The organism is Hydrogenophaga sp. T2 (assembly GCF_049843535.1).
Taxonomy (GTDB): Bacteria; Pseudomonadota; Gammaproteobacteria; order Burkholderiales; family Burkholderiaceae_C; genus Hydrogenophaga; species Hydrogenophaga crocea.
Genome location: NZ_JBBHZJ010000003.1, coordinates 276,953 through 501,086, shown reverse-complemented (window position 1 = coordinate 501,086; position 224,134 = coordinate 276,953). Strand labels below are relative to the sequence as shown.

205 protein-coding genes, 1 other RNA gene and 2 pseudogenes (2 of these 208 cut by a window edge) are annotated in these 224,134 nt (G+C 70.0%); 109 read left to right on the top strand and 99 right to left on the bottom strand.

Annotated features, from left to right (window positions below; all coding sequences use genetic code 11):
- From WDZ95_RS09385 to WDZ95_RS09355, 7 genes are all read right to left on the bottom strand, one after another.
- A protein-coding gene (locus tag WDZ95_RS09385) for an efflux RND transporter permease subunit (RefSeq protein WP_166227912.1) crosses the window boundary here: on the bottom strand, positions 1–63 show its 5' end (the start). The gene continues 3,138 nt to the left of window position 1, outside the view; the window shows 63 of its 3,201 coding nt (coding positions 1–63); its start codon is at positions 61–63; its stop codon lies beyond the left edge, outside the window.
- 13 nt (positions 64–76) lie between these two features.
- Positions 77–1,384 carry an efflux RND transporter periplasmic adaptor subunit gene (locus WDZ95_RS09380; protein ID WP_166227910.1) on the bottom strand — a complete coding sequence of 436 codons (1,308 nt, stop codon included), beginning with the start codon at positions 1,382–1,384 and terminating at the stop codon, positions 77–79.
- Between the two features lie 7 nt (positions 1,385–1,391).
- Complete coding sequence (locus WDZ95_RS09375; RefSeq protein ID WP_166227908.1) at positions 1,392–2,708, bottom strand: TolC family protein; 1,317 nt, start codon at positions 2,706–2,708, stop codon at positions 1,392–1,394.
- Positions 2,709–2,828: 120 nt separating this feature from the next.
- Complete coding sequence (locus tag WDZ95_RS09370; protein WP_166227906.1) at positions 2,829–3,173, bottom strand: CzcE family metal-binding protein; 345 nt, start codon at positions 3,171–3,173, stop codon at positions 2,829–2,831.
- 177 nt (positions 3,174–3,350) lie between these two features.
- Positions 3,351–4,694 carry a heavy metal sensor histidine kinase gene (locus WDZ95_RS09365; RefSeq protein ID WP_166227904.1) on the bottom strand — a complete coding sequence of 448 codons (1,344 nt, stop codon included), beginning with the start codon at positions 4,692–4,694 and terminating at the stop codon, positions 3,351–3,353.
- On the bottom strand, positions 4,691–5,377 hold the full coding sequence (locus WDZ95_RS09360) for a heavy metal response regulator transcription factor (protein ID WP_166227902.1): 687 nt from the start codon (positions 5,375–5,377) through the stop codon (positions 4,691–4,693). Before WDZ95_RS09360 ends, WDZ95_RS09365 begins: the two co-directional genes overlap by 4 nt.
- Positions 5,378–5,536: 159 nt before the next feature.
- Complete coding sequence (locus WDZ95_RS09355; protein WP_166227899.1) at positions 5,537–6,571, bottom strand: porin; 1,035 nt, start codon at positions 6,569–6,571, stop codon at positions 5,537–5,539.
- 677 nt (positions 6,572–7,248) lie between these two features.
- On the opposite strand from WDZ95_RS09355, the gene WDZ95_RS09350 reads away from it, so the two are divergent.
- Positions 7,249–8,469, top strand: a complete 1,221-nt coding sequence (locus WDZ95_RS09350) for a tetratricopeptide repeat protein (RefSeq protein ID WP_425777960.1) — start codon at positions 7,249–7,251, stop codon at positions 8,467–8,469.
- Between the two features lie 122 nt (positions 8,470–8,591).
- Positions 8,592–8,876 carry a CopK family periplasmic copper-binding protein gene (locus WDZ95_RS09345; protein WP_166227895.1) on the top strand — a complete coding sequence of 95 codons (285 nt, stop codon included), beginning with the start codon at positions 8,592–8,594 and terminating at the stop codon, positions 8,874–8,876.
- Between the two features lie 29 nt (positions 8,877–8,905).
- On the opposite strand, the gene WDZ95_RS09340 is transcribed toward WDZ95_RS09345, so the two are convergent.
- A complete protein-coding gene (locus WDZ95_RS09340) occupies positions 8,906–10,258 on the bottom strand; it encodes a heavy metal sensor histidine kinase (protein WP_166227893.1) in 1,353 nt (450 codons plus the stop codon).
- A gap of 15 nt (positions 10,259–10,273) precedes the next feature.
- On the bottom strand, positions 10,274–10,954 hold the full coding sequence (locus WDZ95_RS09335; protein WP_166227891.1) for a heavy metal response regulator transcription factor: 681 nt from the start codon (positions 10,952–10,954) through the stop codon (positions 10,274–10,276).
- Positions 10,955–11,502: 548 nt separating this feature from the next.
- Between WDZ95_RS09335 and WDZ95_RS09330 the strand changes: the two genes are divergently transcribed.
- On the top strand, positions 11,503–12,252 hold the full coding sequence (locus tag WDZ95_RS09330; RefSeq protein WP_166227889.1) for a TorF family putative porin: 750 nt from the start codon (positions 11,503–11,505) through the stop codon (positions 12,250–12,252).
- 128 nt (positions 12,253–12,380) lie between these two features.
- Here WDZ95_RS09330 and WDZ95_RS09325 read toward each other — a convergent pair whose 3' ends face one another.
- On the bottom strand, positions 12,381–13,436 hold the full coding sequence (locus WDZ95_RS09325; RefSeq protein ID WP_166227887.1) for a porin: 1,056 nt from the start codon (positions 13,434–13,436) through the stop codon (positions 12,381–12,383).
- A 295-nt stretch (positions 13,437–13,731) separates the two neighbouring features.
- On the opposite strand from WDZ95_RS09325, the gene WDZ95_RS09320 reads away from it, so the two are divergent.
- The gene (locus tag WDZ95_RS09320; RefSeq protein WP_166227885.1) at positions 13,732–15,765 is read left to right on the top strand and encodes a heavy metal translocating P-type ATPase; all 2,034 of its coding nucleotides are present in this window, start codon (positions 13,732–13,734) and stop codon (positions 15,763–15,765) included.
- Positions 15,766–15,855: 90 nt separating this feature from the next.
- On the opposite strand, the gene WDZ95_RS09315 is transcribed toward WDZ95_RS09320, so the two are convergent.
- Both WDZ95_RS09315 and WDZ95_RS09310 read right to left on the bottom strand, forming a co-directional pair.
- Positions 15,856–16,320 carry a helix-turn-helix domain-containing protein gene (locus WDZ95_RS09315; RefSeq protein ID WP_166227883.1) on the bottom strand — a complete coding sequence of 155 codons (465 nt, stop codon included), beginning with the start codon at positions 16,318–16,320 and terminating at the stop codon, positions 15,856–15,858.
- 462 nt (positions 16,321–16,782) lie between these two features.
- A protein-coding gene (locus tag WDZ95_RS09310; RefSeq protein ID WP_240936390.1) for an IS3 family transposase occupies positions 16,783–17,879 on the bottom strand; the annotation gives its coding sequence in 2 pieces (ribosomal slippage) (positions 16,783–17,627 and positions 17,627–17,879; 1,098 coding nt in all).
- Between the two features lie 1,276 nt (positions 17,880–19,155).
- Between WDZ95_RS09310 and WDZ95_RS09305 the strand changes: the two genes are divergently transcribed.
- Entirely contained in the window at positions 19,156–19,950 is a 795-nt protein-coding gene (locus WDZ95_RS09305; RefSeq protein WP_425777955.1) for an enoyl-CoA hydratase, read from the top strand.
- A 42-nt stretch (positions 19,951–19,992) separates the two neighbouring features.
- On the opposite strand, the gene bioD is transcribed toward WDZ95_RS09305, so the two are convergent.
- The 4 genes from bioD to WDZ95_RS09285 all read right to left on the bottom strand — a co-directional run bounded on the left by bioD (position 19,993) and on the right by WDZ95_RS09285 (position 23,817).
- On the bottom strand, positions 19,993–20,688 hold the full coding sequence (gene bioD, locus WDZ95_RS09300; RefSeq protein WP_425777953.1) for a dethiobiotin synthase: 696 nt from the start codon (positions 20,686–20,688) through the stop codon (positions 19,993–19,995).
- Positions 20,685–21,926, bottom strand: a complete 1,242-nt coding sequence (locus tag WDZ95_RS09295; RefSeq protein WP_425777951.1) for an aminotransferase class I/II-fold pyridoxal phosphate-dependent enzyme — start codon at positions 21,924–21,926, stop codon at positions 20,685–20,687. The genes bioD and WDZ95_RS09295 overlap by 4 nt, the downstream gene beginning before the upstream one ends.
- Complete coding sequence (bioA, locus tag WDZ95_RS09290; RefSeq protein ID WP_425777949.1) at positions 21,916–23,259, bottom strand: adenosylmethionine--8-amino-7-oxononanoate transaminase; 1,344 nt, start codon at positions 23,257–23,259, stop codon at positions 21,916–21,918. The genes WDZ95_RS09295 and bioA overlap by 11 nt, the downstream gene beginning before the upstream one ends.
- 90 nt (positions 23,260–23,349) lie before the next feature.
- Entirely contained in the window at positions 23,350–23,817 is a 468-nt protein-coding gene (locus tag WDZ95_RS09285; RefSeq protein ID WP_425777947.1) for a MarR family winged helix-turn-helix transcriptional regulator, read from the bottom strand.
- 78 nt (positions 23,818–23,895) lie between these two features.
- Between WDZ95_RS09285 and WDZ95_RS09280 the strand changes: the two genes are divergently transcribed.
- Positions 23,896–25,560, top strand: a complete 1,665-nt coding sequence (locus WDZ95_RS09280; protein ID WP_425777945.1) for an FAD-dependent oxidoreductase — start codon at positions 23,896–23,898, stop codon at positions 25,558–25,560.
- Here the strand turns inward: WDZ95_RS09280 and WDZ95_RS09275 are convergent.
- The gene (locus tag WDZ95_RS09275) at positions 25,557–26,468 is read right to left on the bottom strand and encodes a LysR family transcriptional regulator (RefSeq protein WP_425777943.1); all 912 of its coding nucleotides are present in this window, start codon (positions 26,466–26,468) and stop codon (positions 25,557–25,559) included. The genes WDZ95_RS09280 and WDZ95_RS09275 overlap by 4 nt on opposite strands.
- Before the next feature lie 127 nt (positions 26,469–26,595).
- On the opposite strand from WDZ95_RS09275, the gene WDZ95_RS09270 reads away from it, so the two are divergent.
- Both WDZ95_RS09270 and WDZ95_RS09265 read left to right on the top strand, forming a co-directional pair.
- On the top strand, positions 26,596–27,387 hold the full coding sequence (locus WDZ95_RS09270; protein WP_425777941.1) for a dioxygenase: 792 nt from the start codon (positions 26,596–26,598) through the stop codon (positions 27,385–27,387).
- Positions 27,388–27,400: 13 nt separating this feature from the next.
- A complete protein-coding gene (locus WDZ95_RS09265; protein WP_425777939.1) occupies positions 27,401–27,826 on the top strand; it encodes a hypothetical protein in 426 nt (141 codons plus the stop codon).
- Here WDZ95_RS09265 and WDZ95_RS09260 read toward each other — a convergent pair.
- Complete coding sequence (locus WDZ95_RS09260) at positions 27,813–28,142, bottom strand: thioredoxin (RefSeq protein ID WP_425777937.1); 330 nt, start codon at positions 28,140–28,142, stop codon at positions 27,813–27,815. The genes WDZ95_RS09265 and WDZ95_RS09260 overlap by 14 nt on opposite strands.
- A gap of 176 nt (positions 28,143–28,318) precedes the next feature.
- On the opposite strand from WDZ95_RS09260, the gene WDZ95_RS09255 reads away from it, so the two are divergent.
- Genes WDZ95_RS09255 through WDZ95_RS09225 form a run of 7 tightly spaced genes read left to right on the top strand, consistent with a single transcriptional unit; the run spans position 28,319 to position 37,115 of the window.
- Positions 28,319–29,515 carry an ROK family protein gene (locus WDZ95_RS09255; RefSeq protein WP_425777935.1) on the top strand — a complete coding sequence of 399 codons (1,197 nt, stop codon included), beginning with the start codon at positions 28,319–28,321 and terminating at the stop codon, positions 29,513–29,515.
- Positions 29,512–31,026, top strand: coding sequence for a sugar ABC transporter ATP-binding protein (locus WDZ95_RS09250; RefSeq protein ID WP_425777933.1), 1,515 nt, complete (start codon positions 29,512–29,514; stop codon positions 31,024–31,026). Before WDZ95_RS09255 ends, WDZ95_RS09250 begins: the two co-directional genes overlap by 4 nt.
- Positions 31,007–32,002, top strand: coding sequence for an ABC transporter permease (locus tag WDZ95_RS09245; protein ID WP_287469678.1), 996 nt, complete (start codon positions 31,007–31,009; stop codon positions 32,000–32,002). Before WDZ95_RS09250 ends, WDZ95_RS09245 begins: the two co-directional genes overlap by 20 nt.
- A gap of 56 nt (positions 32,003–32,058) precedes the next feature.
- Positions 32,059–33,021, top strand: a complete 963-nt coding sequence (locus WDZ95_RS09240) for a substrate-binding domain-containing protein (RefSeq protein WP_425777930.1) — start codon at positions 32,059–32,061, stop codon at positions 33,019–33,021.
- Positions 33,022–33,044: 23 nt separating this feature from the next.
- Positions 33,045–34,103 carry a sugar phosphate isomerase/epimerase family protein gene (locus WDZ95_RS09235; RefSeq protein WP_425777928.1) on the top strand — a complete coding sequence of 353 codons (1,059 nt, stop codon included), beginning with the start codon at positions 33,045–33,047 and terminating at the stop codon, positions 34,101–34,103.
- Entirely contained in the window at positions 34,100–35,242 is a 1,143-nt protein-coding gene (locus WDZ95_RS09230; protein ID WP_425777926.1) for a Gfo/Idh/MocA family protein, read from the top strand. The genes WDZ95_RS09235 and WDZ95_RS09230 overlap by 4 nt, the downstream gene beginning before the upstream one ends.
- A gap of 49 nt (positions 35,243–35,291) precedes the next feature.
- A complete protein-coding gene (locus WDZ95_RS09225) occupies positions 35,292–37,115 on the top strand; it encodes a monovalent cation:proton antiporter-2 (CPA2) family protein (protein ID WP_425777924.1) in 1,824 nt (607 codons plus the stop codon).
- A gap of 24 nt (positions 37,116–37,139) precedes the next feature.
- Here WDZ95_RS09225 and WDZ95_RS09220 read toward each other — a convergent pair whose 3' ends face one another.
- The 3 genes from WDZ95_RS09220 to WDZ95_RS09210 form a co-directional block, all read right to left on the bottom strand.
- Positions 37,140–37,496, bottom strand: coding sequence for a hypothetical protein (locus WDZ95_RS09220; protein WP_166227852.1), 357 nt, complete (start codon positions 37,494–37,496; stop codon positions 37,140–37,142).
- Between the two features lie 70 nt (positions 37,497–37,566).
- On the bottom strand, positions 37,567–39,546 hold the full coding sequence (locus WDZ95_RS09215; protein ID WP_425777922.1) for an alkaline phosphatase family protein: 1,980 nt from the start codon (positions 39,544–39,546) through the stop codon (positions 37,567–37,569).
- 60 nt (positions 39,547–39,606) lie between these two features.
- Positions 39,607–40,470: a LysR family transcriptional regulator gene (locus WDZ95_RS09210; RefSeq protein ID WP_425778066.1), complete on the bottom strand. Its 864-nt coding sequence runs from the start codon at positions 40,468–40,470 to the stop codon at positions 39,607–39,609.
- Positions 40,471–40,556: 86 nt separating this feature from the next.
- Between WDZ95_RS09210 and WDZ95_RS09205 the strand changes: the two genes are divergently transcribed.
- Positions 40,557–41,468, top strand: coding sequence for a DMT family transporter (locus WDZ95_RS09205; RefSeq protein ID WP_425777920.1), 912 nt, complete (start codon positions 40,557–40,559; stop codon positions 41,466–41,468).
- On the opposite strand, the gene WDZ95_RS09200 is transcribed toward WDZ95_RS09205, so the two are convergent.
- Genes WDZ95_RS09200 through WDZ95_RS09190 form a run of 3 tightly spaced genes read right to left on the bottom strand, consistent with a single transcriptional unit; the run spans position 41,425 to position 43,918 of the window.
- Positions 41,425–42,846, bottom strand: coding sequence for a sensor histidine kinase (locus WDZ95_RS09200; RefSeq protein WP_425777918.1), 1,422 nt, complete (start codon positions 42,844–42,846; stop codon positions 41,425–41,427). The genes WDZ95_RS09205 and WDZ95_RS09200 overlap by 44 nt on opposite strands.
- A complete protein-coding gene (locus WDZ95_RS09195; protein WP_425777916.1) occupies positions 42,843–43,508 on the bottom strand; it encodes a response regulator transcription factor in 666 nt (221 codons plus the stop codon). Before WDZ95_RS09195 ends, WDZ95_RS09200 begins: the two co-directional genes overlap by 4 nt.
- 8 nt (positions 43,509–43,516) lie before the next feature.
- The gene (locus tag WDZ95_RS09190; RefSeq protein WP_425777914.1) at positions 43,517–43,918 is read right to left on the bottom strand and encodes a PepSY domain-containing protein; all 402 of its coding nucleotides are present in this window, start codon (positions 43,916–43,918) and stop codon (positions 43,517–43,519) included.
- Between the two features lie 87 nt (positions 43,919–44,005).
- Between WDZ95_RS09190 and WDZ95_RS09185 the strand changes: the two genes are divergently transcribed.
- Entirely contained in the window at positions 44,006–44,296 is a 291-nt protein-coding gene (locus WDZ95_RS09185; RefSeq protein ID WP_425777912.1) for a PepSY domain-containing protein, read from the top strand.
- An 18-nt stretch (positions 44,297–44,314) separates the two neighbouring features.
- Here WDZ95_RS09185 and WDZ95_RS09180 read toward each other — a convergent pair whose 3' ends face one another.
- Positions 44,315–44,815: a Dps family protein gene (locus tag WDZ95_RS09180; RefSeq protein ID WP_166227840.1), complete on the bottom strand. Its 501-nt coding sequence runs from the start codon at positions 44,813–44,815 to the stop codon at positions 44,315–44,317.
- A gap of 71 nt (positions 44,816–44,886) precedes the next feature.
- Positions 44,887–45,696 (bottom strand): bifunctional hydroxymethylpyrimidine kinase/phosphomethylpyrimidine kinase, encoded by an 810-nt coding sequence (gene thiD / locus WDZ95_RS09175; protein ID WP_425777909.1) that lies wholly within the window; start codon positions 45,694–45,696, stop codon positions 44,887–44,889.
- 209 nt (positions 45,697–45,905) lie between these two features.
- Between thiD and WDZ95_RS09170 the strand changes: the two genes are divergently transcribed.
- From WDZ95_RS09170 to WDZ95_RS09160, 3 genes are all read left to right on the top strand, one after another.
- Positions 45,906–48,056, top strand: a complete 2,151-nt coding sequence (locus tag WDZ95_RS09170) for a TonB-dependent receptor family protein (RefSeq protein ID WP_425777907.1) — start codon at positions 45,906–45,908, stop codon at positions 48,054–48,056.
- 550 nt (positions 48,057–48,606) lie between these two features.
- Positions 48,607–49,761, top strand: coding sequence for an ABC transporter substrate-binding protein (locus tag WDZ95_RS09165; RefSeq protein WP_425777905.1), 1,155 nt, complete (start codon positions 48,607–48,609; stop codon positions 49,759–49,761).
- A gap of 67 nt (positions 49,762–49,828) precedes the next feature.
- Complete coding sequence (locus WDZ95_RS09160) at positions 49,829–51,034, top strand: sensor histidine kinase (protein ID WP_425777903.1); 1,206 nt, start codon at positions 49,829–49,831, stop codon at positions 51,032–51,034.
- A gap of 113 nt (positions 51,035–51,147) precedes the next feature.
- On the opposite strand, the gene WDZ95_RS09155 is transcribed toward WDZ95_RS09160, so the two are convergent.
- Genes WDZ95_RS09155 through WDZ95_RS09130 form a run of 6 tightly spaced genes read right to left on the bottom strand, consistent with a single transcriptional unit; the run spans position 51,148 to position 58,136 of the window.
- Positions 51,148–51,546 carry a RidA family protein gene (locus WDZ95_RS09155; protein WP_425777901.1) on the bottom strand — a complete coding sequence of 133 codons (399 nt, stop codon included), beginning with the start codon at positions 51,544–51,546 and terminating at the stop codon, positions 51,148–51,150.
- On the bottom strand, positions 51,543–53,150 hold the full coding sequence (locus WDZ95_RS09150) for an AMP-binding protein (protein WP_425777899.1): 1,608 nt from the start codon (positions 53,148–53,150) through the stop codon (positions 51,543–51,545). Before WDZ95_RS09150 ends, WDZ95_RS09155 begins: the two co-directional genes overlap by 4 nt.
- Positions 53,147–54,346, bottom strand: a complete 1,200-nt coding sequence (locus tag WDZ95_RS09145) for an acyl-CoA dehydrogenase family protein (RefSeq protein WP_425777897.1) — start codon at positions 54,344–54,346, stop codon at positions 53,147–53,149. The genes WDZ95_RS09150 and WDZ95_RS09145 overlap by 4 nt, the downstream gene beginning before the upstream one ends.
- A gap of 12 nt (positions 54,347–54,358) precedes the next feature.
- Positions 54,359–55,210: an enoyl-CoA hydratase family protein gene (locus WDZ95_RS09140; protein ID WP_166227825.1), complete on the bottom strand. Its 852-nt coding sequence runs from the start codon at positions 55,208–55,210 to the stop codon at positions 54,359–54,361.
- Positions 55,207–55,713 carry a MarR family winged helix-turn-helix transcriptional regulator gene (locus WDZ95_RS09135; RefSeq protein ID WP_205710648.1) on the bottom strand — a complete coding sequence of 169 codons (507 nt, stop codon included), beginning with the start codon at positions 55,711–55,713 and terminating at the stop codon, positions 55,207–55,209. Before WDZ95_RS09135 ends, WDZ95_RS09140 begins: the two co-directional genes overlap by 4 nt.
- Positions 55,710–58,136, bottom strand: a complete 2,427-nt coding sequence (locus WDZ95_RS09130; RefSeq protein ID WP_425777894.1) for a bifunctional salicylyl-CoA 5-hydroxylase/oxidoreductase — start codon at positions 58,134–58,136, stop codon at positions 55,710–55,712. Before WDZ95_RS09130 ends, WDZ95_RS09135 begins: the two co-directional genes overlap by 4 nt.
- Positions 58,137–58,279: 143 nt before the next feature.
- Between WDZ95_RS09130 and WDZ95_RS09125 the strand changes: the two genes are divergently transcribed.
- Positions 58,280–58,606 (top strand): DUF1840 domain-containing protein, encoded by a 327-nt coding sequence (locus WDZ95_RS09125; protein ID WP_425777892.1) that lies wholly within the window; start codon positions 58,280–58,282, stop codon positions 58,604–58,606.
- On the opposite strand, the gene WDZ95_RS09120 is transcribed toward WDZ95_RS09125, so the two are convergent.
- From WDZ95_RS09120 to WDZ95_RS09075, 10 genes are all read right to left on the bottom strand, one after another.
- Complete coding sequence (locus WDZ95_RS09120) at positions 58,603–59,613, bottom strand: tripartite tricarboxylate transporter substrate binding protein (protein WP_287469665.1); 1,011 nt, start codon at positions 59,611–59,613, stop codon at positions 58,603–58,605. The two genes, WDZ95_RS09125 and WDZ95_RS09120, sit on opposite strands and share 4 nt — an antisense overlap.
- Positions 59,610–59,972: a hypothetical protein gene (locus WDZ95_RS09115; RefSeq protein WP_425777890.1), complete on the bottom strand. Its 363-nt coding sequence runs from the start codon at positions 59,970–59,972 to the stop codon at positions 59,610–59,612. Before WDZ95_RS09115 ends, WDZ95_RS09120 begins: the two co-directional genes overlap by 4 nt.
- A gap of 110 nt (positions 59,973–60,082) precedes the next feature.
- Positions 60,083–61,066: a tripartite tricarboxylate transporter substrate-binding protein gene (locus WDZ95_RS09110; protein WP_425777888.1), complete on the bottom strand. Its 984-nt coding sequence runs from the start codon at positions 61,064–61,066 to the stop codon at positions 60,083–60,085.
- A 137-nt stretch (positions 61,067–61,203) separates the two neighbouring features.
- On the bottom strand, positions 61,204–62,451 hold the full coding sequence (locus WDZ95_RS09105; RefSeq protein WP_425777886.1) for a phenylacetate--CoA ligase family protein: 1,248 nt from the start codon (positions 62,449–62,451) through the stop codon (positions 61,204–61,206).
- Positions 62,451–63,260, bottom strand: a complete 810-nt coding sequence (locus tag WDZ95_RS09100; RefSeq protein ID WP_425777884.1) for an ABC transporter ATP-binding protein — start codon at positions 63,258–63,260, stop codon at positions 62,451–62,453. Before WDZ95_RS09100 ends, WDZ95_RS09105 begins: the two co-directional genes overlap by 1 nt.
- Before the next feature lie 165 nt (positions 63,261–63,425).
- Complete coding sequence (locus WDZ95_RS09095) at positions 63,426–64,763, bottom strand: ABC transporter substrate-binding protein (protein WP_425777882.1); 1,338 nt, start codon at positions 64,761–64,763, stop codon at positions 63,426–63,428.
- A gap of 56 nt (positions 64,764–64,819) precedes the next feature.
- Positions 64,820–65,896, bottom strand: a complete 1,077-nt coding sequence (locus tag WDZ95_RS09090; protein WP_166227809.1) for a branched-chain amino acid ABC transporter permease — start codon at positions 65,894–65,896, stop codon at positions 64,820–64,822.
- Positions 65,897–65,907: 11 nt separating this feature from the next.
- Positions 65,908–66,837, bottom strand: a complete 930-nt coding sequence (locus WDZ95_RS09085) for a branched-chain amino acid ABC transporter permease (RefSeq protein ID WP_166227807.1) — start codon at positions 66,835–66,837, stop codon at positions 65,908–65,910.
- A gap of 11 nt (positions 66,838–66,848) precedes the next feature.
- Entirely contained in the window at positions 66,849–67,649 is an 801-nt protein-coding gene (locus WDZ95_RS09080; protein WP_166227805.1) for an ABC transporter ATP-binding protein, read from the bottom strand.
- The gene (locus WDZ95_RS09075; protein WP_425777879.1) at positions 67,646–69,592 is read right to left on the bottom strand and encodes an AMP-dependent synthetase/ligase; all 1,947 of its coding nucleotides are present in this window, start codon (positions 69,590–69,592) and stop codon (positions 67,646–67,648) included. Before WDZ95_RS09075 ends, WDZ95_RS09080 begins: the two co-directional genes overlap by 4 nt.
- Positions 69,593–69,701: 109 nt before the next feature.
- Here WDZ95_RS09075 and WDZ95_RS09070 point away from each other — a divergent pair, with 109 nt between their 5' ends.
- The 10 genes from WDZ95_RS09070 to WDZ95_RS09025 all read left to right on the top strand — a co-directional run bounded on the left by WDZ95_RS09070 (position 69,702) and on the right by WDZ95_RS09025 (position 80,774).
- Positions 69,702–70,418, top strand: a complete 717-nt coding sequence (locus WDZ95_RS09070) for a Crp/Fnr family transcriptional regulator (RefSeq protein WP_425777877.1) — start codon at positions 69,702–69,704, stop codon at positions 70,416–70,418.
- Between the two features lie 114 nt (positions 70,419–70,532).
- Positions 70,533–70,943: a hypothetical protein gene (locus tag WDZ95_RS09065; protein WP_425777875.1), complete on the top strand. Its 411-nt coding sequence runs from the start codon at positions 70,533–70,535 to the stop codon at positions 70,941–70,943.
- 41 nt (positions 70,944–70,984) lie between these two features.
- Entirely contained in the window at positions 70,985–72,097 is a 1,113-nt protein-coding gene (locus WDZ95_RS09060) for a pseudouridine synthase (RefSeq protein WP_425777873.1), read from the top strand.
- A 54-nt stretch (positions 72,098–72,151) separates the two neighbouring features.
- The gene (locus WDZ95_RS09055) at positions 72,152–73,405 is read left to right on the top strand and encodes an alpha/beta hydrolase (protein WP_425777871.1); all 1,254 of its coding nucleotides are present in this window, start codon (positions 72,152–72,154) and stop codon (positions 73,403–73,405) included.
- 107 nt (positions 73,406–73,512) lie between these two features.
- Complete coding sequence (gene htpG, locus WDZ95_RS09050; RefSeq protein ID WP_425777870.1) at positions 73,513–75,381, top strand: molecular chaperone HtpG; 1,869 nt, start codon at positions 73,513–73,515, stop codon at positions 75,379–75,381.
- A gap of 99 nt (positions 75,382–75,480) precedes the next feature.
- Complete coding sequence (locus WDZ95_RS09045; protein WP_425777868.1) at positions 75,481–76,920, top strand: class I SAM-dependent methyltransferase; 1,440 nt, start codon at positions 75,481–75,483, stop codon at positions 76,918–76,920.
- A complete protein-coding gene (locus WDZ95_RS09040; RefSeq protein WP_425777866.1) occupies positions 76,917–78,242 on the top strand; it encodes a sensor histidine kinase in 1,326 nt (441 codons plus the stop codon). Before WDZ95_RS09045 ends, WDZ95_RS09040 begins: the two co-directional genes overlap by 4 nt.
- On the top strand, positions 78,239–79,390 hold the full coding sequence (locus WDZ95_RS09035; protein WP_425777864.1) for a hybrid sensor histidine kinase/response regulator: 1,152 nt from the start codon (positions 78,239–78,241) through the stop codon (positions 79,388–79,390). The genes WDZ95_RS09040 and WDZ95_RS09035 overlap by 4 nt, the downstream gene beginning before the upstream one ends.
- Positions 79,387–80,346 (top strand): response regulator, encoded by a 960-nt coding sequence (locus WDZ95_RS09030; protein ID WP_425777862.1) that lies wholly within the window; start codon positions 79,387–79,389, stop codon positions 80,344–80,346. The genes WDZ95_RS09035 and WDZ95_RS09030 overlap by 4 nt, the downstream gene beginning before the upstream one ends.
- 95 nt (positions 80,347–80,441) lie before the next feature.
- Positions 80,442–80,774 carry a hypothetical protein gene (locus WDZ95_RS09025; RefSeq protein ID WP_425777860.1) on the top strand — a complete coding sequence of 111 codons (333 nt, stop codon included), beginning with the start codon at positions 80,442–80,444 and terminating at the stop codon, positions 80,772–80,774.
- A 49-nt stretch (positions 80,775–80,823) separates the two neighbouring features.
- Here the strand turns inward: WDZ95_RS09025 and WDZ95_RS09020 are convergent, their stop codons facing one another.
- From WDZ95_RS09020 to WDZ95_RS09010, 3 genes are all read right to left on the bottom strand, one after another.
- Complete coding sequence (locus WDZ95_RS09020; protein WP_166227786.1) at positions 80,824–81,252, bottom strand: organic hydroperoxide resistance protein; 429 nt, start codon at positions 81,250–81,252, stop codon at positions 80,824–80,826.
- 60 nt (positions 81,253–81,312) lie between these two features.
- Positions 81,313–81,762: a MarR family winged helix-turn-helix transcriptional regulator gene (locus tag WDZ95_RS09015; protein WP_166227784.1), complete on the bottom strand. Its 450-nt coding sequence runs from the start codon at positions 81,760–81,762 to the stop codon at positions 81,313–81,315.
- 204 nt (positions 81,763–81,966) lie between these two features.
- Positions 81,967–82,989: a serine/threonine protein kinase gene (locus tag WDZ95_RS09010; protein ID WP_166227782.1), complete on the bottom strand. Its 1,023-nt coding sequence runs from the start codon at positions 82,987–82,989 to the stop codon at positions 81,967–81,969.
- 57 nt (positions 82,990–83,046) lie between these two features.
- On the opposite strand from WDZ95_RS09010, the gene WDZ95_RS09005 reads away from it, so the two are divergent.
- The 4 genes from WDZ95_RS09005 to WDZ95_RS08990 all read left to right on the top strand — a co-directional run bounded on the left by WDZ95_RS09005 (position 83,047) and on the right by WDZ95_RS08990 (position 86,783).
- Complete coding sequence (locus tag WDZ95_RS09005; RefSeq protein ID WP_166227780.1) at positions 83,047–83,931, top strand: methyltransferase; 885 nt, start codon at positions 83,047–83,049, stop codon at positions 83,929–83,931.
- A 110-nt stretch (positions 83,932–84,041) separates the two neighbouring features.
- Positions 84,042–85,232 (top strand): cation:proton antiporter, encoded by a 1,191-nt coding sequence (locus WDZ95_RS09000; RefSeq protein WP_166227777.1) that lies wholly within the window; start codon positions 84,042–84,044, stop codon positions 85,230–85,232.
- A 7-nt stretch (positions 85,233–85,239) separates the two neighbouring features.
- The gene (locus WDZ95_RS08995) at positions 85,240–86,364 is read left to right on the top strand and encodes a YbdK family carboxylate-amine ligase (RefSeq protein ID WP_166227775.1); all 1,125 of its coding nucleotides are present in this window, start codon (positions 85,240–85,242) and stop codon (positions 86,362–86,364) included.
- A 161-nt stretch (positions 86,365–86,525) separates the two neighbouring features.
- Positions 86,526–86,783, top strand: coding sequence for a hypothetical protein (locus WDZ95_RS08990; RefSeq protein ID WP_166227773.1), 258 nt, complete (start codon positions 86,526–86,528; stop codon positions 86,781–86,783).
- Between the two features lie 13 nt (positions 86,784–86,796).
- Here the strand turns inward: WDZ95_RS08990 and WDZ95_RS08985 are convergent, their stop codons facing one another.
- From WDZ95_RS08985 to WDZ95_RS08975, 3 genes and pseudogenes are all read right to left on the bottom strand, one after another.
- A complete protein-coding gene (locus tag WDZ95_RS08985; RefSeq protein ID WP_166227771.1) occupies positions 86,797–87,588 on the bottom strand; it encodes a hypothetical protein in 792 nt (263 codons plus the stop codon).
- A gap of 119 nt (positions 87,589–87,707) precedes the next feature.
- A pseudogene (locus tag WDZ95_RS08980) lies at positions 87,708–88,526 on the bottom strand (ABC transporter permease).
- Positions 88,527–88,530: 4 nt separating this feature from the next.
- On the bottom strand, positions 88,531–89,466 hold the full coding sequence (locus WDZ95_RS08975) for an ATP-binding cassette domain-containing protein (RefSeq protein ID WP_166227767.1): 936 nt from the start codon (positions 89,464–89,466) through the stop codon (positions 88,531–88,533).
- A 67-nt stretch (positions 89,467–89,533) separates the two neighbouring features.
- Between WDZ95_RS08975 and asd the strand changes: the two genes are divergently transcribed.
- Positions 89,534–90,385, top strand: a complete 852-nt coding sequence (asd, locus tag WDZ95_RS08970) for an archaetidylserine decarboxylase (protein WP_166227765.1) — start codon at positions 89,534–89,536, stop codon at positions 90,383–90,385.
- Between the two features lie 25 nt (positions 90,386–90,410).
- Complete coding sequence (gene purT / locus WDZ95_RS08965) at positions 90,411–91,613, top strand: formate-dependent phosphoribosylglycinamide formyltransferase (protein WP_425777854.1); 1,203 nt, start codon at positions 90,411–90,413, stop codon at positions 91,611–91,613.
- Between the two features lie 10 nt (positions 91,614–91,623).
- Here purT and WDZ95_RS08960 read toward each other — a convergent pair whose 3' ends face one another.
- From WDZ95_RS08960 to WDZ95_RS08950, 3 genes are read right to left on the bottom strand one after another with little or no spacing between them, the layout of a single operon-like run.
- Positions 91,624–92,088, bottom strand: a complete 465-nt coding sequence (locus tag WDZ95_RS08960; RefSeq protein WP_425777852.1) for a (2Fe-2S)-binding protein — start codon at positions 92,086–92,088, stop codon at positions 91,624–91,626.
- Between the two features lie 10 nt (positions 92,089–92,098).
- Positions 92,099–94,372, bottom strand: a complete 2,274-nt coding sequence (locus WDZ95_RS08955; protein WP_425777850.1) for a molybdopterin cofactor-binding domain-containing protein — start codon at positions 94,370–94,372, stop codon at positions 92,099–92,101.
- Positions 94,373–94,394: 22 nt separating this feature from the next.
- On the bottom strand, positions 94,395–95,903 hold the full coding sequence (locus tag WDZ95_RS08950) for an AMP nucleosidase (protein WP_166227737.1): 1,509 nt from the start codon (positions 95,901–95,903) through the stop codon (positions 94,395–94,397).
- A gap of 32 nt (positions 95,904–95,935) precedes the next feature.
- Between WDZ95_RS08950 and WDZ95_RS08945 the strand changes: the two genes are divergently transcribed.
- Positions 95,936–97,207 carry a DUF4010 domain-containing protein gene (locus WDZ95_RS08945; RefSeq protein WP_425777848.1) on the top strand — a complete coding sequence of 424 codons (1,272 nt, stop codon included), beginning with the start codon at positions 95,936–95,938 and terminating at the stop codon, positions 97,205–97,207.
- Here WDZ95_RS08945 and gorA read toward each other — a convergent pair.
- Complete coding sequence (gene gorA, locus WDZ95_RS08940; RefSeq protein WP_425777846.1) at positions 97,200–98,603, bottom strand: glutathione-disulfide reductase; 1,404 nt, start codon at positions 98,601–98,603, stop codon at positions 97,200–97,202. The two genes, WDZ95_RS08945 and gorA, sit on opposite strands and share 8 nt — an antisense overlap.
- 122 nt (positions 98,604–98,725) lie before the next feature.
- Here gorA and WDZ95_RS08935 point away from each other — a divergent pair, with 122 nt between their 5' ends.
- Complete coding sequence (locus tag WDZ95_RS08935; protein WP_425777844.1) at positions 98,726–99,442, top strand: SDR family NAD(P)-dependent oxidoreductase; 717 nt, start codon at positions 98,726–98,728, stop codon at positions 99,440–99,442.
- Between the two features lie 10 nt (positions 99,443–99,452).
- Here the strand turns inward: WDZ95_RS08935 and WDZ95_RS08930 are convergent, their stop codons facing one another.
- Positions 99,453–100,310 carry a 3-hydroxybutyryl-CoA dehydrogenase gene (locus WDZ95_RS08930; RefSeq protein WP_166227729.1) on the bottom strand — a complete coding sequence of 286 codons (858 nt, stop codon included), beginning with the start codon at positions 100,308–100,310 and terminating at the stop codon, positions 99,453–99,455.
- A 157-nt stretch (positions 100,311–100,467) separates the two neighbouring features.
- Between WDZ95_RS08930 and WDZ95_RS08925 the strand changes: the two genes are divergently transcribed.
- The gene (locus WDZ95_RS08925) at positions 100,468–102,096 is read left to right on the top strand and encodes a GMC family oxidoreductase (protein WP_425777841.1); all 1,629 of its coding nucleotides are present in this window, start codon (positions 100,468–100,470) and stop codon (positions 102,094–102,096) included.
- Between the two features lie 12 nt (positions 102,097–102,108).
- Here WDZ95_RS08925 and rocF read toward each other — a convergent pair whose 3' ends face one another.
- A complete protein-coding gene (gene rocF, locus WDZ95_RS08920; RefSeq protein WP_425777839.1) occupies positions 102,109–103,050 on the bottom strand; it encodes an arginase in 942 nt (313 codons plus the stop codon).
- Between the two features lie 241 nt (positions 103,051–103,291).
- On the opposite strand from rocF, the gene WDZ95_RS08915 reads away from it, so the two are divergent.
- Complete coding sequence (locus tag WDZ95_RS08915) at positions 103,292–104,599, top strand: right-handed parallel beta-helix repeat-containing protein (protein ID WP_425777837.1); 1,308 nt, start codon at positions 103,292–103,294, stop codon at positions 104,597–104,599.
- Positions 104,600–104,662: 63 nt separating this feature from the next.
- Entirely contained in the window at positions 104,663–105,772 is a 1,110-nt protein-coding gene (locus tag WDZ95_RS08910; protein WP_425777835.1) for a DUF6352 family protein, read from the top strand.
- On the opposite strand, the gene WDZ95_RS08905 is transcribed toward WDZ95_RS08910, so the two are convergent.
- The 6 genes from WDZ95_RS08905 to WDZ95_RS08880 all read right to left on the bottom strand — a co-directional run bounded on the left by WDZ95_RS08905 (position 105,750) and on the right by WDZ95_RS08880 (position 114,788).
- Positions 105,750–106,676 (bottom strand): diacylglycerol/lipid kinase family protein, encoded by a 927-nt coding sequence (locus WDZ95_RS08905; RefSeq protein ID WP_166227719.1) that lies wholly within the window; start codon positions 106,674–106,676, stop codon positions 105,750–105,752. The genes WDZ95_RS08910 and WDZ95_RS08905 overlap by 23 nt on opposite strands.
- An 11-nt stretch (positions 106,677–106,687) precedes the next feature.
- Positions 106,688–109,981 carry a fused isobutyryl-CoA mutase/GTPase IcmF gene (icmF, locus tag WDZ95_RS08900; protein ID WP_425777833.1) on the bottom strand — a complete coding sequence of 1,098 codons (3,294 nt, stop codon included), beginning with the start codon at positions 109,979–109,981 and terminating at the stop codon, positions 106,688–106,690.
- A 19-nt stretch (positions 109,982–110,000) separates the two neighbouring features.
- On the bottom strand, positions 110,001–110,882 hold the full coding sequence (locus WDZ95_RS08895) for a PPK2 family polyphosphate kinase (protein ID WP_425777831.1): 882 nt from the start codon (positions 110,880–110,882) through the stop codon (positions 110,001–110,003).
- Between the two features lie 103 nt (positions 110,883–110,985).
- Entirely contained in the window at positions 110,986–112,983 is a 1,998-nt protein-coding gene (locus tag WDZ95_RS08890; protein ID WP_425777829.1) for a TRAP transporter large permease subunit, read from the bottom strand.
- Positions 112,983–113,603, bottom strand: a complete 621-nt coding sequence (locus WDZ95_RS08885; protein WP_166227711.1) for a TRAP transporter small permease subunit — start codon at positions 113,601–113,603, stop codon at positions 112,983–112,985. The genes WDZ95_RS08890 and WDZ95_RS08885 overlap by 1 nt, the downstream gene beginning before the upstream one ends.
- A 66-nt stretch (positions 113,604–113,669) precedes the next feature.
- Entirely contained in the window at positions 113,670–114,788 is a 1,119-nt protein-coding gene (locus WDZ95_RS08880; RefSeq protein WP_166227709.1) for a TRAP transporter substrate-binding protein, read from the bottom strand.
- A 228-nt stretch (positions 114,789–115,016) separates the two neighbouring features.
- Between WDZ95_RS08880 and WDZ95_RS08875 the strand changes: the two are divergent.
- The 3 genes and pseudogenes from WDZ95_RS08875 to cqsA form a co-directional block, all read left to right on the top strand.
- A pseudogene (locus WDZ95_RS08875) lies at positions 115,017–115,697 on the top strand (MBL fold metallo-hydrolase); the annotation flags it as partial.
- A 21-nt stretch (positions 115,698–115,718) separates the two neighbouring features.
- The gene (locus WDZ95_RS08870) at positions 115,719–116,144 is read left to right on the top strand and encodes a rhodanese-like domain-containing protein (RefSeq protein ID WP_287469383.1); all 426 of its coding nucleotides are present in this window, start codon (positions 115,719–115,721) and stop codon (positions 116,142–116,144) included.
- Between the two features lie 168 nt (positions 116,145–116,312).
- Positions 116,313–117,557 (top strand): alpha-hydroxyketone-type quorum-sensing autoinducer synthase, encoded by a 1,245-nt coding sequence (cqsA, locus tag WDZ95_RS08865; protein WP_425777826.1) that lies wholly within the window; start codon positions 116,313–116,315, stop codon positions 117,555–117,557.
- Between the two features lie 33 nt (positions 117,558–117,590).
- Here cqsA and WDZ95_RS08860 read toward each other — a convergent pair whose 3' ends face one another.
- The gene (locus WDZ95_RS08860; protein ID WP_425777824.1) at positions 117,591–118,577 is read right to left on the bottom strand and encodes a response regulator; all 987 of its coding nucleotides are present in this window, start codon (positions 118,575–118,577) and stop codon (positions 117,591–117,593) included.
- A 10-nt stretch (positions 118,578–118,587) separates the two neighbouring features.
- On the bottom strand, positions 118,588–119,889 hold the full coding sequence (locus WDZ95_RS08855) for a sensor histidine kinase (protein WP_425777822.1): 1,302 nt from the start codon (positions 119,887–119,889) through the stop codon (positions 118,588–118,590).
- Between the two features lie 111 nt (positions 119,890–120,000).
- Between WDZ95_RS08855 and WDZ95_RS08850 the strand changes: the two genes are divergently transcribed.
- Positions 120,001–120,669 carry a LuxR C-terminal-related transcriptional regulator gene (locus WDZ95_RS08850; RefSeq protein ID WP_425777820.1) on the top strand — a complete coding sequence of 223 codons (669 nt, stop codon included), beginning with the start codon at positions 120,001–120,003 and terminating at the stop codon, positions 120,667–120,669.
- A gap of 45 nt (positions 120,670–120,714) precedes the next feature.
- Positions 120,715–121,503 (top strand): type III pantothenate kinase, encoded by a 789-nt coding sequence (locus WDZ95_RS08845; protein ID WP_425777818.1) that lies wholly within the window; start codon positions 120,715–120,717, stop codon positions 121,501–121,503.
- Positions 121,504–121,534: 31 nt separating this feature from the next.
- Here the strand turns inward: WDZ95_RS08845 and WDZ95_RS08840 are convergent, their stop codons facing one another.
- The gene (locus WDZ95_RS08840) at positions 121,535–123,034 is read right to left on the bottom strand and encodes a wax ester/triacylglycerol synthase family O-acyltransferase (RefSeq protein WP_425777816.1); all 1,500 of its coding nucleotides are present in this window, start codon (positions 123,032–123,034) and stop codon (positions 121,535–121,537) included.
- An 86-nt stretch (positions 123,035–123,120) separates the two neighbouring features.
- Here WDZ95_RS08840 and WDZ95_RS08835 point away from each other — a divergent pair, with 86 nt between their 5' ends.
- Positions 123,121–123,375: an acyl-CoA-binding protein gene (locus WDZ95_RS08835; RefSeq protein ID WP_166227696.1), complete on the top strand. Its 255-nt coding sequence runs from the start codon at positions 123,121–123,123 to the stop codon at positions 123,373–123,375.
- 12 nt (positions 123,376–123,387) lie between these two features.
- Here the strand turns inward: WDZ95_RS08835 and WDZ95_RS08830 are convergent, their stop codons facing one another.
- From WDZ95_RS08830 to WDZ95_RS08820, 3 genes are read right to left on the bottom strand one after another with little or no spacing between them, the layout of a single operon-like run.
- Positions 123,388–123,723 (bottom strand): polyhydroxyalkanoic acid system family protein, encoded by a 336-nt coding sequence (locus WDZ95_RS08830; protein WP_425777814.1) that lies wholly within the window; start codon positions 123,721–123,723, stop codon positions 123,388–123,390.
- 18 nt (positions 123,724–123,741) lie between these two features.
- Positions 123,742–124,818, bottom strand: coding sequence for an aminopeptidase (locus tag WDZ95_RS08825; RefSeq protein ID WP_425777812.1), 1,077 nt, complete (start codon positions 124,816–124,818; stop codon positions 123,742–123,744).
- Positions 124,818–126,872 carry a molybdopterin-containing oxidoreductase family protein gene (locus tag WDZ95_RS08820; RefSeq protein WP_425777810.1) on the bottom strand — a complete coding sequence of 685 codons (2,055 nt, stop codon included), beginning with the start codon at positions 126,870–126,872 and terminating at the stop codon, positions 124,818–124,820. The genes WDZ95_RS08825 and WDZ95_RS08820 overlap by 1 nt, the downstream gene beginning before the upstream one ends.
- 148 nt (positions 126,873–127,020) lie before the next feature.
- Here WDZ95_RS08820 and WDZ95_RS08815 point away from each other — a divergent pair, with 148 nt between their 5' ends.
- From WDZ95_RS08815 to WDZ95_RS08805, 3 genes are all read left to right on the top strand, one after another.
- Entirely contained in the window at positions 127,021–128,172 is a 1,152-nt protein-coding gene (locus WDZ95_RS08815) for an ABC transporter substrate-binding protein (RefSeq protein WP_425777808.1), read from the top strand.
- Between the two features lie 86 nt (positions 128,173–128,258).
- Positions 128,259–129,479, top strand: a complete 1,221-nt coding sequence (locus tag WDZ95_RS08810) for a M20 aminoacylase family protein (RefSeq protein WP_425777806.1) — start codon at positions 128,259–128,261, stop codon at positions 129,477–129,479.
- A complete protein-coding gene (locus tag WDZ95_RS08805) occupies positions 129,476–130,573 on the top strand; it encodes a M14 family metallopeptidase (protein ID WP_425777804.1) in 1,098 nt (365 codons plus the stop codon). Before WDZ95_RS08810 ends, WDZ95_RS08805 begins: the two co-directional genes overlap by 4 nt.
- 87 nt (positions 130,574–130,660) lie before the next feature.
- On the opposite strand, the gene WDZ95_RS08800 is transcribed toward WDZ95_RS08805, so the two are convergent.
- The 3 genes from WDZ95_RS08800 to WDZ95_RS08790 form a co-directional block, all read right to left on the bottom strand.
- The gene (locus WDZ95_RS08800; RefSeq protein WP_166227680.1) at positions 130,661–131,314 is read right to left on the bottom strand and encodes a TetR/AcrR family transcriptional regulator; all 654 of its coding nucleotides are present in this window, start codon (positions 131,312–131,314) and stop codon (positions 130,661–130,663) included.
- A gap of 4 nt (positions 131,315–131,318) precedes the next feature.
- Positions 131,319–132,521, bottom strand: a complete 1,203-nt coding sequence (locus WDZ95_RS08795) for a patatin-like phospholipase family protein (RefSeq protein ID WP_425777802.1) — start codon at positions 132,519–132,521, stop codon at positions 131,319–131,321.
- Positions 132,522–132,597: 76 nt separating this feature from the next.
- Positions 132,598–133,146, bottom strand: coding sequence for a phasin family protein (locus WDZ95_RS08790; RefSeq protein ID WP_425777800.1), 549 nt, complete (start codon positions 133,144–133,146; stop codon positions 132,598–132,600).
- Between the two features lie 210 nt (positions 133,147–133,356).
- Here WDZ95_RS08790 and WDZ95_RS08785 point away from each other — a divergent pair, with 210 nt between their 5' ends.
- The 9 genes from WDZ95_RS08785 (at position 133,357) to WDZ95_RS08745 (ending at position 144,384) form a co-directional block, all read left to right on the top strand.
- On the top strand, positions 133,357–135,342 hold the full coding sequence (locus WDZ95_RS08785; RefSeq protein WP_166227674.1) for an SDR family oxidoreductase: 1,986 nt from the start codon (positions 133,357–133,359) through the stop codon (positions 135,340–135,342).
- A gap of 55 nt (positions 135,343–135,397) precedes the next feature.
- Positions 135,398–136,297, top strand: coding sequence for an acetylglutamate kinase (gene argB / locus WDZ95_RS08780; RefSeq protein ID WP_425777798.1), 900 nt, complete (start codon positions 135,398–135,400; stop codon positions 136,295–136,297).
- A 157-nt stretch (positions 136,298–136,454) separates the two neighbouring features.
- Positions 136,455–137,114, top strand: coding sequence for a nucleoid occlusion factor SlmA (slmA, locus tag WDZ95_RS08775; protein ID WP_425778064.1), 660 nt, complete (start codon positions 136,455–136,457; stop codon positions 137,112–137,114).
- 162 nt (positions 137,115–137,276) lie between these two features.
- Complete coding sequence (locus WDZ95_RS08770; protein ID WP_425777796.1) at positions 137,277–137,948, top strand: TetR/AcrR family transcriptional regulator; 672 nt, start codon at positions 137,277–137,279, stop codon at positions 137,946–137,948.
- 41 nt (positions 137,949–137,989) lie between these two features.
- A complete protein-coding gene (locus WDZ95_RS08765) occupies positions 137,990–139,786 on the top strand; it encodes an acyl-CoA dehydrogenase C-terminal domain-containing protein (protein WP_166227666.1) in 1,797 nt (598 codons plus the stop codon).
- Positions 139,783–140,220 carry a DUF2147 domain-containing protein gene (locus WDZ95_RS08760; protein WP_287469331.1) on the top strand — a complete coding sequence of 146 codons (438 nt, stop codon included), beginning with the start codon at positions 139,783–139,785 and terminating at the stop codon, positions 140,218–140,220. Before WDZ95_RS08765 ends, WDZ95_RS08760 begins: the two co-directional genes overlap by 4 nt.
- A gap of 28 nt (positions 140,221–140,248) precedes the next feature.
- Complete coding sequence (locus WDZ95_RS08755; RefSeq protein WP_425777793.1) at positions 140,249–142,648, top strand: 3-hydroxyacyl-CoA dehydrogenase/enoyl-CoA hydratase family protein; 2,400 nt, start codon at positions 140,249–140,251, stop codon at positions 142,646–142,648.
- Positions 142,649–142,659: 11 nt separating this feature from the next.
- On the top strand, positions 142,660–143,868 hold the full coding sequence (locus WDZ95_RS08750; protein ID WP_425777791.1) for an acetyl-CoA C-acyltransferase: 1,209 nt from the start codon (positions 142,660–142,662) through the stop codon (positions 143,866–143,868).
- 210 nt (positions 143,869–144,078) lie between these two features.
- Positions 144,079–144,384, top strand: coding sequence for an addiction module antidote protein (locus WDZ95_RS08745; RefSeq protein ID WP_425777789.1), 306 nt, complete (start codon positions 144,079–144,081; stop codon positions 144,382–144,384).
- 6 nt (positions 144,385–144,390) lie between these two features.
- Here WDZ95_RS08745 and WDZ95_RS08740 read toward each other — a convergent pair whose 3' ends face one another.
- The 5 genes from WDZ95_RS08740 to WDZ95_RS08720 all read right to left on the bottom strand — a co-directional run bounded on the left by WDZ95_RS08740 (position 144,391) and on the right by WDZ95_RS08720 (position 149,079).
- Positions 144,391–145,281: a branched-chain amino acid ABC transporter permease gene (locus WDZ95_RS08740; RefSeq protein ID WP_240936664.1), complete on the bottom strand. Its 891-nt coding sequence runs from the start codon at positions 145,279–145,281 to the stop codon at positions 144,391–144,393.
- Positions 145,282–145,378: 97 nt separating this feature from the next.
- Entirely contained in the window at positions 145,379–146,266 is an 888-nt protein-coding gene (locus tag WDZ95_RS08735) for a branched-chain amino acid ABC transporter permease (protein WP_166227656.1), read from the bottom strand.
- 52 nt (positions 146,267–146,318) lie between these two features.
- Positions 146,319–147,533 carry an ABC transporter substrate-binding protein gene (locus WDZ95_RS08730; RefSeq protein ID WP_425777787.1) on the bottom strand — a complete coding sequence of 405 codons (1,215 nt, stop codon included), beginning with the start codon at positions 147,531–147,533 and terminating at the stop codon, positions 146,319–146,321.
- Between the two features lie 51 nt (positions 147,534–147,584).
- Complete coding sequence (locus WDZ95_RS08725) at positions 147,585–148,292, bottom strand: ABC transporter ATP-binding protein (RefSeq protein WP_425777785.1); 708 nt, start codon at positions 148,290–148,292, stop codon at positions 147,585–147,587.
- 1 nt (position 148,293) lies between these two features.
- Positions 148,294–149,079 carry an ABC transporter ATP-binding protein gene (locus WDZ95_RS08720; RefSeq protein WP_425777783.1) on the bottom strand — a complete coding sequence of 262 codons (786 nt, stop codon included), beginning with the start codon at positions 149,077–149,079 and terminating at the stop codon, positions 148,294–148,296.
- Positions 149,080–149,237: 158 nt separating this feature from the next.
- On the opposite strand from WDZ95_RS08720, the gene WDZ95_RS08715 reads away from it, so the two are divergent.
- Entirely contained in the window at positions 149,238–150,044 is an 807-nt protein-coding gene (locus WDZ95_RS08715; protein WP_425777781.1) for an acyl-CoA thioesterase, read from the top strand.
- 18 nt (positions 150,045–150,062) lie between these two features.
- Here WDZ95_RS08715 and WDZ95_RS08710 read toward each other — a convergent pair whose 3' ends face one another.
- Positions 150,063–152,366, bottom strand: coding sequence for a patatin-like phospholipase family protein (locus WDZ95_RS08710; RefSeq protein WP_425777779.1), 2,304 nt, complete (start codon positions 152,364–152,366; stop codon positions 150,063–150,065).
- Positions 152,367–152,503: 137 nt separating this feature from the next.
- Here WDZ95_RS08710 and WDZ95_RS08705 point away from each other — a divergent pair, with 137 nt between their 5' ends.
- Both WDZ95_RS08705 and WDZ95_RS08700 read left to right on the top strand, forming a co-directional pair.
- Positions 152,504–154,174: an FG-GAP repeat protein gene (locus WDZ95_RS08705; protein ID WP_425777777.1), complete on the top strand. Its 1,671-nt coding sequence runs from the start codon at positions 152,504–152,506 to the stop codon at positions 154,172–154,174.
- A gap of 56 nt (positions 154,175–154,230) precedes the next feature.
- Positions 154,231–154,995: an enoyl-CoA hydratase gene (locus tag WDZ95_RS08700; protein ID WP_425777775.1), complete on the top strand. Its 765-nt coding sequence runs from the start codon at positions 154,231–154,233 to the stop codon at positions 154,993–154,995.
- A 42-nt stretch (positions 154,996–155,037) separates the two neighbouring features.
- Here WDZ95_RS08700 and WDZ95_RS08695 read toward each other — a convergent pair whose 3' ends face one another.
- Positions 155,038–155,490: a hypothetical protein gene (locus WDZ95_RS08695; RefSeq protein ID WP_425777773.1), complete on the bottom strand. Its 453-nt coding sequence runs from the start codon at positions 155,488–155,490 to the stop codon at positions 155,038–155,040.
- Positions 155,491–155,625: 135 nt separating this feature from the next.
- Between WDZ95_RS08695 and WDZ95_RS08690 the strand changes: the two genes are divergently transcribed.
- Entirely contained in the window at positions 155,626–156,828 is a 1,203-nt protein-coding gene (locus WDZ95_RS08690) for a tetratricopeptide repeat protein (RefSeq protein ID WP_425777771.1), read from the top strand.
- Between the two features lie 24 nt (positions 156,829–156,852).
- Here the strand turns inward: WDZ95_RS08690 and WDZ95_RS08685 are convergent, their stop codons facing one another.
- Positions 156,853–157,965 carry a hypothetical protein gene (locus WDZ95_RS08685; RefSeq protein ID WP_425777769.1) on the bottom strand — a complete coding sequence of 371 codons (1,113 nt, stop codon included), beginning with the start codon at positions 157,963–157,965 and terminating at the stop codon, positions 156,853–156,855.
- Between the two features lie 66 nt (positions 157,966–158,031).
- The gene (locus WDZ95_RS08680) at positions 158,032–158,358 is read right to left on the bottom strand and encodes a hypothetical protein (RefSeq protein WP_425777767.1); all 327 of its coding nucleotides are present in this window, start codon (positions 158,356–158,358) and stop codon (positions 158,032–158,034) included.
- A 161-nt stretch (positions 158,359–158,519) separates the two neighbouring features.
- On the opposite strand from WDZ95_RS08680, the gene WDZ95_RS08675 reads away from it, so the two are divergent.
- Genes WDZ95_RS08675 through WDZ95_RS08655 form a run of 5 tightly spaced genes read left to right on the top strand, consistent with a single transcriptional unit; the run spans position 158,520 to position 162,583 of the window.
- Complete coding sequence (locus WDZ95_RS08675) at positions 158,520–159,833, top strand: DUF1800 domain-containing protein (protein ID WP_425777765.1); 1,314 nt, start codon at positions 158,520–158,522, stop codon at positions 159,831–159,833.
- A 14-nt stretch (positions 159,834–159,847) separates the two neighbouring features.
- Entirely contained in the window at positions 159,848–161,098 is a 1,251-nt protein-coding gene (locus WDZ95_RS08670) for a DUF1501 domain-containing protein (protein WP_425777763.1), read from the top strand.
- Positions 161,099–161,118: 20 nt separating this feature from the next.
- Positions 161,119–161,580, top strand: coding sequence for a DUF3106 domain-containing protein (locus WDZ95_RS08665; RefSeq protein ID WP_425777762.1), 462 nt, complete (start codon positions 161,119–161,121; stop codon positions 161,578–161,580).
- A complete protein-coding gene (locus WDZ95_RS08660; RefSeq protein WP_425777760.1) occupies positions 161,577–162,254 on the top strand; it encodes an RNA polymerase sigma factor in 678 nt (225 codons plus the stop codon). Before WDZ95_RS08665 ends, WDZ95_RS08660 begins: the two co-directional genes overlap by 4 nt.
- Complete coding sequence (locus WDZ95_RS08655; RefSeq protein WP_425777758.1) at positions 162,251–162,583, top strand: hypothetical protein; 333 nt, start codon at positions 162,251–162,253, stop codon at positions 162,581–162,583. Before WDZ95_RS08660 ends, WDZ95_RS08655 begins: the two co-directional genes overlap by 4 nt.
- 8 nt (positions 162,584–162,591) lie before the next feature.
- Here the strand turns inward: WDZ95_RS08655 and WDZ95_RS08650 are convergent, their stop codons facing one another.
- The 3 genes from WDZ95_RS08650 to WDZ95_RS08640 are packed head-to-tail and all read right to left on the bottom strand — an operon-like array spanning position 162,592 to position 163,383.
- Positions 162,592–162,792 (bottom strand): hypothetical protein, encoded by a 201-nt coding sequence (locus WDZ95_RS08650; protein ID WP_425777756.1) that lies wholly within the window; start codon positions 162,790–162,792, stop codon positions 162,592–162,594.
- On the bottom strand, positions 162,785–163,075 hold the full coding sequence (locus tag WDZ95_RS08645; RefSeq protein WP_425777754.1) for a nucleotidyltransferase family protein: 291 nt from the start codon (positions 163,073–163,075) through the stop codon (positions 162,785–162,787). Before WDZ95_RS08645 ends, WDZ95_RS08650 begins: the two co-directional genes overlap by 8 nt.
- Positions 163,076–163,098: 23 nt before the next feature.
- Positions 163,099–163,383: a cupin domain-containing protein gene (locus WDZ95_RS08640; protein WP_425777752.1), complete on the bottom strand. Its 285-nt coding sequence runs from the start codon at positions 163,381–163,383 to the stop codon at positions 163,099–163,101.
- A 52-nt stretch (positions 163,384–163,435) separates the two neighbouring features.
- Between WDZ95_RS08640 and WDZ95_RS08635 the strand changes: the two genes are divergently transcribed.
- The 5 genes from WDZ95_RS08635 to WDZ95_RS08615 all read left to right on the top strand — a co-directional run bounded on the left by WDZ95_RS08635 (position 163,436) and on the right by WDZ95_RS08615 (position 167,428).
- A complete protein-coding gene (locus WDZ95_RS08635) occupies positions 163,436–163,801 on the top strand; it encodes a YciI family protein (protein WP_425777750.1) in 366 nt (121 codons plus the stop codon).
- A gap of 109 nt (positions 163,802–163,910) precedes the next feature.
- Positions 163,911–164,321 carry a VOC family protein gene (locus tag WDZ95_RS08630; RefSeq protein ID WP_425777748.1) on the top strand — a complete coding sequence of 137 codons (411 nt, stop codon included), beginning with the start codon at positions 163,911–163,913 and terminating at the stop codon, positions 164,319–164,321.
- Positions 164,322–164,340: 19 nt separating this feature from the next.
- The gene (locus WDZ95_RS08625; protein ID WP_425777746.1) at positions 164,341–165,609 is read left to right on the top strand and encodes an RNA polymerase sigma factor; all 1,269 of its coding nucleotides are present in this window, start codon (positions 164,341–164,343) and stop codon (positions 165,607–165,609) included.
- Positions 165,610–165,656: 47 nt separating this feature from the next.
- Entirely contained in the window at positions 165,657–166,208 is a 552-nt protein-coding gene (locus tag WDZ95_RS08620) for a phosphatase PAP2 family protein (RefSeq protein WP_425777744.1), read from the top strand.
- 68 nt (positions 166,209–166,276) lie between these two features.
- Positions 166,277–167,428 carry a flavin-containing monooxygenase gene (locus tag WDZ95_RS08615; RefSeq protein WP_425777742.1) on the top strand — a complete coding sequence of 384 codons (1,152 nt, stop codon included), beginning with the start codon at positions 166,277–166,279 and terminating at the stop codon, positions 167,426–167,428.
- Positions 167,429–167,465: 37 nt separating this feature from the next.
- Here WDZ95_RS08615 and WDZ95_RS08610 read toward each other — a convergent pair whose 3' ends face one another.
- Together WDZ95_RS08610 and WDZ95_RS08605 are read right to left on the bottom strand one after the other, a co-directional pair.
- Positions 167,466–169,760: a DUF294 nucleotidyltransferase-like domain-containing protein gene (locus WDZ95_RS08610; protein WP_425777740.1), complete on the bottom strand. Its 2,295-nt coding sequence runs from the start codon at positions 169,758–169,760 to the stop codon at positions 167,466–167,468.
- A gap of 43 nt (positions 169,761–169,803) precedes the next feature.
- Positions 169,804–170,301 (bottom strand): type III secretion system chaperone, encoded by a 498-nt coding sequence (locus tag WDZ95_RS08605; RefSeq protein ID WP_425777738.1) that lies wholly within the window; start codon positions 170,299–170,301, stop codon positions 169,804–169,806.
- A gap of 227 nt (positions 170,302–170,528) precedes the next feature.
- Here WDZ95_RS08605 and egtB point away from each other — a divergent pair, with 227 nt between their 5' ends.
- The 11 genes from egtB to WDZ95_RS08550 all read left to right on the top strand — a co-directional run bounded on the left by egtB (position 170,529) and on the right by WDZ95_RS08550 (position 183,303).
- Complete coding sequence (gene egtB / locus WDZ95_RS08600; protein ID WP_425777736.1) at positions 170,529–171,731, top strand: ergothioneine biosynthesis protein EgtB; 1,203 nt, start codon at positions 170,529–170,531, stop codon at positions 171,729–171,731.
- A gap of 13 nt (positions 171,732–171,744) precedes the next feature.
- A complete protein-coding gene (gene egtD, locus WDZ95_RS08595) occupies positions 171,745–172,773 on the top strand; it encodes an L-histidine N(alpha)-methyltransferase (RefSeq protein WP_425777734.1) in 1,029 nt (342 codons plus the stop codon).
- Positions 172,774–172,860: 87 nt separating this feature from the next.
- Positions 172,861–173,538, top strand: coding sequence for a TetR/AcrR family transcriptional regulator (locus tag WDZ95_RS08590; RefSeq protein ID WP_425777732.1), 678 nt, complete (start codon positions 172,861–172,863; stop codon positions 173,536–173,538).
- Positions 173,535–174,422 carry an SDR family oxidoreductase gene (locus tag WDZ95_RS08585; protein WP_425777730.1) on the top strand — a complete coding sequence of 296 codons (888 nt, stop codon included), beginning with the start codon at positions 173,535–173,537 and terminating at the stop codon, positions 174,420–174,422. The genes WDZ95_RS08590 and WDZ95_RS08585 overlap by 4 nt, the downstream gene beginning before the upstream one ends.
- A gap of 11 nt (positions 174,423–174,433) precedes the next feature.
- A complete protein-coding gene (locus WDZ95_RS08580; RefSeq protein ID WP_425777728.1) occupies positions 174,434–176,047 on the top strand; it encodes an acyl-CoA carboxylase subunit beta in 1,614 nt (537 codons plus the stop codon).
- A 50-nt stretch (positions 176,048–176,097) separates the two neighbouring features.
- A complete protein-coding gene (locus WDZ95_RS08575) occupies positions 176,098–177,270 on the top strand; it encodes an acyl-CoA dehydrogenase family protein (RefSeq protein ID WP_425777726.1) in 1,173 nt (390 codons plus the stop codon).
- Positions 177,267–178,070, top strand: a complete 804-nt coding sequence (locus WDZ95_RS08570; RefSeq protein WP_425777724.1) for an enoyl-CoA hydratase/isomerase family protein — start codon at positions 177,267–177,269, stop codon at positions 178,068–178,070. Before WDZ95_RS08575 ends, WDZ95_RS08570 begins: the two co-directional genes overlap by 4 nt.
- On the top strand, positions 178,067–180,079 hold the full coding sequence (locus tag WDZ95_RS08565; RefSeq protein WP_425777722.1) for an acetyl/propionyl/methylcrotonyl-CoA carboxylase subunit alpha: 2,013 nt from the start codon (positions 178,067–178,069) through the stop codon (positions 180,077–180,079). The genes WDZ95_RS08570 and WDZ95_RS08565 overlap by 4 nt, the downstream gene beginning before the upstream one ends.
- A complete protein-coding gene (locus WDZ95_RS08560; RefSeq protein WP_425777720.1) occupies positions 180,076–181,224 on the top strand; it encodes an acyl-CoA dehydrogenase family protein in 1,149 nt (382 codons plus the stop codon). Before WDZ95_RS08565 ends, WDZ95_RS08560 begins: the two co-directional genes overlap by 4 nt.
- On the top strand, positions 181,221–181,700 hold the full coding sequence (locus tag WDZ95_RS08555) for a thioesterase family protein (RefSeq protein WP_166227603.1): 480 nt from the start codon (positions 181,221–181,223) through the stop codon (positions 181,698–181,700). The genes WDZ95_RS08560 and WDZ95_RS08555 overlap by 4 nt, the downstream gene beginning before the upstream one ends.
- A 31-nt stretch (positions 181,701–181,731) precedes the next feature.
- Positions 181,732–183,303, top strand: coding sequence for an aldehyde dehydrogenase family protein (locus WDZ95_RS08550; RefSeq protein ID WP_425777718.1), 1,572 nt, complete (start codon positions 181,732–181,734; stop codon positions 183,301–183,303).
- Here the strand turns inward: WDZ95_RS08550 and WDZ95_RS08545 are convergent.
- The 12 genes from WDZ95_RS08545 to WDZ95_RS08490 all read right to left on the bottom strand — a co-directional run bounded on the left by WDZ95_RS08545 (position 183,252) and on the right by WDZ95_RS08490 (position 196,133).
- Positions 183,252–183,959: an N-acetyltransferase gene (locus tag WDZ95_RS08545; protein ID WP_425777716.1), complete on the bottom strand. Its 708-nt coding sequence runs from the start codon at positions 183,957–183,959 to the stop codon at positions 183,252–183,254. The genes WDZ95_RS08550 and WDZ95_RS08545 overlap by 52 nt on opposite strands.
- On the bottom strand, positions 183,956–184,831 hold the full coding sequence (locus tag WDZ95_RS08540; RefSeq protein ID WP_425777714.1) for a hypothetical protein: 876 nt from the start codon (positions 184,829–184,831) through the stop codon (positions 183,956–183,958). The genes WDZ95_RS08545 and WDZ95_RS08540 overlap by 4 nt, the downstream gene beginning before the upstream one ends.
- A 10-nt stretch (positions 184,832–184,841) precedes the next feature.
- Positions 184,842–185,813 carry a hypothetical protein gene (locus tag WDZ95_RS08535; protein ID WP_166227595.1) on the bottom strand — a complete coding sequence of 324 codons (972 nt, stop codon included), beginning with the start codon at positions 185,811–185,813 and terminating at the stop codon, positions 184,842–184,844.
- Between the two features lie 253 nt (positions 185,814–186,066).
- A complete protein-coding gene (locus tag WDZ95_RS08530) occupies positions 186,067–187,071 on the bottom strand; it encodes a hypothetical protein (RefSeq protein WP_425777712.1) in 1,005 nt (334 codons plus the stop codon).
- A gap of 24 nt (positions 187,072–187,095) precedes the next feature.
- Entirely contained in the window at positions 187,096–188,022 is a 927-nt protein-coding gene (locus tag WDZ95_RS08525; RefSeq protein ID WP_425777710.1) for a hypothetical protein, read from the bottom strand.
- Between the two features lie 181 nt (positions 188,023–188,203).
- Complete coding sequence (locus WDZ95_RS08520) at positions 188,204–189,400, bottom strand: ABC transporter substrate-binding protein (RefSeq protein WP_425777708.1); 1,197 nt, start codon at positions 189,398–189,400, stop codon at positions 188,204–188,206.
- Positions 189,401–189,497: 97 nt separating this feature from the next.
- The gene (locus tag WDZ95_RS08515; RefSeq protein ID WP_425777707.1) at positions 189,498–190,664 is read right to left on the bottom strand and encodes an ABC transporter substrate-binding protein; all 1,167 of its coding nucleotides are present in this window, start codon (positions 190,662–190,664) and stop codon (positions 189,498–189,500) included.
- 25 nt (positions 190,665–190,689) lie between these two features.
- Positions 190,690–192,546 (bottom strand): AMP-dependent synthetase/ligase, encoded by a 1,857-nt coding sequence (locus tag WDZ95_RS08510; protein ID WP_425777705.1) that lies wholly within the window; start codon positions 192,544–192,546, stop codon positions 190,690–190,692.
- A gap of 3 nt (positions 192,547–192,549) precedes the next feature.
- Complete coding sequence (locus WDZ95_RS08505) at positions 192,550–193,338, bottom strand: ABC transporter ATP-binding protein (protein WP_425777703.1); 789 nt, start codon at positions 193,336–193,338, stop codon at positions 192,550–192,552.
- On the bottom strand, positions 193,335–194,162 hold the full coding sequence (locus WDZ95_RS08500; RefSeq protein ID WP_425777701.1) for an ABC transporter ATP-binding protein: 828 nt from the start codon (positions 194,160–194,162) through the stop codon (positions 193,335–193,337). Before WDZ95_RS08500 ends, WDZ95_RS08505 begins: the two co-directional genes overlap by 4 nt.
- An 8-nt stretch (positions 194,163–194,170) precedes the next feature.
- Positions 194,171–195,247, bottom strand: coding sequence for a branched-chain amino acid ABC transporter permease (locus tag WDZ95_RS08495; RefSeq protein WP_425777699.1), 1,077 nt, complete (start codon positions 195,245–195,247; stop codon positions 194,171–194,173).
- 10 nt (positions 195,248–195,257) lie between these two features.
- The gene (locus WDZ95_RS08490) at positions 195,258–196,133 is read right to left on the bottom strand and encodes a branched-chain amino acid ABC transporter permease (protein WP_166227578.1); all 876 of its coding nucleotides are present in this window, start codon (positions 196,131–196,133) and stop codon (positions 195,258–195,260) included.
- Between the two features lie 167 nt (positions 196,134–196,300).
- Here WDZ95_RS08490 and WDZ95_RS08485 point away from each other — a divergent pair, with 167 nt between their 5' ends.
- From WDZ95_RS08485 to WDZ95_RS08460, 6 genes are all read left to right on the top strand, one after another.
- Positions 196,301–197,695, top strand: a complete 1,395-nt coding sequence (locus tag WDZ95_RS08485; protein WP_425777696.1) for an acyclic terpene utilization AtuA family protein — start codon at positions 196,301–196,303, stop codon at positions 197,693–197,695.
- Positions 197,692–198,072, top strand: coding sequence for an AtuA-related protein (locus WDZ95_RS08480; RefSeq protein ID WP_166227574.1), 381 nt, complete (start codon positions 197,692–197,694; stop codon positions 198,070–198,072). Before WDZ95_RS08485 ends, WDZ95_RS08480 begins: the two co-directional genes overlap by 4 nt.
- A 79-nt stretch (positions 198,073–198,151) precedes the next feature.
- Entirely contained in the window at positions 198,152–198,949 is a 798-nt protein-coding gene (locus tag WDZ95_RS08475; RefSeq protein WP_425777694.1) for a crotonase/enoyl-CoA hydratase family protein, read from the top strand.
- A 55-nt stretch (positions 198,950–199,004) separates the two neighbouring features.
- On the top strand, positions 199,005–199,745 hold the full coding sequence (locus WDZ95_RS08470; protein WP_425777692.1) for a type 1 glutamine amidotransferase: 741 nt from the start codon (positions 199,005–199,007) through the stop codon (positions 199,743–199,745).
- A 29-nt stretch (positions 199,746–199,774) separates the two neighbouring features.
- Positions 199,775–201,370, top strand: a complete 1,596-nt coding sequence (locus WDZ95_RS08465; protein WP_425777690.1) for a L,D-transpeptidase family protein — start codon at positions 199,775–199,777, stop codon at positions 201,368–201,370.
- On the top strand, positions 201,367–201,930 hold the full coding sequence (locus WDZ95_RS08460; RefSeq protein WP_425777688.1) for a YcbK family protein: 564 nt from the start codon (positions 201,367–201,369) through the stop codon (positions 201,928–201,930). Before WDZ95_RS08465 ends, WDZ95_RS08460 begins: the two co-directional genes overlap by 4 nt.
- Positions 201,931–201,943: 13 nt before the next feature.
- Here the strand turns inward: WDZ95_RS08460 and WDZ95_RS08455 are convergent, their stop codons facing one another.
- Complete coding sequence (locus WDZ95_RS08455; RefSeq protein ID WP_166227564.1) at positions 201,944–202,393, bottom strand: acyl-CoA thioesterase; 450 nt, start codon at positions 202,391–202,393, stop codon at positions 201,944–201,946.
- Positions 202,394–202,428: 35 nt separating this feature from the next.
- Between WDZ95_RS08455 and WDZ95_RS08450 the strand changes: the two genes are divergently transcribed.
- The 6 genes from WDZ95_RS08450 to htpX all read left to right on the top strand — a co-directional run bounded on the left by WDZ95_RS08450 (position 202,429) and on the right by htpX (position 209,049).
- Positions 202,429–204,279 carry an ABCB family ABC transporter ATP-binding protein/permease gene (locus WDZ95_RS08450; protein WP_425777686.1) on the top strand — a complete coding sequence of 617 codons (1,851 nt, stop codon included), beginning with the start codon at positions 202,429–202,431 and terminating at the stop codon, positions 204,277–204,279.
- Between the two features lie 10 nt (positions 204,280–204,289).
- A complete protein-coding gene (locus WDZ95_RS08445) occupies positions 204,290–205,213 on the top strand; it encodes a LysR substrate-binding domain-containing protein (RefSeq protein WP_166227560.1) in 924 nt (307 codons plus the stop codon).
- Positions 205,214–205,283: 70 nt separating this feature from the next.
- Positions 205,284–206,210, top strand: a complete 927-nt coding sequence (locus WDZ95_RS08440; RefSeq protein ID WP_425777683.1) for an amino acid ABC transporter substrate-binding protein — start codon at positions 205,284–205,286, stop codon at positions 206,208–206,210.
- A 37-nt stretch (positions 206,211–206,247) separates the two neighbouring features.
- Positions 206,248–207,294, top strand: a complete 1,047-nt coding sequence (pyrC, locus tag WDZ95_RS08435; RefSeq protein ID WP_425777681.1) for a dihydroorotase — start codon at positions 206,248–206,250, stop codon at positions 207,292–207,294.
- A 5-nt stretch (positions 207,295–207,299) separates the two neighbouring features.
- Positions 207,300–208,037, top strand: coding sequence for a DUF3025 domain-containing protein (locus WDZ95_RS08430; RefSeq protein WP_425777679.1), 738 nt, complete (start codon positions 207,300–207,302; stop codon positions 208,035–208,037).
- Between the two features lie 142 nt (positions 208,038–208,179).
- Positions 208,180–209,049: a protease HtpX gene (htpX, locus tag WDZ95_RS08425; protein ID WP_166227556.1), complete on the top strand. Its 870-nt coding sequence runs from the start codon at positions 208,180–208,182 to the stop codon at positions 209,047–209,049.
- Positions 209,050–209,108: 59 nt separating this feature from the next.
- Here the strand turns inward: htpX and WDZ95_RS08420 are convergent, their stop codons facing one another.
- Both WDZ95_RS08420 and WDZ95_RS08415 read right to left on the bottom strand, forming a co-directional pair.
- Positions 209,109–209,843 (bottom strand): glycine zipper 2TM domain-containing protein, encoded by a 735-nt coding sequence (locus tag WDZ95_RS08420; protein ID WP_425777677.1) that lies wholly within the window; start codon positions 209,841–209,843, stop codon positions 209,109–209,111.
- Between the two features lie 48 nt (positions 209,844–209,891).
- Positions 209,892–211,760 carry an NAD(P)/FAD-dependent oxidoreductase gene (locus WDZ95_RS08415; RefSeq protein WP_425777675.1) on the bottom strand — a complete coding sequence of 623 codons (1,869 nt, stop codon included), beginning with the start codon at positions 211,758–211,760 and terminating at the stop codon, positions 209,892–209,894.
- Positions 211,761–211,878: 118 nt separating this feature from the next.
- Between WDZ95_RS08415 and WDZ95_RS08410 the strand changes: the two genes are divergently transcribed.
- From WDZ95_RS08410 to WDZ95_RS08395, 4 genes are all read left to right on the top strand, one after another.
- The gene (locus WDZ95_RS08410) at positions 211,879–212,451 is read left to right on the top strand and encodes a DUF2239 family protein (RefSeq protein WP_425777673.1); all 573 of its coding nucleotides are present in this window, start codon (positions 211,879–211,881) and stop codon (positions 212,449–212,451) included.
- Positions 212,448–213,803: an MATE family efflux transporter gene (locus WDZ95_RS08405; protein ID WP_166227553.1), complete on the top strand. Its 1,356-nt coding sequence runs from the start codon at positions 212,448–212,450 to the stop codon at positions 213,801–213,803. Before WDZ95_RS08410 ends, WDZ95_RS08405 begins: the two co-directional genes overlap by 4 nt.
- Positions 213,804–213,830: 27 nt before the next feature.
- Positions 213,831–214,188, top strand: an RNA gene (gene rnpB / locus WDZ95_RS08400) — RNase P RNA component class A.
- Positions 214,189–214,281: 93 nt separating this feature from the next.
- A complete protein-coding gene (locus WDZ95_RS08395) occupies positions 214,282–214,842 on the top strand; it encodes a porin family protein (RefSeq protein WP_425777670.1) in 561 nt (186 codons plus the stop codon).
- A 7-nt stretch (positions 214,843–214,849) separates the two neighbouring features.
- Here the strand turns inward: WDZ95_RS08395 and WDZ95_RS08390 are convergent, their stop codons facing one another.
- On the bottom strand, positions 214,850–216,550 hold the full coding sequence (locus tag WDZ95_RS08390; protein ID WP_425777668.1) for an MBL fold metallo-hydrolase: 1,701 nt from the start codon (positions 216,548–216,550) through the stop codon (positions 214,850–214,852).
- An 83-nt stretch (positions 216,551–216,633) separates the two neighbouring features.
- On the opposite strand from WDZ95_RS08390, the gene dapF reads away from it, so the two are divergent.
- From dapF to WDZ95_RS08350, 8 genes are all read left to right on the top strand, one after another.
- Entirely contained in the window at positions 216,634–217,512 is an 879-nt protein-coding gene (gene dapF, locus WDZ95_RS08385) for a diaminopimelate epimerase (RefSeq protein ID WP_166227550.1), read from the top strand.
- A gap of 19 nt (positions 217,513–217,531) precedes the next feature.
- Positions 217,532–218,230 carry a DUF484 family protein gene (locus tag WDZ95_RS08380; RefSeq protein WP_425777663.1) on the top strand — a complete coding sequence of 233 codons (699 nt, stop codon included), beginning with the start codon at positions 217,532–217,534 and terminating at the stop codon, positions 218,228–218,230.
- Positions 218,227–219,183 (top strand): tyrosine recombinase XerC, encoded by a 957-nt coding sequence (locus tag WDZ95_RS08375; RefSeq protein WP_425777661.1) that lies wholly within the window; start codon positions 218,227–218,229, stop codon positions 219,181–219,183. Before WDZ95_RS08380 ends, WDZ95_RS08375 begins: the two co-directional genes overlap by 4 nt.
- Before the next feature lie 51 nt (positions 219,184–219,234).
- On the top strand, positions 219,235–219,690 hold the full coding sequence (locus WDZ95_RS08370) for a DsrE family protein (protein WP_425777659.1): 456 nt from the start codon (positions 219,235–219,237) through the stop codon (positions 219,688–219,690).
- Positions 219,687–220,877 (top strand): class I SAM-dependent rRNA methyltransferase, encoded by a 1,191-nt coding sequence (locus WDZ95_RS08365; RefSeq protein WP_425777657.1) that lies wholly within the window; start codon positions 219,687–219,689, stop codon positions 220,875–220,877. Before WDZ95_RS08370 ends, WDZ95_RS08365 begins: the two co-directional genes overlap by 4 nt.
- A gap of 55 nt (positions 220,878–220,932) precedes the next feature.
- Positions 220,933–222,012, top strand: a complete 1,080-nt coding sequence (locus tag WDZ95_RS08360) for a CobW family GTP-binding protein (RefSeq protein WP_425777655.1) — start codon at positions 220,933–220,935, stop codon at positions 222,010–222,012.
- Between the two features lie 273 nt (positions 222,013–222,285).
- A complete protein-coding gene (gene dksA, locus WDZ95_RS08355; RefSeq protein WP_425777653.1) occupies positions 222,286–223,356 on the top strand; it encodes an RNA polymerase-binding protein DksA in 1,071 nt (356 codons plus the stop codon).
- A gap of 40 nt (positions 223,357–223,396) precedes the next feature.
- Positions 223,397–224,134, top strand: partial view of an STAS domain-containing protein gene (locus WDZ95_RS08350; RefSeq protein ID WP_425777651.1) — the beginning only. The gene runs 1,062 nt beyond the window's last position; 738 of the gene's 1,800 nt are visible here — the first part of the coding sequence; its start codon is at positions 223,397–223,399; its stop codon lies beyond the right edge, outside the window.

Sequence of the window (224,134 nt, the reverse complement as noted above, 5' to 3'; positions counted from 1 at the left end):
GAGCACGGCGAGCATGACCAGCCACCGTTGCTCGATGGCAAAGCGAATGATTCGTTCAAACATGAATGGGCTGCTTTCAGTGGGCGTGCGTTGCAGAGCCCTTGCCCTGTTCAGATTTCACGACAAAACTGCCATTCGCCGCGTAGGCCTCACCGGCCTTTAGGCCGTCCAGAATCTCGACTCGCTGTCCATCGGAGCGACCGACACGCACGGGTCGAGCTTGAAATCCACCATCTACGCGCACGAAAACGGAAAGCTTGTCTTCTACGGTTTGAAGCGCCGACGAATCGACCGTTACGGCAGATGCCGTATCGTTGTCGTTCGTGAGAACTTCCACCGTGACAAAGAGGCCGGGGCGCCACGCTCCTTTGGGGTTGCTCAGCTCTACGCGAGCGGGAGCGGTGCGGGTCTGCGCTCCGATGAGAGAGCCCACGAAAGCAATCTTCCCTTCGGCGACCACATCCGCAGCGTCTGCCTTGACTCGAACGCGCTCCCCGACCAGTACCTTGGATAGGTCACCGGCGCCAACACTCATCTCCGCCCACACAGTGGACAGGTCCGACAACGTGAACACGTTGGTGTCTTCGCCGACTGCCTCCCCAATTGCGATGTGCTTCTCGACGACCACCGCGTCAAACGGTGCGCGTAGCTCGACTGTTCCCAAGGCGCTGGCGTTCGCCGACGCGCCGAGGGTCTTCAGCTTCTGAGATGCGTTCGCCTGCGCAATTTCCGCTTCGCGCAGGGCTTGCCGCGCCTGCAGAACGTCTTGCTCGGGAGAAATCTTCTGCTCCCACAACGTACGCTCGCGCTCGTAAGTAGCCTGGGCGAGTTCGCGCCTGCGTTGAGCGGCCTGGAGCTCTGAGCGAACTTCAGAGACCGCGCTACTGGAGATGACCGCAAGAACCTGCCCCTTGGAGACCCTCTGACCAAGGTTGGCGCTGACGCGCTCGACGACCCCAGCAGCCCGCGGAACAATGTGCGCGGTTCGGTCTTCGTTGAAGCGGATTTCTCCCGGAAGCTGCAATGACGTTCTGATGACCGCAGAAGAGCTGTCCTTCACTTCGATGTTCGCAGCTGCGATTTGCGCATCCGTCAGCGCCACCTTCTCATCATCGTGCCCGCCGCCCTCCGCACCCTCTTTGGATGCAGAGTCTGATTCTGGCTTCGCATCTCCCTTGGGCGTTTCTTCATGACCATGTCCATCGCCTTCGGCTTCCACAGCCTTCGAGCTTTCTTGCCCGTGACCATGACCATCGCCTTCTGCGTGGCTACCACCCCCTCGAAGGATGAACGCCGCGCCTACAGCCCCAAGGAGCAGAACCACAACAATGATGACTAGGTGCTTTCGGCTCAGTTTCGAGCCGGAGGATTCAGGCGTGTCCATGGCAGATTCAAGGTTGAGAAGTGTTGGTTCCGAGCAGGCGTGCGACATCTGCCACCGCTCGATGTGATTCGCCCATTGAACGCAGGTACTGAGCTCTGGCTTGGAGCAGCGTGCGCTGCGCATCGAGCACATCCAAGAACTCGAACTTTCCAAGCTCGAAGCCTTGAGTAGCGGAGCTGAATGCCAACTCGGCCGCTGGAAGGATTTCTGACCGAACGGCCATCACTTCCTCTGAGGCGATGGAGAGTCGTTGTCGAGCAATGGCAAGGTCAGCGCGGAGCCGAAGCTCGAGCGCACGAGCCTCGTCTTCCGACTTGTCTCGGCGACGAAGCGCCTCGACAAGGTTGCCGCGGTTCGAGTCGAACACAGGAAGTGGGATGGAAACACCTACGATGGCCAGCGAGCGCCCGTCTTGCTGGGCGCGTTGCATGCCTAGGCTCACGGAGATGTCTGGCGTTCGTTTCGCTTGCTCCAGGTCGGCCAAAGCTCGCAGGCGTGCTGTCTCCAATCTGGCCAACCGCATCGTTGGCGAACTCTCCACTCGCGCCTGCAACTCCTCGATGGGGGGTAGCGACGGCAACTGCAGCGCGTTGCCGTCAAGCGCCTGAAAGCTCGGTCCGCCGGCAAGGAGCGCGCGCAGTTCTTGCAACTGGGCGGATAGCTCGCCCTGCGCCTGCGCTAGTTCCAGACGAACATTGGCCTCCGCTACCTTAGACCGCGTCTCTTCCAAAGGGGATACCTTCCCCGCTTGAACCCGCTTCGAAGCCGCCGCGCTGCCTGTCTGCGCAATACCCAGCGACTCTTGCGCCAGACGCACCCGCTCCTGAGACAAGAGAGTTGCCAAGTATGCGGCTGTCACCTCCGACTGCAGTTGTGCGGCCTTCATATCTCGCTGCACACGCGCTGCGTCAAGCGCTCGTTCGGCCGCGGCGATGCGCGCTGCTCGCTTGCCACCCAGTTCAATGGGTTGGCTCAGGGTGACAGTGGTGGTTCGATTCCCAGAACGCAGGTCCTCAACCTCAACATCCAGGGAGGGGTTTTGAAACACTCCCGCCTGCGTCAAAGCGCCCTGAGCAGCTTCCACTTCGCGCATCGCAGCCGAGATGGCCGGATTGTTGTTCTGTGCCAGGCTCCAAGCAGCGCCTAGCGTGAGAGGAAGCGAGTCCGCCGAACGCGTAACCAGTCGATTGTCGGGTCCACCTGCAAGGCCGCTTAACTCCCTAGATGGGGGAATGAAGGTACTTGCCTCCGCCGTCTGCGCTTGCGCAGATGAAATCACCCCCGCCGCCAGCACAAGGGCTAGAGGCACCAACTTACCGGGCATTTAAATCTCCCATTGACCTGGCGAACCAGTGGCTCGACTTGCTTGATGCGTCGAGCGGCCAAAAGCCGGACCTCCTTGAAGGAGCGTCCGGCCAACTCATTCAGTCAGTGAGGAGCCGAATCAACGGCGATAGAGGGGGTTCTTACTCACGTAAACCCGATACCCCTCGCCGGCCAGGCTTGCAGGGGCGAACTTTGCGAGTTCCCAGGAGCGGGCATCCAGTCCGTTGAAGGTCCAGGCGAACTTCTGTCCTCCCGCGCCTTGGAAGACAACGGTTTCGCCGTAGGTGATGTTGGCGTACTTGGTGTTGGTGACATCCACCACGCGGGCCTGGGCTGCTTCGCCGCCAGGTTGGCCGTAAATGGACTGACCGTTGCGGAAGGTCTCGGCAGAGGCAACGCCTGCGAGCGAGCTGGCGAGCGCGACGGAGACGGCGGCAAAACGAAGGGTATGGAGCTTGTTCAAGGTAAACCTCTCAAGTGGGTCAGATGGCCTCAAGACCGAGGCCGTGGTCGCCTCTCGGCACTGACACGCACTTTAGAAAAGTGACCTCAACAGACTGAAGACCGGAGAATGACAAATCAGTCATGTTGGTCTTCTCTCAAAGCATGAGACGGTTCTCACGCCTGCCCGGCGGCTAGGTCAGGACTCCGATGTCTTGGAGCTCCCGAGAACCAATCCCACTTTCGTCACACCTTCTGAGGAGGACGCTATCGGCCGACCACCGTGCATTCGGGCGATGGCCGCCACAATCGCAAGACCGAGCCCGTGGTTGCGATTTGCGTTGCTCCTCGCCATGTCCGCACGAAAAAAGCGGTCAAAGAGGCGGGGAAGCGCTGCTGGTTCGATGGTGCTGCCACGGTTCTCAACTTGGATGGAGACCTCATTCGGCGAGGACGAGTTGATGAGAACGCGGACTTCGGAGCCGGAGCTGGCGTACCTGGACGCGTTGCCAATCAGGTTGGAGAGCGCCCTCTGCAGCAATGAGACATCGAATTCGCCGACTGCATCGCCGACCACGACAAGGCTGAGCCCCGCGTCTTCTAGGGCGGCCTCGTGGTAGTCAGCCACCTGCTTGACCACAGCCGCCAAACTGGGTGTATGAACCCGTCGCGCAACCGCGCCTCGGTCCGCCTGGGAAAGGAACAACATGTCCTGCACGATGCCGGTTATGCGCTGCAGGTCCTCCAGACTCGAGCCGAGGGTATCGCGCAGCTCCTCCACGCTCTTTGCTGAGGAAAGAGCCAGCTCGGCACCGCTTGTCAACGTCGCGAGCGGCGTCATCAGTTCGTGGGCGACGTCAGCATTAAATCCTTCGAGGTGCTCGTAAGAGGCGTCAAGACGGGCAAGAAGGTCATTGAACTGCGCGACAAGAGGCGCCAGCTCACCCGGCTGGTTTGAGCCGTCCAGGCGACGATGCAACGAGTCCGCAGCCAAGCCTTGAACCTGCGTCGACAGCTCTCGCAGGGGCCGAAGTCCCAACCAGACAAGCAGGTAGCCACCACAAGAGACCAGCAATGTGCCACCCAGAGCGGCGAACACCAGAGCCGCGGCGATGCGCTCTAGGAGAGATTGGTCTTTTCGAATGTCCTGCGACAACGTGACCTGAAAAGGTCTGTGGCCGGCGACTGGGGAAGCTAGTTCGAACTCGATGAGTCTGCGCTGAGAGGTGGCGCTCGGAACAACGTCTTCGAAGAACACGGTTCCCTCGGCACGAAGAACCCTGAGACCGAACTCAGAATGTCCGACCTTGAAGTCCCTCAACTTGTGCCCCAACATCTTCTCGTCGCCGGTGCTCAGCGCCTCTGACGCGAAGTGTTCAAGGAGGCCCTTCTTATGAGCCAGTTCTTCCAGCTGGTGGCTCCTGAACGCATAGAAGGTGGCCGCGTAGATGGCAATGCAAACCGCAAGCAATCCGAAAAAGCTCTGCAGGGCTAGCCAAAGAGAGAGCCTGCTACCGAGAGTCTTTGGAACGCGGGAGTTCATTCATCCCGCGCCTCGAGCACGTAGCCCATACCGCGCACCGTGTGTATCAGAGGACGATGAAAGGGCTCGTCGACCTTGGACCTCAAGCGCCGAACCGCAGCGTCTATTACGTTCGTGTTGCTGTCGAAATTCATGTCCCAGACCTGGGCCGCAATCTCGGTGCGCGACAAAACTTGACCTTCATGGCGCATTAGCAGGGACAAAAGCCCGAACTCCTGGACGGTGAGCTGCAGTTTTTGACCGCAACGAGTCGCCTTTCGGCCAATCAGGTCGAGCTCTAGGTCGTGGACCTGGAGAAGACGGACTGGCTCAGGTTCGCTGGGGCCTTTTGTTCGTCGAAGAAGCGCCTGGATACGAGCGGCAAGCTCTGAGAAAGCAAACGGCTTGACGAGGTAGTCATCCGCGCCACTCTGAAGACCTCGAACCCGGTCTTCGACTTTGACTCGAGCAGTCAACATGACGACCGGGGTTCGCTTGCTCTGGCGTAGTGCAGCCAGTAGTCCTAGCCCGTCGATGCCTGGAAGCATTCCGTCCAGGACTATTAAGTCGTAGTCCGACTCCATCGCCAGGTGCAACCCGTCGATTCCGTTGTGAGCAAGGTCTACCACGTAGCCTTCCTCCTGCAAGCCCCTGCGGATGTACTCCGCAAGCTTCACTTCATCCTCGATAACCAGCAGTTTCATGAGCGCCTGTTCTGTCGCCGGCCCACGGTATACCACGGGCCCCAAAAAGAGACTCCAGCAGGCCAAAAAACGTTCACGCGGGCTGCTCGAAGGCAACCCGCGTGAACAAGACCAGCGGCAAGAGCTAGTCAGGGTCCCCGCTCATGGGGCCCATGCAACTTAGAAGATGTGGCGCAGGCCAACCTGGTAACCCGACGAGTTCTCGCCACCCAGCATGCCCGCCGGCGCGGAGCCCAGAACGGAGCTACGCGCCGCGCCCTTGTTGGTGATGCGGCTGAGCGTCGTGTAGACCGCGGTCCGCTTGGACAGGTCGTGCACGTAGCCAATTGCCAGGCGGGTGCTGTCGTCTCCATCCGCATAGCCAGAACCCAGGGGGCCACCCGAGCGGTTGGCACGCGTGTAGCCGGCGCGAATCGTGCCAGTGGCCACAGGGATGCTCGCGCCAATCGAGATGTCTTGCGTCTTGCGCGCACCCCAGGTCTTCACGTCGTACAGGGTATGCAACGTAGCAAAGCCGAAGTTGTAGTTGAACTTGACGTTGTAGTGCTTGAAGTCAGAGGGCGTACCGACGTCGGTAATGCCGTAGGCAATGCCCGCATCCAAGGCTTGGTTCTTGTAGCCAAGCAAGCCACCCGTGTAGCGGTTGCCCACCACGCCTTCACCGGCCGAAATCTGCACCTGGCCGTAGACACCACCCATCGTCGGCAGGAAGTAGCTCACCGCATTGTCGGCACGCACCAGCGTGGTGGCAGCGCTGCCGAGGTTGGAGCCGCCGCCATACAGGAAGATGCCACGCGAGCCAATGCCCACGATGCCAAATTCGTCACCCAGACCGTTGGTGAAGGTGGGCGTGTAGTCGCGACCAAGCCGGACTTCGCCGAAGCCACCGCTCAGGCTCACTGTCGAGCGACGGCCAAAGTACTTGGCAGCGTCAGCCGTGCCGCTGTCCACGTTGAGCTGCGACTCGAGGTGGAAGCTCGCACGCAGACCACCGCCGAGGTCTTCGACGCCTCGCATACCCCAACGGCTGGTCGTGTTGTCGCCAGATGCCATTTGGGTTTCAGAACCGGCCGAACCGTTCTTCACCGAGCGGACCGACGCGTCTACGACGCCGAAAAGCGTCACGGACGACTGGGCGCTGGCCAGGGTGGAAATAGACGCCAGCGCCGCGAGCGCCAGTAAAGTCCTTTTCATATTGCTTGCTCCAAGGTTGGGTTATTGAGCACCTCACAGGTGTCCTCCCGCTTTCTAGGGACCGGAAGAACAGGGTGCGACCGCAAGACTATGGGCGTGCAAGAGAAATGACTGAGTCAAGCGGGCAGGCAAGCGCAATCGCTAGCGAATCCACCAACATCAGACTCACATCGTCACTCTGTGACCACTCGGTGTTGGTTCGGTATCAATGCATCACCGAAATAACTGCCAGATGACTTCTCTGTAACGGACGCGCAAGCATCTCGAAACCGCACTCTCGATAGATTTGGAAGACCTCGAATACGCGCCGCATCGACCCGACGCGCAAACCATCTATTGAGTCGGAGAACATGCGACGACAGGACGTTCAGCTCTTAGCGCTAGCAAGACAAGGTGACCACGACGCGCTTTGCGAAGTTGGTCTGCGCTACCTTAAAGGGGCAAAGGGATTCCCCAAGTACACGGAGTTGGGCCTTGAGTACCTTTCCCATCAAGGCCTGTCGAAGTCGGACCGCGCGCCTCGCATCATTGCCGAGAGCCTTCCACTAGGCGAACTGGTACAGCGCTCGCAGTTGATAGCACTTACCTCGGCCGCACATCTTGGTTCACGCTCCGCCTGCCTCAAGCTCGGCGTCTGGAGAGCTCTAACCAGGAGTGACCCTGACTCCGCCCGGCGCATGTGGTCGCAGGCGAGTCAGATGGGATGTGAGAACGCCTCTCGGGCCTTGGATGCGTATCACGAAAGCCCGAACCCACTGCTGTCTGCTCTCACCGTTTTGGTTGAACTTCCCGAAGTCGATGTGAGCGCATCGGTGTCTTGGGCTCTAGCGCAAGCCGTGTCCGCCTCCGAAGTACCTCTTCTGTTACGAAACCTAGAGTTCGCAGTCGCACTTCCAGTGGGGAACAACCCGGCGCTTTGCGACGCCGTGTGCGACGCGATGATGAGCCTACAAAGGCTTCGCACGTCAATGCCGGCCTTGGACAGCAGCCGCCTACAGTCGATTCTCGAAGACTGCGTTCGGCGCGGCAACTCCGCTGCAGCGCTCATCCTCGGTCGAGCAATGTGCGGCATCGACACAGCATTTGCTGACTCAACCAACCTGGCACCAAAGCGCAACTTGCGCGGAGGAACGGCACTTCTTCTCCGTGCCGCTGATGCGGGGATGAGCGATGCATGGCTTCTACTCCACCACGTCCATGCGGACGGCCAGGGGTCTGTCGCCAATCCGCAGGCTGCACGCTTCTTCCTGGAGAAAGCCGCCGGCACCGGGAACGTCAATGCACAGCGGCAACTGGGAGCGCTGATTCTCAAATCAGCAATCGACGCCAGCGAGTTCGAGTTGGGCATGCATTGGATGTCTCAGGCCTCCTCCCAGGGAGATGCCATCGCCAAAAGCCTTCTGCGCAGCTTTGTCCTGCCCGTCCATGGCAGTGACCTTGAGGCGGAACGGGCAATCAATGAGGTGATGCGCATCGACCCGTGGGTCGCTCATAAGCTCAGGGCATCGAGGAATTTCGGCTTGACCAAAACGGAGGCCATGAGTGTCGACTTGGTCTCAGGCATCCGGTCCTGGGGATTGGTGGTGTCAAACGACGCTGCCGACCAGAGAATCCGGACCCGCTTCAGCAGGACCATTCCCGCGCTTGAGACAAGGTACATGGAGCAACTGCGTGAGTCCGTCGACTTCATTCGCATGTCTAGCGAGAACGGCGCCATCGTCAATGGAGAACGTCGACAACGGCCTCACACCCTCCGATACGTTCTTGAGCGAATCAGCGTTGACGAATCTGTCTTCTTCGCTCAGGTACCAACGTCGAAGATATCGTCCTTTCGCCAAGGCGCGAGTTGGGCGCACGGAGTTCGCAGCACCCTCCGCTCCGCGCTGGTCAGCACCTAGCCTCCTGACAGGAACGTAATCTCTCCGCGCGACTTTGGTCACCACCTGATTGATACCTTACAGCTGTACTCGCGTACCCGGGCAAGAAGTCTGAGTCCGGAACTCCACAAGGAATCAATCAAATGAAAATTAAGCTCTCCATCGCTGCCCTCTGCATGACCGCCTCGTCCGCGTTTGCTGGTCACGCAGCGCAAGAGGCCGCCAAGAGCATCGTTCCTCTCAAGGACGGTGGCGCTCTTTACGTCTTCAACGATGGCAAGATGGCGAAGGAAGACCGCTATGGCCGCGCGCAGTCGCTCAAGATGAATCAGGTGTTGGAGACTTCGGACGGGAAGTCCATCACTGTGACGAGCAACGAGGTTGCCCTGCTCAACTCGTTGCTGATGGAAGGTCACAGCGGCAACTGACTGCCGCCTCCCCCTATCTGCTTCAGCTCCTAATGGCCAAACTCCAGCACAAACGTGTTGGAGCTCGGCCTTGTCAGCACCTTCACTCCTCCGCGGTGCGCTCTCATGATGGCTTTGGTGATGGCCAACCCAAGGCCCAAGCCTTCACCCGGGTCCCTTGCGTCATTCGGTAGGCGAACAAATCGGTCGAAGAGGGCAGCTTGAGCGTCAGCAGGTATCGGCAGGCCGCGATTGGTGACTGCCAAGCTCACCTGCTCGTACTCAGCCGCTATCTCGATAGTCACCACCGAGTCGGCATCTGCATGTCGAATGGCGTTCGACAGTAGGTTGCTCACGGCGCGTCGAATCATCAGGCGGTCACCCCTTACCCACGCATCCCCCCGCACGTCAAACCTCAGACTCTTGTCGTTTGCCACCTCTTCGTAGAAGTCGACTAGCGAGCGGGACTCACTGGCCAGATTCACTTGCGACACAGATGGCAACGCGTGGAGGTTCTCCGTCTTCGCCAGGAACAGCATGTCTGCAATCGTCCTGGCGAGGTCCTGCAGCTCTTCAGATATTGTTCCCAAGGTGTTCCGGTACTCCGCACTCGACCTGGGTTGAGCCAAGGTGACCTGGGCCGCAGTCAACAAGTTGCTCACAGGCGTCCTCATCTCGTGCGCTAGGTTGGAGGAGAACGAACTCAATCGGTCAAAGTCACTTTGTAAGCGCTCTAACATTCCATTCAATGAACGCGACAGGTCTGACATCTCTGATGGCCATCGACGTGACGGCATCCTCTCCGAGAGGCGGTTCGCGTTGAGCTTCTCTGCTCGGTTCATCATCGCGGTCAGCGGGCTGAGCCCACCGCGGCTTGCAATCCAACCTAGAAGCGTTCCTACCAGGACAGAGAAGACGACATACACAATGGTCTTTGCGGCAAGACTGTCAAGGAAGAGGCTGTGCTGTCGAGTGTCGACCGCTGCTATCACCGACACTCCTTCCTGAGGTTGCCCAGGTAGAGATACATCGAATCTTTGCGCGTAGAGGCTATGTGCCTCATGACGCAACTTCACCAATTTATTGCTCGATGTGAGCGCGTCCAGCATGCTAGACGGAATCTGCATGTCTCCCTGTTCAAATCGACGCCCCTGTCGGTCGGTGATTCCAATGTACAGACCGACATGTCCGCGGGACGAGTACTCCAGCCTGCTTCGCAGCTCCTCCTTTGACGAGCTCAGCTTGGCCATATCTCTGACCAGCTGGACCTTCCCCTGCAGAAGCGACCTGTCTAGCTCATGAAAGCGGTTGCTCGTCTCTCGAAAGACAAGCCACGAGAAGCCAGCCAGAACTAGGACCAGAACTCCGGCAAACAGTGCGGTCAGACGAAAGGTGAGCGACATGGCCTTATCGCGTCATCAGGACTCTGGCTCATCGAGAACATATCCCATTCCACGAATGGTTCTGAGCAGCTTGCAGCTGAAGCCGTCGTCGATTTTTCCTCTCAGACGGCCTACTGCCACGACGATGACATTGCTCTCGCTGTCAAAGTTGATGTCCCACATGAGTGAGGCTATCAATGTCCTCGGAAGCACCTCCCCCTGCCGACGCATGAACAACTCGAGGAGGCCAAACTCTTTGGCGGTCAAGTCAAGACGCTTCCCCGCACGGGTTACCCGACGGCGCACGAGGTCCAGTTGTAGGTCGGCCACCTGAAGCACAGTGTCCTCTTGCATCTGACTTCCTCGGCGAGTTATGGACTTAATCCTCGCGAGGAGCTCGGAGAAGGAGAACGGTTTGACCAGATAGTCGTCTGCACCGAGCTCCAAGCCCTTCACGCGGTCTTCCACGCTGTCTCTCGCTGTCAGGTACAGGACGGGGATTTGCTTCTTCTTACGTCGAAGCGAGCTCAGGACCGACCACCCATCAATGCCTGGCAGGTTGACATCAAGGATGACCAGGTCGTAGTCGCCTTCAGTTGCTTCGTGCAGTCCGTCGACCCCGTTGCGCATCAGCTCAGTGAAGTAGCCCGCTTCTCTAAGACCTTGTCTCAGGTACTCGCCTGTGTGGAGCTCGTCTTCGACTATCAATATCTTCATGCCAACGCCTTCTGTTCGCGGCAGTTTGGCATGTCGTTTTCGCCATTCTTGAAGATGACGAACATGTAATTCATCAGTCAGGGCTGCGTTTTCCTAGCGATAGAAATGCCTCACGTTCGATGTCATCAGAGACCTCTGTTGATGGCTACGAGGCCTAAGGGAGCCGTCTCGACGAGGGTTTTTGCTGGACCAGCGAGCGCTCCAAGTCCTTGTCACGCCGCGTCATCAAGCCCTTGTTCGCGGCAGCCGCTCCCAGGCATCCCACGCTTCGCATGTTCTCCAAGCCGCTCCCTCAGGCACCATCAAGGGTTACCCCATGCGGGCAGTCACTTAGAGATACCGCTGAGTTCCTTTGGACGTTGCGTTCTCCATACACGTCGCCCGTGTTGCGACCAACCCGACTCGCGCTTTCCGCTCGAACTCGGTTCTCTTCAGACGGGACACACCTCCTTCAACAAGATGTGTATGCGGCTTACGAGACGGAACTGGACGATGGTTCACAACTGCAACTCCAGGCCGCTCAACTCAACCCACATTGAAGGTCACCAATGAAGCTCAATCTCTCCCAGGTCGTTGCTGCCACCTGCCTGGCTTCTCTGCCCGTCATCGCCAGCGCCGAACTCAGCGCCAACATCAGTTTGGCAAGCAACTACAAGACCCGCGGTCAGGACCAGGACCTCCGCAAGGGCCAGCTGCGCCCAGCTCTCCAGGGTGGCTTTGACTACAGCCACTCGAGCGGCTTCTATGCCGGCAACTGGAATTCCACGGTCAACTTCTCTACGGGTGCGGATGGTCCGACGGCGAATCTCGAAAGCGATTTCTATGCCGGCTACAAGCTGTCCAGCGGCTACCTATCCTGGGACTTCGGCGCTATCCGCTACCAGTACACGGGTGCGAGTGCGGCCAACACCAATGAACTCTACGTTGGCTTGGGCATCGGCCCTGTGGTTGCCAAGTACTACCACACGGTGTCTACCGATTACTTCAACGCGGCCGGAGCTGCCGGCGGCTCCGGTCTGAAGGGCAAAGGGACGGGGTACCTGAACGTGTCATACGCCCAAGAAATCATGCCCGCGCTGACATTGAAGGCATCAGTGGGCTACACCTCCTACAGCAGTGACATCTCCGCTCCCAACTATGTCGACTACAGCATCGGCGCGGCTTACGACCTTGGCGACGGGTTCTCTGTTTCGGGCGCGCTGGTGGGCGCTACTCGGAAGAACGACTACCTCGGCAAGGCCGACGGCAAGTCGGTCAATGCGAACACCGTGGTTGTGATGTTTACCAAGGCGATGTAAGACTGGCTATCTACGTCGAACAGACCAACAAAAAGGGCCCTGCGTCGCTAGACGCAGGGCCTTAACCCACTGGGAAGCACAAAATGGAGCAAGCGTGGCGCAACGCCGAAGCGAAGCGCCCTTGAAAATCAGAACGTGTGACGCACGCCGACCGAGTAGCCAGTTGCGCTGTCGCCGGCAGCAATCAGCGGGGCGGTCAAGGACGAAGAGGAGACCGCGAAGCCGCGCGATGCATTGTTGTCGTTGCTCACGCGGGCAAGCATGCCGTACACCACGGTGCGCTTGGACAACTTGTGAAAGTAGCCCAGAGCCAGCTTGGAGGAATCCGCGTCGTCAACATTCTGGGTGTTGAAGCGCGTGTAACCGACACGGAATTCACCGGCCTGACCGAGGGGAGCCGAGGCACCTAGGGTGTATGCGTTCACGCCTCGACCCGCGCCGCGCTCCGTCGCAATCAGGACCATGGGTTTGACCACTCCGAAGTCGTAGGAGGCGCCGATGTTGGTGGCCTTGTAAGTCACCGCAGTAGCGGCAGTTCCCGCGTCGAGCTGAGCATAGCCGAGCGCCACCTCAAGAGGGCTCGCCTGGTACGAAACGCGGGCCGAGACGATATTGCCACGGTCGTTGTTCGGCTGATTGCTCGGACGCTCACCAAACGAGTACTGCAGCTGCCCTTGGAGTCCGCCAATGTTAGGGCTGATGTAGGCGATGATGTTGCTCGAGCGCTTGGGGTGGCTTCCTTCCGCAGTACCTTCAGCTGCCGCGGCGCCACCCAACATGTTGTTCAGGCCATTGCCACCAACGCCGATGTCGCCAAAGGGGTCGAAGGACTCGACGTTGAGGTACGAGGCGAGCTTGTCGCGACCCAGACGAACTTCACCGAAGCCACCAAGAAGGCTGATGGTGGAGCGGCGGTCAAAGCGGTAGGAGGTGCCACCGTTATCCACAGCAAGCGAGCCTTCAAGCCAGAAGCCTGCTTTTAGGCCACCGCCAAGGTCCTCGATGCCTCGGAAGCCCAACCGGCTGCTGGACTGCTCGCCGCTTGCCAGGCCCGTGACATTGGCGCTGTCGCTCGAGAGGCGGGTGACCGATGCGTCGACGACGCCAAACATGGTGACGCTGCTTTGCGCGGAGGCGGCTGCACAGGTTGCCAGGACCGATAGGACGATGAGGGTGTGTTTCATGTCGTTCGTTGCTTCACTATTGGATTGAGCTGCGCTCCAGAGCGGGACAATTCGTATCCAGACTCTGAAACCAACATCTCTTTGTGAGATGCCACGAACGAGTAGACCCAGCGTATATGACAGTACGGGGTCAAAGAAGAGCTTGGCGCCCTCGGCACCACAACTTTTTTTAGTATCTAACTTGAATGTGACGCGAAAGTGACTTTGACGATACGTTCGAGCGACCGCACGCCCCGTACTGAAGAATCCGCTGTGTAGCTCCAATAGGTGGGCTCCAAGAAATGAGGCAGGCTCTATGTCCCAACAGTCCCGGAACAGCACCGAAACTCACGACCAACACGACCACCCTCCCGGTGACTCGAGCGCTCATAGAGGTCACTCACACGGGGGGGTCTTCGGGCCCAACACTGAAGCGGTGTTCGCTGTCTTGTGCGGCACGATGCTCGCTGCAGGTGTTCTTGTTGAGAAGTTCGCGCCCGGCGCGCCCTCTTGGGCAGCGCTAGCCTGCTACCTGAGCGCCTACTTCTTTGGTGGCTTCTACACAGTCCAAGAGGCCATCGAGAATCTGCGAAAAAGGCGATTCGAGATTGACACGTTGATGCTGGTCGCAGCGGCGGGCGCGGCCGCCTTAGGCTCCTGGGCTGAGGGCTCCCTTCTGCTGTTTCTCTTCAGCCTAGGCCACGCTCTGGAGAACTACGCGATGGGTCGGGCGAAGCGCGCAATCGAAGCCCTGGCTGAGCTCGCGCCGGAAACGGCAACTGTGCGTCGTGGAGACGGAGTCGAAGAAGTTTCAGTCGCGGACTTGGCGGTAGGCGACATCGTCTTGGTGCGCCCCAACGAGCGTCTCGCCGCGGACGGCTTCATCGTTGTCGGCTCAACCAGCATCGACCAGGCCCCCGTGACCGGTGAAAGTATTCCTGTAGACAAGCGCCCCGTGACCGACCCCGTCTCAGCGCGCGCCCGTCCCGAAAGCATTGACGCTGCATCGCGCGTGTTCTCAGGAACAATCAATGGAGCGAACGGCATCGAAGTGGAAGTGACTCGCCGCTCGACAGACTCCACACTTGCAAGGGTCGTCAAGATGGTGAGCGAGGCGGAGACACGAAAGTCCGCCACGCAGCGCTTTACCGATAAGTTCGAACGCGTGTTCGTCCCTGCAGTTTTGGTGTTGGCCGTACTGTTGCTGTTTGCATGGGTGGTGGTCGACGAGCCGTTTCGCGACAGCTTCTATCGAGCGATGGCAGTGCTGGTCGCAGCAAGCCCGTGTGCCTTGGCAATTGCGACACCGAGCGCGGTGCTCTCAGGTATTGCAAGAGCTGCCCGTGGTGGAGTTCTTATCAAAGGTGGCGCGCCGCTAGAAGAGCTTGGCTCGCTGAACGCGATGGCTTTCGACAAGACGGGTACGCTGACCGAGGGCAGGCCGCGCATCACAGACGTCATACCAGCAGCCGGAGTCAGCGAGGCTGAGCTCCTTACCGTTGCCGTGGCGGTGGAGTCACTCAGCGACCATCCATTGGCGGCAGCCATTGCGCGAGATGGGAGGCAACGTCTTGCAAACGTCAACTCAAACATCCCTGAGGCCAGTGACTTGGAGAACCTGATTGGTCGGGGTGTCAAGGCTCGCTTCCAAGGGGAGCCGGTCTGGATTGGCAAGGCCGAACTGTTCGGTACCGACGGCGTGGCTCCTCTAGGCGCTGCAGCGGCGAATGCTATTTCCACGCTGCGCGACCATGGACGCACCAGCATGGTGATTCGACTAGGAGAGCGGGACTTGGGAGCCATTGGTTTGATGGACACGCCTCGCGCCGGTGCCACCGAGACGCTGCAAAGGTTGCGCTCCCTCGGCATCGGCCGAATGGTCATGGTTTCCGGCGACCATCAGAAGGTCGCAAGCGCCGTCGCAGCGCAGGTGGGCCTAGATGAGGCATGGGGTGACCTAATGCCTGAAGGCAAGGTCCATGCAATCCGAAAGCTCCGTGCAGAAGCCAAGGTCGCAATGGTGGGCGACGGAGTCAACGACGCGCCCGCGATGGCCAACGCAACAGTAGGCATTGCCATGGGAGCTGCCGGCTCAGATGTGGCGCTTGAGACCGCAGATGTCGCCCTTATGGCGGATAAGCTGGAAGTGCTCCCGTTCGCAGTGGGCCTCAGCCGTCAAACCCACTCCATCATCCGTCAAAACGTCTTTGTGAGCTTGGGCATCGTTGCCTTCCTGGTGCCAGCCACCATCATGGGTCTCGGCATCGGTCCTGCGGTCGCCGTGCACGAGGGCTCCACCTTGTTAGTGGTATTCAACGCCTTGCGCCTACTTGCATATCGCAAGTCATAGTTGGGGGGGAACCTCCACGTGAAGAGCGCGCAGTCTTGCAGTTGCGAGCCATTCATTACCCAGGAGAACCATGCTGCCGCGCGTGAAACCTCATGCAGCCGCCTCCAGCATCTTGACGACTTCTCTCTTTCCCACCCCGCGTAGCGCAAGTACCTTGGCCTTTTGCTTCTCGCGCGGCTCCACTTGGCCAGACTCCCACTTGTAGACCGACAGGCTGGAGACACCAAGTAACGTCGCCATTTGCGCTTGTGTAAGGCCGAGCTTGGCTCTCATCGCGGCGAATGCCTCAGCGTTGTAGACGACTTTCCGCCCAGGCTTGGCACGTGGCTCGTCATTTGTTGAACGCATCACTGCGCCGGCACCGGTTCCCACCGCTTTTAGCCTGCGAGCTAGGTCCTTGTTCTCGGACTGAAGGCTCTTCAAGTCTCGCTTAAGAGCCGCAATTTCGCTGCGATGCCCTGCAGTCGTTTTGCGCAGCAAGGTCAGCTCGCTCTTCAGCTCTTTACGAGCTACCCGTGCGATTTCTCGCTTCAGTGAGTCGGCGAATGTAGTCATTGGATTTTTCAGTAAAGTTGGTCAGGGTAGCAGACGGCAAGACATGTTTAGGTTGAACTACGTCTAACCCCTCGATACTCACGGTCGGTTTCCTTAGAAGGGCGCAGGCGAAAGGAGCACCATGGTGGGACCAGGTCCGCGGTAAACCTGTCGACCAGTCGCCGCGACCCGAACCGCCTAGAAATCTGGAGATGCCTTTCCGACGCGGTAGGCGTCAGGCGTCAGGCGCCAGCTCCAGCGCGCGCTGCTCCATGAACGACGGGGGTGGTCCAGGAACGAGTAGTAATGTTGAACGCTTCACAGCGGCATTCTGTCGCTCTTCCGAGGGGCTCACAATGTGCAATCTTTACGGGACGCCGAGATGGACCGTTCAAGCTTTTCGCGGGACAGAACCGCAAAGTCTTCCCGGTGCTGCCCTACTGGGCTGCTGCCGCTTGTGGTCCCCTCGATTTCCTGAGCCAGTCAGAAGTAGAGGTTGGGGAACAGTTTGACACGGTACTCAACCGGTGGGATTCGGCCGAGAGCTTCATGGGGTCGGTGGTGGTTGTAGCGGTGCAGCCAGTCGGCCGTCATGTCGCGCACTTCCTGCAAGCTGTTGAACACGTAGCAGTCGAGCACCTCGGTGCGGTAGGTCTTGTTGAATCGTTCGACATAGGCGTTTTGCGTGGGCTTTCCGGGTTGGATGTGCTGCAAGGCGATGCCCTTGTTCTGAGCCCACTGGGCCAGGGCGTGCGCGATGAACTCGGGGCCGTTGTCCAGGCGAATCGACAGCGGCGCACCGTGCACCTCCACCAGTTCATTCAAGGCCCGGATGACGCGCGCAGCCGGCAGGCTGGTGTCGACCTCGATGCGCAGGCCTTCACGGTTGAACTCGTCGATGACGTTGAAGGTCCTGAAGCGCCGCCCCGACCACAGCGCGTCTGCCATGAAGTCGCAGCTCCAGCCCTGGTTGGGCTGGCCGGCGGCGTGCAGGGGCTGTTTGATGCGCGCAGGCAGCCGCTTCTTGCCGCGCCGGGGCAGGTTCAGCCGCAGTTCGCAGTACACGCGCCAGAGCACCGTCTTGCCCCAGGGCTTGCCCTGATGGCGGGCGCTGTCGTACAGCAGCCCGAAGCCGTGGCGCGGGTTCAATGTCATGTAGGCCTGGATGAAGGTGATGACCCCGGAGTCGTCGCGTGCGACGGGCCGGTAACGCAGCGTGGAGCGGGCAATGCCGCTGGCCTGGCAGGCCCGTCGCTCGCTCATGCCATGCTCGGCCACGAGGGCCTGCACGACCATCTCGCGACGCTCCGGGGTCAGAGCTTTCGGTCAACGACATCCTTGAGTGCGTGGTGCATGAGCGCCAGGTCTGCGTACATGCGTTTGAGCTTGGCGTTCTCGTCCTGCAGCTGGCGCAGCTGCGACAGGTGCGAAACCGTCATGCCCGAGAACTGGCTCTTCCACTTGTAGTACGTCGGCTCGCTCACGCCGTGCTTCCTGCACGTCTCGCCGACCTTCGCACCCATCTCGACCTCCTTGAGGATGCCGACTATCTGCGCTTCACTGAATCTGGACTTCGTCATGTAGAGACTCCGCTTGGGGGGATTCTCTACCTCCGGGTGGTTCAGGTTTTCGAGGGGACCACAAGCCGGGGACGACCAGACGCGGGGCGGCTCATCAAGCTTTCTCACCGGTTTTGAGATTTCTCATATCCATTGAGAAAACGTGAGAAGCCCGTGCGCTCCGGAACCATCGCAAAGCTCGCGGTGTGGTCCAAGTCGCACGGAAACCCCTGCCCGCAGCCCCCGGCTTGGGCCCTGACATAGCGCGCAACGCATTGAAAACATTGGATTCACCTATCGGAATGCGTTTTCCACTTTTGGTAGGTGAATTGGTCAATGTCACCGGCAAGGGCTGCCCCTTGCAGGTGGGTATTGCCAAGGCGATGGCCTCAAAGGGGTAGGTAAGCCCTGGAGCGCCGAAGCAACTCAGCGTCAAACAGACGAATCCATTCACGGTTGGTGAAGCCGGAGCATCCTAGCCTGAGCATCGGGCCATACGGTCCTGTGCCTGTCAGCAGGTGGCACCGCGCATTCAGGATGTGCGAGGTGCTCATCGACCCCAAACGCACGGCTGTTCCGTCGGCGCACTCCCACTCGGGTGTCAACATGTCGTTCTCCTACTCCACGACGCAGCGGGCGGTATTGCGTCTGGCTCTTCAGGCATCGAGTCCCGGTACCCGCCGCGCGCTAAGCACCCGCGAAAGCCTTGCGCACGTTGCAACGAGCTCTACCAATTCGCCCCGCTTGAGCGAACTCCAGTCACCCTCGAAAGAATCCCGCCGAACAACGAGCTGTTGCCCGTCTGCATCCTCGGCCAGGAGGTAGTCGGGGTCGACGTCCAGCCCAAGCACTGTTGCCACTACTCGCCTAGTGGGTTGGTCTTGCATGGTCGTCGTCCACTACTGGAAAAACGCAGCCGGTTGAGGATTCCAACGAGGACAAGTCGCTCAGGTGAACTTGTTTTGAGGAGGGTCCCGCCACATCAATACGCGACGATGCACGTGCGCGTTGGTTCAGCGTAGCAAAGCTGCCTTCTCCGCGGCGCCAACTTGACGAACGGATGGAGATTGATAGTGGAAGTTCGCCACGTGTTGGTGGACGCAACGCGAACTCCGCCAACCTTTGATGGACTGCCTCGTCAGATGCAGTCGTATCTGGACCTTTTGGCCGCCAAAGCGAGTGGACAAGCGCAGCCAGTCCTTGGCTGAATCCACATCGAAGCCCTCGGAAACGAGGGCTTTTTTGTTGCGCGCGCTGAAGCCATCATGGCGCACCCTTCACTGCCTCTGCGTGCACCATGAGCCCCTCTGACGACGCCTCCCTGGTCCTGGTCGAACGCCCGCAGCCGGGCTGCGCCCTGGTCATCCTCAACCGTCCGCGCGTGCGCAACGCGCTGTCCATGGCATTGCGGCGCCAACTGGTTCAGGCCTTTGCTCACCTGCGCGAAGACACCGAGCTGCGCGCGGTGGTGCTCACGGGCGCGGGCGATGCCTTTTGCGCGGGTCTGGACCTCAAGGAACTCGGCGGCGCGCGCGACCCCGGCAGCACCATCCAGTCGGGCCCGCAGGAAGACCCCACCCACGCCATCATGGGCTTCCCCTGGCCGGTGATCGCCGCGGTCAATGGTCCGGCCATCACGGGCGGTTTCGAGCTTGCGCTGGCCTGCGACTTCCTGGTCGCGTCGACCCGGGCGCGCTTTGCGGATACGCATGCGCGCGTGGGCGTGATGCCGGGCTGGGGCCTGTCGCAGAAGCTTCAGCGCCTGATCGGTGTGGCGCGTGCCAAGGAAATGGCCTTCACGGGCAATTTCATCGACGCGCAGCAGGCCTTGGCCTGGGGCCTGGTGAACCGCGTGGTGCCGCCCGAAGCGCTGCTGCCGCAGAGCCTGCAGCTCGCGGCCGACATGGCGGGTGTGCTGCCGCAGGCCTTGCGCACCTACAAGGCGCTGATCGACGAGGGCGGCGCGCTGCCGCTGGGCGAGGCCTTGCAACTCGAGCGCGAGCGTTGCAAGCAATGGGCGCAGCGCATGGACGCTGGCGCGGTCGAGGCGCAGCGCCAGGCCGTGATCGAGCGCGGCCGCGGGCAGACCTGAAGACGCGGGCCGGGCGCTTTGTGCCCACGGGCCCGGGCCCGCTCAGGGGATGGCGGGGAGTGCGTCCAGCACGGCCGTGGCGTTCAGGTGATCGGTGAGGGCGCGCGGGCCAGTATCGTGCAGCGGTGGCACCAGGCCGAGGCAGGGTGCGGCGATGTGGGCACGCAGGGCCGAGAGGTTTTCTCGCGCCCACGGCATTTCGGGCGGCAGGGTGTTGCCCACCCAGCCCGCCAGCGGCAGGCGGCGCGCGCGGATCGCGTCGGCGCTGAGCAAGGCATGGTTGAGGCAGCCCAGGCGCAGCCCCACCACCAGCACCACGGGCAGGCCGAGCGCGGCCGCGAGGTCGGCGCTGTCCCAGGTGTCGGTGAGCGGCACGCGCCAGCCGCCCACCCCTTCCACCACCACGCAGTCGGCGCGTGCCGCGGCGCGGCGCACCGCGGCAAGCAGCGCGTGCGGCGCGATCGCCACGCCTTCGAGCGCGGCCGCGATGTGGGGCGCACACGCGGCGCGCAGCTGCAGCGGGCCGATGTCGGCGTCGTCCAGCGGCAGCGCACAGGCTTCGCGCAGCCGCAGCACATCGACATTGATCCAGCGGCCGTCGATGTGCGCCAGTCCAGCGGCCACGGGCTTGACCGGCGCCACGCGCCAGCCGTGCTGCTGCAGCAGCCAGACCAGGCCCGCGCTCACCACCGTCTTGCCCACGCCGGTGTCGGTGCCGGTGACGAAGAAGCCCCTCATCGCCCCGCCGGCCTCGCGGGCGGAGACCAGCCGTGCGCGCAGGCCTGCAGCGCGTGCAGCAGCCGGTCGACGTCATCGCGGGTGTGCCCGGCGCACAGCGTGATGCGCAGGCGGGCCGTGCCCGCCGGCACCGAAGGCGGCCGGATGCCGGCCACGCGGATGCCGGCGCGCGCCAGGCGTTCGCTCAGGTCCATGGCCGCGGCGTTGTCGCCCACGATCAGCGGTTGCACCGGCGTGTGGGTGCCGGGCGCGTGCCAACCCAGCGCCGGGTGTTGCGCGCACAGCCGGGCCAGGCCCGCATGCAGGCGCGATTGCAGCAGCGCCAGCCGCTCGCGCCGAACGCTGCCTTCGGGGCCTTCGATGAGGTCGAGGCTCGTGAGCTGCGCCTGGACCAGCGCGGGCGGCGCGGCGGTGCTGAAGAGATGGGCGCGCGCGGCCTGCAGCAGGTACTCGCCCACCGTGGGCTCGGCCACCACGAAGGCGCCGGCCAGGCCCGCGGCCTTGCCCAGCGTGCCCATGAGGATCAGGCGCGGGCTCGACAAGTCGAGCCGCTCGAGCGTGCCGCGGCCGCGTGCACCCAGCACGCCGAAGCCGTGCGCGTCGTCCACCACCACCCACGCGTCGAAGCGCTCGGCCAGCATCAGGATTTCGGCCAGCGGCGCGATGTCGCCATCCATGCTGAACACCGCGTCGGTGGCGATGAGCTTGATGCGGGCCTGGCTTTGCATGAGTTGCGCACGCAGCGTGCACAAGTCGGCGTGCGGATAGGGCGTGACCCGCGCGCGCGACAGGCGTGCGCCGTCGATGAGCGAGGCGTGGTTCAGGCGCTCCGAAAAGATCTCGGTGTCGGCATCGCACAGCGTGGACAGCACCGCGATGTTGGCCATGTAACCGCACGAGAAGCCCAGCACGCGCGCGCCCGGGATGTGCGGTGCGTACCAGGCCGCAAGCCGCTCTTCGAGCCGATGGTGCAGTTCGCTGTGGCCGCTCACCAGCGGCGAGGCGCCCGCGCCCGCGCCGTGGTGTTGGGCGCCGTCGGCCAGGGCCTGCACCAGCGCGGGGTGCGAGGCCAGGCCCAGGTAGTCGTTGGCGCAGAACATCAGCAGCTCACGCTTGCCACCGTCGGGGCGGCGCACGGTCTGGCGTGGGGCCGTGGGTGTCTGCGCGCGGTGGCGTTCGCGCCGTTCGCCGCGCGCCTCGATCGCGGCCAGCCGCGCCTTCAGGTGCTCAATCAACATGGTTCAGGGTGTCGCGCACGGCGGTCGACAGAAAGGCCGCGGCGGGCCGGTCGATGAGGTAGGGCGGCATCAGGTACACGGTGGACCCGATGGGCCGGATCAGCAGCTCGCGCTCGCGCGCTGCCCGGTGGAAGCGCTCGGCGAAACCGGGCGCGGCATCGGCCACGTCGAAGGCCAGGATGGTGCCCTGCTGGCGCAGGTGGCGCACGCGCGGGTGCTGTGCAAAGTCCGCGAAGGCCTCGGCCAGCAGCGCGGCCTGGGCGGCGTTGCGCTCCAGCACGCCGTCGTGGGCGAAACGGTCGAGCACCGCGTTGGCGGCGGCGCAGGCCAGCGGGTTGCCGGTGTAGGAATGCGAGTGCAGGAAGCCGCGCGCGGTGTCTTCGCTCCAGAAGCTGCGGTAGACCTCATCGGTGGTGAGCACCACGGACAAGGGCAGGGCGCCGCCGCTCAGCCCCTTGGCCAACAGGATGAAGTCGGGCCAGTCGGTGCGCGCCTGCTCGAACGCGAAGAAGCTGCCGGTGCGGCCGCAGCCCACGGCGATCTCGTCGGCGATCAGGTGCACGCCGTGCGCGCTGCACAGCGCGCGCACGCCGCGCAGGTACGAAGGGCGGTGCATCACCATGCCCGCGGCGCACTGCACCAGCGGCTCGACGATGAGGGCTGCGATCTGCTCGTGGCGGCGCTGCAGCAGCCGTTCCAGCTCGCGCAAGGCCGCGGCCTCCTGCGCCGGGCCCGCGCGGCTGTCGGGCGAGGCCACCACGTGGGCGCGCAGCAGCAGCGGGTCGTAGGCGTCGCGAAACAGCGCCACGTCGGTCACCGCGAGCGCGCCCAGGGTCTCGCCGTGGTAGCCGTTGCGCAGGCAGACGAAGCCGCGCTTGGCGCTGAGACCGCGGTTGCGCCAGCTGTGAAAGCTCATCTTGAGCGCGATCTCCACGGCCGAGGCGCCGTCGCTGGCGAAAAAGCAGTGGCCCAGCGCACCGCCCGTGAGCGCCGACAGCTTCTCGCCCAGCAGCACCGCGGGCGGGTGCGTGCAGCCCGCGAGCATGGCGTGCGGCAGCTGGTCGAGCTGATTGCGGATCGCCAGGTTGAGGCCGGCGTCGCTGTGGCCGAAGAGGTTGACCCACCACGAGCTGTTGGCGTCGTAGTAGCGCCGGCCCGCGGCGTCGAACAGCCAGGGCCCTTCGCCGCGCAGCAGGGGCAGCGGCGGCGTGCGCGCGGCGCGCGCCATCTGCGTGCAGGGGTGCCACAGCGCGGCGAGGCTGCGCCGCTGCCAGGGCTCGTTGGCCTGCGGCGACGGGGGGACTGGCCGGGTGTCGGGGGGCGCTGCGCTCATGGGGGCCCGGTTGTAGCCGAGCCCACCGCGTTCCCGCGCGGCCGTTCATGATGATTCGATCGCGGATCGGCCCGTCCGCGCGCGGGCGCTTCAGCCGCCTTCGTCGCGCGCCTGCGCGTAGCGCGCGAGGCCGCCGAGCACCACCGCCATGCCGGCCTGGCCGATCTCGGCCGCCATCTCGGCCTGCGCGGCGGCCACGGCCTGGCCGAACGCGTCGAGCCAGGCCAGGCCGGCCACGGTGAAGCAGACCACGCGCGCGCGCTTGTCGGCGGGGTCGGGTTGGCGCTCGACCAGGCCCAGCGCCTCGCACTGGTCGATGAGTTCGGTCATGGCGGCGTTGGTCATGGCCGCGCGGCGTGCGAGCTCGGTGATGCGTGTGCCGTGCAGGTCGAGGTGGCGCGTGAGGTTCACGTGCGAGCGCCGGGTCTGCGTCTGGCCGGCCTCGCGCAACAGCTCGAGCACGCGCTCTTCGAAGCGGCGCAGCGCGTTGTCGAGCACGCGGCCCGGGTTGTGCTGGCGCCAGCGGAAGTCGTCGTCGGGGGCGGAGGGCGGGCTCATGCTGGGGCTAACCCGGATGCGGGCGGCATTATGCTTAGGTAACCTAAATAAATCGGAACTCAAGCTGAAAGATAACGGATGGCGGACGATCTGTTCGATGTGCTGATCGCGGGCGGCGGCCCTTGCGGTCTGATGCTGGCCAACGAGCTGGGCCGCCGCGGCGTGCGTTGCCTGCTGGTCGACAGCAAGCCCGGCACGGCCTTCAACCCGCAGGCCAACGCCACGCAGGCGCGCACCATGGAGCACTTCCGCCGCCTGGGCTTTGCCGACGAGGTGCGTGCCCAGGGCCTGCCGGCCGATCACCCGACCGACATCGCCTACTTCACGCGCTACGCGCGCCACGAGCTCGCGCGCATCCGCCTGCCCACCGCGGCGCAGGCGCGCGAGCAGGTGAAGACGCTCACGGGCTCATGGAGCGCCGCCGAGCTGCCGCACCGCGTGTCGCAGAAGTTCGTCGAGCAGACGCTGCTGCGCCACGCCCGGGCCTGGCCCGCCAACACGCTGCGCTACGGCTGCGCGCTCGACGCCTTTCACGACGACGGCGAGCTCGTGCACGCCACGCTGCGCCCGGCCGATGGCGGCCCACCCGAAACGGTGCGCGCGCGTTTTCTCGTCGGCGCGGATGGCGCGCGCAGCGGCGTGCGGCGCCAGCTCGGCATCGAGTGGGGGGGCGTCACCGGCATCCAGCGCGACTTCATGGGCGGGCGCATGCTCGCGGTCTACCTGCGCTCGCCGCAGCTCGCGCAGGTGCTGCCGCGCGAGCGCGCGTGGATGTACGTCTCGGTGAACCACGAGCGCCGTGCCTTCATGGCCTGCGTCGACGGCGTGGCCGAGTACGCCTTCCACGCCGCGCTGCGGCCCGACGAAGACGCCGATGCCTGGAGCGAGGCCGACGCGCAGCGCGTGTTCGCCGAGGTGGTGGGCGAGGCCGTGCCCATCGAGGTGCTGTCCATGGGCACCTGGCTCGCGGGCCACGCGCTGGTGGCGCAGCGCTTGCGGCGCGGGCGCGTGTTCATTGCGGGCGATGCCGCCCACCTGTTCACGCCCACGGGCGGCCTGGGCTACAACACCGCGGTCGAAGATGCGGTGAACCTGGCCTGGAAGCTCGCGGGTGTGCTACGCGGCCAGGCGCCCGATGCGCTGCTCGACAGCTACGAGGCCGAGCGCCGGCCGCTGGCCGAGCGCAACACCGCCTACGCGCGCCGCTTCGCCGATTCGGTGGGCCTGTTCACCGCGCGGCCCGAGCTCGAGGAAGACTCACCGCGCGGCGAGGCCGAGCGCGCCGCCGCGGGCCGCCACCTCGACCAGCACGCGCGGCTTGAATTCAACATCCCGGGCGTGACCTTCGGCGGCCGCTACGACGCCTCGCCCGTGATCGTGCGCGACGGCGCGCCGTTGCCGCCCGACGAGCCCAACGTCTACCAGCCCACCGCGAGCCCGGGCGGTCGCCCGCCACACGCCTGGCTCGACGACGGCCGTTCGCTGTTCGATCTGTTCCACGCCGAATGGACCCTGCTCGCGCTCGGGCCCGACGCGCCCGACACCGCGGCCTTCGAGGCCGTGGCCCGCGAGTGGGGCCTGGACCTGCGCGTGCTGCGCCTGCCGCAGCCGGCGCTGCGCGCGCTCTATGAGGCGCCGCTCGCGCTGATCCGCCCCGACCAGATCGTGGCCTGGCGCGGCGACAGCGACGCCGCGGCACGGGCGGTGCTCGCGCAGGTCACGGCCCGCGCGCCGGCGCCCTAGCGCGGCGGCGGCGCCGGCCCTTTGCTCGCGTCCAGCGCCTGCGCCAGGAAGTCGATCAGCAGCCGCACCTTGGGCGCCACGTGGCGGCGCGTCGGGTACACCGCGTACACGCCGAGTTCGACCGCGTGCCAGCCCGGCATGAGCGCCACCAGCGCGCCGCTGCGCAGGTGCGGGTCCACCAGGAACGAGGGCTGCAGGATCAGGCCCTGGCCCTGCAGCGCGGCCTGCACGCAGGTGTCGCCGTTGTTGCTGCGCAGCCGGCCCTGCACCTTCACGGCCGCGGGCCCGTCCGGGCCTTCGAAGTGCCAGAGGTCGCCGCTGGAAAACAAGGTGTAGGCGATGCAGTCGTGCCGCGCGATGTCGGCCGGGTGTTGCGGCGCGCCGTGTGCGGCCACGTAGCCGGGCGAAGCGCACAGCAGCAGCCGCGTGCCCGCGAGCCGGCGGCTGATCAGCGTGGAGGCGGGCAGTTGCGCGATGCGCACCGCGAGGTCGAAGCCTTCGTCCACCAGGTCCACCACGCGGTCCGACAAGGTCACCTCGAGCGTGAGCGCCGGGTGGCGCGCCATGAAGCGCGGCCACAACGGCGCCAGGCGCTGCTGGCCGTAGCTGAACGGCACGTTCACGCGCAGCGTGCCCCGTGCCTCGCCCGCACCCGCGGTGATCTCGGCCTCGGCTTCGTCCACCTCGGCCAGCACGGCCTTGCAACGCGCGTGGAAGGTCTCGCCCTCGGCCGTGAGCGAGAGCCGGCGCGTGGTGCGGTGGAGCAGGCGCACGCCCAGGCGGCGCTCGAGTTCGGCCACGTGGCGCGACACCGCGGCCTTGGACATCCCCAGCGCGTCCGACGCGGCCACGAAGCTGCCCGCGTCGACCACGGCCGCGAACACGTGCATCTCCTGGAAGCGGTCCATGGGCGCTCCTTTATTCCTTTAATCGGAACAGTATGTCACTTGAACTCCGGTTTATCTGCTGAGACGCAATATCTACAGTGGAGGCTTCGGTGCCGGCCCCGACCGCACCCGCTCACCGGAGCCCCGCATGAACCGCCTGCCCACCGTTTTCATCTCCCACGGCGCGCCCACCTTTGCGCTCGAACCGGGCCGCGCCGGCCCCGCGCTCGCGGCCCTCGGCCGCGCGCTGCCGCGCCCGCGCGCCGTGCTGGTCGTCTCGCCACACTGGATGAGCACCGTGCCCCTGGTGGGCACCGCCAGCCGGCCCGAGACCGTGCACGACTTCGGCGGTTTTCCGGCCGCGCTCTACCGCCTGCAATACCCGGTGGACGGCGCGCCCGCCGAGGCCCAGCGGGCGTTCGATCTGCTTGCCGCGGCCGGCTGGTCGCCCCGCAGCGACGCGCAGCGCGGCCTCGACCACGGTGCCTGGGTGCCGTTGATGCATCTGTACCCCGAGGCCGATGTGCCGGTGTTCCAGGTCTCGCTGCCCGCGCGGCTGGACAGCGCCGGCGCCTGGGCCCTGGGCCAGGCGCTCGCGCCGCTGGCCGACGAAGGTGTGCTCATCGTGGGCAGCGGCAGCCTCACGCACAACCTCTACGAATTCCGCGCCGGCGACCCGCGCGAGGCCGCCTATGCGCGCGAGTTCAGCGACTGGGTGCGCGAAGCCGTGCTGCAGCGCGACGACGAGCGCCTGCTGCACACGCTCTCGCGCGCGCCGCATGCGCAGCGCGCCCACCCCACCACCGAGCACTTTCTGCCCTTGCTCGTGGCCGCGGGCGCGGCCGCGCCGCAGCGCGCGGTGAGCGTGATCGAAGGCGGCATCGAACACGGTGTGCTCGCCATGGACGGCTACGTGTTCGGCGCCGTGGAGAGCGCCTGAGGGCGCGCCCGCCATGGGCACGCCGCTGCGTCTCGAACCCCGGGCCACCCGCGTGGGCGACGCGCCCGCGCTGACGCCGGGCTACGCGGTGCTCGCGGCGCACAACTTTCCGGGCGGGCGCGTCACGGCGCTCGGGATCGAGCGCGCGATCGAGCACGTCGAAGAGGCGATCATGGCCGCGGGCCCCCTGCCCGGGGCCGGCGGCCCGCTCGCGCTGCAGGACATGGCCGTGGCCAGCCTGTTCGACGCCATCGCGCCCGGCCAGGCCACGCTCGACCTCGACACCGTGGAGCGCGCGTTCTCGGCGCTCGCCGACCACGCCCAGGGCAGCGCGGTGGCCGGCCGCCAGGTGCCCACCGACATCGCCTCGGCCGCGCGCCTGGTGTGGCTGCGCGAGCTGCTGCACCACGGGCGCTACAGCGGCCTCAGCCTGGGCTGAGCAAGGGCCGCAGCGCCGCGGGCGGGGCGCGTTCGTCGAGCCGGCCGAGCTGCGCCACCTGGGCCAGAAAACCCTCGCGGTCGGCGCGCACCGGCCCGAGGTAGCGCAGCACTCCCGCGGGCCGCAAGACCGCCACGCTCGGGAAGGCGGTGATGCCGAGTTCGTCGGCATCGAGCCCCGCGTCCTCGATGTCCACCCAGCGCAGCCGCGGGCTGGCCAGCGCGTCGGCCATGGCGGCAAAGGCGCGGCACTGCGTGCACCAGTCGGCGCACAGCACGAGCACGTGCACATCGGGGGGGAGGGTGGGGGCGTCCATGCCTGGCAGAGAGTGGCGCCGGGGCGGGCGGGTTCCACCGGGCCGTGGCCGTCCCGGGTTTAAGCTGGCCCCTACTTTGAACCGGAATGGGTCGAAGTTTGATCTGTTCGGGTCGAAATCGACCTTCTAGCATCCCCCGCAATGCCCGGCCGCAGAGCCCGGCAGAGGAGACAAGCGTGACCCTGAAAGGCCTCAAAACCGGCGAGAAGACGCTGCTGGACCACGTGTTCTGGGCCAGCGGCATTTCGCGCGACGCGCTCGCCGCGGCCTCGTCGTTTTCCAAGACCCGCGCCAATGCCGCCGTGGCCGAGCTGCTCGAACAGGGCCTGCTCGAGCAGACCGGCGAGCAGATGAGCACCGGCGGCCGCCGCGCCGAAACCCTGCGCCTGAGCCGCAGCCTGGGCGTGCTGATCGGCGTCGCCGTCGGCGCCACCGGGCTGGAGGTCGGCGTCCTGAGCCCCGACCTGACGCTGCTGGCCCACCACAGCGAGCCCGCCGACGTGCGCGATGGCCCCGTGCCCATGCTCGCGCGCATCCGCACCCTCATGCGCGAGCTGCTGGCCCGCTGCGGCGTGCCGCCGCGCCAGGTGATCGCCATCGGCATCGGTCTGCCGGGCCCGGTGGACTTCGACAGCGGCCAGCTCGTGAACCCGCCGCTCATGCCCGCCTGGGACGCCTATTCCATCCGCGACGACATCGCCACCGACTTCAGCGCGCCGGTGTTCGTGGACAACGACGTCAACGTGATGGCGCTGGGCGAGCTCTGGCGCATGCAGCGCGGCCTGCAGAACTTCCTTGTGGTCAAGGTGGGCACGGGCATCGGCTGCGGCGTGGTCTGCCATGGGCAGGTCTACCGCGGCGCCAACGGCTCGGCCGGCGATGTGGGCCACATCTGCGTGGTGCCCGAGGGCCCGCGCTGCCACTGCGGCAACCTGGGCTGCGTCGAGGCCATGGCCGCGGGCCCGGCCATCGCGCGCATGGCCACCGAAGCCGCCGAGGCCGGGCAGAGCCCGCGTCTGGCGCGGCTCATCGCCGAGCGCGGCGCGCTGCGCCTGCAGGACGTGGCCGAGGCCTGCCGCGCGGGTGACATGGCGGCCACCCAGGCGGTGCAGCGCGCGGGCGCGCACGTGGGGCAGATGCTCGCCTCGGTGGTGAACTTCTTCAACCCCTCGCACGTGTTCATCGGCGGCGGCATCACGCGCGTGGGGCCGCTGTTTCTCGCGGCGGTGCGCCAGAGCGTGTACCAGCGCTCGCTCGCGCTATCCACCCGCCACCTCGAGATCCAGTACACGCCGCTGGGCGAACGCGCCGGCCTGATCGGGGCGGCCGTGCTCGCCATGCAGGAAAGCCTGCGCCGCCTGGAGGTCGCGTGAGCGCCAGCGCGCCGGCGACCGGGCGCGTGCAGGTGTCGCTGCGCGGCATCGTCAAGCGCTTCGGCCCGGTGCAGGTGCTGCATGGGGTCGATCTGACGTTCGAGCCCGGCCATGTCTACGGCCTGCTGGGCGAGAACGGCGCGGGCAAGTCCACGCTCATGAAGATCCTTGCGGGCTACGAGGCGCCGAGCGAGGGCAGCCTGGCGGTGAATGGGCGCACCGTGGCCTTCGACGGCCCGCGTGCCGCCGAGGCCGAAGGCATCGTGCTGATTCACCAGGAATTCAACCTCGCCGAAGACCTCACGGTGGCGCAGAACATCTTCCTGGGCCACGAGCCGCGCCGCGGCCTCTGGCTCGACGACGCCGCCATGCGCGCCACCGCGCGCCGCGTGCTCGACGAGGTCGGCCTGCCCCAGGTGGACCCCGACACCCGCGTGCGCGAACTCATCGTGGCCGAGCGCCAGCTGGTGGAGATCGCGAAGGCGCTGTCGCGCCAGGCGCGCGTGCTCGTGATGGACGAGCCCACGGCCACGCTCACGCCCGCCGAGACCGGCCGGCTGTTCGCGCTGGTGGCGCGGCTCAAGGCCGAGGGCGTGTGCATCGTCTTCATCTCGCACAAGCTCGACGAGGTCGAGCGCACCACCGAGACCGTGGTGGTGATGCGCGACGGCCGCGTGGTGGCGCAGCAGCCCACGGCCTCGCTCACGCGCGCGCAGATGGCGAACCTGATGGTGGGCCGCGAGCTCGCCGACCTGTACCCGCCACGCCCCCCCGTGCCCGAGGGCGCGCCGGTGCTGCTGTCGGTGCGCGGCCTGAGCGTGCCCGGCTGGGCCGAGGGCGTGGACTTCGAGGTGCGCGCGGGCGAGGTGTTCGGCTTCGCGGGCCTGGTGGGCGCGGGCCGCACCGAGCTGTTCGAGGGCCTGCTGGGCCTGCGCCCGCGCCGCGCCGACGCGGTGCAGATCGCCGGCCGCGCGCTGCTGCCACACTCGCCGCGCGAAGCGGCCGAGGCTGGCCTCACCTACCTCAGCGAAGACCGCAAGGGCCGCGGCCTGCATGTGCGCCTGGGCCTGCGCGAGAACCTCACGCTCATGGCGCTGCACCGCCACGCGCGGCCCTGGCTGCGGCCCGCGAGCGAACAGGGTGCGCTGCTGCAGGCGGTGCGCGATTTCGGCATCCGCTGCGGATCGCTCGAGGTGCCCGCGGGCTCGCTGTCGGGCGGCAACCAGCAAAAGCTCGCGCTCGCGCGCGTGCTGCACCCCGAACCGCGCGTGGTGGTGCTCGACGAGCCCACGCGCGGCGTGGACATCGGCGCCAAGCGCGAGATCTACGCGCTGATCCGCCGCCTGGCCGACGAAGGCCGCGCGGTGGTGGTGGTGTCGTCCGAACTCATGGAACTCATCGGCCTGTGCCACCGCGTCGCGGTGATGCGCGCGGGCCGGCTGCAGGCCACGCTGTCGGCCGCGCAACTCAACGAACAGGAGCTGATCGCCCATGCCACCGGAACGCACTGACGCGCCCGCCCCGGCCGCCGCCCGCCGCTGGCGCCTGCCCCCGCTGGGGCCGTTGCTGGGCCTGCTGTTGCTGTGCATCGCGGGCACGCTGCTCAACCGCGAATTCGCCACCACCGACAACGCGCTCAACGTGCTCACGCGCACCGCCTTCATCGGCATCATCGCCGTGGGCATGTGCTTCGTGATCATCTCGGGCGGCATCGACCTCTCGGTGGGTTCCATGGCCGCGCTGATCGCCGGCGTGACCATCCTGCTGATGAACAAGCTCGCGCCGCTGGGCTGGCCGCCCGCGGCGGTGGTGGTGGCGGGCATGGCCACCGCGGTGCTGCTGGGCGCGCTGTTCGGCCTGGCGCACGGCCTGCTCATCACGCGCGGACGCATCGAACCCTTCATCGTCACGCTTGGCACGCTGGGCATCTTCCGCGCCTACCTCACCTACTTCGCCGACGGCGGCGCGCTCGCGCTCGACAACACCCTGGCCGATGCCTACGGCCCGGTCTATTACGGCAGCCTGCTTGGCGTGCCGATCCCGGTGTGGGTGTTCGCGCTCGTGGCCATCGCCGGGGCACTGCTGCTCAAGCGCACGGCCTACGGGCGCTATGTGCAGGCCATCGGCTCGAACGAGCAGGTGGCGCGCTACGCCGCGGTCGACGTCGACCGCACCAAGGTGCTCACCTACACCCTGCTCGGCGTGTGCGTGGGCATCGCCACGCTGCTCTACGTGCCGCGCCTGGGCTCGGCCTCGCCCACCACCGGCCTGCTCTGGGAGCTCGAGGCCATCGCCGCGGTGATCGTGGGCGGCACCGCGCTGCGCGGCGGCGCCGGCAGCATCGGCGGCACCGTGGTCGGCGCCATCCTGCTCTCGGTCATCAGCAACATCCTCAACCTCACCAGCATCATCAGCGTGTACCTCAACGCGGCGGTGCAGGGGTTCGTGATCATCGCCGTCGCATTCATGCAGCGGCGGCGTCCCTAGGCTCGACGCAGGAGCCTCGTTTTCCGTCCGCACCACCACCCCTCAAGGAGACAAGCATGAAGCACCGCATCCGACTGCACGCGCTGGCCGCCGTGGCCGCCATCGGCCTGGCCAGCCCCCTGCTGGCACAGGCCCAGAACAAGGTGAACCTGGGCGTGGCCATCCCGGCCGCCACCCACAGCTTCGCCGCCGGCCTGGTGTACTGGGCCAACGAGGCCAAGAAAGAGCTCGAGAAGGACCCGAACATCAAGGTCACCATCAAGACCGCCAGCGGCGCGCCCGAGCAGGCCAACCAGCTGCAGGACCTGGTCACCGCGACCAAGATCGATTCGCTGGTGATCCTGCCCTTCGAGTCGGCCGCGCTCACGCGCCCGGTGCAACAGGTCAAGGCCAAGGGTGTGTACGTCACCGTGGTCGACCGCGGCCTCACCGACACCAGCGCGCAGGACGCCTATGTGTCGGGCGACAACACCGCCTTCGGCAAGGTGCCGGCCGAGTACCTGGCCAAGGCCCTCAACGGCAAGGGCAACATCGTGGCGCTGCGCGGCATCCCCACCACCATCGACAACGAGCGCATGGACGCGTTCATGTCGGTGATGAAGAACCACCCGGGCATCAAGGTGCTCGACGCCAAGCACGGCAACTGGAACCGCGACGACGCCTTCAAGGTGATGCAGGACTTCCTCACGCGCTTCAAGGAGATCGACGCCGTGTGGGCGGCCGACGACGACATGGCCTTCGGCGTGCTGCGCGCGATCGAGCAGGCCAAGCGCAAGGACATCAAGATCGTCTTCGGCGGTGCCGGCGCCAAGGCCATGGTGAAGACGCTCATGGACGGCAGCAACCCGCTGGTCCAGGCCAACGTGTCGTACTCGCCCAAGTTCCTCTACGAGGCGATCAAGATGACCGCGCTGGCGCGCCAGAAGGGCCAGAAGCTGCCGGCCTCGACCATCGTGCCCTCGGTGCTCATCACCAAAGAGAACGCCAAGGACTTCTACTTCCCCGATTCGCCGTTCTGAACGCCAGCGCCAGGAGGACCCGCATGAAAACGATCCAGGGACCCGGGATCTTCCTGGCCCAGTTCATCGGCGACGCCGCGCCCTTCGACACGCTCGACGGGCTGGCGCGCTGGGCCGCTTCGCTGGGCTACAAGGGGCTGCAGATGCCCACCAGCGATGCGCGCATCTTCGACCTCGAACGCGCTGCCACCAGCGACGCGTACTGCGACGAAGTGAAGGGCCTGCTTGCCGATCACGGCCTGCAGCTCACCGAGCTGTCCACCCACCTGCAGGGCCAGCTGCTGTGCGTGCACCCCGCGTACGACCTGCAGTTCGACGCCTTCGCCGCGCCCCACGTGCGCGGCAACCCGGCCGCGCGCACCGCCTGGGCGCACGCGCAGCTGCTGCTCGCGGCCCGGGCCTCGCAGCGGCTGGGCCTGAAGGCGCACGCCTCGTTTTCGGGCGCGCTGGCCTGGCCCTACCTCTACCCCTGGCCGCAGCGCCCGCCCGGTCTGGTCGACGCGGCCTTCGCCGAGCTCGCGCGGCGCTGGCGCCCGGTGCTCGACGCCTTCGACGACGCGGGCGTGGACGTTTGCTACGAGCTGCACCCCGGCGAAGACCTGCACGACGGCCTCACGTTCGAGCGCTTTCTCGACGCGCTCGACCAACACCCGCGCGCCAACATCCTCTACGACCCCAGCCACTTCGTGCTGCAGCAGCTCGATTACCTGGCCTTCATCGACCACTACCACGAGCGCATCCGCGCCTTCCACGTGAAAGACGCCGAGTTCCGCCCCAACGGCAAGCAGGGTGTCTACGGCGGCTACGCGAACTGGGTCGACCGCGCGGGCCGCTTCCGTTCGCTCGGCGACGGCCAGGTCGATTTCAAGGCCATCTTCTCCAGGCTCACGCAGCACGGCTACGCGGGCTGGGCCGTGCTCGAATGGGAGTGCTGCCTCAAGCACCCGGAGGACGGCGCGCGCGAAGGCGCGGCCTTCATCCGCGAGCACATCATCCGCGTGGCCGACCGCGCCTTCGACGACTTCGCCGCGAGCGCGGGCGATGCGGCCACGCTGGCCGCGCTGCTGGGCCTGTCGCGATGAGCGAGGACCGCAGCACCCGGCGCATCCGCCTGGGCATGGTGGGCGGGGGCGAGGGCAGCTTCATCGGCGCCGCGCACCGCGCCGCGGCCCGGCTCGACGACCAGTTCGAGCTCGTGGCGGGCGCGCTGTCGTCCACGCCCGGGCGCGCGCACGCGAGCGCGGCCGGGCTGCACATTGCGCACGATCGCAGCTATGCCGACTACGCCGAGATGGCACGCGCCGAGGCGCGGCGTTCCGACGGCATCGACGCCGTGGCCATCGTCACGCCCAACCACCTGCACGTCCCGGTGGCGCTGGCCTTCGCCGAGCAGGGCATCCACGTCATTTGCGACAAACCGATCGCCACCTCGCTGGCCGAGGCCGAGGCGCTCGCACAGCGCGTGCGCGAACGCGGCCTGCTGTTCCTGCTCACGCACACCTACAGCGGCTACCCCATGGTGCGCCAGGCGCGCGAGCTGGTGGCGCAGGGCGCGATCGGCGAGGTGCGCATCGTGCAGGTCGAGTACGTGCAGGACTGGCTGGGCGAGCCGATCGAGCAACAGGGCCACAAGCAGGCCGCCTGGCGCAACGACCCGCGGCAGGCCGGCCCCGCGGGCGCGCTGGGCGACATCGGCACCCACGCCTACCACCTGGCGGGCTACGTGACGGGCCTGAAGCTGCACGAGCTTGCGGCCGAGCTCAGCACCTTCGTGCCCGGCCGCACGCTCGACGACCACGTGCAGGTGATGCTGCGCTACGAAGGCGGCGCGCGTGGCCTGTTGTGGGCCAGCCAGGTCGCCAGCGGCAGCCGCAACGGCCTGCGCCTGCGCGTCTACGGCAGCACCGGCTCGCTGCAGTTCGACCAGGAGCGGCCCGAGGAACTGTGGCTCACGCGGCCCGGCCAGCCTTCGCAGTGCCTGTACCGCGGCGTGCCGCCCGCGCCCGGCGGCCTCGCGCAGGCGCACCGCATCCCGGCCGGCCACCCCGAGGGCTACCTCGAGGCCTTCGCCCAGCTCTATCGCGACTTCGCGCGCGCCTGGCGCGGCGAGGCCGGCGTGCCACTGCCCGGCCTGGACGACGGCCTGGACGGCATGGCCTTCGTGGAGGCCGTGCTGCGCAGCCACCGCGAGGGCATGCGCTGGGTGCGGCCGGCGCGCTGAGCCCGGGCGGCAATGCCAGAATCGCCGCTCCGCAACACAGGAGCGCGCCATGGCCGCTGAAGCCAGTTCCGAGCTGATCCCGGTCGTCACGCTGCTCGGGGCGGCCGTGGTCGCCGTGCCGCTGTTCAAGCGCCTGGGCCTGGGCTCGGTGCTCGGCTACCTGGCCGCGGGCCTGGCCATCGGGCCCTTCGGGCTCGGCCTGTTCAGCAACCCGCAGACCATCCTGCACACGGCCGAACTCGGCGTGGTGATGTTCCTGTTCGTCATCGGCCTGGAGATGCAGCCCTCGCACCTGTGGGCCTTGCGGCGCGCGATCTTCGGGCTGGGCAGCCTGCAGGTGGCCGTGTGCGGTGCGGCGCTCACGCTGGTGGGCATGGCCTTCGGCTTTTCTTGGCAGGTGGCGTTCATCGGTGCCATGGGCTTCGTGCTCACGTCCACCGCGATCGTGATGCAGCTGCTCGGCGAGCGCGGCGAGATCGCCACCGTGCGCGGGCAGAAGATCGTGTCGGTGCTGCTGTTCGAAGACCTGCTGATCGTGCCGCTGCTCGCGATCGTGGCGCTGATGTCGCCCGAGGCCGCCGCCGCCGGGGCCGAAGGCGCGTCGCGCTGGGTGGCCATCGGCATCGGTGCGGGCGCGCTGGCCTTGCTCGTGGCCGTGGGCCTGTGGCTGCTCAACCCGCTGTTCGAGGTGCTGGCCAAGGCGCACGCGCGCGAGGTCATGACCGCGGCCGCGCTGCTGGTGGTGCTGGGCGCGGCGCTCCTCATGCAGGTGGGCGGCCTGTCCATGGCCATGGGCGCCTTCCTCGCGGGCGTGCTGCTGTCCGAATCGACCTTCCGCCACCAGCTCGAGGCCGACATCGAGCCCTTCCGCGGCCTGCTGCTGGGCCTGTTCTTCCTGGGCGTGGGCATGTCGCTCGACCTCGGCGCCGTGGCGCGCCACTGGCCGCTGATCGTGGCCGGCGTGCTCGCGCTCATGCTGGTGAAGGCGCTGGGCATTTACGCGGTGGCGCGGCTCACCCGCAGCACGCACGCCGACGCGCTGGACCGCGCGGTGCTGATGGCGCAGGGCGGCGAGTTCGCGTTCGTGCTGTTCGCCGCCGCGCTTGCGGGCCGCGTGATCGACCCGGTGACCAATGCCAACCTGACCGCCATCGTGGTGCTGTCCATGGCGCTTACGCCGCTGGCGGTGCTGGCGCACCAGCGCTTCGCGCCGCGCGCGGCGGCGTCCACCGACGGGGCGCCCATGGCCGAACACGAAGAAGGGCAGGTGCTGATCATCGGCTTCGGCCGCGTGGGCCAGATCGCGAGCCAGAACCTGCTGCTGCTGGGGGCGACCATCACCATCATCGATGCCGATCCCCAGTTCGCGCGCGAAGCCGAGCGCTTCGGCTTCAAGGTGTACTACGGCGACGGCACGCGGCCCGACATCCTGCACGCCGCAGGGGCCGAGCGCGCCCAGGTGGTGCTGGTGTGCGTGGACGACGCCAGTGCCGCGACGCAAATCGTGGAGGCGTGCCGCCACACCTTCCCGCACGTGCGCGTGATCGCGCGCGCCTTCGACCGCGAGCACGCGGCCGCCCTTGTGAAGGCGGGTGTGCACCTGCAGGTGCGCGAGACCTTCGAGTCGGCCATGCTCATGGGCCGCGAGGCCATGCTGGCCCTGGGCACCTCGCCCGCCGAGGCCGACGCCGTGGTGGCGCGCATCCGCCAGCGCGACGCCGAGCGCTTCGAGATGGAGTTGAACGGTGGCGGCCTGGTGGCCGGGCGGCCCATGATCCTGGGCAACCTGCGCCCGCCGCAGGGCGAGCCCGAACAGGCCTGCCCGGGCTTTGCCGAACCGGTGGCCGCGACCGACGCCGGGCCGGCGCGCTGAGCGCGGGCGCGTTCCCGGCGCGCCTCAGCGCGCCCAGTGCGCCTGCAGGTCGCCCAGCACCTCGTCGATGCCCTTGAGCGAGCCCGCGAGCTCGCGGCACAGGGCCAGCCACTCATTGCGTTGCGCAGCGGTGTCGGGGTCGGCGTCGTTGGCGATGAGCTGCACCGCGGCCTCGAGGTCCCCGCCGGTCCGCTGGCGCAGGCCCAGCGCGTGGATGAACAGGCCGCGTGCGGTCTCGCGCGTATCGCCCATGGCGGCGCGCGTGTGCTCGCTGCTCGTCATCGCGTCGGCCATCAGCAGGTTGCGGATGGTCTCCAGCGTGCCCGTGAGGTGGCGCATGCGCTCACAGGCGGCGACGAGCTTGTCGAAGGCGTTGTCCATGATGAAAGGATGACCATAGCGCAGAAGCCTTGCCCCTGGCTGTGACGCGGTTCACGCGCCGGGCGGCTCTTCAGTCTTCGCGCGCCTCGTCCTCGCGCGGCACGAACACCACGGTGCGACCGTCGGCCAGCAACTGGCTGATGCGCTGCGGCGCACCGTGTTCGTCGAGTTCGAGCAGGCCCACGCCGCAGCCGTTGAGCAGGCGCCGCCCGGGGGGCGTGCCTTCGGGCTTGCGCGGCGTGACGGTCATGTGGCGGCGGCGTGTGAAGCGGTTGAGCGGCGAGCGCGGGGAGAACAGCCAGCGGTTGAGGTGGTCGAGCCGCGCGAGCAGGCCGTCGGGGAAGGTGTTGCGCAGGCCGCTGCTGCAGACCTGCCAGATGTGCGGCCCGGGCGTCTGCAGCAGGCGCCGCCCGCGCGGGCGCAGCTCCACGTCGTACACGAAGGAGTAGTGCACGTCGCCCGAGAGCACCACGAAGGTCTGCGGCGTGCGCGGGTGGCGGAAGATGTTGAGCATGGCGCTGGCCGCGCCGGGGTGCGACATCCAGTTCTCGGCGTCGACCATGAGCGGGTGGCCGAAGAAGCTGAACACGCGCTGGATGGTTTCGATGAGCTTGACGCCGAAGATCGGCGCCGAGGCCACGAGCAGCACCGCGGGGTGGTCGCGCAGCGCCTGCTGCAGGTCGGTGAGCGCCTCCCAGTCCATCAGGCCCGAGGGCCGGCGCGGCGAGACCTCGGAGCGCCAGCGGTGGGTGCGGCTGTCGAGCACCATGAGCGGCGGCGAGGTGGGCCACACGTAGTGCCAGTCGCGCCAGCGCAGCAGCCGCTCGATCAGCGCGTCGTGCGCCGCGCCGCCGGGCTCGTCGAGCGCGGCCTGCACCTGTTCGAGCAGCCCCTCGCGCGCGAAGGCCTCGGGCCGGTTGCCCCAGGCCTGCTGCAGCAGGTAGGCGATGAGCGCGTTGCCGATCACGCGGCGCGAGAACGCATGCCCGTAGGCCACGTCTTCCCACTCGCGGCTGAGGTTCCAGTCGTCGGTGATGTCGTGGTCGTCGAACACCATGGCCACCGGCAGGTGCGCGAGCACGCGGCGCACCGCGGGCAGGCCCTCACGGAACGCGGCGATGGCCTCGCTCTCGCGCGCATAGCGCTCGGCGCAGGCGGGGTCGAGCCCGGGCGGTGGCGACAGGTCCAGCCCCTGCCAGGGCAGCGGCGACCACACCAGCAGGTACATGGCGATCACCTCGCCCAGGGTGATCAGGTGGTTGTGCGCGTTGTCGGTGGTGAAGACGGGCTTCTTCACGCCCTCGAACACCAGATCGATCAGGCGTTCGCTGCGCGGCGTGCGTGGCAGCAGTTGTTCGCGGTGGTAGTAGGTGGCGGGGTGCGCGAGCAGGTCGGCGGTGTCGTGCACGCCGCTGCCGTCGGCGCCCGCGATGCGCTCCTCGCGCAGGCCCAGGCGCTGCATCAGGCCGTGGATGGCGCGCAGCATCGGACCGGCCACGTCGTCGCAGTACACCTGGTCGCCGCTGAGCACCAGGGCCGATGGCCAGGGCGGCGCCTCGGGCCCGGGCGCCGTCAGCAGCTTTTCGAGGTGGGCGTCGGCGCGCGCCAGGCCGTCGCCGCCGCCCGCGTGGTGCGGCTTGCGGCACGAGCCGTGCAGCAGCGCGCGCACCCGCGGCGCGAACACGAAGCCCGGGCCGTCGTGGCCGGGGTAGGCCAGCGCAGGGTCGTGGTGCGGCGTCCAGCCGCCCTCGCCATCGCCCCCGCCCTCGGCGAATTCGAAGCGGTAGCCGGTGCGGGCGTCACGGGCCAGGTCTTCATCGAGCGCGAGCTCGATCAGCGCGATCACCAGCCGCTCGCCCACGCGCAGCGTGTGCACCGTGGGTTCGTGGGTGGCCGTGCGGCCGTCGGGGTGCTGCAGCCGCACACGCAGCACAACGGGCCGGGTGCAGGCCATCCACCAGGCGATGCGCCGCGCCTGCACGCGCCGCAGCACCGGCCCGGCGAGCACCAGCGGCAGGTCTTGGGCAACGGCGGCGGGCGTGGGCAGCATGTGGGCGCGGATTGTGGCGCGCGAGTGTGTCGCCTTGCTGCGCCGCGGTAAATACCCGTTTCAGGCCGCCTGGCGCAGGGTCTGCACCAGCAGGCGGTGAAAGCCGTCGACCGCGGCCGAGCCGCGCGAGGCCCGGCTGCGGTAGGCCGCCACGGCCATGGGCGCCATGGGGCCCAGGCCGTGTTCGGCCCCGAGCACCTGCAGCTGCGGCGGCGCGCTGCACTGCGTGAGCACGGCCACGGCGAGCCCGCTCTCCACCGCGGCGATCTGGCCCGCCAGGCTGGAGCTGTGGTACACGACGCGGTGCCGCCGCCCCTGCAGCGACAGCGTGGTGAGCGCGTGCCGCCGCGCGAGGCTGCCGTCTTCGTACACCGCGATCGGCAGCGGGTCGCGCCGCCACACGTCGAACGGTGGCGAGCCCACCCACACCAGGGGCTCGTGGAACAGCAGCGTGCCGCGCTGCGCGTGGTCGCGCGAGACCAGCGCGAGGTCGAGCTCGCCGCGCTGCACGCGCGGGATCAGCGCGGTCGATTGTTCGCAGGCGAGGTCGATCTGCACCGCCGTGTGGCGCGCCGCGAAGCGCTTGAGCACGGGCGTGAGGTAGCGCGCGGCGTAGTCGTCGGGCACGCCCAGGCGCACACGGCCCTCGAGCGTGTCGGGCCGCATCGCGGCCTGGGCCTCGCTGTGCAGGTCGAGCAGGCGGCGCGCGTAGCCGAGCAGGGCCTGGCCGTCGGGCGTGAGTTCGAGCCGGCGCGGACCGCGCAGCAGCAGGGGCTTGCCCACCGCGCGCTCGAGCTTTTGCAGCTGCATGCTCACCGCCGATTGCGAGCGGTTCACCTCGGGCGCGGCGGCCGAGAGCGAGCCGGCGTCGATCACGGCCACGAAGCACTTGAGCCAGTCGATCTGCAGGTCCTGCACGCGCATCGGGGCAATGGTCATTCGAAGAGCGGATGGATGGATTGCGAATTATCCGCTTCTCGAAACCACCGGCCAGCCCCACAGTGCGCGCCATGCAAGCCTCTTCCTCACCCGCCGCGGCCGAAACGCGGGCCGCCTGGCGCATGGCCGCAGGCGGCGCCCTGCTGGGCACGCTGGGCGTGTTCCTGCTCGAATCGGGCAGCGACGCGGCCTCGGCCGCCTGGTTCCGCTGCGCCTTCGGCGTGCTCGCGCTCACGCTGTGGGCCCAGGCCACGCGGCGCACGCCGCTCTGGCGTCTGCCCGCGGGCACGGCGCTGCGCGTGGGCGTGGCCGCGGCGCTGGTGGTGCTGAGCTGGGTGGTGTTCTTCGTGGCCATCCAGCACCTGTCGGTCGGCCTGGCCACCGTGGTGTTCCACGTGCAGCCGCTGTGCATCATGGTGGCCGGGGCCTGGTGGCTGGGCGAGCCGCTGCCGCGCGCGCGCATGGCGGCGGTGCTGCTGGCGCTGCTGGGCCTGTCGCTGGCCACCGGCCTGCTGGGCAGCGGGGCCGCGGTGTCGTGGCTGGGGGTGGCGCTGTGTGGCGTGGCCGTGGTGGCGCAGACCGCCGTGGGCCTGCTGCTGCGCGCGCGCACCCCGGTGCCGCCGCTGGCCCTGGCCTGGTGGCAGTGCGCGGTGGGCGCGCTGGTGCTGTGGCCCTGGCTGTGGCTCAACGGTTGGCCCGCCTGGGGTCCGGCCTGGGGCTGGCTGGCCGCGCTCGGCGTGCTGCACACGGGGCTGGCCTACGTGCTGATCTATGGCGGCATGGCGCGGCTGGCCACCGCGCGCACCGCGCTGCTGCAGTTCGTCTACCCCGCGGTCACGCTGCTGTGCGACGCGCTGGTCTACCAGCGGCTGCTCGCGCCCGGGCAATGGCTGGGCGTGGGCCTGATGGCGCTGGCGCTGTGGTGGGGCGCGCGGCCGGTCAGCGCGGCGGCGCCGCAGGCGGCGCTGACGCGGCGGGGCTGAGGGCCAGCGGCAGCCACAGGCGCGCGCGCAGGCCACCGAGCGGGCCGTCTTCAAGCGCGAAGCGGCCCCCGTACACCTCGACCAGGTCGGCCACGATGGCCAGGCCCAGGCCGCTGCCTCGGTGCGATTCATCGAGCCGCGCACCGCGCTGCAGGGCCAGCGTGCGCGCCTCGGGCGCGATGCCCGGGCCGTCGTCGTCCACGCACAGCGCGAGGCCGCCATCCGCGGCCTGCAGCGAGAGCTGCACGCGTCGACGCGCGTGGCGCGCGGCGTTGTCGAGCAGGTTGCCCAGCACCTCGTGCAGGTCGTGCGGCGTGATGCGCGGTGCGGGCAGGGCCTGCGCCTCGTCGGCCGCGATGTCGATGTCGGGGTGCAGCCGCGACAGCGTGCGCAGCAGCGGGGGCAGCACGTCGGCCAGCGGCGCGCGCGCGCCGCCGCTGTGCACCGAGGCCGCGGCGCGCGAGCGCGTGAGCTGGCGGTGGATCTGCCGCTCCATGGCGTCGAGCTGCTCGCGCAGCAGGGCCCGCGCCTCGGGCCCGAGGCCGCTGTCGCGCCCATCGGCCTGCGCGAGCTGGCCCAGCACGGCCAGCGGCGTCTTGAGCGCGTGCGCGAGGTTGCCGGCCTGGGCCTCGGCCTCGTCCACCAGGGACTGGCGCTGACCGAGCAGGCGGTTGATCTCGTCCACCAGCGGCTGCACCTCGGCCGGGTGGTGGCCGTCCAGGCGCGGGCTGTGGCGCTCGCGCAGCGCCGCCAGCGCGCCCTGCAGCCGGCGCAGCGGCTGCAGGCCCAGCCGCACCTGGGCGTGCGAGGCCAGCACGAGCAGCAGCGCCAGCAGCGCGAGCGACGCGCCCAGGCCGCGCGCGAACGAGCGGCTCGCGGCCTCGAGCGCGCTGGCGTCGCTGGCCACGGCGAGCACCACGGCGCCGTCCCAGCCCGCGGGCTGCACGCGGCGCAGCCACACGCGCAGCGGCTCGCCGCGCGGGCCGTCGGCGGTCTGCACCCAGGGCGCGGCGCCCGGGGCGTCCGCGGGCGGGGTGGGGGTGAAGGCGGGCGCGCTGTCCCACCACGAGCGCGAGCGCAGCGGCTCGCCAGACGCGGGCAGCGCGAGCCAGTACAGGCCGCTCGCGGGCTGGCGGAACAGCGGGTCGGCGGGCTCGCGGCGCAGGCCCAGCGCGGCGCGCCCCTCGGCGTCGGTCTGCACCTGCAGCGCGGCGGTCACGTCGTCGAGCTGGCGCTGCAGGCGCGCGTCGAACTCGCGCTCGGCGTGCGCGCGGAACAGCCGGTACAGGCCCAGCGCCGCGAGCAGCAGCGCCAGCACCACCAGCACCGAGGCGGCCCATTGCAGGCGGCGCTGCAGCGAGACGGGCGCGCGGCTCATGCGCCAGGCGCCTGGAGCTTGAAGCCCTGGCCGCGCACGGTGGCGATGCTGCCCTCGGGCAGCTTGCGGCGCAGCCGCGCGATGAAGACGTCGAGCGTGTTGCTGTCGCGCTCGCTGGCGTCGTCGTAGAGCTTTTCCACCAGTTCGGCGCGCGAGAGCACGCGCCCCGGGTGGTGCAGGAAGGTGTTGAGCAGGCGGTACTCGAAGGCCGTGAGATCGACCGCGCGGCCGTCCACCTGCAGCGCGCGCGTGCGCGTGTCCAGCCGCAGCGGGCCGTGCCGCAGCACCGGGTGGGCCAGGCCGCTCGCGCGCCGCAGCAGCGCGCGCAGGCGCGCGAGCAGCTCTTCGAGCTCGAAGGGCTTGGCGAGGTAGTCGTCGGCGCCGGCGTCCATGCCGTGCACCTTGTCCTGCCACGAGCCGCGCGCGGTGAGCACCAGCACGGGCACGGTGCTGCCGGCCTCGCGCCAGTGGCGCAGCACGCTCAGGCCGTCGCGCCCGGGCAGGCCCAGGTCGAGCACCACCGCGTCGGGCGGCCGCGTGAGACCCAGGTGCGCGGCGTCCACGCCGTTGTCGGCCAGGTCCACCGCGTAGCCCGCGGCCTGCAGCGCGTTGTCGAGCTGCACCAGCAGGCGGGGATCGTCCTCGGCGACCAGGATGCGCATGGGCTGTGTCAGCGGCGCTCGGGGCGCGGCGGGGCGAACAGGGTTTCGAGCCGCTGGCCCTTGATTTCGGTGAGGCTGCCGGTGCGGCCTTCGTAGGTGAGCTCGATCACGCGGCCGTCATCGAGCAGCAGTTCGAGCTCGTACTCGATGCGCCGGCCCTTGCCATCGATCTCGACCTCGATCACGCGGCCGCCGAAGGTGCGCAGCGCGTGTGCCGTGACCTGCGCCAGCGGCACGGCCTCGCCGCGGCGCACCGCCTCCTGCGCGCGGTCCTGGTCACGGGCCGCAGCGGGCAGGGCCAGCCCGGCAGCGAGCAGCAGCGCGGGCAGGCGGGGCAGGGTGGGGAACAGGCCGGTCACGCGCAGAGCGTGCCATGCGCGGCATGAACGGCGCATGAACGGCGGGTTCATGGGGCGTTCAAGCACCGCCGGGCACAGTGCCGGCCATGGCGCCACCCGGTGCCATGCCCATCCCCCTTGATCCCGAAAGGAAACACCATGAAGAAGACCTTTGTGCTCATGCCCCTGATCCTGTCGGCCGCACTGGCCCAGGCCCAGGCCCCTGCCGCGCCCGCCGGCCCGGCCGCCATGGGCTTCGGCCAGGTGACCGACGCCCTGCAGCGCCAGGGCTTTCGCGACATCCACGAGGTGGAGCGCGAAAGCGAGCGGCTCTACGAAGTGAAGGCCTACACGGCCCAGGGCGAGCGCGTGGAGCTCACGGTGGACGCGCGCTCGGGCGAGGTGCTCAAGACCGAACACAAGGGCGCGCGCAAGGGCGATCGCCGTTGAACGCGCGCCGCCCGCGCGTCACTCCTCGAGCAGCGAGCGCAGCATCCAGGCCGTCTGCTCGTGCACCGTGAGGCGCTGCACCAGCACGTCGGCCGTGGGTTCGTCGTTGGCCTTGTCGACCAGCTCGAACATGGCGCGTGCGGTGCGCGCCGCGCCTTCGTGGCCTTTGGCCAGGATGGCCACCATCTCCATTGCCTTGGGCGGGGTGGCGGGCGCGTCGGGCAGCGAGCTCAGTTTGGCGAACTCGGCGTAGCTGCCCGGGGCCACGTGGCCCAGCGAGCGGATGCGCTCGGCGATCGGGTCGACCGCGTTCCACAGTTCGGTGTACTGCGCCATGAACATGGCGTGCAGGCTGTTGAACATCGGGCCGGTGACGTTCCAGTGGAAGTTGTGCGTGGTGAGGTACAGCGTGTAGGTGTCGGCCAGCAGGTGGCTCAGGCCCTTGGCGATGGCGGCGCGGTCTTTCTCGCTGATGCCGATGTTCACGGCCATGACGGGCTTGGCGGTCTTTTTGCTCATGGGATCTCCTGGTGAAAAAAAGCGCAGGGCCCGAGCTTATCGCCGGCCGGTGGCCGCCGTGTTGCGCCCGGTCAATGCGCGTGCCGGGCCCAGCCGTGGTCCAGCGGCCCGGGGCCCTGGCCCAGCCGCCAGCCCGCTGCGCCCTGCAGCGCGCCGCGCACGAAGTCGCGCCCCTGCGCCACGGCCTCGCGCAGCGCGAGCCCGCGCGCCAGGCCGCAGGCGATGGCGCTCGAGAGCGTGCAGCCCGTGCCGTGGGTGTTGCGCGTGGCAATGCGCTGGCTCTGCCACAGCGTGGAGCCCTCGGGGTCGATCAGCAGGTCGCTGAGCACATCGCCCACCAGGTGGCCGCCCTTGATGAGCACCGCCTGCGCGCCCAGCGCGCGCAGTTCGGGCACCGCGGCCTGCATCGCGTCCACCGTGGCGATGGGCCGGCCCAGCAGGGCCGCGGCCTCGTCGAGGTTGGGCGTGACCAGCATGACCAGCGGGAACAGTTCGCTGCGCATCGCGGCCACGGTCTCGTCGGTGACGAGCCGGTCGCCGCTGCTGGCGACCATCACGGGATCGAGCACCACGCGGCGCAGGCCGTGGCGCCGCAGCGCGCCGGCCACCGCGCGCACGACCTCGGGCCCGTGCAGCATGCCGATCTTCACCGCGTCGACGCCGATGTCTTCGGCCACGGCATCGATCTGCTGCGCCACCAGGGCCGCGGGCAGGGCGTGCACCGCGCGCACGCCCTGCGTGTTCTGCGCGGTGATCGCGGTGATGGCCGTGGTGCCGAAGCAGTCGAGGGCGCTGCAGGTGTTGAGGTCGGCCTGAATGCCGGCACCGCCGCCGGAGTCGCTGCCGGCGATGCTGAGGACGCGGGGAGGGGTGGGGCTCATGCGGGGCGTGCCGTGCCGGGCGGGCGGTGCCGCCCCAGGGGCAAAGCGAACGATTATGGGACGCCCCCGCTGGCGCAGGTGTTCCATTGCGTCACACAACAGCCGGGTGGTGCGATGGGGTATTGGCCCGCGGCGCGGGTGGCGCGAGGCTTGCAACCCACAATGCCGCTGCCCCGCAGAGGGCCGAGCATCCGAGGAGACACATGAACATGAATCGCGCCGATCGCGCCTTCGCCCCCCCGCATCCGCTGGCCTGGGGCGCCGCCCTGCTGGCCGCGGCCAGCGCCCACGCCCAGACCGCCAATCCGCCGCCCGTGGCCGACGGCGGCGCCCTGGCCCCCGTGGTCATCACCGGCAGCGGCGAGGCCGAGGCGCGCTGGCGCGGCAGCGCCTCGGTCGACGTGGTCGACGGCCGCGAGCTGCGCGACGGCCGCCTGCAGATCAACCTCTCCGAAGGCCTGGGCCGCGTGCCGGGCCTGGTGATCCGCAACCGCGAGAACTACGCGCAGGACCTGCAGGTCTCGGTGCGCGGCGCGGGCTCGCGCGCCACCTTCGGCGTGCGCGGCGTGCGCCTGTTCGTGGACGGCATTCCCGCGAGCGCGCCCGACGGCTCGGGCCAGGCCGCGAACTTCCCGCTCGGCAGCGCCGACCGCATCGAGGTGGTGCGCGGCCCGTTCGCGTCGCTCTACGGCGCATCGAGCGGCGGCGCGATCCTGCTCTACACCGAAGACGGCCGCCAGCCCACCGAGTGGCGCAGCGGCCTGGCGCTGGCGGGCAATGGCCTGTGGCGCTTGTCCACGCAGCTCACGGGCCAGACCGGCGACGCGCGGTCGCCGGGCTGGTCGTACACGCTCGACACCGGCCGCTTCGAAACCGACGGCCTGCGCCCGCAGTCGGCCGCCAACCGCAGCACCACCAACGCCAAGCTCTCGCGCGCGCACGAGGGTGGCCGCACGGTGCTGGTGTTCAACCGCCAGACCGCGTTCGCGCTCGACCCGCAGGGCCTGGACCGCGCCCAGCTCAACGCCAACCCCGAGCAGACCACGCCGCAGGCGATCGCCTTCAACACGCGCAAGTCGGTGGCGCAGACGCAGTTCGGTATCGCCTGGGACCAGGCCCTGGGCGGCGGCCACAAGATCGAGCTCATGGGCTACGCGGGTCAGCGCCGCGTGGTGCAGTTCCAGTCCATTCCGCCCACGGCGCAGAACCCGGCCACGAGCCCGGGCGCGGTGATCGACCTCGACCGCGACTACTGGGGCTTCAACGCGCGCTGGCGCCTGCAGCGCGAATGGCAGGGCGGCCAGCTCGACCTGAGCGCGGGCCTGGCCGCCGACCGCCAGGACGACCTGCGCCGCGGCTACAACAACTACACCGGGCCCGCGGGCGCGCCCACGGCCATCGGCGTGCAGGGCAACCTGCGGCGCGACGAGACCAACCGCGCCGACACGCTCGACCCCTACCTGCGCGCGGCCTGGGTGCGCGAGGCGCTCACGCTCGAAGGCGGGCTGCGGCACGTGAACGCCGAGTACCGCTCGAGCGACCGCTTCCTGTCGAACGGCAACGACAGCGGCGAGGTCTCGTATTCGCGCACGCTGCCGGTGGTGGGCGCGCGCTGGCAGCTCGCGCCGCAGCTGCAGCTGTTCGGCAGCGTGGGCCAGGGCTTCGAGACGCCCACGCTCAACGAGGCCTCGTACCGCGCCGGTGGTGCGAGCGGCCTGAACACCGCGCTCAACGCGGCGCGCAGCCGCAGCGCCGAACTCGGCCTGCGCGGGCGGCACACGGGGGGCCTGTGGAACGCCACGCTGTTCGACATCCAGACCCGCGACGAGATCGTGGTCGAGAGCAGCTCGGGCGGGCGCACCGTGTTCACCAACGCGGGCCGCACGGCGCGCCGCGGGCTGGAGCTCTCGGCCGAGCAGGCCTTGGGCAGCGAGTGGCTGCTGAGCGGCGCCTACACCTACCTGCGCGCGCGCTACGAGGCCTCGGCCGACGCGCGCTTTCCCGCCGGCAATGCGCTGCCCGGCGTGCCAGCGCAGCAGCTCTACGCGCAGCTCGCGTGGTCGCCGGCCTGGGCGCAGGCGGTGGGCGGTGTGTTCACGCTGGAGGCGCGGCACACGGGCCGCGTCTACGTGAACGACCTCAACACCGACGCCGCCGCCAGCCACACGCTGTTCGCGCTGGGCGCGCGCTTCGAGCAGGTGGTGGGGCCCTGGACCTGGCGCCAGTTCGTGCGCGTGGACAACCTCACCGACCGCCGCCACGTGGGCTCGGTGATCGTCAACGACGGCAACAACCGCTTCTTCGAGCCGGGCGCGGGCCGCACCCTGGCGGCGGGGGTGGAGTTCGTGCGGCGGTTTTGAGTTTTCTTGGGCTTGTTTCTCGGAGGTGCCTCTTCAGGGCCCATGGCGCGGGTGCCCGTGCTCCGGCGTGCTCGCGGGCGACTGCCCGTGGGCGCAGACAGCCCTTCGTCAACGCCGTGATCTGAGCGCACCCTCTGTGGCAACCGCGAATGGCGCCTGCGCACGGGCACCCGCGCCATCGGCCCCATCGAAGGGCAGGCACACCAGCGCTGGCGCGCCCAGGTTGCTTCGGGGCGGGTGATGGGGTTCGCGGGCGCAGGCGCCATTCGCGGTTGCCACAGAGGGCGCGCACCAGCCAAGGTGTTGACGCCGCGGCGCTGGTGTGCCCGGGCCGCCGCCCGCGAGCACGCCGGAGCCCGCGAACCCCATCTCCCGCCCAGCGAGGTCCCCGAGCGAAACCCCCGGACAAGCCAAGGACAAAGAATCGATCAACGGCCGAATGCAGCGCCCGAACGCGCCGCCGCCGCCCCGGTCGCTCGGTAGCATGCAGCGGACTTGATACCCGGGGGAGGAACCCGGGCCTGTACCAGCCCCTGCCAGGAGCGCCCCGATGCCCCGTCTGCCCTTGCGACCCGCTGCCACGGGTCTGTCCCGCCGTGCCTTCACCGCCGCCGGCGCCGCCCTGATCGCCGCGCCCGCGCTGCACGCCCAGAGCAACCGCATCGTGCTCGGCCAGTCGGCCGCCTTCAGCGGCCCGGCCGCCCAGCTCGGCATCCAGTTCAACGCCGGCGCCCAGCTCTACTTCGACCTGCTCAACCAGCAGGGCGGCGTCAACGGCCAGCGCATCGAAATCGTCAAGCTCGACGACGGCTACGAGCCCGACCGCTGCGCCGAGAACACGCGCCAGCTGCTCTCGCGCGGCTGCACCGCGCTGTTCGGCTACATCGGCACGCCCACCAGCCTGGCCGCGCTGCCGCTGGCCACGCAGGCCGGCACGCCCTTCATCGCGCCCTTCACCGGCGCCATGGGCCTGCGCACCCCGTTCAACCGGCTGGCCTTTCACCTGCGTGCTTCGTACAACGACGAGACCGCGCTGATCGTGCGCCAGCTCACCAGCCTGGGCCTCAACGACATCGCGGTGTTCCACCAGAACGACGCCTACGGCAAGGCCGGCCTCGACGGCGTGACGCTGGCCCTGAACCAGCGCAACCTCAAGCCCAAGGCCACCGCCACGGTCGAGCGCAACTCGGTCGACGTGGCACAGGCCGTGGCCACGCTGGTCGCGGCGCAGCCCAAGGCCATCGTGCAGGTGAGCGCCTACGCCTCGTGCGCGGCCTTCATCCGCGAGGCGCGCAAGGCCGGCTATGGCGGCACCTTCTACAACGTGTCTTTCGTGGGCACGCAGGCCCTGGCCGACGCGCTGGGCAAGGACGGCGCGGGCGTGGTGATCTCGCAGGTGGTGCCCAACCCTTTCACCACCACGCGCCCCATCACGCGCGACTTCCTCGACGCCATCGAGCGCGGCGGCAGCAAGGTGCAGCCCAACTTCTCGAGCTTCGAGGGCTACCTGGCCGCGCGCCTGCTCGCCGAGGGCGCGCGCCGCGGCGGCGGCAAGCTCTCGTCGGACGGCCTGGTGAGCGGGCTCGAGGCCATCGGCGACACCAGCTTCGGCGGCTTCCAGATTTCGCTCGGCCCCAACAACCACGTGGCCTCGCGCTTTGCCGAGCTGTCCATGCTCACGGGCGACGGCAAGGTGCGCACCTGAAGCGCTGGCGCGGCGCGCGCGATGCGGGCATGATGCGCGCTGCACACCGCGCGCCCTGTGCCGTTCCATGACGTCTGCAGACCTGCCCGCTTCGCTGAACACCCCCTCGGCCGTCACCACCTGGCCCCCCGTGCCCGGCGAGCGCTCGCCGCTGGCGCTGATCCTGGTCACCGCCGACCGGCACGTTTGCGCGGCCAATGAAACCGCCACGCGCTGGTTCAACCCGCCGCGGCTCATGCTGCCGCTGGCGCGTTTCCTGGGCATTCCCGAGCACGACCCGCGCGGAGAGGCGCTGCAGGCCTTTCTCGACGAGCTCAAGGCCGATCCGCGGCCCGGCGAGCTGCGCCTGAACCTGTTCCGCGCCAACGGCGAGGTGTTCTCGGCCCTGCTCATGGCCACGCCGCTGCGCGACGCCGAAGACAGCCACCTGGGTTTCGACGCCGTGCTGCTCGACCTCTCGCGCTGGCGCGACCGCGAGGCCCTGGTGCCGCGCACCGAGGTCGAGGTGCTGCAGCGCCGCCTGCAGGCGGCCGAGCGCTCGCTGGGCCTGTTGCGCCGCGAGATGGAGGGCTTCTCGCAGATCCTCGGCCACGACCTGCGCGCGCCGCTGCGCCACGTGCTGGCCTACCTGCGCCTGCTGCGCGAGCGCACCGAAGGGCTGGGCGACGCGGCCATCGACGAATACGCCGCGGGCATCCAGCAGGCCTCGAGCCGCCTGGGCGAGATGGTCGAGGCCATGCACGACTACGTGCACCTGTGCCGGGCCCAGCTCGACGTGCAGGACGTGCCGCTCGGGCCGGTGGTGGCCAGCGTGCTGGGCCACCTGCCGGCGCTGCGCGAGCGCGGCGCGGCGCGCGCGCCCATCGACTGGCGCATCGCCCCCGACCTGCCCACCGTGCGCGGCGACCCCATGCTGCTGGCCCAGCTCTGGCGCCACCTGCTCGACAACGCGGTCAAGTTCACGCGCGACGTGGCGCAGCCGGTGGTGCACGTGGGCTGGATGCGCGGCAACGACGGCAGCCTGGTGTTTCACGTCGAGGACAACGGCGTGGGCTTCGACCGCCAGCGCGCCGAGAAGCTGTTCCTGCTGTTCCAGCGCCAGCACCACTCCACCGCGTTCGAGGGCCTGGGCGTGGGCCTGGCCATGAGCCACCGCATCGTGGCGCGCCACGGCGGCTGCCTGAGCTGCGACGCCACGCCCGACGGCGGCTGCCGCGTGCGCTTCACGCTGCCCACCGACGCGGTGGACGGGCCGGGCTTCGACCTTGGTTGAACGCGTGCTGCGCGTGGGGGCGGGTCAGGCCTCCCGCCGGGCCGCCCCAAGGGAGGCCTGCGCCCCCTCGGGGGGCAGCGACGACACGCAGTGCGGAGCGTGGGGGCGAACGCTCAGTCAGGCAGTACGGCCGTGACCTCGATCTCCACCTTGGCGCGCGCCTCGACCAGGCGGCGCACCTCGACGCAGGTCATGGCCGGAAAGTGGCGGCCCATCACCGCGCGGTAGGCCTCGCCGAGCTCGCGCAGGCGCGCGTTGTACTCGTCGCGGTCGAGGATGTACCAGGTCATGCGCACCATGTGCTCGGGGCCGGCGCCCGCGCAGCGCAGCACGTCGTGCACGTTCTGCAGCGCCTGGCGCGTCTGGGCGATGAAGTCGTCGCTCTCGAATTGCTGCTGGCCGTTCCAGCCGATCTGGCCGCCGACGAAGATCTGCGTGCCGCGCGCAGCGATGCCGTTGGCGTAGCCTTTGGCCGCTGCCCAGCCTTCGGGGTGGAGGTGTTGGTTGCTCATGGTGTTTGCTGGCGAAGGGCGAAGCGCTGCAGCTTGCCGGTCTCGGTGCGCGGCAGGCGCTCCACGAACAGCACCTCGCGCGGGTATTTGTAGGGGGCCATGCTGGCCTTGGCGTGGTCCTGCAGCGCCTTCACGAGCGCGGCATCGCCGTTGTGGCCGGGCTTGAGCACCACGTAGGCCACGATCACCTGGCCGCGTTCCTCGTCGGGCCGGCCGACCACGCCGCACTCGGCCACGGCCGGGTGGGCGAGCAGGGCGGATTCGACCTCGGGCCCGGCCACGTTGTAGCCGGCCGTGATGATCATGTCGTCGGTGCGCGCCTGGTAGACGAAGTAGCCGTCGGCGTCGCGCACGAAGGCGTCGCCGGGGTAGTTCCAGCCGTTCTGCACGTACTGCGCCTGGCGCGGCTCGTCGAGGTAGCGGCAGCCCGTGGGGCCGATCACCGCGAGGCGGCCGATCTGGCCGTCGGGCACGGGCTCGCCCTGCTCGTTCACCACGCGCGCGGTGTAGCCCGGCACCACGGTGCCGATGGCGCCGCGCCTGACGGCCTCGGGCGCGGCCGAGATGAAGATGTGGAACATCTCGGTGGCGCCGATGCCGTCGAGCATCTCGATGCCGCTGGCCTGCTTCCAGAGCTGGCGCGTGGCGTCGGGCAGGCCTTCGCCCGCGCTCACGCAGATGCGCAGGCCGCCGATGCCGTGCTGCTGCGCGAACGGCGCCATCTGCCGGTAGAAGGTGGGCGCGGTGTAGCAGATGGTGGCGCCCTTCTCGATGATGAGCCTGACCATGGCTTCGGGCGTGTACGGGATCGAGGGGAAATACACCGAGCAGCCGGCCCACATGGGGAAGATCAGCAGGCCGCCGAGGCCGAAGGTGAAGGCCAGCGGCGGCGAGCCCATCACCACGTCGTCGGGCGTGGCGCGCAGCACGTGGCGCGGCCAGCATTCGCAGGCGGCGAGCACGTCGCGGTGGGTGTGCACGGCGGCCTTGGGCACGCCGGTGGTGCCCGAGGTGAAGGCCAGCAGCGCGATGTCCTCGCCCGCGGTGGGGCAGGGCGCGGCCTGCGCGGGCTGGCCCGCAGCGAGCGCCTCCAGGCCGTCGGCCGCGTCGGTGTTGAAGCGCAGCATCGGCAGGCCGCACTGCGTGGCCTCGAGCTCGGCGGTGAGCGCGGCGTCGCACAGCAGCAGCGCGGGCTGGGCCTTGTCGATGATGGCCTTGAGCTCCTTGGCGCGCAGCAGCGGCATGGTCGCCACCACCACCAGCCCGGCCTGCACCACCGCGAGCCAGGCCAGGGCCATGGCCACGGAATTGCCGCCGCGCAGCAGCACGCGGTTGCCGGGCACCAGGCCGCGCTCGCGCACCAGCAGGTTGGCGATGCGGTTGACCGCCTCGCGCGCCTGGGCGTAGCTGAGGCTGCGCGCGTCGCTGCGCAGGAAGGGGCGTTCGGCGTGGCCGTTGGCGAAGGCGCGGTCGAACAGCGCCTGCACCAGGTTCACCTGCGCGGGAATGGCCTGCAGCTCGGGCGTGTCGAAGCGCAGCTCGGGCCAGGCCTCGCGCGGGGGCAGGCGGTCGTGCACGAAGCGGTCGGTCTGGGCGGAGGTCATGGCTTCAGGGCGGCTTTGCCGAGGATGAGCAACTGCACTTCGCTGGCGCCTTCGTAGATGCGCAGCGAGCGGATGTCGCGGTAGAGGTGTTCGACCACCTCGCCCACGCGCACGCCGCGCCCGCCGAACATCTGCACCGCCATGTCGATCACGCGCTGCGCGTTCTCGGTGGCGGTGAGCTTGGCGGCCGCAGCGGCCGCGGTGTAGGCCGGCGTGCCCGCGCCCTGGGTGGGGCTTTCATCGCGCATCCAGGCGGCGCGGTAGGTGAGCACGGCGGCGGCATCGATCAGCGCGCTCATTTCGCCCAGGCGGGCCTGGGTGAGCTGGAAGTCGGCCAGGTGCTGACCGAACATGCGGCGCTGCTTCGCGTGCGCCACGGCCTCGGCGAAGGCGCGCCGCGCCATGCCCAGCGCGGCCGCGGCCACCGAGGCGCGGAAGATGTCCAGCGTCTGCATGGCGAGCTTGAAGCCGCCGTCGAGCGTGCCCAGCAGCGCGTCGGCGCCCACGCGGCAGCCGTCGAAGCGCAGCGTGGCCAGCGGGTGCGGGGCCATCACGTCGATGTGCGCCGAGCTGTCCAGGCCCGGCGCATCGGCCGGCACCACGAAGGCGCTGATGCCGCGCGCGCCGGCGTCGGCCGTGGTCTTGGCGAAGACCACGTAGAAGTCGGCCAGGCCGCCGTTGCTGATCCAGGTCTTGCTGCCGTCGATGACCCAGCCGCCGTCGACCGCGCGCGCCGAGGTCTGCATGCCGGCCACGTCGGAGCCGGCCTCGGGTTCGCTGAGTGCGAAGGCCGCGATCTGCGCGCCGCTGGCGACCGCGCGCAGGCGCTGCTCGCGCTGCGCCTCGCTGCCCGCGAGCGTGATGCTGCCGCTGCCCAGGCCCTGCATGGCGAACGCGAAGTCGGCCAATGGCGAGTGGAAGGCCAGGGTTTCGCGCAGGACCACGAGCGCGCGCGAGTCGAGTTTGTCGAGCGCGCCGCCGTGCGCCGCGGGCACGCAGTAGCGCAGCCAGCCGGCCGCGCCCAGGCGCGCCACCCAGTCGCGGCAGGCGCGGCGGTCGTCGCGCTCGTCGACCTGCTGCGCCCCGGCCCAGTCAGCCAGGCCCAGCGCGAGCGTGCGGTGGTGTTCGCCGAAGAACGGCAGTTCCCACTGCGACTGCGGCGGGCTCGGGGGGTGGGGGCGATCGAAGGCGACCATGGTGCGTGCTGTTCAGTCGCCTTCGAACACCGGGCGCTGCTTCGCCGCAAAGGCCTCGTAGGCGCGGCGGAAGTCCTGCGTCTGCATGCAGATGGCCTGGGCCTGGGCCTCGGCCTCGATGGCCTGGTCCAGGGTCATGGCCCACTCCTGGTGCAGCATGGTCTTGGTCATGCCGTGCGCGAAGGTCGGGCCCTCGGCCAGCGCCTTCGCGAGCTTGAGCGCGGCGCCGTGCAGCTGCTCGGGCTCGTGCAGCGCGTTGAAGAAGCCCCAGGCGTGGCCCTCGGCGGCGCTCATCGAGCGGCCGGTGAACAGCAGCTCGCTCGCGCGGCCCTGGCCGATCATGCGCGGCAGCAGCGCGCAGGCGCCCATGTCGGCGCCGGCCAGGCCCACACGCGTGAACAGGAAGGCGGTGCTCGCGCGCGGCGTGCCCAGGCGCAGGTCCGCGGCCAGGGCCATCATGGCGCCCGCGCCCGCGCACACGCCGTCGATGGCGGCCACGATGGGCTGCGGGCAGGCGCGCATGGCGCTCACCAGCGCGCCGGTCATGCGCGTGAAGGCCAGCAGCTCGGGCATGCTCATCTTCGTGAGCGGGCCGATGATCTCGTGCACGTCGCCGCCCGAGCAGAAGTTGTCGCCCGCGCCGCTCACGATCACGGCCTTCACGTCGGTGGCGCGCTGCAGGCCGGTGAACCAGTCGCGCAGCTCGGCATAGGAATCGAAGGTGAGCGGGTTCTTGCGCTCGGGCCGGTTGAGCGTGACCGTGGCCACGCCGTCGGCGATGGACAGCGCGAAGTGTTTCGGGGCGGCCGCGGCCGGGCCGTACTGGCCGCGCATGGGGTTGTGGTCGGGGATGGGGTGTTTCATTCGGCGGCGTCGTTGAGGCGGTGGTTGAGGTCGAGCTGGTGCTGCTTGACCTTGCCGAGCAGCTTGTGCAGCTGCTCGAGGTCGCGCGGCGACAGGCCTTCGAAGGCCTCGACGATCCAGTGCTCGTGCTGTTCGGCCATCTGGGCGAAGGCGCGGCGGCCGCGCTCGGTGAGGCGCACGCGGAACACGCGGCGGTCGCCTTCGACGCCGGTGCGCTCGACCAGACCTTCGGCCACGAGCTGATCGGTGATGCCGGTGACGTTGCCGCCCGTGACCATGAGCCGGTGCGACAGCTCCTTCATCTTCAGGCCCTCGGGGTGGCGTTCGAGCTGGGCCATGAGATCGAAGCGCGGCAGCGTGGTGTCGAAGTGCTCGCGCAGGCCGGCGCGCACGCGCTTTTCGATCAGCTGCGAGCAGGTCAGCAGGCGCAGCCACAGGCGCAGCGCGTGCGCGTGCTCGCTGTGGGCGCGCGCTTCGAGGTCGAGGTTTTCAATGTCGTTCACTTGGTGGCCTCTTCCTCCTCGCGCACCGCCTGCTGGCGCGCGATCTCGCGGTAGAGCTGGTCGCGCCCGCTCAGGTAGGGCGCGGGCCAGGTCACGGCGCGGGTTTGCAGCTTGGCGGCTTCGTGCAGCGTCCAGGCCGGGTTGGCCAGGTGCGGGCGCGCCACGGCGCACAGGTCGGCGCGGCCGGCGGCCACGATGCTGTTGGCGTGGTCGGCCTCGCTGATCGCGCCCACCGCCATGGTGAGGATGTCGACCTCGTTGCGGATGCGGTCGGCGAAGGGCGTCTGGTACATGCGGCCGTAGACCGGCTTGGCCGCGCGCGTGGTCTGGCCCGAAGAAACGTCGATCACATCGCAGCCCGCGGCTTTGAACAGGCGCGCGATGGCCACGGCGTCGTCGGGCGTGTTGCCGCCCGGGGCCCAGTCGTGCGCCGAAATGCGCACGCTGAAGGGCTTGTCGGCGGGCCACACGGCGCGCATGGCCGCGAACACCTCGAGCGGGTAGCGGCAGCGGTTCTCGAGCGAGCCGCCGTAGTCGTCGGTGCGCTGGTTGGTGAGCGGGCAGATGAAGGCCGAGAGCAGGTAGCCGTGCGCGCAGTGCAGCTCGAGCCAGTCGAAGCCCGCGGCCGCGGCGCGCCGCGTGGCGGCCACGAAGGCGGCGGTGGTGGCGTCCATGTCGGCGCGGGTCATGGCGCGCGGCACCTGGTTCTGCGGGCCATAGGGCACGGCGCTGGCCGACAGCAGCGGCCAGTTGCCGGCCGGCAGCGGCTCGTCGATCGCGTCCCAGCCGAGCTGGGTCGAGCCCTTGGGGCCGCTGTGGCCGAGCTGGATGCCGATCTTCGCGCCGTCGCCGTGGGCGTGCGCGAAGTCGACGATGCGGCGGAACGCGGCCTCTTGTGCGTCGTTCCACAGGCCGGGGCAGCCCGGGGTGATGCGGCCCTCGGGCGTGGGGCTGGTCATCTCGACCATGACCAGCGCCGCGCCGCCCGCGGCGCGCGCGCCCAGGTGCATCAGGTGCCAGTCGCCCACCACGCCGTCGGCCGCCTTGTACTGCGCCATGGGCGAGACCACGATGCGGTTCTTGAGCGCCACGCCGCGCACCTGCAGCGGCAGCAGCATGGGCGGGGTGGGACGCCGGCGCGGGCGATCCGGCGCCGGGCCGCCCCAAGCCGGATCAGCGCCCTCGGGGGGCAGCGACCCGCGCAGCGGCGGAGCGTGGGGGCCACAGTTCTCGAGCCAGTTCTCGTAGCCTTCCAGCCACTTGGCATCGCGCAGGCGCAGGTTCTCGTGGCTGATGCGCTGGCTGCGCGTGAGCAGCGAATAGGCGAACTGCTCGATCTCCATGCCGGTGTAGCGGTCCACATGCTCGAACCACTCGGTGGAATTGCGCGCGGCGTTCTGGATCTTGAGCACCTCGACGCTGCGGCGCGCCTCGTAGGCCTGCAGCACCGTGGCCACGTCGGCCTCGGGGTGGCGTTCGAACTCGTCCGCGAGATCGATCGCGTCTTCGAGCGCGAGCTTGGTGCCGCTGCCGATGGAGAAGTGCGCGGTGTGCGCCGCGTCGCCCATGAGCACGATGGGCGTGCGCCGGCCCGCGACGTCCTGGTGGTGGACCCAGGTCTTGCAGATCACGCGCGGGAAGCGGATCCAGATCGCCGAGCCGCGCAGGTGGGCGGCGTTGCTGATGAGGCGGTGGCCGTCGAGGTAGGGCGCGAACAGCTTTTCGCAGAAGGCGATGCCGTCTTCCTGGCTCATCTGGTCGAGGCCGTGCGCCTGCCACACGTGCTCGGGCGTTTCCACGATGAAGGTGGAGGTGTCGGCGTCGAACTTGTAGGCGTGGGCCTGAAACCAGCCGTGCTCGGTGGGCACGAAGGCGAAGGTGAAGGCGTCGAAGGTCTTCTTGGTGCCCAGCCACACGAAGCGGCACTGGCGGGTGTCGATGTCGGGCTCGAAGGTGCTGGCGTAGCGCGTGCGGATGCGGCTGTTGAGGCCGTCGCTGGCGATCACGAGATCGGCCTGGTACTGCGCGGCCAGGGCCTGGTCGTCGGTGACGTCGGTCTCGAACACCAGGTTCACGCCCAGCGCCTGGCAGCGCGCCTGCAGGATGTTGAGCAGCCGCTTGCGGCCGATGCCGCAGAAGCCGTGGCCGCCGCTGCGCACGCTGCGGCCCTTGTAGAACACCTCGATGTCGTCCCAGTGGTTGAAGGCGTCACCGATCTCCTGCGCGGTCACCGGGTCGGCCCGGCGCAGGTTGCCCAGGGTCTGGTCCGAGAGCACCACGCCCCAGCCGAAGGTGTCGAAGGGGCGGTTGCGCTCGACCACCGTGACCTCCAGCGACGGCTGGCGCTGCTTCATCAGCGCCGCGAAGTACAGGCCCGCCGGGCCACCACCGATGCACAGGATGCGCTGCAGAGAGGTTTTCATACCTAATTAGTTTAGATTTGAAATATCTCGCCACAACGGGGTAAACCCGTAGCCCGGGGCGCCGCGGTGGCGCCATTCGGCGGAAGGGCGTATCTTTTTGCGACCGCGCCCGTTTCGGCCGCTGGCCTTGGGAGAATCCGTCCATGACCGTGTACCGATTCAAGTCCCGCGAAACGGGCGACCTCGTGATGCTGCGCCCCCACGGCCAGCGGCTGCTCGAAATCATTGGCAAAGACCCGCACAGCCCGGGCGTGCTGCAACCCGAAGAGATCCCGCGCGCGATCGAGCGGCTGCGCGCCGCGGTGGCGGCCGAAGAGGCCGAACAGAAACCTGCGGCCGATGAGGCCGATGGCGACGACGACAAGGCCGCCGAGCGCGCGGCCGTGAGCCTGCGCATGCGCAGCGCCCCCTTCATCGAGATGCTGGAGCGCTGCCTGAAGGCCGGCGTCGAGGTGGTCTGGGGGGTCTAGTCGACCTTCGCGCCCGAGGCCTTGACCACGGCCTCCCACTTCCTGATCTCGGCGTCGATCAGGGCCGCGAACTCGGCCGGCGTGTTGCCGCTGGGGATGGCGCCCTGCGAGAGCAGGCGCTCCTTCACCACCGGCGCGTTGAGCGCCTTGGCGGTTTCCTGCTGCACGCGGTTCACCACCTCGGCCGGCGTGCCCGCGGGCGCGAGCAGGCCGAACCACGAGCTGGCCTCGAAGCCGGGCAGCTTGCCCGCTTCGGCCACGGTGGGCACGTCGGGCAGGGCGGCCGAGCGCACCGCGCTCGTGACCGCGAAGGCCTTGAGGTTGCCGGCCTGGATGTGCGGCATGGCCGAGGGCAGGTTGTCGAACATCACGTCCACCGCGCCCGCGAGCAGGTCGGCCAGCGCCGGACCCGAGCCGCGGTAGGGGATGTGCGTCATGAAGATGCCGTTGCGGGCCTTGAACAGCTCGCCCGCGAGGTGGATGGATGTGCCGTTGCCGCTCGAGGCCATGTTGAGCCGGCCCGGCCGCGCCTTGGCGAAGGCCACGAACTCGGCCACCGAGCCGATGCCGAGCTCTTGCGCGCGCTTGGTGCTCATGACCATCACGTTGGGCACGCCAGCCACCAGCGTGATGGGTGCGAAGTCTTTCTGCGGCTCGTAGGGCAGCTTGCTGTAAAGCGATTTGTTGATGCCGTGCGTGCCCACCGTGCCCATGAGCAGGGTGTAGCCGTCGGCCGGCGACTTGGCCACGAGCTCGGCGCCGATGTTGCCGCCCGCGCCCGCGCGGTTTTCCACCACCACGCTCTGGCCGAGCGCGCGGGTGAGCTCGGGCGCGAGCGTGCGCGCAAGGATGTCGGTGGTGCCGCCGGGCGCGAAGGGCACCACGATGCGAATGGGCCGGCCGGGCCAGGCGCCCTGGGCGAAGGCGGTGGGCAGGGCGCCGGCGGCGGCGAGCGCGAGCAGGTGGCGGCGGTTCAGGCGGTTCTGGCGGTTCGTGTGGGGGCTCATGCGTGTCTCCTTCGCAGTTGTTCGATCTGCCCACGCAGCGCCACACCGGTTTCGATGCCCAGTTCGCGGGCGGCTGCGTTGGCGTGGCTGACCACGCCGTCGGCCAATGTACTGTCGGCCTGGCCGATGCGGGCGCTCGTGTGCGACACCGCGCACGCGGCCAGACCGGCGGCCTGCAGTTCGGCCAGGCCCGCGATGCCGGCCGCGTCCTTGCCCACGCCGGCGTCGTTGAACACCGAGAGCAGCGGCCGTGCCGCGATCGCGTAGCGTGAGGAGCTCAGGCCGCCGTGCGAACCGCTCAAAGCAATGCAGCCCGCGTCGGCGGGCTGCAGCTGGGTGATGGAGTCGATGACCCTCAAAGCAATCACATGCGTCTCCATCGGGGGACACCGAGGAACCGGCTGCGCCGGGCCTCTGGTGTCGTCCCCTGCAAGGGGAAGGCGCAGAGCGCCGCAGGGGTGTGCCTGACTCAGTCGGCGTACTGGCCGGCCGCGTCGATCACCGTCTTGAGCTTGGTGATCTGGTCGGCCACGTACTTCTTGTGGCCTTCCGGCGTCATGCGGCCGTCGGTCACCACGATGGCGCCCAGCTCGTCCTGCTTCTTGATGAAGTCGGCGTCCTTGAGCGACTTCACGAGCGCGTCGTTGAGCGTCTTGAGCACCGGGGCGGGCGTGCCTTTCGGCGCGTACATGCCGTGCCAGATGGTCAGCTCGAAGCCCTTGAGGCCCATCTCCTGCAGCGAGGGGTAGTCCTTGAGCACGGGGTGCTTGCTCAGGGGCTTGGCGGTGGTGACGGCAAAGGCCTTCACACGGCCGCCTTCGATCTGCGAGGTGGTGTTGGTGGTCTGGTCGCACATCACGTCGACCTGGCCGCCGATGAGGTCGTTCATGGCCGGGCCGGTGCCGCGGTAGGCGATGGTGGTCATGGACTTGTCGAGCTTGACCGCGTGCTGCCACATCAGGCCGCACAGGTGCGAGGCCGAGCCCAGGCCGGCGTGCGCGAGGTTGAGCTTGCCGCCGTTGGTGCGGATGTAGGCCTCGAAGTCGCGGTAGGTGTTGGCGTTGAGCTTGTTCGAGCCCAGCAGCGTCATGGGCACGTCGTTGATCATGCCCACGTACTCGAAGTCTTCGAGCGGCTTGTAGGGCAGCTTGCGGTACAGGCCGGCGGTGGCGGCCATGCCGATGTGCCAGACCAGCAGGGTGTGGCCGTCGGGGGCCGCGCGGGCCACCTTGGCCGCGCCGATGGTGCCGCCCGCGCCCGCGGCGTTTTCCACCACGATGTTGGCGTTGGGGATGTACTTGCGCATGGTCTCCGCGAGCTGGCGGGCCACGAGATCGGTCGGGCCGCCGGCGGCGAAGGGCACCACGAAGGTGATCGGCTTGGTCGGGAATGCCTGGGCAAACGCACCGAGCGCAAAGGTGGCGCTCAGGGCAAGCGTGGCGAGCTTCTTCATGAGGAGTCTCCAATGGGAATGCGGGATGGCCGCGGATGGTGCCGGCGAATCCTAGTCCCCGTGTCCCACCGGGAAATCGCGGAAAGTACGTAGCCCGACCCCTGGGGAAACCCCCGAAGGCCGGCCGCTGCCGCGCCTCACTGGTAGCTGCGCGCGTCTTCGATCACCTTGCCGTCATTGGGCAGGCTGCCCGGGGCCAGCAGCTCCACGTCGCTGCGCAGCTTGGTCACGTCGCGCACGGCGTGGGCGATGGCCTCGCGCAGGGCCTCGCCCTGCTCGGTGCTTTCCACGCGCAGGCACATGCGGTCGTTGGCCATCTCGCCGCTGACCACCAGCCGGGCCTTGCGCACCTGCGGGAAGCGGCGCGCCACGTCGGCCACCTGGCCCGGGTGCACGAACATGCCGCGCACCTTGGTGGTCTGGTCGGCCCGGCCCATCCAGCCCTTGATGCGCGGCGCCGTGCGGCCCGTGGGGCAGGCGCCGGGCAGCACGGCCGACAGGTCGCCGGTGCCGAAGCGGATCAGCGGGTAGCCGGGGTTGAGCGTGGTGACCACGAGCTCGCCCACCTCGCCGTCGGGCACGGGCTCGCCGGTGCCGGGGCGCACGATCTCCACGATCACGCCCTCGTCGAGCACCAGGCCTTCGCGGGCCGCGGTTTCGTAGGCCACCAGGCCCAGGTCGGCGGTGGCGTAGGTCTGGTACACGGTGACGCCGCGCTCGGCGAACCAGGCCGTGAGGCTGGGCGGGCAGGCCTCGCCGCCCACACTGGCCTTGCGCAGGCTGCCGATGTCGGCGCCCGTCTCGGCGGCCTTCTCGATCAGGATGCGCAGAAAGCTCGGCGTGCCGGTGTAGGCATCGGGCCGCAGCTCGGCCACGGCCTGCAACTGCTGCTCGGTCTGGCCCGTGCCCGCGGGGAACACGGTGCAGCCCACGGCGTGCGCGCCGGCCTCGAGGATGAAGGCGCCCGGGGTCATGTGGTAGCTGAAGGCGTTGTGCACCAGCTCGCCGGCGCGAAAGCCGGCAGCGAACAGCGCGCGCCCGGTGCGCCAGTAGTCGCGCACCGCGCCCTCGGGTTCGTAGATCGGGCCGGGCGAGGCAAAGATGCGCGACATCTGCGGCCCGCGCACCAGCGCCGAGAAGCCGCCGAAGGCGTCGCGCGCCACCTGGGCGCGCTGGCGTTCGAGCAGCGCGCTCTTGCGCGTGACGGGCAGCTGCGCGAGCGCGGCGCGGCTGTTGACGGCGGCCGCGTCCACACCGTGCAGGATCTCGGCGAAGGCCGGGCTGCTGGCCTGGGCGTGCGCGACCTGCCGCGCCAGCGCGGCCATGTGTTCGGCCTCGCGTTGTGCGGGCGGGCGCGTTTCGAGCGCGTCGAAGTGTTCGTTCATCAGGCCAACCAGCGCTTTCTGCGTTTGTAGCTTTTCACGTCCTTGAAGCTCTTGCGCTCGCCGCCGCCCATGCCGAGGTAGAACTCCTTGACGTCCTCGTTGTTGCGCAGGTCGGCCGCGGCGCCGTCCATCACGATGCGGCCGCTTTCCATGATGTAGCCGTAGTCGGCGTAGCGCAGCGCCATGTTGGTGTTCTGCTCGGCGAGCAGGAAGGTGACCTTCTCTTTCTGGTTGAGGTCCTTCACGATCTCGAACACCTCTTCCACGATCTGCGGCGCGAGACCCATGGAGGGCTCGTCGAGCAGCACCACGTTGGGGTTGGCCATGATCGCGCGGCCGATCGCGCACATCTGCTGCTCGCCGCCGCTGGTGTAGGCGGCCTGGCTGGTGCGGCGCGTCTTCAGGCGCGGGAAGTAGGTGTAGACCTTCTCGAGGTTGCGCGCGACCTCGGCCTTGTCCTTGCGGGTGTACGAACCCGTCATGAGGTTCTCTTCGATGGTCAGGTGCGCGAAGCAGTGGCGGCCTTCCATCACCTGCACCACGCCGCGCTGCACGAGGTCGGCCGGCGAGAGGTTCTCGATGCGCTCGCCGCGCAGCTCGATGCTGCCCTTGGTGACCTCGCCGCGTTCGCCCTTGAGCAGGTTGGAGATGGCGCGCAGCGTGGTGGTCTTGCCCGCGCCGTTGCCGCCCAGGATGGCCGCGATCTGGCCTTCCTGGACCGTGAGCGAGACGCCCTTGAGCACCAGGATCACGTGGTTGTAGATGACCTCGATGCCGTTGACGTTGAGGACGGGGATGGGTTTGCTCATGAACTGTTCCTTGGGGACCATTTGCAAGGGCAGCGCGCCGCCCTTGCAGATGACGCCGCGAACGCCAGCCACCTCAATCGAGGGACACCGCGGAACCGGCTTTGCCGGGCCGCAGGTGTCACCCCCTCGAGGGGGTCGCGCAAAGCGCGGCGGGGGTGTTCCCTGTCAGCTGCTGCAGTCGGACGCTTCGCGGCGGCTCATCTTCTTGTCGGCCAGGTACTTGTCGGCGCCGGCCTTCACCATGGGCTTGATGATCTGTTCATCGGCCTGCATGAAGTCGGAGCTGAAGTTCCACTTGGCGCCGTCCCAGGTGTGCACGCGCGCCCAGGTCGAACCCATGTGGTCGTTGCACGAGGTGGACAGCGGGCGCATCACGCCGGCAAAGCCCAGCGCGTCGAGCTTCTTCTGGTCGAGCGCCAGGTTCTCCAGGCCCCAGCGCACCTGCTCGCCGGTCATGACCTTGCCCTTGCCGAAACGCTCCTGGGCACGGCGCACGGCCTCGACGCTGAGCATCTGGATGATCACGCCGCGGGTGTACAGCACCGAGCCCACCTCATCCTTCGGGCCCGTGCCCTGACCCTTGTCATGCACGTGCTTGAGGATGTCCTGGATCACCTTGGGCTGCGTGCCCGAGGTGTTGAGCGCGAGCGCGTTGTAGCCCTTGGCGCCCTGGCCCACGTCCTTCACGTCGGGTTCGGCACCGGCCCACCACACGCCGTACATCTTCTCGCGCGGGTAGCCCGTGGCCTGGGCTTCCTTGAGGGCGGTGGAGTTCATCACGCCCCAGCCCCACAGCAGCACGTAGTCGGGGCGGCTCTGGCGCACCTGCAGCCAGGCGGCCTTCTGCTCCACGCCGGGCGCGGTCACGGGAATGAGTTGCAGGTCGAAGCCGTGCATGCGCTGGCGTTCCTGCAGCAGGGGGATGGGCTCCTTGCCGAACGGCGAGTCGTGGTAGACCAGCGCGATCTTCTTGCCCTTGAGCTTGTCGAGGCCGCCTTCTTTCTGGCCGATGTGCTGGATCAGGATGTCGGCGCCGGTCCAGTAGCTGCCCATGAGCGGGAAGTTCCACTTGAAGGCGTTGCCGTCCTGCGCCACCGACAGGCCATAGCCCAGGGTGATCAGCGGGATCTTGTCGGTGGGCACCTTCTCGGTCAGCGCGAAGGTGATGCCGGTGGCCTGCGGGTCGAACAGGGCCACGCCCGGGCGGCTCTTGAGGCGCTCGTAGCATTCCACGCCGCGGTCGGTGGCGTAGCCGGTTTCGCATTCTTCGAACGTGAGCTTCACGCCGTTGATGCCGCCGTCGCGTGCGTTGATGAGCTTGATGTAGTCCTGCTTGCCGTTGGCCCAGGGCGTGCCGTTGGGGGCGTAAGGCCCGGTGCGGTACGACAGCAGCGGGAAGAACTGCTCCTTGGCCTGCGCTTGCGCTTGGGCGCTGGTGGTGACCAGCGCGGACATCCCGGTCGCCACGGCGGCGACAGCGAGGATCAGTTGACGAAGCTTCATGGTTTGTCTCCTGGTTGGAAGGAAGGACGCGGACGGAAAAACGGGAGCGGGCTTGCTCAGTGCGGGAAGGGCCACAGGCGCAGCTTCTGCTTGCCGATGGACCACAGACGAGCCAGCCCGTGCGGCTCGACGATCAGGAACCAGACGATCAGGCCGCCGAACACCATGAGTTCGACGTGCGAGACCGCGGCAGTGGACATGGTCATGCCGAACAGGCCGGCGATCTCGGGCAGCACCTGGTTGAGCACGATGGGCAGCACCACGATGAAGCCGGCGCCGAAGAAGGCGCCCATGATCGAGCCCAGGCCGCCGATGATCACCATGAACAGCAGGCGGAAGGACACGTCGACACCGAAGGCGGCCGGTTCCCAGGCGCCCAGGTAGACGAAGGCCCAGAGGCCGCCGGCCACGCCGATGATGAAGCTGCTCACCGCGAAGGCCGTGAGCTTGGCGTACATGGGGCGGATGCCGATCACCGCCGCGGCCACGTCCATGTCGCGGATGGCCATCCACTCGCGGCCGATGGCCGAGCGCACCAGGTTCTTCGCGAGCAGCGCGAGCACCACCAGCACCGCGAGGCAGAACAGGTACTTGCTCACCGCGCTCTCGATCGGCAGGCCGAAGACCTGCAGGTTGTTCACCGACACCGAGCCCGAGGGCGAGTCGTTCACGAACCACTTCACGCGCAGGAACATCCAGTCGGCGAAGAACTGCGCGGCCAGTGTGGCCACCGCGAGGTACAGGCCCTTCACGCGCAGGCTGGGCAGGCCGAACAGCACGCCGAACACGGTGGCGCACAGGCCACCGAGCAGCAGCGCCGGGATCAGCGGCATGCCGGGAATGCGCACGAAGAAGTTGTAGGCCATGTAGGCGCCCACCGCCATGAAGGCCCCCGAGCCCAGCGTGATCTGGCCGCAATAGCCCACGAGGATGTTCACCCCGAGCGCGGCGAGCGACATGATCAGGAAGGGGATCAGGATCGCGCGCATCAGGTAGTCGCTCGCGAGCATGGGCACCGCGAGGAAGGCGAAGGCGATGAGCGCGAGGATGAGCCAGCGGTCCTGTGCGATCGGGAAGATCTGCTGGTCGGCGCGGTAGGAGGTCTTGAACTGACCGTTTTCCCTGTAGAACATGTGTCAGTACCTCAGACGCGGTCGATGATCTTCTCGCCGAACAGACCTTGCGGGCGGAAGAGGAGGAAGACGAGGGCCAGCACGTAGGCGAACCAGATCTCGATGCCACCGCCCACGAAGGGGCCGATGTAGACCTCGGAGAGCTTCTCGCCCACGCCGATGATCAGGCCGCCGATGATGGCGCCGGGCACCGAGGTGAGGCCGCCCAGGATCACCACGGGCAGGGCGCGCAGCGCCAGCGTGGTGAGCGAGAACTGCACGCCGAGCTTGGAGCCCCAGATGATGCCGGCCACCAGCGCGGTGATGCCGGCCACGAACCACACGATCACCCAGATGCGGTTGAGCGGGATGCCGATGGACTGCGCCGCCTGGTGGTCGTCGGCCACGGCGCGCAGGGCGCGGCCGGTGCTGGTCTTCTGGAAGAACAGCGAGAGCGTGGCCACCAGCAGCGCGGCGATGCAGGCCGCGTACACGTCTTCGAGGTTCACGAGCACGCCGCCCTGGAAGGTGCTCTCGAACAGGAACACCGGGTCCTTGGGCATGCCCACGTTGATGGCGTAGATGTTGGAGCCGAACAGGGTCTGGCCCAGGCCGTCGAGGAAGTAGGTGATGCCCAGCGTGGCCATGAGCAGCGTCACGCCCTCCTGGTTCACCAGGTGGCGCAGCACCAGGCGTTCGATCAGCCAGGCCACGACCCACATCAGCGCACCCGCGAGCACGAAGGCGATGACGTTGGCGAGCACGCGGTTGTCGATGCCGATCCACTGCGGCACCCACTCGGCGAAGCGCGCCATCGCGAGCGCCGCGAACAGCACCATCGCGCCCTGCGCGAAGTTGAAGACGCCCGAGGCCTTGAAGATGAGCACGAAGCCCAGCGCCACGAGCGAATAGAGCATGCCGGCCATGAGGCCGCCGAAAAGTGCTTCGAGGAAGAAAGCCATGGTCTGTTGCCTCAGTGGGAGGTGCCGAGGTAGGCGCTGATGACCTCCTCGTTGCTGCGCACCTCCTGCGGGGTGCCGTCGCCGATCTTCTTGCCGTAGTCGAGCACCACCACGCGGTCGGAGATGTCCATGACCACGCCCATGTCGTGCTCGATCAGCACGATGGTGGTGCCGAACTCGTCGTTGACGTCGAGGATGAAGCGGCTCATGTCCTGCTTCTCCTCGAGGTTCATGCCGGCCATGGGCTCGTCGAGCAGCAGCATGCGCGGCTCCATGGCGAGCGCGCGGCCCAGGTCGACGCGCTTTTGCAGGCCGTAGGGCAGGGTGCCCACGGGCGTCTTGCGGTAGGCCTGGATCTCGAGGAAGTCGATGATGTGCTCGACGAACTCGCGGTGCTGTTCTTCTTCCTTCTGCGCGCCGCCCAGGCCGAAGGGGTTGCGGAACGCCTGCGACAACAGACCGCTTTTGATGCGCAGGTTGCGCCCGGTCATGATGTTGTCGATCACGCTCATGCCCTTGAACAGCGCCAGGTTCTGGAAGGTGCGCGCGATGCCCATCTCGGCCACCTGGCGGCTGTTCATGTGCTTGAAGGTCTGGCCGCGGAAGCTGATCGAGCCCTCTTGCGGCTGGTACACGCCGTTGATGCAGTTGAGCATGGAGCTCTTGCCGGCGCCGTTGGGGCCGATGATGGCGCGCACCTCGTGCTCGCGCACGTTGAAGCTGATGTCGGTCAGGGCCTTGACGCCGCCGAAGCGCAGGCTGATGTTCTTCACGTCGAGGATGACCTCGCCGATCTTCTTGCTATCGCTCATGCAGCGGCCTTCACGGGGGCAAAGGTCTTGGCGTCGCGGATCTGCAGCGTGGCGCTGACCGAGCCGGTGCGGCCGTCCTCGAACTTGACCTGGGTTTCGATGTACTGCTCGCTCTGGCCGCCGTAGAGCGCGTCGACCAGCACCTGGTACTTGTCGCCGATGAAGCCGCGGCGGACCTTGTTGGTGCGCGTGAGTTCGCCGTCGTCGGCGTCGAGCTCCTTGTGCAGCACCAGGAAGCGGCTGATCTGGCTGCCCGCGAGCAGCGTGTCGCGCGCCAGGTCGGCGTTGACCTGCTCCACGCATTCCTGGATCAGCGCGTACACCTCGGGCTTGCTCGCGAGGTCGGTGTAGCCGGTGTAGGGCAGGTTGCGGCGCTCGGCCCAGTTGCCCACGGCCTCGAAGTCGATGTTGATCATCACGCAGACCTTCTCGCGCTGGTCGCCGAAGGCCACGGCTTCCTTGATGTGCGAGAAGAACTTGAGCTTGTTCTCGACGTACTTGGGCGCGAACATGGCGCCGTCGTGCGCGCCGCCCTTGAGGCGACCCACGTCCTTCACGCGGTCGATGATCTTCAGGTGGCCGCTGGCGTCGATGAAGCCGGCGTCGCTGGTGTGGTACCAGCCGTCGGCGGTGAGCACCTCGGCCGTGGCCTGCGGGTTCTTGTAGTAGCCCTTGAGCAGACCAGGCGACTTCACCAGGATCTCGCCGCTCTCGCTGAGCTTGATCTCCACGCCCTCGCAGGGCACGCCCACGGTGTCGGCGCGGGCCTCGTTGTCGGGCTGCAGGCAGACGAACACCGCGGTCTCGGTGGAGCCGTAGAGCTGCTTGAGGTTGATGCCGATGGAGCGGTAGAAGCTGAACAGGTCGGGGCCGATGGCCTCGCCCGCGGTGTAGGCCACGCGCACGCGGCTCAGGCCCAGGTTGTTGCGCAGCGGGCCGTAGACCAGCCAGTCGCCCAGGCGGTACTTGAGGCGGTCGAGCAGGCCCACGGGCTTGCGGTCCATCAGGTCGGGGCCCACGCGGCGCGCGAGCGCCATGCAGGTGTGGAACAGCTTGCGCTTGAGCGCGCCCGCGTCTTCCATGCGGATCATCACGCTGGTGAGCAGGCCCTCGAACACGCGCGGCGGCGCGAAGTAGTAGGTGGGGCCGATCTCTTTGAGGTCGATGGTGACGGTGCCGCTGCTCTCGGGGCAGTTCACCACGTAGCCCGTGACCAGCCACTGCGCGTACGAGAAGATGTTCTGGCCGACCCAGGCCGGCGGCAGGTAAGCCAGCACCTCGTCCTGTGGGCCGAGCTTGTCGAAGCGCGAGCCCGCGGCCGCGCGGTCGAGCAGCGAGCGGTGGGTGTGCACCACGCCCTTGGGGTTGCCCGTGGTGCCGCTGGTGAAGAACATGGCGGCCACGTCGTCGGGCTGGCCCTGGGCCACCTGCTGCGCGAACAGGCCGGGGTGGGCCTGGGCGTGCGTGCGGCCGGCCTCGATCAGCGCGTCCAGGCTGTGCAGGCCGGGCTGGTCGTAGTTGCGCAGGCCGCGCGGGTCGTCGTAGTACACGTGGGTCAGCGCCGGGCACTGCTCGCGCACCTCGAGCATCTTGTCGACCTGTTCCTGGTCTTCGACGATGGCGAAGCGCACCTCGGCGTTGGTGAGCGGGAACACGCACTCGGCGGCCACCGCGTCCTGGTAGAGCGGCACGGGGATGGCGCCCAGCGACTGCGCGGCCAGCATGGCGGCGTACAGGCGCGGGCGGTTGGCCCCGATGACCACCAGGTGCTCGCCGCGCTGCAGCCCGGCCTGGTGCAGGCCGCAGGCGACCGCCTCGACGAGTTGCGCCATCTGCGACCAGCTCGTGGTCTGCCAGATGCCGTACTCCTTCTCGCGCATGGCCGGCGCGTCGGGCCGTTGCCGGGCGTGCTCCAGCAGGCGCTGGGGGAACGTGGACTGCATGCCGTGTGTCTCCTGTGCGGGATCCGTTGCTGCGCATGGTAGGCGCCGCTTTGACGTCGTGTTGTCGGTTCGACGACAATCCAGGGTCTACCCTGCTAGGACTTTCCCCATGTTCCCTGCCCGGCGCGGCTCCATCCGCGAACGCGCGCGTCGGCCCACGGTGGCCGAGCTCGACAGCATCCCCTGGTTGCCGCAACTCTCGGGCGAGGCGCGCGATCGCGCGATCGATGCGCTCGAGGTGGGCATGGCCGAGGCGGGCGACACCATCTGCCGCTTCGGCCGGCCCGTGACGCTGTGGTTCGGCCTGATCGACGGCCTGCTCAAGATGAGCAACGACGACTCGCAGGGCCCGGCCATCACCTTCACGGGCGTGGCCCCGGGCGGCTGGTTCGGCGAGGGCACGGTGCTCAAGCACGAGCATTACCGCTACAACATCCAGGCCTTGCGGCCGAGCCTGATCGCGGGCCTGCCGGTGGAGACCTTCGACTGGCTGCTCGACCACTCGATCGGCTTCAACCGCTTCGTGATGCACCAGCTCAACGAGCGCCTGGGCCAGTTCATCGCGGCGCGCGAGATCGACCGCCTCAACAACCCCGACCTGCGCGTGGCGCGCAACCTGGCCGCGCTGTTCCATCCGCTGCTCTCACCCAACGTTGGCGGGGTGCTGCGCATCACGCAGCAGGAGCTGGCCTACCTCGTGGGCCTGTCGCGCCAGCGCGTGAACGAGGCGCTGCGCACGCTGCAGGCCAAGGGCTGGATCCGCATCGAGTACGGCGGGCTGCGCGTGCTCGATCTGCAGGCGCTGCGCTCGGGCGATCTGGGGTAGGTGCAGAGCGCGCCGGCACGGTGGGCTTCTCCTACACGGCGCGCCGCGTTTGTCCGACGGCGCGGCCCCCACCCGCTGCCGAAGATGGGGCCTCAGCAACCACCGGAGGCCCACATGACCACCAAGACCCTCACCGCCCTCGCCCTGTGTGCCGCTTCGGCCATCGCCGCCGCGCAGACCGCACCGGCCTCGGCGGCCATGACCAAGGCCGAATACAACGCGGCCAAAGAGCGCATCGAGATGAACCACAAGAACGCCAAGAAGGCCTGCGACACCTTGAAGGACAACGCCAAGGACGTTTGCCAGGAAGAGGCCAAGGGCAAGGAGCGCGTGGAAAAGGCCGAGCTCGAGAACCAGTACAAGCCCTCGCCGGGCCATGCGCGCAAGCTCGAAGAGGTGAAGGCCGACACGGCCTACGCGATCGCCAAGGAGAAGTGCGAAGACCAGGCCGGCGACGCCGAGAAGGTGTGCAAGGCCGACGCCAAGGCCGCGCACGAACGCGCCATCAAGGCCACCAAGGGCTGAGTGACGGGCTGAACCGGGGGCGGTGAGCGGACAATCCCGCCATGGCCTCCGATTCCCCCAAGCGCACCCTGTCCCTCAAACCCGCGGCGCCCCAGCCGCCCGCCGACCCCCGTGCCCCGCGCCGCCCGCCGGTGCGGCCGCGGGGGCCGGCGCGCGCCCGGCCCATGAGCGCGGCCCAGCCGCCCGCGCCCCCGGCCGCGCCCCGCTCGACCCCCGCGGCCCCGCCCGCCGCGGCCCCGAAACGCAAGACCACACCCCAGGCCACGCCGGCCGCTCCGATCGATCCCGCCGAGGCGCGGGCCCGGGCGCTGGCCGTGCTGGCCCGCTCCGCCGCCCCGCCGCCGCCCGCGGCGGCGCGCGAGCCCCTGCCGCCGCGCGAAGGCACGCGCCTGAACAAGCGCATGGCCGAACTGGGCCTGTGCTCGCGCCGCGAAGCCGACGACTGGATCGGCCAGGGTTGGGTGCTGGTGGACGGACAGGTGGCCCAGATGGGCCAGCCGGTGCGCGACGACGCCCGCATCGAGATCCTGCCCGAGGCGCGGGAATCGCAGGGCGAGCGCGTGACCATCCTGCTGCACAAGACCATGGGCTACGTGAGCGGCCAGCCCGAAGACGGCCACCCCGCCGCGGTCTCGCTGGTGCAGTCGCGCAGCCGCTGGAAAGAAGACCGCGGCCCGCGCCGCTTCTCGCCCGCGCAGCTCAAGGGCCTGGCGCCTGCGGGCCGGCTCGACATCGATTCCACCGGTCTGCTGGTGCTGACCCAGGACGGCCGCGTGGCGCGCGCCCTGATCGGCGAAGACAGTGGTGTGGAAAAGGAGTACCTGGTGCGCGTGGTGTGGGCCCCCAACGGCCCGCGCGCGCCCGGCGTGGTGGAGCAGGACGTGCAGTCGGTGTTCCCGCCCGAGCGCCTGGCCCTGCTGCGCCACGGCCTGTCGCTCGACGACCAGCCGCTCAAACCGGCCCAGGTCGACTGGCTCAACCCCGAGCAGCTGCGCTTCGTGCTCACCGAGGGCAAGAAGCGCCAGATCCGCCGCATGTGCGAGGCCGTGGGCCTGCACGTGGTGGGCTTGAAGCGCGTGCGCATCGGCCGCGTGCTGCTGGGCAAGCTGCCGCCGGGTCAGTGGCGCTACCTGCAGCCCGACGAGCACTTCTGACACCGCCGGTCTGACGGGCTCAGGGCCGCGGGAGGCGCGTGGCCACAATGGGCCATGGCCCGCCCACCCTCACCCCCCCCACCCGGCCGGCCGCGGCACCTGCGTGCGGGCGACCTGCGCGCGCTGGCCCAGCTGGCCACCCAGGCCACGCTGGGCGTCATCGGCATCACCGAGGGCGTGCACCAGGCCGTGCGGCACCGCGTCGGCCTGCCCGCGGGCGCGGCCGAGGGGCGCACCGGCGGCCTGACCGGGCGCGTGTACGGCGCCGTGCGTGGCGTCGCGCATGGCCTGGGCAGCGGCATCGACGGCGCGCTGCGTGCGCTGCTGCCCTTGCTCGACCGGCCCGCCGAGGCCGACGCCGACTCGCCCGCGCGCGAGGCCGTGCTGGCAGCGCTCAATGGCGTGCTCGGCGACCGCCTGGTGGCGCTGGGCAACGGCCTGGCCCAGCCCATGGAGCTGCGCGAGGGCGGGCGCGTGCTGCCGCTGCGCGTCGACGGCCCGGCCGACCCCGCCGCGTTGCGGTTGCAGCGCCCCACGCCCCACCTGCTGCTGATGCTGCACGGCCTGTGCATGAACGATCTGCAGTGGCGCCGCGGCGGCCACGACCACACCGAGGTGCTGGCCCAGGCGCTGCAGGCCACGCCCGTGCACCTGCGCTACAACAGCGGCCTGCCGATCGCGGCCAACGGCCGCGCGCTGGCCGAGCGGTTGGAGTGCCTGCTGTCGGTTTGGCCGGCAGCGCTGCAGGGCATCACGCTGGTCGGCCACAGCATGGGTGGCCTGCTGGCGCGCAGTGCCATGCACGCGGGGCAGCGCGCCGGACACCGCTGGCCGCACCGGGTGCGCCACCTGGTGTTCCTGGGCACGCCGCACCACGGCGCACCGCTGGAGCGCGCGGGCCATGGCGCCGATCTGCTGCTCGCCTCGTCGCCGTTCTCGGCCCCGCTGGCGCGCCTGGGCCGGCTGCGCAGCGCGGGCATCACCGACCTGCGCCACGGCCAGGTGCGCGCTGCCGACGAGGCCGCGCCCGAGGCGCCCCTGCCGCTGCCCGAGGGCGTGGTCTGCCTGGCCATCGCGGCCTGCCTGGCTTCGCGCCGCGACCTGCTGGCCGACCGGCTGGTGGGCGACGGCCTGGTGCCGCTGCGCAGCGCGCTGGGCGAGCACGACGACCCCGCGCGCCGGCTCGTCTTCGCGCGCGGCAACCAGCGCGTGGTCTACCGCACCGGCCATCTCGACCTCCTGTCCAGCCCCGCCGTGGCCGATCAGTTGCGGCGCTGGCTGGCGCCACCCGACGCGTCGGCCGGGTGAGCCGCGCGGGCGGCGTACCCGGCTCTTGAAAAACCTGGGCCGCATCCCCAGATGCGCCGCGGCTTGTGCCCAGGCGGGCGTTTTCCCTCTCCCTCACCATTCCAGCCATGAGCAAACAGACCCATTCCTTCCAGGCCGAGGTGGCCCAGCTGCTGCACCTCGTGACGCATTCGCTGTACTCCAACCCCGACATCTTCCTGCGCGAGCTGGTCTCCAACGCCTCGGACGCCTGCGACAAGCTGCGCTTCGAGGCCCTGAACAACGCCGCGCTCTACGAGGACGCGCCCGAGCTCCAGGTGCGCGTGGCCTTCGACAAGGCCGCCCGCACCATCACCATCACCGACAACGGCATCGGCATGAGCGCGCAGGAGGCGATCGACCACCTGGGCACCATCGCCAAGAGCGGTACGCGCGATTTCGTGAGCAAGTTGAGCGGCGACCAGAAGTCCGACGCCCAGCTCATCGGCCAGTTCGGCGTGGGCTTTTATTCGGGCTTCATCGTGGCCGACCGCATCGTGGTGGAGAGCCGCCGCGCGGGCCTGCCCGCGGCCGAGGGCGTGCGCTGGAGCAGCGGCGGCAGCGGCGACTTCGAGGTCGAGGCGATCGAGCGCGCCGAGCGCGGCACCAGCGTCATCCTGCACCTGCGCGAGGACAAGACCGAGTACCTCAACCACTGGAAGCTCAAGACCATCATCGAGCGCTACAGCGACCACATCAGCCTGCCCATCCGCATGCAGGCCGAGACCTGGGACGCCGAGAAGAGCGAGTACGTGACCAAGCCCGAGTGGGAGACCATCAACTCGGCCAACGCGCTCTGGTCGCGCCCCAAGAAGGACGTGAGCGACGAGCAGTACACCGAGTTCTACAAGACCCTGAGCCACGACAGCGAGGCGCCCCTGGCCTGGAGCCACAACCGCGTGGAAGGCAGCACCGAGTACACGCAGCTGCTCTACATCCCCGCGCACGCGCCGCACGACCTGTGGAACCGCGACCGCAAGGCCGGCATCAAGCTCTACGTCAAACGCGTGTTCATCATGGACGAGGCCGAGAGCCTCATGCCGGCCTACCTGCGCTGGGTCAAGGGCGTGGTGGACTCGGCCGACCTGCCGCTCAACGTGAGCCGCGAGCTGCTGCAGGAAAGCCGCGACGTGCGCGCCATCCGCGAGGGCAATACGCGCCGCGTGCTCGCCATGCTCGACGAGCTCAGCAAGGACGGCGAGAAGTACGCGAAGTTCTATGCCGCCTTCGGCGCCGTGCTCAAGGAAGGCCTGGGCGAAGACTTCGCCAACCGCGACAAGATCGCCAAACTGCTGCGCTTTGCAAGCACCACGCAGACCGACACCACCGCGCTCGCCGACTACAAGGCGCGCATGAAGGACGGCCAGAAGGCCATTTACTACCTCACGGCCGAGACCCTGGCCGCCGCCCGCAACAGCCCGCAGCTCGAGCTGTTCCGCCAGAAGGGCATCGAGGTGCTGCTGATGGCCGACCGCGTGGACGAGTGGGCGCTGTCCTTCCTGACCGAGTTCGACGGCACGCCGCTGCAGAGCGTGGCCAAGGGCGCGGTCGACCTGGGCGACCTGCAGGACGAAGCGGAGCGCAAGGCCGCGGAGGAAGCGGCCGAGGGCTTCAAGCCGGTGCTCGAGAAGCTGCGCGAAAGCCTCAAGGACAAGGCCAAGGACGTGCGCGTGAGCTCGCGCCTGGTCGACTCGCCGGCCTGCCTGGTGGTGGCCGACGGCGACTACTCGCTGCAGCTCGCGCGCCTGCTCAAGCAGGCCGGTCAGCAGGCGCCCGAGGTCAAACCCATCCTCGAGATCAACGCCGGCCACCCGCTGGTCAAGCGCCTCGAGGGCTCGGCCCATTTCGACGACCTCGCGCAGGTGCTGTTCGATCAGGCGCTGCTCGCCGAGGGCGGTCTGCCCGAAGACCCGGCGGCCTATGTGCGGCGCGTGAACGGCCTGCTCACGCAGGCGTGAGCAAGAAGTTGAAACAGGGGGCGAGGTCTTCACTACACTCGCCTCTGGTTCGGCGCGGGATCCGCGACGCCTGAACAACGTCCGCAGATCAGATCAGCCGTGCAATTCCAGCGCCCCTACGATCCAGCCATTTCTTTTCGCAACAGCCAGGGTGAAGCGGCCCGGGGCACGCTCACCAGCGTGCAGCGCCGCGCCCTGGTGATGGAGATCTACAACCCGTACTCCATCGTGCAGGTGAGCGAGGTGCTGAGCGAGCTCACCATCCGCTCGGGCGACCAGGCGCTGTACAAGGGCAAGGCCGTGGTGGTGGGCATGCTCAACACCGGTCTCATGGCCGTGGTGTCGGTGGCGCTCACGGACGAATGGTCCGACCTCAATGCCGTGGCGCACGGCAACGTCGATCAGGTGCGCCACGAAGCCCAGCGCTTCGTGCAGGACTGGGAAGAGCGATTCAAGGTTCGCCACACGTACCAGGTGGCCATCAGCGAGTTTCGCGCCTTCCTCGCCGAGACGGCCCGCTGGGTCGATCAGGCCGACCTCGCGGCCTCGCTGCCCAAGGCGCCCGATGGCCGCCTGCAGGAAGACGTGTTCGCGTCCATGGCCGAGCCGCTGATGGTCAAGGGCAAGGAGTTCCTGGTGCGGCTCGAGGCCGAGGCCGCGAGCCTGCCCGAAGAAGACGCACCGCTGCACCGCGCCTTTGCCCAGGCCGCGCTGCACCCGCTGCTGCTGCGTGCGCCCTTCGTGTGGCGCACCTTCACGAAGCCGCTGGGCTACGCGGGCGACTACGAAATGGTCAACCAGATCCTGGGCGATCCGCGCCAGGGCAACAGCACCTACTTCCAGATCGTCAATGCCATGTTCCTGCGCGCGGCCGTGGCCCAGGCCCACCGCAACCGCATCGAACTGCTCATGGCTTTTCTGGGGCGCGCGGCGGATGCGGCCGAGCGCGAAGGGCGGCCGTTGCGCATCCTGAACGTGGGCTGCGGCCCGGCGATCGAGGTGCAGCGCATGCTCGCCAGCGGGCGCGACCTGTCGCGCCTGCATTTCACACTGGTCGACTTCAGCCGCGAGACGCTCGACTACACCCGCGCGCGCATCGAGGAAGCTTCACGTGCCCATGGCCGCAGCGTGTCGGTCGACTACGTGCACGAGTCGGTGCACGACCTGCTCAAGCGCCCGGCCCGCCAGGCGCCCGCGACGCCGGGCGAAGGGCACGACGTGGTGTACTGCGCCGGCCTGTTCGATTACCTGTCCGACAAGGTCTGCAACCGGCTCATGCGCTACTTCCTGCACAGCTGCAACCCGGGCGCGCGTCTGCTGGTGACCAACGTGCACGCCGACAACCCCGAACGCTTCGGCATGGAGCACCTGCTGGAGTGGCACCTGATCTACCGCGACCACGCGCAGATGCGGGCGATCATTCCCGAGGTCGACGGACCGGTCGAGCTCTACACCGACGACACCGGCGTCAACGTGTTCGCAGAGTTTGGTGCGCCCCTGGCCGTGTCCCCGGCTTCGACCCCCGAGCGCACCGCATGAACGCGCCGGCCGCGCAGGACTACCAGGAAGAGCTGGCGGACTTTCGCGTCACCTACAGCCGTGCGGGCTGCATCACGTCCATCGTGCTGGTGCTGGGCGGTGTGGGCCTCGATCTCTCGAGCTACCCCGCCTACTGGCGCGAATTCCTGGCCGCGCGCGTGGGCGTTGCGCTGGCCACCGCGTTCATCTTCGGCCTGCTGTTCACCGGCTTCGGCCGCCGCCACGTGCGCGTGCTCACCATGGTCTGGCTGCTGCTGCCGCAGGCCATGATCGCCGGGATGATCCAGCAGACCGACGGGGTCGAGTCGATCTACTTCGTGGGCCTGCACCTGGCGCTGTACGCGGTGGGCATCATCCTGCCCATCAGCTTCTTCGAGTCGGTGAGCTTCGGTCTGGTCACGCTGGGCCTGTACCTGCTGGCCTGTGTGTTCAATGCCAATGACGTGATGCACACCGGCATGCTGACCACCAATGCGCTGTTCATCCTGTTCTCGGCCGCGGCGGCGGCGGTGTGCACCTGGTTCAACGAGCGCGCCCGGCTGCGCCTGTTCTCGCTGCAGCGCGAGGTGCGCGCGAAGAACGCGTCGCTGGTCGAGATCAACCAGACCCTTACCGAGGTCAAGGGCCAGCTGGTGCACCGCGAGAAGATGGCGGCGATCGGCACGCTGTCGGCCGGCCTGCTGCACGAGCTGAACAACCCGGTGAACTTCAGCCTCATGGCCATCGACATGGGCCGCCAGCTGCCCGCTGCCCAGCAAGATCCGATGCTCGCCGAAAGCCTGGCCGACGCGCGCGAAGGCCTGGTGCGCATCCAGAACATCGTCACCGACCTCAAGACCTTTGCGTACCAGAAGCCGGGCGGCGACAGCCTGCGCCCCTTCCTGTTCGAGAACGCGGTGCGCTCGGCGGTGCGGCTCGCCGGCTTCGACCTCAAGGACGTGGCCGTGCGGCTCGATTTGCCGCAGGACACGCACGTGCTCGGCGACGAGCCCGCGCTGATCGGCGTGATGATCAACCTGCTGAGCAACGCCGCGCACGCGGTGCGTGTGGCCCAGCGCGACAAGCCCGAGGTGGTGGTGAAGGCCGTGATCGAGGGCGATCGCATGCACGTCACGGTGCGCGACAACGGTCAGGGCATCCTGCCCGATAACCTCGAACGCGTCTTCGAGCCCTTCTTCACCACGCGCGACGTGGGCAGCGGCCTGGGCCTGGGCCTGAGCATCAGCTATGGCATCGTGCAGCGCCACGGCGGCACCCTGAGCGTGCGCAGCGAACACGGCGCCTGGACCGAGTTCCACTTCGACCTCGGGAGGCCGGTGTGAACGCGCCCGGGCCGATCGACGCCCACGCCGTGCTGCTGGTGGACGACGAGGCGCAGGCCTGCAAGTGGTTCGCGCGCCGCTATGGCGACGAATTCACCGTGCTCACCGCCAGCGGCATGGAAGAGGCCCTGGCGGTGCTGGCCGCGCGCGGCAGCGAGGTGGCGGTGCTCATGACCGACTACCGCATGCCGCGCCACACCGGCGTGGACCTGCTCGCCGCGGCCAGCGGCTCGCACCCGCACGTGGTGCGCGTGCTCATGTCGGCCTACGCCGACAAGGACGTGGCGCTGCAGGCGGTGAACCTGGGCCGGGTCGAGCACATCCTGGAGAAACCGCTCGACGAACCGCTCACGCGGCAGGTCTTGCGCCAGGCCCTGGCCACGGCGCGCCAGCGCGCCCACGAGCGCGCGCTGGGCGAGCGCCGCGCCGCCATGCTGCGCGAGACGCTGGGTTTTCTCGCGCACGAGGTGCGCACCCCGCTCGCCACCGTGAGCGGCTACCTCGCCGCGCTGCGCGACCGCGCCAGCGGTGGCGACGCCGCCACCGGCGCGCCCCTGCCCGACGCCGCGCCCGGCGACACCCTGCGCATGATCGAGGCCGCCCAGCGCCGCGCCGAGTATGCGCAGTCGCTGGTCACGAGCTTCGTCAACACCGCGCGCGAGGCCTACCGGCCCGACAGCCAGGCCTCGCTCACGGCCGGCGATCTGGTGCGCGCGGCGCTGCACGACTACCCCTTCGAGCCCGGCGAGCGCGATCGGCTGCACACCGCACTCGACGCCGACTTCCCCGTGCCCGCGCGCCAGCGCGACCTGCTGTACCTGGTGCTCTGCACGCTGATCAAGAACGCGCTGCAGGCCCAGCGGGGCCAGGCGCAGCCCACCCCGCGCATCGAGCTGGCGCTGTGCCGCACGCCGCGGCCGAGCCTGCGCGTGATCGACAACGGCCCCGGCCTGCCCGCCGAACTGAAAGACCGGCTCACGCTCCAACCCGTGGCATCGGGCTCGGGCGGCACGGGCATGGGCCTGCTGTTCTGCCGGCGCGTGATGACATCGATCGGCGGCGACATCGCCGTGGGCGACACCGAAGGCGGCGGCGCGACGGTGACGCTCCTGTTTCCCGAGACAAGACCAGTGGAGGTTTCCCCGTGACCCGCAACAAGATCCTGTACGTCGATGACGAGGCGATGGCGCTCAAGTACTTCGAGCGCCTCGTGAGTCCGCTCGCGCCGGTGCTCACCGCCACCTCGGTGGACGAAGGCCGGGCGTTGCTCGACGCCCATGCCGGCGAGATCGCCGTGCTCGTGAGCGACCAGCGCATGCCCGGTGCGCGCGGCAACGAGCTGCTGCGGCACGCGCGCGAGCGCCACCCCGCGGTGGTGCGCATGCTCACCACCGCGTACTCCGACATTGGCGAGGCCATCGAGGCCATCAACAGCGGCGAGATCTACCGCTACATCGCCAAGCCCTGGGAACTCGAACACCTGCGCGCCGACCTGCGCAACGCGCTCGAGCTGGCCGCCTTGCGCGCCGAGCGCGACGGCCTGCTGCGCGAGAAGCTCATGGTGGAGCAGGCCCGTCTGCTGGGCCAGCGCATCGCGCAGCTCACGGCGGTGGCCGCGGCGCTGGGCCGTGGCGGCCACGAGGCCGCGGTGCACGCGTATGTGCGGGCCGCGCTGGCGGCCGGTGCGGCCTCGCCCGCGGTCGACTGGCGGCGCTGGGACCACGCCGAGCTGCTGTCCGCCGAGGGCGAACGCGCGGTGCAGCTGGTGGACCAGGTGCGCCAATGGTGGGCCCTCTGGGGTGCACCGCCCGCCGGGGGAGACGAACGCCTCGGTGTGCTGGCGAACGCGCTCGGCCTCAGCGCTTCGGGCGGATCGCTGGCCCTGCCCGGGCCGGCCGTGCTCACCGCCGTGCTCGGCGCCGAACCCGGGTCGGCGATCGGCGCGGCCGACAGCGCCTGTCTGGCCTGGTTGTTGTGGGTGGAAGGGGCCGCGCAGCTGCGCGTGGCCGGCGCGCACATCGATGTGGTGCCGGCCGAAGCCCAGGCGCCCCGGCGTGGCTGGCTGGCCGACGCCATCGAGGCCGCCGTGCCGCAGGCCGCCTGAGACCCGACCGGCGGGTGGGGGCAGCACGGCCCCCTCGGAACCCCGGGGGGTGTGGGCGGTCACAATGGGGCCGACCACGATCGCAGGAGTTCACCATGGCCCGTTTTCCCATTGTCAGCCGCGCCGCGACGGTGCTGGCCATTGCCGCGCTCGCGGGTTGCAGCAGCGTGGGCGTGGGCATCGGCATCCCCGTGGGGCCGATCTCGATCGGCGTCGGTGCCAGCAACAACGGCGTGAGCCTGGGCGTGGGCACCGGGGTGGGGCCGGTTGGTGTGGGGGTGGGGGTGGACCAGCGCGGCCGCGTGAGCGCCGGGGCCGGGGTGGGCGCCAGCACCGAGATCGGCAACAGCGGTGTGCGCGCCGGCGTGGGGGTGGGCACGAGCACCGTGATCCACGACCCGAACGCGCGGCCCGAGGTGCCGCGCTGAACGAAAAAAACCGCCGGAGCCGGCGGTTTTTTTTCGGGGCTGCGGCGGCTCAGACCAGGGTCAGCGTCACCGGGATGTTGCCGCGCGTGGCGTTGGAGTAGGGGCAGACCTGGTGCGCGGTGTCGATCAGGTCCTGGGCCACGGCGCGGTCCAGGCCGGGCAGGCTGATGTTGAGGCGGGCCGCGATGCCGAAGCCCTGCGGGATGGGGCCGATGTCCACTTCTGCGTCGATCGAGGCGTTGGCCGGCACGGCCACCTTCTTCATGCCCGCCACGTGCTTGAGCGCGCCCATGAAGCAGGCCGAGTAGCCGGCGGCGAACAGCTGCTCGGGGTTGGTGGCGTTGCCCGCGCCGCCCATGGCCTTGGGCGGCGAGAGTTTCACGTCCAGCAGGCCGTCGTCGCTGCGCGAGCTGCCCTCGCGGCCCCCGGTGGTGTGGGCACGGGCGGTGTAGACGACTTTGTCGAGTTGCGTGGGCATGGTGAGCTCCTGAGGGTTGTGCCGCACGGGCGGCGGCGTTGGGGAAAAGGGTGATCGGGGTCAGGCACTGAGGCGGTCGCGCAGGGCGCGCACCTCGCGGGTGAGGGCCAGCGCTTCGCTGACCGAGCATTGCGCGGCGTCGAGCACACAGGGCGGGATGCGCGCGGCGCGCGTGCGCAGGCGGCGCCCCGCGGGCGTGAGGCGGATGCGCACGCGGCGCTCGTCGTCGACATCGCGCAGGCGCACCAGGTACTCGGCGGCCTCGAGCCGCTTGAGCAGCGGCGTGAGCGTGCCCGAGTCGAGGTGCAGCCGCTCACCGAGGGCGGAGACGGTCATGCCGTCTTCCTCCCAGAGCGCGAGCATCGCGATGTACTGCGGGTAGGTCAGGCCCAGTTCGTCGAGCCAGGGCTTGTAGAGCTTGGTCATGGCCAGCGAAGCCGAGTACAGCGCGAAACAGAGCTGGTGATCGAGCTTGAGCAGGTCGTCGGCAGATGGGCGTGCGCTTGACATGGGGCGTATTGTTGAGAGCAATTAGATTGCGTGCAATTGAATCGCACAAATCCCATATTGCAGGCAGGGGCAAGCGGATCGCGATCGTCTTCGTCCGGGCGTGGCTGGGGCCTTCACCGGGCGCGGAGGCGACCGGCGCGAACCATTCTGCCCAAGGCCGCAGGCGGGTACCGGGAGAAAGTGTTTCCGGCGTTGACCGGGATGTCAGGCCACGAGCGGCGGCTCGGCCATGGCGTCGATCTGCTCGCGCAGCAGGCGCACCTGGCCCCGCCAGTGATCGGGGTGGCCGAACCAGGGGAAGTTGGGCGGGAAGCTCGGGTCGTCCCAGCGGCGGGCGATCCAGGCGTTGTAGTGGATCAGGCGCAGCGTGCGCAGCGGCTCGATCAGCGCGAGCTCGCGGCGGTCGAAGTCGCGGAACTGCTCGTAGCCGTCGAGCAGGGCGCTCAGCTGCAGCGTCTGCTGGTGGCGATCGCCCGACAGCAGCATCCACAGGTCCTGCACGGCGGGGCCGCTGCAGGCGTCGTCGAGGTCGACGAAGTGCGGGCCCGCGCCGGGCAGGCCCTCGGGCGTCCAGAGGATGTTGCCCGGATGGCAGTCGCCGTGCAGGCGGATGCAGGCCGGGCCATCGGGCAGGGCCTCGCCACGCAGCACCGCGTGCCGCTCCACCCGGGTCACGGCCTCGGCCGCCACTTCGCGCCATTCGCGCTGCACCTCCAGCGGCACCACATCGTGTTCGGCCAGCCAGGCCAGGGGTTCGTGCGCCATGCGCTGCACGTCCAGGCGCGGCCGGTGGCGGAAGGATCCGGCCGCGCCCACGGTGTGCAGCCGCGCGAGGAAGCGGCCGATCCATTCGAGCACCTCGGGGTCGTCGAGCTCGGGCCGGCGGCCGCCGCGGCGCGGGCTGGCGGCCCAGAAGAAGCCGGCGTGCTCGTGCAGCGAACGGCCCTGGGGGGTCAGTGGCGCCACCACGGGCACTTCGGCGGCCGCGAGTTCGGCCGCGAAGGCGTGCTCTTCCCCGATCTGCACCGCATTCCAGCGCTGCGGCCGGTAGAACTTGGCCACCACCGCGCCGTGCCCGTCGAAGTCGGGCTCGAGCATCACCTGGTAGACGCGGTTCTCGAAGCTGTTGAGGGTGGTCAGGCGGCCGTCGCCGCGCAGGCCCGCGGCATCGAGCGCGTCGAGCACCACGTCGGGGGTGAGTTGTTCGAATGGGTGGGAAGCGGACATGGTCTTGCGGCGGTGGAACGCGATTGTCCCCGCAGCGGCTCACCTATCATCGCCGCCATGTCCGCCGCGTCCCGCACGAAGAACCCGCGCCCGCCCGCGCCCAGCTTGCAGCAGCAGTTGCCCGAGCTGCGCGAGGGCCAGTCCATCGCCCTCTTGCAGGAGCTGCACATCCTCACGCGCGAGGGCAAGCTCAACCAGGACACGCGGCGTAAGCTCAAGCAGGTCTACCACCTGGTGCAGTTCATCGAGCCGCTGCTGGCCGAGGTGCTCGACGAGCAGGGCGACGTGCTGCTGGCCGATCACGGCGCGGGCAAGTCCTATCTCGGCTTCATCCTGTACGACCTCGTGCTGCGTCCGCGCGGCGCGGGCCGCGTGCTGGGTGTCGAGGCGCGCAGCGAGCTGGTGGAAAAGTCGCGCGCGCTGGCGGCGCAACTGGGCTTCGAGCGCATGCAATTTCTGGCCGGCACGGTGCAGCAGGCCATCACCGACGCCGAACTGCCGGCGCGCATCGACGTGGTGACCGCGCTGCACGCCTGCGACACCGCCACCGACGACGCGATCGACTTCGCGCTCGCGCGCGATGCGCGCCACCTGGTGTTGGTGCCGTGCTGCCAGGCCGAAGCCGCGAGCGTGATGCGCCAGCACAAGGCCTTGTCGCTCAAACGCACGCCGCTGGCCGAGCTCTGGCGCCACCCCTTGCACACGCGCGAGTTCGGCAGCCAGATCACCAACGTGCTGCGCTGCCTGCGCCTGCAGGCCCATGGTTACGATGTGACGGTGACCGAACTCGTGGGCTGGGAGCACTCGATGAAGAACGAACTGATCCTGGCACGTAGAATGCCCCACGACCGCCATGGACAGCGCGAGCACGCGCGACAGCGGCTGCTGCAAATGCTCGACACGTTCGGCTTGCAAGACCTCCAGACCCGCTTCGCGGTCTGATTCGCGGTGGCCTGCACGGCCGCCATCCGATGAACGCCGGCCCCCCGGGGCCGCTCGCCCGCGCCGCCGGCCCCGCCGGTGCGCATGGGCGTATTGCCGGAGACGCATCCTTGGTCCAGACCGATTTCGCTTTTCTGTTGCAGGCCATCGCCTGGCCGCTGGCGCTGCTGATCGCCTGGGTCGCGGGCGAGTGGCTGCTCGAGCGCTGGCACGTGCCCCGGGTCACGAGCTATGTGGCGGTGGGCCTGATCGGCGGCCTGATCAACCTGCCCGGGCTCACCACCGACATCCCGGGCCTGCCCTTCCTGGCCAACGTGGCGCTCGCGCTGGTGCTGTTCGAGCTCGGCTACCGCATGAACCTGCGCTGGTTCCGCCACAACCCCTGGGTGCTGGTGCTGGGCGTGGTCGAGTCGCTGGCCACTTTCGGCGTCGTGTACTGGGTGTCGGGCTGGTTCGCCCTGCCGGTCGACCACCGCCTGATCATCGCCTCGCTGTCCATCTCGGCCTCGCCCGCGGGTGTGCTGCGCGTGGCCAACGAGTTGCGCAGCACCGGGCAGGCCACCGAGCGCGTGCTGCACCTGTGCGCCATCAACTGCCTGATGTCGGTGCTGGCGCTCAAGCTGGTGGTGGCCTACTGGACGCTGTCCACCTCGGGCGACATCGTACTCGCGGCTTTCAACAGCGTGCACGTGGTCGGCACTTCAATCGCGGTGGGCGGCCTGCTGGGCGTGGCGGTGTCCTGGATGCTGCGGCTGCGTGGCGCGCACGAGCGCGGCGTGACCGTGGTGTTCGCGCTCGCGGTGGTGCTGCTCACCACCGCGGCCTACGGGCTCATGCTGTCGCCGCTGCTGGCCGCGCTCACCTTCGGCATCGTGGCGCGCGAGCGCCGCGTTCACCTCTCGAGCGCGCAGCGCGACTTCGGCACCGCGGGTGACATGCTGTCGGTGTTCCTGTTCGTCTACATCGCCTCGCTGCTGACCTGGACCGACGTCACCCACACCTTCGTGCTCGGCGTGGTGCTGATCCTCGCGCGCACCGTCACCAAGGTGCTGTGCAACCTGGCCGCGGCACGGCTGTCGGGCATCTCGGAGCGCAAGGGCGTGCTCACCGGCCTGGCACTCACGCCCATGTCGGCCTTCGCCATCCTGCTCATCGAGCAGACCCGCCTCTACGGCTTCGAGCCCGCGGTGCAGGTGCTGGCGGCCCTGGCCGGCATGATGCTGCTGCAGGAGCTGTTTGGCCCCGTCGTCACGCAGCGTTCGCTGATGGCCGCGAACGAAACCCACGTGACCAAGGAGTGATGCCCCCATGCCGTTGGAAACCTTCAAGGCCTCCGATTCGCTGACCATGGGCGTGGAGCTCGAACTCCAGCTCGTCAACAGCTACGACCACGACCTCTCCAGCAGCGCCAACGACCTGCTCGATCTGCTCGCGCGCAAGCCCTTCCCGGGCACCGTCACGCCCGAGATGACGCAGAGCATGATCGAGATCGCGACCGGCGTGCACACCGAGCACGGGCCCCTGCTCAAGCAGCTGCAGGACATCCGCGACACCCTGGTGGGCGCGGGCGACCGCCTCAACATCGAGCTCGCGGGCGGGGGCACGCACCCGTTCCAGCGCTGGTTCGAGCAGCGCATCTTCGCCAAGCCGCGCTTCCACCAGCTTTCGGGGCTCTACGGCTACCTCGCCAAGCAGTTCACCGTGTTCGGCCAGCACGTGCACATCGGCTGCAGCTCGCCCGACGAAGCGCTGTTCCTGCTGCACTCGCTCAACCGCTACGTGCCGCACTTCATCGCGCTGTCGGCTTCGTCGCCGTTCTCGCAGGGGGTGGACACGCTGTTCGACTCGGCGCGCCTGAACTCGGTGTTCGCCTTTCCGCTGAGCGGGCGCGCGCCCTTCGTGCTGAGCTGGGAGGAGTTCGCCAACGTGTACTTCACCAAGATGGAGAGCACGGGCGTGGTCAAGTCCATGAAGGACTTCTACTGGGACATCCGGCCCAAGCCCGAGTACGGCACCATCGAGCTGCGCGTGTGCGACACGCCGTTGACGGTGGAGCGTGCGGCCGGCCTGGCCTGCTACCTGCAGGCCCTGTGCCGCCACCTGCTGCTGCGCACCGAACCGCCGCCCGAGGAAGACGATTACCTCGTCTACACCTACAACCGCTTCCAGGCCTGCCGCTTCGGGCTCGACGGCATGATGGTCAATCCCAAGACGCGCGAGTCGATCAGCATCCGCGAGGACGTGCTGGCCACCTTGCGCGTGATCACGCCGCACGCCCAGGCCCTCAACAGCCTGGCGGCGCTCGACGAGATCGAGCGCACCGCGGCCCGGGTGGGCAACCACGCGAGCTTCCTGCGCGCCCGTTACCAGGACAGCGGCAGCGTGGAGGCGGTTGTGCGGTCGAGCGTGGAGGCTCTGCGGCACGGACCGTGACATCCGTCACGAATGGCGCATAGGGAAGTTCCCTGCGGATGTCGGGGAATTTCCTACACGTTGCATGGCAAAGCACCGACTTAACCCGGCGGGGTCGCGTCTATACAGTTTGTTTCCATCGAAACACGCCTTGTGACACCTTCTTTTCCCAGGACCGCGCCATGAACCCGTTTGCCCACCGCACCAACCCCTTCGTGATGATGCTCGACCCCGAGGCCGTGATCAGCGCCATGGAAGAGAGCAAGCCGCTTCGCAGCCTGGCTGGCCGGGTGTGCCGCCCGCTGGACAAGCCGCTGATCCCCACGCTGTTCAACACCACGATCCGCGAATTCGACGCGGCGATCGACGAAGAGGAATTCATGGACAGCGGCATCGAGGCCTACGCCGACGCCCAACCGGGCCTGAGCGCGGTTCACTGAACGTCCGCGACCCTCAGGGCCGGGCCTCGATCAGCAGCCCGTTCTGGGCGTCGAGGTCCATGCCCACCAGGGTCAGCAGGGGCCGCGGGCCGGTTGGTGAGGGCGCTGCGCCGGCCAGGCGGGCCAGCCCTTCGAACGAGGGGTTGTCGCTGAGATTGCAGCCCGTGCCCGCGAAGCAGAGCTTGAAGGATTTGAGGGACGGCGCGCCCGGCACGTCGTCCAGCCGGCCGGTGGCGTCGCAAGCCACGTCGCCCGCGGTCGGGGTGTTGCTCATGGCCAGACCGCCGTTGGCGTCGAGTTCGAGCAGGCATTCGCCCTGCAGGCCCGCCACCTGCGCCAGACCCACGTAGCTGCCCGCCCATTGCGCCAGGGGCAGCGGCGGTTCGTACGCGGTGTCGACCACCAGTGTGACCGGACCGCCGACCCCCTTGGGATCGCTCACCTCGAACGCCAGGGCCCCCGAGGGCTGCAGGCCGCCCTGCACCGTGAACTGCCGCTGGTTCGATTCGCCGCTGGCGTTCACCGCATCGAGCGGCAGCGGCGGCAGGGTGGTGCCCGTGAGCGTGAGCGTGCCGCGCACCAGGGTCGCGTCCGCGCCGGTGTGCAGCACGCCGTAGCTCAGGCCGTCGGGCGTGACCATGAGCACCGTGCCGTTGTTGGGGTCGATCCAGTGGCCCGTCAGCGTGTGGCTGGCCGGGGTGCCGGGCTCGGGCGCCGCGGTCCCCCCGCCGTCGCCGGGCGAGCCGCCGCAGGCCGCGAGGCCGCACAAGGCCCCCGCACACACGATCTTTTGAAAGCCATTCATGCCGCCGCCTGTGTCCGTGAACGGCTTACAGTGTCCGGACACGGCGCGGCGGTGCCTATCCGCCGCGCGGGGTAAACCGCGCCTTAGCCCGACTGGCCAGGCGCGGCCGAGGCAGGCCCTCAGCGCGCGAAGCGTTTGCGCGTGAGCGCGAGCGCGAGCCAGAAGGCCGCGACCGCATAGACCACCAGCACCGCAAGGTGCAGTGCGGCGTTCGTGGGCCACTGGTCCATGAACAGCGGGCGCACCAGCTGCACCGCGTGCGTGAGCGGCAGCAGGTCGGACAGCAGCAGCACCGGCGCGGGCAGCTGCTCGCGCGGGAAGAACACGCCCGACAGGAACATCATGGGCGTGAGCACCAGCGTGAAGTAGTAGCTGAAGAAGTCCTAGCCCTTGGCCAGGGCGTTGAACACCAGCGCGATGCACGAGAAGGTGATGCCCGTGGCCCAGAGCACCGGCCAGGCCACGAGCAGCTTGGGCGTGTGCGTGATGCCCAGGCCCAGCATCACCAGCATGATCACCGTGACCGTGAACAAGGCCTTGAAGCCGGCCCACAGCATCTCGGCCAGCACCACGTCGTCCAGGCTCACGGGCGCGTTGAGGATGCCGTCCCAGGTCTTTTGCACGTGCATGCGCGAGAACGCCGAGTACAGGGCCTCGAAGGTGGCCGCATTCATGGCGCTCATGCAGATGCTGCCGCTGGCCAGGAACAGGATGTAGGGCACGGCCACGGTGCCGCCCGGAGCGGGCATGTTCACCGTGCCCACCAGCGCGCCCAGGCCGTAGCCGAAGGCCACGAGCCAGATCAGCGGCTCGGCGATGTTGGCCACCACGCTCGGCAGCGCGAGCTTGCGCCACACCAGCAGGTTGCGCAGGAACACGGGCCACCAGCGGCGCGACAGGCGCGGCGGCGACCAGGGGTTGGAAGCTATGGATGCCATGGTTTCAGCCATCTTCGCGAATCTGGCGACCCGTGAGTTTGAGGAACAGGTCTTCGAGGTTGGCAGGGCGGTGCAGGGTGCGCAGCGCGTGCTGGTGGGCCAGCGCGGCCAGGATGGGCTGGGCCTGCGCCGTGTAGAGGAACACGGTCTCGCCGCTGACCTCCACGCGCGAGGCCAGCGCGCGCAGCGCCGCGTGCTCCTCGCGTTGTGCGATGTCGAGCGCGCCCGGGCCGTACACCTCCACCACGTCGGGCTCGAGGTGCTGCGCGATCAGCTCGCGCGGCCGGCCTTCGGCGATCTTGCGGCCGTGGTCGAGCACCAGCAGGCGCGAGCACAGGCGCTCGGCCTCGTCCATGAAGTGCGTGGTGAGCAGGATGCTCTTGCCCTGCTGCAGCAGCAGCTGCAGGCGCTCCCACATCAGGTGGCGCGCCTGCGGGTCGAGGCCGGTGGTGGGTTCGTCGAGCAGCAGCAGCTGCGGGTCGTTGACCAGCGCGCGCGCCAGCGACAGCCGCCGCTTCATGCCGCCTGAAAGCTCGCCCGGCCGCGCCTTGGCCTTGTGCGTGAGCGCCGCGAATTCCAGCAGGCGCGGAATGCGCTCGCGGATGGCCGCGTCGGCCAGGCCGAAGTAGCGGCCGTAGACCAGCAGGTTTTCCTCGGCGTTGAAATCGGGGTCCAGCGTGTCCATCTGCGCCACCACGCCCAGCCGCGCCTTGATCGCCAGCGCGTCGCGCGGCATGTCCAGCCCGAAGGCCGTGATGCGGCCGGCGTCGGGCGCGGTCAGGCCCAGGCACATCTTGATGGTGGTGGTCTTGCCTGCCCCGTTGGGGCCGATCACACCCAGGCACTCGCCCGGGTCGATGCGAAAGCCCAGGCCGTTGACCACCGTGGCGTCGCCGTAGCGCTTGACGAGGTCCGTGACCTCGAACAGGGGTTGCGTCATGGCCGGCATTGTGCCCGTGGCCCCATACCCCCGGTGGCACCAAGGCGGGCTCCTACAATCCGGCGCCATGTCGCTGGCCGTCCGTCTCCAATACCTGTTGCCCAAGGGGGCGCTCACGCGCCTGGCGGGCGCTTTCGCCGGCGCGCGCTGCGGGGCGCTCACCACCTGGGTCATCCGCCGTTTCATCGACCGCTACGGCGTGAACATGGCCGAGGCCGACGACCCCGATCCGGCGCACTACCCGAGCTTCAACGCGTTCTTCACGCGCGCCCTCAAGCCCGGCGCGCGCCCGCTGGCCGATGCGGCCTTCGTCTGCCCGGTCGATGGCGCGATCAGCCAGTTCGGCCGCATCCAGCGCGACCAGATCTTCCAGGCCAAGGGCCACCACTACAGCACCACGGCCCTGCTTGGCGGCGACGCCGCCGCGGCCGCGGCCTTCGAAGACGGCGACTTCGCCACCATCTACCTGAGCCCGCGCGACTACCACCGCATCCACATGCCGGCCGCGGCCACGCTCACGCGCATGGTGCACGTGCCCGGCGAGCTGTTCTCGGTGAACCCGGCCACCGCCGCGGGCGTGCCCGGCCTGTTCGCGCGCAACGAGCGCGTGGTCTGCCACTTCGACATGCCCGTGGGCGGGCGCACCGTGCCCTTCGTGCTGGTGCTCGTGGGCGCCACCATCGTGGGCAGCATGGCCACCGTGTGGCACGGCGTGGTGAACCCGCCGCGGCCCGGCGGCGTGCGCACCTGGCGTTACGCCGATGCGCCCGTGGCGCTCGATCGCGGCGCCGAGATGGGCCGCTTCCTGCTCGGCTCCACCGTGGTGCTGCTCTGGCCCAAGGACACCATCGCCTTCCACCCCGACTGGGCGCCCGCGCGGCCGGTGCGGCTCGGTGAGGCCATGGGCACCACGATCTGATTCTTCTGCTTTCAAGGACATTGCCATGACCACGCTCGGCACGCCGCTGTCGCCCTCGGCCACCAAAGTCATGCTGCTGGGCAGCGGCGAACTCGGCAAGGAGGTGCTGATCGCGCTGCAGCGCCTGGGGGTCGAGACCATCGCGGTCGACCGCTACGAGAACGCGCCCGGTCACCAGGTGGCGCACCGCGCGCACACCATCGCCATGAGCGACCCGGCGCAGCTCAAGGCGCTGATCGAACGCGAGCGCCCGATGCTGGTGGTGCCCGAGATCGAGGCCATTGCCACGCCCATGCTGCAGGAGCTCGAGGCCGCGGGCGTGGTGCGCGTGATCCCCACCGCGCGCGCCGCGCGCCTGACCATGGACCGCGAGGGTATCCGCCGCCTCGCGGCCGAGACCCTGGGCCTGCCCACCAGCCCCTACCGGTTCTGCGACTCGCTTGAGGAACTGCAGGCCGCGATCGACGGTGGCATCGGCTACCCCTGCATCGTCAAGCCCGTGATGAGCAGCAGCGGCAAGGGCCAGAGCAAGATCGACGGCCCGGCCGACGTGCAGAAGGCCTGGGATTACGCCATGGCCGGTGGCCGCGTGAGCCATGGCCGCATCATCGTGGAGGGCTTCATCCGCTTCGACTACGAGATCACGCTGCTCACGGTGCGCGCGCTCGGCGCGGACGGCGCGGTGGAAACGCATTTCTGCGATCCCATCGGCCATGTGCAGGTGAGTGGCGACTACGTGGAAAGCTGGCAGCCGCATCCCATGAGCCCGGTGGCCCTGCAGAAGAGCCGCGAGATCGCTCAGGCGATCACCGAGAACCTGGGCGGCCAGGGCCTGTTCGGCGTGGAGCTGTTCGTGGCCGGCGACCAGGTGTGGTTCAGCGAGGTGAGCCCGCGCCCGCACGACACCGGCATGGTGACCATGGCCACGCAGTGGCAGAACGAGTTCGAGCTGCACGCGCGCGCCATCCTCGGCCTGCCCGTGGACACCACGCTCAAGAGCCCGGGCGCGAGCGCCGTGATCTACGGCGGCATGGAGGCCCAGGGCATCGCCTTCGACGGCGTGGACGAGGCCCTGCGCGTGCCCGGCACCGAGCTGCGCCTGTTCGGCAAGCCCGAGAGCTTCAGCAAGCGCCGCATGGGCGTGGCGCTGGCGCGGCACGCCGACGTGGAGCAGGCGCGCACGAACGCGAAGCTTGCGGCGTCGAAGGTGAAACCGCGCCGCGCCTGAAGCCCTGCGCTCAGGCTTTGGCGGTCTGCTGCGCCGCCAGCGCCACCGCTTCCTCGATGCGCTGGTAGGTGCCGCAGCGGCACAGGTTGCCGCTCATGGCCTCGGCGATGGCTTTCGCGTCGGGCCTGGGGTTGGCCTTGAGCAGCGCGCAGGCGCTCATGAGCTGCCCGCTCTGGCAGTAGCCGCACTGCACCACGTCCACGGCGGTCCAGGCCGCGCGCAGCGCCGCGATCTCGGGACCTTCGACGCCCTCGATGGTGGTGATGGCCTGGCCTGCCACGGCCGACACCGGCGTGACGCACGAGCGGATGGCCTGGCCGTTGGCGTGCACGGTGCAGGCGCCGCACAGCGCCATGCCGCAGCCGAACTTGGTGCCGGTGAGCTGGAGGTCGGCGCGCAGCACCCACAGCAAGGGGGTGTCGGGTTCGGCCTCGACGGTGACGGGGCGGCCGTTGACGGTGAGGGCGGTGCTCATCGGGGTCTCCTCAGGCGAGCTTCAAGGGCAGGCTGCGCAGGCGCTGCCCGGTGAGCGCGAACAGCGCGTTGGCCACGGCGGGTGCGATCGGCGGCACGCCAGGCTCGCCCACGCCCTCGGGTTGGCCCTTGCCGGGCAGGATCAGGCATTCCACGCGCGGCGCCTCGGCCAGCCGCACGATGGGCTGGTCGTGGAAGTTGCTGGGCTGCACCTGGCCGTCGACGATCTCGACACCGCCGTGCAGCGCGGCCGACAGGCCGAACACCACCGCGCCTTCGAGTTGCTGGCGGATGCCCGCGGGGTTGACCGCGAGGCCGCAGTCGATCGCGCACCACACGCGGTGCACGCGGATGGCCTTGTCGGGGCCCAGCGAGACCTCGGCCACCTGCGCCACCGTGGAGCCGAACGAGTCGTGCAGTGCGATGCCGCGCGCGGTCTTCGCGCCGTCGGGGGCGGCGGGCGATGGCGTGCCCCAGCCCGCGGCCTTGGCCACGGCCCGCAGCACCGCGAGCTGCTTGGGGTGCTTTTGCAGCAGCGCCTCGCGAAAGGCCAGCGGGTCCTGGCCCGCGGCGTGCGCGCATTCGTCCACGAAGCCTTCCTTGAAGAAGGCCTGGTGCGAATGCCCGACCGAGCGCCAGAAGCCCACCTGCAGCGGCAGCGCCACGGCCACGTGCGCGATGCGCGCGGCCGGCCATTCGTAGGCCTGGTCGAACGCGCCTTCGCTCGCGGTCTTGTCGGGCCCGCCACCGGGCAGGCCGAAGGCGCGCGTGAGCACCTGCGGCACGATGGCCTGGCCCGCGCTGGTGTTCTTCCAGGCCACCAGGCGCCGGTCGGCGTCGAAGCCGGCCTCGAAGCGCGCCACGCAGGCCGGGCGGTACAGGTCGTGCCGCGTGTCCTGCTCGCGGCTCCAGAGGGTTTGCACCGGCTGGCCCGGCACCGCCTTGGCGATGGCCGCGGCCTGGGCGATGAAGTCGGTTTCCAGGCGCCGGCCGAAGCCGCCGCCCAGCAGCATCACGTTCACCGTCACGGCCTCGTCGGGCAGGCCCAGCGCCTGGGCCGCGGCGCTGCGCGCCAGGCCCGGCACCTGGGTGGACACCCACACCGTGGCCTTGTTGCCTTCGAACAGCACGGTGGCGTTGATCGGTTCGAGCGCCGCGTGCGCGAGGTAGGGCGCGCGGTACTCGGCCTCGATGCGCGTGGCCGCGCCCGCAAGCGCGGGCTCGACCTCGCCGGTCTCGAAGAAGGCATAGCCTTTCTCGCTGCGCGCGGCCTGTGCGAAGCGCTCCAGCGCCGCGGCGCTGCCGAAGCTGGCGAGTTCGCCGTGGGCCCAGGTGACGTCGAGTGCGTCGGCGGCCTTGCGCGCGCGCCAGGGGTGGTCGGCCACCACGGCCACGCCGCCGGTGCCGCCGCGCAGCGGTTCCACGCCCACCACCGCCTTCACGCCGGGCAGGGCGCGCGCGGGTGCGTCGTTGAAGCGCTGGGCGCGGCCGCCGAGCGTGGGGCACATCTTCACGCTGGCGTACAGCAGGCCCTCGGGCAGGGCGTCGATGCCGAAGCGCGCGCTGCCGTCGATCTTGCCCGGCGTGTCGATGCGCCGCGTGGGCTGGCCGATGAGCCGGTGGCGCTCGGGCGGCTTGAGCTTGGGCGAGGCGGGCATCTTCTGCTGCGCGGCGGCCGCCGCGAGCGCACCGTAGCCCAGGCGGCGGCCGTCGGGTGCGATCACCTCGCCGTTTTCGGTGCCGCAATCGGCCGCGGCCACGCCCCATTGCGCGGCGGCCGCGGCCACCAGCATCTCGCGCGCCGCGGCGCCGGCCTGGCGCATGGGCAGCCACAGGTCCTTCACGCTCGACGAGCCGCCGGTCATCATCACGCCCACCTCGCGCATGGTCTTGGCGGTGAGCCACTTGAGCACGTCGAGCGCGGCGTTGTCGGTGTCGGGGTGCACGGGCAGGCCGTCGACCACCGTGCTGATGTTGTTGAAGATCTTGTCGATCGGCGAGGGTTGCCAGCGCACGCGCGACCAGTCGGCATCGAGCTCTTCGGCCAGCAGCATGCACAGCGAAGTCACCACGCCCTGGCCCATCTCGCTCTTGGCCAGCGTGACCGTGACCGCGCCGTCGCGCGCGATCTTCACCCAGCCGTTGAAGGCCACCTCGCCTTCGGCGGTGGGCAGCGGCTGCGCGGTGTTCAGGCGCTGGCGCGGCGGCAGAACCCCCCAGCCGATGGCCAGGGCGCCGGCTGCGCCCAGGGTGCCGAGGATGACGGTGCGGCGGGTGCTGGCCATGCGCTGGTCTCCTTGAAGAACCTTATTGGAACGCCACCTCGGCAAAGCTGCGCAGCTTGCGGCTGTGCAGCTGGTTCACGCCGCCCGCGCGCAGCAGCTCCACGGTGCGGATGCCGATGCGCAGGTGCTGGTCGACGCGTTCGCGGTAGAAGTGGTTGGCCATGCCGGGCAGCTTGATCTCGCCGTGCAGCGGCTTGTCGCTCACGCACAGCAAGGTGCCGTAGGGCACGCGGAAGCGGAAGCCGTTGGCCGCGATGGTGGCCGACTCCATGTCGAGCGCCACCGCGCGCGATTGCGAGAAGCGCCGCTGCGGCATGTTGTTGGGCAGCAGCTCCCAGTTGCGGTTGTCGGTGCTGGCCACGGTGCCGGTGCGCATGATGCGCTTGAGCTCGTTGGGCGCCACGCCGGTCACGTCGGCCACCGCGGCCTCGAGCGCGAGCTGGATCTCGGCCAGCGCCGGGATGGGCACCCACAGCGGCAGCTCTTCGTCGAGCACGTGGTCTTCGCGCACGTAGGCGTGGGCCAGCACGTAGTCGCCGAGCTGCTGGTTGGTGCGCAGCCCCGCGCAGTGGCCCAGCATGAGCCAGGCGTGCGGGCGCAGCACCGCGATGTGGTCGGTGATGTTCTTGGCGTTGGCCGGGCCCACGCCGATGTTGACCATGGTGATGCCGCTGCGGTCCTCGCGCACCAGGTGGTAGCCGGGCATCTGCGGCAGGCGCGGCGGCGCGTGGCCCAGTTCGTCGCCCGGCTGCGGCGGCAGGCCGCTGCGGCGCGTGACCACGTTGCCCGGCTCGATGAAGGCCACGTAGGGGCTGTCGGGCTTGGCCATCTCGGCGTGGCCGAGCTTGATGAACTCGTCGATGTAGAACTGGTAGTTCGTGAACAGCACGAAGTTCTGGAACCAATCGGGCGAGGTGCCGGTGTAGTGGCGCATGCGCTGCAGCGAATAGTCCACGCGCGGCGCGGTGAACAGCGACAGCGGGTGCGGCTCGCCGGGGCCGGGCTCGTGCGTGCCGTTGGCGATGCCGTCGTCCATGGCGGTGAGGTCGGGCAGGTCGAACACGTCGCGCATGAACGCGCGGCGCGTCACGCTCATCTGACCTTCCACGTGGTCGTGCTCGGCGAACGAGAAGTGGATCGGGATCGGCTGCGTGCTGGTGCCGATCTCGAGCTCGCCGCCGTGGTTGGCCAGCAGCAGCCGGAACTGCTCGCGGTAGTAGTCGCTGTACAGGTCGGGGCGCGTGAGCGTGGTCTCGAAGCGGCCCGGGCCGGCCACGAAGCCGTAGCTCAGGCGCTGGCGGCCGAGCTCGTCGGCGCCTTCGCCCAGGCGCAGGTTGCTGTGGGTGTGGATGCGCACGTAGGGATAGCAGGCGCGCACGCGCACGCCGTGGAAGTCGGCGCCGTCCACGTAGTCGTGCAGGGCCTTGCGCAGGAAGTCCACGCTCTGCTGGTAGATGCGCTGCACCTGCTCGAGCGCGGCATCGGGGTCGTCGTAGAAACGCGGGGCGGTAAAGTCGGGCGATCGCTGCATGCAGCTATTGTGAACGCCCCGCCGTGACCGGTTTGTCATCCCTGGAACCCGCCGCGGCGGCCACCGCGCTCGCCGTCGCCCTGGGCTGCGGGCTGCTGGTGGGCACTGAGCGCGAACGCCGCAAGGGCCAGGGCCCGGCGCGTGCGCTGGCCGGCCTGCGCAGCTTCGCGCTCACCTGCGTCACGGGCGCGGCGGCGGCCCTCACGGGGCTGGCGGGCCTGGTGGTGGTGGGCGCGGCCTGCGTGGCCGGTCTGTGCCTGGTGGCCTATTACAAGGACCGCTCGGACGACCCCGGGGTGACCACCGAGGTCGCGCTGCTGCTCACCTACCTCATCGGCGTGCTCACCGTGTCCAGCGTGCCGCTGGCCGCGGCGCTCGCGGTGGCGCTCACGGCGGTGCTCGCGGTGCGCGAGCGTGCGCACCGCTTCGTCAAGCACTGGCTGGGCCCGGCCGAATTGCGCGACGGCCTGCTGCTCGCGGCGCTGGTGCTGCTGGGCCTGCCGCTGCTGCCCGACCGGCCCCTGTGGGGCGAGGCGCTGAACCCGCGCGGCATCGGGGTGCTGCTGGCGCTGCTGCTCGCGCTGCAATCGGCGGCGCACCTGGCGCGGCGGCTGCTCGCCACGCGGCACGCGGTGGCGCTGTCGGCGCTGGCCTCGGGCTTCGTGTCGAGCACGGCCACCATCGCCAGCCTGGGACTGGCGGCGCGCTCGGGCGCGGCGCCGGTGCGGGTGATGGCCGGCGGCGGCCTGCTGTCGTGCGTGTCCACGCAGCTGCAGTTGCTGCTGGTGGCGGCCGCTGTGCGGCCGGCCTGGCTCGCGGTGTTGTGGCTGCCGGCGCTGGCGGGTGCGGCGCTCGCGCTGGCCTGGGGCTGGTGGCTGGTGAGCGGGCCGGGCCGCGGGGCCGATGTCACCGTGGCCGGCGCCACCCCGCGCACCGAGGCCCTGCCGGCCCCGCGCGCCGACCGCATGTTCAGCCTGGGCGGCGCGCTCGCGGTGGCGGCGCTGCTCGCCGCCATCCAGGTGCTGGTGCACGCCCTGCGGTTGGGCCTGGGCGATGCGGGCCTGATCGTGGGCGCGGCCATCGGCGCCCTGGCCGATCTGCACGCCGCGGTGGCCGCGGTGTTCGGCAGCACCGGCCCCGACACGGCGGCGCGCGAGGCCGTGGTCCTGGTGCTGGTGGTGCACGCGGCGAGCAAGTCGGCCACCGCGCTGGCCTCGGGGGGTGCGGCCTACCTGCGCTGGCTCGCGCCGGGCCTGTGGCTGCACACGGCGCTGGCCGCTGCCCTGCTGTTCGTGCTCACCTGAGCGGCTCGCGCATGGTCACGAACTCTTCGGCCGCCGTGGGGTGGATGCCGATGGTGCTGTCGAACACCGCCTTGGTGGCGCCGGCTTTCAGCGCCACGGCAAAGCCCTGCACGATCTCGCCGGCCTCGGCGCCCACCATGTGCACGCCCAGCACGCGGTCGGTCTTCGTGTCGACCACGAGCTTCATGAGGGTGCGCTCGCTGCGGCCCGAGAGCGTGTGCCGCAGCGATTTGAACTCGCTGCGGAAGATCGTCACCTCGCCATGGCGCTCGCGCGCCTGCGCCTCGGTGAGGCCCACGGTGCCGATGTTGGGGTGCGTGAACACGGCGGTGGGAATGTTCTCATAGGCCATCTGGCGCGCGGCCTTGCCGGGCGCGGGGCCGCAAAGCCGGTCGACCACCACCATGGCCTCGCCCAGCGCCACGGGCGTGAGCTGCACGCGGCCCGTCACGTCGCCCACGGCGTAGACGTGCGGCGCGCTGGTCTGGTGCTCGCCGTTCACCGCCACCTCGCCGTGCGCGCCCAGCGCCACGCCCGCGTGCTCCAGGCCCAGGCCCTGGGTGAGCGGCTTGCGGCCGGTGGCGTAGAGCACCGCGTCGGCCTCGAGCGTGCCGCCATCCTTGAAGTGGAGCTGCAGGCCCGTGGCGGTGCGCACGATGCGCGCGACCTCGGTCTGCATGCGCAGATCGATGCCGGTCTTGGCCATCTCGGCGCCCACGAAACGGCGGATGTCGTCGTCGAAGCCGCGCAGCAGCAGCTCGCCGCGGTTGATCAGCGTGACCCGCGCGCCCAGGCCGTTGAAGATGGACGCGAACTCGCTCGCGATGTAGCCGCCGCCCACGATCGCGAGCCGCTGCGGGAACGGATCGAGGTCGAACATGGCGTTGCTGTCGAGGATGTGCTCGCGGCCTTCGATGTCGGGCAGGCTGGGCGTGCCGCCGGTGGCGATGAGCACGTGCCTCGCGCGGTGTTGCTGCGTGACAGGGTGGCCCGTTTCGTCGGTGGTGTCGACCGCGATCTGGTGCGGCCCGGTGAAGCGCGCGAAGCCGTTGATCTGCACCACGCCCGCGCCTTTGAGCAGGCCGGCGTACACGCCGTTCAGGCGCGCGATCTCTTTCGCGCGGTTGGCCTTGAGCGTGGCCCAGTCGAAGCGCGGCGGCGTGTCGATCTGCCAGCCGAAGCCCGGGGCTTCCTCGAAGGCCTCGTGGTAGCCGGCCGCGTAGCTGTACAGCTTCTTGGGAATGCAGCCCACGTTCACGCAGGTGCCGCCCAGGCCCTGGTGGCCCAGCCGCTCGGCCAGGGCCACGCGCAGCCCGCGTTGCGCCGCCATGCGCGCGGCGCGCACGCCGCCGCTGCCGCCGCCGATCACGAAAAGGTCGAAGTCGTCAGTGCTCATGGGGCGACATGGTAGGGCGCGGCGCGCTGCGGGGTGCTGCGCCGCCGCAAGGGCCCGGCCCGCGCGGGGCCTTGTGGGCGCGCCGCGGTGTGCCCGCCCGCGCCGCCGCAGAATCGCGCGCCATGCAAACCCCACCCACGGACGACCGCGCGCTGGCGCTGGTGCTCGGCGGCACCGGCGGCATCGGCTCGGCGCTGGTGCAGGCGCTGCGCGCGCGCGGCGAGACGGTGCTCGCCGTGGGCCGGCGCACCGAGCCCGCGGTGGACCTCGCCGAGCCCGAAAGCATCGAGCACCTGGCCGCCCACGTGGCGCAGCGCCTGGCCGACGAAGGCCGCGCGCTGCGCACCCTGATCGTGGCCAGCGGCCTCCTGCATGAAGGCGCTGTGCAGCCCGAGCGCGGCTGGCAGCACCTGGACGCGCAGGCCCTGCAGCGCCTGTTCGCGGTGAACGCCATCGGCCCCGCGCTGGTCATGCGGCACCTGCTGCCGCTGCTGCCGCGGCAGGGCCGCTGCGTGGCGGCGTTTCTCTCGGCGCGCGTGGGCAGCATCGGCGACAACCGCCTGGGCGGCTGGTACGGCTACCGCGCGTCCAAGGCCGCGCTCAACCAGTTCGTGCACACCGCGGCCATCGAGCTCGCGCGACGCAACAAGGCCGCGCTGTGCGTGGCGCTGCACCCGGGCACGGTGGACACGGCGCTGTCGGCGCCCTTCGCCAAGACCGGGCTCGAGGTGCGAACGCCCGCACTGGCCGCGCAGGAGCTGCTGCGCGTGATCGACACCCTGCCCGAGGGCGCGAGCGGCGGCTTCTTCGACCACCACGGCACGCCCGTGCCGTGGTGAGCCGGGCGCCTCAGTAGGTGTAGACGCCGCGGCCGGTCTTGCGGCCCAGGTAGCCCGCGGCCACCATCTCCTTGAGCAGCGGGCAGGGGCGGTACTTGCTGTCGTTGAACTCGTTGACGTAGACGTTCATCACCGCGAGGCACACGTCCAGGCCGATCATGTCGGCCAGCGCGAGCGGGCCGATGGGCTGGTTGGTGCCGAGCTTCATGCCGGCGTCGATGTCTTCGGCCGTGGCCAGGCCTTCGGCGAGCACGAAGAAGGCCTCGTTGATCATGGGCACGAGGATGCGGTTGACCACGAAGCCCGGCGCGTTCTTCACGGTGATCGGCGTCTTGCCCAGGGCCTCGGCGAGCGCCTTCACCGTGTCGTGCGTGGCGTCGCTGGTCTGCAGGCCGCGGATGATCTCCACCAGCGCCATCATGGGCACGGGGTTGAAGAAGTGCATGCCGATGAAGCGGTCGGCGCGCTTCGTGGCGGCGGCCAGCTGCGTGATGCCGATGGAGCTGGTGTTGGTGGCCACGATCACCTCGGGCGCGAGCAGCGCGTCGAGCTGCTGCAGGATCTTCACCTTGAGCGCCTCGTTCTCGGTCGCGGCCTCGATCACGAGCTGCGCGCCCTTGAGGTCCTCGTAGTTCGTGCTGGTGGTGATCAGCGACAGCGCCTGCGCCTTGCCCTCGGCGCTGAGCTTCTCCTTCTTGATCAGGCGGTCCAGGCTGCCCGCGATGGTGGCCAGGCCCTTGTCGAGCGCGGCCTGCGCGATGTCGACCATGACCACGCGGATGCCGCTGGTGGCGCAGGCCTGTGCGATGCCATTGCCCATGGTGCCCGAGCCGATGATGCCGACGGTCTGGATGCTGTTGCTGCTCATGCGAAGAAAACCTCGAGTGGGGGATCAGGGGAAACCCGCGTCGCGGGCGTGTCGTGGCTAGGCGCGGCTGCCTACACGGGGCAGGGGAGCGCGTGCAAAACTGCCCCTCGATTGTCGCGCAGCGCTGCTGCGCCGCAGCGACCTTGGAGACACCTGCATGTACGACGTGATCATCGTGGGCGGCGGTTCGGCCGGCTGCGTGCTGGCCGGCCGCCTGAGCGAAGACCCGGGGCTGCGCGTGGCGCTGATCGAGGCCGGCCCGCCCGACCGCAGCGTGCTGATCCATTGCCCCGCGGGCCTCGCGCTGCTGGCCAAGAACGGCCAGGCAAACTGGTGCCTGGAGACGGTGCCGCAGCCCGGCCTCAATGGCCGCCGCGGCTACCAGCCGCGCGGCAAGGTGCTGGGCGGCTCGAGCTCGGTCAACGCCATGATCTACGCGCGTGGCCATGCGCGCGACTACGACGCCTGGGCCGCCGCGGGCAACCCGGGCTGGGCCTGGGCCGATGTGCTGCCCTACTTCAAGCGCGCCGAGCACAACGAGCGCGGGGCCGACGCGTTCCACGGCACCGGCGGTCCGCTCAACGTGCGCGACCTCACCAGCCCCAACCCTTTCGGCGCGCACTTCGTCGCCGCGGGCCGCGAGGCGGGCTACCCGGTGAACCCCGATTTCAACGGCGCCGAGCAGGAGGGCGTGGGCCCCTACCAGGTCACGCACCGCCACGGCGAGCGCTTCAGCGCGGCCAAGGCTTACCTCACGCCGCACCTGGGCCGTCCCAACCTCACGGTGATCACCGACGCGCTGGTGTGCCGCGTGGTGACCGACACCGATGGCGGCGCACCGCGCGCGGTGGCGGTGGAGTACCGCGCCCAGGGCGGCCGCGGCCCGCTGCAGCTCGCGCGCTGCCGTGAGGGCGGCGAGGTGGTGCTGAGCGCGGGTGCCTTCGGCTCGCCGCAGCTGCTCATGCTCTCGGGCATCGGCCCGGCCGATCACCTGCAGCAGCATGGCATTGCCGTGGTGCACGCGCTGCCGGGCGTGGGTGGCAACCTGCACGACCACGTGGACGTGGTGCAGGTGGTGAACGCGCCGCGCGCCACCGAGCTGTTCGGGCTGTCCTTCAAGGGCGTGCTCGCGGCGCTGCGCGGCATCGCCGAATGGCGGCGCGCGCGCACCGGCCTGCTCACCACCAACTTCGCCGAGGCGGGCGGCTTCATCAAGAGCGCGCCCGACGAGCCGATTCCCGACCTGCAGCTGCACTTCGTGATCGGCAAGCTCGTGGACCACGGCCGCAAGACCGTGTTCGGCCACGGCTACTCGTGCCACGTGTGCCTGCTGCGGCCCAAGAGCCGCGGCACGCTGCGCCTGGCCGGGCGCGACCCGCAGCTCGCGCCGCTGATCGACCCTGCGTTCCTGCAGCACCCCGACGACGTGGCGCGGCTGGTGCGCGGCTTCAAGCGCATGCGCCACCTGCTGCAGCAGCCCGCGCTCGCGCGTTTCGGTGGCACCGAATCGCCCACCTCGGCCGACGCGCAGAGCGATGCGCAGATCGAGCAGTTCGTGCGCCGCCACGCCGACACCATCTACCACCCCGTGGGCACCTGCCGCATGGGGCCCGATGCCGACGCGGTGGTGGACGCCGCGCTGCGCGTGCACGGCGTGCGCGGCCTGCGCGTGGTCGATGCCTCGGTGATGCCCGAGGTGGTGGGCGGCAACACCAACGCGCCGGTGATCATGGTGGCCGAGAAGGCGGTCGACCTGATCCGCGCCGCGCGGCGCGGCGCGGGTTGAGCCCTGGCGCGCTCAGGCGCGCGGCGCGGTCTTGCGCATCAGCGTCGACTTGCCGAACAGGCTCTCGATCAGGTCCACCGCGACCTCGGCGGTGCGGTTGCGCACATCCAGCGCAGGGTTGAGTTCCATCACGTCGAGCGAAGCCAGGCGGCCGGTGTCGGCGATCATCTCCATGCAGAGCTGGGCCTCGCGGTAGGTGGGGCCGCCGCGCACCGTGGTGCCCACGCCGGGCGCGACCTCGGGGTCGAGGAAGTCGACGTCGAAGCTCACGTGCAGGTGGGTGTCTTCGTCCACGCCCAGCAGGGCCTGCTCCATGGTGTGGCGCATGCCCATCTCGTCGATGTAGCGCATGTCGAACACCTCCAGCCCGTGCTCGTGCACCAGGCGCTTCTCGCCCGGGTCCACGCTGCGGATGCCGATCTGGCGGATCTGATCGGGCCGCACCGCCGGCGTGGTGCCGCCGATGCCCGTGAGCGCGGCCGGGCCCAGGCCGCACAGCAAGGCCACGGGCATGCCGTGGATGTTGCCGCTGGGCGTGAGCTCGGCGGTGTTGAAGTCGGCGTGGGCGTCGAGCCACAGCACCCGCAGTTTGCGGCCGCTGGCGCGGCAGTGGCGCGCCACGGCGCTGATCGAGCCCAGGCCCAGGCAGTGGTCGCCGCCGAGCACGACGGGCAGGTGGGCCTGCTGCAGTTCGTCGAACACCGCGGCGTGCAGCGCCTCGTTCCAGGCCTTCACGGCCTCGAAGTGGCGGTAGCCGTTCTCGGGCGGCTGCCAGGGGTTGGATGGGCCCGCGAGGTTGCCGCGGTCGTGCACGCGCAGGCCCTGGGCCTGCAGCACCTCGGCCAGGCCGGCCACGCGCAGGGCCTCGGGGCCCATGGACGCGCCGCGCGCGCCCGCGCCCACGTCGGTGGGCACGCCGATCAGGCTCACGGTGCGGGAGAAAGCGTCTGTCATGCGAAAGTGCTCACGAGATCGGAGCAGGCCGCGCCACCGGGCGGGGCCTGCCGTGTCGAGGGGTTTCGATTGTCACATTTGCCCGGCGCGGCGCGGTCCGCGCCCGGGGGCAGGCCGCGGGCGCGGGTTACCAAATCACACCGAACCAGGACCCGCGGCGGTCCGCCTGGCCGCCATACTCGCGGCGCTTTGCGCGCTGCCCGGCGCCCGCGCCTGGCGCGCCCGTCCGTTTCGATTGCCCATGTCCATTGCCGATTCCTCCGCGTCCTGCGCGTTCACGATCACCCGCCCGACCCTGACCCTGCTGTTCATCGCCACCCTGGCCGCCTGCGGCGGCGGTGGCGGGGGTGGCGGGGATGGCACGGCCCCCAGCGGCAGCCCCGCGCCCGTGGCGTCGACGCCATCGCCCACGCCGCCGCCCGCGCCGGTCTCGGGCACGCTGTGCGACAGCGCGAGCGGGCGCGTGCTCGAGGTCGGCCCCGGCAAGCCCTATGCCTCGCCCAATGCGGCTTCGCGCGCCGCGGTCTCGGGCGACGTGATCCGCATCAGTGCCGGCGACTACCGCGGCGCGGCGGCCCTGGCCACCTGGAGCGCGTCCAACCTCACCATCTGCGGCACGGGCGGCCGTGCGCGGCTGTTCGCCGACGGCCTCAACCAGAGCGGCAAGGGCATCTGGGTGGTGGCGGGCACCAACATCGCCATCGACAACCTCGAGTTCCGCGGCGCCACCGTGCCCGACCAGAACGGCGCGGGCATCCGCGCCGAGCACGGCGGCGAGCTGCGCATCGCCAACAGCGGCTTCTACGACAACGAGAACGGCCTGCTCGCCGCGGCCGGTGCGTCCACCATCACCATCGACCGCTCCGAGTTCGCGCGCAACGGCCGCGGCGACGGCTACACGCACAACCTCTACGTCAATGCGATCGACCGCCTCACCGTGCGCTCGAGCTTCTTCCGCGAGGCGCGCGTGGGCCACAACCTCAAGAGCCGCGCGCGCGAGACCGTGATCGAGCACAGCTACTTCATGGACGGCACCGCCGGCACCGCGAGCTACCAGGCCGACTTCCCCAATGGCGGGCGTGTGGTGATGCGCGGCAACCTGCTGCAAAAGGGGCCGAGCGCGCAGAACGCCAACCTCATCTCGTACGGCAATGAAGGCCTGAGCAACAGCGTGCGCACGCTGGAGCTGTACCACAACACCCTGGTGAACACGCGCTCGGGTGGTGCCTGGCTGTCCTTGCCCAGCGGCGTGAGCACCGTGCGCCTCACGGCCAACCTGCTGGCCGGCACCGGCAATCAGGCGCTCACCACCAACGGCTTTCCCAGCGGCAGCGTGCTGCAGACCGCCAACGTCACGGGCCTCGCGAGCAACATCCCCGGCGCGACCAACCTCAACGCGCCCAACTTCTGGCCCGACGCCACGCTGCAGGCCCAGATCGGCCTGGCCGGCGTGCCCGACGCGGCCTACACGCAGGACGCGCCGCAGCCCTACACGCTGCGCAACCTCGGCGCGGGGCGGGTGGCCGGGGCGGTTCAGTCGGCGCCCTGACGGGGCCTGGGCCACAATCGCGCCCTGGCCGGGCGCTGGTGCCCGGCCTTGTGTTTGCTCCGCATGCCCGACGCTTCTTTCACGCCCTGGCCCGCCAGCGGCGCCCAACACCTGGTGGCCGATTCGCGCGGCTGGCACGCCCCCACGCCCGACTACTGGCGCCACTGGCTGCAGCGGCCCGAGCTCGCGCTGGTGCCCGAGTCCTGCGTGGCCGAGCGCGGCCTGCACGAGGCGCTGTGGCAAGACCCGCTGCGCAGCGTGATCCCCGGTCAGATCGAGGCCATGCTCGACGCCGACGTGCGCGAGAACTGGCGCCATTTCCTTGCGCTGCGCGACGCGGTGCAGCGCGCCGGCTCGATCGAAGCGGCCTGGACCGGCTTCTTCGCGGCGGGCGCGGTCACCCTGCCGCCGCTGTTCCTCGACCTGCTGGTGCAGGCCATGGTGGTGCGGCTGCTGGGCCCCGCGCGCGACCCGATGCTGTGGCGCGCGGCCGAGCTGCTGTTTCGCCGCCAGCGCGTGCAGCTGCAGGGCGGCCGCGTGCTCGCGGGCGATGCCGACACGCTCGACCAGCTGCACGAGACCGCGGGCCTGGGCAGCATGGGCGCGCTGCTCAAGCAGGCCGGCGCCACGTTGCGCGGGGTCGAGCTGCAGGTGCTCAATGAAGACACCGGCCCGGCCTTCCTGCAGGCGCTGGGGCAGCCCGGCGCCTCGCACCGCTTCGTGCTCGACCTCACGCACACGGTGCAGCAGCAGCTGCCGCACGGCCTGGTGCTCAGCATGAACCGCGCGCAATCGGGCCTGAAGGCGCTGGCCCAGGTGCTCGAGCGCTGGGTCATGCACCTGCATGGCGTGGCCGTGCAGATCGAAGCGCTGTCGCGCGTGGACGACCCGGCCTGGCGCTGGCACATCGGGCTCGACGCCGAGGCCACCGGCCTGCTCAACGACCTGTACCAGGGCAAGTCGCTGAGCGAGGCGCGCCAGCAGCGCCTCATCAGCCTGTTCCGCCTGCGCTTTGCCGACCCGGCGCAGCAGCGCGAAGACCTGCGCGGCAAGCCCGTGTACCTGGGCCTGGCCATGAACGCGCAGGGCCTGCTCAAGCTCAAGCCGCAGAACCTGTGGCTCGACCTGCCGCTGGCCGACGCCGCGGCGTTCAGCCCGAGTTCGGCGCCCTGACCACGCGCAGCGCACCCGGCCGCACCGCGACCGTGAACGAGCGCGCCAGACCCAGCCATTCGCCGTCGGCGGCCAGCGGCAGGTCGCCGCGGCCCAGCACGGTCATCTGCTCGAAAGCGCGCGTGTGGATGCGGGGGTGGCCCAGGTGCCAGCCCACCAGCAGCCGCGGCAGCATGCCCAGCGCGCCCGGGCGCGAGAACGGGCCGGCCAGCAGCAGGTTGAGCAGACCGTCGCGTGTGCGCGCTGCGGGCGTGGCGGGCATGCCGCCGCCGAAGGTGGCGGTGTTGAGCGTGGCCGCGAACAGCGCGGGCCCTTCGTGGCGGTGCTGGCCGTCCACGGTCACGTCCAGGTGCCAGCTGCGCAGCGCGGCCAGTTCGCGCAGCGTGGCCCAGAGGTAGCGCGGCAGGCCGCGCAGCCGCGGCGGGCCGGTGAGCGCGCGCGCCACCACGGCGGCGTCGAAGCCCGCGCTCAGGCTCGAGAGAAAGGGCGTGTCGTGGCGCTCGCCCTGGCCGTCGTGCCAGCTGGCCAGGCCGATGTCCATGGTGCTCGGCGGCCCGTTGAGTGCGTGCGTGAGCCAGGGCAGGGGGCTGCCGCGGCGCAGGCCCAGGGCGCGCGCGGTGTCGTTGCCGCTGCCCAGGGGCACCACGCCGAGCTCGTGGCCACGTTCGAGCAGCGCGGGCAGCCAGCGGTGCAGGGTGCCATCGCCGCCCACGGCCACCACGCGCGAGCCCGGGGGCAGGCCGCGCAGCAGGGCCAGGGCCTCGGGGATGTCGCCGGGGGTGTGCAGCGCGACCCCGGGGGGCAAGGCGTCGCGCAGCGCGGGCAGCAGGCGCGCGGCGCGCCCGCCCTGGGCGCGCGGGTTGGCGACGACGGCGCGGATCGCGCGGGGGCCCATGGCGTGCATGGGCCCGAGTGTCACATGTTGCGCCGGTACTGTCCGCCGACCTCGAACAGCGCATTGGTGATCTGGCCCAGCGAGCAGCAGCGCACCGCGTCCATCAGCACCTCGAACACGTTGCCGTTGTCGATCACGGTGCGCTTGAGGCGCTCCAGCATGGCCGGCGCTTCGTGGGCGTGGCGGGCGTGGAAGTCCTGCAGTCGCTTCAGCTGGCTCTGCTTTTCGTCTTCGGTCGAGCGCGCGAGTTCGAGCGACTGCGGGATCGGGTCGCCGTGCGGGTTGCGGAAGGTGTTGACGCCGATGATGGGCAGCTCGCCGGTGTGCTTGAGCATCTCGTAGTGCATGGACTCGTCCTGGATGCGGCCGCGCTGGTAGCCGGTCTCCATCGCGCCCAGCACGCCGCCGCGCTCGGCGATGCGCTCGAACTCGGTGAGCACCGCTTCTTCGACGAGCTCGGTGAGCTCGTCGATGATGAAGGCGCCCTGGTTGGGGTTCTCGTTCTTGGCCAGACCCCACTCGCGGTTGATGATGAGCTGGATCGCCATGGCGCGGCGCACCGAGTCTTCGGTGGGCGTGGTGATGGCTTCGTCGAACGCGTTGGTGTGCAGCGAGTTGCAGTTGTCGTAGATCGCGATCAGCGCCTGCAGCGTGGTGCGGATGTCGTTGAACTGGATCTCCTGCGCGTGCAGCGAACGGCCGCTGGTCTGCACGTGGTACTTGAGCTTCTGGCTGCGTTCGTTCGCGCCGTACTTCTCCTTCATGGCCACGGCCCAGATGCGGCGCGCCACGCGGCCCAGCACGGTGTACTCCGGGTCCATGCCGTTGCTGAAGAAGAACGACAGGTTGGGCGCGAAGTCGTCGATGTGCATGCCGCGCGCCAGGTAGGCTTCGACGAAGGTGAAGCCGTTGGAGAGCGTGAAGGCGAGCTGGCTGATCGGGTTGGCCCCGGCCTCGGCGATGTGGTAGCCGCTGATGGACACCGAGTAGAAGTTGCGCACGTCGTGGTGCACGAAGTAGCTCGCGATGTCGCCCATCACCTTGAGGCTGAACTCGGTGCTGAAGATGCAGGTGTTCTGGCCCTGGTCTTCCTTGAGGATGTCGGCCTGCACCGTGCCGCGCACGTTGGCCAGCACCCATTCGCGGATCTTCGCGGCCTCGGTGGCGGTGGGCTCGCGGCCGTTGTCGGCCTTGAACTTCTCCAGGTTCTGGTCGATGGCCGTGTTCATGAACATGGCCAGGATGCTGGGCGCCGGGCCGTTGATGGTCATGGACACCGAGGTGGCCGGGTGGCACAGGTCGAAGCCCGAGTACAGCACCTTCATGTCGTCGAGCGTGGCGATGGAGACGCCCGAGTTGCCCACCTTGCCGTAGATGTCGGGCCGCAGGTCGGGGTCGTTGCCGTAGAGCGTGACCGAGTCGAAGGCGGTGGACAGGCGCTTGGCCGGCATGCCTTCGGAGAGCAGCTTGAAGCGGCGGTTGGTGCGGAAGGGATCGCCTTCGCCCGCGAACATGCGCGTGGGGTCTTCGCCCTCGCGCTTGAAGGCGAAGGTGCCCGCGGTGTAGGGGAAGCTGCCGGGCACGTTCTCGAGCATGAGCCACTTGAGGAGCTCGCCGTGGTCTTCGTACTGCGGCAGCGCGACCTTGCGGATCACGGTGCCCGAAAGGCTCTTCGTGGTGAGCGCGGTGCGGATCTCCTTGTCGCGGATCTTCACCACGTACTCTTCGCCCGCGTAGGCCTTCTGCATGTCTGGCCACTGCTTCAGCAGCTTGCGCGCCGCCGGGTCCTGGTCGAGCTCGCGCACCTGGGCGAGGTCGATCACGGCCTCGGCCGCGCGCGAGCGCTCGGGCTTGTCCACGCGCAGCATCTCGGCGCTGGCGCGCAGCTGCTGGATCTCGCGCGCGAGCTTCGCCTGCTGGCGCACCATCTTCTTGTAGCCGCGCACGGTGTCCGAGATCTCGGCCAGGTAGCGCGTGCGCGCGGGCGGCACGATGGGGGTCTGGTTGGTGCTGTGGCGCACGTTCACCACGGGCAGCGCGCCGTCCTTGAGCGCCAGGCCCAGGGCGCTCAGGCGGCCCTTGAGCGCCTGGTACAGCGCGGTCACGCCGTCGTCGTTGAAGCGCGCGGCCATGGTGCCGAACACCGGCATGTCTTCGGGCCGCTTGCCCCAGGCCTCCTGGTTGCGCTGCACCTGCTTGGCCACGTCGCGCAGCGCATCGGCCGCGCCCTTGCGGTCGAACTTGTTGATGGCCACGAACTCGGCGAAGTCGAGCATGTCGATCTTCTCGAGCTGGCTGGCGGCGCCGAACTCGGGCGTCATCACGTACAGGGGCACGTCCACGTGCGGCACGATGGCGGCGTCGCCCTGGCCGATACCCGAGGTTTCCACCACCACGAGGTCGAAGCCCGCGGCCTTGCAGGCGGCGATCACGTCGGGCAGGGCGGCGCTGATCTCGCTGCCGAAGTCGCGCGTGGCCAGGCTGCGCATGAACACGCGCGCGCCGTTCTGCCACGGGTTGATGGCGTTCATGCGGATGCGGTCGCCCAGTAGCGCGCCGCCGCTCTTGCGGCGCGAGGGGTCGATGCTGATGACGGCCACGCGCAGCGCGTCGCCCTGGTCCAGCCGCAGGCGGCGGATGAGCTCGTCGGTGAGCGAGGACTTGCCCGCGCCGCCCGTGCCGGTGATGCCCAGCACCGGCACCGTGCGTTTTGCGGCCGCATCTCGCACACCCTGCAGCAGCGCGGCGTCGGCCTGGCCGTTCTCGATCACGGTGATGAGCTGGGCCAGCGCGCGCCAGTGCATTTCGCCATGGCCCTCGATCGCGGCCAGGGCTTTGGGCGCGTGCGGCGACAGGTCCTGGTCGCAGCGCATGACCATCTCGCCGATCATGCCGGCCAGGCCCATGCGCTGGCCGTCTTCGGGGCTGTAGATGCGCGCCACGCCATAGGCCTGCAGCTCGGCGATCTCGCTGGGCACGATCACGCCGCCGCCGCCGCCGAAGACCTGGATGTGCGCGCCGCCGCGTGCCTTGAGCAGGTCGACCATGTACTTGAAGTACTCCACATGGCCACCCTGGTAGCTGCTGATCGCGATGCCCTGCACGTCTTCCTGCAGCGCCGCGGTCACGACCTCGTCGACGCTGCGGTTGTGGCCGAGGTGGATCACCTCGGCGCCCATGCTCTGCAGGATGCGGCGCATGATGTTGATGGCCGCGTCGTGGCCGTCGAACAGGCTCGCGGCGGTGACGAAGCGCACCTTGTGCCGGGGGCGGTAGTTGGCCAGGGCCTGGTAGTCGGCGGACAGCTGGGTCATGGGTCTCTCTCGGGTGGATTCAGGTGACGCGCAGGCCTTTGAGGCGTGGGTCGTCGGGCGGAAAACGCAACTTCAGCGCCTTGAGCGTGTCGCGCACCAGGGTGGCGATCATGAGGTTGCGGTGGGTCTTGCTGTTGCCGGGCACCACGGTCCAGGGCGCCCAGGGCGTGCTCGTGGCCTCGAGCAGGTTTTCGTAGGCCTGTTGGTACTGGGCCCATTGTTGGCGCACGTCGAGGTCGCCGAGGCTGAATTTCCAGTGCTTCGTGGGGTCGTCGATGCGGTCCTGCAGGCGCTGGCGCTGCTCGTCGAAGCCGATGTGCAGCATGAACTTGAGCACCACGGTGCCGGTCTCGGCGAGCAGGCGCTCGAAGTCGTTGATGTGGGCGTAGCGCTGGCGCGTTTGCGCCGGGTCGATCCAGCCATTGACCACGGGGACCAGCACGTCTTCGTAGTGGCTGCGGTTGAACACCACGATCTCGCCGTTGCCCGGCATGGCCTGGTGGATGCGCCAGAGGAAGTCGTGCGCGCGCTCGGGCTCGGTGGGGGCCTTCCAGCCCACGGTGCGCACGCCCAGCGGGCTGGTGCGGCCGAACACGCCGCGCACCGTGCCGTCCTTGCCCGAGGTGTCGGTGCCCTGCAGCACGACCAGCAGCTTGTAGCGGCCATCGGGGTGGAACACGTTCTGCAGTTCGTCGATCTCGGCGGCCAGGCGCTCCACCGCGGCCCGGTCGGCGGCCTTGTCGCCGCTGGAGAAGGGCCGGGCGCCGGGGTCCAGCGCCTCGAGCGACACCTTGCGGCGCCCGGCGTCGGGGTCGATCTGCCAGGCCTTCCAGGGGCTGCCCGGCGGCGCGCGCAGCACGGCGTCGCCGAAGGGCAGGGGCGTGTCGCTGGCGCGCGGCATGGGACGGGAGGGCTGGCGAGTTGACGTTAACGTAAACGTCAATGGTAGCCGCAAACCCGAAAAAAAGGGGCGCCGAAGCGCCCCCTGGCTGGACGAGCGGCGATCAGTTGTAGAGCACCGACGGCAGCCACAGGCCGATCTCGGGGAACCAGTAGAGCAGCACGATGGCGACGATCTGGATGCCCATGAAGGGCAGCATGCCCGCGAAGATCTGGTTCAGCGTGACGTGCTTGGGCGCCACGCCCTTGAGGTAGAACGCGCTCATGGCCACGGGCGGACTCAGGAAGGCGGTCTGCAGGTTCAGCGCCACCAGCAGGCCGAAGAACAGCGGGTCGACCCCGAAGTTGTCCAGCAGCGGGATGAAGATGGGCATGAAGATCACGATGATCTCGGTCCATTCGAGCGGCCAGCCGAGGATGAAGATGATCACCTGCGACAGGATCAGGAACTCGGTCTTGGACAGGTTCATGCCCAGCACCCACTGCTCCACCAGCTCCTGGCCGCCCAGCAGCGCGAACGCGGCCGAGAAGATCGCCGAGCCCACGAAGAGCCAGCACACCATGGCGCTGGTCTTGGCCGTGAGGAACACGCTCTCCTTGACCACGTTGAAGGTGAGCTGCCGGTAGGCCGCGGCGAGCAGGAAGCCGCCGAACGCACCCACGGCCGCCGCCTCGGTGGGCGTGGCCAGGCCGAACACGATGGACCCGAGCACGAACAGGATCAGCACCACGAGCGGGAAGAAGCTCGAGAGCAGCATCTTGAAGATCTCGAGCCGCGCGTAGCTGAGCAGCGCGTAGAAGACCGCGAGCGCGAGCGCGCCCACGCCCACGCCGATCCAGTAGCCGCTGCCGGCGCCGGCGTCGGCAGCGGCGGCCGTGGTGTCTGCGGGGCTGCTGGCCGCGCCGGGTTCGGCCACGCCTTCGGCCTTGGGCTCGGCGGCGGCGCCGTCGCTGCCCGGGGGCTCGGCCAGGCCACCGCTGTCCTCACCGTCTTTGGGCGGTTCGGCCAGTCCGCCGCTGTCTTCGGCCGGCGGCTCGCTCAGGCCGCCCGACGGTTCGGCCAGGCCCGTGCCCGATTCCTGCACCTGCGAGCCCGCGCCGAGCTGCACCAGCTCGCTTGGCGTGTCGGCGTCGACGCTGGCGTCGCGCGGACTCGGGTAGCTCAGCACGGCCACGGCCACGAACAGCAGCGCCGGCAGCAGGGCGATGCCGAGCTGGCGCAGCAGGTAGCCGGTGGGCACGCCCTGGTTGTTGCGGCCCTTGAGCGCGGCCAGCAGGCCGGCGAGCGCCGAGGCGCCGGCGCGCGCGCCGACCTTGAGCAGGGGCTCGGGCAGCGGCACGATGCGCTGCTCGGCCGACAGGGGCGGGGCCCAGGCCGGCTTGAGCTTGGCCATCAGGATCACGTACACGATGTACAGGCCCGCGAGCATGAGGCCCGGGAAGAACGCGCCCGCGTAGAGCTTGACCACCGACACGCCCGCGGTCGCGCCGTAGACGATCAGCAGCACCGACGGCGGGATCAGGATGCCCAGGCAGCCGCCCGCGGTGATGGCGCCCGCGGCCAGGCGCGTGTCGTAGCCGCCCTTGAGCATCTGCGGCAGCGCCAGCAGGCCCATCAGCGTGACCACCGCGCCCACGATGCCGGTGGCGGTGGCGAACACGGTGCAGGTGACCAGCGTCGCCACGGCCAGCGAGCCGGGCACCCGCGCCAGCGCCAGGTGCAGGCTGCGGAACAGCTTCTCGATCAGGTTGGCGCGTTCGACCAGGTAGCCCATGAACACGAACAGCGGGATCGAGATCAGCACGTCGTTGGACATCACCGAGAACGCGCGCTGCACCATCAGGTCCAGCGTCTGCCGGACCGCGCCCCCCACCGTCTGGTCGCCCGAGTGGTAGGCGAAGAAGGTGAAGATGATGCCCATGCCCATGAGGGTGAAGGCGGTGGGAAAGCCCAGCATGATGGCCACCACCACCAGCGAGAGCATGAGCAGGCCGTAGTGGCCATTGCTCATCTTGTCCACGCTGAGCACCATCGCGCCGGCGGCGGCGACGATGATGCCCATCAGGATGAAACCGAACCAGAGTTCCTTGCGGATCTTCATCACTGACCACCCTTCTTCGCGGTGAGGGTCTGGTCGAGCGCTTCGATGTCGGCGTCTTTCACGTGCACCATTTCCTTGAGTTTGTCGACGTCGACTTCTTCCACGTCGTCTTCGCGGCGCGGCCATTCACCGGTCTGCAGGCAGATCACGCAGCGGATGATTTCAACGATGCCTTGCAGCAGCAGGAAGGCGCCCGCGATGGGCACCACGAACTTGAAGGGGTAGACCGGCAGCGGGTCGGCGTTGAAGGTCTGCTCGCGGATGGCGAGCGACTCGTTCGCAAAGGTCCAGCCGGCCCAGGTGAGCGCCACGATGCCGGGCAGGAAGAACAGGATGTAGAGCGTGAGGTCGATGCTGGCCTGCGTGCGCGGCTGGAAGAAGCCGTACAGCACGTCGCCGCGCACGTGGCCGTTCTTGGCCAGGGTGTAGGCGCCCGCGGTCATGAACAGCACGCCGTACAACATGATCTGGGCGTCGAGCACCCAGGCGTGCGGGTGGTTGAGCACATAACGCGAGAAGACCTCCCAGGTGATGAGGGCCGTGAGGACCACCACCACCCAGGCGCAGGCCTTGCCGAACCAGGTCGAGATCGCGTCGACCGTGAAGAGAAGTTTTTGCATGGCGATTTCCGGGAGAAACAGAAAGGGCGCCCGGAGGGGCGCCCTTTCCGGGGCCGATTCGTGCGATCAGCTCTTCTTGGCGCCGCGGCCGAAGTAGTGGTTGTAGGCCATCTTGAAATCGACGGTGTAGTCGTTCTGCCACTGGCCGGCGCGCTCGGCGAAGGCCTTCTGCGAGTCGAGCACCTTCTTGAACAGCGGGTTCTCGCCGGCCTTCTTGGCGATGGTCTTGTCCCAGGCGGCGAGCTGCGCGCGCAGCACGGCGTCGGGGGTCTTGTAGAACTTCACACCGGCCTTCTTGAGCTCGATGTAGTCCTGGCTGTTGCGCTGGATCGCCTTCCAGCTCATGTCGGCGCTGGCGGCCTGCACCGCGTAGTCGACGATGGCCTTGAGCTCGGGGTTGAGCGCGTTGTACTTGGGGCCGTTGAACAGGATCTCGAACTGCTCGCCGCTCTGGTGGAAGCTCTGCAGCATGCAGTTCTTCACCACGTCGGGGAAGCCCAGCACGCGGTCCGACGACGCGTTGTTGAACTCGGCCGCGTCGATCAGGCCGCGGTCCAGGGCCGGAACGATCTCGCCGCCGGGCAGCGGGTTCACCGCGGTGCCCATCTCGGTGAACACGTCCACCGCCAGGCCCACGGTGCGGAACTTCAGGCCCTTCATGTCTTCGACCTTGGCCACCGGCTTCTTGAACCAGCCCAGCGGCTGCGTCGGCATGGGGCCGTACAGGAAGGACACCACGTCCATGTTCAGGGCCTTGTAGATCTCGGCCACGAGCTCCTTGCCGCCGCCGTAGTTGTGCCAGGCCAGCACCATGTTCGGGTCCATGCCGAACGCCGGGCCCGAACCCCACAGGGCCAGCGCCGAGTTCTTGCCGTAGTGGTAAGCGATCACGCCGTGGCCGCCATCGAGCGTGCCCTTGGACACGGCTTCGAGGATCTGGAAGGCCGGCACCACGGCGCCCGAGGGCAGCACCTCGATCTTCAGGCGGCCGCCCGCCATGTCGTTGACCTTCTTGGCGAAGTCGTTGGCGTACTCGTGGAAGATGTCCTTGGCCGGCCAGGTGGACTGGAAGCGCAGGGTCGTGGTTTGGGCGGTGGCGACCATGGGCACGGCCATGGCACCGGTGGCAACGGCAGCCCCCTTCAGCATGCTGCGACGGGACGTGGCAGTCTTCTTCTCGGTCATCGCGATGTCTCCAGAACGGGTTGGAAAACCCCATCATCCGTTGGCAAGCATGCTTACCAAGACAGGGTTTTCACCGAGCGCTCGGCGGCCGGCGGGCTGCGGGCAGGCGATTTCCGCTGGGTACGGCGCTGCGCCGGGCGGGCCGTGAATTTTCTTGAAGCCCTTGATGAAATTGCGTGCAAGGCGAAGATGGAACACTCGGGCCATCGCCCCCAACGCCACCGACCCATGCAACCGATCCAGCTTTTCGACCCCGCGTCGAGCACCTACACCTACCTGCTGTTCGATCCCGACACCCGCGAGGCGCTGATCATCGACCCGGTGGAGGAGCAGCTCCAGCGCGACCTCGACGCCATCCAGGCGCACGGCCTGCGCCTGGTGTGGGCCCTGGAGACGCACGCGCACGCCGACCACATCACCAGCGCGGGCCGGCTGGTGGAGCTCACGGGCGCGCGCACCGCGGCGCCTTCGGGCTGTGGCATCGGCACCGCCGCGGTGCAACTCGAACACGGCGACGAGCTGCGCTTCGGCCAGGAGCGGCTGAAGGCCCTGCACACGCCGGGGCACACCGCGGGCAGCATGAGCTTTCTCTGGCGCGATCACGTGTTCACCGGAGACACGCTGCTGATCGGGGGCTGCGGCCGCACCGACTTCCAGTCGGGCAGCGCGAGCGACCTCTACCGCAGCCTCACGCGCGTGCTGTTTGCCCTGCCCGACGACACCACCGTCTGGCCCGGGCACGACTACCACGGCCAACGCCATTCGAGCATCGGCCAGGAGAAGCGGCACAACGCGCGCATTGCGGGGCGCAGCGAGGCCGAGTTCATCGCGCTCATGGACGGTCTGAACCTGCCGCGCCCGCGCCGCATCGACGAGGCCGTGCCGGCCAATCTCAGCTCGGGCCTGCGCCACGACGCCGGCGGCGACGCGCTGCAGGCGCCGCGCCCGCCCGAAGGCGCCGACGCCGGCAGCTACGCGGGCGACGTGTCGGCCGAGCTGGCCTGGCGCTGGGTGCAGGAAGGCCGCGCCGTGCTGGTGGACGTGCGCACCGACGCCGAGCGCGAGTGGGTGGGCTTCGTGCCCGAGGCGCTGCCTGTGGCCTGGAAGCAGTGGCCGGGCATGGCGCCCAACCCGGCGTTCGACGAGCAGGTGCGCGCGGCCGCCCAGGGTGGCAAGCCGCTGCTCATGCTGTGCCGCAGCGGTGTGCGCTCGATCGCCGCGGCCCAGCGCGCCACCGCCCTGGGCCTGCAGGCCTACAACATCCTCGAGGGTTTCGAAGGCGATCCGGACGAGCACGCGCACCGCGGATCGCGCGGCGGCTGGCGCCGGCGCGGGCTGCCGTGGCGGCAGAAATGACGGGCACGGCCGGGGCAAAAAGGCGGCGCGCATCCGACCATTAATCGGTTGTGCAAGAGCAAACTTGAAACGAAAGCGTCACGCCCCCTGTCAGATCTGACAGGGGGCGTGTGATTGCTCACACTTTGGTGAATTCAATGGGGTTGTCCGGTCTTTTAGGAGAACTCCATGTCGTTGGCTTTGTTGGAACACGCGGCGCCCCGTGAGCCCGCTTTGCACCCGTCCGTGCTCGCCCGCCTCGAGCGCGATTTCAAACCCCGGTGGGACGGCCAGTGGGGCGGACGCTTCGTCCTGCACGGCAGCCCGCCCGGCCCCAACGCGGTGCGCCTGGACGGCAACGACTACCTGAGCGTGACGGGACACCCCGACATCGTCTCGGCGCAGGTCGCCGCGCTCACGCGCAGCAGCGAGTTCGTCGTGCAGTCGGGCGTTTTCCTGCTGCAGCAGCATCCCTCGCGCGCGCTCGAACAGGCGCTGGCCGAGTGGGTGGGCAAGGAAGACGCGCTCATCTGCCAGTCGGGCTACGCCGCCAACGTGGGCCTGCTGCAGTGCATCGCCAACGCCGACACCCCGGTGTTCATCGACGCCATGGCCCACACCTCGCTGTGGGAAGGGGCGCACGCGGCGCGCGCGCCGGCGCACATGTTCCGCCACAACGACCCCGACCACCTCGATCGCACCCTGGCGCGCAAGGGCCCGGGCGTGGTGGTGGTGGACTCGGTCTACAGCACGACGGGCGCGGTCTGCCCGCTGCGCGAGATGGTCGAGGTGGTCGAGAAGCACGGCGCCATGATCCTGGTGGACGAGTCGCACTCGCTGGGCACGCACGGCGCGCGCGGCGCCGGCCTGTGCGCCGACCTCGGGCTGACGAACCGCGTGCACTTCATCACCGCCAGCCTGGCCAAGGCCATGGCCGGCCGCGCGGGTTTCTTCACCATGCCGGCGAGCCTGCGCTACTACGTGCTCACTTCGAGCTACCCGAACATCTTCAGCTCGTGCCTGCTGCCGCACGACGTGGCGGGTCTGCGCGCGACGGTGGACGTGCTGCAGCGCGCCGATGCCGCGCGCGCCCGGCTGCAGCAGATCACGCGCCGGCTGCGCGAGCGCATCACCGACCTCGGCTACCCCATTCATCAGGGCACCGAGCAGATCATCGCGCTCGAGGCCGGCACCGAGGCCGCCACCATGGAACTGCGCGACGCGCTGGAGGCGCGCGGCGTGTTCGGCGCCATCTTCTGCGCGCCCGCCACCAGCCGCAACCGCGCCATGGTGCGGCTCACGCTGAACGCCGCGCTGACGGACGCCGAGCTCGACCACGTGGAGCAGGTGCTGGCCGAGGTGGCGCCCATCGTCAAGCCCTGGGATTGGCCGATCGCGCGCCGCGCACGCGTGGCCGCCGACGCCGAGGCCTGAGCCCCGGCCCGCCGCGGGGCGGGCCTGGCCGGGTCAGTGGTCCTGCACCGTGCGGTGGTTTTCCGCCTGCAGGAAGTGGCGGTACGGGTAGATGGCCTGCGGCAGCTCGGCGTTCTCGAGCACGAAGGCCGCGGCCATGAGCAGGCCGTCGTCGCCGATGGGTGTGGCCGGCGCGATGCGCACCGGCCCGCGCAGCGCCATCTGCTGGTGCAGCTCGACGGCGGCCAGGCGGCGCCCTTCGCGCACCGCGCGCACCACGTCCATGCCCAGCGCGGCCGAGGCCGCCAGTTCGGCCAGGTCGCCCAGGCTGGCCGTGGGCTCGAGCTGCAGCCAGTGCACGGTGCCGTTGCCGTCGAGGCCCAGCAGGCCGAAGGGCTCGCCGATCACCACGTACTCGACCCAGTGGTGGTGGGTGTAGTCGCGCAGCCACTGCGCCACCGACGGGATCTGCAGCAGCGAGACCTGCTGCGGCCGCAGCACGCCGCGCCACATGGTGTTGAGCCGCGGGTGCGGGGTCTGCGCGAGGCGGCGCAGCACGCCCAGCAGGTGGCGCGTGATGTCGGCCGCCTGCTTGGGCACGAACTGGTCGATCAGGCCGTTGTTGAAGGCCTGGATCGCGATCTGCTCGTCGGCCTGGCCGGTGAGCAGCACGCGCGAGCCCGGCCAGTCGAGCAGGGTGTTGAGCACGGTCAGGCCGTCGGTGCCGGGCATGGCGTAGTCGACCACGCAGATCTGCGCCAGGCGGTAGCGCTCGGGCCGGGTGGCCCAGTAGCGCAGGATCTGCGGGATCAGCGGCTGGCCCTGGCGCCAGCGGTCGATCATCTGCAGCTGCAGCGCCGCATCGGCCTCCCACTGGGACGGCTCGGTCTGCATGCGCGCCAGAAACCCCGAGGGCCGCGCGTACAGCTCGACTTGCATCTGCGCCGGCACGACCATCGCGAGCATCTCGAGGTAATCGGGGTCGTCGTCGAGGAACAGGGTGGCGCCCGGGCGGTGGAAGAGGGAAAGGGTCAGGGCCATGGCGTCGCGTTCAGTGGGCGGGCCGCGCTGGCGCACCGTTGGTGGACACGGGGAGATCGATCATGAACACCGCCCCCAGGCCGGGCTCGGAATGCACGCTCAGGCGGCCGTTGGCCGCTTCGATCACGTTCTTGCAGAAGGTCAGGCCCAGGCCGTTGCCGATGCTGGCCTGGCTCGAATAGAAAGGCTCGAAGATGCGGGCCTGCAGTTCGTGCGAGATGCCCACCCCGTCGTCGGAGACGGCGATGCGGCCCTTGCCGTGGTGGATGCCCACGTTGACCCGCAGGTCGCCGGGCTGGGGCGCGCTGCTGGCCGAAGCCAGGGCGTGCAGGGCGTTCTTGAGGAGGTTGGTCATGACCTGGGCGAACAGCGCGCGCGAGCCGACAAAGCAGAAATCCTGCTGCACCTGCACGCGCACGCAGTCGCGCTCGCGCGAGCTCCGGTAGGGGTAGTTCGCCACCACGTCCTGCACCAGTTCGGCGGCCTGGATGGCGACCTGCTCGCGCGGCAGGCGCAGCAACTGCGCGTTGGAGATCTGGGTGTCGAGCTGGCGGTTCATGCTGCGCACGAGGTTCTGCAGCCGGGTGGCGAGTTCCTCGAATTTCTTGCGCTTGGCCTCGCTCACGTCGCTCTGGGACAGGTTGCGCAGCACGTCGCCCATGAGGTTCACCGTGGCCAGGGGCGTGCGCAGTTCGTGGGCCATCACACCCATGGTCGACAGCGTGTTGAGCAGCCGCGCGCGGCGCAGGTTGGCGCTGGACATGCCCAGCATCAGCCCCATGGACCACGCAAAACCGATCACCACCACATTGGCCATGGGCTGCTCGGGGCCGATCGGGCTGAGCCCGCTCAGGTGCGTGGTGAGCAGGCCGGCCGCGCCGCCCGTGATCAGGCCGGCCGTGGCCAGGCGCCAGTCGGTGGCGTGGTAATAGATGAGGATCATGGCGACGAGGCTGCCGAGCCAGACCGGGTTGCCCCCGTTCATGCCGTACATCCAGGTGAAGAACCAGGGCAACTGGAGCCACGTGGCCAGGGTGAACAGGCGGCCACTGCTGGCCGAGGTGGGGTCGCGGCGCAGCCCCGGCATGAGGTAGATCAGCGCGGTGAAGGCCATGAACACGCGGGCCAGGGCGTTCTCGTAGGGCTGTGGCAGGGCGTAGGCCCACATCCAGTGGAACAACATGTGGCCGCCAAAGGTGAACACCCCGATCCACAACAGGCGTTGCGAGGATGGGTGCAAAATCGGCTCCAATGGCGCATCGATCACGTCGTCGCGCCACCACCGCCGCCAGCGCGTCAGCGTGTTTTTCAATTGCAACCGGTCCAGCCGCAACATGTTCTCCAAAGTCAAAGCGCAGCGTTCCCCCGTGCCCTCGGCCCGGCGGGTTGCGCGCATTCTGCGCCTTGATGAGGGGCGGACCACATGACCCTACCTGTCAACTTTGACAGTGTGGGCGTGGACAGCATCCTCGCCGACTGGCTCACGGCACTGCGCGAGCAGGGCGTGGAAGCCCTGGTGGTGCTGGGCCCGGACCCCTTGGGGCCGCGCGAAAAGCGCGATGTGCTGGCCGCGCACCCGCCCCGGCTGCTGCCCGCGGCCGAGGCCCTGGCCGAGAGCCGCGACTTCGGTTCGAGCTGGCGCGAGAGCGACGCGCCGCTGGTGGCCTGGCAGGACATCGCCAAATCCGCGGCCGACCAGGGCAGCCGCTGGCGCCGGCTGTTCCTGGCCCATGGCCACCAGAGCCTGGTGCGCGTGGCCTTTCCGCTGCCCGCAGGCCGGGCCTTCGAGTGCTTCCTCTTCAGCCCGCGCGCCTTCGGCAGCCGCACCGAGGCCGCCACGCTGGCCTGGTCGGCCTTCAACATCTGGCCCATGCTCAAGCGGGCGCTGGCCGAGCAGCGCGTGGCCCTGAGCCCGCGCGAGCTCGAAAGCCTGAACCTGGCCTTCGAAGGCCTCACCGCCCGCGAGACCGCCACGCGCATGGAGGTCTCCGAGCGCACGGTGAATTACCACCTGGCCAACGCCATGAGCAAGCTGCAGACCGACAACAAGCTTGCGGCGGTGCAGCGCGCCTGCTGGCTCGGCCTGATCTGACGCGCGGATCCGCCCCGCGCGAACCGTTCGTCATAATCGCGGCCCATGGCCTTTCTCGCCCTGGACGTCGGCAATACGCGCCTCAAGTGGGCGCTCTACGAGGAGCCCCAGGTGGGGGCGCGCCTGATTTCGCACGGCGCCCAGTTTCTCGAGAACATCGAGTCGCTGGGCGACGGCGACTGGAGCCGCCTGCCCACGCCGCGCTGGGTGCTCGGTTGCGTGGTGGCGGGCGATGCGGTCAAGCGCCGGGTCGAGGAGCAGCTCGAACTCTGGGACGTCACCCCGCAATGGGTGGTGTCGAGCAATGCCGAAGGTGGCCTGGTCAACGGCTACGACCACCCCGCGCGCCTGGGCTCCGACCGCTGGGTCGCCATGATCGGTGCCCGCCAGCGCCTGCTGGCCCATGGGCCGGCCCGGCCCTGCGTGGTGGTGATGGTGGGCACGGCGGTCACGGTCGAGGCCATCGACACCCAGGGCAAGTTCCTCGGCGGCATCATCCTGCCGGGCCACGGCATCATGTTGCGCGCGCTCGAATCGGGCACCGCGGGCCTGCACGTGCCCACGGGCGAGGTGCGCGATTTCCCCACCAACACCAGCGACGCGCTCACCAGCGGCGGCACCTTCGCGATCGCCGGCGCGGTGCAGCGCATGGTCGAGAACCTTCGCCGCCACTGCGGCGAGTCGCCCGTGGTCTACATGACGGGTGGCGCGGGCTGGAAGATGGCGCCTTCGATGTCGACCGAGGTCGAGCTGGTGGAAAGCCTGATCTTCGACGGCCTGCTGCACATCGCGAACCGCCGGCTCAACCTGGCTGCCGTGCCGCAACAGCGCTGAACGATCCGGCGCTGGGCCTCCCCGCCGGGCCTCACTCGTCGCCCCAGGGCAGCATCAGCGTCAGCGCGAGCAGCTGGTTGAAGGCCGGCGCGAAGCCGTCGATGATGGCCTGCGGCTCGGGACACAGCGCGGTGTCGGCAATGACGCCGAACTGCACGCCGCCGCCGTAGCTCAACACCGACACCCCCAGCCCCACCGTGCCCGACTGAGGCACCCAGAACATGGTCTGCTCGAGCGTGCTGCCGCACACCTTGAGCTTGGTGCCCGGCCCGGGCACGTTGGTCATCACGGCCGTGGTCTTGCGGCCGAACAGGTTGAGCAGGGCGTCCTGCGCGGGCTTGATCATCAGCCCCGCCACCGACAGCAGCCCGAAGGTCAGCAGCGGCTGCAGGCTGCCCTTGAGTTCGTTCATGCGCGCGCGCACCGCGTACAGCCGCTCCACCGGGTTGGTGAGGCCGATGGGCAGCAGCAGCGGTACCAGGCCGAAGCGGTTGCCGAGCTTCCAGGCCTCTTCGAGCGGGCGCAGGTTGATCGGCACCATGGCGCGGATCTCCAGGCCCTGCGTGTCGTCGCCCAGCCCGCGCAGGTAGTGGCCGATGGCGCCGGCCACGCACGAGAGCAGCACGTCGTTGACCGAGGCGTTGAAGGCCCGGCCCACGGCCTTCACGGCGTCGAGCGGGATGGGCTCGCACCAGGCCACCTTCTTCACGGCGTGCGGCGTGCCCTTGAGGCGGGTGCTCGCGTCGTCGGGCATGAGTGCGAGCGCGGCGACGTCGCTCGCGAGCTGGCCCGCGATGCGCGCCATGTCCAGCGCCTGGTCCACGGTGCCGGCCAGGGTCTGCTGCGGCGTGGCCATGAGGTGCAGCGATTTCGCCGCGCCGCCGCCGGCCACCTCGAGCGCGCGCGCGGTGATGTCGCCAAAGGGGCGGATCAGGGTGTCGGCAAGCCAGTCTTCGGCGCCTTCGAGACCACCCGCCCGGGCGGCCTTGGCCTGGCGCGCGCGCCGCGGCGGCAGGGCGCCACCATCGACCAGGCTCATCATCACGCTGATGAGCGCGATGCCGTCGGCGATGCAGTGGTGGATGCGTGCGATCAGGGCCGAGCCGCCGTCGTATTGCTCGATGAGCTCGAACTGCCACCGCGGGTGCGCCGGATCGAGCGGCGTCACCGCGAGCTCGGCCACGCGCGCCTGCAGTGCGGCCTGCGCGCTCTGGCCCTTGGCGCGCTTGAGCCGGTGCGTGGTGAGGTGGCGTGCGAGGTCGAAGCCGGGGTCGTCGTGCCAGGCCGCGCCAGCCGCGTCTTCGCGCGGCACCTGACGGAAGCGCTGGTAGCCCAGCAGCCGTTCGGTGATGCGTTCGGCCAGCGCGGCACGCGTCAGGCCGGGCCGCAGGATCCACACACCCACGATCATCATGAGGTTGGCCGGCGAGTCCATGCGCAGCCAGGCCGTGTCGACCTTGCTCATGCGTTCGCCGGGCAGGCCGATCGCGGTGCTCAGCGCCTGCGTGACGGTGGCGACGCGGTGATCCATGGTGTCTCCTCGGGTGGGTTCTCTATTCTGGGCAGAGTCGCCTCCGTAAGATACCGGGACAAACCGCCATCCCTTCAGGAGACCCCATGTCCGATCTCAAGGCCCGCTTCGACGCCGCCGTTGCCAACTCCAAGAAGCTCGCCGAGCGCCCCGACAACAGTACGCTGCTCAAGATCTACGGCCTCTACAAGCAGGCCACCGCGGGCGACAACAGCGAGAAGAAGCCCGGCTTCGGCGACATGGTGGGCCGCGCCAAATGGGACGCCTGGAACGGCTTCAAGGGCACCTCGGCCGACGACGCCATGCAGCAGTACATCGACCTGATCGAGTCGCTGAGCTGAAAAAAGCCCCCGTCAGGGGGCTTTCTTCTTGGCCGCGGCTTTTTTGGCCGCGGGCTTTTTGGCCGCCAGCAGGGTGTCGAGGTTCTTCACGATCTCGGACTCGATGCGATCCTTGAACGCGCCCAGCAGGAAGCCGAGCCTCGCGTCGAGCACGAAGCGGTCGTCGGTGACGCGCAGGCAGCCGCTCACCCCCGAGCGCGTGAACTGCACCTCGTCGGCCTTCTGGCCCTCCTCGTAGGTGCAGCTCATGTCGAACTCGTTTTCGGCCTGCTCGGCCCACTGCCAGGCGAGCTTGCGGGCCGCCGCCAGCCCCAGCGTGTGTTCGCGTTCGATGTGGATGTCGGCCATCGCGGAGGTCTCCTCGGGTCAGCGGCTCGGGGCCAGGGTCTGCAGGGCGGCGTGGCGCTCGGCCTGGGGCAGCCGGGCCAGCGCACGCACCGCATCATAGAAGCGGGTGAAGTCGCGGCCCTCGCGCTCGAACAGGGCCTCGAAGGCGGGCACGAAGCGGTCGTAGGCGCCTTGTGCGCCGAGCGCGGCGTTGTTGGCGCGCGCCACCCAGGCGTCGTAGCCGGCGAAACCGCCCCAGTAGGCCTTGAGCGCCTCGTACTCGCGCCGGAAGTCGGCCATCACCGCGGCCTTGCGCGCGCGCTTGGCCGCGTCGTCGAGCGCGGCATCGGCGTACACCGCCTGCAGGCGCTCGCGCACGCCACGCGTGAGCCGGCGGAACGCCTCGCGGCGCTGGTCGAAGGCCTGGTACTCGAGCCGTGCCGCCGGGTTCGGCGACTGCGCCAGCCAGCGTTGCACGCCCAGGCGCTCCACCGCGGTGGCGAAGGATTCGTTGAAGGCGGTGTCGTCGCGCGCGTACACGAGCTGGTGCGCGAGCTCGTGGAACACCAGGCGCGCGAGCTCGCCCTCGGGGTACTGGATGAAGGTGTTGAGCAGCGGGTCGCCACCGGCCCAGTTCATCCAGCCCAGCGTGGAATAGGCGGGCACCGGGTACACGGCCACGTCCAGCCCGGGGCCCAGGCTGTCGGCGAAGGCCCGGGCGTCGGCTTCACGGTAGTAGCCGCGGTAGCCCACGCAGCCGGCCACCGGAAAGCACCAGGTCTGCAGCGTGAGCGAGAGTTCGGGCGCGGCCACCACGTTGTAGACCGCGGCGCGGCGGCCGAGGTCGGCGTAGCGGTGGTAGCTGGCGTTGTCGGGCAGCGCCAGCGTTTGCACCGCGAAGGCGCGCATCTGCCGCGCGAGCGCGAGCCGCTGGCGCAGCGGCTCGGGCGTGGCGGGGTCGGCGAGCCAGTCTTCGATCGGCCGCGCGCGCCACATCAGGTCGGCGTGGCCGGTGAACGATTGCCAGTAGTAGCCCGGCCCCTGGGTGCGGGCGCAGCCGCTGGCCAGGGCCGCGAGCAGCAGCGCGAGCAGCAGGGCCGCGGCGCGGCGCGGCATCAGCCGGCGGCCTCCAGCGGCGCCACCTGCACGTGGCAGTCGTAGAAGGTGGGTGCGCGGCCGAGGTCGGTCAGGCGCTGGCTCGTGACCTCGTTGACGTTGGTGCCGAAGGGGCCGAGCTTGCGCCACCAGATGCCCAGGCCATTGACCACGCCGGGCCGCGCGCGGGAGGACACCTCGGCCACGCAGCGGTACTCGCCGCGCTCGTTGAAGACGCGCACCATCTGGCCGTCGGCAATGCCGCGCGGGGCGGCGTCGTCGGCGTGGATCTCGAGCAGCGGCTGGCCCTCGATGTCGCGCAGGCTCTGCACGTTCACGAAGCTGCTGTTGAGGAAGTTGCGCGCGGGCGGCGAGATCATCGCGAGCGGGTAGTCGGGGTGCGTGCCGCCAGGCTCCGCGTTGGGCAGGTGGTCGGGCAGCGGGTCCAGGCCCTGGGCGGCCAGGCGCGCGCTGTGGAACTCGCAGCGGCCCGAGGGCGTGGGAAAACCGCCCTCGGCGAAGGGCGCCTCGGGCACGGGCAGCGTGACCCAGCCGGTGTCGAGCAGCCGCTGGAAGTCGATGCCGTCGCCGAAGGCGGTGCGGCACAGCGTGAGATCGTCCTCGGCGAAGCAGGGCTCGGTGAAGCCCATGCGCGCGGCCAGTGCGCGGAACACGTCGGTGTTGGTGCGGGCCTGACCCTGGGGCGCGATGGCCGGGCGGTTGAGCAGCACGTCGGTGTGGCCGTAGCTGGTGTGGATGTCCCAGTGCTCGTGCTGCGTGGTGGCCGGCAGGATGTAGTCGGCCAGGTCGGCGGTGTCGGTCTGGAAGTGTTCGAGCACCACGGTGAACAGGTCTTCGCGCGCGAAGCCGCGCACCACCTTGCCCGACTCGGGCGCCACCGCCACCGGGTTGCTGTTGTAGACCACCACGGCCTCGATCTTCGGCCCGAACGCTGGCGAGGCCTCGCGCAGCAGGTCGTCGCCGATGGTGCTCATGTTGATCGTGCGCGGCGTGCGGCCTGCCAGCAGGTCGGGCCGCAGCAGGGCGTCGCGGCGCACCGGGAACATGCCCGATGCCGACAGCAGCAGACCGCCCGCGCGGTGCCGCCAGGCGCCCACGAGCGCGGGCAGGCAGGCCACCGCGCGCGCCGCGTTGCCGCCGCCGCGCACGCGCTGCATGCCGTAGTTGAGGCGGATCGCGGCGGGCCTGGTGGTGCCGTACGCGCGAGCGAGCTCGCGGATCTGTTGAACCGGCACGCCGCAGACCTCGGCGGCGCGCTCGGGCGGCCATTGCAGGGCGCGCTCGCGCAGGGCTTCCCAGCCCAGCGTGTGGCGCGCAATGTAATCGTGGTCGAGCCAGTCGTGCACGATCAGCTCGTGCATGAGCGAGAGGGCGAGCGCCGCGTCGGTGCCGGGCTTGAGGGCGATGTGCTCGTGGCACTTGTCGGCCGTTTCCGTGCGCCGCGGGTCGATGCAGACCAGCCGCGCGCCATGGCGCTTGGCGAGCTGCGCGAGCTTCCAGAAGTGCAGGTTGCTGCCGATGCTGTTGCTGCCCCAGATCAGGATCAGCCGGGCCTCGGCGAAGTGCTCGACCTTCATGCCCACCTTGCCGCCCAGCGTCTGCGTGAGGCCCTCGCCGCCGGCCGACGCGCAGATGGTGCGGTCGAGCAGCGAGGCGCCGAGCCGGTGCCAGAAGCGCGCGGCCATGCCCTCGCCCTGCACCAGGCCCATGGTGCCTGCGTAGCTGTAGGGCAGGATGGCCTGCGGATCGCGCGCGGCGATGGCCTTCAGGCGCGCGGCGATGTCGTCGAGCGCTTCGTCCCACGACACCGGCTCGAAGCGGCCGCTGCCTTTGGGGCCCACGCGGCGCAGCGGCTGCAGCAGCCGCTCGGGGTGGTGGGTGCGTTCGGCATAGCGCGAGACCTTGGTGCAGAGCACGCCGTCGGTGTGGCGGTGGTCGGGGTTGCCCTGCACGCGCACCGCGCGGCCGTTCTCCACGGTGGTCAGCAGGGCGCAGGTGTCGGGGCAGTCGTGCGGGCAGGCCCCGCGCACGGGGGAGAGGGCGTCGGCGGTCATGTCGGCTCGGCGGGTGGCGTGGGGATCATAGACAGGCGCGCCTGCCGCGCGCAGGCCGCCGTCCGGCGGATGGGCAGGGCCACATATGAAGCGGCTTTTATACCCTTAACGGGTATTGCCTTACGAACCAGGGAAGAGGAGTGCCCCCATGAGACGTCGTCACCTTCTGCGCGCCGCTGCCGGCGCCGCCACCTTGCCCGGCCTGGCCGTGCTGTCCGGCCGCGCGGGCGCGCAGTCCGGGGGGTTGAGCGACACCACCGTGGTGCTGGGCCAGTCGGCCCCGTTCAGCGGTGCGGCCGAGCAGCTCGGCCTGCAGTTCCACCTGGGCGCGCAGCTGTTCTTCGAGCAGGTCAACAACAAGGGCGGCGTGCATGGCCGGCGCATCGAGCTCAAGCGGCTCGACGACGGCTACGAGCCCGAGAAGTGCGCGGCCAACACCAAACAGTTCATCGGCGAGGGCGTGTTCGCCCTGTTCGGCTACATCGGCACGCCCACCAGCGTGGTGGCCTTGCCGCTGGCCACCGAGGCCAAGGTGCCGTTCTTCGCGCCGTTCACGGGCGCCGAGGCGCTGCGCGAGCCCTTCAACCGCTACGCCATCCACGTGCGGGCCTCGTACTTCGACGAGACCGCGGCCATCGTGCGCCAGCTCACCGCGGTGGGCATCAAGCGCATCTCGGTCTTCTACCAGAACGATGCCTACGGCAAGGCCGGCCTCGAAGGCGTGACGCGCGCGCTCAAGGCCCAGAACATGGAGCCCGCCTCCACCGGCACGGTGGAGCGCAACACGGTGGACGTGAGCGAATCGGTCAAGGCCATCATGGCCGGGCGGCCCGAGGCCATCGTGCAGATCAGCGCCTACAAATCGTGCGCGGCCTTCATCCGCGAGTCGCGAAAGGCCGGCTTCGCGGGCAACCTCTACAACGTGTCCTTCGTGGGCACGCAGGCCCTGCTCGACGAACTCGGCAAGGACGCGCGCGGCGTGGCCGTGAGCCAGGTGATGCCGTTCCCCTACGCGCCGGTGTCGCCGATCTCGGGCGAGTACCTGGCCGCGGTGCGCGCCAAGCAGGGCCGCGCGCCCAATTACTCGGGCATCGAGGGCTTCGTGGCCGCCAAGGTCTTCGTGGAGGCGCTCAACCGCGCGGGCCGCGGCGTCTCGCGCGAGGGCTTCATCAACGCGCTGCAAGGCATGCGCAACCTCGACCTGGGCGGCTTTCCGCTCGACTTCGGGCCGAACAAGCACACGGGTTCGAAGTTCGTCGAGATGACCCTGCTCACCGAGGACGGCCGCATCCGCCGCTGAAACCCGCACGGGCCGCCGGGCCAGTCGCCTCGGGGGCTGGTGATAAAGCCGTGAACCGATACCATGCCCGGTTTCGGAGACCGGACATGAAACTGATCGATTCCATCGTCACGCAGGCCGCGGAGATCGCGGCCGTGCGGCGCGACATCCACGCCCACCCCGAACTCTGCTTCGAAGAGGTCCGCACTGCCGACGTGGTGGCCGCCAAGCTCACCGAATGGGGCATTCCCGTGCGCCGCGGCATGGGCACCACCGGTGTGGTCGGCATCGTGCACGGCCGCGACGGCGGCGCCTGCGGCCGCGCCATCGGCCTGCGCGCCGACATGGACGCCCTGCCCATGCAGGAGCACAACCACTTCGCGCACGCGAGCAAGCACGCCGGCAAGATGCACGCCTGCGGCCACGACGGCCACACCGCGATGCTGCTCGCCGCGGCGCAGCATTTTGCGAAGCACCGCGACTTCGACGGCACCGTCTACCTGATCTTCCAGCCCGCGGAAGAGGGCGGCGGCGGCGCGCGCGAAATGATCAAGGACGGCCTGTTCACCGAATTCCCGGTCGAGGCCGTGTTCGGCATGCACAACTGGCCCGGCCTGCCCGCGGGCAGCTTCGCGGTCAGCAGCGGCCCGGTGATGGCGTCGAGCAACGACTTCACCATCACCATCCGCGGCAAGGGCGCGCACGCCGCGCTGCCGCACAACGGCATCGACCCGGTGCCCGTGGCCTGCCAGATGGTGATGGGCTTCCAGACCATCATCACGCGCAACAAGAAGCCGGTGGACGCGGGCGTGATCTCGGTGACCATGATCCACACCGGCGAAGCGAACAACGTGGTGCCGGACCACGCCGAGCTGCGCGGCACCGTGCGCACCTTCACCTACGAGGTGCTCGACCTGATCGAGCGCCGCATGCGCGAGATCGCCGAGCACACCGCCGCCGCCTACGGCACCACGGTGGAGTTCCAGTTCAACCGCAACTACCCGCCCACCGTGAACCACCCCGAGGAAACCGCGTTCGCGCGCGAGGTGCTCGCGGGCATCGTGGGCGCCGAGCGCGTGGTGGAGCAGGAGCCCACCATGGGCGCCGAAGACTTCGCCTACATGCTGCAGGCCCGGCCCGGCTGCTACCTGTTCATCGCCAACGGCGACGGCACGCACCGCGACAGCGGCCACGGCGACGGCCCCTGCATGCTGCACAACCCCAGCTACGACTTCAACGACGACCTGATCCCGCTCGGCGCCACCTTCTGGGTGCAGCTCACCGAGCAGTGGCTGGGCCGTCCGCGCCGTGCCGGGGGTGCCGCGTGATCGGCATCAACGACGCCTTCTCCACCAGCTACGCCCAAGCCCGCCGCAAGTTCCTCGAGGCCGCCGCGGCCGCGGGCATGGCCATCCGCAGCCACGAGCACCCGCTCAAGGGCCGCGACGGCGAAACCCTGGCCACCGACGTGGCGCTGGCCGGCTCGCCCGACGCGCAGCACCTGCTGATCGTGAGCAGCGCCTGCCACGGCGTGGAAGGCTTCTGCGGCTCGGGCGTGCAGGTGTTCGCCGCGCACGACGCCGAGTGGCAGGCCAAGGCCCGCGACGCGGGTGTGGCCGTGCTGTACGTGCACGCGCTCAACCCGCACGGCTTTTCGTGGCTGCGCCGCGTGACGCACGAGAACGTCGACCTCAACCGCAATTTCCAGGACTTCTCCAAGCCGCTGCCGGTGAACGAGGCCTATGCCTCGCTGCACCCGCTGCTGCTGCCCGACACCTGGCCACCCTCGCCCGAGAACGACGCGGCCGTGGGCGCATGGATCGGCCAGCACGGCATGCTGGCTTTCCAGGCCGCGGTGACCATGGGCCAGCACGCGTTCGCCGACGGCCTGTTCTTTGGCGGCACCGCGCCCACCTGGAACAACGGCACGGTGCGCCGCATCCTGCGCGAGCACGCGCAGGCCGCCAAGCGCATCGCCTGGATCGACCTGCACACTGGCCTGGGCCCCAATGGTGTGGGCGAGCGCATCTGCGCCTGCCGCGACGAGCCCGCCGCGCTGGCCCGCGCACGCGCCTGGTGGGGCGGCAACGGCGCCACGCCGGTCACCAGCATCTACGACGGTTCGTCGACCTCGGCGCAGCTCACGGGGCTGATGTGGGCGTCGGTGTACGAAGAGTGCCCGCAGGCCGAATACACCGGCATTGCGCTGGAGTACGGCACAGTGCCGGTGCCCGAGGTGATCGGTTCGCTGCGCGGCGACCACTGGCTGCACCAGCACCCCGAAGCGCCGGCCGAACTGCAGGCGCAAATCAAGCAGCGCGTGCTCAACGCCTTCTACACCGACACCGACACCTGGCGCGGGCAGATCATCAGCCAGGCGCGGCAGGCGCTGTTCCAGGCGGTGGATGGGTTGACGGCCTGACCTGCGGCGCTGTGGCCGCTGGCGGGCCGAAGCCAGGGCGCGGAAGGCCCCGCCCCTGACACCGCCAACCCAGGCGGACAGAAAAACTCAGCGCTGATACGCCGAAGACAGCCCCATCAGGTGCTGCCGCTGCGCCGGCTCCAGGTAAGGCGCCAACTGGTGCAGCACATGCTGCGCCCCCCGCATCAGCGCGCTCTGCGCCTGCTCGGGCTCGAGCGCCCGCCGCGGGTCGCGCACGTACTCGTAGCTGAGCCAGTAGGTCAGCAGCACCACCATGCTGTCCGCCGTCGGCTCCACCTCGCGGCTGTCCAGCTGCACCGCGCCCGCGCGCCCCAGCCCGCCGAGCATGCCGCGCACCGCGCGCGCCTTGGCCGCGAGCAGCGCCTGAAAGCGCGTCTCCAGCAACCGGTTCTTCGACAGCAGGTCGTTGAGGTCGCGGTAAAGAAAGCGGTATTCCCAGATGCGCTCGAACAGCGAGTGCAGGAAGAACCACGCGTCTTCCACGTTGCGCACGCCGTCGGCCGCGTTCAGCAGCTCGCCCAGCGCGCGCTCGTAGCGCTCGAACAGCGAGTTGATCAGCTCGTCCTTGGCCGGGTAGTGGTAGTACAGGTTGCCCGGGCTGATGCCGAGTTCGGCCGAGATCAGCGTGGTCGACACGTTGGGCTCGCCGAAGCGGTTGAACAGGTCGAGCGTGGTCTCGAGGATGCGTTCGGCCGTGCGGCGCGGGGCTTTCTTGGCCATGGGCTCAGGCCGCCTGCGGCAGGCGGCGCTGCAGTTCGTCGAGCACGTGGTGCAGGCGCGCGGCCACGGCGCTGTCGGCGGGCCGCAGGCGCGTATCGATCAGGTGGCGGTCGGGGTCGGCCAGCGCCGCGTGGTCGATGGCGATGCCGTGGCGCGCGAAGCGCGGTGCCAGCCGGCCCGCGCGCAGGCGCAGCAGCGCACGCGTCTGCTGGTAGGCGTGCTCGGCCATTTCGCGGCGCTGCCGGTAGCTGAAGGTGTTGGCGAAGAACAGCTCGGCGTCGCGCTGGTCGGGCTCGATGAGCACGATGTCGGTGTTCGGGTAATCGCGCTCGTAGTGGCGAAAGCCCAGTTCGAGCCGCGAATGGATCATCGAGCGGAAGGTCTGGCTCATCACCGCGGGCAGGCCGCCTTCCACCAGCGCGGGGATGCGGCCTTCGTGCGTGGCCTCGGGCGAGGCGTGGAAGGGCACCAGCGGGTTGATGCACAGCAGCAGGTCGACGCCTTCTTCCAGCGCGACCGAGGCGTGCAGGGTCTTCTTGAGCGCGCCGTCCACGTAGTGCCGGCCGTCGATGGCCACCGGCGGGAACAGGCCGGGCAGGGCCGCGCTGGCCTGGATCGCGCGCGAGATCGGCACGTGGTCCCAACCCGGCCGGCCGAAGGGCGCGGCCTCGCCGGTGTCGAGCGCGGTCGCCACGAGCGTGAGGCGCGCACGCAGTTCGCGGAAGTCGTTGGTGCGGCCGGGCCGCGTGAACAGGCGCTGGATCTGTGCGTGGATGGCCTCGTTGTCGAACAGGCCCGTGGGCAGCGCCGCGCCGAGCCGCTCGATGGCCTGGGTGAAGGCCTTGCCCTGCACGGCCCAGGCCCAGGCCGCACCGCCCGCCAGCCGCGGCAGGCTGCGCAGCCGCGCGGCCACCTCGCGCCACGCGGGCTGCATGAGCCACGCGGGGTCGAAGCCGTCGAGCCGAGGGCGCTCTTCGATGAAGGTTTCGCTGAGCTCGCGCGGGGTGATGCCGTTGGCCAGCGCCGCGCTGATGAAGCCGCCGGCCGACACGCCCAGGTAGTGGTCGCAGGCGTTGAGGTCGAGACCGATCAGCGTGTCGTCGAGCGCGCACAGCGCGCCGATCTCGTAGATGGCGCCCAGCGGGCCGCCCCCGGCCAGGGCGAGGGCGATGCGCGGAGCAGGCTGGCGTGGGCGGGCGCGGGTCATGCGGCCGAGTGTAGGTGCCGTCGCCGCTCAGGCCTGCTGCGACGCAGCAGGGTCGTGCGCTGCGTCAAGCGACGGGTCACGCGCTCTTCTTGGCCGCGGCCTTTTTCGCGGCCGGGCGCTTGGCCGGGGCCTTTTTCGCGGCGGGTGTCTTCTTGGCGGCGGCCTTGCGGGCCGGCTTGCCGGTGCCGGCCACGCCCATGCCGCCCATCTTCATCACTTGCGCATTGAGCGCGTCGATGCGCTCGATCAGGGCGTCCACGTCGCGCGCCGACGGCACGCCGAGCTTGCCCAGCGCCTTGGCCACACGCTCTTCGAACAGGCTCTCGAGCTTGTCCCACTGGCCCGCGGCCTTGCTCTGCAGGTCGTTGGCCATGCTGCTCACGCGGCTGGTGGCTTCGCTCAGGCGCTCTTCGGCCACGGCCTGGGTCTTGCGCTGCATGGACAGGCCTTCCTTCACCAGGGTCTCGAAGGCCTTGCCGCCTTCTTCCTGGGCCTTGGCGAAAGCGCCCAGGCCCGCGAGCCAGATCTGCTGCGCCGAGTCCTTGATGGCGCCGGCCAGGGGCGAGGCGCCCGCGGTGGTATTGGACGAGCGGGCGCTGCTGCCCTTGGAGACTTTCTTGACCATGCTGCGGGCTCCTGTGAAGGGGTGAGGGTCGGGCGGTGAAGGCGGCCGGGCCGCCGGGGCCTTGCATGTTCGCCGCCCCTGCCCGCCATTTGTAGGGAAGCGCGACTAGACCCGGCGGCCGCGCACGCGGGTTTCTTCGGACGGGCGCCTTTTGGCGCGTGCAACAGAATCGCACACGATCCGAATCCCATCCCGAGCAGGAGCCCGTTCATGCATTACTTCGTCACCGGCGCCACCGGTTTCATCGGCAAGCGTCTCGTTGCCAAACTGCTGCAGCGCAAGGGCGCGGTGGTGCACTTCCTGATCCGCCGCGAGAGCGAAGGCAAGGTGGCGGGCCTGCGCGAGTTCTGGGGCGTGGGGCCGGCGCGTGCGGTGCCGGTGTTCGGCGACCTCACGCAGAAGAAGCTCGGCGTGTCGGCCGACGACGTGAAGGCCCTCAAGGGCCAGATCGACCACTTCTTCCACCTCGCCGCGGTGTACGACCTCGACGCCGACGAAGAGAGCCAGGTGGCCGTGAACATCGACGGCACGCGCAACACCATCGACTTTGCCAAGGCCATCGGCGCCGGCCACTTCCACCACGTGTCCTCGATCGCGGCCGCCGGCCTCTACGAGGGCGTGTTCCGCGAAGACATGTTCGAAGAGGCCGAGAACATCGACCACCCCTACTTCATGACCAAGCACGAGAGCGAAAAGCTCGTGCGCGCCGAGAGCAAGCTGGCCTGGACGGTGTACCGCCCCGCGGCCGTGGTGGGCGACAGCCAGACCGGCGAGATGGACAAGATCGACGGGCCTTACTACTTCTTCAAGCTGATCCAGCGCATGCGGCAGATCCTGCCGCCGTGGATGCCCAGCATCGGGCTCGAAGGCGGGCGCATCAACATCGTGCCGGTCGACTTCGTGGTCAACGCGCTCGACCACATCGCGCACGGCCCGCGCAAGGGCGGCGAGTGCTTCCACCTGGTCGACCCGGTGGGCTACCGCGTGGGCGACGTGCTCGACATCTTCAGCAAGGCCGCGCACGCGCCCAAGATGAACCTGTTCGTGAACGCGGCGCTGCTGGGCTTCATTCCCAAGAGCGTGAAGAAGGGCCTGATGGCGCTGGCGCCGGTGCGCCGGGTGCGCGACGCGGTCATGAAGGACCTTGGCCTGCCCGAGGACATGCTGACCTTCGTGAACTACCCCACGCGCTTCGACTGCCGTGGCACGCTGGCCGCGCTCAAGGGCAGCGGCATCGCCTGTCCCAACCTCAAGGATTACGCCTGGCGCCTGTGGGACTACTGGGAACGCCACCTCGACCCCGACCTGCACCGCGACCGCAGCCTCAAAGGCACGGTGGGTGGCAAGGTGGTGCTGGTCACGGGCGGCAGCTCGGGCATCGGCCTGGCGGCCGCGCACAAGTTCGCCGAAGCCGGTGCCACCACGGTGATCTGCGGCCGCGACCAGGACAAGCTCGACGAGGCCTGCAAGGAGGCCAAGGCCAAGGGCTACGAATTCATCGCCTACCCGGTGGACATCGCCGACATGGCCGACGCCGACCGCTTCGTGCAGCTGCTGATCCAGAACCACGGCGGGGTCGACTTCCTCATCAACAACGCGGGCCGATCGATCCGCCGCGCCATCGAGGGCAGCTACGACCGCTTCCACGATTTCGAGCGCACCATGCAGCTCAACTACTTCGGCTGCCTGCGCGTGACCATGGGCCTGCTGCCCGGCATGGTGCAGCGCCGCCGCGGCCACGTGGTCAACATCAGCTCCATCGGCGTGCTCACCAACGCACCGCGCTTTTCGGCCTATGTGGCCAGCAAGGCCGCACTCGACGCCTGGACCCGCTGCGCGAGCAGCGAGTTCGCCGACCAGGGCATCACCTTCACCACCATCAACATGCCGCTGGTGCGCACGCCCATGATCGCGCCCACCAAGATCTACAACAACGTGCCCACGCTCGCGCCCGAGGAGGCGGCCGACATGATCGCGCAGGCCTGCATCGACAAGCCGGTGCGCATCGCCACGCGCCTGGGCGTCACGGGCCAGGTGATGCACGCGCTGGTGCCGCGCATCGCGCAGATCGTGATGAACACCAGCTTCCGCATGTTCCCCGACTCGGCCGCGGCCAAGGGCGAGAAGGGCGCGAAATCGCAGCTCTCGCCCGAGGCGATCGCGATGCAGCAGATGATGCGCGGCATCCATTTCTGAGGGCCACCGCGCGTCCCTAGAATCCGGGCTTTTGCCCTCATCCATAGGCCCGCGCATGTCCACCGCACCCGACATCACCACCATCGCCCCGCGCGACCGCGCCGAGATCCTGGCTCAGGCGCTGCCCTACATCCGGCAGTTCCACGGCAAGACCATGGTCATCAAGTACGGCGGCAACGCCATGACCGACCCGGCCCTGCAGCAGGACTTCGCCGAAGACGTGGTGCTGCTCAAGCTCGTGGGCATCAACCCGGTGGTGGTGCACGGCGGCGGCCCGCAGATCGAGACCCTGCTGCAGCGCCTGGGCAAGAAGGGCGAGTTCATCCAGGGCATGCGCGTGACCGACGCCGAGACCATGGAGGTCGTGGAGTGGGTGCTGGCCGGCGAGGTGCAGCAGGACATCGTGGGCCTGATCAACCAGGCCGGCGGCAAGGCCGTGGGCCTGACCGGCCGCGACGGCGCCATGATCCGCGCGCGCAAGCTGCGCATGACCGACCAGGCCGATCCCTCGCGCGAGCACGACGTGGGCCAGGTGGGCGACATCGTGGCGGTGGACCCGGCGGTGGTGAAGGCGCTGCAGGACGACCAGTTCATCCCGGTCGTGAGCCCCATCGGTTTCGGCCAGAACAACGAGAGCTACAACATCAACGCCGACGTGGTGGCCGCCCGGCTGGCCACGGTGCTGCAGGCCGAGAAGCTGCTCATGCTCACCAACATCCGCGGTGTGCTCGACAAGCAGGGCCAACTGCTCACCGAGCTCACGCCCCAGCGCATCGATGCGCTGGTGGCCGACGGCACGATCTCGGGCGGCATGATCCCCAAGATCGCGGGCGCGCTCGAGGCCGCCAAGAGCGGGGTGAACGCGGTGCACATCATCGATGGCCGCGTGCCGCACGCGCTGCTGCTCGAGGTGCTGGGCAACGAGCCCTTCGGCACCATGATCCGCTCGGCCTGAGCGCGCCGGCCAGCCCGCTGTTCGGGCCTTGATGCGGCCGCCCACTCGCTCGGCAGGCCGCGCCGATGCTGGGTAACCAGATGTTGCCGCCTGTGCGAGAATGGACGCGGGATCGATCACCGAACGCACGACGACCATGACCACTGCCGCGCCCGAGATGCCCATGCCCGACGACTCCGCGCGCGACGCCGCTGCCGCGGTCGATGCCCATGAGGCGCCGGCGCGCAAGCGCCCCAAGCCGGGCGAGCGGCGCGTGCAGATCCTGCAGGCCCTGGCCACCATGCTCGAGCAGCCCGGGGCCGAACGCATCACCACCGCGGCGCTCGCGGCCCGGCTCGAGGTGAGCGAGGCCGCGCTCTACCGCCACTTCGCGAGCAAGGCCCAGATGTTCGAGGGCCTGATCGAGTTCATCGAGCAGACCGTGTTCGGCCTGGTCAACCAGCTCGGCGAACGCGAGCCCGATGCCCTGGTGCGTTGCCGCAAGCTCGTGGCCCTGCTGCTGCAGTTCGGCGAGAAGAACCCCGGCATGACGCGCGTGATGGTGGGCGACGCGCTGGTGTTCGAAAACGAACGCCTGCAGCAGCGCATGAACCTGTTCTTCGACAAGATCGAGTCCACCCTGCGCCAGGACCTGCGCGAGGCCGCGGTGCTCACGGGCACGCAGACGCCCACGGTAGACGCCCAGGCCGACGCCTCGGTGATCACGGCCTTCTGCGTGGGCCGCCTGCAACGCTTCGCGCGCAGCGGCTTCAAGCGCTCGCCCGGCGAAAGCCTCGAGCACAGCCTGAACCTGCTGCTGCCCGGCGGCCGCCTCTGAGCGCCCGCCGCGACCTTTCTCACGCCGCTTTAGGGCCGAGGCCCTAAAACAAAGCCCCGCGAAAACGCCGAGGCTTGTTCGGCGCGCGCCATTCCGGGTAAAAATAGCACGATCGTTCGTTTCTTTTGACGACGGCTTCCTCCACCCGACCCGAGCGCCCGCATGAGCGAGACCCCCCTGCGCCAACGCCGCGGCACCCTGTCGCGCACCGCCGACCGCCAGGCCCCCAAGGGCCAGCAGACCAAGGCCGCCATCGTCGAGGCGGCGCTCGGTCTGGCCACGCAGATCGGGCTCGAAGGCCTGTCCATCGGCGCCCTCGCCGAGGTCATGCAAATGAGCAAGTCCGGCGTGTTCGCGCACTTCGGCTCGCGCGAAGAGCTGCAGATCTCGGTGGTGCGCGAGTACCACACGCGCTTCGAGGACGAGGTGTTCTACCCCGCCATGAGCGCCGCGCGCGGTCTGCCGCGCGTGCGCGCGCTGTTCGACAACTGGATGAAGCGCACTTCGGTCGAGATCGACTCGGGCTGCATCTACATCAGCGGCGCCGTCGAGTTCGACGACCGCCCCGGCCCGGTGCGCGACGCGCTGGCCAGCTCCGTCACCACCTGGCAGGACGCCTTCAAGCGCGCGATCGAGATCGCGGTGGAAGAGGGCCATTTCGCGCCCGACACCGACGCGTCACAAGTGGCCTTCGAAATCCACGGCCTGATCCTTGCCCTGCATTACGAGGCGCGCTTCCTGCGCAGCCCCGGCTGCATCCACCGCGCGCTCAAGGGCTTCGACGCCATCCTCGAGCGCAACGGCGCGCGGCCCACGCCCGCGCGCAAGACCTGAACCCGTTTCCTTCACCTCGAACCACCCAGGAGAACCCGCCCATGCCCGTCTACAACCCGCCGCTGCGCGACATGCAGTTCGTCATGCACGAGGTCTTCAACGCCGTCGACGAACTCAAGGCCTGCCCCAAGCACGCCGAGATCGACGCCGACACCATCAACGCGGTGCTCGAAGAGGGCGGCAAGTTCGCGGCCGAAGTGACCTTCCCGCTCAACATCAGCGGCGACGAAGAGGGCTGCACGCTGGACAAGACCACCCACGAGGTGAAGGCGCCCAAGGGCTTCAAGGAGGCCTATGCCAAGTACGTGGAAGGCGGCTGGCCCGCGCTCTCGTGCGACCCCGAGTTCGGTGGCCAGGGCCTGCCCTTCATCGTGAACCAGTGCTTCTACGAGATGCTCAACAGCGCCAACCAGGCCTGGACCATGTACCCCGGCCTGTCGCACGGCGCCTACGAATGCCTGCACGCGCACGGCTCGCCCGAGCAGAAGGCGCTCTACCTGCCCAAGCTCACCAGCGGCGAATGGACCGGCACCATGTGCCTGACCGAGCCGCACTGCGGCACCGACCTGGGCCTGCTGCGCACCAAGGCCGAACCGCAGGCCGACGGCAGCTACAAGCTCACGGGCCAGAAGATCTTCATCAGCGCCGGTGAACACGACCTGGCCGAGAACATCGTGCACCTGGTGCTCGCGCGCCTGCCCGATGCGCCCGCGGGCAGCAAGGGCATCAGCCTGTTCCTCGTGCCCAAGTTCCAGGTCAAGGCCGACGGCTCGATCGGCGAGCGCAACGCCATCCACTGCGGCGGCCTCGAGCACAAGATGGGCATTCACGCCAACGCCACCTGCCAGATGGTGCTCGACGGCGCCGTGGGCACGCTGGTGGGCGAGCCCAACAAGGGCCTGCCGGCCATGTTCGTGATGATGAACGCCGCCCGCCTGGGCGTGGGCAACCAGAGCCTGGGCCTGACCGAGGTGGCCTACCAGAACGCGCTGGCCTACGCCAAGGACCGCATCCAGATGCGCAGCCTCTCGGGCGTGAAGGACAAGAGCAAGCCGGCCGATCCCATCATCGTGCACCCCGACGTGCGCAAGATGCTGCTCACCGCCAAGGCCTATGCCGAAGGCGGGCGCGCGCTGCTGATGTTCTGCACCCTGCTGCTCGACAAGGAGCTCAACCACCCCGACGAGAAGGTGCGCAAGGACAGCGCCGACCTCGCCGCGCTGCTCACGCCGATCGCCAAGGCCTTCCTCACCGACAACGGCTTCGAGGCCACCAACCACTGCATGCAGGTGTTCGGCGGCCACGGCTACATCAAGGAATGGGGCATGGAGCAGTTCGTGCGCGATGCCCGCATCAACATGATCTACGAGGGCACGAACACCGTGCAGAGCCTGGACCTGCTGGGCCGCAAGGTGCTGGGCAACAACGGCGCCACGCTCAAGAAGTTCGGCAAGCTCGTGGCCCAGCTCGTGGAGGCCGAGGGCGTGAACGAGAAGATGGCCGAGTTCATCAACCCGCTGGCCTACCTGGGCGAGCAGATGACCAAGTTCACCACCGAGCTCGGCTTCAAAGGCATGCAGAACCCCGACGAGGTGGGCGCGGCCGCCGTGCCCTACCTGCGCGTGGCGGGCCACCTGGTGTTCGCCTACTTCTTCGCGCGCATGGCCCAGGCCGCGCTGCGCGCCATCGAGGCCGGCAGCACCGACCCGTTCTACACCGCCAAGCTGCAGACCGCGCGCTTCTACTTCGCCAAGCTGTTCCCCGAGACCGCCACGCTCATGCGCCTGGCGCGCTCGGGCAGCAAGGTGCTGATGGACACCGAGCAGGCCCTGGCATGAAGCGCACCCTGCTTGTCCTGGCCGGCCTGGCGCTGGCCGGTGCCGCCCAGGCCCAGATGACGCCTGCGGGTCTGTGGAAGACCATCGACGACGACTCGAAGAAAGAGAAGTCGCTGGTGCGCATCACCGAGAGCAACGGCGTGTTCAGCGGCCGCATCGAAAAGCTGCTCGACCCCGCGAGCGACCCCAAGGCCGTTTGCGACAAGTGCAGCGACGACCGCAAGGACAAGCCCGTCGTGGGCCTGGAGATCCTGCGCGGCATCAAGGCCGGCGAGAGCGACAAGGCCGTGTTCGAGGGCGGCACCATCGTCGACCCCAACAACGGCAAGAGCTACCGCGCGCGGCTGAAGCCGGTCAACGGCGGCGCCCAGCTCGAAATGCGCGGCTACCTCGGCCCCTTCTTCCGAACCCAGGTGTGGCAGCGCGTCGAGTGACGCCCCGCCCACCGCCCACGGAACCAACATGAACCGATTCAACGTCAGAAAAGTCGCCGTGCTCGGCGCGGGCGTGATGGGCGCGCAGATCGCCGCCCACCTCGTCAACGTCAAGGTGCCGGTCGTGCTGTTCGACCTTCCCGCCAAGGAAGGCCCCAAGAACGGCATCGTCACCCGCGCCATCGAGAACCTCAAGAAGCTCAAGCCCGCCCCCATCGGCGTGGCGGCCGATGCCGACCTCATCGTGGCGGCCAACTACGAGGAGCACATGGCCCTGCTCGGCGAGTGCGACCTGGTGATCGAGGCGATCGCCGAGCGCATGGACTGGAAGCTCGACCTGTACCAGAAAATCGCGCCGCACGTGGCCCAACACGCCATCGTCGCGTCCAACACCTCGGGCCTGTCCATCACCAAGCTCAGTGCGGCCCTGCCCGAGGCGATCAAGCCGCGTTTCTGCGGCATCCACTTCTTCAACCCGCCGCGCTACATGACGCTGGTGGAACTGATCGCCACGCCCACCACGCAGCCCGAGATCCTCGACCAGCTCGAGACCTTCGTGACCAGCGGCCTGGGCAAGGGCGTGGTGCGCGCCAAGGACACGCCCAACTTCATCGCCAACCGCATCGGCATCGCCGGCATGCTGGCCACGATGAAAGAGGTGGAGCGCTTCGGCCTCACGTTCGACGTGGTCGATGACCTCACGGGCAAGCGCCTGGGCCGCGCCAGCAGCGGCACCTTCCGCACCGCCGACGTGGTGGGCCTGGACACCATGGCCCACGTGATCAAGACCCTGCAGGACAACCTCAGCGAAGACACCGACCCGTTCTACGGCAGCTTCGGCACGCCCGCCGTGCTCAAGGCCCTGCTCGACCAGGGCCACCTGGGGCAGAAGACCAAGGCCGGCTTCTACAAGAAGGTGGGCCGCGACGTGTTCCGCTTCGAGCTCGAGAGCGGCGACTACGTGCCCGCCGGCCAGAAGGCCGACGAGGTTTATGGCCGCATGCTCAAGAAGCCCGCGGCCGAGCGCCTGAAGCTGCTGCGCGACAGCAGCGGCCCGCAGGGGCAGTTCCTCTGGGCCATCCTGCGCAACGGCTTCCACTACGCAGCCGTGCACCTGGCGTCCATCGCCGAAACCGCGCGCGACGTGGACCTGGCCATGCGCTGGGGCTTCGGCATGAAGCAGGGCCCGTTCGAGCTCTGGCAGGAAGCCGGCTGGCTCCAGGTGGCGAAGATGGTTCAGGAAGACATCGATGCCGGCAAGGCGCTGTGCAAGGCCCCGCTGCCGGACTGGGTCTTCAAGGGCCCGGTGGCCGAGGCCGGCGGCGTGCACACCACACAGGGCTCGTGGAACCCCGCCAAAGGCGTGTTCGAGCCGCGCCGCGCGCTGCCCGTGTACGAACGCCAACCCTTCCCCGAGCTGCTGCTCGGCGAGGCCGGCCCGCGCTTCGCGAGCGCCGGCACCACCGTCGAAGAGACCGATTCGGTGCGCCTGTGGACGCTCGACGGCGAGGTGCTGATCACGAGCATCAAGACCAAGATGCACGCCATCAGCCCCGAGGTCTGCGAAGGCCTGATGCAGGCCGTGGAGCTGGCCGAGGCGCAGTACCAGGGCCTGGTGGTCTGGTCGGGCGACGAGCCTTTCAGCGTGGGCGCCGACCTGCAGGCCATGCTGCCGGCCTTCCTCGCCGTGGGCGTGGCCGCGATCGAGGACGCCGAAGGCTTCATGCAGCAGACCATGCTGCGCCTGCGCTACGCCAACGTGCCTGTGGTGTCCGCGATCCGCGGCATGGCGCTGGGCGGTGGCTGCGAACTCGCGGTCTACAGCAGCAAGCGCGTGGCCCACATGGAAAGCTACATCGGTCTGGTGGAAGTGGGCGTGGGCCTGATCCCGGGCGCGGGCGGCCTCACCTACATCGCGCGCCGCGCGGCCGAGAACGCCGCCACCTCGACCGGCAAGGACCTGCTGCCCTTCCTCACCGAAGGCTTCACCGCCGCGGCCATGGCCAAGGTGGGCACGAGCGCGATCGAATCGCGCGCGATCGGTTACCTGCTGGAGTCCGACCTGATCGTGCCGCACAAGGACGAGCTGCTGTTCGTGGCCCTGAACGAAGCGAAAGCGATGTTCCGCGCCGGCTGGCGCGCGCCGCACAAGCGCCTGTTCCCGGTGGCCGGCCGCGACGGCAAGGCCACCATCCTGGGCCAGCTCGTGAACATGCGCGACGGCGGCTTCATCAGCCAGCACGACTTCCACATCGCCAGCCTGATCGCCCACGTGGTGACCGGTGGCGACGTGAACCCCGGCACGCTCGTGAGCGAGGAATACCTCATGACGCTGGAGCGCCAGGCCTTCTGCGCGCTGATCATGAACCCGAAGACCCAGGAACGCATCCTCGGCATGCTCAACACCGGCAAGCCGGTCCGCAACTGAGGAGCCCCACCATGAGCAAACAAGTTCAAGACGCCTACATCGTGGCCGCCACGCGCACGCCCATCGGCCGTTCGCACAAAGGCTCGTTCAAGCACCTGCGGCCCGACGACCTGCTGGCCCACGCGCTGCGCTCGGCGCTCGCGCAGGCCCCGGGGCTGGACCCCAAGGCCATCGAGGACGTGATCTGCGGCTGCGCCATCCCCGAGGCGCAGCAGGGCCTGAACGTGGCGCGCATCGGCGCCATCCTCGCGGGCCTGCCCAACAGCGTGGGCGGCATCACGGTGAACCGCTTCTGCGCGTCGGGCCTGTCGGCCGTGGCCATGGCGGCCGACCGCATCCGCGTGGGCGAGGCCGACGTGATGATCGCCGCCGGCACCGAGAGCATGAGCATGGTGCCCATGATGGGCAACGCGCCCAGCCTGTCGCCCGCCATCTTCGCCAACACGCAGGACGTGGAGCAGTACGGCATCGCCTACGGCATGGGCCTCACGGCCGAGAAGGTGGCGCAGCAGTGGAAGGTCTCGCGCGACGCGCAGGACGCCTTCGCGCTGCAGTCGCACCAGCGCGCCGTGATTGCCATGAAGAACGGCGAGTTCGCCGACGAGATCACGCCGGTCGAGGTCACCGAGCGCAGCGTGAACCTGGAGACCGCCGAGGTGTCCACGGCCACGCGCACCGTGAGCCTCGACGAAGGCGCGCGCCCCGACACCACGCTCGAAGGCCTGGCGAAGCTGCGCACCGTGTTCGCCGCGCGCGGCTCGGTCACCGCCGGCAACAGCTCGCAGACCAGCGACGGCGCGGGCGCGCTGATCCTCGCGAGCGAGGCCGCGGTCAAGCGCTTCGGCCTGACGCCGCTCGCGCGTTTCGTGAGCTACGCCAGCCGCGGCGTGCCGCCGCACATCATGGGCATCGGCCCGGTCGAGGCGATTCCGGCCGCGCTGCGCTACGCGGGCCTGCGCCAGGACGACATGGACTGGATCGAGCTCAACGAGGCCTTTGCCGCGCAGTCGCTCGCGGTCATCATCACCCTGGGCCTGGACCCGGCCCGGGTCAATCCCATGGGCGGCGCCATCGCACTGGGCCACCCGCTGGGCGCCACCGGCGCGATCCGCTCGGCCACCGTGGTGCACGCGCTCAAGCGGCACAACAAGAAGTACGGCATGGTCACCATGTGCGTGGGCATGGGGCAGGGCGCCGCGGGGATCTTCGAGAGAATGTGACCCACCCCTGCGCCGCGCCTGCGGCGCGTCACCCCCTCAAGGGGGCGGCACCAGCGGACCGGCAGAGCCGGGTCCGCGGTGCCTCTCGACCCCAACCTCGCTCTCGCAGCGATACCCCCGAAAGAGCTGCCTTGCTCAACGTCTAGGATGTGTCGGTCACACCCGGCCGACACCCCTCCGTCAAAGGTGCCTGCGAACTGAGGGTCAAACATGCGCACACCGACCACCACCCGCTGGGACCCGGTCGATCACTTCGCCAGCGAAGAAGACATGGCCGCCTACCTGGAGGCGGCGCTCGAAGACGGTGATCCGGCATTGATCGCAGCGGCCCTGGGCGACATCGCTCGCGCCAAAGGCATGACGCAAGTCGCGCGGGACGCCGGGCTGGGCCGCGAGAGCCTTTACAAGGCCTTGTCGCCCGATGGCAATCCGGCCTTTGCCACCGTCATGAAGGTCATTGCCGCGCTGGGCCTGCAGCTTCACGCATCGCCGGCCGGCGCGCGGCCCGCTGGCTGAGGCCGGTCAGAGCGGCTTCTTGATCAGGTTCGCGATCTCGCCCACCACGCCGCGGCGGAAGGCCAGCACGCAGATCACGAAGATCACGCCCTGGGTGATGGTGACCCAGGCACCGAGCTGGGCCAGGTAGTTCTGCATGGACACGATGATGGCGGCGCCCACCACCGGGCCGAACAGCGTGCCCATGCCGCCGAGCAGGGTCATGAGCACCACCTCGCCCGACATGCTCCAGTGCACGTCGGTGAGCGAGGCCAGCTGGAACACGATGGCCTTGGTCGCGCCCGCCAGGCCCGCGAGGCCGGCCGACAGCACGAAGGCCAGGTGCTTGTAGCGGTCGGTGTCGTAGCCCAGCGAGGTGGCGCGCGCCTCGTTCTCGCGGATCGCCTGCAGCACCTGGCCAAAGGGCGAGTGCACCACGCGCCAGATGAGCAGGAAGCCGGCCATGAAGATCACGAACACCACGGCGTACATGGCCATGTTGTTGCTCAGGTCGATGGCGCCGAACAGGTGGCCGCGCGGCACCGCCTGGATGCCGTCTTCGCCGCCCGTGAACTTGGCCTGCAGGCTGAAGAAGAACACCATCTGCGCCAGCGCCAGCGTGATCATCGCGAAGTAGATGCCCTGGCGGCGGATGGCGAGCGCGCCCACCACCACGCCCAGGATCACCGCGCAGCAGGTGCCGAAGAGGATGGCGATCTCGGGCGTGAAGCCCCAGACCTTGGCCGCGTGGGCCGAGGCGTAGGCCGCGCTGCCCATGAACATGGCGTGGCCGAACGAGAGCAGGCCACCGAAGCCGATCAGCAGGTTGAAGGCGCACGCGAACAGCGCGAAGCACATCACCTTCATGAGGAACACCGGGTACACCACCACGGGTGCGATCAGGAAGAACGCGGCCATGATGCCGAAGGCGATGACCAGTTGCGACTGGCCGGTGTCGGCCTTGCGGGCGGCGCCCGCATGCGAGAGGGTGGGGGAGGACGTGGTCATGTGGGACTCACTTCTGCGTGCCGAACAGGCCCGCGGGCTTGATCAGCAACACGATGGCCATGATCACGAAAATCACGGTGTTGGAGGCCTCGGGGTAGAAGACCTTGGTGAGGCCTTCGATGATGCCCAGGCCGAAGCCCGTGAGGATGGCGCCCATGATCGAGCCCATGCCGCCGATCACCACCACCGCGAACACCACGATGATGATGTCCGAGCCCATCTGCGGGCTCACCTGGTAGATGGGGGCGGCCATCACGCCAGCCAGCGCGGCCAGGCCGACGCCGAAGCCGTAGGTGAGCGTGATCATGCGCGGCACGTTGATGCCGAAGCCCTGCACCAGCGTGGGGTTCTCCGTGGCCGCGCGCAGGTAGGCGCCGAGCTTGGTGCGCTCGATCACGAACCAGGTGCTCAGGCAGATCACCAGCGAGGCCGCCACCACCCAGCCGCGGTAGTTGGGCAGGAACATGAAGCCCAGGTTCTGCGCGCCCTGCAGCTGCGGGGGAATGGCGTAGGGCTGGCCCGAGGAGCCGTACTCGTTGCGGAAGATGCCCTGGATGATGAGCGCGATGCCGAAGGTCAGCAGCAGGCCGTAGAGGTGGTCGAGCTTGTAGAGGCGCGAGAGCATGAGCCGCTCGATCACCACGCCGGTGGCGCCGACCACCACGGGCGCGATCACCAGCGCCCACCAGTAGCTCACGCCCAGCTTGTTGAGCAGCAGCCAGGCCACGAAGGCGCCCATCATGTACTGGGCGCCGTGCGTGAAGTTGATGATGTTGAGCAGACCGAAGATCACGGCCAGCCCCAGCGACAGCAGGGCGTAGAACGAGCCGTTGATCAGCCCGATCAGCAACTGGCCGAAGAGGGCCGCGGAGGGAATGCCAAAAATTTCGGTCATGCCGGTTCTCGAAACCGGGCGACGCCCGCAGGGCGCCACCCGGCAGGGTTCATCACTTCACCAGCGAGCACTCGCCGTCCTTGAGCGGACGGAAGGCCTGGTCGGCGGGGATGGTGGCGCGCACCTTGTAGTAGTCCCACGGGCCCTTGGATTCCGCGGGCTTCTTGACCTCGAACAGGTACACCGGGTGGGTCTTGCGGCCGTCGGCGCGGATCACGCCCTTGCCGAACAGCGGATCGTCGGTGGGCAGTTCCTTCATCTTGGCCACCACCTTGGTGCCGTCGTCGGTCTTGCCGGCTTCCACCGCCTTCAGGTAGTGCAGCACCGAGGCGTACACGCCCGCGTGGTCGGACGTGGGGTACTTGCCGCCGTTGCGGTCGGCGAAGCGCTTGGCCCAGGCGCGGGTCTGGTCGTTCATGTCCCAGTAGAAGGCCTCGGTGAAGATCAGGCCCTGCGCGGTGTTCAGGCCCAGGCCGTGGATGTCGGTGATGAACACCAGCAGGCCCGCCAGGTTCTGGCCGCCCTTGGTGATGCCGAACTCGGCCGCCTGCTTGATGGAGTTGATGGTGTCGCCGCCCGCGTTGGCCAGGCCGATGATCTTGGCGCGCGAGGCCTGGGCCTGCAGCAGGAAGGAGCTGAAATCGCTGCCCGGGAACGGGGTGCGCACCTTGCCCAGCACCTTGCCGCCGTTCTTGGTCACCACGGCCTCGGTGTCGCGCTCGAGCGCGTGGCCGAAGGCGTAGTCGGCGGTCAGGAAGAACCAGCTGTCGCCGCCGGTCTTCACGATCGCGCTGCCGGTGCCGTTGGCCAGCATCCAGGTGTCGTAGAGCCAGTGCACGGTGTTGGGGCTGCACTGCTTGCCGGTGAGGTCGGAGGTGGCCGCGCCGGTGTTGATGAAGGCCTTGCCCTTTTCCTTGGTGATCTGGTTGATCGCCAGCGCCACCGAGGAGGTCGGCACGTCGAAGATCGCGTCGACCTTCTCCACGTCGTACCAGGTGCGCGCCACGGTCGAGCCGACGTCGGGCTTGTTCTGGTGGTCGGCCGAGACCACCTCGACCTTCATGCCCTTCTTGTCGGCGCCGAAGTCTTCGACCGCCATGCGCGCGGCCAGCACCGAGCCCGGGCCGCCGATGTCGGCGTACAGGCCCGACATGTCGTTGAGCACACCGATCTTGACCACGCCGTCGGAGATCTGCGCCTGCGCAGCCCCCGCCGTCAGCATGGCCGCGGCCGCGGTGGCCAGCAGTTTCTTCGCACCCAGTTTCATGTCTCGCTCTCCTTCAGTCGTGTGTGGATGTGGATGGACCCACCCCGTGCGTCAGACGCCGAGGTACTCGTGCAACATGCCCATCTTCGCGTCGAGCTCCGCGGCGGTGAAGCCCTCGACGATGCGGCCATGTTCCATGACGTAGAAGCGGTCGGCCAGCGGCGCCGCGAAGCGGAAGTTCTGCTCGACCATCACGATGGTGAAGCCGCGCTCGCGCAGCGTGCGGATGGTGCGCGCGAGCGTTTGCACGATCACGGGCGCCAGGCCTTCGGAGATCTCGTCGAGCAGCAGCAGCTTGGCGCCGGTGCGCAGGATGCGCGCCACCGCGAGCATCTGCTGCTCGCCGCCCGACAGGCGTGTGCCCGGGCTGTGGCGGCGTTCCTGGAGGTTGGGGAACAGGCCGTAGAGCTCGTCGATGGACATGCCACCCTCGGCCACCGCGGGCGGCAGCAGCAGGTTCTCCTCGCAGCTCAGGCTCGCGAAGATGCCGCGCTCCTCGGGGCAGTAGCCCAGGCCCAGGCGCGCCACCTGGTGCGTGCTCATGCCCACGGTTTCCTTGCCCGTGACCATGATGGAGCCGGTGCGCTTGCCCACCATGCCCATGATCGCCTTGAGCGTGGTGGTGCGGCCGGCGCCGTTGCGGCCCAGCAGCGTCACCACCTCGCCCTGGCGCACCGTGAGGTCGACACCGTGCAGGATGTGCGATTCGCCATACCAGGCGTTCACGCCGCTCAGGCGCAGCAGTTCTTCGGCGGCCATCTCAGTGCGCTCCCTGCAGCTGCGCTTCGGCGCTGCCCATGTAGGCTTCCAGCACCTGCGGGTTGGCCGACACCGTGGCGTAGTCGCCCTCGGCGATCACCTGGCCGCGCTGCAGCACGCTGATGGTGTCGGCGATGCTCGACACCACGTTCATGTTGTGCTCGACCATCAGGATGGTGCGGTTGGTCGACACCTTCTTGATGAGCTGCGTCACGCGCTCCACGTCTTCGTGGCCCATGCCCTGCGTGGGTTCGTCGAGAAGCATGAGCTCGGGTTCGGTGGCCAGCGTGGTGGCGATCTCGAGCGCGCGCTTGCGGCCGTACGAGAGCTCCACCGTCACGGTGTCGGCGAACTCGCGCAGGCCCACGGTGTCGAGCAGTTCCATGGCGCGGTCGTCGAGCGCGTCGAGCACCTTCTTCGATTTCCAGAAATGGAACGAGTTGCCCGTGGCGCGCTGCAGGCCGATGCGCACGTTGTCGCGCACGCTCAGGTGCGGGAAGGTGGCCGAGATCTGGAACGAGCGCACCAGCCCGCGCCGCGCCACCTGCGCAGGCTTTTGCGGGGTGATGTCCTCGCCGTTGTAGAGGATCTGTCCGCGCGTGGGGATCAGGAACTTGGTGAGCAGGTTGAAGACGGTCGTCTTGCCCGCGCCGTTGGGCCCGATCAGCGCATGGATCTGCCCGCGCCGCACGCGCAGGTTCACGTCGTTGACGGCGACGAAGCCCTTGAACTCCTTCACCAGTCCCCGCGCTTCGAGGATGCAGTCGTCAGCGGTGTTGCTTGCCATCGCGGGCATTGTGAGCATGCGCCCCGAGCAGAGGATGAGGGGAAACCCCACGCGGGTTTCACCGCACGCTGCTTCGTTGTCACAAGCGCTACATGCAGGCGGGCCGCGCGTTGCGGGCGCTTGCGCGCGGTGCACGGCACTGGTGCACACTGCGCGCCATGGACGCTCATCTCTTCGACCGCGCGATCGCGCTCGCCCCCCAGGGCCCGGGCCGCTGGCTCGGCCGCACCGACCCGGCCTACGCCAACATGGTCGGGCCTTACGGAGGCATCACCGCGGCCTCGGCACTGCACGCGGTCTGGCAGCACCCCGAGCGCCTGGGCGAGCCGGTGTCGCTCACCGTCAACTACTGCGCGGCGCTGGCCGACGGCGGCTTCGAACTGCAGGCGCGGCCGGTGCGCACCAACCGCTCCACGCAGCACTGGCTGATCGAGATCACGCAAGGCGGCGAGACCGTGCTCACCGCCACCGCACTCACCGCGGTGCGCCGCGAGACCTGGGGCTCGCAGGACGAGCCCGCGCCGCGCGTGCTCTCGCCCAACGCCATCGGCCGGCCCAACATGGCGGGGCTGGTCGAGTGGGTGCAGCGCTACGACATCCGCATCGTCGAAGGCGCGATCCCGCGCGTGTGGGACGGCAGCGGCGAGCACAGCCGCAGCACGCTGTGGGTGCGCGACGAGCCGCCGCGCGCGCTCGACTTCATGAGCCTGGCCGCGCTGTGCGACGTGTTCTTTCCGCGCGTGTGGCTGCGCCGCGCCACGCGCGTGCCCGCGGGCACCGTCTCGATGACGGTGTACTTCCACGTCGGCCAGGCCGAGCTCGCCGCGGTGGGCGACGGCTGGCTGCTCGGCCAGGCCCAGGCCAGCGTGATGCGCAACGGCTACTTCGACCAGCGCGGCCAGCTCTGGAGCCAGGCCGGCGCGCTGCTGGCCACCACGCACCAGGTCGTCTATTACAAGGAATGACGCCCGGACGGCGATCGCTCAGGGCCGGCCGAGGAACAGGTAAAGCCCGGTGAAGCCCTTGGGCGCGCTCACCAGCGCGAGGTAGAGCGGGCCGATGCCGGTGTCGGCCCCCAGGAACAGGCTGTTGCCCGCGTAGAGGTTCTTGAGCGAAACCTCGCTGCGGTTGATCCAGGCGTTGCCGGCCTCGAGCGAGCCGCCCGCGAACAGCGCGCGCGCGATGCCCACGTCCCAGGGCAGGCGGCGGTAGTAGCTCAAGCGGCCGAAGGCCAGGTAATTGCCCGCCACCTGCCCGGGCCGGAAACCCGAGAGGTTCTGGAAGCCGCCGAGCGAGTACTCGTCGATCGCGCCCAGCGGGATGCGGTTGGCGTGCGCCACGCGCAGGCCCATGTTGAAGGTGTGCGGGCCCCAGCTGCGCACGCCGGTGTACGAGGCCTCCACGCGCGTGAAGTTGCTGCTGCCCGGCACACCGGTGGTGGTGCGCTGGCCCACCACCACCTCGCCCAGCGCGCGGTAGCCGCGCGACGGGAAGTTGGCAAAGTCGAGCTGGTCGGCCAGCACCGCGGCGCGCAGGCCGGTCTCGCGCCACTGCACCGCGCGCACCCCCGCCGGCAGCGAGGTGGCGTCGGGCGACACCAGCTCCAGCGTCGAGCGCCGCTCGCTCGCCAGCGCGCCCAGGCGGAACTCGCCCACCGAGCCTTGCGGCCCGAAAGGCCAGCCCAGGTCGAGCCCGATCCGCACCGATTCGCGGCGGATGCGTGCCTCGGGCGAATCGTCGTTGCCGTAGAGCTCGACCTTGCGGATGGACAGGTCGCCATAGGCCGAGAGAAAGCTGCGGCCGCGCAGGCCCAGCGGCTGGAAGATCTCGGAGTACAGGCCCATGGTCTCGCCGAGCTGCACGCGGTTGCGCCACTCGGTGCCGCTGTCGGTGAGCCAGTGGCGGTTGTGGCTCAGGCGCAGGTTGAAGCTGCCGTCGCCGCGGAAGTCGGTGCGCAGGTCCAGGCCCACGCGCAGGTAGTTCGGGCCCCAGTTGTTCTCGCGCAGGCCGATCACCAGGTCTTCGCCGCCGGTGTCGGGGTTGCGCACCAGCCGGTAGTCGATGCGTTCGTAGTCGCCGGTGGCCGCGATCTTCTCCATGTCGTCTTCGATGCGGTCCACGTCGGCGCGCTGGCCCTTGAGCGGCGCCAGCCCCTGGCCCAGGCGCTCGGCGCGCTGCTCGTTCACGCCCTCGAAGCGGATGTTGGCGATGCGGCCCACCCGCGTGGCGTTGAGCTCGGCCTGGGTGCGGCGCGCCTCGGTCCAGGCGGCGTACCGGGCGCTGTCTTCCGTGTAACGCGCCAGCGAGGCGGCCACGGTCTGCGCGTAGTCGTGGCCCAGCTTCACCAGCTCGCGCGATCGGTTGAAGTCGCCCGAGGTGAGCGTGCCCAGCGGGGGCGTGAGCAGCAGGTCGCGCGGCGTGAGCAGCGCGATGCTGGCCTGCACGTTCTGCTCGGTGAGGATGTTGATCATCTGCGTGCTGATGCCCAGCAGCGAGCCCAGCGTGTCGCGCGGCGCCAGCGGCGTGCCGATGTTCACCGCGATCACCACCTCGGCGCCCAGGTCGCGCGCCACGCTCACCGGCAGGTTGTTCACCAGCCCGCCGTCGCCGAGGATGCGGCCCTCGATCTCCAGCGGCGAGAACACGCCCGGCACCGACATGCTCGCGCGCAGCGCCGCGGCCAGGTCGCCGCGGTCCATCACCACCGGCTTGCCGGTCTCCATGTCGGTGGCCACGGCGCGAAAGCGCGTGGGCAGGGCGTCGAAGCTCGCGAGGTGGCGCGTGGGCAGGGTGTAGCGGCGCAGCAGGATCTCCAGCGAGCGGCTCGACACCGCACCCGTGGGCAGGCGGAACTCGCCGTCGCGAAAGCCCAGCAGCAGCACGGGCGAGAGCTCGAAGTCCTCCTCCTTGCGGCGCTGCGACAGCACCTGGCGCGGCTGGCGCGTGCTGAACAGGCCGTTCCAGTCCACGCCCAGGATCTCGCGCTCGAGCTCGTCGGCGTTCATGCCCGCGGCGTACAGCCCGCCCACGATCGCGCCCATGGACGTGCCCACGATCAGGTCGACCGGCACGCGTGCGGCTTCGAGCGCCTTGAGCACGCCCACGTGGGCGAAGCCGCGTGCGCCGCCGCCCGAGAGCACGAGCGCGATGCGGGGCCGGGGCAGCTCGGGCTGCGGGGTGCTGGCGGCCTGGGTCGCGCCCGGGCTGGTGTCGGGCTTGTCCTGGGCGCGCAGCGGGGCCGCGAGCAGGGCCAGGCAGAGCAGCAGCAAGGTCGGTCGAAAGGCCATGGGCGAGGGGGAAGAGGCGGTGGGAGAGCGCGAGTCTAGAGGCCGCCGAACGGAACAAATACGCCCTGGGCAGTATGGGGCTTCGGTTCCGCGGCTGCTGTCATCGGCGGTCTGTCCGTCCACCCCGGAGCCTTGCCATGAAACCCTTTGCACGTGCCTGGCGCAACCTCCTCATCGCGCTGTCCGTCGCTGCCCTGACGGCCTGCGGAGACAGCGGCCCGCTGCCCTCGCTCGATCTGCAGGCCACCGGCATCAAGACCCTGCAACTGCGCTGGCAGGACGCCTCCGATGCCACCAGCCACCAGTGGGTGGTTCAAGAGCCCTACGCGGCGTCGCCCCACGTGGTGGCGACGCTGCCCGCCCACACCACCGCGCACGAACGGCAATGGCTGCTGCCCGGGCAGTGGAACGCGCGGCACTGGCTGCGCACCTGCCGGGGCAGCGCGTGCACCGATTCCCCCGCGCTGACCGTCGACAGCCGCGTGCTCGACGCGGCCGTGGGTTACTTCAAGGCGCCCAACCAGGGCAACCGCGCGGGCACCAGCGTGGCCCTGTCGGCCGACGGCCAGACCCTGGTGATCGGCGTGCCGCGAGACGACAGCGCCACGGCCGATCCCGCCGACACCTCGGCCGCTGCCAGCGGCGCGGTGCTGGTCTTCGGGCGCCGCGCGGGTCAGTGGGGGCTCGACGCCTACCTGAAGGCGCCCACCCCCGTTGCCGGCGATTTGTTCGGCTCGGCCGTTGCGGTGTCGGTGTCGGCGTCGGGCACACGGCTCGCGGTGGGGGCGCCGCTGGCCTTCAACGGCCTGGGCGCCGTGTACGCCTACGAACGCGGCCCCGCGGGCTGGACCGCCGAGCCCGTCCTGCAGCCGACCGACACCACCCAGCCCTGGCGTTTCGGCAGCGCCGTGGCGCTGTCGGCCGATGGGCAGACGCTGGCCGCGGGCATGGCCCCCGAAACGGGGCAGACCAACGCCACCAGCGCGGTCGAACTGTTCACGCGGGCCGCGGGCCCATGGGCGCACCAGCAAACGCTCGCCTCGCCCGAGACCACCGTGGACAACGGGTTCGGCGGCGCGCTGGGCCTGTCGGGCGATGGCCAGACGCTGGTGGTGGGGGCCGGTCAGGTGCCGCGCACGATCGGCGGCAACACGCTGGACGCCGGCGCCGCGTATGTGTTCGACCGGCAGGGCGGCACCTGGGTGCAGACCGGCGAACTCGCGTCCTCCAACCTTGGCCTCGGCGACCGGTTCGGCGGCGCCGTGGCCGTGTCGGCCGACGGCGCCACGGTGGCGGTGGGGGCCGTGGGCGAAAGCAGCCTGGCCACCGGCGTCGGCGGCGATCAGGGCCGCCAGCCCAACCAGTTCCTGGTGGGCGCGGTCTATGTGTTCGCGCGCGCCGGGGCGGGCTGGACGCAGCAGGCCTATGTCAAGGCCGGCAACGCGCAGACCTATGCCGAGTTCGGCCATGCCGTGTCGCTCTCGGCCGACGGCAATGCGCTGGCCGTGGCCGCCGTGGCGCAAAGTGGCGTCGGCCGCGGCATCGGCGCCACGCTGGAGCCGACCGGCCGTGAGGAGTCGGGCGCGGTCTACCTGTACTGGCGCCGCGGCGGCGCCTGGCAATCGGGGGCCTACGTCAAGGCGCCCAACGCCGATGCCGGGGACCGCTTCGGCGCCGGTCTGGCGCTCTCGGGCGACGGGGCCAGCCTGGCGGTCGGCGCGCCCAACGAAGACAGCGCGTCCACGCTGCTGGGCGGCAACCCGGACGACAACAGCGCGCCGGGCAGTGGGGCGGTTTACCTCTACTGATCCGGCCCGGCCTTCGTGGTAACTTGTCCGGCTGGTTCCAACCCCTCCCACCAGCCATGAGCGACATCCTCGTCCACACCGAAGCCGGCATCCGCACCCTCACCTTCAACCGCGCCGACAAGAAGAACTCGATCACCTCGGCCATGTACGGCGCGCTCGCCGATGCGCTGGCCGGCGCGGTCGACGACCCGGCCGTGCGCGTGGTGCTGATCCAGGGCCACGAGACCGTGTTCTCGGCCGGCAACGACATCGGCGATTTTCTGAACAACCCGCCCGCGGGCCTCGATTCGCCGGTGTTCCGCTTTCTGCAGGGCATCGCGACCTTTCCCAAGCCGCTCATCGCCGCCGTCTGCGGCCCCGCGGTGGGCGTGGGCACCACGCTGCTGTTTCACTGCGACCTGGTCTACGCGGGCGACAACGCCGCGTTCTCCATGCCCTTCGTGAACCTGGGCCTCTGTCCCGAGGCCGCGAGCAGCCTGCTGGTGCCGCAGATGCTGGGCTACCACCGCGCCGCCGAGGCCCTGTTGCTGGGCGAGCCCTTCATGGCCGAGGCCGCGCTCGAGGTGGGCCTGGTCAACCGCGTGCTGCCGCCCACCGAGGCCAATGCCTATGCGCACAGCGTGGCCGCCAAGCTCGCGGCAAAGCCGCTGAGCTCGCTGATCGAGACCAAGCGCCTCATGAAGAAGGGCCAGGGCGAGCTGGTGCTCAAGACCATCGCGGAAGAGGGCGCGAGCTTTGGCCGCATGCTGCGCGAGCCCGCGGCCAAGGAGGCCTTCGGGGCCTTCATGGAGCGGCGCAAGCCCGATTTCTCGAAGGTCTGAAGGCCTGGTCCCGCCGGCCTTGTGGGGCCGGCCCGGGCGGCATCAGTCGGCACGGCCCAGCATGGGCTCCCATGGGCGATGCGGCGCCTCGTGCGTGGCGCGGTAGTGCAAGCCGATCCTGTTGGCCTCCTGCAGCACGCGTGTGGCGTGCGCCCACTGGAGTGCCGGGGCATCGTGCTGCCCCTCATCGCTCACCAGGTACAGCGTGGGAACGAACGAGGGGTTTTGTTGCTGCATGCCGAGCAACAGCGGCAGGTTCTGGGGGGCCGAAGCCGTGAGCCAGGCGCACAGCCATTCGCTTTGGGTGAACGACAACCCGTTCTCTTCGATGAAGGCGGTCAGCGCATGGTCGATCCAGGGATTGTCGGCAACGCGGCAGGGCAGGCCATGCTGGGTCAGCCACGCTTCGACGCGCTTGGGCCGGGGCAGGGGGGGATGTTCCATCCTCGCCAAGAAATGGTTTGCCCGGTGGTGGGCGGCGGTCAGTGAGCGCATGGCAATTCCCTCAACAAGCAAAGCGCGTTGTGTCGGGCGCTGTCGAACACCCGTTCCCGTCATTCATCGCGCCGCCGCTCTGGCCTAGGATGCGCGCTGCCTTTCCCCCGTCCCTCACCCCTCGCCCTGCCGCCCATGTCCGACGACACCTTCAACCGCGCCAAGGCGCACTTTTTTGCCGGCAACACCCACTTCGAAGCGCGCCGCTTCGACGACGCGCGCCGCGACTACGAGGCCGCACTCGCGCTCGTGCCCGGCCGGCCTTCGGTGCTCGCGAACCTGGGCGTCACGCTGTGCCGCCTGGGCGAATGGCGGGCCGCGATCGAACGGCTCGACGCCGCCCTGCTCGCCGACCCCACCCACACCGACGCCTGGGCCGCGCTGGGCCTGAGCCGCGAAGCGCTCGAAGACTGGGCCGGCGCGGCCCATGCGCTGCGCCAGGCCATCGCACTCGGCGCCGACCAGGGCGGGCTGTGGTTGTCGCTGGCCTTGTGCGAGCTGCAGCTCGATCACCCCGAGCAAGGCCTGCAGGCGCTCGACGCCGCGCTCGAGCGCGACCCCACGCTCGACGAAGCCTGGACCCAGCGCGGCCACCTCATGCGCCACGTGGGCCGCCTGGGCGAGGCCGAACGCTGCTTCCGCCAGGCGCTCGCGCACGGGGCCGACGCCGGGCTGCTGGGCTTCTACCTCGCGGCCGTGACCGACGCGCAAGACCCGCCCCCGCCGCCCGCGCTTTACGCGCGCGCCCTGTTCGACCGCTACGCCGACGACTTCCAGGCCCACCTCGCGCAGCTCAAGTACACCGTGCCGCAGGCGCTGCTCGCACCGCTCACCGCGAACGGCCAGCGCCATGCGCTCGCGCTCGACCTGGGCTGCGGCACCGGCCTGTGTGGCGGCCTGCTCGCGCCGCACGCCGACGCCGTCGACGGCGTGGACCTGGCCGAAGAAATGGTGCAGCGCGCCCAAGCCACGGGCCACTACCGCCGCGTGGCGCGCGGCGACCTGCTGGGCTTTCTCGCCGAGGCCGATGCACCGGCCGACCTCGTCGTCGCGGCCGACGTGTTCATCTACGTGGGCGCGCTCGACGCCGTGTTCGCGGCCGTGGCGCGGCGCCTGGCGCCCGGTGGCGTGTTCGCCTTCAGCGTGGAGCAGGCCGATGCGGGGCGCGAACTGCAGCTGCGGCCCAGCCTGCGCTACGCGCACTCGCGCGGGCTGATCGAGCGGCTGGCCGTGGCGCACGGCCTGGCCGTGCAGGCCATCGAGGCCGCCACGCTGCGAGAAGACCAGCGCAAACCCGTGGCGGGTTGGCTGGCCTGGCTGCGCCGTCCGCCCGCTTGAGCGCCGGTTCAGCCACCCCGCCCCCTAGAGCGGGGTGACGCCCAGGTCCGTCGGCCGGTGGACCGTTGTGGCGGCGGTGCTGCTGTTGGCGGCCAGCGCCTGCTGAACCTCGGGCGAGAGCGTGAAGACGCTGTCGAAGTTCAGCGCCTGCAGGCCGAAGCGGCGGATGCAGGCAACCAGCTGGTCGTCGCTCACGAGGTTGAGCCATTCCGTACCGGGCAGCGTGAGCCGCTGCAGGTGCGGTGTGTTCAGCAGGCGGTCGGCCGCGTCAACGCCCGAGGCGTCGTTTCGTGGTGCACGGAAGGGGTAGACCAGCCGAACCGATCGAACGGCACTTTCTGGCGACGCGTGCCGGTTCGCGGTTTGCACCACCCGGGCCACTTCGGGGAACGCGGCCGCCTCATCGGCCGTGCAGGTGAGGGCGGCCACACCGTTGACCAGCACCCGTTCCAGCCGCTCCAGCGTGTCGCCGTCCGGGGCGCGCTCGAAGGCGAGCGACAGGTGCCCGACGGGCCGGTTCAGCAGCCACAGCACACCCGGGCCGCCGCTCACCGCCTGCAGCGAGGCGTAGGCATCGAGGCCGGCGCACAGGCCGTGCAGCCGCGCGGCGTTCGCGTCGCGGTCGTGCGCGGAGTCGGCCCAGGGCGCGTGGAAGTGAAAGGCCGTGAGGCGGGCGTTCGGCGCGGCCAGGGTGCGCGCAAGCGCCTCCATGACTTCATCGGGAAGCGGCGTGTCGTCGATGAGGATCTCGAACGCCAGCCCGTGATCGAGGGCCGCTTGCAGCCGGTGCAGGGTGGACTGCACGCGCGCGTCGAACGCGGCGCCGTCCGGCTTCATGGGCGTCATCACCGGCGTGAAGTCGGGCCGCAGGCGCTGCATCGCCGCGAGCACCTCGACCCGATCGCCGCAATGCGCCGAGAGCAGGTCGCGGTCGCGGTGGTCGAGCGGGCGGCCTTCGATGAACCGGTGCGCGGCCATGGCCAGCGCATGGTCGTCGTGGCATTTGCTCAGCCCGATCGGCGACAGCACGCCGGCCCGCTCTTCGGCGGGTGTCGGCGTGGATGGGTCGGGCGCGGCGGCGCGGGCGGGCAAAGGGTTGGGCGTGGCCGGGGCGCGGCCGGTGGTGAGTCGGTTCATGGGGGCAGGGGGTTGGGGGAACCCCGCTGGGTGGTCGCACCGCGCCACCCGTTCCGGCGCACCGGTTCAGCGCACCCGCACCTGCCGGTCGTGTTTGTTCCGGTAGATGCGCCGGCTCGCGTGGTCCTGGGCGTGCTCCAGCCGGACGGCCTCCCGGCCCGTCACCTGGCCGTCGGCCTCTGCGCGGTTCTCCATCCGGTCGATGTGGTTCTGCCCGCGCGTCAGCCGCGCGGCCTCGGGCCGGGTGAGTTCGCCCGAGGCAATGCCCTGGTCGATGCGCTGCTCCTGGCGCGCCTGGCGGCGGTCCACGCGATCGGCGGCGTGGGCCTGCAGCAGGGCGGCGCCCAGCACGAGGGCGAGGGTGGCGTTGCGGGCAAGGGTGTTCGGGGTCATGGGGGGGCTCCTGGCGTGGGGGCGACCGGCGACATGCCGGCCTGCTGCTTGAACCGCCGAGCCGCGGCCGGCCTTACGGGGCAGCGCGCCATGCCCGACCGTGACACTCGGGCATGCGCCGCGGCGCGTAAGCGCGGGCAGGCTACGCGGTTCAACCCGGCATGCAGACCCCCGCCCACGCCCCTGCGCTCGCGGCCCACCGCTTCGGTCTGGGCGAGGCCCGGCTCGACACCATCGGCCGCGACCCCCTGGCCTGGGTGCTCGGGCAATGGGCCGCGCCGCAGGCCTTCGACGCCAGCGGCCTGCCCGACGGGGCCGAGGCGCTGGCCCTCACGCGCGCCGCACTCCGCGCCGTGAACACCCCCGGCCCCAACAACGACCGCCAGGCCCTGGTGCAGGCCAACCAGCGCGCGCTGCAGCGGCGCTGGGCCCACATGGTCGGTACGGCCACGCCGGTGCACGAACGCTGGGTGCAGTTCTGGGCCAACCACCTCACCGTGGCCGCCACCAAGGGCGCCACGCTCGGCGTGGTGTGGCCCTACGAGCGCGAAGCCATCCGCCCGCACGTGGACGGGCGCTTCACCGCGTTGCTGCGCGCGGCCACGCTGCACCCGGCCATGCTGCTCTACCTCGACAACGCGCAGTCGGTGGGGCCGGGCTCGCCCGCGGGCCGGCGCCGCGAGCGCGGCCTCAACGAGAACCACGCGCGCGAACTGCTCGAACTGCACACCGTGGGCGTGCACGCGGGCTACACCCAGGCCGACGTGACCGAACTCGCGCGCCTGCTCACCGGCTGGACCGTGGAACCCGGCACCGGCGTCGCGCGTTTCGTGCCCGCGCGCCACGAGCCGGGCGACAAGCGCGTGATGGGCCGGCGCTACCCCGAAGGACCGCAGGCGCTCGACGCCGTGCTCGAAGACCTCGCCACGCACCCGGCCACGGCGCAGCACCTGGCGCAGCGCCTGGTGCGCCAGTTCGTGGCCGACACCCCGCCCGAGCCGCTGGTGCAGGCGGTGGCGCGCCGCTACGCCGACACCGGCGGCGACCTGCGCCAGACCGCGCGCGCCCTGTTCGATCACGAACTGGCCTGGCAGGCCCATGCGCCCGGCAAGGCGCGCACGCCCGAAGAGCTCCACATCGCGGCCCACCGACTGCTTGGCCGTCCCGTGGGCCCCGCGCAGCGCTGGAGCAACGCACTCGCCGCGCTCGGCCAGCCGCCGGGCCGCGCGCCCTCGCCCCAGGGCTGGCCCGACACCGAGGCCGACTGGCTGGGCGCCGACGCGCTGCGCCAGCGCGTGGCCTGGGCCGTGCAGCTCGGCGAGCAGGCCGGCGCGCAGACCGACGCCCGTGCGCTCGCGCGCGAGGCCTTCGGCGCCGCGCTCAGCGAGCGCACGCGCACCGAGATCGAACGCGCCGACAGCGGCGCGCAGGCCCTGGCCCTGCTGCTGGCCAGCCCCGAAATGCAACGCCGCTGAGACGGGTCGACGCCATGCACACCTCCTCTTCCTCCTCTCCGATCGGGCCGGCGGCCGCCGGCTGGTCGCGCAGGCGCTGGCTGCAGGGCCTGGGCGGCGCCACGCTCGCGGCCTCGGGCGCGCTGCGGCTGGCCTGGGCCCAGGGCCCGGGCGTGCGCGGCCGCTGCGTGGTGGTGATGCTGCGCGGTGCGCTCGACGGCCTGGCCGCGGTGCCGGCCCCGGGCGATCCGCAGTGGGCCGCGCTGCGCGGTCCCCTGGCCGACGAGGCCGAGGCCCCGCTCGCGCTCGACGGCTTCTTCGCCCTGCACCCGGCGCTGCGCGGCCTGCACGGCTGGTACGGCAGCGGCGAACTGCTGGTGGTGCACGCGGTTGCCAGCCCCTACCGCGAGCGCTCGCACTTCGACGCCCAGCAACTGCTCGAGAGCGGCGGCGAGCGCCCGTTCGCGCTCAGCACCGGCTGGATCGGCCGCGCCCTGCCGCCCGGCGCCGCGCGCGCGGTGGCGCTCGCCCCCGCCATGCCCCTGGCCCTGCGCGGCAGCGAAGACGCCACCACCTGGACCCCCACGCGCCGCGCCGCGCCCGACGACGACCTGGCCGCGCGCGTGGCGCGCCTTTACGCGCAGGACCCCGTGCTGGCCGCGCGCTGGCAGCAGGTGCGCGCGCTGCCCGCGGCCCCGCTGGCCGATGCGGCCGACATGGCCGGCGAGGGCGATGCCATGGCGCCCAACGCGCAGACCTCGGCCTCGCCGCGCGCGGTCGGGGCGGGCTTTGCCGCGCTGGCCACGCAGGCCGGCCGCTTCCTGGCCGAGCCGCAGGGGCCCGCCGTCGCCTGGCTCGAGCTCGGCGGCTGGGACACGCACACCCAGCAGGGCCCGCGCCTGCAGCGCCAGCTCGCCGCGCTCGATGGCGGCCTGCTCGCGCTGCGCGCCGCGCTCGGGCCGCTGTGGGCCGACACCACGGTGCTGGTGATGACCGAGTTCGGCCGCTCGGCGCGGCCCAATGGCAGTGGCGGCACCGACCACGGCACCGCGGGCGTGGCCTTCGTGGCGGGCGGTGCGGTGGCCGGCGGGCGCGTGCTCGCCGACTGGCCCGGCCTGGCGCCCGCGCAACTGCACGAGGGCCGCGACCTGCGGCCCACCACCGACCTGCGCAGCCTGCAGCGCGCCCTGCTCGCGCGCCACCTGGGCACCGACGAAACGCGCCTGTCGCGCGAGGTGTTGCCGGGCTCGCCCGCGAGCGCGCGCGGCCTGTGGCGCGAGGCCTGATGCCCGAGGCTTGCCGCCGCATGCGCCGCTTCACCGCCTTCTCTCGTGCCCTGTGGTCGGCCGCGCTCGCGCTGTGCCTGCAGGCCGGCCCGGCCCGCGCACAGGCCGGCCCGCCCGCCGTGCCCGACCCGCAGGAGTGGTCGCGCCTGACGCCGCAGCAGCAGGCGCAGCGCCGCGACGAGATCCAGCGCCGCCTGCAGACGGCCACGCCCGCGCAGCGCCAGGCCTTTCGCGAAGCGCTGCGCAACCGGCTGCAAAGCCTCACGCCCGAACAGCGCGAGCGCCTCGTGGACGCCACGCGCGAGCGCTGGAACGGCCTCACGCCCGCGCAGCGCGAATCCATCGCGGCCGAACGCCGCGCGCGCATCCAGGCCATGACGCCGGCCGAGCGGCGCGCGCTGCTGCGCGAGCGCCGCGCCCTGCTCGAATCCATGAGCCCCGAAGAACGCGCTGCGATGCGCGAGAAACTGCCGCTGCGATGAAGCCCTACCCGCTGACCGCTCCCGTGCCCGCCGTCCTGCGCCTGGCCGCCGTGGCCGCGGGCCGGCCGCCGCCGCTCGGGCTGTGCATGGCCAGCGTGGCCGCGCGCGCGCGGCGCGGTGCGCGCCGCCTGCTCGGCCTGCCCGCGAGCGGCTGGGACCTGTGGCACCAGGCCTGCGGCGGCGACCCGCGCGCCGCCGAAGCGCTGGTGCGCCAGCTCACGCCCACCGCGCTCGCGCTCGCGCGCCAGATGCTGGGTCGCGCCGAAGACGCCGAAGACGCGGTGCAGGACGCGTTTCTGCGGTTGTGGAGCGCCCAGGTCGACGACACGCGCGGCGCGCAGATCGGCACCTACTTCCACACCATCGTGCTCAACCGCTGCCGCAGCCAGCTCGTGCGGCGGCGCGAGCTCAGCACCGAGCCCGAAGCCCTCACCCAGCTGCAGGACGCCTTGCAGCCCGCCGCGCCCGAGCCCTGGCCCGACGCACCCGCGCTGCAGCAGGCCCTGCAGCGCCTGCCCGCGCGCCAGCGCATGGCCCTGGCGCTGTGGGCCTATGCCGATGCCGACGCCGACGCCATCGCGCGCGCCTTCGAGATCGACACCAACGCCGCCCACCAGCTGCTGCACCGCGCCAAGCGCAGCCTGCGCAGCGCGTGGCAGGAGGCCCGCGCATGAACACCCCCCGGGCCGAAGACGCCGCCCTGCGCCATGCGCTGCGCCAGGGCCTGGCGCACAACGCGGCCACCGACAGCGCGGCGCTGCAGGCGCGCGTGCTGGCCCAATGGCGGCAGCGGCACGCGCAGGCCCTGGGCGCGCACCAGGCCGTCACCGCGGGCGGGCCGCTGCCGCGCGGCGGTGCGCACCGCCCGCGACTGGCCTGGGTCGCCGGCGCCTTGCTGGTGGCGGTGGCGCTCGCGCTCACCTGGTCGCACCGGCCCGACCCCACGATCGACGAACTGCTGCAGCCCGACGTGCTGTCGCAGATCGGGCTGGGGGAGCTCTGAGGCGGGGCTCAGCCGATCGCCGAGCGCAGCGCCGTCAACTGCTCCCGCAAGGGCAGCAGCTCGAGGTTTCGCAGCGTGGCGTCGCGGCGCAGCGAATCGGACGAAAAGCCGGCGCGGTCAAGACCCGTGGTGTACGCGAGCGCCTTGCCGGTGAAGCCGATCATGTCGTCCAGGTAAAAGCGCCATTCGCGCCCGGCGGCCTCAGACATCCACGCGGTCCTTGTCGACATAGGGCCTGAGCTCGTCGCGCAGCGCTGTTTCGGTGACCAGGTCGACCCGTTGGCCGAGCAGATCTTCCAGGAAAAACTGGACCCCGAAATACCGTTGTGAGGTGGCGGGGCCATCGAAGCCCACGAGCACGTCGACGTCGCTGTCGGCGCGCGCGTTACCGCGCGCCGTGGAGCCGAACAAAGCCAGGCGCGCCACACCATAGCGGCGCGCCAGCTCCGGTTTGCTGCGAGACAGCAGGTTGATGGCTTGCTTGCGGTCCACGCCGGGACTGTAGCGCAGCCCGCTCAGCCCGGATTGCGCCGCGCCACCCAGTACACCGCGCCCTCGGCGCCATAGCGCTCCTCGTGCGGCACGTCGCGTTCGAGCGCGAAGGTGTCGCCCGGGCCCAGGTGGCGGGTGTTGCCCTGCACCGTGAGCCACATCTCGCCCTCCGTGACCACCGCGTCGGCATCGAACGGGTGGGTGTGCGTGGCCAGCACGGTGTGGGGCGCCCAGCGGCGTTCGATCACTTCGTCGAAGCCCCGGGCCAGGGCCTGTTCCTTGAAAGCGTTGAAGCGCGCGGTGTCCATGGCCGCGCATTCTGGGCCTACCATGCGCGGCTTCATATCCCGGGGAAACACCGTGTCGTACATGCTGCTCATCGTCGAACCCACCGGCCAGCGCGCCACCCGCACCGAGGCCCAGGGCCGCGAGGCCTATGCGCAGATGCAGGCCTTCGGCGAGTCGCTGCGGGCGCAGGGCAAGCTCAGCGCGGTGGCCTCGCTCGCCGGCCTGGGCGACGCGGTGCGCGTGAGCGAAGCGCCGGGCGCGCCGCGCCGGCTCGACGGCCCTTTCGCCGAGGCCAAGGAAATGGTGGGCGGCTTCTTTTTGCTCGACGGCGTCACGCGCGACGAGGCCATCGAACTCGCGCGCCGCTGCCCGGCCGCGCAGTGGGCCACGGTCGAGGTGAGGGCGCTCGCGCCGTGCTTCGACGAGAGCCGGGCCTGAGGGTTTTCCCGGGGGCCGGCGCTGTCGAAAGCGCGGGGCCCGGCGCGTCGTGTCGGTGTGCGCGGCACCCCCCTTGCCCGCGGCCCCCAACCCCATCCAGGAGAAGCCCATGCCGTCCAAGATCTTCGTCAACCTGCCCGTCAACGACCTGCCGCGCTCGCGCGCCTTCTACACCGGCCTGGGCTTCACGCTGAACCCCAAGTTCTCCAACGAGCAGGCCGCCTGCATCGTGATCAGCGAGCACGTGTACGTGATGCTGCTGGTCAAGCCCTTCTTCCAGACCTTCACCCACCTGCCCGTGGCCGACGTGTCCCAGGCCACCGCCGTGCTCAACGCGCTCGACTGCGCCAGCCGCGAGGAGGTGAAGGACCTGGTGGCCCGGGCCCTGAAGGCCGGCGGCACCACGCCCAACCCCGAGCAGGACCACGGCTTCATGTACCAGCACGGCTTCGCCGACCCCGACGGCCACCAGTGGGAGGTGTTCTACATGGACGAAGCCGCCGCACCCGCGCAGTTCTGAGTTGGTGTCACCATCGGGCATGCCCGATGCCCTCCATGAACGCGTCGCCGCCGTCTGGCGGCAGGAATCGGCCGCCGTGGTGGCGGCCGTGGCGCGCCGCGTGCGCGACCTCGGCGTGGCCGAAGACATCGCGCAGGACGCGCTGGTGGCCGCGCTCGAACACTGGCCGGTGGACGGCGTGCCCGACAAGCCCGGCGCCTGGCTGATGCGCGTGGCCATCAACCGCGCGCTCGACCACCTGCGCCAGCGCACCACGCGCGAGGGCCACGAGGCCGGCATCGCCGCCGACCTCCAGGCGCTGCAGGCCGATCGCGTGCCCGACGTGGCCGACACCGTGGACGCGCTGCGCCAGGACCCGATCGGCGACGACCTGCTGCGCCTGATCTTCACCGCCTGCCACCCCGTGCTCTCGGCCGACGCGCGCGTGGCGCTCACGCTCAAGCTGCTCGGCGGCCTGAGCACGCAGGACATCGCGCGCGCCATGCTGCAGACCGAGTCCGCGGTGGCGCAGCGCGTGGTGCGTGCGCAGCGCACGCTGCGCGAGGCCGGCGTGCCCTTCGAACTGCCCGCGCGCGGCGCGCTGGCCGAGCGCCTGGGCTCAGTGCTCGAGGTGATCTACCTGGTGTTCAACGAGGGCTACACCGCCACGCGCGGCGACGACTGGATGCGCCCCGCGCTGTGCGACGAAGCGCTGCGGCTGGCGCGCGTGCTGGCCGGTTTGATGCCGCAAGCGTCCGAGGTGGCGGGCCTGCTCGCGCTGCTCGAGATCCAGGCCTCGCGCCGGCCCGCGCGCACCGACGAACAGGGCCGTGCGGTGCTGCTCGAACAGCAGGACCGAAGCCGCTGGGATCGCGCGCAGATCGAGCGCGGGCTGCAGGCGCTGGCCCAGGCCGAAGCCCTCACGGCCACACGCGGGCCTTACCAGCTGCAGGCCGCCATTGCCGCCTGCCACGCGCGCGCCGCCAGCGCCGAGGCGACCGACTGGGCGCAGATGGCCGCGCTCTACGCCGAACTCGCGCGCGTGCAGCCCTCGCCCGTGGTCGAGCTCAACCGCGCGGTGGCGGTGGCGCGCCACGCCGGGCCGGCGGCTGGCCTGCAGGTGCTTGAACCGCTGCTGGCCGAGCCCGCGCTCGCGCGCTACCCCTGGCTGGCCGCGGTGCACGGCGACCTGCTCGAACGCCTCGGCCGGCGCGACGAGGCCCGCGCCGCCTTCGAGCGCGCGGCCGCGCTCACGCAGAACGCACAGGACCGCGCGCTCATGCGCGATCGCGCCGCCGCGCTCGCCTGACACCGGCGTTTCACGAAGATTTAACCTGCGCCGCCCACAGTGGCGGCATGCCGCTATCGCCGACCGCCGCTTTACCGCCCGCCAGCGCCTCGCCCTGGCTGCGGCTGGACATCCGCCTGTTCCGCCTGCTGCACGCGGGCCGGGGCCCGGCCGCACTGATGGGGTTTGCGCGCGCCCTGGCGCGCTGGAGCTGGCTGCCGCTGCTCGCGCTGGTGGCCTGGGTGTCGCTCGATCACCGCCTGGGCCCCGTGCTCGCGCTGCTCTGCCTGGCCTGGGCCGGCCTGGTGCAGCTCGCGGGCAAGCGGCTTGCGCGGCGCTGGCAGGCGCAGCGGCCGTTTGCGCTCGGGCTGTGCCCGAACCACCTGGGCCATGGCGGCCGCGCGGGCTTCCCGAGCAGCCATGCGCTCGTGATGGGCGCGGTGCTGGGCGCGCTGCTGCCGCACACGGCCAGCGGCGCGGCGCTCGCGGCCATGGCTGCGCTGGCCCTGGGCACGGGCTGGGCGCGCGTGCACACCGGCGCGCACTTCCCGCTCGATGTCATCGCGGGCCTGGCCATGGGCCTGGCCGCGGGCCTGGGCTTCGGTCTGCTGCTGGCCTGAGCCGCGCCCCGGGCCTGTGCGGCCCGGCTTGCGCGCGCGCCGTCGCGGCGGGCACACTCGCGGCCAACATGGCCGACACCGCTTCCACCACCCACGCGCCCGTGATCGTCATCGGCGCCGGCCCCGCGGGCCTGGCCGCTGCGGCCTGCCTGCAGCAGCGCGGCATCCACGCCACCGTGATCGAGCAGGCCCAGGCCGTGGGCGCCTCGTGGCGCAACCACTACGAACGGCTGCACCTGCACACGGTCAAGTCGCACTCGGCGCTGCCCGGCCTGCCGTTCCCGGCCGAGGCGCCGCGCTACGTGCCGCGCCAGGGCGTGGTCGATTACCTCGAGGCCTATGCGCAACACCACGGCATCGTGCCCGTGCGCGGCCAGACCGTGGTGCGCATCACCCACGAGGGCGGCGAATGGTGCGCCCATCTCGCGTCGGGCCAGGTGTTCGCGGCGCCGCAACTGGTGCTGGCCACGGGCGCCAACCGCGAGCCCCTGGTGCCGTTGTTGCCCGGTCAGCACCTGTTCGCGGGCCGCGTGCTGCACAGCCGCGATTACCGCAATGCCCAGGCCTTGCGCGGGCGGCGGGTGCTCGTGGTGGGCATGGGCAACACCGGCGCCGAGATCGCGCTCGACCTCGCCGAGCAGGGCGTGCCCGTGGCGCTGTCGGTGCGCTCGCCGGTGAACATCGTCAAGCGCGACGTGCTGGGGCGGCCCACGCAGCTCTCGAGCATTGCTTTGGCCCGGCTGCCCGAGCCCCTGGGCGACGCGCTGGCCTCGCTGCTGCGCCGGCTCACGGTGGGCGACCTGAGCCGTTGGGGTCTGCGCACGCCCCGGGCCTCGCCGCTGCGCCAGCTGCGCCGCGAGGGCAAGACGCCGATGATCGACATCGGCACGCTCGCGCGCATCCGCTCGGGCGAGATCGCGGTGTTCCCTGGCATCGCCGCGCTGCAGCGCGACCGCGTGCGCTTCCTCGACGGCCGCGAGCAGGCCTTCGACACCATCGTGCTCGCCACCGGCTACAGCGCGGGCCTGCCGGTGCTGTTCCCGCAGCACACCCTGCCGCTCGATGCACGCGGCCTGCCCACCGTGCTGCATGGCGAGGGCGCGCTGCAGGGCCTGCACTTCGTGGGCTTCGACATCCGCCAGCCCGGCGGGCTGCTGCGCACGATCGCCATGCAGGCCCCGCGCGTGGCCGATCGCATCGCGGCCGTATCAGCGGCCTGAGCGGGCCGGCCGATGCGGCCCCTGTCCGGCTCCGGGCTCAGGGGCGCCCGGAACGGCCGAGCTGGTGGGCGATGCTTTGTTCGAACGGCACCAGCAGATCGATGGCCTGGCGCAGTTCGGGGTGGTCCTCGAGCTGCACCGTGTCGACCGCGCTGGCGTTGCGCAGGTGCGCCTGCGTGCGCACGCGCGCGAGGATGTCGAAGGCCGTCATGAGGCGTTCGGCCTGATCGCGCCTGAGCACGCCGCGCTCGACCAGGGCCTGCACGCGCATGGCGGTGCTGTGCACCGGGCCGGCCATGCCGGCGGCCGCGTCGCTGTCGTGCACGCCGTGGGTCAGGCACAGGCTTTGAACCAGCATCATGGGCAGGCGCGAGAGCCGCTTCACGTTCACCTCCACGCCGTTCGCGTCGGCGCCCGGGTTGCCCAGGGCGATCTGCCGGCGCAGGACCGACGGCAGCATGTCACCGGGCGCCTCGAGCGCCTGGGTCAGCAGCCAGTTGCCCAGGCGAGAGCCCCGGGTCTGGCGGCCGTTCGTGTCGGCGCTGCGGTTCAGGTGCGCGCGCGTGGCCTCGTGAAAAGCGTTCGCCAGGGGCACGCCGTCTTGCCCTGCTTCGCCGTACAGCCACTCCGCGTTCGCGTACATGGTGAACATCTCCGGGTTCAGCGGTTCGCCGTCGGGTCCTGCTTTGAAGCCCAGTTTCACCAGATCGGCGGGCCGGCCGATGAAGGCCATCGGGTCCTTGTCGGGGGTCAGGCCCGCGGGATCCCAGTGCAGTTTTTCCGGCAGACCGTACAGGCCGAATTCGCCCAGAGCGGTCACGTAAAAGCGCATCAGGGTGGCGACGCGTTGCAGGTGGTCGCGCGCCGCGGCGACCTGTTCAGCTGTCAGATGGCCGGGCACCACGAAGGCAAACTCGATGTCGGAATAGGGCGAGGCTTCGCCGCGCGACGTCGAGCCCAGGGTCAAGGCCTCGAAGCGATGGGGCGGTTCGCCGAGCGCGCGCACCGCGTCTTCGATCAATCGGGCGGTGAAGCGGCGCATTTGGCTCGAGATGAACGCCTGCTGCTCGAGGCCGCTGACGCCGTGGCCCAGGTTTGCCGCCTGTGCGCGCAGTTGGAACAAGAGGTCGCGGTGCGTTTGCGTCGTGGGCGCGAACGCGTCGGCGCGCCCGCCCAGCGCAACCACGGCGCGCTGCTCCAGGCCGTCCAAGGCCCGGAAATCGGCATGTGCGGGGGCCAGGGCCAGCCGCGCGCACTCCGCCACCGCGGCCTTTTCGAGCAGCATCAGCCGGTCTTGCCGATCGTTCGTCCGGCCCGCCTGGGCGCTGTCCAGATCGCGCTTCAGGGCAAAGGCACCCGCCCGCTCGGCCTTGTTGAGGAGCCGGTAGAAGCCATCATCGGCGTGCAGCACCATGTCCACCAACTGCTGGGCGTGATCGGCGCGGGTCAGGGGCGGGTCCGAACCGGCATATGCGGCGTCCGCGCCGTCGGCCTGGGCCAGATCGGTGGCGACCGCCACCACGCGGGCCGCCACCCAGGCTTTGCGGTTGTCGTGAAGCACCGGGTTCTTCAGCAAGCGCTTGATGTCGTCTCTGACGGACAGCTGCTCGTTTGCCAGCGTCACCCACGGCCTTTGCAGCAGAAACCGCAGGCCGGCTTCGTCTTTCGCTGCGGCCCCGAAGACCTGGGCCTTGAAGGCGAAGCGAAGCGCCGTGGCGATTTCACTGTCGCCGATGTCGGCCCCCAGTTCGAGTTTGCTGCGAACGGCTTTTTGCACATGGGCCACGATGGCCTGGGACGCCTCGCTCAGAGGGTCCCTCAAGGTCTCTTCCAGCCGCTTTGCGAAGTCTTTCGTCTCCGCAGCCTCGAAAAGTTCGTTGATCAGTGCGAAAGCGCCCGTGTCCCCTTCGGACGGAAAGAACGCCGCCAATGGCTCCGCGCATCGATGGGCCACCACCACTTCCAGGTCTTGTTGGGCTTTGTTGCGCTCCAACACCGCCTGCTCGGCGAGGCCTGTGTAAACCCGCACATCGCTCGATGTCAGCGGCTTGCCCTCGTCCACGCCGATGCGGGCGCTCACCGCCCGCAGACCCGTCTGGCCGTAAGCCGCCTTGATCGCGTCGAGGAACAGCGTGGTCACCTGCCTGTTCTCGGCGGCGCGGCTGGCCGTGGATCCGCGCAGCCATTCGACCACGCGGCCCCCGAGGCTGCCCTTGTGGCGCGAGAGCACCGGCGCTGGCGGGGACTGGCGAGCGGACGGTTTGCCGCTGAGGCGAATGCGACCGGCACCCTGGCCGGCCCGCTGGATGAACTGCTGAAGATCGATGGGCATGGTGTGTTCTGGCATGAAAGAAGTGCAAGGGGCCGCGACGGGCTCAGGCGAACAGGGCCGGGGCCATGAAGCGGGGGGCGGCCGCGTCGGCGGACCGGGCCGGTTCATCGAGCCGCGCGCGCCAGGTCTGCGCCCGCGCCACGAAGCGCGACAGCGCCGCGGCCAGGTCCTCGCCGCTCAGGTCGTCGAGGAACAGGGCCGTGACCATCACGATCCGCCCCTCGGCCTTGTCGACCGCGAACACCATGCCGGTGGCGTCGATGACACCGTCCAGCGTGGCTTCGAGCAGGGCGCGGCCGGTGCCGGGCTTGAGCAGGCCCTCGGCCTCGGCCAGATAGCTCGACACCAGCAGGCGGTTGTGCGCGGGGTCGAGTTCGAGCGTGACCAGGGTGCCGTCCACCGACAGCGTGCAGCTGTCCTGCTCCAGTTGCAGGCCGGGGATGCCGATCGCCGCACCCAGTTCGGCCACCACGTGGTTGCCCTTCTTGAAGATGCTGCCGTCGAGGCAACGGCGGATGAATCGGCGGGCCGAGAACAGCATGGCGTGACTCCGGAGCGGTGCGCCGCGAATGGCGTGGATTTGGGTGAGGAGGCCGCCGGCCCCGGTTCCGCTGCGGGGCCAAGCCGTACGCCCTAGGGCATCCGCGGCGTGCCGGCCCGCCGGGGCCGGCGGGCGCCCGGGTGCGAATTTCGTAACCTTCCCCGCCTTGCATTGCGCGGCCAATACCCCCAGGATGCGGGGCCCGCCCGCCGCAACCGGAGCCGCCCATGCAACGCGACCCGTTCACCGACCTGGCCGCGCGCTACACCGAGGTGCGCGCCCGCAGCACGGCCCTGTGCGCGCCGCTCGCGCCCGAAGACCACGTGCCGCAGCCGGTGGCCGACGTGAGCCCGCCCAAGTGGCACCTGGCGCACACCACCTGGTTCTTCGAGGCCCTGCTGCTCACGCCCGCCTGGCCCGGCTACCGCGTGCACCACCCCGGCTACGGCTACCTGTTCAACAGCTATTACGAAGGTGAGGGCCCGCGCGTGCCGCGCGCGCAGCGCGGCACGCTGAGCCGGCCCACCGTGGCCGAGGTGCACGCCTACCGGGCCCACGTGGACGCCGCCGTGCAGGCCTGGCTGGCCACGCGGCCCACGCCCGAGTGGCTGGAGCGCCTCGAGCTCGGCCTGCAGCACGAGCAGCAGCACCAGGAACTGCTGCTCACCGACATCAAGTTCATCCTCGGTCACCAGCCGCTGCGCCCGGCCTATGCACGGGCCGACACCGGCGCCGTGGACCCGCAGCACGAACACGCGGCACAGGACGCCGGCCCGCTGCGCTGGATCGCGCACCCCGGCGGCGTGGTGGCCATCGGCCACGCGGGCCCGGGCTTCGCTTTCGACAACGAGGGCGCGCGCCACGAGGTGCTGCTGCAGCCCTTCGGCATCGCCAACCGCCTGGTGAGCAACGCCGAGTACGCCGCCTTCATCGAGTCCGGCGGTTACGAACGCGCGCAGCACTGGCATGCCGAGGGCTGGGACTGGCGCAGCGCCTCGGGCGAGCGCGCGCCCATGTACTGGTTCCGCGGCGAAGGCGGCGCGTGGTGGCACCAGACCCTGGCCGGCCCGCAGCCGCTGCCCGCCGATGCGCCCGTGACACACGTGAACTGGTACGAGGCCTGCGCCTACGCCGACTGGGCCGGCGCGCGGCTGCCCACCGAAGCCGAATGGGAGGCCGCGGCCACCGGCGCCGGCCTGCCCTGGGGCCGGCGCTGGGAATGGACCGCGAGCGCCTACGCGCCGTACCCGGGCTTCCGGCGCGCGACCGGCTCGGTGGGCGAGTACAACGGCAAGTTCATGGTGAATCAGCAGGTGCTGCGCGGCATGTCGTTTGCCACTCCCCCGGGCCACGCCCGCCCGAGCTACCGCAACTTCTTCCACCCGCCGCTGCGCTGGCAGTACACCGGCATCCGCCTGGCCCGATCCTGAACCCGAGGTGAGCATGAACCGCGCACGCCAAGCCCTTCGCCAACCCGTGGCCGCCATGCACCGCGTGCGCGAGGCCCCGGCCCAGCCCGCCCCCGCCCCACTGCCCGGCACGCTGGCCCACGACGCGCTCACGGGCCTGAGCGCCCAGCCCAAGCGGCTGCCCAGCAAGTACTTCTACGACACGCGCGGCTCGCGCCTGTTCGAGCAGATCATGCGGCTGCCCGGCTATTACCCCACGCGCGTCGAGGCCGCCTTGCTGCGCACGCACGCCGAGGCGCTGCTCGCCGAAGCCGCGCCGGGCGACGCGCCGATCGAACTGCTCGAACTCGGTTGCGGCGACGGCAGCAAAACGCTCACGCTGTGCCGCGCCTGGCTCAAGGCCGGCGCCACGCTGGTCTACCGGCCCATGGACATCTCGCCCCAGGCGCTCGATCGCCTGGGGGCCCGCATGGCGCGCCAGCTGCCGCTGCTGCCCGTGCGCCCCTTGTGCGGCGACTACTTCCAGACCTGGCCGATCCCGCAGGCGCACCGCCGCCAGGTGGCGCTGTTCCTGGGCAGCAACCTCGGCAACTTCACCGACGCCGAGGCCCACCGCTTCCTGCGCCGCGTGCGCGTGCACCTGCGGCCCGGCGACAGCCTGGTGCTGGGCCTGGACCTGCGCAAAGACCCCCACACCGTGCTCGCCGCCTACGACGACCCCGAGGGCGTCACCGCGGCCTTCAACCTCAACCTGCTCACGCGGCTCAACCGCGAGCTCGGCATGGACTTCGCGCCCGAGGCCTTCCGCCACTACGCGAGCTACTGCCCGCTGCAGGGCGTGGCGCGCAGCTACCTCGTGAGCCAGGCGCAGCAGACCGTGCACAGCCGCGTGCTCGGCCTCGCCTTTCATTTCGAGGCCGGCGAGGTGATCCACACCGAACAATCGCAGAAGTACGAACGCGCGGGCGTTCAGGCCATGGTCGAGGCCTGTGGCTTCGCCATGGGTGCGTGGATCGAGGACCGCGCGCTGCCGTACGCGCTGGTGGTGTGCCGGGCCGAATGAGGCCGAGCCGCCTCCGTGACAGCGCGGATTTGTTTTCACCAAGCAACCGCTTGCTAAAAATAAAGGCCGCTGCTATGTTTGCGGCCGATGGAGACAGCCCCCCCGGCCACCGAGCCCGATGAAGCGCCCGTGCGCCGCAGCCGCGGACGCCCGCGCAAGACCGCCAACGAGCGCGACGACGGCAACCGCCGCCAGGCGCTGTTGCGCGCGGCCGCGCGGCTGTTCCGCCAGCAGGGCTTCGACGCCACCAGCACGCGCGACATCGCGGCTGCGGTGGGCATGCGTTCGGGCTCGCCCTTCTACCACTTCGAAAACAAGGAAGCCCTGCTCGCCGCCGTGATGGAGGAGGGCATGCAGCGCGCGCTCGACCACCAGCGCGCGCGCATGGACGCCGCGGTGGCCGCGGCCACCGGCCCCCTGAGCGCGCGCGACTGCCTGCGCGTGCTGGTGCGCAGCCACTTCGACAACCTGCTCGGCCCCGAGAGCGACCACATCCCCGTGATGCTCTACGAATGGCGCGTGCTCTCCGACGGCCAGAAGCGCGCCGTGAACCGCCTGAAGGACGACTACGAGGCCGTGTGGGTGCCGGTGCTGCAGGCGCTGCAGCGCGAGGGCGCGCTCGGCGGCGACCTGCGCATCGCGCGGCTCATGCTGTTCGGCGCGCTCAACTGGGCCGCGCAGTGGTACGTGCCCGACGGCCGCGCCAGCCTCGACGACCTCACCGAGACCACGCTGCAACTGTTCCTCAAGGAGTCCCGCGCATGAACGCCGGCTACCGATCCGTGTTCCGTCCCGGCCTGTTCGCGGGCCAGCTCATCGTGGTCACGGGCGGGGGCTCGGGCATCGGGCGCTGCACCGCGCACGAGCTCGCCGCGCTCGGGGCGCACGTGGTGCTGGTGGGGCGCAAGCTCGACAAGCTGCAGACCGTGGCCGAGGAGATCGTGGTCGACGGCGGCCATGCGAGCTTTCACGCCTGCGACATCCGCCAGGAGGCCGAGGTGCAGGCCCTGGTCACGGCCATCGTGGTGGCGCACGGCCGCATCCACGGCCTGGTGAACAACGCGGGCGGTCAGTACATCAGCCCGCTCGAAAAAATCGGCGCCAAGGGCTGGCAGGCGGTGCTCGACACCAACCTCATGGGCGGCTTCCTGGTGGCGCGCGAGGTCTACCTGCAGTCCATGCAGGACCATGGCGGCAGCATCGTGAACATCGTGGCCGACATGTGGGGCAGCATGCCCGGCATGGGCCACAGCGGCGCGGCGCGCGCGGGCATGGTGAGCTTCACCGAGACCGCGGCGCTCGAATGGGCGCGCAGCGGCGTGCGCGTGAACGCGGTGGCGCCGGGCTACATCGCGTCCAGCGGCATGGACCACTACCCGCCCGAGGCCGGCCCCATGCTGCGCGAGATGCGCGAGACCGTGCCGCTGGGCCGCTTCGGCAACGAGGCCGAAACGGCCGCGGCCATCACCTTCCTGCTCTCGCCCGCGGCGAGCTTCGTGAGCGGCAGCGTGCTGCGCGTGGACGGCGCGCGCCCGCAGGTGCGCATGGGCTGGGGCGCGGTGGCCGCGCCCGCCGAGGCCCAGGGCCGCGACGCCGTCAAACCCTTCGACGGCTTCCACCGCTGCGTGACGCCCAAGGTGTTCCAGTGACGGCCGCCGCCATGCCCTTTGTCACCGCCTTCAACTCGCACGGCGAGGCCGCGCAGGCGCGCCGCGCCGCCATGCTCGAGCGCATCGCGCAGCTGCGCGCGCTCGAAGACCGCGCGGCCGCTGCCTCGGCGCAGAGCAAGCCGGTGTTCGACAAGCGCGGCCAGCTGCTGCCGCGCGAGCGCATCGCCCTGCTGCTCGACCCGGGCGCGCCCTGGCTGCCGCTGTGTTCGCTGGCCGGTTTCCTGCAGGACACGCGCGACCCCGCCAGGAGCGTGCCCGGCGGCGGCATGGTCGCGGGCATCGGCTTCATCGCGGGCGTGCGCTGCATGGTGGTGGCGAGCGACTCGGGCATCGAGGCCGGCGCGATCCAGCCGCGCGGGCTTGAGAAGATCCTGCGCGTGCAACAGATCGCGCTCGAGAACCGGCTGCCCTTCGTGCACCTGGTCGAGAGCGCGGGCGCCAACCTCACCAAGTACCAGGTCGAGGGCTTCGTGCACGGCGGCGCGCTGTTCCGAAACCTCGCGCGGCATTCGGCCGCGGGCCTGCCGGTGATCACCGTGCAGCACGGCTCGGGCACCGCGGGCGGCGCCTACATGCCGGGCCTGTCCGACGTGGTGGTGATGGTGCGCGGCCGCTCGCGCGCCTTCCTCGCGGGGCCGCCGCTGCTCAAGGCCGCCACCGGCGAGGTGGCCACCGAAGAGGAGCTGGGCGGGGCCGAGATGCACACCGGCGTGTCGGGCCTGGGCGAGTACCTGGCCGAAGACGACCGCGAGGCCCTGGGCCTGGCGCGGCGCATCGTCGACCAGCTGCGCGACGGCTTTGCGCGCCACGCCGCCCCCGCGTTCGCCGAGCCCGCGCTGCCCGCCGACGACCTGCTCGCGCTCATGCCCGCGCACCACCGCGAGCCGGTGGACATGCGCGAGATCATGGCGCGCGTGGCCGATGGCTCGGCGCTGATCGAATTCAAGCCGCTCTACGGCGCGGCCACGGTGTGCGCGCAGGCGCGCATCGGCGGCCACGCGGTGGGCCTCATCAGCAACAACGGACCGATCGACGTGGCCGGCGCCAACAAGGCCACGCACTTCATCCAGTGGATGTGCCAGCTCGGCCACCCCATCGTCTACCTGCAGAACACCACGGGCTACATGGTGGGCAAGGACAGCGAGCAGGGCGGCATGATCAAGCACGGCAGCAAGATGATCCAGGCCGTCACCGGCGCCACGGTGCCGCAGATCACCATCCAGTGCGGCGCGTCCTTTGGCGCCGGCAACTACGGCATGTGCGGGCGCGGCTTCGAGCCGCGCTTTTTGTTCAGCTGGCCCAACGCGCGCACCGCCGTCATGGGCGGCGAGCAGGCCGCGCGCACCATGCAGATCGTGGCCGAGGCCGGTCTGGCGCGCAAAGGCCTCACGCCCGATCCGGTGCAGATGCAGCAGCAGTTCGATCAGATCGTGCAGGTGTTCGAAAGCCAGGCCGACGCCTTCCACACCAGCGGCCTGGTGCTCGACGACGGCGTGATCGACCCGCGCGACACGCGCGCGGTGCTGGCCTTCTGCCTGGACACCTGCGCCGAGGCTGCGGCCCGCCGCCCCAACCCCCTGCCTTTCGGGGTGGCGCGCATGTAGCCGCCGCCCGGGTCCGCGTTGTTTGCCCATACCGACACAGGAGACCAGCCATGCAGTTCACGCACGAGCACCGCGAAATCCAGAAGACCCTCAAACGCTTCATCGACGACCACATCAACCCGCACGTGGACGAGTGGGAGGCGGCCGAGATGTTTCCCGCGCACGAGGTCTTCAAGGGCCTGGGCGACCTGGGCCTGCTGGGCCTGACCAAGCCCGAAGCGCACGGCGGCGCCGGCCTGGACTACAGCTACAGCGTGGCCATGGCCGAAACCCTGGGCCACATCCACTGTGGCGGCGTGCCCATGGCCATCGGCGTGCAGACCGACATGGCCACGCCCGCGCTCGCGCGCTTCGGCAGCGAGGAACTCAAGGCGCAGTTCCTCGCGCCCGCGATCCGCGGCGAGGCGGTGGGCGCCATCGGCGTGAGCGAGCCGGGTGCGGGCAGCGACGTGGCGGGCATCAAGACCCATGCGCGCAAGGACGGCGACGACTATGTGATCAGCGGCCAGAAGATGTGGATCACCAACAGCCTGCAGGCCGACTGGATCTGCCTGCTCGTGAACACCAGCGAAGGCCCGCAGCACAAGAACAAGAGCCTGGTGATGGTGCCGCTGCGCGAGAACGGCAAGACCGTCAAGGGCTTCGAGGTCGGCAAGAAGATCCGCAAGATCGGCATGCACAGCAGCGACACCGGCCTGCTGTACTTCGACGAGGTGCGCGTGCCGCAGCGCTACCGCATCGGCCAGGAGGGCGCGGGCTTCATCTACCAGATGCAGCAGTTCCAGGAAGAGCGGCTGTGGTGCGCGGCCAGCACCCTGCAAAGCCTCAACAACTGCATCGAATGGACCATCGAATGGGCGCAGGAGCGCAAGCTCTTCGGCGGCGCGCTGGCCGACCAGCAATGGGTGCAGTTCAAGCTCGCCGAGCTCAAGACCGAGGTGGAGGCGCTGCGCGCGCTCACCTACCTTTCGTGCGACCGCTACGTGGCCGGCGAGGACGTGACCGAGTGGGCCACCATGGCCAAGCTCAAGGCCGGCCGGCTCAACCGCCTGGTGCCCGACACCTGCCTGCAGTTCTGGGGCGGCATGGGCTTCACGCTCGAGAACAAGGTCTCGCGCATGTACCGCGACGGCCGCCTGGCCTCCATCGGCGGCGGCGCCGACGAGGTGATGCTGGGCATCCTGACCAAGATCATGGGCATCGCCAAGCGGCCGCTGAAATGAACCGGGCCGTGATCATCGAACGCGACGGCGCGGTGGAGCGCTGGACGCTCAACGACCCGGCCTCGCGCAACGCGCTCAGCGACGCCATGGTGGTGGCGCTGTACGGCGCCTGCCTGCGCGCGCGCGACGACCACACGCTGCGCGGCGTGGTGCTGCAGGGCCGCAGCGGTGCGTTCTGCGCGGGCGGCAGCCTGGGCGGCTTCGCGCACGCCATCGGCCAGCCGCTGCAGGCCGGCGAGACCGACCCGCTGATCGGCATGAACCGCGCGTATGGCGACCTGCTGCACGTGCTGAGCGCCTTGCCCCAGTGGCTGCTGTGCGTGGTCGACGGGCCCGCCATGGGCGGTGGCTTCGGCCTGGTGTGCTGCGCCGACCTCGTGCTCGCGAGTGAGCGCGCGAGCTTCGCCACGCCCGAGGTGACGCTGGGCCTGCCGCCCGCGCAGATTGCGCCCTTCGTGTGGCAGCGCCTGGGCGATGCGCTCGCGCGCCAATGCCTGCTCACGGGCGTGCGCTGGAGCGCGCGCGAGGCGCAGGCCGCGGGCCTGGTGAACACCGTGGTGGCCGACGACGCGCTGGACGCCGCGGTGACCGACACCCTCCACGCGCTCCACCGCGCCGCCCCCGGCGCCGTGGCCGCCACCAAGCAGTTGCTGCAGCGCCTGCGCGCCCCGGTGCCCGATCTGCGCGACGAGGCCGCGCTGGCCTTCGCGGCCGGCCTGCGCAGCGCCGAGGCCGCGCAGGGCCTCGCGGCTTTCGCGAAGAAGCAGCCTGCGCCCTGGACCCTGGGAGAGCCCTCGTGAAGCGCCTGCTGATCGCCAACCGCGGCGAGATCGCGCGCCGCGTGATCCGCACCGCGCGCCGCCTGGGCCTGGCCACCGTGGCCGTGCACAGCGGGCCCGACACGAACGCGCTGCACGTGCGCGAGGCCGACAGCGCGGTGGCGCTCGGCGGCGCGAGCTCGGCCGAGTCGTACCTGCGCACGGACAAGCTGATCGCCGCCGCGCGCGCCAGCGGGGCCGACGCGGTGCACCCGGGTTACGGCTTTCTGAGCGAGAACGCCGATTTCGCGCAGGCCGTGATCGACGCCGGCCTGACCTGGGTGGGCCCGCCGCCCGCGGCGATTCGCGCGCTGGGCAGCAAATCGGCCGCCAAGGCCCTGGCGCAGCAGCACGGCGTGCCCGTGCTGCCCGGCTACTTCGGCGCCGACCAGCGCGACGAGACCTTCGCGGCCGAGGCCGCGCGCATCGGCTACCCGGTGATGGTGAAGGCCGTGGCCGGCGGCGGCGGCCGCGGCATGCGCCTGGTGCGCGAGGCCGCGCAACTGCCGGCCGCGCTCGCGAGCGCGCGCGCCGAAGCGCTCGCGGGCTTCGGCAGCGCCGAGCTGCTGCTGGAGCGCGCCGTGCTGCGCCCGCGCCACGTGGAGGTGCAGGTTTTTGCCGACGCGCTGGGCCATTGCATCCACCTGGGCGAGCGCGACTGCTCGGTGCAGCGACGCCACCAGAAGATCATCGAAGAAGCGCCCAGCCCGGCGGTGACGCCCGCGCTGCGCGAGCGCCTGGGCGCGGCCGCGGTGGCGCTGGCACAGGCCGCGGGCTACCAGGGCGCGGGCACGGTCGAATTCCTGCTCGATGGCGAGGCGGGCGACGCCGCCGGGCCGCCCCAAGGCGGCGCAGCCCCCTCGGAGGGCAGCGACCCGCGCAGCGGCGGAACGTTGGGGCCACCGTTCTACCTGATGGAGATGAACACGCGGCTGCAGGTCGAACACCCGGTGACCGAGCTGCTCACCGGGCTCGATCTGGTCGAGTGGCAGATCCGCGTCGCGCGTGGCGAGCCGCTGCCGCTCGCCCAGGCCCAGGTTCGCTGGCAGGGCCATGCGATCGAGGTGCGCCTGTGCGCCGAAGACGAGCACTTCACGCCGCACACCGGCACGGTGCGCGCGTTCGCCGAGCCCGCGCTGAACGGTGGTGTGCGATTCGATCACGCGATCGAGACCGGCACCGAGGTGACCCCGCACTACGACGCCCTGCTGGGCAAGCTCATCGCGCACGCGCCCACGCGCGCCCAGGCCATCGAACGCCTGGCGCACGCGCTCGACACCACGCTGCTGCTGGGCCTGCCGAGCAACCGCGCCTTCCTCGCGGCCTGCCTGCGCCACCCGGTGTTCGGCGCGGGCGAGGCGCTGATTCCCTTTCTCGCCGAGCACGGCGATGCGTTGCGCGAAGGCCTTGCGCCGCCCGCCGACGCGGTGCTGGCCGGCGTGCTCGCCGCGGCTTTCGGCGCGGGCGCTGCCCAGGCCTTGCCGTGCCCGTTCGCGCGCCCGCTGCGCTGGCGGCATGGCGATGCGGTGCTGGACCTCTCGGTGCTCGAACAGGGCGAGGGCCGGCTGCAGGTGGCGTTGGGCGAGCGCCGCTGCGAGGCCCGCGTGACCGCGGACCGCGTGACGCTCGACGGCCTGGCCCAGGGTGTGCACGCGGTGGCGCTGGGCGGGGGCGCGTGGCAGGTGCAGGTGGGCCCGCACACCCTGGCGCTCACCGACCTGGGTTTTGCGCCGCGCGAGCGCGCGGGCGGCGCCAGCGCCGCGCGCGAGTTGCGCGCGCCCTTCAACGGCAAGCTCGTGGCCGTGCACGCCCAGCCGGGCGCGCGCGTGGCCAAGGGCGATGCGCTGCTCGCGATCGAGAGCATGAAGATCGAGCACCAGATCGCTGCGCCGCGCGACGGCGTGGTGGCCGCGGTGTCGGTCGCGCCAGGTCAGCAACTCGCGCCGGGGCAGTTGCTCATCACCTTCGCCGACGAGCAGGCCACCGCATGAACTGGACCGCCGAAGACACCACCGCGCTGCTCGACACCGTGGCGCGTTTCGCGCGCGAGGCGCTGGTGCCGCACGTGAACGACTGGGACGCCCAGGCCACCTTCCCGCGCGCGCTCTACCGCGAGGCCGCGCGCATCGGCCTGCCGGGCCTGGGCTACCCCGAGCACCTGGGCGGCACGCCCGCGCCCTGGCGCGCGCGCAACGCGGTGTCGCAGCTGCTCGCGCGGCGCACCGCGAGCGGCGGCCTGCTGGCCAGCCTGTTCAGCCACAACATCGGCCTGCCGCCCATCCTGCACCACGGCTCGGTCGAGCTGCAGGCCGAGGTGATCCCGCCCGTGTTGCGCGGCGAGCAGATCGCGGCGCTGGGCATCACCGAGCCCGGCGGCGGCAGCGACGTGGCCCGCCTGCGCACCACCGCGCGCCTCGATGGCGGCGACTACGTGATCGACGGCGAGAAGACCTTCATCACCTCGGGCCTGCGCTGCGACTGGATCACCCTGGCCGTGCGCACCGACCCGCTGAACCAGGGCGCGGGCGGCATCAGCCTGATCGCCGTGCCCTGCGACGCCCCCGGTCTCTCGCGCACCGCGCTGCACAAGATGGGTTGGCACGCGAGCGACACCGCGCACCTGCGCTTCGACGGCGTGCGCGTGCCCGCGCGCTGCCTGATCGGCCAAGCGCACCAGGGCTTTCGCATGATCATGGGCAACTTCAACGGCGAGCGCCTGGCCATGAGTGCGCTCGCGCTGGGCTTTGCCGAGGCCTGCCACGACGAGGCCCAGGCCTGGGCGCGCGAGCGCAAGACCTTCGGCCAGGCGTTGGTGGAGCACCAGGTGGTGCGCCACAAGCTCATGGACATGCGCATGCGCATCGCCTCCACCCAGCACTGGCTCGACGCGCTCGGCGACCGCGCCGACGCCGGCGACCACAGCCCCGACTGGGTGGGCCAGGTGTGCCTGCTCAAGAACCACAGCACCCAGGCCATGCAGGCCAACGCCGACGCCGCGGTGCAGATCCTCGGCGGCATGGGCTTCATGCGCGGCACCGCCAGCGAACGCATCTACCGCGAGGTGAAGGTGATGATGATCGGCGGCGGCGCCGAAGAGATCATGAAAGAACTGGCCGCCCGACAATTCGGTCCATGAGCACCAGAACGCCCCCCACCGCCTTCGAGCCCGAGTTCGTGCAGCGCCTCACCGAGCTGTTCGAACAGAAGATCGTTTTCAACACCGTGCTCGGCCTCAAGGTCACCGGCATCGCGCCCGAGCGCGTCAGCGGCCGCATCGAGATGCGGCGCGAGCTCATCGGCCACTATGGCCACAACCGCATCCACGGCGGCGTGATCAGCGCCTGCCTCGACGCGCTGGGCGGGCTGGCCGCCATGGCCGCCATGGGCGCGCGCCACATGGACGAAACCCCCGATCAGCGCATGCAGCGCTTCGGCAAGCTCGGCACCATCGACCTGCGCATCGACTACCTGCGGCCCGGCGTGGGCACGCATTTCGAGATGCAGGCCGAGGTGCTGCGCCTGGGCTCGCGCGTGGCGAGCACGCGCATGGAATTCCGCGCTGCCGACGGCAAGCTGCTGTCGGTGGGGGCGGGGGCCTACATCGTGAGTTGAACCCCAGGAGGGCCCGCGCGCGGGCGATGGCATGAGCGACTTCAAACTGACCTATTCCACGATGTTCGCGCCGCCGCCCGAGCTGCACCAGCGCTTCGACGCCGCGCTGGCGGCGGTGCGCCAACACCGGCTCGGCCAGACCCATGGCCTGTTCCTCGACGGCGCCTTCGTGCCGCGCGCGGCCACCATCGAACGCCACAACCCCGCGCGCCTGAGCGAGCTGCTGGGCCGTTTCGCGCTGGCCTCGGTGGACGATGTGGACCAGGCCGTGGCCGCCGCGCGCCGCGCCTGGCCCGCCTGGCGCGCCACGCCCTGGCCCGAGCGCGTGGCCCTGCTGCGCCGCGCCGCGCGCCTGGTCGACGAGCGCCTGTACGAGATGGCCGCCATCGTCTCGCTCGAGGTCGGCAAGACGCGCATGGAAGCCCTGGGCGAGGTGGCCGAGGTGAGCGCCTTCTTCGACATCTACGCGCAGCAGATGCAAGACCACGCCGGCTTCGACCACGCGCTGCCCAACGACCCGCTGCCCCACCTGGTGAGCCGCAACCGCAGCGTGATGAAGCCCTATGGCGTGTGGGCCGTGATCGCGCCCTTCAACTACCCGTTCGCGCTCGCGGGCGGGCCCACGGCTGCCGCGCTCATCACGGGCAACACCGTGGTGCTCAAGGGGTCGGTGGAGACGCCGTGGTCGGGCCTGCTGCTCGCGCAGTGCCTGAAGGACGCGGGCCTGCCCGATGGCGTGTTCAACGCCTTGGTGGGCGACGGCGGCACCGTGGGCGAGGCCCTGATGCGGCACGACGGCATCGGTGGCATCACCTTCACCGGCTCGTACGAGGTTGGCATGCGCATCTACCGCGCACAGGCGCAGCGCGCCTGGCCGAGGCCCTGCATCGCCGAGATGGGCGGCAAGAACGCGGCCATCGTCACCGCGCGTGCCGACCTCGACGTGGCCGCGCAGGGCATCGTGCGCTCGGCCTTCGGCATGTCGGGCCAGAAATGCTCGGCCCTCTCGCGCGTGTACGTGGACCGCACGGTGGCCGACGCGCTCATCGAACGCCTGCAAACCGCGGTGCAGGCCCTGGCCGTGGGCGAACCGCAGTTGCAGACCAGCTGGACCGGCCCCGTGGCCACGGCCGCCGCGGCCGCGCGCCACGCGGCCTGTGTGCGCGAGCTCAGCGGCCCGGGCGCGCGCATCGTGGCCCGCGGGCCCTTGCCCGCGGACGCGACCCAGGGCCATTACTGCGCGCCCGTGGTGGCCGAAGCCCCGCTGGACCACCCCTTGTGGCGCCGCGAGATGTTCGCGCCCCTGGTGATGATCGGCCGCGTGGACCACGCCGAACAGGCCATGGCCGAAGCCAACGCCAGCCCCTTCGGCCTCACCGCCGGCTTCTTCGGCGCCGAGGACGAGGTCGCCTGGTTCCTCGACCACATCGAAGCCGGCGTGACCTACGTGAACCGCCCGCTGGGCGCCACCACCGGCGCCTGGCCCGGCTACCAGCCCTTCGGCGGCTGGAAGGGCTCGGGCAGCACGGGCAAGGCGCTGGCCTCGTTCCACTATTTGCCGCAGTACATGCGGGAGCAGTCGCAGACGCGGATCGGGGGGTGATGGGGGCGGGCACAAGGCGCGGTTCGATGGGGCGTGGCCCCCACCGCCGCCCCGAACCGCCCCTCATCCCACCCCGCTCCCCACAACACCATCCGCGTGTGAAAGTCCTCCAGCACCGCTTCGCTCACCGCATCACCGAGCAGGGTCAAGCGCTTGTCCTGCAGCCGCACGAAGCGCAGCGGGTGGCGGCGGCCCAGCGATCGCCACAGCGCGTGTGCGCCCGGTGACTGCCGCGGTCCGCTGATGAGGCACATGCCTTGTTCCAGCGCCCAGCCGTACACCGCGCTCGCGATGCCGTGGCGGCGGTATTCGGGGGCGATCTTGGTGTGCGGGCTGCGCAGCACGCGGTCGGCGCGGCGGTCGAGTTCGATCAGGCGGTTGAACACGGTGTAGCCGGCCAGGCGCTGCAGGCCCGTGTCCTGCGCGTACACGTAGTGCTCGCCGTCGGCCTCGCGGTGGCGCAGCACCAGACCGCGCAGCGGCACGGGCAGCGTGGCGATACCGTGCAGGGTGTCGCCGGGCGTGCGCAGGCGCCGGCCGAGGCGGTGCAGGTCGTTGTGCACCTGCTCGCCGGGCAGCTCGACGTCGATACGCAGTTCCGCGGGCCGCTGCCAGCGGTTGAAGAAGCCGCGCGGGTCCAGGGCCCAGGCGGTCATAACGCGCCCTCCAGCCGCTCCTCGAACCAATGGCCGCTCAGCAGGTGCTCGGGCAATTGCGCGGCCACCACGCGCGCGCTGGTGGCCCAGTCTTCGCGCGGCACGCACAGGCCGGCGTACACGCCATAGCCATCGCCTGCGCGGATTTCGCCGCGCGCACTCAGGCTTTCGCCGGCGCGGATGGCCCCGCCCGCGGTGATCGCGCCGCCCGCCTTGATGCCCCAGCCCGCGTCGAGGTGGCGGCCGCAGTGCACCGCGTCGTCGCCCAGCAGGCCATCGCCCACGCGCACGCTGCCGTCGGCCTGCAGCACGCCGCGCACGCGCAGGCTGCGTTCGCAACGCAGGTCGCCGCGCACCATGAGCACACCGCCCACGCTGGCCTGCGCGCCCACCGCCAGCTCGCGCTGGCAGACCAGGTCGCGCGCCACGCGCAGGTGGTCGCGCACGCGCACGGGCCCGTCCACATGCAGCGCGCCGGCCTGCAGGTCGCCGCCGCTGTCCACGCTGGCGGCTTCCACCAGCCCGCCGGCCACGATGGCCTCGCCCGCGCCGAGCGCCGCGCCGGCGCGGATGTCGCCGCCCGCGCGCAGCGTGCCGCCCACGCGCACCAGGCCGCGCACGTCCACGCCCTGGCGCACCTGCACGCTGCCCGCGAACACCAGGGCCTCGCCCGCGAAGCTGTCGAGCTGCAGCACGGCCTGGGTGGGGCCGAACTGGGTGAGCAGCCAGCACGCGTCTTCCACGCGGCCGTCGGCCACGAGGGCGTCGAGCAGGGGCTGGTAGTCGTGGCCCTGCGGGTGGTGGCGCAGCAGCCAGCGAAAGCCGTCGGCGCAGGGGCCTTTGGCCTTGATGATCCGTTTGGAGAGTTCCATGCCGCGCCCCTCAGGTCGGCCCCAGCACGCGGTCGAGGCCGCGGCGCAGGGCGTTCGACAGGGCCTCGCGCAGCGAGGGCGCGGGCAGCGGCACGACCACGGTGTCGTCGGCCAGCGCGAGCAGCTGGCGCGCGCGGGGCCGGGCGAGCGGCCACCAGGGGCGGGGCGTGTGGCCCATCACGAGCGTGCCCGGGGCGCTGCGTGCGAGGTGGGCTTCGAGCTCGGTGGGCACGTCGCCGAACAGCACGGTGTGGCCGGGGGCGCAGCCGGTGGTGCGCAGCGGTTCGGCCAGGGCTTCGATGGCGCGGTGGGCCTGCACACGGCGCTCGCGCAGCATGTGGTCGAACACGGTCAGGGCCACGCTGTCGTTCGGGTCGTCGGGCGGCAGCCAGGTGTGCAGCACGTGCACCAGCCGCAGCGGGCGCTGCGCCGCGAACACGCGCGCCCAGGGCAGCAGCGCGGACTCGGCCGGGTCGAGCCGGGTGAGGCAGTGCACGGCTTTGTGGCCGTTGCCGTTCGTGGGCGCGCGGCGGATCACCCACACCGGGCCGGTGCGCGCGCGCAGCAGTGGCGTGAGCAGCCGCTCGGCGAGGCCACGGCCGCGGCCGTGCGGGGCCGGGCCCGCGTCGACCAGGCAGGTGAGGGTGGCGCTGCGGGCCAGGCGCAGCAACTCGGCGCGCTGGCGCACGGGGGTGTCCACCACGTCCACGGCGAGTGCGTGGCGTCGCCGCAGCGCGCGGGCGCGTTGCTGCAGCCGCGCGAGCGGATCGCCCGGCGCGGGATGGCCGGGGTCGGCGCAGTAGGCCAGGCGCAGCCCGGTGTCGAGCGAGCGTGCGAGGCGCGCGGCCTGGTGCAGGTGCTCACCGGTGCCGGCGCGCAGCGGGGTGAGCACCAGCAGCGGTGGGCGGGGCGGGGGTTCGGGAACGTGGCGGGGGCGCGGCTGTGCGCCCGGCGCGCGCTCGTGCCGGAGCGTGAGAGACACGGGGGACTCCTTCCAGGGGCCGCGACCGCACGGCGGTCAGGCCAGGGCTACGCACGGGGTGTCAGGGCCCGGCGATGGAAGGAATGTGCAGAGGGGGGAGGGGAGCGATCGCCGGGCTCAGGAATGTGCGGCCATGGGGCATCGGCCGCGAAGGGCCATGCACGGGCCTGAGCAGGGGCGTGCGGCCACCGTGCGCAGCGCGTGGGGGCTGGCGAAGTCGGGGGTGGCCGGGGTGCAGGTCATGCGCGCGAGTCTAGTGTGAATCGAATGTCGCACGCGAGCGCGGGGCTGTTTGCGGCACGAGGCCCACCCGGGCCTGGGCCTGCGCGATCAGCGTCTGCTGTTCCTCGGTGGGCGCCAGGCCTTGCAGGTGCAGGCCGTGTTGCACGCGGTTGCGGTACTGCAGCACGAGCCGGTTGTCGCGCTGCGCCAGGGCCCGGGCGAGGGCCTGGGTGTCGTGGTCCAGCGCGCTGCGCGGGTCGGGCTCGTGGCGCTGCGCCGCCGCGGTAGCGCGCGCGATGGCCCAGGCCCGGCCCACGAGTTCGCGGCCCGGGGGTTCTAAGGCGCTGGCGTCGGGCCGCTGCTGCTGCGCCTGTTCGCACAGGGCCGCGAACGCATTCAGCGCGGGCCGCAGGCGCTCGAGCCCTGCCAGCGTCTGGTGGCCCGAGAGCAGCAGGGCGGTGAACGCCGCTTGCAGCCGGTCGACGAGCAGGAGCGCCCAGGCCGTTGCGGGATCGGCGCCTTCGTGCACCCAGCGCGCGAGACAGGCCAGGCCTTCGCCGATCCAGCGGGGAGGGGCATCGCTCAGCGGACCCCAGAGATCGAGCGCGTCGAAGCGCTGCATAAGCAGGGCCACGTCGTCGGGCATGGCGATGCGCGGTGCGCCGCCGGCCCGCTCGTGCACCGGCGCAGCGTCGGCCTCGGGACGCGCGCGGGGGTCGCAGACGAAGCGTGCGCGTTCGATCTGTGCGGGCGCGATGGGCAGGCACACGCCGGGGTCGTCGTGGTGCGCCTGCAGCCGCCGGATTGCGTCGTTGAAGGCCTCGGCCTCGGTGATCAGGCGCTCGAGCGCCGGCGGCGTCAGGCGCGGCCCGAACATCGCGTGGGTGAGCTGGTTGCGCCGCCGCAGGTGGTTGCCGAGGTCGGCCAGCCACGGGGGCTGCAGCGGCGCGGGCGGTGGCTGCCACATCGGCCCCGATGGGGCCCGGGCTTGGGCCTGGGACGGCGGCAGGCCGTGGAGCGAAGAGGAGCGTTTCATGCGAACACGCCGGCGACGGCGGCCTCAGAAGGGCAGGGGGGTGGGCCAGCGCTCGGCCAGGCGATCGAAGGCCGACCATTGCAGCTGCACGATCCAGCCCGCGACCGGGGCCTGCGGGTGCTCGGTCTGGAACTGGCGCAGCGCCAGCACGGCCTGATCGACCTGGGTGTTGTCTTCGAGTGCGCGCTTCAACCTGAAGGCCAGGGCCTGCATCTGGCTCGCGGTGTCGAAGCCCTCGGGGTGGGGTGCCTGACATGGAGCGAAGGGCTCGATCGGGTCGCTCAGCCGGCGCTTCAAGGGGGGCCGGGCGCTCGGCAGCGGCATCAGCGCCTGTGCGTTGAGCACGGGCCTGCGCGCCAGAAGGCCTCGCACATCGGCGGGGCAATAGGTTGCATAGGCCTGCCTCCAGGCGGCCTGCTCGATCGTTGCGAAGGTGTGCGGGTAGCGGTGTTGTGCGCGCTCGCACTGCTGCTTGAACCGGGTGAGCAGTTGCCGGGTTCGGATCCAATGCTCGGCGGTCTTCTCGCGCGCCATCAGGGCGCGCAGGGCCTCGTCCATCTGCTGGTGCAGCGCCTGCATGCGCCACAGCGGGCAGTGCGGGTCGCTCAGACAGCCCTGGATATTGTTCAGGCCGTTCTCGATGCGGCTCACGAGCTGCAGCGTCTGCATGGGCGTGGGAGCGCCGGCGCCGGACCGGGTTTGCGGTGGCGAAACGGACCGCGCTGCCGGGGGTTCGCTGGCCGTCGTCGGCGTGTTGTCGGGTGCGTCGGCCTGAATCGGCCAGCCGCCGTCCGGGTCGAGCGGCTGCGGCGTGCGGGGCGTGGTGAGCAGGTTGCTCAGGTCGGTGGGGCGCCGCGCGGATGGCGCGGGCTGCTTCGGCGGCGAGTGCGACGGCGAATTCGACGGGGAATGGCTGGCTTGCTTCGAAAAAGAGAGCGAGATGTGGTTCATGCCTGGGCGGTTGGGGTGGGCGGAGGGTGCGCGCGATGGCACCTTGGCGCCTGAGTGCCTGTGGCGCTGACCGGGTTCCCCCGGGGGCATCCGCCAGGGGCGAAAAAAAACCGCCGGGGCTCGCGCCGCGGCGGTGTCTGCGCATGGCCCGTGGGCCGGGCAGCGCGGGCTTCGTTCGGGTTTACTTCGAAGCGTTGGTGTTCATGTACTCGGTGGTGACCTTCCAGCGGTTGTCCACCAGCTGCGACATGCGCGTGGCGTTGCTGCCCAGGCGTTTGGTGGGGCTGAAGGTCATCTCGGCGCTGCCGAAGATGTCGGGCGGGATGGTCATGGTGTCCATGGCCTTGATGAAGCTGTCGGTGGTGAGGTTGTTGCCCGCCTTGGTGGCCGCGCGGATGAAGGCGTCCATGGCGCTGTAGCCATACACCGAGAACACCGTGGGCTCTTCGTTGAACTTGGTCTGGTACTTGGTGGCCCAGAAGCGGATCGGCTGCGAGGCCGAGTCGAGGTAGGGGTGCTGCACCGTCATGGTGGCGTACAGGCCGTTCATGGCGGGGCCGCCGAGCTTGTGGATCAGGTCGGTGTAGGCCGCGCTCGAGCCGATGAAGGTCGGGTTGAAGTTGAGCCGGCGCGCGGTGGCGATGGCGCCGATGGTCTCGCGGATGATGGTGCCCAGCACCACCATGTCGCACTGCTCGGACGCGAGCTTCTGCATCTGCGAGGCGAAGTCGGTGGCGCCGCGCTTGTAGGTGGTCTCGGCCGCCATCGCCATGCCCGCGGCCTTCAGGCCGTCTTCGGCGCCGCGCTTGACTTCCAGGCCGAACTCGTCGTCCTGGTACATGGCGCAGATCTTCTTCGAGCCCTTCTCCTTGGCGAGCATGGGCACGGCCACGCGCATCTGGTCGTAGTAGGTGGCGGCGAAGCTGTACTTGAGCTTGTGGAAGGGCTCGTACATCTCGCGCGCGGCCGTCACGGGGAAGAAGTTGATGACGTTCTTCTGGAACTGCACCGGCATGGCGGCCATGTTCTGCGCCGTGCCGATGTGGCCGATCATGGCGAAGATCTTGTCCTGGTTGACCAGCTTCTGCGCCGCGAGCACCGCGTTGCGCGGGTCGTACTTGGAGTCTTCGACGATGAGCTTGATCTTGCGGCCGTTGAGGCCGCCCTGCTCGTTGGCTTCGTCGACGCGCAGCATCATGCCCAGGCGCACCTGCTTGCCGAAGCCCGCGATCGGGCCCGAGAGGTCTTGAATGGAGCCGAGGACGATCTCGTCCTTGCTCACGCCCTGCGAGGCCTGCGCGTGCGCGCCGGTGGCCAGGGGCAGGGTGGCGGTCAGCACGACGGCGGCGCCGATCAGGCCCGATGGAATCTTCTTCATTGCCGATGTCTCCTGAGGTGTGGTCCCCGCGGGGATGATGGGCCGTTTCACCGGCCCGGTGATGCGGAAAAACCCTTCCCGGCGCCGTGCGCCGGGCTCACTGGGTCACGTAGTCCGAGATGACCTTCCAGCGGCCGTCCTGGATCTGCGACAGGCGCACCGCCATGCTGCCGATGCGCTTCTGCGGCGAGTAGGTGAGCTGTGCGGTGCCGAAGATGTCGGGCGGCACGGTCATGCTGTCCATGGCCTTCACGAAGCTGTCGGTGCTGAGGTTGGGACCGGCCTTGCCCGCGGCGCGCGCGAACAGGTCGATGGCGTTGTAGCCGTACACCGAGAAGACGTTGGGGTCTTCGTTGAACTTGGTCTGGTATTTGTTGGCCCAGAAGCGGATGGGCTGGGAGGCCTCGTCGAGGTAGGGGTGCTGCGTGCCCATGGTGGCGTACAGGCCGTTCATGGCCGGACCGCCGAGCTTGTGGATCAGGTCGGTGTAGGCGGCCTGCGTGCCGAAGAACACCGGGTTGAAGTCCATCTTGCGCGCGGTCGCGATGGTGCCGATGGTCTCGCGGATGATGGTACCCAGCACCACGAAGTCGCAGTTGGAGGCCTTCATGCGCGCGACCTGCGAGGCGAAGTCGGTGGCGCCGCGCTTGAACGAGGTCTTCTCCACCAGCTGCATGTTCACGGCCTTGAGGCCTTCTTCGGCGCCGCGCAGCACCTCGAGGCCGAACTCGTCGTCCTGGTAGATCGCGCAGACGGCCTTGGGCTTCTTCTCTTTCACGATCTGCGGCAGGAACACGCGCACCTGGTCGTAGTAGGGCGTGGCGTTGGCGAACTTGAGGCGGTGCAGCGGCTCGAACATCTCGCGCGCGGCCGTCACGGGCATGAAGTTCACCACGTTCTTCTGGAACTGCACCGGCATGGCGGCCATGTTCTGCGCGGTGCCCAGGTGGGCCACCATGGCGAAGATCTTGTCCTGGTTGACCAGCTTCTGCGCCGCCAGCACGGCGTTGCGCGGGTCGTACTTGCTGTCCTCGATCTGCAGCCGGATCTTGCGGCCGTTGATGCCGCCCTGCTCGTTGATCTCGTCCACGCGCAGCAGCATGCCCAGGCGGATCGATTTGCCGAAACCGGCCAGCGGGCCCGAGAGGTCTTGAATGGAGCCGAGGACGATCTCGTCCTTGCTCACGCCCTGCTGCGGCTGGGCCAGGGCGACGCCGGCGGCGAGGGTGAGCGCAAGGGCGGTCAGGGTGTGGCGAAGGGTCATGGAAGGGGACTCCGGTGAGACCGCGTCAGCGGTACATGGCTTCGATCTGCTCGGCGTACTTCTGCTGCACCAGCTTGCGCTTGAGCTTCATGGTGGGCGTGAGCTCTTCGTCTTCGGCGCTGAGCTGGGTGTCGAGCAGCCAGAACTTCTTGACCTGCTCGACGCGCGCGAATTTCTTGTTGGCCGCGTCGATCACGTCCTGGATCAGCTGCTGCACCTCGGGCGCGCGCGTGAGGCTGGCGTAGTTGGAGAACGGGATGTCGTTGTCCTGCGCGAATTTCTCGACGTTCTCCTGGTCGATCATGATGATCACCGTGAGGTACTTGCGCTGGTCGCCGATGACCACCGCGTCGGTGATGTAGGGCGAGAACTTGAGCTCGTTCTCGAACTCGCTGGGCGTGATGTTCTTGCCGCCCGCGGTGATGATGATGTCCTTCATGCGGTCGGTGATGCGGAAGAAGCCGTCCGCGTCGACCGTGCCCACGTCGCCGGTGTGCAGCCAGCCGTCGGCGTCGAGCGTTTCGGCGGTCTTCTCGGGCAGGTTCAGGTAGCCCATGAACACGTTGGGCCCGCGCACCAGGATCTCGCCCGTGGCGGGGTCGAGCCGCACCTCGTTGTACTGGGCCGCGGGGCCGATGCTGCCGGGCTTGATGCGGTCGGCCGGGATGCCGGTGGACGCGCCGCAGGTCTCGGTCATGCCCCAGACCTCGAGCATGGGCACGCCCAGCGCGAGGTACCAGCGCACCAGGTCGGGCGAGATCGGCGCTGCGCCCGTGACGAGGAAGCGCGAGCGGTGGATGCCGATGAGCTTGCGCACGTTGTCCAGCGCGAGCAGCCGCGCGAGCTTGAACTGCAGCTTCAGGCTCTCGGGCACGGGCTCGCCCTTGAGCACGAGGTCGGCCACGCGCTGCCCCACGCCGATGGCCCAGGCGTAGGTGGCCTGCTGCACCGGGCCGGCTTCCTTGAGCGCGATCATCACGCCCGAGTAGAACTTCTCCCACACGCGCGGCACGGCGGTGAACACCGTGGGCGCGATCTCGCGCACGTTCTCGGGCACGGTCTCGGGGTTTTCGACGAAGTTGAGCTTGGCCCCGGTGTAGAGCGAGAAGTACTCGCCGCCCATGCGCTCGGCGATGTGGCACAGCGGCAGGAAGCACATGCACTCGTCGTTCTGGTCGCGCGAGATCAGCGTGTTGTAGCCGCGCACGGTGTAGACCAGGCCCTTGTGCGAATGCATGGCCCCCTTGGGCTTGCCCGTGGTGCCCGAGGTATAGACCAGGATCGCGAGGTCTTCGGGCTTCACGCCGGCCACGCGCTGCGCCAGCTCGCCCGCATGCGCCTTCAGGTGCTCGCGGCCCAGCGCGCGCAGCGCGTCCAGGCTCATCACCTGCTCGTCGCGGAACTCGCGCAGACCGTCCATGTCGACCACCACGATCTTGCGCAGCAGCGGCAGGCGATCGCGCACCTCGAGCGCCTTGTCGAGCTGCTCGTCGTCTTCCACGAACAGCACCGTGGTGCGCGAGTCTTCGCACAGGTAGTGCACCTGCTCGGCCGCGTCGGTGGGGTAGATGCCGTTGGCCACGCCGCCCGCGCTCAGCACCGCGAGGTCGGCCAGCACCCATTCGATGGTGGTGTTCGACAGGATGGACGCGGTCTCGCGCGGCGCGAAGCCCAGCGCCATCAGGCCGTGCGCGATCTCGCGCACCGCGGCGCCGGTCTGGTCCCAGGTCCAGCTGCGCCAGATGCCGAAGTCCTTCTGGCGCATCCACACGTGGGGGCCGCGCGCCTTCACGCCATTCCAGAACATCGCGGGAATGGTCTCGCCTTCGAGCACCACGCGGGTCTCGGGTTGGATGTGAGAGAGGTCCCAGAGGTTGCTCATGCCTTATCTCCAGTTCTTCTTTTTCTTCCAGCGCCGGTCGGCCCGCACGCCCTGTTCCTTCATGCCGAGGTAGAACTCCTTGATGTCGTCTTTCTCGCGCAGGCGGGCGCAGGTGTCTTCCATCACGATGCGGCCGTTCTCGAGCACATAGCCGTAGTCGGACGCGTTGAGCGCCATGTTGGCGTTCTGCTCGACCAGCAGGATGGTGGTGCCGCGCTCGCGGTTGATGCGCACCACGATCTCGAAGATCTCCTTGGTGAGCTTGGGCGACAGGCCCAGGCTGGGCTCGTCGAGCAGGATCAGGTCGGGGTTGGCCATGAGCGCGCGGCTGATCGCGAGCATCTGCTGCTGGCCGCCCGAGAGCAGGCCGGCGTCCTGCGCGGCGCGCTCTTTCAGGATCGGGAAGTAGGCGAACACCGCTTCCATGTCGCGCGCCACGCCCTCGCGGTCCTTGCGGGTGTAGGCGCCCATGAGCAGGTTGTCGCGCACGCTCAGCAGCGGAAACACCTCGCGCCCCTCGGGCACGTGCAGCAGGCCCTGCTGCACGATCTGCGCCGGGTCTTGCGCGGTGATGTTCTCGCCCTTGAACTCCACCGTGCCCTTGCGCGGATCGATGATGCCGCTGATGGTCTTGAGGATGGTGGTCTTGCCCGCGCCGTTGCTGCCCAGCACGGTGGCGATCTCGCCGCGGCGCACCTGCAGGCTCACGCCGCGGATGGCCTTGATCGGGCCGTAGGCGCTCTCCACGTTGGAGAGCTTGAGAACGGGCGCGTCGGAAGTGGGCACGCTCATGCGGACACCTTGGCGTTTTCGCGGCGCAGGCTGGACACGTCGTCCACGCTGCCCAGGTAGGCCTCGATCACGCCCGGGTGGCTTTGCACCTCGGCCGGCGTGCCGGTGGCGAGCTCGGTGCCCATGCTCATGGCGAGCACGCGGTCGGACACCTTGGAGACCAGGCTCATGTCGTGCTCGACCATCAGCACCGTGATGCCGAGCTCGTTCTTGATGTCGGTGATCCAGAAGGCCATGTCCTCGGTCTCTTCCACGTTCAGGCCCGAGGAGGGCTCGTCGAGCAGCAGCAGCCGCGGCTCGGTGCACAGCGCGCGCGCGAGCTCGACCACCTTGCGCACGCCATACGGCAGGCCGGCGACCATGCTCTCGCGGTGGTGCTGCAGGTCGAGCAGGTCGATCACGTGCTCGACGCGCTCGCGCGCTTCGATCTCGGCAGCGCGCGTCTTGCGCGTGAAGAAGATCTCGCTCCACAGCCCGGTCTGGCGGTGCGTGTGGCGTCCGATCAGCAGGTTCTGCAGCACGGTGGCGTGTTCGAACAGCTCGATGTTCTGGAAGGTGCGCGCGATGCCCAGGCCCGCGATCGCGTGCGGCGGCTGGTCGGTGAGCCGCAGCGCGCCGTTCGGGCCCGCGTAGTCGATGCTGCCGGTGGTGGGCGTGTAGATGCGGCTGATGAGGTTGAACACCGTGGTCTTGCCCGCGCCGTTGGGGCCGATCAGGGTGAAGACCTCGCCCTTCTTCACGTCGAAGCTCACGTTGTTGACCGCGAGCACGCCGCCGAAGCGCACGCTGAGGTTCTTCGCCGAGAGCAGGGTGTCGTCGTTCATGGTGCTGCTCATTTCAGGCGGTCCGATTTCTGGAACGACTTCTGCCGCTTGAACATGCCCTTGCGGTAGAACGGGAAGAGCTGGAAGTAGGTGCGAACCTTGAGCCAGCGGCCGTACAGGCCCATGGGCTCGAACAGCACGAAGGCGATCAGCACCAGGCCGTAGACCGTGCCCTGCAGGCCCGCGGCCTGGCCGATGGCGTCGGGCAGGTGGTCCTTGCCGAGCGCGATGAGCTGCGGCATCACGATCAGGAAGATCGCGCCCAGGAAGGCGCCATGGATCGAGCCCAGGCCGCCGATCACCACCATCAGCAGCAGGTCGATCGACTGGATGATGGAGAACTGCTCGGGCGAGAGGAACTGGATCTTGTGCGCGTAGAGCGCGCCGCCCAGGCCCGCGAGCGCGGCCGACAGCGCGAACGACAGCGTCTTGTAGCGCGCGAGGTGGATGCCCATGCTCTGTGCCGAGATCTCCGAGTCGCGGATGGCCACGAAGGCGCGGCCGGTGGGCGAGCGCATGAGGTTCACGATCGCCAGCGTGCTCGCCACGCACACCACCAGGCACAGGAAGTAAAAGCTCTGCGTGGTGTCGAGCGCCCAGCCGAAGAGCTGCGGGTAGTTGACCATCAGGCCCTTGTTGCCCCCGGTCACCGATTCCCAGCGCGCCAGGCCCTCTTCGACGATGAAGCCGAAGGCCAGCGTGGCCATGCCCAGGTAGATGCCTTTCACGCGCAGCGCGGGCAGGCCCACCACCACACCCACCGCCGCGGCCAGCAGGCCCGCGCAGACCAGCGCGATGGGAAAGGGCACGCCCGCGTTCACCAGCACCGCCTGGGTGTACGCGCCCACGCCGAGGAAGGCCGCGTGGCCGAGCGAGAACAGGCCGGTGAAGCCCGCGAGCAGCATGAGCCCCAGGCCCACGATGCCGTAGATCAGCACGAAGGTGAGCTGCGCGAGCCAGTACTCGTCGATGGCCCAGGGCGCCACCGCCAGGAACAAGCACAGCAGGCCGTACCAGAACACGTGGCCGCCGTGCTTGGCGAGGCGGATGTCCTGGTCGTAGTTCGTCTTGAAGAGAAAGCGCATGGGATCGGCCTCAGACTTTCTTGCGCAGCTTTTCGCCGAACAGCCCGTTGGGCTTGAGCACCAGCATCAGCAGCACCACGATGTAGGGCGCGATGTCCTTGAAGCCTTCGGGCAGGTAGAAGCCGGCCACCGCCTCGACGATGCCGATGATCAGCCCGCCCACGATGGCGCCGGGCAGGCTGCCGAAGCCGCCCACCACCGCGGCCGGAAAGGCCTTGAGGCCGATGAAGCCCATGTTGGCGTGCACGAAGGTGATGGGCGCGAGCAGCAGGCCCGCGATCGCCGCCACGCCCGCGGCCAGGCCCCACACCAGGCCGTTGAGCCGCTTCACGGGGATGCCCATGTAGTAGGCCGCGAGCTGGTTCTGCGACGCCGCCTGCATGGCGATGCCGAGCTTGCTGTAGCGGAACATGGCGAACAGCAGCGCGCACAGCAGCGCGGTGGCGCCGATCACCACGATCTGCTCGGCCGAGATCACGAGCGCGCCGAGGTTGAGCACCTGGCCCGCGTAGGGCACGGGCAGCGTGTGCGTTTCGGTGCCGATGTTGGGGATCATGGTGATCAGCCCGCGCAGCGTGTAGCCCACGCCGATGGTGAGCATGACGATGGAGAAGGCGGGCTGGCCCAGGATGGGGCGGATCACCAGCCGTTCGAGCGCGATGCCGAACGCCGCCATGCCCAGGATCGCCGCGATCACCGAGAGCCAGAACGGAAAGCCCAGCAGGGTCATGGTGAGCAGGCCGCCGAAGGCGCCCACCATCATGAGATCGCCCTGCGCGAAGCTCACCGTTTCGGTGGCCTTGTAGATGAGCACGAAGCCCAGCGCGATGAGGCCGTAGATGCACCCCTGCGCCGCCCCGCTGATCAGCAGTTGCAGCAGTTGCACGAAGCTGTCTCCTGTCGTTGTATTCCCGGGCTTGTTGGCGGCACTGCTGCAACGATGGGAGCAAGGCCACGTGCCCGGGTGCCGGGATTTATAGCTGTCGTGCCCGGGACTGCCGCTAGGGGTTGTCCCCCATCGGGAGTCGCGCACGCGCCATGAAGATGGCGTGCATGAAAACCGTGCGCATCGGCGCGGGCCTGGGTTTCTACGGAGACGCCTGGGAGCCCATCGCCGCTTCCATCGAACGCGGCGGCGTGCAGTTCATCGCGAGCGATCACCTTGCCGAACTCACGCTGGCCATCCTGCAGAAAGACCGCCAGCGCGACCCGGCCCTGGGCTATGCGCGCGACGTGGTGCCGCTGCTGCTGCGCCTGTGGCCGCTGATGCAGCGCCACGGCGTGCGCTTCGTGTGCAACGCGGGCGGGCTCAACCCGCAGGGCGCGGCGCAGGCCGTGCTCGCGGCCTTCGCGGCCAAGGGCCTGAAGGCGCGCATCGCGGTGGTCACGGGCGACGACGTGCTGCCGCGGCTGCAGGGCGACGCGGCCGACTTCCCCCATTTGTTCAGCGGCGCACCGGTTCAGGGCGTGCGCGAGCGCCTGGTGTTCGCCAATGCCTACCTGGGCGCGGCGCCCATCGTGCAGGCGCTGGACGCGGGCGCGCAGATCGTGATCACCGGCCGCGTGGCCGACGCCGCGCTGTTCCTCGCGCCCGCGGTGCACGCGCTGGGCTGGACGCTGCAGGGCGCGACCGCCGCGCGCGACCTCGACCGGCTCGCGCAGGGCCTCACCGTGGGCCATCTGCTCGAGTGCTCGGGCCAGGGCAGCGGTGGCAACTTCGGCGCGCAAGGCCACTGGCAGACCATTCCCGATCTGGCGCACATCGGCTACCCGATCGCCGAGGTGGCGGAAGACGGCAGCGCGCTCATCACCAAGGCGCCGGGCACGGGCGGGCGCATCAACTTCGACACCGTGCGCCAGCAGCTGCTCTACGAGGTGCACGACCCGCACGCGTACCACAGCCCCGACGTGGTGCTCGACATGGGCAGCATCCGGCTCGACGACCTGGGGCAGGACCGCGTGCAGCTCACGGGCGCGCGCGGCCGTGCGCCGGGCGAGCGGCTCAAGGTGGTGGCGGGCTACCGCGACGGCTACAAGGCCGAGGTCACCTGGGGTTTCTCGTGGCCCGACGCCTGGGACAAGTCGCAGCGGGCGCAGGCCACCATCCGCACGCTGCTGCAGGAGCGCCGCGTGCCGCACGACGAGCTCTATGTGGAGCACCCGGGCTTGAATTCGGCGCACGGCCCGCTCGCGCCGCTGCCCGCGGCGGACGCGCTCAACCAGCTCAACGAGGTGTGGACGCGGCTGGTGCTGCGCACGCCCGAGAAGGCGGCGGCCGAGGGCTTCGGCCGCCTGTTCCCGTGGATGGGCCTGAGCGGGCCGGCCTACACCTGCGGCTTCACGGGCCTGCACAACGTGAGCGAGCTGCTGGGCATCTGGCCCACGCTGGTGGACCGGGCGGCGGTGGAGGCGGGCGTGACAGTGGAACTGATGGGGGCGCCTTCATGAGCCGCATCCGCGTTCCCCTCGCGCGCCTGGCCCACGCGCGCAGCGGCGACAAGGCCGACTGGGTCGACTTCGGCCTGTTCGCCTGGAACGCCGCGGGCTACGCGATCCTCGAGCGCGAGGTCACGGCCGAGCGCGTGCGCGCGCACTTCGCCCCCTGGCTGCCCGGCGAGGTGAACGCCTGGCCGCTGCCCAACATCCTTGCGCTCAAGTTCGTGCTCAAGGGCGCGCTGCAGGGCGGCGGCGCGCGCAACCTGCGGCTGGACAACCTGGGCAAGGCCATGGCCGCGGCGCTGCTGCGGCTGGAGATCGAGGTCGATGCGGCCGAGCTCGACGCCGCGCTCAATGCCCCCCGCGTGGGCTGGTGGGGCGAGGCATGACCCCCACGCTCCACCGCTGCGCGGGTCGCTGCCCCCCGAGGGGGCTGATCCCCCTTGGGGCGGCCCGGCGGGGGATCGCATGAACGCGGCGGTGCACACCGAAGTGATCGACGACATCCACGTCGTCACCCTCGACCGCCCCGCCGTTCGCAACGCGGTCGACAGCGACACCGCGCGCGCGCTGCACGCGGCCTTTCTCGCCTTCGAGGACGACCCGCTCGCGCGCGTGGCCGTGTTCCACGGCGCGCACGGCCATTTCTGCGCCGGCTGGGACCTGCAGTTCGGCGCGCGCGCCGCGCAGGGCGGGCAGGGCGGCGCACTGGCCGACCTCGACTTCGACAGCGCCGACGCGCGCGCGATCGGGCCCATGGGCCCGTCGCGGCTGCGCCTGTCCAAGCCCGTGATCGCTGCCGTGAGCGGCGCGGCCGTGGCCGGCGGCATGGAGCTCGCGCTCTGGTGCGACCTGCGCGTGATGGAAGACGACGCCTATTTCGGCGTCTACTGCCGCCGCTTCGGCGTGCCGCTGATCGACGGCGGCACCGTGCGCCTGCCGCGCCTGATCGGCATGGGCCATGCGATGGACCTGATCCTCACCGGCCGCAAGGTCGAGGCCGCCGAAGCGCTGCAGATGGGCCTGGCCAACCGCGTGGTGCCGCGCGGCCAGGCGCGCGAGGCCGCGATCGCGCTCGCGCGCCAGCTCGCGGCCTTTCCGCAGGCCACGATGCTCGCCGACCGCGAGAGCGCCCACGCGCAGTGGGACCTGCCGCTGGGCGAGGCGCTGCAGCAGGAATGGCAGCGCGGCAAGGCGCGCATTCCCGACGCGCTCGACGGCGCGCAGCGCTTCGCCGCGGGCGAGGGCCGACACGGTCGGTTCTGAGCCGCGCGGCGCGATTGGCCCCGTGGCCGGCGCGGCGCCTGCCTAGCATCGCGCCATGGCTGCTTCCGTTTCTGCCCCCGTTCACGACGTGCTGGTGCTGCAGCACACCCTCGAAGACCACCCCGCCTACCTCGGCCAGTGGCTGGACGCCCAGGGCGCCGACTGGCAGGTGTTCTGCACCGAGGCCGGCCAGGCCTACCCCGCGAGCGTGGCGCCCTACCGCTCGCTCGCGGTGCTGGGCGGCGAATGGAGCGCCAACGACGAGCGCCCCAGCCTGCGCCAGGCCGAGGCCCTGATCCGCGAGGCCGACGCGCTCGGCGTGCCCGTGCTCGGCCATTGCCTGGGCGGCCAGCTCATGGCGCGCGCCTTCGGCGGCCGCGTGGTGCGGCTGCCGCAGCCCGAAGTGGGCTGGCTGCCCATCACGCTGCACGACACGCCCGCCGCGCGCGCCTGGTTCGGCGGGCCGCGCCAGGCCACCGTGTACCAATGGCACTACGACGGCGTCGTGGACCTGCCCGCGGGCGCCGAGTGGCTGGCTTCGTCGCCCGCGTGCCCGCACCAGGCCTTCGCGCTCGGCATCCACCTGGCCATGCAGTTCCATGTGGAGATCACGCCGCCCAAGATCGCCGACTGGCTGGCCGCGCCCGGCGACGTCTACCCCGGCGCGATCGCGCGCCACCCCGATTCGGTGCAGCCGCCCGAGGCCATGCGCGCGGCCACCGCGCGCCACCAGGCCGGCAGCGAGGCGCTGGCCGACGCGATCTACGCGGCCTGGCGCGCGCGCTGGCGGCGCTGAGCCTGCCGGGCCGGGACCACAATCGCGCCATGCCGCCGTTTGCACCCCGCTGGAGCCGCCGCGCCTGGTTGCAGGCCGCGGGCGGGCTCGCGGCCTGGCCCGCGCTGGGAAGCACGCAGGCCCAGGCCCAGGGTCCAGCGCCGGCCGCGCTGCCCACGCACTGGCCCGAGGCCCCGGCGCGCGAGGCCCTGGCCCTGCTGGCCGCGGCCGGCGAGCACGGCCTGGACCCGGCCGACTACGGCACCGACGCGCTCGCGCAGCGCCTGCCCGCGGCGCTGGCCGCGCCCGAGGGGCCCGAGGCCGCGGCTTTCGCGCGCGCGCTCAACGCCGCGATGCTGCGGCTGCTGCACGACCTGGCTTTCGGCCGCATCGACCCGCGGCAGATCCACCACCGCTTCAGCGTGGCGCCGCGCGAGGGCTTCGACCCCGCCCAGGCGCTCGCGGCCGCGCTGGCCCGCGGCCGGCCGGCCGATGCGGTGCGCGCCGCGCTGCCGCCGCTGCCCTTCTACGGCCAGTTGCAGGGTGTGCTGGCGGGCCTGCGCGCGCTGGGCGATCCGCCCGCGTGGGCGCAGCCGCTGCCCGCGCTGCCGCGCCCCGCCGGCGCGCGCCAGCCCAAGCTGGAGCCGGGCGCCGCCTGGCCCGGCCTGCCGCTGCTCGCCCAGCGCCTGGTGCTGCTGGGCGACCTGCCCGCGTCCGCGCCGGTGCCGGCGCGGCTCGAAGGACCGCTGCTGGACGCGCTCAAGGCCTTCCAGGACCGCCACGGCCTTGCGCCCGACGGCGTGATCGGCGCCGGCACGCGCGCCGCGCTCGAGGTGCCACCCGCGGCGTGCGCACGCCAGGTCGCGCTCACCCTGGAGCGGCTGCGCTGGACGCCGCTGTTCCTCGGCCCGCGCATGATCGTGGTCAACATTCCCGAGTTCGTGCTGCGCGCCTACGAGGTGGTGGACGGTCGCATCGCGGTGCGCCTGCAGATGCGCGTGATCGTGGGCGAGGCGCTCGACCACGAAACCCCGCTGTTCGACGAGCGCCTGCGCAGCATCGAGTTCAGCCCGTACTGGAACGTGCCGCCCTCGATCGCGCGCGCCGAGCTGGTGCCGCGGCTGCGCCGCGACCCGGGCCACTGGGCACGCCAGGGCTTCGAGTTCGTGACCGGCGACGGCCGGGTCGAGACCGCCCTGAGCCCGGCCGGGCTCGACGCGGTGCTGGCGGGGCGCTCACGCATCCGCCAGCGCCCGGGCCCGGCCAACGCGCTGGGCGACATCAAGTTCGTGTTCCCCAACCGCGACAACATCTACCTGCACCACACGCCCTCGGTGGGCCTGTTCGCGCGCGAGCGGCGCGATTTCAGCCACGGCTGCATCCGCGTGGAAGACCCGGTGGGCCTGGCCCGCTTCGTCATGGACGGCATGCCCGGCTGGGACGAAGACCGCATCCGCGCGCAGATGGCGGCCGGCACATCCACCCACGTGGCCCTGCGCGAACCGCTGCCGGTGCTGATCGCCTATGCCACGGCGCTGGTCGCCCAGGGCCGCCCGCGCTTCCTGCCGGACGTGTATGGTCTGGACGCGCGGCTTCAGGCCGCGCTCGACGCCCGCCCCCGAACCCCGCCCGAGACCGCCCGATGAAGCCCTGCCCACCGCGCACCGCCACCCGCCGCCACGTGTTGCGCACCGGCCTCGGTGCGGGCCTGGCCGTTCCGCTGCTCGCGCTGCCCGGGCGCGTGTGGGCCGCGCCGGTGCGCGAGCTCGCGCTCGACCACCTGCACACCCACGAACAGATCGATGTGGTGTACGCGCGCGGCGACGCCTACCTGCCCGAGGCCCTGGGCCGGCTCGACCACTTCCTGCGCGACCATTACTCGGGTGCGGTGGGCCACATCGCCCCCGGCCTGCACGACCTGCTGCACGCGCTGCGCCGCGTGCTCGCCACCGACCGGCCCTACCAGGTGATCTCGGGCTACCGCTCGCCGGTCACCAATGCCCACCTCAAGGCCACGCGCGGCGGCGGCGTGGCCACGCGCAGCCTGCACATGGACGGGCTCGCGATCGACGTGCGCATGGCCGGTGTGCCGCTGGCCGACCTGCGCGACGCCGCCTGGTCGCTGCAGGCCGGCGGCGTGGGTTACTACCCGCGCGAGCAGTTCGTGCACGTGGACATCGGCCGCGTGCGGCGCTGGGGCGGTTGACGCCGGGGCCGGCTCAATCCGGCGCTTTCCACTCCGCCCGCGCCTCGTCGGGGATCGGCCGGGGCCGGCCTTCGCGGTCGATCGCCACGTAGGTGAGGCTGGCCTCGGTGACCTTCACGTACTGGCCCTGCGCCGAAAAGCGCTCGGCGAACACCTCGACCATCACCGTGATCGAGGTGCGCCCGATGCGCGTGACGTGCGAATAAAAGCTCAGGATGTCGCCCACGCGCACCGGCTGCTTGAAGACGAACTGGTTCACCGCCACCGTGGCCATGCGCCCGCGCACGTAGCGCGCCGGCAGCACGGCGCCGGCCAGGTCGACCTGGGCCATGACCCAGCCGCCGAAGATGTCGCCATTGGCGTTGCAGTCGGCCGGCATGGGGATCACCTTGAGCACCAGCTCGCGGTGGTCGGACGGCAGCGCGGGCAATGGCGCGTTGGCGGCACTTGAATTGGGGGGCATGGGCACAATCTCCGGTAACCCGCGAATTCTCCCGCATGCGCCCCGACAACCCCACCCAAGGCCGCGTGGCCCTGCCCCACGCCACCGCCCCCGGCGAAGCCGCGCCCGCGCGCCGCTCCGACTGGGCCACCCTCCAGCGTCTGCTGCCCTACCTGTGGGAGTACAAATGGCGTGTGCTCGCCGCGCTCGCGTTCATGGTGGGCGCCAAGGTGGCCAACGTGGGCGTGCCGGTGCTGCTCAAGCAGCTGGTCGACGCCATGAGCATCAAGCCCGGCAGCGCCGAGTCGCTGCTGGTGGTGCCGGTGGCGCTGCTGATCGCCTACGGCGCGCTGCGCCTGTGCACCAGCCTGTTCACCGAGCTGCGCGAGCTGGTGTTCGCCAAGGCCACCGAGGGCGCCACGCGCCGCATCGCCCTGGAGGTGTTCGGCCACCTGCACGGCCTGAGCCTGCGCTTTCACCTCGAACGCCAGACCGGCGGCATGACGCGCGACATCGAGCGCGGCACGCGCGGTGTGCAGTCGCTGATCTCGTACTCGCTCTACAGCATCGTGCCCACTTTGATCGAGGTGCTGCTGGTGCTCACGCTGCTGGGCACGCAGTTCGACATGGGCTATGCCTGGATCACGCTGGGTGCGCTGGTGCTGTACGTGACCTTCACCGTGACCGTGACCGAGTGGCGCACGCAATTCCGCCGCCGCATGAACGAGCTCGAGTCGACCAGCCAGAGCAAGGCCATCGATTCGCTGCTGAACTACGAGACGGTCAAGTACTTCAACAACGAGGCCTTCGAGGCGCAGCGCTACGACGAGTCGCTGCAGAAGCTGCGCCGCGCGCGCCTGCTGAGCCAGCAGACGCTGTCCATGCTCAACGCGGGGCAGCAGCTCATCATCGCGGTGGCGCTGGTGCTCATGCTCTGGCGCGCCACGCAGGGCGTGGCGGCGGGCACGCTCACGCTGGGCGATCTGGTGATGGTCAACGCCTTCATGATCCAGCTCTACATCCCGCTGGGCTTCCTGGGCGTGCTCTACCGCGAGATCAAGCAGAGCCTGACCGACCTCGACAAGATGTTCGTGCTGCTCGAGAAAGACCGCGAGATCGCCGACGCGCCGGGCGCGTTGCCGCTCGCGCTCGACGGCCCGCCCACCATCCGTTTCGAGAACGTGCGCTTCTCGTACGAGCCCGCGCGCGAGATCCTGCACGGCATTCACTTCGAGATTCCTGCGGGCAAGACGGTGGCGGTGGTGGGGCCCTCGGGTTCGGGCAAGAGCACGCTGGCGCGCCTGCTGTACCGCTTCTACGATGTGAGCAACCGCGACGAGGGTGGCCGCATCACCCTCAACGGCCAGGACATCGCGCAGGTCACGCAGGGCAGCGTGCGCGCGGCCATCGGCATCGTGCCGCAGGACACGGTGCTGTTCAACGACACCATCGAATACAACATCCTCTACGGCCGGCCCGAGGCGGGCCACGAGGCCGCGGTGGCCGCCGCGCGCGCGGCGCACATCCACGGTTTCATCGAGCGGCTGCCACAGGGCTACCAGACCCTGGTCGGCGAGCGCGGCCTCAAGCTCTCGGGCGGCGAGAAGCAGCGCGTGGCGATCGCGCGCACTCTGCTCAAGAACCCGCCGGTGATGATCTTCGACGAGGCCACGAGCGCGCTCGACTCGGCCAACGAACGCGCGATCCAGGCCGAACTGCGCAGCGCGGCCGCGAACAAGACCACGCTGGTGATCGCGCACCGCCTGTCCACCGTGGTCGACGCGCACGAGATCCTGGTGCTCGAACACGGCCACATCGTCGAGCGCGGCTCGCACGCGCAACTGCTGCAGCAGGGCGGCGCCTACGCGCGCATGTGGGCACTGCAGCAAAGCGGCGCCGACACATAATCCGCGTCCTATGGAAACCAAGTGGCTTGAAGACTTCGTGAGCCTGGCCGAGACGCGCAGCTTCAGCCGTTCGGCGCAACTGCGGCACGTGACCCAGCCGGCCTTCTCGCGCCGCATCCAGTCGCTCGAGGCCTGGGCCGGCACCGACCTGGTGGACCGCTCGTCCTACCCCACGCGGCTCACGCCCGCAGGCCAGACGCTGCACGAGCAGGCGCTCGAGATCCTGCAGGCGCTCAACGGCACGCGGCTCATGCTGCGCGCGCACACCGCGGCGGCGCAGGACGTGATCGAGTTCGCCGTGCCGCACACCCTGGCCTTCACCTTCTTCCCGCAATGGCTCTCGGGCCTGCGCGAGGCCGTCGGCCCCGTGAAGAGCCGGCTGATCGCGCTCAACGTGCACGACGCCGTGATGCGCCTGGTGGAAGGCAGTTGCGACCTGCTGATCGCCTACCACCACGCGGCGCAGCCGATCCAGCTCGACCCCGCGCGCTACGAGATGTTGCCGCTGGGCAGCGAGCAACTCGCGCCCTACGTGAAGCCCAACGCCCAGGGCGCGCCGATGTACGCGCTGCCGCCGGCGAATGGCCTGCCCCAGCCTTACCTGGGCTATGCGCCGGGCGCCTACCTGGGCCGCGTGGTCGAGCACCTGCTCAAGGACTCGCCGCTGGCCGCGCAGCTCGACCGCGTGTACGAGACCGACATGGCCGAGGGCCTGAAGGCCATGGCGCTCGAAGGCCACGGCATCGCCTTCCTGCCTTCGAGCGCGGTGCGCAACGAGCTCGCCGCGCGCCGCCTCGTGCCCGCGGCCGACGGCCTGCAGCTCACGCTCGACATTCGCCTCTACCGCGCCCGGCCGCTCGACGCGAACAAGGGCAAGCGCGCGGTGGCCAGCTTCTGGAACCGCCTGAGCGACCTGCTGGCGACCAAGGGCTGAAATGCCGCCAATGCGGTAGCGACCTGGCGGCGCAGGCTGCCTAAGGTGCGGCCCTTTGGGAGGTGCCGCCATGTCCGCCGTCAACACGCTGCGTGTCTGGATCCGTATCGCGGGCATCGCCTGCGTGTTCGCCGCCCTGGGCGTGGCGCTGAGCGCACGCGCCGAGGCGCCGCCCTCGGGCCCGGTGATCGACCGGCTGCGGGCCGAGGGCCGCATCGTGATCGCGCACCGCAGCGCCTCGGTGCCGTTCTCCTACCTCGGGCCCGATGGCCAGCCCATCGGCTACGCGCTCGATCTGTGCGAGCGGCTGGTGCAGGCGCTACGCCAGCGGCTCGCGTTGCCCGAGCTCGCCGTGGTGCACCGCCTCGTGAGCCCGGCCGACCGCCTCGACGTGATCGCGCAGGGCCAGGCCCAGCTCGAATGCGGCTCCACCACCAACAACGCCGAGCGGCGCCAGCGCGTGGCTTTCACCATCCCGCACTACATCACCGGCGCGCGCCTGCTGGTGCGCGCCGACAGCCCGATCGACCGCATCGACCACCCGGCGCTGCTGCGCGTGGTGTCCACGCGCAACACCACGCCGCTGGCCGCGGTGCGGCGCATCAAGGCCATGCGCAACCTGCCGCTGGACATCGCCGAGGCCGACGACCACGAGCAGGCGCTGCGCCAGGTGGAGCGCGGCGAGGCCCAGGCTTTCGTGATGGACGACGTGCTGCTGTTTGGCCTCATCGCGCAGCGGCCCGATCCGCGCGCGCTCGCGGTGCGCGGGCGCTTCCTCACCACCGAGCCGCTGGCCATCATGCTGCCGCCCGGCGATCCGGCCTTCAAGGCCATCGTCGACGGCGAGATGCGGCGCCTGATCCTGGGCCACGAGATCGAGGCCATCTACCGGCGCTGGTTCGAGCAGCCGATTCCGCCGCACGGCCAGGCGCTGAACCTGCCCATGAACTACCTGCTGCGCGACAGCTGGAAGTACCCCAGCGACCAGGTGCCCTGAGCGGGCGGGGCGGCGCGGGCTGCGACAATCCGGGCCCATGAGCGCGACCACCCACGACACCCTCACCCTCACCCGGCCCGACGACTGGCACCTGCACGTGCGCGACGGCAACGCCCTGCAGACCGTGGTGCCGCACACCGCGGCCCAGTTCGGGCGCGCGATCATCATGCCCAACCTCAAGCCGCCGGTGACCACCGCCGCGCAGGCCAGCGCCTACCGCGAGCGCATCCTCGCCGCCGTGCCCGCGGGCATGGCCTTCGAGCCGCTCATGACGCTCTACCTCACCGACAACCTGCCCGCCGACGAGATCGCGCGCGCCAAGGCGGCCGGCGTGGTGGCGCTCAAGCTCTACCCGGCCGGCGCCACCACCAACAGCGACGCCGGCGTGACCGACATCCGCAAGACCTATCAGACCCTGGAAGCCATGCAGCGCGAGGGCGTGCTGCTGCTGGTGCACGGCGAGGTCACTTCGAGCGACATCGACCTGTTCGACCGCGAGGCCGTGTTCATCGATCAGGTGCTGATCCCGCTGCGCCGCGACTTCCCCGAGCTCAAGATCGTGATGGAGCACATCACCACGAAGGAAGCCGCGCAGTACGTGGCCGAGGCGGGGGCGCACACCGCGGCCACCATCACCGCGCACCACCTGCTGTTCAACCGCAACGCCATCTTCCAGGGCGGCATCCGGCCGCACTATTACTGCCTGCCGGTGCTCAAGCGCGAAACGCACCGCCTCGCGCTGGTGCAGGCGGCCACCGGCGGCAGCGACCGCTTCTTCCTGGGCACCGACAGCGCGCCGCACCCGGCGCACCTGAAGGAACATGCCACGGGCTGCGCGGGCTGCTACACCGCGCACGCCGCGATCGAGCTCTACGCCGAGGCCTTCGAGGCCGCAAACGCGCTCGACAAGCTCGAAGCCTTCGCCAGCTTCCACGGCCCCGACTTCTACGGCCTGCCGCGCAACACCGGCAGCGTGACGCTGCGCCGCGAGAGCTGGACACCGCCCGAGGCCTTCGCGTTCGGCGAGGCCGAGCTCAAGCCGCTGCGCGCGGGCGAAGCGCTGCGCTGGAGGCTGGTGGCCTGAACCCGATGGTGCTGGACTGGTCGGCCCCGTGGTTCGCGCCCGTGGCCGAGGCCGGCCGTGCGGTGCAGGCCGCGCGGGCCGCGGGCCTGTCGCTGCCCGAGGCGCTCAACGCCGCCGCGCCCGGCCCCTTGCGTGCCGTGCCGCAGGCCGAACTGCCCGAGGGCGTGGCCTACGAGGCCTTCATCGGCGAGACCGGCCGCGTGCCCACGCGCGAGAACCTGCACGACGGCTTCAACGGCCTGATCTGGCACCGTTTCCCGCTCGCCAAGCGCCGCCTCAACCGCTTGCAGGCCGATGCCATCGCAGCGCAGGGCGTGGGCGCGGTGCGCGGCCCCCTGCGCGATGCGATCACGCTGTTCGACGAGAACGCCGCGCTGCTGCAGGCGCCGCCCGCCCTGTGGGACGCGCTGCGCGCGCGCGACTGGCAGCGCCTGTTCGTGAGCGAGCGCGCGCTCTGGTCAGGGGCGCGGCTGGTGCTGTTCGGGCATGCGCTGCTGGAAAAGCTCGCGCAGCCCTACAAGTCGATCACCGCGCACGTGTTCACCGAAGCCGTGCCCGCCGCGCTGGGCACCGACCTCGCCGCGTGGGACGGCTGGCTGGCCGAGCGGCTGCGGCCCGAGGCCCTGGCGTGCAAGCCCTTCACGCCCCTGCCCGTGCTGGGCATACCGGGCTGGTGGCCGCCCAATGAAAGGGCGGACTTCTACGCCGATGCGCAGGTGTTCCGCGCGCCGCGGCGGGCATGAATCCCGCTTGAAAAAACGCGCCGCCGGCCCCACGTGCGGCCTCGGTATCATCCGCTGCCCCGCCAGGGCGGCGGGAACCTGATGGCCCGAAACGGGTCAGTGCGCTGCCGGCCAGCACGGGCCGGCGCCTAACGGAGCATCCATGAAACGCATCCTGCTGTTCGTCCTGACCAACGTCGCCGTGATGGCGGTGTTGCTCATCACCACGCGCATCCTCGGCGTGGACCGTTTCCTCACGGCCAACGGCCTGAACATGACGGCCCTGGCCGGCTTCTCGCTGGTGATGGGTTTCGGCGGCGCGATCATCTCGCTGCTCATCAGCAAGCCCATGGCCAAGTTCAGCACCGGGGCGCGCGTGATCAACCCGCCGCAGAACGCCGACGAGGCCTGGATCGTGGCGACGGTGCAGAAATTCGCCGACAAGGCCGGCATCGGCATGCCCGAGGTGGCGATCTTCGAAGGCGCGCCCAACGCCTTCGCCACCGGCGCTTTCAAGAACAGCGCGCTCGTGGCCGTGTCCACCGGCCTGCTGCAGAACATGACGCGCGAAGAGGTCGAGGCCGTGATCGGCCACGAGGTGGCGCACATCGCCAACGGCGACATGGTCACCATGACGCTGATCCAGGGCGTGATGAACACCTTCGTGGTGTTCCTGTCGCGCATCATCGGCTACGCGGTCGACAGCTTCCTTCGCCGCGGCAGCGACAACAACTCGGGCCCCGGCATCGGCTACATGGTGACCACCATCGTGATGGACATCGTGCTGGGCTTCCTGGCCGCGATCATCGTGGCCTGGTTCAGCCGCCAGCGTGAGTTCCGCGCCGACGCGGGCGCCGCCCAGCTCATGGGCCGCAAGCAGCCCATGATCAACGCGCTGGCCCGCCTGGGCGGCCTCGAACCCGGCGAGCTGCCCAAGACCATGCAGGCGCTGGGCATCACGGGTGGCCTGGGCAAGCTGTTCAGCACCCACCCGCCGATCGAAGAACGCATCGCGGCGCTGCAGCAGAACTGAGGCGCACCGCCCATGCAAAAGGCCACCCTCGGGTGGCCTTTTTGCTGGGCGCCGCGGTTTCAGCGGCGGTATTCGAAATCGGGGCGGCGGTAGCCCGGCGGGTAGCGGTCCGGGTAGCGGTCGTTCCATTCGTGGCGCGGGCGCCAGCCCGGGGCCGGGTGGTAGCGCTGGCCGCCGATGATCACGACCTCGGTCGAGATGTTCGAGTAGCCGCTCGGGTAGGTGTCGTACACCACGGCCGGCGCGACGGGCGTTTCATAGCGCACCTGCGGGCGGGTCGGGTAGATCGGCGCCGGGGCGGCGGGCAGGGCGTCCACCGGGGCCACGTTCAGGCGCACGTAGCGGCCCGGGTCCTGCGCCATCTGGGTGCGGTACTGGCGGCCCGCGTACTCGTAGAGCACATCGTAGGCCACGGTGCGCGGTTCGTAGAAGGTCTGCGTGCTGCAGTTGCGCACGATCTCGGTCTGCGCCGGGCCCGCGCCTTCGATGCGGTTGCCCAGGATGGCGCCGCCGATCAGGCCGATGGCCGTGGCCGCCGCGCGGCCACCACCGTCGCCGATGGCATTGCCCGCGGCGCCGCCCGCGATCGCCCCCAGCACGGCGCCCGCGCCCGACTTGGCGCCCGGCCGGGTCACCTGCTGGTCGATGCAGACGTTTTGCGGCACGGCCACCTGCTGGATGATGGGCGTGCTGCTGATGACGCGACCCTGCTCTTCCTGGGCGTGGGCCATGCCGGTGGCGGTGGCCGCAACGGCCACCAGGGGAAGCCAGCGAAGCGATCTCGGGGTGTTCACGGAAGACTCCTGGGAGTAAGGGGGAGACTGGATGCTGCGCCCGGCGTGTCAAGCCGGGGTGCCGACCTTGTCACTATTTGTAAGGCGCCCGACGGGCGGCAGGCCCAGCGCGTCGCAGGCCAGGGCCTCGGCCACCTTCAAACCGTCGACACCGGCCGACAGGATGCCGCCCGCGTAGCCCGCGCCTTCGCCGGCCGGGTACAGGCCGCGCGTGTTGAGGCTCTGGAAGTCGTCGCCGCGCGTGATGCGCAGCGGCGACGAGGTGCGGGTCTCGACCGCGGTGAGCAGGGCGTCGGGCAGGTCATAGCCGCGGATCTGGCGGCCGAACACGGGCAACGCCTCGCGCATGGCCTCGACCGCATAGGCGGGCAGCACACGCGACAGATCGGTGAGGTGGATGCCCGGCCGGTACGAGGGCTCGACCTCGCCGAGCGCGGTCGACGGCGTGGCCGCGAGGAAATCGCCCAGGCGCTGCGCGGGCGCGCTGTAGTCGCCGCCGCCTTCCACGAAGGCGCGGCTTTCGAGCTGGCGCTGCAGCACCACACCGGCCAGCGGGTGGTGGCGGCCCTGGGCGCGCAGGGCCTGGGCCTGCTGCGCATAGCGCGTGCCGTCGGCCTCGCCGAAGGCGGCGGTCCACAAGGGCAGGTCCTGCGGAAAGGTCTGCGGGTAGTCGGCGGGGTCGATGCCCACCACCAGGCCCGAGTTGGCGTTGCGTTCGGCGCGCGAGTACTGGCTCATGCCGTTGGTGACCACGCGGCCCGGCTCGGACGTGGCAGCCACCACGGTGCCGCCCGGGCACATGCAGAAGCTGTAGACGGCGCGGCCGTTCTGCGCGTGGTGCACGAGCTTGTAGTCGGCCGCGCCGAGCAGTGGGTGGCCGGCGTGGCGGCCCCAGCGCGCGCGGTCGATCAGGCTTTGCGGGTGTTCGATGCGCACGCCCACCGAGAACGGCTTGGCTTCGAGGAACACCCCCGCGTCCCAGAGCCAGGCGAAGGTGTCGCGCGAGCTGTGGCCGAGCGCGAGCACCACGCGCTGCGCGGGCAGTTCGCTGGCGGTGCCGGTCGCGAGGTCGGCCACGCGCAGCCCGGTCAGGCGCAGGCCCGCGCCATCGGGCACGGTCTGCACGCCCACCACCTGCTGCTGGAAGCGGATTTCGCCGCCGAGGGACAGGATCTTCTCGCGCATGGCCTCGACCACCTTCACGAGCTTGAAGGTGCCGATGTGGGGGTGCGCTTCGTAGAGGATCTCGCTCGGCGCGCCGGCCTCGACGAAGGCGTGCATGACCTTGCGGCCGAAGAAGCGCGGGTCCTTGATCTGGCTGTAGAGCTTGCCGTCGGAGAACAGGCCCGCGCCGCCTTCGCCGAACTGCACGTTGCTCTGCGGGTCGAGCCGGCGCTTGCGCCACAGGCCCCAGGTGTCCTTGGTGCGCTCGCGCACCGGCTTGCCGCGTTCGAGCACGATGGGGCGCAGGCCCATTTCGGCGAGCGCGAGCGCGGCGAACAGGCCGCAGGGGCCCAGGCCCACCACCACCGGGCGTTCGCCCTCGGCGCTGCCGAAGGCGGCCGGTGCGTGGCCGGGCGCGCGCCAGGCCATGTCGGGCGTGGCGCGCACGTGCGGGTGGCGTGCGTGCTGCGCGAGCAGCGCGGCCTCTTGCGCGGGGTCGCGCAGCGTGAGGTCGACGATGTAGACCGCGAGCAGTTCGGCCTTGCGCGCGTCGAAACTGCGCTTGAAGACCTGGAGGTCGGCGATGTCGGCCGGGGCGATGCCCAGCACCTGCGCGGCGAGCGCGGTGAGGGCGGCAACGGGGTGGGGCGCGGGCGCGCGGTCGGCCTCGGTTTCGGCCGGGGCGTCGGCCGCGCGGCGCTCATCGAACGGCACCTCGGCCAGGGGGAGCTTGAGCTCGGCGATGCGGATCATGGTCGTGGGGCTTGTGGTGATCAAGCAGGACGAAAGCGCGCATTGTCCTCGCAGTCGTCCGGCCCGCTGCTCAAAATAACCCGGGTGAAATTAAAAAACCCGGGTAGAATTGCCCGCCATGACAGCCTGCACCGCCTTTCTCGGACACCGCCGCGTGGCCTTCGGCCCCGGCGACGAGGTCGCCCGTACCCTGGCCACGCTCGACCTGTCGGGCGGCGGCCTGCTGGTGTTCGACGACGCCACCGGCGAGCAGCGCGACTACCCGTTCGCGCCCCAGGCTGCCGCGCCTGGCCCCGCCGCTTTGGCCACTGCGGCCCCTGGCGTGGGCCGTCCGCGCCTGGGGGTGGTCGCGCGCGAAGTGACGCTGCTGCCGCGCCACTGGGCCTGGCTGGCGCAGCAGCCGGGCGGTGCGTCGGCCGCGCTGCGCCGGCTGGTGGACGAGGCGCGCCGCAGCCATGCCGAGCGCGATTCGCGCCGCGCGGCCACGGAACGCGCCTACCGTTTCATGAGCGCCATCGCGGGCGCCCTGCCGGGCTTCGAAGAAGCCACGCGCGCCCTGTTCGCGCACGACGGCGAGGCCTTCGCCCGGCGCATCGAGTCCTGGCCGCCCGACGTGCGCGCCCATGCTGCCTGGCTCGCACGCGACGCGTTCGCGCCCACCGACACCGATTCCTCCCGAGGCGATTCATGACACCCCAAGCCCACCGCCCCCTCTGGCGGGTCTACCTCGTGTTCCTCGTGCCCATGGTGTTGTCCAACATCCTGCAGGGCCTGTCGGGCACGCTCAACGGCATCTTCATCGGCCAGCTGCTGGGCACGCATGCGCTGGCCGCGGTGTCGGGCATGTTCCCCATCGTGTTCTTCTTCATCTCGCTGGTGATCGGCATCGGTGCCGGCGCCTCGGTGCTGATCGGCCAGGCCTGGGGCGCGGGCGAGCCGCACAAGGTCAAGCAGATCGCGGGCACGGCGCTGGTGCTGGGGGCGCTCATCGGGCTGCTGGCGGCGGCGCTGGGCGGCGTGTTCGCGCGCCCCGCCATGGTGGCGCTCGGCACGCCCGCCGACGTGCTCGACGACGCGGTGTCGTACGCCCGCGTGATGCTGCTCATCATGCCGCTGCTGCTGGTGTTCATCCTGTTCACGCAATTGCTGCGCGGCGTGAGCGACACGGTGTCGCCGCTGCTGGCGCTGCTGCTGTCCACCGGCCTGGGCCTGGTGCTCACGCCCGCGCTGATCCAGGGCTGGCTGGGTCTGCCGCCGCTGGGCATCCGCAGCGCGGCCTATGCGGGCCTGGTGTCGTACGCGGTGGCGCTGGCCTTTCTGGCCTGGCGCCTGAAGCGGCTGCACAGCGTGATGGCTTTCGACCGCGCGATGCTGCTGGCGCTGCGGCTGGACCGCGAGATCCTGGGCAAGGTGATGCGCATCGGCCTGCCCACGGGCGTGCAGATGGTGGTGATCTCCGCGTCCGAGCTCGTGATCCTCACGCTGGTGAACGCCCATGGCTCGCAGGCCACGGCGGCCTACGGCGCGGTGACGCAGGTGGTGAACTACGTGCAGTTCCCCGCGCTGTCCATCGCCATCACCACGTCCATCCTGGCCGCGCAGTCGATCGGCGCGGGCCATACCGAGCGGCTGGGCGCCATCCTGCGCACGGGGCTGTGGCTCAACGCGGCGCTCACGGGCTCGCTGGTGCTGCTGGGCTATGCGCTGTCGCACCACCTGCTGGGGCTGTTCCTCACCCAGCCCGAGGTGCGCCAGCAGGCCGAGCACCTGCTGCACATCATGCTGTGGAGCATCCTGGTGTTCGGCTTCCAGGCCATCGTGGGCGGCTTGATGCGCGCCAGCGGCGTGGTGCTGGTGCCGATGGCGATCTCGGTGTTCTGCATTCTGGGCGTGCAGTTGCCCGCGGCCTGGTGGCTCGACCTGCGCCTGGGGCTCGAAGGCGTGTGGATCGCCTTTCCCGTGGCCTACCTGTGCATGCTGGCCTTGCAGACCTCGTACTACCGCCTGGTGTGGCGGCACCGCCGGATCGAGCGGCTGGTGTGACGCGGGCCGCGGCGATAATCGCGGCGTGAAGCGCGCCAGACCGCCGCTGGCACAAGACCCGAAAGGGTGTGCTGGAGGAACGTCCGGACTGCACAGGGCAGCGTAGGAGGTAACACCTCTCCACCGACCAGCCGCTGGGTTCGCCCGGCGGCCCTAAGGTGAGGATCAGAGCAACAGAGACGAGTCGGCCCGGGGCGACCCGGGCCGGGTGAAACGGGCAATCTCTACGCGCAGCAACACCAAATAGGCCAGCGTCGATGTGGCTCCGCGGAGCTGGCGGGTAGGTGGCATCGAGCCGGGTGGGTGACCCCCGGCCCAGAAGAATGGCGGTCACGGTCGGGGCGACCCGGCCGCACAGAATCCGGCTTATCGGCGCGCTTCACACTTTTGCGCCAGGCACTCCCGCCCGCGGGAACGGCAATTGCCAATGGACAGCCCCCGCCCCCGGGGTCCGTTCCATCCCCCCACAGGAGTGCCCATGAATCCCCTTTGCAGAACCCTGCTGTCTTCGCTGCTCGCGGCCGGTGTGTGCGGCGCCGCTCACGCACAGTCCACCGACTCGAAGTGGTACGGCGAGATCGGCCTGTCGCAACTCAACATCAAGGCCGAGGACGGCCCGCTGAGCGCCAAGGCGCGCCCCGGCCTGCTCACCGGCACCATCGGCTACCAGTGGCTGCCCAACCTCGCGGTCGAGGGCTTCGTGGCCGGCGGTGTGTCCAAAGACGAGATCAAGCTCAACGGGGTGAACACCGGCATCGACGCCAAGATCCCGAGCGCCTATGGCATCTTCTTCAAGCCGGGCATCCGTCTGGGCGAGCGCGTGGAGTTGTTCGGCCGCGTGGGCTATGCGCGCACCAAGCTGCAGCTGTCGGCCGGGGGCATCAACGTCGACGAGACCGGCGACGACGTGGCCTACGGCCTCGGCCTCAACGTGCACCTGAGCCGGCAGTCGTACCTGCAGGCGAACTGGATGAACTACCACGACAGCGACAACATCAAGGTCGAAGGCGTGGGCCTGGTCTACGGCCGGCGCTTCTGACCCGTGTTCAGAGATTGAAGCCGCCGAGCGCGCGGATGCGCTCCACGTGCGCGAGCAGCGAGCGGCGTGCCACGGGCCACAGACGCTCGGGCACGTCGTCGTAGGCCAGCGGCACCCAGTCGTCGAGGCCGCCGTCGGGGCGCAACTGCATGGCGCGCGCGATCTTGGCCTCGCGCGCGAGGCGGTGGGCCTTGAGCTGGTCGATCGCGCGGCGCGCGCCGCCCTCGACCGGCGCCGACAGGTTGTCGGGCGTGCGCCGCAGGTCGCCCAGCACGTGGCCGTGCGCGGGCAGGATGAAGTCGATGCCGTGCGTGTCGCACAGCGCGGCCAGGCGGTCGAGCGAATCGAGGTAGGCCGCCATGTTGCCGTCGGGCGGGTCGATCACCGTGGTGCTGCCGTTGAGGATGTGGTCACCCGAGAACAGCAGGCCGTCTTCGAGCAGCACGAGGCACAGGTGGTTGGCGGCGTGGCCCGGCGTGTGCACGGCCATGAGCGTGTGCGTGGTGCCCGCGGCGTCGCGCAGCACCAGCCGCTCGCCGTCGGCGAGTTCGCGGTCGGGCGTGAAGCGGCTGTTCTCGCGCGCCGTGGGTGCGCTGGCCAGGCCGAGCACGGGCGGCCGCGGCCGCCCGGCCTTCTCGCAGAGTTGCTGCAGTCGCTTGGCGCCGGGCGAGTGGTCGGGGTGCGAATGGGTGCAGACGATGGCGCGCAGGTCGGCGCCCACGGCGCGCCACAGGCGCTCGATGTGCTCGGGCTCGTCGGGGCCCGGGTCGATCGCGATGTAGCCCGTGCCCGGGTCGCCCACGAGGTAGCTGTTGGTGCCGGGGCCGGTCATCACGCCGCTGTTGGGCGCGGTCAGGCGCTGCACCTGCCGCAGCAGCGGCACCGGCTGCTCGTGCTGCCAGTCCAGCGGGTGCACGATCTGGCCGTCGGGGCAGACCAGCGCGAGTTCGCCAAACGGCGGCTCGTGCTCCATGTGGCGCGATTCGCGGCCATGGATCAGGCCCGCGCGCGGGCAGCTCGTCCACAGCGGCTCGTCGTGCGCGGCGCAGGCCTTGAGCACCTCGTCCACCGTGGCGTGGGCCTGCAGCCGCTCGAGCGTGCGGATGGTGGGGAAGATGATGAAGAAGCGGCCCTCGGCGTGGCGCGCGAGCGCGTCGGCCGGGCGCACCCAGATCGGCTCGAACTGCTCGCTCTCGTCGGCCACGGGCTCCTGGCCCTCGGGCATGCGGGCGACCAGAAAGGGCACGTCGAAGCGGCGCGAGAGGTCGCGGTCGGTGATCCAGTGCGCCAGCACGAAGACCTCGTCGGCCGCGAGCCGCAGGCCGCGCGCGCGGCACTGCGGTGCGAACGGGGCCTTGCGGTCGAGCGCGTCGATGTCGTCGCCATTGGCCCAGCGGCCATCGGCACGGCGCGCGAGCAGCACGCCCAGTTCCTCGAAGCTCTCGCGAATGGCCGCGATGGCCTGGGTGAGCCGCAGATCGGTCTGGGTGGGACGGCGCGAAGCCACGCCGAAGGCCTGGGCGTCGGCGGCGTCGATGCCGCCGCCCGGAAACACGTAGGCGCCGGGCGCAAAACTGGCCGACATCGAGCGGCGGGTCATCAGCACCTCGACGCCCTGGGGGCCATCACGCAGCAGCAGCACGGTGGCGGCGGGACGCAGGGGCGCGATGGCGCGCGGCGGGTGCAGGAGTTGGGTGGGGCGGACCATGGCGGCGATTGTGGGGGAGGGCGGTGCGGTCTTGCGTCGTGCAGGTGTCAGGCCGGCGGGGCTCGGCGGATAATCGCGGCCTTATGCAGATCCGCTTCACCAAGATGCAAGGCGCGGGCAACGACTTCGTCGTGCTCGACGAGACGCATGGTCTGCTCGGCCTGAGCGCGGCGCAGTACCGCTTCCTCGCCGACCGGCATTTCGGTGTCGGCGCCGACCAGATCCTGTCCGTGCGGCCCGCGCCCGCGCCCGGGCTCGACTTCGAGTACGTGATCCACAATGCCGACGGCGGCGAGGTGGAGCACTGCGGCAACGGGGCGCGCTGCTTCGTGCGCTACGTGCACGATCAGGGCCTGAGCGAGCGCAACCCGCTGCGCGTGAAGGTCAAGAAGGGCGTGATCGAGCTCAAGCGCCTGGCCGATGGCCGCGTCACCGTCGACATGGGCCCGCCCGTGTTCGCGCTGGCCGACGTGCCGTTCAACGCCAGCGGGCTCAAGCCCGAGCGCCTCAACGGCTTCGAGCGCTGGCCGCTCACCTTGCCCTACGCGGGCGAAGTGCCGGTGGCCGTGCTGTCCATGGGCAACCCGCACGCCGTGCTGCGGGTCGACGACGTGGACGACGCACCCGTGGCGGGCTGGGGCCCGCTGATCGAAGTCCACGAGCGCTTTCCGCAGCGCGTGAACGCGGGCTTCCTGCAGGTGGTGGACCGCACCACCGTGAAACTGCGGGTCTACGAACGCGGTGCGGGCGAGACCCTGGCCTGCGGCACCGGCGCCTGCGCCGCGGTGGTCGCAGGCATCCGCCTGGGCTGGCTCGACGAGCGCGTGGACGTGCACACGCGCGGCGGGCTGCTCACCATCGAATGGAAGGCCTCCGACGGCCTCGACGCCCCCGTCTTCATGACCGGCCCCGCCACGCCCGTGTTCAACGGCGTGATCGAGGTCCCCGACCACCTGAGCTGAACCCCTCACCCCCTTCACCATGACCCAGCCGATCCCGCCGATCACCGAGGACGACATCGCCCAGTACCTGGCCAACAGCCCCGACTTCTTCGAGCGCCACGCCGGCCTGCTGGCCGAGGTGCAGCTCACCAGCCCGCACGGCGGGCGCGCGGTGAGCCTGCAGGAGCGCCAGGCCGAGATGCTGCGCGAGAAGATCAAGGGCCTGGAGCTCAAGGCCGCCGAAATGGTGCGCCACGGCAAGGAGAACACCGCCATCGCCGACAAGCTGCAGCGCTGGACGCGCGAGCTGCTGATGGTGCGCGAGGCGCGCGAGGTGCCGCTGGTGGTGGCGGTCGAGCTCGCGAGCCAGTTCATGGTGCCGCAGGTGGCGATCAAGGTCTGGGGCGTGGCCGATGCCTTCGCGCACGAGGCCTATGCGCAGGGCGCGAGCGAGGACGTGCGCGCCTTCGCGTCTTCGCTCACCGCGCCGTACTGCGGCAACAACCCGGGCCTGGAAGCCGCGCAGTGGCTGGCCGACCCCTCGGCAGCGGCCTCGCTGGCACTGATTCCGCTGCGCGCGGGCGCGGCGCCGCAGGCCTTCGGCCTGCTGGTGCTGGCCTCGGCCGACCCGCAGCGTTTCGCGCCCGACATGGGCACCGACTTCCTCGAGCGCATCGGCGAGCTCGCGAGCGCCGCGCTCGCGCGCCTGCGGCCCGTGGTGCCTGCCGCCACCGAATGAACGCTGCCGGCCCGCTGCGCACCGACGACGACGCGGGCCTGGTCGCGGCCTACCTCGAACACGTGCGCGTGGCCAAACGGCTGGCCGAGCGCACCGTGGCGCTCTACACCGAAGACCTGCGCAAGCTCGCGGGCTTCGCGGGCGAGGCCGGCGTGGCGCTGCCGCAGGTGCAGATGCACCACGTGCGGCGCTGGATCGCGCAGATGCACAGCGGTGGCCGCAGCCCGCGCGGCATCGCGCTCGTGCTCTCCGGCTGGCGTGGCTTCTACACCTGGCTCGCGCGGCAGGGCATCACGCAGCACCACCCGGTGCGCGATGTGCGCGCGCCCAAGGCCGGCAAGCCGCTGCCCAAGGCGCTCGCGGTCGACGACGCGGTGCGCCTGGCCGAACACACGCAGGCCGACGACCATCCCGGCCTCGAAGCGCGCGACGCCTGCATCACCGAGCTGCTCTACGGCTGCGGCCTGCGCATCGGCGAGCTCGTGGGTCTCGACGTGGCGGCCAGCGCCAGCGCGCGCGGCTGGATCGACCTCGACGCGGGCGAAGCCCATGTGCTGGGCAAGGGCAGCAAGCGGCGCAGCGTGCCCGTGGGCCGCGCCGCGCTCGCGGCCCTGCGCCGCTGGCTCGAGGCGCGCGCCGCCTGGGCAGGCGGCGATGCGGCGCTGTTCATCGGTCAGCGCGGCCAGCGCCTGACGCCGCAGCACATCCGCGTGCGCCTCAAGCGCCGCTCGCTGCAGGCCGGCCTGACCACCCCGGTGCATCCGCACATGCTGCGCCACTCGTTCGCCAGCCACGTGCTGCAGTCCAGCGGCGACCTGCGCGCGGTGCAGGAGCTGCTGGGCCACGCCAACATCGGCACCACCCAGGTCTATACGCGCCTCGACTTCCAGCACCTCGCGCAGGTGTACGACGCGGCCCACCCGCGCGCGCGCAGCGGCCCGGGCAAGTCCTGAGCGGCGCGCGCCCGTTTTTCCTTTTCCATCTCACCTTTTCCCGGAGATCCCATGCCCCGTCTGTTGCTCACCCTGAAGTCCGCGCTGTTCGCGCTCGCCGTGGCGCTGGCCGCGCCGGTCCAGGCGCAGTCCGCAGCGCCGGCGGCCGAGCCGGCCATCAAGACCGTCTACCACATGAGCGAAGGCATTGCCCAGGCCACGCGCGGCCTGGGCAACATCCGCAACCACCTGGCGGCCGACCCGAAGGCCAAGATCGTGGTGGTCACGCACGGCGCGGGCATCGATTTCCTGCTGCAGGGCGCGGTCAATGCGAACAACCAGCCCTTCGCGGGTGCCATCGCCGACCTCGCCAACAAGGGCGTGGAGTTCCGCGTGTGCAACAACACCCTGGTGTCGCGCAACATCGACCCGTCCAAGGTGGTGATGGAGGCCTCGGTGGTGCCCTCGGGCGTGGCCGAGGTGGCCCGCCTGCAGGCGCGCGAAGGCTTTACCTACCTGCGTCCGTGAAGACCATCCGCCTCAAGCCCGGCAAGGAGCGCTCGCTGCTGCGCCGCCACCCCTGGGTGTTCGATGGCGCGGTGGCCAAGGGCAGCGCCGACCCGGGCGAGACCGTGCGCGTGGACGATGCCGAGGGCCGCTTCCTGGCCTGGGGCGCGTGCTCGCCGGCCTCGAAGATCCGCGTGCGCGCCTGGAGCTTCGAGCAGGCCCAGCGCATCGACGCGGCCTTTTTCTGCGAGCGCCTGCGCGCGGCCATCGCGCTGCGCGAGCGCCTGGCCGTGGCCAGCGACGGCGTGCGCCTGGTGCACGCCGAGGCCGACGGCCTGCCCGGTCTGGTGGTGGACCGCTACGGCGACACCCTGGTCGCGCAGTTCGGCGCCGCGGGCGTGGAGCGCTGGAAGGGCGTGATCGCCGACGCGCTGCTCGAGCTCACCGGGTTGTCGCGCCTGTACGAGCGCAGCGACACCAGCAGCCGTCAGCTCGAAGGCCTGCCCGAGGCCACGGGCTGGCTGCGCGGCGGCGGCGACACCGCCCTGGTGCTCCAGGAGCACGGCTGCAAGCTCGGCCTCGATGTGGCGCTGGGCCACAAGACCGGCTACTACCTCGACCAGCGCGACAACCGCGGCCTGTGCCGCGAGCTCGTGCAGCGCTACGGCCTGGCCGAGGTGCTCAACTGCTACAGCTACACCGGCGGCTTCACCGTGGCCGCGCTCGCGGGCGGCGCGCAGCGCGTGGTGTCGGTCGATTCCTCGGGCCCGGCGCTGCAGCAGGCCGCGGCCAACGTGGCGCTCAACGGCCTCGACGCGGCGCGCTGCGAATGGCTGGACGCCGACGTGAACGCCACGCTGCGCCGCTTCGTCGAGCAAGGCCGCCAGTTCGACGCCATCGTGCTCGACCCGCCCAAGCTCGCGCCCACCGCGGCGCATGCCGAACGCGCCGCGCGCGCCTACAAGGACATCAACCGCCTGGGCTTCAAGCTGCTCAAGCCCGGCGGCTTGCTGCTCACGTTTTCGTGCTCGGGCGGCGTGGGCGTGGAGTTGTTCCACAAGATCGTGGCCTCGGCCGGGATCGACGCCGGCGTGGACGGCGTGTTCCTGCAGCGCATGGGCGGCGCGCCCGACCACCCCATGACCGTGCAGTTCCCCGAGGGCGAATACCTCAAGGGCCTGGTGGTGATGCGCCGGCCCACCGCCTGAGCGGTTTGCTATCGATACACTGTTGCGTTTTCTGTTCACCCACCCCTGACCGCCCATGGCCCTCATCCCCGCGACCATCCTCACCGGCTTCCTCGGCTCGGGCAAGACCACGCTGCTCAAGCGCGTGCTCACCGAGGCCCACGGCCAGAAGATCGCCGTCGTCGAAAACGAGTTCGGCGAAGAGAACATCGACAACGAGATCCTGGTGGCCGACACCACCGAGAACATCATCCAGATGAGCAACGGCTGCATCTGCTGCACCATCCGCGACGACCTGCGCGCCACGCTGGCCGACCTGGCGCAGAAGAAGCGCAAGGGCGAGCTCGATTTCGAGCGGGTGGTGATCGAGACCACCGGCCTGGCCGACCCCGGCCCCGTGGCGCAAACCTTCTTCATGGACGACGAGGTGGCCGAGCAGTACCTGCTCGACGCCATCGTGACCCTGGTGGACGCCAAGCACGCGGCCCAGCAGCTCAACGACCGCCAGGAAGCGCGCCGTCAGGTGGGTTTCGCCGACCAGATCTTCATCAGCAAGGCCGACCTGGTGGGCGCCGAGGAGGTGGACGCGCTGATCCACCGCTTGAAGCACATGAACCCGCGCGCGCCCATGCGAACCGCCCACTTCGGCGACGTCGCGATCAAGGAGATCTTCGACCTGCGCGGCTTCAACCTCAATGCCAAGCTCGAGATCGACCCGGACTTCCTCAAGCCCGACGACCACGATCACGACCATGGGCACGACCATGACCATGATCACCACGACCATGACCACGCGCATGGCGAGCATTGCAACCACCCCTCGCACCAGCACGGTCACGGCCATCACCACCACCACGACGATGATGTGAAGAGCTTCGTCTTCCGCGCCGACCGCCCCTTCAGCCCCGAGAAACTCGAAGACTTCCTGGGCGCGATCGTGCAGGTGTATGGCCCGCGCATGCTGCGCTACAAGGGCGTGCTGCACATGGACGGCACCGGGCGCAAGGTGATCTTCCAGGGCGTGCACCAGCTCATGGGCAGCGACCTCGGGCCCGAGTGGGGGCCGGACGAGAAGCGCCAGAGCAAGATGGTGTTCATCGGCATCGACCTGCCGCGCGACATCCTCGAACAAGGCCTCAACCAGGCCTTGCTGTGAAGCGCGCCGGGTCGCCGGTGCGCGGCGTGTCGTGGGGTTTGGCACAACACCCGCAACGTCCTGCGCCATCAAGGCCTCGGCACATCGCTACAATCGCGCGCGCCGAAAGGGCTGGGGGGTCCGTCCGGGGTGTTCACGCCCTGGGCCTGGGTTGGCAAGCGGTATAACAGTGCCCTTGCCGACGCGACTCCGGTCCGAATCGTCGACACCGGTCCACGGGCCGGGGCTTGATGCCCTGTCCGTGCCACGCCCGCCATCCACAGGAGTTCCTTTGTGAAAGCCCCGGCTTCCAAGGCAGCGAAAGCAGGCAAGTCTTCCGCTGCGGCCAAGACGGCCAAAGCGGTGGCGAGCGCGCGCAAGCCGGTCACGAAGGCTCCGCCGGCCAAGACCGCCGCCAAGAAGGCGCCGGTGGCCAAGGCCGCGAAAGCGGCACCGGCCAAGGCCCCTGCAAAGGCGCCGGCCAAGGCCGCTGCGAAGCCTGTGGCCAAGGCGCCGGCGAAGGTGCCGGCAAAAGCGCCTGCGAAAGCACCGGTCAAGCCCGTGGCCAAGACCGCCGCGAAGCCCGCCCCCAAGACGGCGGTGCCAGCGGCGGCGAAACCGGTGGCGAAGGCCGCCGCTCCCGCAGCGGCCAAACCCGTTGCCAAGGCTGCGGTGGCCCGTGCGGCCTCCGAGGCCCAGGCCCTGATCGACAAGGTGGCGGCAACACCCGCACCCCTGACGACCGTTGCCGTGCCCAAGCCCGCGAGCAAGCGCGACATGCGCAAGGCCATGCTCGAACAGATGACCCAGGCGGAGGTGGTGCCCACCCACGCCCCGGACGCCGCCAAGGCGACCTTTACACACACGATTGAGCGAACCGCCATGACGACCCCAGTCCCTGCTTCCCTTCAAAAAGACCCCAAACGGGCCAACAACTGGAAGACCTTGCCGGTCGAACAACTCACCGATCAGGACGTGCTCTCCATGCCCGATGGCGAGTACATGAACGACCAGCAGCTCGCTTTCTTCCGCCTCAAGCTGCAGCGCCTGAAGGCCGACATGCTGGCCAACGCCGGTGAAACCACCGAGCACCTGCGCGAAGACACCGTGGTCGTGCCCGACCCGGCCGACCGCGCTACCATCGAGGAAGAACACGCCCTTGAGCTGCGCACGCGCGACCGCGAGCGCAAGCTGCTCAAGAAAATCGAACAGGCCATCGCGCGCATCGACTCGGGCGACTACGGCTACTGCGAGGAAACCGGCGAACCCATCGGCGTCGGCCGCCTCATGGCGCGGCCCACCGCCAGCCTGTCGCTTGAAGCGCAGCAGCGCCGCGAGCTCAAGCAGAAGATGTTCGGCGACTGAGTTCTCTCGGCACCTTTCCCGATTCCCCGACGACTTCTCCATGGCCAAGGACGATTCCAGCGGCGGCTTTCTCTCCAAGGTGGTGAAGTTCGTTCGCCACCCCACCACCAGCTGGGCCGATCTCGACACCCGCCAGGCCGACCGCGAAAGCGAGTACAGCAAGGCGGCGCTCAAGGAGATGATCGAGCGCAAGCGCCGCAACGACTTCGTGCGCAAGCGCGAGTTCGACATGCTGCGCAAGATCCGCAGCCGCGAAGGCACGCCCGCCGAAGCGCAGGGCATGCGGCCGTCGTTCTTCCAGAGCAGCATGCCGTCCAAGCCCGACGACCGGGCCATGACGCTCAAGAAGATCGACGAGATCGAAGCCCAGATGTCCATGCAATGGTGGAAGACCAAGGGCGCCGACTCCATCAACAGCACCGGCTCGGGCGGCAACAGTTCGCAGGCCCCGATCTCGGGCGCGCACAAGCCCAGCGAGCCGCGTCCCATGCCCGCGGTCGACCCCGCGCGCCTGAAGGCGCAGTACGACGTCACCGAGCCCGCGCCGCTGCTCAACCCGGTCAACGCACGCGCCGCGCCCGCGCCTGCGCCCGTGGCCGATGCGGCCGCCAAGACCGTGCCCGCGCCGCTCAAGCCCTCGTCCACCGCGCGCACCGGCCTGATGGCGCCGCGCGCCAGCGGGCACAGCAGCCACGGCTCCACCTTCTCGGCGTCGCACTTCTACGCGCTCGACGTGCAGGAGATCGTGCAGGACCCTGAGGTGGAGGAGGCCGCGATC

Bases quoted from the DNA above. Each gene is read 5' to 3' on its own strand.
- WDZ95_RS09005 (WP_166227780.1), top strand. From the start codon at position 83,047: ATGTCCGCCGCGTCCCGCACGAAGAACCCGCGCCCGCCCGCGCCCAGC.
- WDZ95_RS09070 (WP_425777877.1), top strand. From the start codon at position 69,702: ATGTTCCCTGCCCGGCGCGGCTCCATCCGCGAACGCGCGCGTCGGCCC.
- WDZ95_RS08890 (WP_425777829.1), bottom strand. From the start codon at position 112,983: ATGAAGATCCGCAAGGAACTCTGGTTCGGTTTCATCCTGATGGGCATC.
- WDZ95_RS09240 (WP_425777930.1), top strand. From the start codon at position 32,059: ATGAAGCACCGCATCCGACTGCACGCGCTGGCCGCCGTGGCCGCCATC.
- WDZ95_RS09305 (WP_425777955.1), top strand. From the start codon at position 19,156: ATGAGCCCCTCTGACGACGCCTCCCTGGTCCTGGTCGAACGCCCGCAG.
- WDZ95_RS08640 (WP_425777752.1), bottom strand. From the start codon at position 163,383: ATGGACACCGCGCGCTTCAACGCTTTCAAGGAACAGGCCCTGGCCCGG.
- WDZ95_RS09350 (WP_425777960.1), top strand. From the start codon at position 7,249: ATGTGGTCGCAGGCGAGTCAGATGGGATGTGAGAACGCCTCTCGGGCC.
- WDZ95_RS08410 (WP_425777673.1), top strand. From the start codon at position 211,879: ATGACAGCCTGCACCGCCTTTCTCGGACACCGCCGCGTGGCCTTCGGC.
- WDZ95_RS08530 (WP_425777712.1), bottom strand. From the start codon at position 187,071: ATGAAACGCTCCTCTTCGCTCCACGGCCTGCCGCCGTCCCAGGCCCAA.
- WDZ95_RS08755 (WP_425777793.1), top strand. From the start codon at position 140,249: ATGAACCGATTCAACGTCAGAAAAGTCGCCGTGCTCGGCGCGGGCGTG.
- WDZ95_RS08910 (WP_425777835.1), top strand. From the start codon at position 104,663: ATGCCCGACGCTTCTTTCACGCCCTGGCCCGCCAGCGGCGCCCAACAC.
- WDZ95_RS08445 (WP_166227560.1), top strand. From the start codon at position 204,290: ATGGAAACCAAGTGGCTTGAAGACTTCGTGAGCCTGGCCGAGACGCGC.
- WDZ95_RS09105 (WP_425777886.1), bottom strand. From the start codon at position 62,451: ATGAACGAACACTTCGACGCGCTCGAAACGCGCCCGCCCGCACAACGC.
- WDZ95_RS09245 (WP_287469678.1), top strand. From the start codon at position 31,007: ATGCCACCGGAACGCACTGACGCGCCCGCCCCGGCCGCCGCCCGCCGC.
- WDZ95_RS09260 (WP_425777937.1), bottom strand. From the start codon at position 28,142: ATGGACGCCCCCACCCTCCCCCCCGATGTGCACGTGCTCGTGCTGTGC.
- WDZ95_RS08590 (WP_425777732.1), top strand. From the start codon at position 172,861: ATGGAGACAGCCCCCCCGGCCACCGAGCCCGATGAAGCGCCCGTGCGC.
- WDZ95_RS08675 (WP_425777765.1), top strand. From the start codon at position 158,520: ATGCAGACCCCCGCCCACGCCCCTGCGCTCGCGGCCCACCGCTTCGGT.
- WDZ95_RS09130 (WP_425777894.1), bottom strand. From the start codon at position 58,136: ATGAAAACCTCTCTGCAGCGCATCCTGTGCATCGGTGGTGGCCCGGCG.
- WDZ95_RS08915 (WP_425777837.1), top strand. From the start codon at position 103,292: ATGTCCATTGCCGATTCCTCCGCGTCCTGCGCGTTCACGATCACCCGC.
- rocF (WP_425777839.1), bottom strand. From the start codon at position 103,050: ATGACAGACGCTTTCTCCCGCACCGTGAGCCTGATCGGCGTGCCCACC.
- WDZ95_RS09275 (WP_425777943.1), bottom strand. From the start codon at position 26,468: ATGGACCGCTTCCAGGAGATGCACGTGTTCGCGGCCGTGGTCGACGCG.
- WDZ95_RS08730 (WP_425777787.1), bottom strand. From the start codon at position 147,533: ATGAAACTGGGTGCGAAGAAACTGCTGGCCACCGCGGCCGCGGCCATG.
- WDZ95_RS09230 (WP_425777926.1), top strand. From the start codon at position 34,100: ATGAGCGAGGACCGCAGCACCCGGCGCATCCGCCTGGGCATGGTGGGC.
- WDZ95_RS08555 (WP_166227603.1), top strand. From the start codon at position 181,221: ATGAGCACCAGAACGCCCCCCACCGCCTTCGAGCCCGAGTTCGTGCAG.
- WDZ95_RS08885 (WP_166227711.1), bottom strand. From the start codon at position 113,603: ATGCAAAAACTTCTCTTCACGGTCGACGCGATCTCGACCTGGTTCGGC.
- WDZ95_RS08670 (WP_425777763.1), top strand. From the start codon at position 159,848: ATGCACACCTCCTCTTCCTCCTCTCCGATCGGGCCGGCGGCCGCCGGC.
- egtD (WP_425777734.1), top strand. From the start codon at position 171,745: ATGAACCGCGCACGCCAAGCCCTTCGCCAACCCGTGGCCGCCATGCAC.
- WDZ95_RS08570 (WP_425777724.1), top strand. From the start codon at position 177,267: ATGAACCGGGCCGTGATCATCGAACGCGACGGCGCGGTGGAGCGCTGG.
- WDZ95_RS09360 (WP_166227902.1), bottom strand. From the start codon at position 5,377: ATGAAACTGCTGGTTATCGAGGATGAAGTGAAGCTTGCGGAGTACATC.
- WDZ95_RS08665 (WP_425777762.1), top strand. From the start codon at position 161,119: ATGCGCCGCTTCACCGCCTTCTCTCGTGCCCTGTGGTCGGCCGCGCTC.
- cqsA (WP_425777826.1), top strand. From the start codon at position 116,313: ATGTCGTTGGCTTTGTTGGAACACGCGGCGCCCCGTGAGCCCGCTTTG.
- WDZ95_RS08625 (WP_425777746.1), top strand. From the start codon at position 164,341: ATGCCCGATGCCCTCCATGAACGCGTCGCCGCCGTCTGGCGGCAGGAA.
- WDZ95_RS08375 (WP_425777661.1), top strand. From the start codon at position 218,227: ATGAACGCTGCCGGCCCGCTGCGCACCGACGACGACGCGGGCCTGGTC.
- WDZ95_RS08415 (WP_425777675.1), bottom strand. From the start codon at position 211,760: ATGATCCGCATCGCCGAGCTCAAGCTCCCCCTGGCCGAGGTGCCGTTC.
- WDZ95_RS08960 (WP_425777852.1), bottom strand. From the start codon at position 92,088: ATGAGCACCGCCCTCACCGTCAACGGCCGCCCCGTCACCGTCGAGGCC.
- WDZ95_RS09340 (WP_166227893.1), bottom strand. From the start codon at position 10,258: ATGTCGCTCACCTTTCGTCTGACCGCACTGTTTGCCGGAGTTCTGGTC.
- WDZ95_RS09155 (WP_425777901.1), bottom strand. From the start codon at position 51,546: ATGAGCAACCAACACCTCCACCCCGAAGGCTGGGCAGCGGCCAAAGGC.
- WDZ95_RS08750 (WP_425777791.1), top strand. From the start codon at position 142,660: ATGAGCAAACAAGTTCAAGACGCCTACATCGTGGCCGCCACGCGCACG.
- WDZ95_RS08995 (WP_166227775.1), top strand. From the start codon at position 85,240: ATGCCGTTGGAAACCTTCAAGGCCTCCGATTCGCTGACCATGGGCGTG.
- WDZ95_RS09225 (WP_425777924.1), top strand. From the start codon at position 35,292: ATGGCCGCTGAAGCCAGTTCCGAGCTGATCCCGGTCGTCACGCTGCTC.
- WDZ95_RS08785 (WP_166227674.1), top strand. From the start codon at position 133,357: ATGCATTACTTCGTCACCGGCGCCACCGGTTTCATCGGCAAGCGTCTC.
- WDZ95_RS09365 (WP_166227904.1), bottom strand. From the start codon at position 4,694: ATGAACTCCCGCGTTCCAAAGACTCTCGGTAGCAGGCTCTCTCTTTGG.
- WDZ95_RS09180 (WP_166227840.1), bottom strand. From the start codon at position 44,815: ATGAGCAAAAAGACCGCCAAGCCCGTCATGGCCGTGAACATCGGCATC.
- WDZ95_RS08840 (WP_425777816.1), bottom strand. From the start codon at position 123,034: ATGGATCACCGCGTCGCCACCGTCACGCAGGCGCTGAGCACCGCGATC.
- WDZ95_RS09090 (WP_166227809.1), bottom strand. From the start codon at position 65,896: ATGTTCTACAGGGAAAACGGTCAGTTCAAGACCTCCTACCGCGCCGAC.
- WDZ95_RS08725 (WP_425777785.1), bottom strand. From the start codon at position 148,292: ATGGCCGCCGAAGAACTGCTGCGCCTGAGCGGCGTGAACGCCTGGTAT.
- WDZ95_RS08540 (WP_425777714.1), bottom strand. From the start codon at position 184,831: ATGGAACTCTCCAAACGGATCATCAAGGCCAAAGGCCCCTGCGCCGAC.
- WDZ95_RS08560 (WP_425777720.1), top strand. From the start codon at position 180,076: ATGAACTGGACCGCCGAAGACACCACCGCGCTGCTCGACACCGTGGCG.
- WDZ95_RS08620 (WP_425777744.1), top strand. From the start codon at position 165,657: ATGCCGCTATCGCCGACCGCCGCTTTACCGCCCGCCAGCGCCTCGCCC.
- WDZ95_RS08580 (WP_425777728.1), top strand. From the start codon at position 174,434: ATGCCCTTTGTCACCGCCTTCAACTCGCACGGCGAGGCCGCGCAGGCG.
- WDZ95_RS09335 (WP_166227891.1), bottom strand. From the start codon at position 10,954: ATGAAGATATTGATAGTCGAAGACGAGCTCCACACAGGCGAGTACCTG.
- WDZ95_RS08510 (WP_425777705.1), bottom strand. From the start codon at position 192,546: ATGAGCAACCTCTGGGACCTCTCTCACATCCAACCCGAGACCCGCGTG.
- thiD (WP_425777909.1), bottom strand. From the start codon at position 45,696: ATGAGCCCCACCCCTCCCCGCGTCCTCAGCATCGCCGGCAGCGACTCC.
- gorA (WP_425777846.1), bottom strand. From the start codon at position 98,603: ATGAGCACTGACGACTTCGACCTTTTCGTGATCGGCGGCGGCAGCGGC.
- WDZ95_RS08905 (WP_166227719.1), bottom strand. From the start codon at position 106,676: ATGCACGCCATGGGCCCCCGCGCGATCCGCGCCGTCGTCGCCAACCCG.
- WDZ95_RS08740 (WP_240936664.1), bottom strand. From the start codon at position 145,281: ATGGCCGCGTTCTTCCTGATCGCACCCGTGGTGGTGTACCCGGTGTTC.
- WDZ95_RS09315 (WP_166227883.1), bottom strand. From the start codon at position 16,320: ATGACTACATTCGCCGACTCACTGAAGCGAGAAATCGCACGGGTAGCT.
- WDZ95_RS09015 (WP_166227784.1), bottom strand. From the start codon at position 81,762: ATGTCAAGCGCACGCCCATCTGCCGACGACCTGCTCAAGCTCGATCAC.
- WDZ95_RS08835 (WP_166227696.1), top strand. From the start codon at position 123,121: ATGTCCGATCTCAAGGCCCGCTTCGACGCCGCCGTTGCCAACTCCAAG.
- WDZ95_RS08880 (WP_166227709.1), bottom strand. From the start codon at position 114,788: ATGACCGAGAAGAAGACTGCCACGTCCCGTCGCAGCATGCTGAAGGGG.
- WDZ95_RS09220 (WP_166227852.1), bottom strand. From the start codon at position 37,496: ATGGACAACGCCTTCGACAAGCTCGTCGCCGCCTGTGAGCGCATGCGC.
- pyrC (WP_425777681.1), top strand. From the start codon at position 206,248: ATGAGCGCGACCACCCACGACACCCTCACCCTCACCCGGCCCGACGAC.
- WDZ95_RS08685 (WP_425777769.1), bottom strand. From the start codon at position 157,965: ATGAACCGACTCACCACCGGCCGCGCCCCGGCCACGCCCAACCCTTTG.
- WDZ95_RS09200 (WP_425777918.1), bottom strand. From the start codon at position 42,846: ATGAGCCGCGCGCCCGTCTCGCTGCAGCGCCGCCTGCAATGGGCCGCC.
- WDZ95_RS08820 (WP_425777810.1), bottom strand. From the start codon at position 126,872: ATGACCGCCGACGCCCTCTCCCCCGTGCGCGGGGCCTGCCCGCACGAC.
- WDZ95_RS08710 (WP_425777779.1), bottom strand. From the start codon at position 152,366: ATGGCCTTTCGACCGACCTTGCTGCTGCTCTGCCTGGCCCTGCTCGCG.
- WDZ95_RS08695 (WP_425777773.1), bottom strand. From the start codon at position 155,490: ATGCGCTCACTGACCGCCGCCCACCACCGGGCAAACCATTTCTTGGCG.
- WDZ95_RS08520 (WP_425777708.1), bottom strand. From the start codon at position 189,400: ATGAAGAAGATTCCATCGGGCCTGATCGGCGCCGCCGTCGTGCTGACC.
- WDZ95_RS09295 (WP_425777951.1), bottom strand. From the start codon at position 21,926: ATGTTGATTGAGCACCTGAAGGCGCGGCTGGCCGCGATCGAGGCGCGC.
- WDZ95_RS09345 (WP_166227895.1), top strand. From the start codon at position 8,592: ATGAAAATTAAGCTCTCCATCGCTGCCCTCTGCATGACCGCCTCGTCC.
- WDZ95_RS08800 (WP_166227680.1), bottom strand. From the start codon at position 131,314: ATGGCCAAGAAAGCCCCGCGCCGCACGGCCGAACGCATCCTCGAGACC.
- WDZ95_RS08700 (WP_425777775.1), top strand. From the start codon at position 154,231: ATGAGCGACATCCTCGTCCACACCGAAGCCGGCATCCGCACCCTCACC.
- WDZ95_RS08795 (WP_425777802.1), bottom strand. From the start codon at position 132,521: ATGACCCGCGCCCGCCCACGCCAGCCTGCTCCGCGCATCGCCCTCGCC.
- WDZ95_RS08720 (WP_425777783.1), bottom strand. From the start codon at position 149,079: ATGGCAAGCAACACCGCTGACGACTGCATCCTCGAAGCGCGGGGACTG.
- WDZ95_RS09080 (WP_166227805.1), bottom strand. From the start codon at position 67,649: ATGAGCGATAGCAAGAAGATCGGCGAGGTCATCCTCGACGTGAAGAAC.
- WDZ95_RS08935 (WP_425777844.1), top strand. From the start codon at position 98,726: ATGCAAACCCCACCCACGGACGACCGCGCGCTGGCGCTGGTGCTCGGC.
- WDZ95_RS09170 (WP_425777907.1), top strand. From the start codon at position 45,906: ATGAATCGCGCCGATCGCGCCTTCGCCCCCCCGCATCCGCTGGCCTGG.
- WDZ95_RS08585 (WP_425777730.1), top strand. From the start codon at position 173,535: ATGAACGCCGGCTACCGATCCGTGTTCCGTCCCGGCCTGTTCGCGGGC.
- WDZ95_RS08440 (WP_425777683.1), top strand. From the start codon at position 205,284: ATGTCCGCCGTCAACACGCTGCGTGTCTGGATCCGTATCGCGGGCATC.
- WDZ95_RS08605 (WP_425777738.1), bottom strand. From the start codon at position 170,301: ATGCTGTTCTCGGCCCGCCGATTCATCCGCCGTTGCCTCGACGGCAGC.
- WDZ95_RS08465 (WP_425777690.1), top strand. From the start codon at position 199,775: ATGCCGCCGTTTGCACCCCGCTGGAGCCGCCGCGCCTGGTTGCAGGCC.
- WDZ95_RS09355 (WP_166227899.1), bottom strand. From the start codon at position 6,571: ATGAAAAGGACTTTACTGGCGCTCGCGGCGCTGGCGTCTATTTCCACC.
- WDZ95_RS08470 (WP_425777692.1), top strand. From the start codon at position 199,005: ATGGCTGCTTCCGTTTCTGCCCCCGTTCACGACGTGCTGGTGCTGCAG.
- WDZ95_RS09160 (WP_425777903.1), top strand. From the start codon at position 49,829: ATGACGTCTGCAGACCTGCCCGCTTCGCTGAACACCCCCTCGGCCGTC.
- WDZ95_RS08895 (WP_425777831.1), bottom strand. From the start codon at position 110,882: ATGCCGCGCGCCAGCGACACGCCCCTGCCCTTCGGCGACGCCGTGCTG.
- WDZ95_RS08485 (WP_425777696.1), top strand. From the start codon at position 196,301: ATGAAAACCGTGCGCATCGGCGCGGGCCTGGGTTTCTACGGAGACGCC.
- WDZ95_RS08765 (WP_166227666.1), top strand. From the start codon at position 137,990: ATGCCCGTCTACAACCCGCCGCTGCGCGACATGCAGTTCGTCATGCAC.
- WDZ95_RS08985 (WP_166227771.1), bottom strand. From the start codon at position 87,588: ATGAATGGCTTTCAAAAGATCGTGTGTGCGGGGGCCTTGTGCGGCCTC.
- WDZ95_RS09100 (WP_425777884.1), bottom strand. From the start codon at position 63,260: ATGAGCAAACCCATCCCCGTCCTCAACGTCAACGGCATCGAGGTCATC.
- WDZ95_RS09380 (WP_166227910.1), bottom strand. From the start codon at position 1,384: ATGGACACGCCTGAATCCTCCGGCTCGAAACTGAGCCGAAAGCACCTA.
- WDZ95_RS08950 (WP_166227737.1), bottom strand. From the start codon at position 95,903: ATGCAGCGATCGCCCGACTTTACCGCCCCGCGTTTCTACGACGACCCC.
- WDZ95_RS08660 (WP_425777760.1), top strand. From the start codon at position 161,577: ATGAAGCCCTACCCGCTGACCGCTCCCGTGCCCGCCGTCCTGCGCCTG.
- WDZ95_RS08615 (WP_425777742.1), top strand. From the start codon at position 166,277: ATGGCCGACACCGCTTCCACCACCCACGCGCCCGTGATCGTCATCGGC.
- WDZ95_RS08390 (WP_425777668.1), bottom strand. From the start codon at position 216,550: ATGGTCCGCCCCACCCAACTCCTGCACCCGCCGCGCGCCATCGCGCCC.
- WDZ95_RS09330 (WP_166227889.1), top strand. From the start codon at position 11,503: ATGAAGCTCAATCTCTCCCAGGTCGTTGCTGCCACCTGCCTGGCTTCT.
- WDZ95_RS08825 (WP_425777812.1), bottom strand. From the start codon at position 124,818: ATGCCGCGCCGCGCCGCGGCCCTGCTGCTCGCGCTGCTGCTCGCGGCC.
- WDZ95_RS08715 (WP_425777781.1), top strand. From the start codon at position 149,238: ATGGACGCTCATCTCTTCGACCGCGCGATCGCGCTCGCCCCCCAGGGC.
- WDZ95_RS09120 (WP_287469665.1), bottom strand. From the start codon at position 59,613: ATGAGCCCCCACACGAACCGCCAGAACCGCCTGAACCGCCGCCACCTG.
- WDZ95_RS08850 (WP_425777820.1), top strand. From the start codon at position 120,001: ATGACCCTACCTGTCAACTTTGACAGTGTGGGCGTGGACAGCATCCTC.
- WDZ95_RS08380 (WP_425777663.1), top strand. From the start codon at position 217,532: ATGACCCAGCCGATCCCGCCGATCACCGAGGACGACATCGCCCAGTAC.
- bioD (WP_425777953.1), bottom strand. From the start codon at position 20,688: ATGAGGGGCTTCTTCGTCACCGGCACCGACACCGGCGTGGGCAAGACG.
- WDZ95_RS09075 (WP_425777879.1), bottom strand. From the start codon at position 69,592: ATGCAGTCCACGTTCCCCCAGCGCCTGCTGGAGCACGCCCGGCAACGG.
- WDZ95_RS09270 (WP_425777941.1), top strand. From the start codon at position 26,596: ATGAACCGCCTGCCCACCGTTTTCATCTCCCACGGCGCGCCCACCTTT.
- WDZ95_RS09280 (WP_425777945.1), top strand. From the start codon at position 23,896: ATGGCGGACGATCTGTTCGATGTGCTGATCGCGGGCGGCGGCCCTTGC.
- WDZ95_RS09320 (WP_166227885.1), top strand. From the start codon at position 13,732: ATGTCCCAACAGTCCCGGAACAGCACCGAAACTCACGACCAACACGAC.
- WDZ95_RS09150 (WP_425777899.1), bottom strand. From the start codon at position 53,150: ATGACCTCCGCCCAGACCGACCGCTTCGTGCACGACCGCCTGCCCCCG.
- WDZ95_RS09085 (WP_166227807.1), bottom strand. From the start codon at position 66,837: ATGGCTTTCTTCCTCGAAGCACTTTTCGGCGGCCTCATGGCCGGCATG.
- WDZ95_RS08480 (WP_166227574.1), top strand. From the start codon at position 197,692: ATGAGCCGCATCCGCGTTCCCCTCGCGCGCCTGGCCCACGCGCGCAGC.
- WDZ95_RS08830 (WP_425777814.1), bottom strand. From the start codon at position 123,723: ATGGCCGACATCCACATCGAACGCGAACACACGCTGGGGCTGGCGGCG.
- WDZ95_RS08475 (WP_425777694.1), top strand. From the start codon at position 198,152: ATGAACGCGGCGGTGCACACCGAAGTGATCGACGACATCCACGTCGTC.
- WDZ95_RS09235 (WP_425777928.1), top strand. From the start codon at position 33,045: ATGAAAACGATCCAGGGACCCGGGATCTTCCTGGCCCAGTTCATCGGC.
- bioA (WP_425777949.1), bottom strand. From the start codon at position 23,259: ATGAGCGCAGCGCCCCCCGACACCCGGCCAGTCCCCCCGTCGCCGCAG.
- WDZ95_RS08460 (WP_425777688.1), top strand. From the start codon at position 201,367: ATGAAGCCCTGCCCACCGCGCACCGCCACCCGCCGCCACGTGTTGCGC.
- htpX (WP_166227556.1), top strand. From the start codon at position 208,180: ATGAAACGCATCCTGCTGTTCGTCCTGACCAACGTCGCCGTGATGGCG.
- WDZ95_RS08550 (WP_425777718.1), top strand. From the start codon at position 181,732: ATGAGCGACTTCAAACTGACCTATTCCACGATGTTCGCGCCGCCGCCC.
- asd (WP_166227765.1), top strand. From the start codon at position 89,534: ATGTCGCTGGCCGTCCGTCTCCAATACCTGTTGCCCAAGGGGGCGCTC.
- WDZ95_RS08575 (WP_425777726.1), top strand. From the start codon at position 176,098: ATGCAGTTCACGCACGAGCACCGCGAAATCCAGAAGACCCTCAAACGC.
- WDZ95_RS08650 (WP_425777756.1), bottom strand. From the start codon at position 162,792: ATGTCTGAGGCCGCCGGGCGCGAATGGCGCTTTTACCTGGACGACATG.
- WDZ95_RS09110 (WP_425777888.1), bottom strand. From the start codon at position 61,066: ATGAAGAAGCTCGCCACGCTTGCCCTGAGCGCCACCTTTGCGCTCGGT.
- WDZ95_RS08845 (WP_425777818.1), top strand. From the start codon at position 120,715: ATGGCCTTTCTCGCCCTGGACGTCGGCAATACGCGCCTCAAGTGGGCG.
- WDZ95_RS09065 (WP_425777875.1), top strand. From the start codon at position 70,533: ATGACCACCAAGACCCTCACCGCCCTCGCCCTGTGTGCCGCTTCGGCC.
- WDZ95_RS08525 (WP_425777710.1), bottom strand. From the start codon at position 188,022: ATGAACCACATCTCGCTCTCTTTTTCGAAGCAAGCCAGCCATTCCCCG.
- WDZ95_RS08815 (WP_425777808.1), top strand. From the start codon at position 127,021: ATGAGACGTCGTCACCTTCTGCGCGCCGCTGCCGGCGCCGCCACCTTG.
- WDZ95_RS08975 (WP_166227767.1), bottom strand. From the start codon at position 89,466: ATGACGCAACCCCTGTTCGAGGTCACGGACCTCGTCAAGCGCTACGGC.
- WDZ95_RS08955 (WP_425777850.1), bottom strand. From the start codon at position 94,372: ATGGCCAGCACCCGCCGCACCGTCATCCTCGGCACCCTGGGCGCAGCC.
- WDZ95_RS09285 (WP_425777947.1), bottom strand. From the start codon at position 23,817: ATGAGCCCGCCCTCCGCCCCCGACGACGACTTCCGCTGGCGCCAGCAC.
- WDZ95_RS09055 (WP_425777871.1), top strand. From the start codon at position 72,152: ATGGCCCGCCCACCCTCACCCCCCCCACCCGGCCGGCCGCGGCACCTG.
- WDZ95_RS08680 (WP_425777767.1), bottom strand. From the start codon at position 158,358: ATGACCCCGAACACCCTTGCCCGCAACGCCACCCTCGCCCTCGTGCTG.
- WDZ95_RS08515 (WP_425777707.1), bottom strand. From the start codon at position 190,664: ATGACCCTTCGCCACACCCTGACCGCCCTTGCGCTCACCCTCGCCGCC.
- WDZ95_RS09375 (WP_166227908.1), bottom strand. From the start codon at position 2,708: ATGCCCGGTAAGTTGGTGCCTCTAGCCCTTGTGCTGGCGGCGGGGGTG.
- WDZ95_RS09020 (WP_166227786.1), bottom strand. From the start codon at position 81,252: ATGCCCACGCAACTCGACAAAGTCGTCTACACCGCCCGTGCCCACACC.
- WDZ95_RS09325 (WP_166227887.1), bottom strand. From the start codon at position 13,436: ATGAAACACACCCTCATCGTCCTATCGGTCCTGGCAACCTGTGCAGCC.
- WDZ95_RS08790 (WP_425777800.1), bottom strand. From the start codon at position 133,146: ATGGTCAAGAAAGTCTCCAAGGGCAGCAGCGCCCGCTCGTCCAATACC.
- htpG (WP_425777870.1), top strand. From the start codon at position 73,513: ATGAGCAAACAGACCCATTCCTTCCAGGCCGAGGTGGCCCAGCTGCTG.
- WDZ95_RS08430 (WP_425777679.1), top strand. From the start codon at position 207,300: ATGGTGCTGGACTGGTCGGCCCCGTGGTTCGCGCCCGTGGCCGAGGCC.
- WDZ95_RS08690 (WP_425777771.1), top strand. From the start codon at position 155,626: ATGTCCGACGACACCTTCAACCGCGCCAAGGCGCACTTTTTTGCCGGC.
- WDZ95_RS09215 (WP_425777922.1), bottom strand. From the start codon at position 39,546: ATGCTGCCCACGCCCGCCGCCGTTGCCCAAGACCTGCCGCTGGTGCTC.
- WDZ95_RS08990 (WP_166227773.1), top strand. From the start codon at position 86,526: ATGAACCCGTTTGCCCACCGCACCAACCCCTTCGTGATGATGCTCGAC.
- WDZ95_RS09165 (WP_425777905.1), top strand. From the start codon at position 48,607: ATGCCCCGTCTGCCCTTGCGACCCGCTGCCACGGGTCTGTCCCGCCGT.
- WDZ95_RS09205 (WP_425777920.1), top strand. From the start codon at position 40,557: ATGCAAGCCTCTTCCTCACCCGCCGCGGCCGAAACGCGGGCCGCCTGG.
- WDZ95_RS08630 (WP_425777748.1), top strand. From the start codon at position 163,911: ATGCCGTCCAAGATCTTCGTCAACCTGCCCGTCAACGACCTGCCGCGC.
- WDZ95_RS08455 (WP_166227564.1), bottom strand. From the start codon at position 202,393: ATGCCCCCCAATTCAAGTGCCGCCAACGCGCCATTGCCCGCGCTGCCG.
- WDZ95_RS08500 (WP_425777701.1), bottom strand. From the start codon at position 194,162: ATGAACGACGACACCCTGCTCTCGGCGAAGAACCTCAGCGTGCGCTTC.
- slmA (WP_425778064.1), top strand. From the start codon at position 136,455: ATGCCCATGCCCGACGACTCCGCGCGCGACGCCGCTGCCGCGGTCGAT.
- dapF (WP_166227550.1), top strand. From the start codon at position 216,634: ATGCAGATCCGCTTCACCAAGATGCAAGGCGCGGGCAACGACTTCGTC.
- icmF (WP_425777833.1), bottom strand. From the start codon at position 109,981: ATGACCCAGCTGTCCGCCGACTACCAGGCCCTGGCCAACTACCGCCCC.
- WDZ95_RS09190 (WP_425777914.1), bottom strand. From the start codon at position 43,918: ATGAACCCGCCGTTCATGCGCCGTTCATGCCGCGCATGGCACGCTCTG.
- WDZ95_RS09195 (WP_425777916.1), bottom strand. From the start codon at position 43,508: ATGCGCATCCTGGTCGCCGAGGACGATCCCCGCCTGCTGGTGCAGCTC.
- WDZ95_RS09140 (WP_166227825.1), bottom strand. From the start codon at position 55,210: ATGAAACACCCCATCCCCGACCACAACCCCATGCGCGGCCAGTACGGC.
- WDZ95_RS08495 (WP_425777699.1), bottom strand. From the start codon at position 195,247: ATGCGCTTTCTCTTCAAGACGAACTACGACCAGGACATCCGCCTCGCC.
- WDZ95_RS09265 (WP_425777939.1), top strand. From the start codon at position 27,401: ATGGGCACGCCGCTGCGTCTCGAACCCCGGGCCACCCGCGTGGGCGAC.
- WDZ95_RS08735 (WP_166227656.1), bottom strand. From the start codon at position 146,266: ATGACCGAAATTTTTGGCATTCCCTCCGCGGCCCTCTTCGGCCAGTTG.
- argB (WP_425777798.1), top strand. From the start codon at position 135,398: ATGTCCACCGCACCCGACATCACCACCATCGCCCCGCGCGACCGCGCC.
- WDZ95_RS08450 (WP_425777686.1), top strand. From the start codon at position 202,429: ATGCGCCCCGACAACCCCACCCAAGGCCGCGTGGCCCTGCCCCACGCC.
- WDZ95_RS09040 (WP_425777866.1), top strand. From the start codon at position 76,917: ATGAACGCGCCGGCCGCGCAGGACTACCAGGAAGAGCTGGCGGACTTT.
- WDZ95_RS09210 (WP_425778066.1), bottom strand. From the start codon at position 40,470: ATGCGCGTGCAGGACCTGCAGATCGACTGGCTCAAGTGCTTCGTGGCC.
- WDZ95_RS08360 (WP_425777655.1), top strand. From the start codon at position 220,933: ATGGCCCTCATCCCCGCGACCATCCTCACCGGCTTCCTCGGCTCGGGC.
- WDZ95_RS08610 (WP_425777740.1), bottom strand. From the start codon at position 169,760: ATGCCCATCGATCTTCAGCAGTTCATCCAGCGGGCCGGCCAGGGTGCC.
- egtB (WP_425777736.1), top strand. From the start codon at position 170,529: ATGCAACGCGACCCGTTCACCGACCTGGCCGCGCGCTACACCGAGGTG.
- WDZ95_RS09145 (WP_425777897.1), bottom strand. From the start codon at position 54,346: ATGGTCGCCTTCGATCGCCCCCACCCCCCGAGCCCGCCGCAGTCGCAG.
- WDZ95_RS08925 (WP_425777841.1), top strand. From the start codon at position 100,468: ATGTACGACGTGATCATCGTGGGCGGCGGTTCGGCCGGCTGCGTGCTG.
- WDZ95_RS08655 (WP_425777758.1), top strand. From the start codon at position 162,251: ATGAACACCCCCCGGGCCGAAGACGCCGCCCTGCGCCATGCGCTGCGC.
- WDZ95_RS09185 (WP_425777912.1), top strand. From the start codon at position 44,006: ATGAAGAAGACCTTTGTGCTCATGCCCCTGATCCTGTCGGCCGCACTG.
- WDZ95_RS08745 (WP_425777789.1), top strand. From the start codon at position 144,079: ATGCGCACACCGACCACCACCCGCTGGGACCCGGTCGATCACTTCGCC.
- WDZ95_RS09025 (WP_425777860.1), top strand. From the start codon at position 80,442: ATGGCCCGTTTTCCCATTGTCAGCCGCGCCGCGACGGTGCTGGCCATT.
- WDZ95_RS08705 (WP_425777777.1), top strand. From the start codon at position 152,504: ATGAAACCCTTTGCACGTGCCTGGCGCAACCTCCTCATCGCGCTGTCC.
- WDZ95_RS08930 (WP_166227729.1), bottom strand. From the start codon at position 100,310: ATGAGCAGCAACAGCATCCAGACCGTCGGCATCATCGGCTCGGGCACC.
- WDZ95_RS09060 (WP_425777873.1), top strand. From the start codon at position 70,985: ATGGCCTCCGATTCCCCCAAGCGCACCCTGTCCCTCAAACCCGCGGCG.
- WDZ95_RS08505 (WP_425777703.1), bottom strand. From the start codon at position 193,338: ATGAGCGTGCCCACTTCCGACGCGCCCGTTCTCAAGCTCTCCAACGTG.
- WDZ95_RS08370 (WP_425777659.1), top strand. From the start codon at position 219,235: ATGCCCCGTCTGTTGCTCACCCTGAAGTCCGCGCTGTTCGCGCTCGCC.
- WDZ95_RS08810 (WP_425777806.1), top strand. From the start codon at position 128,259: ATGAAACTGATCGATTCCATCGTCACGCAGGCCGCGGAGATCGCGGCC.
- purT (WP_425777854.1), top strand. From the start codon at position 90,411: ATGACCACGCTCGGCACGCCGCTGTCGCCCTCGGCCACCAAAGTCATG.
- WDZ95_RS09125 (WP_425777892.1), top strand. From the start codon at position 58,280: ATGACCGTGTACCGATTCAAGTCCCGCGAAACGGGCGACCTCGTGATG.
- WDZ95_RS08545 (WP_425777716.1), bottom strand. From the start codon at position 183,959: ATGACCGCCTGGGCCCTGGACCCGCGCGGCTTCTTCAACCGCTGGCAG.
- WDZ95_RS08760 (WP_287469331.1), top strand. From the start codon at position 139,783: ATGAAGCGCACCCTGCTTGTCCTGGCCGGCCTGGCGCTGGCCGGTGCC.
- WDZ95_RS09095 (WP_425777882.1), bottom strand. From the start codon at position 64,763: ATGAAGCTTCGTCAACTGATCCTCGCTGTCGCCGCCGTGGCGACCGGG.
- WDZ95_RS08860 (WP_425777824.1), bottom strand. From the start codon at position 118,577: ATGGCCCTGACCCTTTCCCTCTTCCACCGCCCGGGCGCCACCCTGTTC.
- WDZ95_RS08770 (WP_425777796.1), top strand. From the start codon at position 137,277: ATGAGCGAGACCCCCCTGCGCCAACGCCGCGGCACCCTGTCGCGCACC.
- WDZ95_RS08395 (WP_425777670.1), top strand. From the start codon at position 214,282: ATGAATCCCCTTTGCAGAACCCTGCTGTCTTCGCTGCTCGCGGCCGGT.
- WDZ95_RS09010 (WP_166227782.1), bottom strand. From the start codon at position 82,989: ATGTCCGCTTCCCACCCATTCGAACAACTCACCCCCGACGTGGTGCTC.
- WDZ95_RS08405 (WP_166227553.1), top strand. From the start codon at position 212,448: ATGACACCCCAAGCCCACCGCCCCCTCTGGCGGGTCTACCTCGTGTTC.